A 223,005-nucleotide genomic window follows, 5' to 3' on the forward strand; every position below is an offset into this window, starting at 1 on the left:
CTCGGTGGCACGACAGCCCGGATTCCGTTCGATGTAGGACAGCGCCGATCGCTGCGCGAACGACGGTATCCCCTCCGACGCGGGCCGTGCCGCGATGGCTTCGCGGACGATCTGCGTGAGCGCGTCGTGCACCGCGACGAGCTCGGGCGACCATCCACCCGACTGGTGTTGCATGACGCAACTATATCCCCGGCCGGGGCCTAGCTGTTCACGGCCCCGGGTGTGGTGTTGCCTCGTTCGTCGGCGGAGCGGGGATCAATGCCCCCGGTGGGTGGCGCGCCGGAGCAGTCGGAGAACTGCACGTTCGATGATTGCTCGACGCTCGCTCTCGGCGGCGTGGGCGGCTCTGTCCAGCGCTCGGGAGATCGTGACGCCCTCGGCGTACGCTTCGGCGACCCTCGGGTCGACATAGGAGGCGCGGGCCACGGCGGGGGTATTGCCCAGTGCGGCAGCCACTTCGGTGATCACGGCGCGTTCGGCCCGCTTGCGCGCACGTTCGGAGGTCGGGGGTTCGGCCTGCGCGAATCCCTCGGCGGCCAGCACGGTGGCCTGCCAGGTCCGGAGGTCCTTGACGGTGCAGTCCGTTTCGGTGAGTGCTTTGAAACGGGCGTTGATGTCGTCGGCATGCAGTTCCCGGTAGCCGTTCTTGTCGCGGTAGACCAGTAGCCGGGGCGAATCCGCGCGACTACGCCGCAGGGAGGTGACAGCGCGGGCCAGATCGGCGTCGTGTATCCGGACGCGACGACGCAGACCGCCCTTGGCGACATAGTCGAACAGCATCTGCTGGCCCTCGACGCGCACCTGTTCGCGCAGCAGGGTGGCGACGCCTCGGGTGCCGTTCTCCTCGGCGTACTCCTCGCCGCCGACCCGGAACACGCCGAGGTCGATCAACCCGATGGCCACGGCCTCCACCCGGTGCCGGTGCAGGCCGGAGCGGCGCACATCGGCGGTCAGCCGGTCGCGGAGCTGGGGCAGGCAAGCAGCCAGATCGAGGACGCGGTCGAACTTCTCCTCGTCGCGCTCCCGGCGCCACTGCTCGTGGTACAGGTATTGGCGGCGGCCGGCGGCATCGACACCGATCGCCTGGATATGACCGTTGGCGTGCGGGCAGATCCACACCTTGCGCCATGCGGGCGGAATCACCAGGCCGTTGATCCGCTCGAGGAGGTCTTCGTCCGCGACGCGTTCGCCGTCGGTGGTCAGGTAGGAGAAACCACGACCCCGGGTGACTCGCCGGATCCCCGGGCCGTCGGGAGTGCTTCGCCGTAAGCGCACGAAACCTCCTGTTCGCTGCCGCCGATCGGGTCAGGACATGGACCTGTTCAGGATCGGCGAGTCGTGCCGGGATTCCACGCGGAATTCGAGGCCGAAGTTGTTCAGGGTGAACGGCAACGGTGTCGACGGATCGAGAGAGGGGGTCGAGGTCAGCTCGAACCGCGCCGCGCGCAGCATTTCCCCGAGCAGCGTACTGGTGACGAACAGCACCAGGTCCTGCCCGGGGCAGGCCGCGGGTCCGGCGCTGAACGGCACCAACTGCGGGTAGTCCTTCGCGCGGCCGTCCAACCAGATGTCGGGAACGAAATCATCGGCGAACGGAAGCGACCGCGGGTCACGGTGGAACGCGACGGCGGCGATCAGCAGCGCCGCACCGGCCTCGGTGGTGAAACGCTGCTCGTCGTCGCGCCAGGCGGTGTCCTCGGTGACGTCGCGCAGGATGAGCGGCGTCGTCGGCCACAGCCGCACCGATTCCAGGACACATGCCCGGAGGTAGGGGAGCGTCGCCGGAGTCGTGGCGTGCTGTGCCTCGGCGACTGCCGCGGCGCGCTGATCGGGATGGGTGGCCAGCAATGCCACCGCGCGACTCAGTGCCATCCCCGCCGCGTCGAAGGCGAACAGCCAATGCGGTACCTGGCCGACTGGATCCGTTGCGCCGGACGCGGATACCTCGGTGAGCGCACCTAAGAGGCTGTCCTTCTCCGCTGATTCGGCATAGCGGTAGAGGCTCTCGGAGAACTTCTCGCCCGAGCGCCTGCGTTGTGGCACGAGAAATGACCAGTTCGCGGCCGAACGCAGCTGCCACAGCCGATCGGTGATGTCGTGGTCCTCGCGCGCTGCGGAGCCGAGCACCAGCCGACGGACCAACCGCCACCAGGCGGTGGTGAACTGTGCGGCGTCCAGCGTGCCGGTCGACGAGGCCGCCGCCAGCATCCAGGCCGCTTCGTCGGCGATGACCTCGGCGAACGGGGTCGCCAGCCGGTGCAGCGGACGGCCGGTCTCGAGAGCGGCTTCGTTCACCGCCCGGCGTTCCTCGCGGATCGGGCCCTCCGAGATCAGGACCCCGTGCGGCTGGAATTGGCGCAATGCGGCGCGCTTCTCCCGATTGGCCGGATCGAACGGCGACGGTGCTTGCGCAAGCACCCTGCCCACATCGGCGGGATCGGTGACCACGACCACCCGTCGGCCGGGCAGGACCAATTCCACCGGCCCCGAGCCGAATTCGTCACGCAGCGCATGCATCCGCCGGACGGCACGACCGTCCGCTTGCGTGCGTTCCAGTAGTCCCATCATCCTGCGGCGACGGGCGATGACGCCTGCGGCGAATCCGGCGAACCCGAGGTCCGCCAGCGTCGCCGCCGCGCGGACACCTCCCAACCGATGACCCGGCATGTGACCTCCTGAGCGGCGGAATGCCGACGTCGGTGTGCCGGCACGCGAGCTACTTGCGGTCATTCCACGCGAAGGACCGGCTAAACGACCCGCCCGGTTCCGGAGGGAACCGGCATCACGCCCGTGAGCCGAAGAACTCTGCTCGGGCGGCGTCGACACGTGTCTGCGCCTGGGCGGCGCCCTGGAAACTGACCGCGGCCGAACCACCGCCGGCAAGCCCGAGCGCCAGCAGACCGCCTATGACCGAGAGGAGGTTCGGGTCGGGGAGGAGGCCGGTGTCGCTGGTCGGTGTGACGTCGTGGGCGGGGGCCGCCGGGCCTCCGCCCGGTGCGGGAGCGGCGGGCGGATCGGCCGCTCCACCGGGGGCCGGTGCGGAGGGTGAGTCGCCGCCGGGACCTGCTCCGGCCGGTGGCGCGCCGCCACCGCCTGGCGCGCCGTCACCGGGTCCTCCACCACCCGGCGCGCCGCCGGATTCGCCCGCGTCCGGCTGGGGAGCCTCCGGCTGGGCGGGTGCGGGAGCGTCCGGGGCAGGGGCCACCGGCGCGGATTGCGGGGCGGGGGCTTGCGGTTCCGGCGGATTCCCCGGGTTGTTGCCTTGGTTCCCGCCGCCGTTGCCTTGGTTGCCGTTGCCGTTGCCGGGGTTCGGGTTGCCGTTGTTGCCTTGGTTCCCGCCGCCGTTGCCTTGGTTGCCGTTTCCGTTGCCGGGGTCCGAGTTGCCCTGGTTGCCGCCGCCGTTGCCTTGGTTGCCGTTGCCGCTTCCCGGGTCCGAGTTCCCGTTGCCTCCGCCGCTGCCGTGGTCTCCGGGTTCGGCGACGAACCGGATCGCGCCGCTGTCGGGGAGTCTCGAGCTGTCGGTAGGGTCGAGCCCCGCGATGGCAACCTGGCCGCCCGGCGCCGGAGTGGGCTGGGCAGCAGCGAGCCCGCAGTAGCCGAGGAGCCCGAGGACACCCGCGGTACCGGCTACCACGGCGGTTCGTCTTATCCGACCGGCTGCCACTTGCCCTCCGTCCCGTCGCCGAAAGCCCACCACACACCAATGCGGTCGGATTCCGAGGGCCTGGCGTTACTGCTCCCGACCGTCGATCGGTCCCGAGCCGACAGTCGTCGACACTGCCCGAACGGCGTCGGACCCTCGGAGCTCTAGTAGGCGAAAGACAGCGGTTCGACGGGTTCGGCGCGGTGTCTGCCACCACCACTGCCGTCGTCGGGGCCCGAATCGTCGTGCTGCGACGTGGTCGAATCCGGCGCCGGGCCCGCGACGGTGTATCGATGCATGAGGTAGTACCAGGCCACCGCGAGCGCACCGTAGAGCACGGTGAACACGATCAGTGAGAACAGCACGGTGCCCGGTGCGTGGTCCGAGACACCCTGGTCCACGGTCATGCGGATGGTGAGGTCGCCGGCGAGGTCGGGAACGACCACCCAGGGCTGGCGCCCCATCTCGGTGAACACCCAGCCCGCGCTGTTGGCCAGGAACGGCGTCGGGATGGCGAGCAGGCTCAGCCAGCCGAACCAGCGCCGGTCGGGGGCGCGACCACCCCGGGTCACCCAGAATCCGGCGAGTAGCAGCACCACCGGGCCGGCGAGCAGGCCGACCATGGTGCGGAACGACCAGTAGGTGACGAACAGATTCGGCCGGTAATTGCCCGGCCCGTACTGCTCGACATAGGAACGTTGCAGATCCTCGACGCCCTGCAGGGTCACGCCGGTGAACTGGTCCTTGGCCAGAAAAGGCAGCACATAGGGAACCTCGATCAGGTGCTCCACGCTGTCGCAGTTGTTGTGCGTGCCGACGGTGAGCACCGAGAACTTCGGGTCCGTCGCCGTGTGACACAGCGACTCCGCCGAGGCCATCTTCATCGGCTGTTGATCGAACATGATCTTGCCCTGGATATCGCCCGTGAGTGCCACCACCACGATCGACGCCGCCACCACATACAGCGAACCGCGGGCGGCGGGACGCCAGAGCGTGGTGGCTTCGGACTGTTTCACCGGGTCACCACTGCGCCTATTGCGCACCATGAACCATCCGCAGATACCGGCGACGAACACCGACGCGGTGAGGAACGCACCGGCGACCACATGCGGGAACGCCGCCAGCGTCGTGTTGTTGGTGAGCAACGTCCAGATGCTGTCCAGTTCGGCCCGGCCGGTCTCGGGATCGAACCTGGCGCCGACCGGATGCTGCATGAACGAGTTGGCCGCGATGATGAAATACGCCGACGCGTTCACCCCGATGGCCACCAACCAGATCGTGGCCAGGTGAACGAGTCTGGGCAGCCGGGACCAGCCGAAGATCCACAGTCCGATGAAGGTCGATTCGAGGAAGAAGGCGACCAACGCCTCCAAAGCCAAAGGGGCGCCGAAGATATCGCCGACGAATCGGGAGTACTCGCTCCAGTTCATCCCGAACTGGAACTCCTGCACGATGCCGGTTGCCACGCCGATGGCGAAATTGATCAGGAACAATTTGCCGAAGAACTTGGTGAGCCGATACCACTTCTCGTCGCCGGTGACGACCCACGCGGTCTGCATTCCCGCGACGATCGGAGCAAGACCGATGGTCAGCGGTACGAAGATGAAGTGATACACCGTGGTGATACCGAATTGCCACCTCGAGATATCGACGGTGCTCATCGCCAGCGTACTCATCGTCGGTCTCCTGCCGTCGTTATGAACTGTCGCCGAAGCAGACGCGTGTGCGCCGTTGTCGAGAGGAGCGTCGAACGTGATGTTCTCGGCAGTCGAGGTTCAGGACCCCAGTGATACCGCTGCTTCGGAGGTCTCGACCAGGAAGGTGAAGGTTTCCTGGAAGTACAGCTGGACCGTCTCGGCGTCGTGGCTGAGGTATCCGATCGACAGGTCCTGACCGATGGCGAATTCGAAGTCGCCGCCGCGAGTGGTGAGGGCGAAACCGCCGGTGATGGCCGGTGCCCAGATGATCTCGCCGTCGATGAGGCGCTCGATGTGGGTGCGGATCGGGTGGCCGTGGTCGGAGGTTTCGCTGACCTTGGTGTACAGGTCGGCGCTGAGCAGCACCGAGTACGGTCCCTGGACACCGGCCAGGCGCAGTTCGGTGAGGGCGTGGGAAATGGCGTCGGGGATGTCGACCACATTGCCGGGCAGGGCGACGGGGGAGTTGGAGGCGGCGGCGCGGATGCCGGTGATGCCCGCGGCGGTGTAGCCCTCGAAGATCGCGCGGTCTTCGGCGAAGGCGATCTGCTGAGCGGCGTCTTTGAGGTTGTCGAGGTCGGCGTCGGGGGCGCCGCGTTCGATGTCGTCGAGTTCGGAGCGCTTCAACGTGAAGGGCACCCGCAGTTCCACGAGCGGCTGTACGACGCGCTGGTGTGCCTGTACACCGTCGTCGGGGGAGTCGGCCGGGGTGAGCCTGCCCCGGTTGAGCGCCGAGTAGGCCACGCCTCGGGGACCGGACACGTCGATGACCCGGCGTCCGGCGATATTGCGCTTGAACGTGCGGGTGGCTTCTTCCTCGATCTGTGTCCAGGCCTCGTCGGTGATCGGCGCGAGTTCGCGATGCAGATTGTTCATTCAGTTACTCCCTTTCATGGACCCGATGGAGAGCGAACCGTCCGAGACCACCGGTGCCGCCTCGGCGGCGATGACCGGAGCGAACTCGGGAACGTCGATGTCGACGTCTTCGTCGGCGACGAATGAGGGTGCATCAGGCAGATCGCCGAGGAAATCGGCGGACGGAGCGAAGAACAGACTTCCGGTGACAGCGGTGGAGAAGTCGAGAATGCGGTCGTAGGGGGCATCGTCGGTGCCGAGAAACATGCGCTCGAGCATCTTCTCCGGTACGGACGGCGTGGCGCAATAGGCGATGTAATACGTGCCGAGCTGACCGTCTCCGACGGTGCCGAACGGCATATTCGCGCGCACGATATCGTGCTCCACGCCGTCGGCATCGACGATCGTGTTCATGGTGACGTGGGAGCTGGGTGGCTTCACGTCGTCGGGCAGTTCGTAATCGCTGAGTTTGGTACGCCCGATGATGAGCTCCTGCTCCTCGATCGTCAGAGCATTCCATTCGTCGAGTGGGTGCAGGTATTTCTGCACCATCACGTAACTGCCACCGGCGAAGGCCGGATCCTCGTCGCCGACGAGAACTGCCGCCTCGGCCGCGCCGCCCTCCGGATTCGCGGTCCCGTCGACGAACCCGAGCAGATCGCGCTGTTCGAAGTAGCGGAACCCCGATGTCTCGTCGACAACGGTCGCCGCGTCGCGCAGCCTGGTCGCGATCGCCATCGCCAATTCGTAACAGGTGCCCGTCATCTCGCTCCTGATGTGGAACAGCAGATCGCCGGGAGTGGCGGGGCAGGAGTGCACCGGCCCGGCATAGCCGGGGAACTCGTGCAGTTCGGCGGGCTCGGGACCGGTGAACAACCGGCCCCACGCGCGGTGCCCGATACCGACGACACAGCTGAGGTTCTGATCCGGGGTGCGGAAACCGACCGACTTGCGTAGATCGTCGACCTCGGCCAGGAGCTCGCGGACCGCCGCCTCACCGCCCGCATCGATGGTGGCGACGAGAAAGATCGCTGCCTGTGTGAGTGGAACGAGGACCCGCTGCGGCTCACCCATGGCGGTCAGCCTACGGCCCACCGGTGTTCGGGATGTGCTTCATCGGTGCGTGTCAGACAGTGTGTCCCCTTCGCCGGAATACGGCAGTATCTGCCCCATGTTCGCTCGTCATACCAGCCGATCAGTTCTGCTCGTGCTCGGCGCGATCGCTGTGTTGTCCTCGGGCACCGGCACGGCCGGTCCCGGCTGGGGGCCGCTCGCCGCGCCGAATCCGTTCCTCGGGCCGACCGGTACGGCGACGATGCACGGCGACGCGGGATCGTCGGACGCGGTGCCGCACGCGGGACCCGGTCCTGGCGCGCGAGGCATCGGCGGGTACCCACTCGGGGCGGCCTGCCCGACCCTGCTGCAGGGTTCCGACGGGCTCGTCGTGGCGCTGTGTACGGCGGTGGCCGATCGTGCGCCGGTAGTGCATTTGATCGACCCGTCCGCCGGGGGAATTCCGGATGCCGGGTCGGCGATGTCCGGATCGCTCGCACAGTTGACTTTGGCCAAAGGCGGCCTGCTCGGCGGGGTGTACGCCTATCTCGACCACGCCGACCGACTGGTCGTGGTCGACGGCAATCGCGCGCTCCTGCGGATCGCCCACGAACGCGGCGCCAGGGGATGGGAATTGCGCGTGGTGGAAGCCGTCGACCTGACCACGGCCATTCCGGCGGACGACGGTGTCACCGGCCTGGTGCCCGACTGGTCGGGCACGGTGTGGTTCGCGACGGAGAACGGCATCGTCGGGACAGTCACCGCGGAAGGCGAGATCGCCACGCTGACTCTTCCCGCCGAGGAGAAGGTGGCCAACAGCATCTCCTCCGCGCCGAGCGGCCGGGTGGCGGTCGCGACCACGCACGCGCTCTACGAACTCGGCACCGATGCTTCGGGCGAGCCGGTGCAGCTGTGGCGCGCGGCCTACGACCGGGGCCCGGCCCGCAAACCGGGGCAGCTGTCGTGGGGCACCGGGTCGACGCCGACGTATTTCGGCCCGGATACCGGCGCCGACTATCTCACCGTCGTCGACAACGCCGCCGATCAGGTGAAGGTGCTCGTATTCCGTTCCGGCAGTGGCGAACTCGTCTGCTCTCGGCCGGTGCTCACCAAAGGCGGTGCGGGCAGCGAGAATTCGCCGATCGGTATCGGCGGCTCGGTTTTCGTGGCCTCCACCTACGGTTATCCGTACCCGGCGGTGCCGGACGGCGCCGGTCCGGCGCAACCCGAGACAGCGCCGTTCGCCGGCGGCATGACGCGCGTCGACGTGGACCGCGACGGCTGCCGAACGGTCTGGGAGAACACGGTGCGCAGTGCCGCGGTACCGCACATCTCGACAGCGGACGGACTCGTCTACACGGTCACCCGCGACGGCACACCGAACTCGACACCCATCGACGGCTACTCCTTCACCGTCATCGATCCCGAGGACGGCGCAGTGGTGAGCCGAAACGAACTGCCACCCACCATGCTCGCCGACCCACTGCAAACCTCGCCGTTGATCCTGCGCAACGGCGAGGTGCTACAGGGAGTAACCACAGGCATCGTCCGAATCGGTCGCTGAATTTCCTCGACGACAAGGATTCAGGCCGAGCGGGTGATGGTGACCTTCACGTTCTTCATGATCGGCTGATCGCTCTGGGTGCTGATGTCGCCGATCGCGCACAACACATTGAGTTCGGGCATGTATCCGGCTGCGCAACCGCGGGGGATGTCGTAGGGGATGACCTTGTAGTTGTGGACCGACCGGGTGCTGCCGTCGCGGGCGATGCTGGTGATATCGACGTCGTCGAATTGCGACAGGCCGCGTTCGCGCATGTCGTCGCCGTTCATGAAAACGAGGGTGCGCAGATTCTTGATGCCGCGGTAGCGGTCGTTGTCGGAATAGATGGTGGTGTTCCACTGGTCGTGTGAACGCAGCGTCGCCAGGCGCAGAATGCCGGGTTCCTGGGTGAGGTCGGGCAGATCGGCGCAGGAGAACTCGGCTTTGCCCGAGGGCGTGAGGAAGATCAGTTCCCGGGCCGGTTGCTTGATGCGGAAGCCGAGCGGCAGACGCACGCGCCGGTTGAAGTCCTCGAAGCCGTCGAGCACTTGCGACATGGTGTCGCGAATGCGGTCGTAGTCGGCAACATAGTAGTTCCATGGCGTTTTACTCTGTGGCAGTGCGGCTTTCGCGATTCCGGCGATGATGGCCGGTTCCGACAGCAGGTGCCGGGAGGCCGGCTTCTTCATGCCCTTGGACAGGTGGACCATCGCCATCGAGTCCTCGACCGAGGTCTGCTGTTCCCCGCCGCGCTGGATGTCCTTCTCGGTGCGGCCCAGGCACGGCAGGATCAGGGCTTCGGTGCCGTGCACGAGGTGGCTGCGGTTGAGTTTGGTGCTCACCTGGATGGTGAGGTCGCATTTGCGCAGGGCCTCGTAGGTGTAGGCGGTGTCGGGCGCGGCGAGCGCGAAATTGCCGCCCATCGCCATGAACACCTTCAGTTTTCCGGCCTGCATCGCCTCGATGGTCGCGACGACGTCGTAGCCGTCGGCACGCGGTGAGGTGATGCCGCAGGCCTCGTCGAGCCGATCGAGGAACTGCGCCGCCGGCTTGTTCGCGATGCCGCAGGTGCGGTTGCCCTGCACATTGCTGTGCCCGCGCACCGGTGACGGACCGGCACCCTCGCGCCCCAGATTGCCGCGCAACAGCAGCACGTTCACGATCTCGCGAACGGTGTCGACGCCGTGCTCGTGCTGGGTCACCCCGAGGCACCAGCTGATGATGCTTCGATCGGCCTCGCAGTACACGCGCGCGGCCTTACGGACCTCGTCCTCGGTGAGCCCGGACTGTTCCTCGATCGTCGACCACGGCGTGGCCTCGACGACCGCGCGGTATTCCTCGAACCCGTGGGTGTGCCGTTCGATGAACTGATGATCGAGCGCCTTGGGATCGGATTCGGATTCCTCGAACACGGCCTTGGCGATGCCACGCATCAGGGCGAAGTCACCGCCGATGCGCGGCTGCAGGTTCAGTGTCGAGGTATCGGTCGTGCGGAACGTCGCCATCCGCAGGATCTCGTGCGGAATGATGGTGCGCGTCGCACCGGCTTCCACGAGCGGATTGATGTGCACGATCTGCGCGCCACGCCGGTCGGCCTCGGCGAGGGCGGTCAGCATGCGTGGTGCGTTGGAGGCGGCGTTCACGCCGAGGATGAACAGCGCGTCGGTGGTTTCCCAGTCCTCGAGATCGCAGGTGCCCTTACCGGTCCCGAGCGCGGCCTGCAGCGCACGTCCACTCGCCTCGTGGCACATGTTCGAGCAGTCGGGCAGATTGTTGGTGCCGAGCTCCCGGGCCATCAGCTGATAGAGGAACGTCGCCTCGTTACCGAGCCGGCCCGAGGTGTAATAGGCCGCCAGATTCGGATCGTCGAGTTCGCGTAAGGCCCTGCCCGCCATCTCGAACGCGTCGTCCCAACTGATCGGGACGTAATGGTCGGTGACCGGGTCGTAGCGCATCGGCTCGGTGAGCCTGCCCTGATTCTCGAGGTCGTGCTCGCTCCAGGTGGACAGTTCCGCCACCGAATGCTCGGCGAAGAATTCCCGCGTCACCCGTTTGTGCGTCATCTCCCAGGTGACATGTTTGATGCCGTTCTCACAGATGTCGAGATGAATACCCTTGATCGAATCGGGCCACGCACATCCCGGGCAGTCGAAACCACCGTTCTCGTGATTCATCTTGATGATGGCGCGGGTACCGAGCAGTGGCTCTTTCTCCTGGCCGATCATGAATTCGGTGACCGCCTTCGCGGCACCCCACCCGGCGGCCGGATGATGATACGGCTTGAATTCCGGGGTCGCCGCGCGGTCGCGAGCACCGCTCGGGCCGTCGTCGGGGTCGAACTCTCCAAACGCATCGGTCATGACAGTCCCTTCGACGATTTCGAAGCCGGTCTTCCCGTCCGCCGGAATTCTCTCCCCGGAGAGTCACGATTCGAGGTAGGCGGGCCGTCACTATCGTCGCTGTTGCGGGCGGCCATGGCCAAGACCGACTTCCGACTGCTCGATAGGTGTGGCTTATCGCTGCCGCGTACGCGATGAATTCGTCCGATGTGCCCGATTCCGGCCGGTTGACGCCTCGCGAACGATTCATGCACCGTGGTTCATCGGCCCTACGGGCATGCCCGCGACCGACCCTCGGAGGAATCTTGCGCACCATGCTGAACCAGGCGCGCCCGGTGTTTCGGCGATTCGTCACCGAGATCGATCATCTGCCCGCCGCTCGCGTCTTCGTCGGCTTGGCGATCCCCGGTCTGATGCTCGTCGCCGCCGGGCGCACCGACCTGCTCATCTACGCGGTGTTCGGTTCCTTCACCGGCATGTACGGGTTCGCCGAAGCACCGAGGCAACGACTAGCCCACCAGTGCGAGGCCGCCGTGATGCTGGTCGGCGCGGTGGGGGCGGGCATTCTGCTCGGTCGGCTGCACGCTCCGCCCGCGGTGCTGGTCGCGGCCGTCGCCGTGTTCGCCGCGGTGGCGTCACCGGTCACCGACCGGCTCGGGTTGCGGCCGGAGGGCCCGTTCTTCGGGATCTTCGCTTTCGGCGCGATCGCGATGGTGGCCGACACCCAGCGTCATCCGGTCACCGCGCTGCTGGTCTGCGCCGGTACTGCGATCCTGTGCGTCGCCGTCGGATACCTGGAATCCACTCGTAGGGTGCGGCGCGGTACGGCCACCGACGTGCCGCGCCGATGTCCACCGCACCGCCGGGGCATCGACTCGACGACCCAGGCCGGCCGCTACGCACTGGCGATCTCACTGTCCGGTGGCATCGGTCTGCTGCTCGGTGTCGGGCACGCCAACTGGGCCATGGCCGGTGCGGCCGTGCCGTTGGCGGCGGCGACCTCGCGCGACCGGCTGACCCGTGGGATACACCGGGTGATCGGCACCTTCCTCGGTCTGCTCGTGGCGACACCGCTGCTGATCCCGGGACCGAGCCCGGCGGTGCTCGGGCTCGCGATCATCGCGCTGCTGTATCCGACCGAGCTGTTCATGGCGCGTCACTACGCGCTGGCGCTCGGCTTCTTCACGCCGCTGATCATGGCGATGACCGAGCTCGCCGACCCGACCGATCCCCTCACCATGCTCACCGAGCGCGGGCTCGACACGGTGATCGGCGTGGCGGTGGGATTAGCTGTCGCATTGCTGATCCGGGATCCGGCACCGCATACTGTCGTCATGGGACCGTACCCGGACAAGGCGCCCGCCGAGCACGCGCGCGAGATCGCCCACGCCCGCCACACGACGGCCGCCGTCCGAGACGACGACTAGGCAGACGTGCTCTTCCGTCAGCTCGAGTACTTCGTGGCGCTCGCCAGGGAACGTCACTTCGCCCGTGCGGCCAAGTCCTGCTACGTATCCCAACCCGCACTGTCCGAAGCGCTGCGCAAGCTCGAGCACGAGCTCGGTGTGCCGCTGGTCCGGCGGGGACACAGCTTCGAGGGGCTCACGCCGGAAGGGGAGCGGCTGGTCCTGTGGGCCCGGCGGATCCTGGCCGACCGCGACGCGCTCGAACACGAAGTCGCCGCCCTGCAAACCGGTTTGACCGGTGAGCTGCGGATCGGCGTGATTCCGGCGGCATCGAGCACCGTCGCCCTGCTCACCGACCCGTTCTGCGTCGAACATCCGCTGGTTCGGGTGCGGCTGGAAACCAAACTGCGCTCACTCGACATCGTCGAGCGTATCCGCCGGTACGAACTCGACGCGGGCGTCGTCTACGCGCGAGGGGTCGACACCAGCGGGCTCATCCGCACCCCGCTCTACACCGAACGGCACGTGCTGCTCGCAGGCACCGAACTGCTGGCGGGGCGCACCGGAACGATCACCTGGGCCGAGGCGCTGGAGATGCCGATGTGCCTGCTGCACAAGGAAATGCGGGGGCGACAGCTCCTCGACGAAGCGCTCGCCGGGCGCGGGCTGCGCGCCGCGCCGCAGATCGAGACCGATTCCGTGGTCGCGTTGCTCGCGCATGTGAGCACCGGTCGCTGGGCGTGTGTCGTGCCGCAGCCCTGGCTGCGCACCCTGCCCGCGCCCGCCGGGGTCCGGATACTCGCTCTCGACGACCCGGTCGTCTCCGCCGAGATCGTGCTGGTCACGGCGGCGGGGGAGCCCGGCTCGGTACTGGCAAAGGCGCTGGTCACGACCGCTGGGGCCGCCGACCTGGACGCCGTGCTCGGCGAGCCCGCACCGGGCTGACCGACGATCACGCGATCGTCGAGGACCGTTGGGTACGCTGCACCGCCATGAGCAGTCCGTTGCTGTTGTCGGCGGTCACCCGCCTGCTCGGTGCTGTCGTGCTCGGTGCCGCGGCGGGAGCGGCCGTGGCTATCGGCAGCGAACCGGCACTCGGTGTGCTCACCGGCATCGCCACTGCCGCAACGATTTTCGTCGTCGCCGGCTGGGTAGTGCTCTGGCCGATGGACGCCGAGCGGACCAGGGCCAATGCCCGGCGCGAGGACTTCCAGCCGTTGATCGAGGAGACGTCGGTCGTCGTCGCCGCGCTCAGCGGGCTCGTCGCCATCGTCCTCATCCTCGTGCTCGGCAGATCCGACGAAGGCCATATCGCGGCCGCGACGGCATGACCTATCAGGTCTCCGACACCAACGTCACGAAGGCGGGGATCCGCTCCATCGTGCTCCGCCACTGTCTGCTGTCCTACGCCTTCGGCACCGTCATTCTCGCGACCACGATCAATCTCGTCGCCGGCATCGTCAGCGAGTGAGCAGCCCTTGGCGATGGTCCGTCACCAGTCGCTGCGCACCGGCGTAGACGTTCATCGAATCGCCGCGCAGGAATCCGACCAGGGTCAACCCGTTGTCGGCAGCGAGATCCACCGCCAGCGACGACGGCGCGGAGACCGCCGCCAATACCGGAATGCCCGCCATGAGCGCCTTCTGTACCAGTTCGAAGGATGCCCGTCCGCTCACCATCAGAACGGTTTCGCGCAACGGCAGCAGTGCGGCCCGCAAGGCGGCGCCGATCACCTTGTCGACCGCGTTGTGTCTGCCGACGTCCTCACGCAGGTACAGCATCGATCCGTCGGCGGTGAACAGTCCGGCCGCGTGCAAGCCACCGGTGGTGTCGAACACCTTCTGTGCGTCACGAAGCCGGTCCAGCAGGGTCGCCAGGACTTCGGGCGGGCAACGCACGGGATCGTCTGCCACCGACCAGGTCGCAGCGGTGCGCACCGCATCGAGGCTGGCCTTGCCGCACAGTCCGCAGGAGGACGTGGTGTAGAAGTTGCGTTCCAGCGACGGGTCAGGGGCGGCGACACCGGGGGCCAGGACCACGTCCACGATGTTGTAGGTGTTGGTGCCCTCGGCGGTCGCGCCCGCGCAGTAGCGGATTCCGGCGATCTGATCCGGCGATCGAACGACCCCCTCGCTCACCAGAAAGCCTGCCGCGAGGTCGAAATCGTTTCCCGGCGTCCGCATCGTCACGGTCAGCGGGCGGCCGCCCACCCGGATCTCGAGCGGTTCCTCGCTCACCAGGGTGTCGGGACGTTCGCTGTGCACGCCGTCCCTGATGCGCAGCACAGGTCGTCGCACGGTCACTCGTCCCACTGTGTTCTCCGCTTCTCTGGTCGGATCGCAGGCACTGCTCACCGACAGTCAAGGCCGCCGGGTGATTCGCGTCAAAGTCGCCTCTCCGATCGGTCGACAACCGTGACTTATCATCCGAGGACACCGGTTACGGGGCCTACTTCCCGTCGAGGATGTCGGCGAGCACCGTCGCCTCGCTCATGTCGACGAGGCGGGACGCGGTCAACAGGGTCAGCGGACCGCTTTTCGCCATCTCACGCAGTTCCTCGAAGGCGGCCGCCTGGGGCGGCTGCTCGAGTTCGGCCCGGTATCTGCGCGCGAACTCGCCGAACTTCTCCGGTGTGTGGTGGTACCACTTGCGCAGTTCGGTCGACGGTGCGACGTCCTTGCACCAGGTGGTCAGGTCGGCTCGTTCCTTGCTGATGCCGCGGGGCCACAGCCGGTCGACGAGGACGCGTCGGCCGTCGGCCGGCTCGGGGTCTTCGTAGATCCTGCGCACGCGAACATTCCGGGACTTCGTCATGTGCCCTCTTTCGCCGGTCGATGTAGGGCGGAAGCTGCCGGTCACTGTATAGCGGGCACCCCGGCAACGGCGGTAGCAACGCTTCGCGGGGAGTAGGGTCGATGGCTGTGGATTCGCGCGAGATCGATTCTTCGGTTCGGGTGCGTGGTGCCCGGGTCCACAATCTGCGCGATGTCGATGTCGATCTGCCGCGTAATGCCCTGGTCGCGTTCACCGGTGTGTCGGGCTCGGGGAAGTCCTCGCTGGCGTTCGGGACGCTCTATGCCGAATCGCAGCGCCGGTACCTGGAGTCGGTCGCGCCGTATGCCCGTCGGTTGCTGAACCAGGTCGAAGCGCCCGACGTGGACGAGGTTTCGGGGATGCCGCCGACGGTGGCGCTGGCCCAGCGGCGGTCCACGCCGTCGTCCCGGTCCACCGTCGGCACGGTGAGTGCCCTGTCGAACACGCTGCGGCTGTTGATGTCGCGCGAAGGCGACTACCCGGAGGGGCCCGCGCGGACCGGGCCAGGACACTATCCGGCGGGAACCAACCGGTTGTACTCGGATGCCTTCTCGCCCAACACCGTCGAGGGCGCGTGTCCGCGCTGCCACGGGCAGGGCGTGGTCCACGAAGCCACCGAGGAATCGATGGTGCCCGACCCGTCGCTCAGCATCAGGGCGGGGGCGATCGCGTCGTGGCCCGGCGCCTGGCAGGGCAAGAATCTGCGCGATGTGGTCGCCGCGCTGGGTTACGACATCGACCGCCCCTGGCGCGAACTCGACGCGGCCGACCGTGAGTGGATCCTGTTCAGCGACGAACAACCCGTCGTCACCGTGCATCCCGAGCGTGAGGCCCACCGCATCCATCGCCCCTACCAGGGCACCTTCAGCAGCGCTCGCAGACTGCTGCTCAAAGCCCACGCCGAATCCAAGAGCGAGAAGACCCGGGCCAAGGCCGCGGAATTCCTGCACACCACCGTGTGCCCGCTGTGCCATGGACACCGGCTCAAGCCCGAATCGCTGGCGGTGACCTTCGCCGGTTACAACATCGCCGAACTCGGTGAACTGCCGTTGCACGAACTGGCCGAGGTGCTACGGCCCTACACCTCCGGCACCGGCGCGGTGGCCGTGCTCACCCAGGACCTCACATCCCGGCTGGATGTGCTGATCGAACTCGGCCTCGGCTACCTCGGCATCGACCGGGAAAGCCCGACACTTTCCGGTGGTGAACTGCAGCGCCTGCGGTTGGCGGGGCAGTTGCGGTCGGGGCTGTTCGGTGTCGTCTACGTGTTGGACGAACCCTCGGCCGGGCTGCACCCCGCCGACACCGCCGCGCTCACCACCGTCCTGCGCAGGCTCGAAAAGTCCGGCAACAGTGTCCTTCTCGTCGAACACGACATGGATGTGGTGCGCCACGCCGACTGGGTGGTCGATGTCGGTCCGGGCGCAGGCGTCAACGGGGGACGGGTGCTCTACAGCGGAGAAGTGGCCGGTCTGCGTGCGGTCCCCGATTCGGTGACCCGGCGATACCTGTTCGACGAGGTGTCGCGCGAACCGCGGGTGCCACGCGTGCGCAACGGCACGCTGGAGTTGCGTGGAATCGAGATCAACAACGTGCGCGGTGTCGACGTCGACCTGCCGCTCGGGGTCTTCACCGCCGTGACCGGGGTGTCGGGTGCGGGCAAAACCAGTCTGTTGCGGGCGATTTCAGCGGGCGCCGAAGCAGATCCGGCCGTAAATCGGGTGGTCGAGGTGGATCAGGCGCCGATCGGGCGCACCCCGCGTTCGAACCTGGCCACCTACACCGGGCTGTTCGACACTGTCCGAGCCCTTTTCGCCGACACCCCCGCGGCGCGAGCGCGCGGTTACGGGATCGGCCGCTTCTCCTTCAACGTCACCGAAGGACGCTGCCCGACCTGCCAGGGCGAGGGGTACATCACCGTGGAACTGCTCTTCCTGCCCAGCACCTACACCCCGTGCCCGGACTGCCACGGTGCCCGCTACAACCCCGAAACCCTCGAGATCACCTACCGCGACACGACGATCGCCGGAGTGCTCGACATGACCGTCGAACAGGCCGAACCGTTCTTCGCCGACGTTCCCGCGGTGCACCGCGCGCTCCACACGCTCCTCGATGTCGGGCTCGGCTACCTGCGGCTCGGCCAGCCCGCCACCGAGCTCTCCGGTGGCGAGGCCCAGCGGGTGAAGCTGGCCACCGAACTGCAACGCACCCGGCGCGCGGGCACGCTGTACCTGCTGGACGAGCCGACCACCGGGCTGCACCCCGCCGACACCGAAGTGCTGCTCGCCCAACTCGATTCGCTCGTCGACTCCGGCGCGACCGTGGTGGTCGCCGAACACGACATGGTCGTGGTCGCGCGGTCCGATCACGTGATCGACATGGGCCCCGACGGCGGCGCCCGCGGCGGCCGGATCGTCGCCGAGGGCACCCCGAAGCACGTCGCGGTCGCGCCGGACAGCCGAACCGCCCCCTACCTGGCGCGGGTGCTGTGATCGCTCAGCTGAGGGTCTTCTGAGCGGCGGGGTCGAAGGGCTTCAGCTCGTCGAAGCGTCCGTCGAGGACCTTGCGCGCCCACTCGGGATCCTGCAGCAGCGCACGTCCCACGGCGACCATGTCGACCTCGTCGCGTTCCATCCGTTCGAGCAGATTGTCGAGGCTGCCCAGTTCGGCGCCGTGCCCGCGGAAGGCGTTCAGGAAGTCGCCGTCGAGGCCGACCGAGCCGACGGTGATCACCGGCTTACCGGTGAGCTTCTTGGTCCAGCCGGCCAGATTCAGGTCGGAGCCGTCGAATTCGGGGAGCCAGTAGCGGCGGGTCGAGGCGTGGAAGACATCGACGCCTGCCTCGGCCAGCGGGGCGAGGATCGCCTCCAGCTCCTGGGGTGTCTGCGCCAGGCGCCCGTCGTAGGCGTCCTGCTTCCACTGCGAATAGCGCAGGATCACCGGGAAGGTCGGCGCGACGGCGGCGCGCACGGCCCGGACCACCTCGGCGACGAACCTGGTCCGGGCCACCGCGTCCCCGCCGTAGGCGTCGGTGCGGCGATTGGTGCGTGACCACAGGAACTGATCGAGGAGATAGCCGTGGGCGCCGTGGAGTTCCACACCGTCGAATCCGAGGCGTTCGGCAGCCGCGGCGGCGTCGGCGAAGGCGGCGATCACGTCGTCCAGGTCGCGCTGGGTCATGGCGTGGCCCGCGCCCTCGGTGCCGTCGACGCGAATGCCGGAGGGGCCCATGGCCGGGGCGTCGGGGTAGGGCGCTTCACCGTGGTTGCGCACCATACCGATGTGCCACAGCTGCGGGACGATGGTGCCGCCTGCCGCGTGCACGTCGGCGGCGACCTTCGCCCACCCGGCCAGTTGCGCCTCGCCGTGGAAGCGCGGAACGCGATCGCTCTGTCCCGCCGACTCGTGACCGACGTAGGTCCCCTCGGTGACGATCAGGCCGACGCCTGCCTCGGCGCGGCGGGCGTAGTAGGAAGCCACGTCGTCACCGGGGATACCGCCGGGGGAGAACATGCGGGTCATCGGGGCCATGGCGATCCGGTTGGGGACGGTCAGGCCGTTCAGGGTGATGGGTCGTGACAGGACCTGCGTCGCACGGGCGGCGTCGGACACGGTGACGGTCATGAATGCTCCTAACATACTTACTTGAGAATGTCGAAGGTTGAGAACTTCAAGCAATGCCGCCACCGTAGGCGGAGATATTTGAGGTCGTCAAGTTTCTGGCGCTAGTCTTGAGCCATGTCAGAGCCTCCCCGCGACGATCCCGACCAGCTCATGGAGCTGTTGTCGGTGTCGCTCGGCGTGTATTACGGAGACTTCACCGCCGCCGCGGCGGGCGAGCAGCTCACCGCGATCCAGGCCAAGACCCTCACCGTGCTGCGCCATGGGCCCATCGCCATGCGAAGGCTGGCCGAGACCATGTACTGCGATGCCTCCAATATCACCGGCATCATCAACCGGCTCGAGAAGCGTGGGCTCGTGCGCCGGGAGACCAGCGCCGCCGATCGGCGCGTCACCAACCTCGTCATCACCCCGGAGGGTGAGCAGGTCGCCGACGCGATCCGCGCGAAGATGCACCGCACGCGCGCGGGTCTCGAGCGGCTCGACGCGGAACAACGCCGGACGCTGTCGGCCCTGCTGTCGGAGGTCTTCCGGAAGTAGGAAGCCTCAGTCGGCGTGCGCGCCGCGGGTGGCGACCCAGGTGGCGATCTGGGCCCGGTTCGACGAGCCGAGCTTGGTGAGGATGTTGCCCACGTGCGTGTCGGCGGTGCGGGGCGCGATGACGAGGCGGGCGGCGATCTCCTTGTTCGTCAGCCCGGTGGCGATCAGGGTCGCCACCTCGTACTCGCGCGGGGTCAGCGGCGCGATGTCGACGGGATGCCGAGTCGCCGGTTCACGGTGCGGGGTCAGCGCGAACTCGAAGGCCTCGTCGATCGGCATGGCCTGCCCGGCCAGGAACGCGGTGTCGAAACGGTCGCCACCCAGTGCCTGGATCGACGCGTCGCGAAAGAGCGTGTGCGGGCGCACGAGGATGACGTCGGGATCGGAACCCAGCTGCTCCCACGCGGACGCGGCGACACCGAACAGGGTGGCCGCGCGCAGGTGCTGGTTGCGGGCCGAGGCCACCCACGCCAGTGCCTCCACGTAATAGGCGTCGCCGAATCTGCTGCCCCATCGGCGCGAGATCCGCAGGGCGGTGTGTCCGGCTCGCTCGGCCGCGTCGGGATTGCCGAGCATCACTTCGATCAGCGAGATGGCGAACAGGTAGAGCCCGCGATAGTAGTAGTCGCCGTGCTCCTCGCAGATTCGCACCGCCTCGCGTAGCTCGTGGAGGCGACCGGTGGGGTCGGCGGCGGCGGTCGCCAGCGCGTAGATGTTCCACGCCCCCATCGACTCGCGCAGGTGTCCGTGGCTGCGCAGGGTGTGGGTGGCTTCCCACGCGAGGGCGGCCGCCTTCTCGTTGTCCAGGTCGATCTTGGCCGCGGCGGAGCGGGCGGCCTTCGCGAGGGCGATCAGGACCGGGTCGCCGGAGCGCGCCGCCTCCCGATCGGCTTGATCGAGTTCGCGATAGGCGCTGTCACGATCGGTCATCCAGATCGAATGCAGGGCGAGCACCGCCCAGCCGCGCCCCGCGTGCGGCGAGTGCGGCACCGCGTGCAGCGCACGCTGCAACCAGGCCTTCACCAGCTGATCCGAGCCTGCCATCCGCCAGAACTCGTCGACGCAGGCCGCCATCTCGAGCGCGGTCTCGGCCTCGCCCGGCGTCTCGAGCGACCATTCGAGCGCCAATCGCAGATCGGGTTGGCAGACCTGCAACCGACGGACGTGTTCGAACTGCTTCTTGCTGAAGAACTCCTTGTCGGCCAGCAGAATCACGTCCCGGAACCAGTCCCGATGCCTGCGGGCGACGACCGCGGTCGCACCCTCCTCGGTCAGCTTCTCGGCGCCGAACTCGCGCACCGGCCGCAACAGGCGGTAGTGCGTGATGTCGTCACCGCGCCGTTCCAGGATCGACTTGTCGACCAGCGAATCGACGATCCACACCACCGGCGCGACCGAACGCGTATCGGCGCAGACATATTCGGCGGCTTCCAGCTCGAACCAGTCCTGGAAGATCGACAGGCGCGCCCACACCTGCTTCTCGTCGTCGGTGCACAACCGGTAGCTCCAGTCGACCGTGTTGCGCAGCGTCTGGTGCCGGTCGGGCACCCCGTGCGCCCAGGCCGTCGGCAGCGTCAGCCCGCACGACCAGCGGTCGACGACCTGTGCGGGCGACAGCGAGCGGTGCCGGGCCGCCGCCAGTTCGATGGCCAGTGGGATCCCGTCGAGCAAGCGGCACAGGTGGGCGATGGCGGCGGCGTTCGACTCAGTGATCCGGAAGTCTGCGCGCACCGCCCTCGCCCGGTCGACGAGCAGGGCCACCGACGGGTATTCGGCGATCCGGGCGGGGTCGTCGAGCTCCGGTGGTGGCACGGCCAGTGGTGGGAGCCGGTAGACCTGCTCGCCCGCCACGCTGAGCGTCTGCCTGCTGGTGACCAGCAGGGTCACCCCGGGGCAGGTCGCGAGCACCTGGATGACGAAGTCTGCGCAGCCGTCGAGCAGATGTTCGCAGTTGTCGAGGACCAGCAGCGGTGCCCGGCGAACCAGATGGTCGAGTACCCGTTCGGTCGCCGACTCGCCGGCTTTGATCCGCAACCTGAGTGCCGCCGCCACCGCCGTGCCGACCTCGTGATCGTGGCGCAGCCCGGACAGTTCCACGAAGTGGACGCCGTCGTCGTAGTCGGCGGCGAGCTGCCCGGCGACCTTGCGTGCCAGGCGGGTCTTGCCGAGCCCGCCCTGGCCGGTGATGGAGACCAGGCAGCCGTCGTCGAGCAGGGCGCGCACCGCGGCTACCTCGGCATCGCGGCCGAGGTAGCTGGTCGCCGCGGGGTCGAGCGTGCTTCGAACCATCTGCCGTCTCGGGTCGTACCGGACGACAGCTGCTGTCGATCCGGCTCACGGGTGATCGGTATCGGCGATCGTACTCAGCCGTCGTCCCGGGAGCGGCACGAATTCGCTGATGTCCGCACTCAGCTCAGCGCTTGCGCCTTCGCGTTGTGCAGAACTCTCGTCCACGCGACGTCGGTGCACAGGCCGCACTCGGGGCCGAGGAAACGGGCCTTCGCGACGGGGTCACCGAGCAGCTGGTACTTCAGCCAGTCGGCCATCACCTCGGCGTATCGTCCCCAGACCAGGTGCCCGGCGCCACCGAGTTCGGCGAAGACCGCGGGTACCTGGTCGGCCTTCTCGAACAGGGGCATGACGATGCCGTCGGCGTCGACGATGCGGTCGGCCTCCCCGGCCAGGAACAGCGCGGGCCCGACCATCTTTCCGGGAGCCGCCAGCGGGCCGGGTTGCAGGGCGAGCACGGTGCGCACCAGCGCGTCGGCGCCCGCGTTGATCGCGCCCGCCCCGCCCTGGGAATGACCTGCGGCCGCCACCTGATCGGTGGCCACCTTGCCGCTGTACACGTTGCCCGGGGTGTCGTTGCGCCGCAGCAGTTCCCGCCCGCCCGCCAGCATCTCCGCACCCGAGTTCGCCATCGTGGTGTTCGCGGCGACGACGATGAAACCCGCTGCGGCCCAAGGCTTCAGTAGCGTGTCGGCGTAGACGCCGGGCCCGGCGCCGGTGCCGTTGCCCCAGAGCACCACCGGATGGCGGGTCGTTCCGAGCTCGGCGGGACGGTACACCGTGTGGTCGGCCCACTTGTCGACCGTCACGGCGCCCGCCGGGTCGGCCACCTGCGACGAACCGGCCGACCCCGCCGAGGGCGGGCTCGCCACAGCGGGCGCGGCGGCCAGCAGGCCGGTCACCGCGACCGCCGCCAGGGTTGTGCATCGGAAAAACATCGTTGTCCTTTCCTACGGTGCCGCGGTACTACGCGGCCGGATCGTGCAACCCCGACACCACGAGCGCGGAGCGCAGGTACCACAGATCGGCGCACCGGGTGGCGTCGTAGCCGGTGAGTTCGGCGATGCGCTTGATGCGGTAGTCGATCGAGTTGGTGTGCAGGTGCAGCATGGTTGCGGTGCGGCGCCGGTTCAGGTTGTTGGCGACGTGGCAGCGCAGCGTTTCGAGGAGTTCGGGGTGCCCGGTCAGTGGCTCGAGCACGGTCGCGAGGTGGTCGCGGGCCGGACCGGGCCGGGTGAGCTGATATTCGAGTGCGTAATCGCTGAATCGGTGCACCCCGCCCGTGCGGCCGAGCCGTCGGACGATCTCGAGCAGTTCGTGCGCGCACTCGGTCGCGTCGGCCACCTCGTCGAGGTCGGCCGGCACGACTGCCACCGTGACTTGGCGACCGGCGGCGCGGGTGAGTGCGGCCGCCACGACGTCGATGTCGGCGTCGGTGTGGCTCGGTACCAGTGCGGTGCCTCCGCGCGTGGACAGGGTGACCAGGCACTCACCGTCGCAGCGGCGGTCGAGTTCGGCGCGCATGCGGGCGATGGCGCGACGGGCGCGTACCCGCTCGTCGACGCCGTCGGCGGGCCCGTCCGTCGGTTCGCCCGCGATGCTCAGCGCCAGTACCCAGTACTCGTCGGCCAGTTCGACACCGCAGTCGCGGGCCACGGCGCGCGAGTGGGTGCCCGCGATGACCTGGTTGGCCAGTGCGTCTCTGGCGTGTTCGGAGCGGCCCGCTAGTTCCAGCGTGTACCGCACGAAGGCGCTCGCGACCGTCGTGGCGGCGTGCTCGAGCAGGTCGACCACGTCGATCTCGGCTCCGGTCAGATCGACGGCGATGCGCGCACAGCGGTGCAGGGAGTGCAGGATCGCCTCCACCCCGATGCCGTCGCGTGCCCATTCGACGGTGGCGTGTTCGAGGCGAGCGAGCGGGACGGCCGTGGCCGACCCGGAACTCGTGGCCGCAATCAGATCGAGGCAGGCCAGCCCGATATGGCGGTTCTGCTGGGGACGCAACATATTCCGGCCCGCGGGGCCATCGGCGAAGGCCGTCCGTACCAGGCGGTCGATCGTCGATTCCTGTGCCGCGTGCGCCGGTGCCGATCTGCTCAGGAGGGCGGTCCCGGAGGGTGTCCGATGTGGCATTCGTCGAGCGTGCCGGGCCGAGCGAGCCGGGACATCGGTAGAACTGCGTATCTCTGCGCACCGAGGTGCGTATTCGGCTCCGCCCACGAAGTCCGCGGCGTTCACCGGGAGACCTTCCGTTCGCCGGCGAGCGCCGCTTCGTGGCCGTCGACGAGGGTGCCGGGAATGACCACGACGGCGCGCACCCCGCCGTACGGTGACTCGGCCAACCGCACCGACACCGCGTGGGTGCTCGCGAGCTGGGCAACCACGAACAAACCCATGCGCGAATCGCGCGACAACGCCGCGAAATCCGGCGGGGCGGCCAGCAGGGAGTTGTACCGCTCGAATTCGGCTTCGGTGAGGCCGATCCCCTGATCGGCGACCTCGACCGCCAGGCCCTTGCCGACGACACCCGCGCTGATATCGACCATGGTCGCGGGTGGGGAGAAGGCGGTGGCGTTGTCGACGAGTTCGGCGATGAGGTGGATCAGGTCGGCCACCGCCGCGCCGTACAGCCGCGCCTCGGGTACGCCGCCGACCCGCACGCGCACATACTCTTTCGTCTCACCCACCGCACCGCGCAGCACATCGAGCAGCGGCACCGGTGTGCTCCACCGTCGCCCGGGCCTGCTGCCGCCGAGGATCAGCAGGTTCTCGGCATTGCGTCGTGCGCGGGTCGCCAGGTGATCGAGCTGGAAGTACACCTCGAGCAGGGCCGGGTCCTGCTGCTTGCTCTCGGCCTCGTCGAGGATCTCGAGCTGACGGTGCACCACCACCTGACTGCGATGGGCGATATTGACGAATACCGAGCGAACCCCCTCCCTGGTGCGCGCCTCCTCGACCGCCGCCCCCACCGCCACGGTCGCGGCCTGCTCGAAAGCGGTTGCCACTTCACCGATCTCATCGGTGCCGAAGTCGAGGATCGGGGCGAGTTCGGTGCGCTCACCGGCCTTCGCCCGCCGGATGGCCTTGGGCAGTTCGGTGTCGGCCACCTCGAGCGTGGCATCGCGCAGTCGCCGCAACCTGCGGATGATGCGGTCGGCCAGCACCACCGCGATCAGCATGGCGACCACACTGCCCACCAGCACGACGGCCCCCGCCACCCACGCGGACCGTTCGGTGCGTTGGGCGGCCTCGATGGCACTGCAACGGGCTCGGTCGAGATGTTCGGAGTAGGCGGCGAAGAGCTTCGTATTCACCTCGGCGGCGGCATCCTGCCACTGCTGCAGCGAGAGTGGCAGCTCCGGTGTCCGGGTCCGCTGGTGGGACGCGAGCCGTTCGGCGAGCGCCGCCTCCATCGTCGAAACCTGTTGCCACGCACCGGAAGCCACGATCTCGGCGAGCAGCTGGTTGCGTGGCTCACCGAATTCGGCGATCAGATTGGTGATCTCGGCCTTGTAGAAGCCCACCTGGGTGGTGAACTCTTCGAGCGGGAACGCCCGCCCGTCCGAACCCCAGAGCGCGACACCGATCGCGTTGCCCCGCGACATCGCCTCGGTCGCGGCGAGCAACCGCACGGCCTCGGAGATCCGCGTGGCGAACAACGGGTCCGGCGCCACCTGCTGTGCGCGCCGGAAACCGGTGTGGAACAACGTGAACGGGCCGTTGAAGTACTGGTACACCTCGACCGGGCCGAGCCCGTGCCCGTCGATACCGGCCCGCACCTTCGTGATGGTCTCCTGGAACTTCGCGTGCGCGGCCGGGATGTACGGAGACGGTTCGTGCCTGCGAGCATCCGCGCGCACCAGTGCCTCGAACCCGCGATCGACCCGCGCCCGCGCCGAGACCAGCTCCGGCACGATGTCGTTGGTGGTGAGCTTGCGCAGTGACAGCACCCGCTCGACCTGGGCGGCGGCGCCGAGTTCGGAGGCGGCGGGCCGGATCTGCTCCAGGTCGTCGATCCACTGCCGGACCTGAGCGCTGTCGCGCACCAGGTCGCCGGCGGTGAACATGCCGAGACCGAGCAGGGTGAGACTGGGAATGAGCGCGATCGCAAGAATTCTGGTGCGAACGCCGAGCCGTGCCGGGAACATCGAGCGAACGTAGGCGCGAGCCCCGCGCTCGGTACGGCCTATGTTCCGCTCTTTGTGCCGGAAACCCAACCGCACTGTGGTATTTCACAAATCACCTCAGGCATTGGTGACCGTGTGCCGCCAGGCCTCGATTTCCCGGCCGATCTCGGTCACCGGCGGTTCGTCGTAGAGCCATTCGCGCGCCAGGTCGTGCCAGTTCCGGGTCGCCTCGAGCTGACCGAGCGCGGTGAGGGTGAAAAGGTCGGCGCGGCGGGAGAAGACGTGCTCGGGCGGCAGCAACAGGTGTCGGACCTCACGCCGCTGCGCCGCCCGCGGGTCGGTGGCGAGCACGACCGCACTGGTGGCGATCTCCGGGGTGAGGGTGATCTCCTCGTCGAGCAGATGCCAGCCCGAGGCGGCCCACACGTATTCGAGCACCGACCGGGGCGTCACAGGCGAGTCGGGGGCGATGATGCCGCGCTCGGACCAGCGCCGGAACACCTCGTCGCTGTCGAAGCGGTGAGCCGCGCGGATCACCTGCCGCTCGAAATCCAGGTCGGCGCGCTCGATCGTGTTGTACAGCCCGAAGTCGACGAAACCGACCCGGCCGTCGTCGGCGAGCAGCACATTGCCCGGATGCGGGTCGGCGCAGTACTCGCCGTCGCGGAACATGCCGGTGATGTAGAAGCGGTACACCAGCTCACCGATGTGATCGCGGCGCGCGGCGGGCAGGCGGCGGATGTCGTCGAAGGAGATGCCTTCGATGAATTCGGTGACCAGCACATTGTCGCCACAGAACTCCTCGACGGCGTCGGGGACCAGGATGAACGGGTGGTCCCGGTAGCGTGCGGCGACCCGATGCTGATTGGCCGCCTCGCGCCGGTAGTCCAGTTCGGCGACGATATTGCCGGAGATCTCGGCGAGCACCTCGGTATCGGCGGCCGAGGGCAGAAACGATTTCCACAGCCCGCTGAAGAATTCGAGATTGCGCATATCGGCGTGCACCGCGCGATCCACGCCGGGATACTTCACCTTCACCGCGACCATCCGCCCGTCGCGCAGCCGGGCGCGATACACCTGGCCGATCGAGGCCGCCGCGACCGGTTCCGGGTCGAAGTCGGCGAACACCCGGCTCAGCCGCCCGAGATCCTGCTCGATCACCGCGCGCATCTGCGCGAACGGCACCTCGGGTGCGCTGTCGCGCAGCTTCGCCAGTTTCGTGCGGAACATCTCGCGGTGCTCCTCCGGGATCATGTCCAGATCCAGTACCGAGGCCATCTGCCCCAATTTCATTGCCGCGCCCTTCATCCCACCGAGCACGGTGACGATCTGCTGTGCGGCTTGCAGTGTCGAGCGTTCGGCGAGTGTGCGGCGCGCCTGTTCGGTTCGCCCGATCATCGCCAACCGGGTACCGAGGCCGCGGGCCGCCTGCCCCGCGGCCAACCGGCCGAGCCGTGCGCTGCGTGACAGTCGTCCGGTCGGTACCTGCTTGTCTGCCATGGGTGCCTCTTTCCCGCGGTGCGCTCATGGGTATTCTCGGCCGACGTCGCCGTACTCACAGGCGAACGGGTGCGGACTTGTGCCGGATCACCAATGCCGTCGTGGCGCAGCACGAATTCTTCGCGGCTGAGGTCGTTGTCAGTCCCCGGTGCCGCGGCTCAGTTCCTGGAACCAGGCGAGATAGGCCGTCGTGGTCTCGCGCAGTGCGTCGACCGCCCAGCCGGCGGGCCGCAGTTCGGTGGGCAGCGCGGGGTCGGTGGTGAGCAGGTCGAGGCCGGCGCACACCGTCGTGAACCGGGCGGCGGGGTCGGCGGTTTCGATGGCTTCGAGCAGCTCACGGGCACGGCGGTCGATGTCGGTCAGCGGCCACAGTCGAGTACACAGCGAGACCGGGTCGTCCACGGCACGGGTGCGCAGGGCGATCGTGGCGTCGCCGAGGTCGTCGGGCAGGTCGCGCGCGAGGTTGGCCGGGCGCATCCACACACCTTCACGGAGTTCGGCCAGGCGCAGCGAGAGCAGTGTCGCGCGCAGTGCCGCGCGGTCGGCGGCGGGTCGCCCCGTCGCGGTGATGACGACCTGTTCCCAATCGCCTTGCCAGGGCAGCGTCCGGGGCGCGAGGAGATCCACGCGCCGGGCACGCAGGTGTGGGGCAAGGGTGTAGACGCGTCGCGCGCGCACGAGCTCACCGGCCGCGACCATCCGCGACACCGCGACGCGCACGGTGGCCTCCGGGTAACCCGCCGCGGTCGTGGCGGCGCAGATCTGCTGTGACGTCATCGTCGGCGAGTCGGCCGCGATGAGGATGCGGATCAGTGCCGACCGCGCCGACACCGGACGCACCATCACGCCGGAATCGGTGACCTCGGATTTCACGGGTCGAGTGTACATATTTCACTATTGCTACGGCTGTTGAATATATGTAATGTCGCCGGGCATGACGACATCTACCTCACCGCTGGCCGGACGCACGATGATCATGTCGGGCGGCAGCCGTGGCATCGGGCTGGCCATCGCGCTAGCCGCCGCACGTCAGGGTGCCAACATCGCGCTGCTGGCCAAGACCGACGTTCCCGATCCACGGCTGCCCGGCACCATCCACACGGCGGCCGCCGAGATCGAGGCCGCGGGTGGTCAGGCGCTGGCGGTGGTCGGCGACGTCCGCGACGAGGCATCGGTCACCGAGGCCGTGCGCCGGACCGTCGAACGGTTCGGTGGCATCGACTACTGCGTCAACAACGCGTCGGCCATCGCGCTCGCTCCGACCGAAGAGTTGCCCGTCAAACGGTTCGATCTCATGCAGCAGATCCAGCTGCGCGGAACCTATCTGCTCACCAGCACCTGCCTGCCGCACCTGCGCCGCAGCGACAACGCCCACATCCTGAGCCTGTCGCCTCCGCTGAACCTCGCACCCGCCTGGCTGGGTGCCCACCCCGCCTACATGGTGGCCAAGTACGGCATGTCCCTGTTGACGCTCGGCTGGGCCGCCGAGTACGCCGAACACGGCGTCGCCGCCAACTGCCTGTGGCCCGAGACGCTCATCGCCACCGCCGCGGTCCAGAACCTGCTCGGCGGCGACGAGGCGACCGCGAAGGCCCGCACCCCGCAGATCGTGGCCGACGCCGCGATCGCGATCCTCGAGAAGGACGCCCGCACGGTCACCGGCAACACCTTCCTCGACGTGGAAGTCCTGCGAGCTGAAGGCCGGACGGACTTCTCCGCCTACGGCGGCAGTGACGACCTCGAATACGATATCTTCGTCGACCCGCCCCAGGCCTGAACCAGTCGAGGCGCGGAGCCGGGTCGAATCAGGGTGTGACCATGGCGAAATCGGGGTCCGGTTCGTCGAGATAGCCGACGAGTTCGGCCAGTTTGCCCGCGTCGCCGTCGACTGTGACCCGGCCCGCTTCGATCATCGTGCCGAGGTCGCCGCCGGCGAGCAAGGCCGCGCGCAGGTCGGCGGCGCTGAGGGTGAAGGTGGCGTCGGCGGGTGCGACTTCCCCGTCGACATCGAAATGGACCAGCAGACCGTTGCGTAACTGGGTGCGGTGCACGATCCCGGTATCGGTCACGCGCCAGTCGATGACGATCCGGGCCGACCATGCCCGCGGCCCGTCGATACGCAGGGAGATCGCATCGAAAGCCTGCTCGACGGTCAGCTGATCCAGGATGTCCGGTGCCGCCGCGACCGTCGGCGTGCCGACGGAGCCGTTGCGCAATTCGTAGGCGCCCATGAGGTAGAAGTTGCGCCAGGTGCCGTTCTCGGCGCCGTAGCCCAGTTGTTCGAGGGTGTCGGCCTGCAGGGCCTTGGCCTCGGCATTGTCCGGGTCGGCGAAGATCACATAGTTGAGCACCTGGGCGACCCAGCGGAAGTCGCCTTCGGCGAAGGACTTTCGCGCCTTGGCGATCACTTCCTCGGCACCGCCCATGTAGTCCACGTGCCGCACGGCGGCGTCGACGGTGCTGTGCTGCCACAGGTTCGCCGGGTTTCCGTCGAACCAGCCCATGTAGCGCTGATAGACGGCTTTGACGTTGTGGCTGACTGAACCGTAGTACCCGTGGGTCGACCAGCTGTCCGTCAGCGCGGGTGGCATGGGGAAGTTCTCGGCGATCTCGGTTCCGGTGGCGCCCTTGTTGATCCAGCGCAGCGTCTGATCGTGCAGGTAGCCGTAGAGGTCGCGCTGGATCGACAGGTACTCGGTGAGCCGCTCGGTGCCCCAAGTGGGCCAGTGGTGCGAGGCGAACACCACGTCGGCTCGGGCGGCGTAGCGGTTGATCGCCTCGGTGAGGTACTTCGACCACACATGCGGGTCGCGTACCAGGGCGCCGCGCAGGGTGAGCAGGTTGTGCAGAGTGTGCGTGGCGTTCTCGGCCATGCACAACGCGCGCCGGGCGGGGAAGTAGAAGTTCATCTCCGAGGGCGCTTCGGTGCCGGGGGTCATCTGGAATTCGATCGCCACACCGTCGACTGTGACGGCCTGACCGGTGTGGTCGACCCACACGGTGGGGGTGATCAGGCTCGGCTGACCGATCGAGGTGGTCGGTCCCAGGCCGGCGCCCACGGCGCCGACCGGCCCACGCGGCAGTGCTGCGCCGTACATGTAGGCCGCGCGCCGGCCCATGGCCGTGCCCGCGTAGACGTTCTCCTCGACGGCGTGCTCGGTGAAGCCGGCGGGCGCGATGATCACGCATCGTTGCGCGTCGACGTCTTCCTGAGTTGTCACCCCCCTCACCCCACCGAAGTGGTCGATATGGGAGTGCGAGTAGATGACCCCGACCACCGGACGATCACCACGATGTTCGCGATACAGCGCCAGCCCGGCGGCCGCGGTTTCCACCGAGATCAGGGGGTCGATCACGATCACGCCGGTGTCGCCCTCGATCACCGTCATGTTCGACAGGTCGAGCCCGCGAATCTGGTAGATGCCGTCGGTGACCTCGTACAAGCCTTGCTTCACCGTCAGTTTCGACTGCCGCCACAGACTCGGATTCACCGTGGCGGGGCACTCGTCGTCGAGGAAGGAGAACGACCCGCTGTCCCACACCACGTCGCCGTCGGCATTGCGGACCACCGGCGGGGTGAGCGCGGCGACGAACCCGCGGTCGGCGTCCGCGAAATCCTGGTCGTCGCCGAAGGGCATCGTGCGCAGCGCCTCGGCGTTGCCTGCCTCGATGGTTTCGGAAGCTTCCTGCGGACTGGTCATCGAATCCCTTTCCACTCTGCTCGGTTACCCCGCGGCGCCCGTGCCGGACGGCCCGCTCCCGCAGCATCACATCGGGGGAGGTGATGCCGCCTCACCCGCTCCGGGTGAAATTCCTGTCGTCACCGGCTCGGCCATTTGCCGCCGATGTTGCGCGAGGGCGGTTCGTCCGCCGCCGGTTCGATGCCGAGCCGCTCGGCGAACAGCCGACGCTGAACGAGCCACCCACAGACCGACAGCCCGATCCAGGCGAGGGTGGCGGTGATCTGCTGCCTGCCGGGTTCGGGATCGCGCAGGAACTCGAGGTCGCCCATGCGGCCGAGGCCCGACAGGATCATGCTCGCGCCGCCGATCGAGGTCAGCCACAGCAGGGCGCGGGCCCGGAACTTGTCGGCCAGGAAGGCCCCGGACACGCAGACCGCGGCGGCGACGATCATGCTCAGTGCCCAGTTCTTGTCGCCCGGTTGGAGCACCGTGGCGAGTTTGGTGCCGATCATCGCGCCGGTGAGGCCGCCGATGAAGTAGGCCGCGAAGCGGAAGATCAGCGAGGTCACCACCCAGGCCGACACCGCGCCGATCAGCGCGATCAGCAGCAGCCACCAGAACGAGGCGTTGCACAGGTCGGCGATCAGCCAGCCGAGGCCGAATCCGATGGCGAGGATGCCCAGGTGCACCGAGCGGACCCCGTAGAAGCACAGCAGGGCACCGACCAGCGCGACGATGATGCCGTTCATGGGTGTTCCTTTCCGGAATCGGGTAGGTCGGCGGCGGCCTCGGTGATCGTCGGATACACCTGGATGGGGGTCGCGCCGACCACGGCGGAGCCGAGTTCGGCCCCGAACTGCGCTACCGAGCGTGCGATGCGGAAGTCGATGCGTTTGCGGGCCAGTTCTTTTCGCAGGTCGAGCAGCATGTCGGCGGCGGTGACGTCCAGGGAGGGCGAGGTTTCGGCGTCGAGGACCACCAGCCGGGTCGACTCGGTGCACAGTGCCTCGATGTGTTCGCGCACGAAGTCGGCGTTGGCGAAGAAGAGACCGGATTCGACGCGCACCACCAGCAGGTCGGGCCGGGTCGGCAGGTCCGCGTGTCTGGCCTTGTCCACCCAGAGCGAGCCGCTCTTGCCCAGTTCGGCGACGTGCGGCTGGGAGGCGCGGTAGACCAGCAGCAGCACCGCGACACCGATCCCGATCAGCAGTCCGGGCAACGTGTCGAACAGCAGCATGCCGAGCAGGGCGGCCATGGCGGCGACGAAATCGGCGCGGGCGGCGTGCCCGTAGATGCCGCCGAGCAGGCCGGTCCACACCCCGTAGAGCCTGCGCAGCGCGGCGAAGTCGACGAGTTCGATCACCGCCGCGATCACCACCGCCGCGAGCGTCGCCTCCGGCAGCTTCTCGAACAGACCGGTGAGAAACAGCAGTGTGAGGATGGTCAGCGCGGCCACCACCAGGCCGCTGAGCTGTGTTTTCGCCCCGGCGCCACCGTTGACGGCGGTCTTGGACAGGCTGCCGTTGACCACCATGCCCGAACTCAGCCCCGAGCCGATATTGGCGGCGCCGAGCCCGAGCAGCTCCCGATCGGGGTCGACCTGGTAACCGGCCTTGGCCGCATAGGTTTTGGCCGCGCCGAGCCCTTCGGCGAAGCCGATCAGCACCACGCCGACCGCGGGACCGAGCAGCTCGAGATAGTCGCCGAGATCGAGACCACCGGGCAGGCCGAGACGGGGGAGACCCGCGTCGATGTGGCCGACGATCGCGACGCCCTTGTCGTCGAGACCGAGCAGGTGCACCGCGGCGATGCCGAGTACCACGGCGAGCAGGGCGCCGGGCACCATCGGCAGCCAGCGCCGCACCGCCAGCACGAGGACCAGGCTTACGGTGCCGACAATTGTTGTGCGCCAGTCGATCTCACCGACCTTGCGCAGGATGCCCCAGGCTTGTTCGAAGAAGTTTCCCTCGTGCTTGTGCAACCCGATGAGCTTGGGTACCTGGCCGATGATGATCACGAGGGCCAGCCCGACGATGAAGCCCTTCAGGACCGGTCCGGAGATGAAGCTCGCGATGAATCCCAGCCGGATCAGCCCGGCCAGCAGGCCGACGATGCCGGTGCAGATGGCCAGGGCCGCGGTCAGGGCGATGTAACGGCCGCCGTCGGTGCCGGCCAGCGGGGTGACGATCGCCGCCGACAGCGCCGCGGTCGCCGACATCGGGCCGACCACCAGGTGGCGCGAACTGCCCGCCAGCGCATACAGCACCAGGGCGGGTACCGCCGCGTACAGCCCGACCACCGGCGGCACTCCGGCGATGGAGGCGTAGGCCAGCGCCTCGGGCACCAGCACCGCCCACACCGTCAGCCCGGCGATCACATCGGGACGCACCCAGTCGCCGCGATAACCACGCAGGGATGTGAACACCGGTACAGACATCCGTCTCACCCCGGCAATCCGCCCAGCCCTTTACCGAGGACCACCGCACCCATGACCAGCAGCACGATGGCCATGACGGCGTGATTGTTGTCCTGCAACCACACTCTGAGCCGGTCCAGCGCCGGGCCGAGCCGCTCGGCCGCCACCAGATAGCCGAGCACCACGGTCAGCACCGTGGCCGACGCGAGCACCGTGAACACCGCGATCGCACCGACCGCACCGCCGGAGCCAAGACCTGCCGCCCCGATCGCGACACCCGCCGACACACACAGCAGCAGGTTCTTCGGGTTGACCCCGGCCAACAGTGCCCCGAGCCCGCTCGCCTTCACCGGGGTGAAGGTGTCGATCGCGCGCATCCAGCCGGGCACCTCGGTCTGCGAGCGCGCCTGCCACTGTTTGACCGCCAACACCACGAGCAACACCCCGAGCACGATCTTGATCCATGCCGCCGCCGCACCGGGTTCGCTGTCGTCGGACCCGCCCAGGTTGCCGGCGAACAGCGTCACCACCCCGGTGACCACCAGAATTCCGAGCACCCACCCGGTGGCGAATCCGATCGCCGCGCCTTTTCCACGTGCCGACAGAATCATGAGAATCGTCGCGACGATCGGTATCGGCGACAGCGCGACACCGACCGCGAGCGGAAGCAGATCTCCGATGACCGAACCCATAGCGCGACCGTAAACGCACAGGTAGGCGCACCGCCTCACACGAGACGGATGAGATTCGCTCACCGCACGCGCATGGCGGGGAAATCAGGCCAGCGCTTTGGCTTTGAGCTGCTGGAATTCGGCCTCGGTGATGGCGCCCGAGTCCAACAACCTTTTCGCGTCCGCGATCTGGGCGGCGGAACTGGTGCCCGCGGTTTCCCTGATGTATTGATCGGTCGCGGCTTTGGCCTGCTGCTCGGCTTCGGCGGTGCGTTCGCCCATTCCGTCGCCGCGCACGATCAAATACACCAGCCCGGTGATCAGCGGGAAGAGGAACAGGCACAGCACCCAGATCGCCTTCACCCAGCCCGAGGTCTTCCGGTCCCGGAAGAGATCGGTGAGGATGACGAAGATCAGCAGCAGATAGGCGATGAACGCGAAACTTACGACAATGGCCCAGATGACGTCCCAGAAATCCATTGTTGATCCCTCACTTTCGTACTGAGCGCCCACCGGCCGGTGAACACGTCGGGTGTCGCGGCGACGTCGGTGTCACCGTGGTCGCACCCGGCCCCCGACGTTGTGCACGACCACGACGTCGGGGTGCCAGGGCACGAGATCGTCGACCCGGCGCTGCAATTCGGCCAGGTCGGGCAGCTGTTGCGGACCGAGGACGGTGATGGTGGCGGTGTCGCTGTGCAGAGTCACGTCAACCACCTGGGCGCCGGGCTGCTCGCGCAGCCAGTCGCGGGCGACGTCGGCGATCTGGCCGGCCCACAGCGTCGACAGCGAATTGATCACCATCGGCACCACCACCAGGATCAGCGCCGCGCCGAGCACCAGATAGGCGCGCCCGCGACCACCGGTCGGCGCCTCGGCGTCGCGCCCGTATCCGGCCAGCAGCAGGACCGTGGTGGTGGTGATGATCATGGCCAGCATGTTGGAGGCGAACAGCACGAAAGCGCCGAGTGCCAGGGCGGGGGCCTGCGAGCCGAGGCACACCCCGACCACGCCCAGCGGCGGCACCAGCGAAATCGCGATGGCGACACCGGGCAGTACGTCACCCACATCACGGCGGGTGATCGCCACCGCCGCGACGAGACCGGTGGCCAACGCTGCGGTCAGATCCATCAGTTTGGGTGAGGTCCGCCCGACGACCTGCGCGTTGGACAGCACATTCACCGGATTCGGTAGCAGCTGCGCGAACAGGAAACCGAGGACGACCACCACCGCGATACCGGCGACCACCAGCAGCAGGCTGCGGCCCACCAGCGCCGCGCGCCCAGTCGTCACACCGAGAGCGACCCCGAGAATCGGGATCGACAGCGGGGCGACGATCATCGCGCCGATCACGGTCGCCGTGGAATCACCGACCACACCGGAGATCGCGATCACCGCCGAGAGCACGAGCATGATCCAGAACGCCGAGCGCTTCGCCGCCACCGAGCCCACCGACAGGTCGAGTTTGTCGGTCAGTTCGTCGAGGGTGCGGCGCTGATCGGTGGGGACGAGAAAGCCGAGCATCGCGATCCTTTCGCCATGTCCGGCCAAGCGTAGAAAGCGGCGGCGCCCACGAAATCACCCGTAATGGATGAATTCCGCACCGACCGCGCGGCGAATTCACCCCGAACGGGTGATCCGGTGGCAGTGCGCACGGGATTAGCGTCGTCGCATGCACACCACGGACACGGTCCGGCAGTTTCCCGGTGCGGGTGGGTGGTCCATTCCCCGCGGTCTCGTCGTGCTGTTGTCGATAGCCGCGATCATCATCTGCGTCACGGGTTTGAAAGCCTTCGCCGGTGTGGTCGGTCCGACATTTCTGGCCCTGATGCTCACCATCGCCGTGCAGCCGATCCAGACCAGGGTGCAGCAGCGCGGTGGTCCGGCCTGGCTCGGCATGCTGCTCGCCGTCGGTGCGGTATTGCTCATTCTGGTGGGATTCGGTGGGGCGCTCGCGCTTTCGGTCGCGCAATTGGCTTCGCGGCTACCGCAGTACACCGGCAGCCTCGACGATCTGCTCGACACCGTTCGCGGCTGGCTCGACGCCGCGGGCTTGAGTCACGACCAGATCCAGAAGGCTTTGCAGGGCATCGACCTCGGCAAACTCGTCGCGTTGCTCGACAACCTGCTCGGCGGTGTGGTCGGGGTGTTCTCGAATCTGTTCTTCGTGGCCGCGCTGTTGCTGTTCATGGCAGTCGACGGGATGAGTATGCGGCCGAGGATGGCCGTGGTCGCAGTCGAACGGCCCGCCATCGCCCAGGCACTCGGCAGTTTCGCGGCGGGCACCCGCAAATATCTGGTCGTTTCGACGGTGTTCGGTGCGATCGTGGCGGTGATCGACGGCGGTGCGCTGTGGTTGCTCGGAGTGCCGTTACCACTGCTGTGGGCGCTGCTGTCGTTCATCACCAACTACATCCCGAACATCGGCTTCATCATCGGCGTGATCCCACCCGCGCTGCTGGCTCTGCTCGACAGCGGACCGGTTCTGATGGTGTGGGTGATCGTGGTCTACAGCGTGATCAATTTCGTGATCCAGTCGATCATCCAGCCCAAATTCGTCGGTGACGCCGTAGGACTCGGCGTCACCATCACCTTCCTGTCCCTGGTGTTCTGGGCCTGGGTAATCGGCGGCCTCGGCGCCATCCTCGCCATCCCCCTCACCCTCCTGGTGAAAGCCCTCCTACTCGACATCGACCCCTCCACCCGCTGGGCCGACGTCCTGATCGGCGGCCCGCTCCCGAAGAATAGGAACAGCGCTGCCGACACATCCACCTGAAGGCACTCAGCCGCCGCACAGTCGCCTGATCTCCTCGTCCGGATACGGCGTGCGCCGAGTCGTCTGCTGGAACGCGCGCATGAACGCCGACATCGCGGCGGCGACCGGTGCGTGCCGGGTGATGATCGCGGCGGCCCCGTCCGGAATTCCTGTCGCGGGTTCGCCCGCGGCGATGTCGCGCACCATCGCGAGGCGCTTCTCCCGGTCTTCCCGCCGGAGGCCGTACAGCGCGGTGAGGAGCCAGTTCACCAGGTAGGTCGCGGTGAAACCGCGGTCGTAGCTCTGGTTCCGGGCGAAGAACGCGGCTTCGTGCGGTGAGAGGTCGAACCCGGAGGCGAGCGCGAGGCCGTAGTCGGCGAAATAGAGGCGTCGACCGTCGGTCAGGATGTTGTGGAAGTGCGCGTCGAGGTGCAGCAGTCCACGGCTGTTCATGAACGCGGTGCCGTCGGCCAGTTCCCGTTCCACCATGGCGCAGGCCTGATCGGTGGCGTCCGCGCCTGCCTCGATCCGGGCGTCGAGCCACTCGTGCAGGGTGTGTGGGATGTACTCCAGGAACAGCGCGATGCTGGCCGAGGAGTCCCGGACAGCCTCGATCCGTCGGCGCACCTGCGGCCGGTCGTCCCAGTAGGCGACGACGCGATCGATGTCGGCGAGTTCGTCCGGCAGCGGGGTGGTGTCGGGCAGCACCCGCCAGTGGTACATCAACGGGAAGCCGGCGTGTTCGGCGGCCAGCACCCAGTTCGTCGTCATGATGTGCGCGGCGAGCTCGCGCCAGGCCCCGAACCCGGCCCCACCGATGAGGCCGACGCCGTAGTGGTAGAACTGCGGCAGATCGAACAGATTCGCCGTGGACCGGACGTGCTCCGGCTGCCGTTCCAGGTCGGTGAGTGGCACCCGCTTCACGAAAACCGGTGTCCCGGCAACCTCGAGCAGCGCCGACCTCCCGCCGATCCCGGTGCCGATCGGCGTGGCCGCGTCGACGAGTTCGCGCAAGGCGTGATCGCTGTGCAGGGCGAGGGCGGTGGCGACAGCACTGTGAGCGTCGAGGCGGGCCGGGCGCGACATGTCCGGGTGCTCATCCACTTGGTTGCCCGTGCTTCGCCCGGATCGATGTGACAAGTCCCCACCCATCCCGTGAGCGTACCGATGGCCTCCCGTTCAGCGTCGCGGTCCGCCTGTGTGCTGGAACGCCGTGTGCGACAGTGAGGCGGGTGCCGGGGAATTTCCGGCGGAGGTGACCAGCTTTGTGGGGCGCGACGTGTGTCCATTGGGTCTGCCCGGTAGCGGCGGCCGACGGCCCCACTTCAACGCACCAGGCGCAGGCTGGTGGTGGCGAGGCCGACGCTGAGCCGTTGGCCCCAGCCGAGACGTAGTGCGTCGTGCTCGATGCCGTCGCCGAAGGCCACCAGTCCGTCGGACTCCACGTCGATGTGCAGGCTTTCGCCGGTGATCTCGCCTTCGGTGTGCGCGATCCCGGTGGCCGGTGACGGCCACGCCTCCCGGACGAACCAGACGAGTCTGCGCTCGGTGGGATGAGGAAGGGCGACAGGGCTTTTCCGTTCGCGGTGAGCCGACAGGCACCAGCCTGTCGCACCCGTACCGCTGCCCACGAGGATGCCCGACGATGCCTGGCGCTCGTCACGGAGGCGGTACCGGCTGGTCTGGTGGCTCGGATGGCCGATGTAGATCTCGTTGAGCGCGCGCAGGGTCGCGCCGTCGTCCGTTCTCGCCTCGACCATCGTGCGGTCCTCGGTGTTACCGGTGCTGTGCAGGAGTTCGGTCGCGTCGGCGGGGGAGTGCTCGGCGAGCACGCCGGGTTCTGGGCTGATACCGATGACGGGCTGGCCGTCGAGGTACTTGGCCACATTGGCGACCAACCCGTCCTGCCCGACGATCACCACGATGTCCTCGGGGGCGAACAGGAACCGTGACAAGTCTTCCCGCTCGACCGTGCCGCGCCGCCAGTCGAGCGGAATGGCCGCACTGACCTCGCCGATCGCCGCGCGGGTCCGCCGGTCGCGCTCGACCACCTCGTCGAGTGACCTGCCACGCGCGTTCAGGAAGAACTCCACCTGCCCGCGCGTCCCGTGCCGCGCCAGCAGCTCCGACAGCTCGGTTCGCCTGTGCACCAGTACGATTCGCGGCGCCAGGCTCATCGGGTGAACCGTTGCAGGATCGGCGCGATCATGTCCGGCGTCAGGGTGAGGCTGCCGATCTCCGGCAGGTTGCCCGCGAGTTCCTTCGCCGCCAACGCGTACAGCGTTTCCCGCGGCACGTCCCGGTAGGCATCCAGGCGCGCCTTCTCACCAGCCGCCTCGGCCTCGGCGAGCTTGCGGATCCCGTCGGCCTTGGCGTCGACGGCGATCCGGTCTGCCCTGGCCTGGCTTTCGGCCTTCTCCAGCGCGTTCGTGCCGCGCTGGACCACCAGGAGCTCCTCCCGTTTCGCCAGTTCGATCTGGTTCTGCAGTTCGTTCTCGCTGATCGCGCGCTCACGTTCGACGGCGAGCGCGCGCCGCTCGTAGGTCGCCCGGTCCGCTTCCTGCTGGACCTTCTCGCGGACCGTGGTCTGGAGCGCCTTCTCCATCTCCGCGTCGGGGCGGATAGCGACCACGCGGACGTCGATGATCTCCAGCCCGATGTGAGCCGCGGTCAGATTGCCGGTGGCTTCCTTGACCTTTTCGACGCCGGTGCGGATGGCGGTCTCGAGATCGAGCGTGGCGAGCACCTCGAGAGCGTGTTGCTGGGTGTTCTCGGTGAGGGTGTTGGCGATCTGGCTCAGCGGGTCCTGGCGCCAGGTCCCCGTGTCGGGGTCGATCGAGAAGTCGATCCGGCTTGTCGTCGTCGCGGGATCGGTGCAGCGGTAGGTGACGGTCAGCTGGACCGTGACGTCCTGGTGGTCGCGCGTGCGGCCGTGGAAGAGCATCGGCAGCTCCCGGTCGTCCACCGGGACCTCGCTGAGCACCGCCGTGCTCGGGCGGAACCAGAAGCTCAGCCCCGTGCCGTCGTGCAGGAGCTTGCCCTTGCGGACGTGTCTGACGTGCACTGTCGGGGCTCCCCGGAGGTGCCGAAGTCCCGGGTAGCTGCTGATGTCGGCCATCGCCTTCTCCTTCATTATGGTCATAGTGACCATAACAGGACCGTCGGCGGCCGTCGAGGGCTGTGCATAGATCCGGGAATCTGCGCACAGCCCTTACGGTTCCGGTCGTTGTCAGGCGAGGGCGGCGGTGACCTTGGCGGCCATCGCGGTGACCGCGGGCGTGGGGTCCTTCTTGGTGTGGGTGGCGGCCTGGACGGCGACGAGGACGGTGTCGCGGAAGTTGTCGGCCTCGGCGGGGTCATGGGCGTCGAGCAGTTCCACCGCGGCCGTCAGGGCGGGCAGGACATGATCGGCGAACTCGGCGACAGTCTTGCCCGGCAGATGGATATCGCGCGACTTGGCCGAGAGCACATGCCCGACCAGCCCGGTCGCCGAGGTCAGCGCGGTGGTGCCCTGGGAGACGGCCTTGTGCGGCGCGCCCGCGGCGGCGATGAGCGAAACAGCGCCGTAGGCGGCGGTGCGCAGGGTGGCCTTGTCCTGGTCGGTCAGGGAAGCGGTGGTGATCATGTCGTGTTCCTCGTTTCGCTTGTGGCCCCGCCGTTTCGGCGGGCCCGCTTTCTTCGATGAACACACTCTGTCGGCCGTCCCTGACACGAGCCTGACGCCCTCCTGACACCTCCGCTGACATGGTCCGCCCGCGCGGATCACCACGAGCATCGAAGACAGCGGCTACCGTGATCCTGTTCGGCAGTTGTCAAACAAGGGGGATGGGGATGCGCGTATTTCAGGTATGGCTTCGTGTGTTCGGCGTTGCCGTGGTCGGTATCGCGTTGGCGCACTTGCTGTTCGGTCAGGCGACCTACATCGGTGGCGGCGAGGTCAATGCCACCATGGAGTCGGATCTGCGTTTCTACAGCGTGCTTTTCGCCGCGTACGGTGCGGCGTTCGTCTGGGCCGCGGCCGATATCGTCGGGCGCGCCAGGGTGATCGACGCGCTTGGGCTGTTGTTCTTTCTCGGTGGGCTGGCCAGGATCCTGGCATGGGCCGTTGCCGGAGCGCCACATGGGTTCTACGTCCTGATGATTCCCGTCGAATTGCTGGTTCCGGTGGCGCACGCGGTTCTCGTGCGGCGTTTCGAACGTGCAGCGAACCCGGTTCCCGCTTAGGTCTCGGCCGCAAGCGCCGCGCACGGCGGAATGTGTCGGGCTCGCGGCATCGTCACCGGGGCATCGTGGTCGGGCCGGTGGGCGCGATCGTTGTGCCGGTGTCGGGCGCGGCCGGGCTGTCCGGCGCCGGTTCGTTGCCGTAGAAGACCGGGAGCATGGCTTTGGCCAGGACGAGGGCCGAACCCTCGCCCGAGGGCACTGTCGCGAGGTTCGTGGCGACCACGATCGTGAGGTCCGAGGCCGGGTCGTGGCCCATGAAGGTCATGTATCCGGGGATCTGACCGTCGTGCCCGAACAGATGCTTGCCGAATCGGACGATGCCGAGTCCGTAGCCGGCGACGTCGGGGGCGGCGGGGTCGATGGGTTGGATGCTGTCCATCCGGATTCGCTGCTGCTGCTCGTCGAGCATGTCGCCCTCGACGAGTGCCCGCACGTACGTCGCCATATCGCCTGCCGTCGCGATCGCGGCACCGGCGGTCCACGTCCACGACGGGCTCGCGTCGGTGGCGTTGCCGGGTTGCAGCGTGCCCGCGAGGGCGGCGGCCTGCTCCTCGGGTGGCAGGGCGAACGTGTCGATGGTGGAGACATTGGTGCCGAACGCGTACCCTTGCGGGTGCGGGTCGGGGATCGAGTCGTCCGTCGCGGCGGGCATCGAGGTGTGTTTCAGGCCGAGCGGTTCGAAGATCCGCTTCTGGAAATTCTCGGCGGCCGACATCTGCGTGACCTTCTCGATGACGAGGCCCAGCAGGATCGTATTGGTATTGCTGTACTCGAATTTCTCCCCCGGCGCGAAATTCACCGGATGGGAGAAAGCGATCGCGAGCATCTCCTCGGGCGTCCATACCTTGTCCGGGTCGCTGTCCAGTGTGGCATTGAATTCCGGGTCGAACGTGTAACTGTATAGCCCACTGCGCATTTCGGAGAGCTGTGCGATGGTGATCTGGTCCCCGTTCGGTACTCCCGGCCAGTATTCGCCGATCGGGTCCTCGAGCGCGAGCTTTCCCTCCTGCACCAGCTGCAGGATGACCGTCGAGGTCATGGTTTTGGTGTTGCTGCCGATCCGGAAGTAGTCGTCCGCCGACAGGGGATCGTCGGCACCGATGACGCGGGTGCCGAACGTCTCGGTCCAGTCGCCTTCCTTCGGCGATTTGACGACAACAACAGCTCCGGGAATGACGTTGTCCTTCATGAGCTGGGTGATCATCGGCCGGAGGGTGGCCGCGTACGCGGGTTCGGCCTGTGCACCGGCCGATGTGCCGGTGGTATCGCCGCCGGAATCCGACGACGTTCCACAACCCGTGGCGATGAACAAACTCACGGTCGCGACAAACACTGCGAAACTCGTCCGATGACCCATGATTCTCCGATCAGCGTGTGCTCAGGAGGGGTATTTCGCGCTGTGCATCCCAACTCTGCTCCGTGTGAACCGAGGAAGCAATCAAGACCCGGTAACAGTGGAATGGCGCGTGACCAGCGTCGTAACACGTATTCTTACCGCCCGGTTCCCTGAGTCGAGCCGTCCCGCGCTTATCCAGTCGGCCCAGCGCGGCGAACGCCTCTCGGAAAAAGACTGTCCCACAATCTCGCCGGGGTTCGTTCGGGGTCCATCAGTTCGCTTTCGGCCAGCGGGCTGTCCTCGTCAGCGACCGTTTCGGGCTCGAATCGGATCAGCGTCCGGCCTTCGCCGCGCAGCGCTTCGACGGTGCGGACGAGCGAGGACGTTTCGGCGAGGGTTGCGTCGAACTTGGCCGGGTCGGAGTCGAGGTGTTCGCAGAGCAGGCGGCGGCGGATGCCGAGAACGGTTTCGCGCAGGACCTCGCCGTCGGGGGTGGCGGGTGTGACCTCGACCGCGAGGTCGCACTCGGTGTCGAAACCCATCGACCGGTTGTTGAGGTTCGACGACCCGACCCGCAGCAGACGGTCGTCCACCACCAGCACCTTGGCATGGACGTAGATGGGTGCACCGTCGGCGGTCACGGGGTAGTACACACCGAGCCGCTGCTCGGTGTCGGCTTTCCACAGCAGATGCAGCAGGCGTCGGCGGGCACCGTCCATGGCCAGTTGCTCGAGCCAGCCGTCGGCGTGCCGGGGGAGGACCAGCACGATCTCCGGGCCGTTCGGTTCGCGCAGGCGGGCGGCGATCGCCTCGGCGAGGGTGCGCGAAGCCAGGTACTGGCTCTCGATGTACAGCGAACGGGTCGCGCCCGCGATCGCCGCGAGATACAGCGCCTCGATCTCGCGGACCTCGGCGCGGTCGGCGAGTTCGGGAAGCGTCCGGGCGATCCCCACGTCGACCGACCGCATCGTCGGCTCCAGCCCCGGCGGCCACGGCGGGTCCCCGGTGATCTCGTCGACCGGGGCCAGTTCCTGCCCGGTCGCCGCCTGCCACCTGGCTCTGGCCAGTTCGCCGATCGCCTTCGCGGCGGCGCCGTCCACCGCGGTGGTCGCGTCGTGCCACGGGCCGTAGCGGCGGCCGTTCGGTGCGGTTCGGTAGGCATTGTCGTCGCGGTGGTCGCTGGTGTCCCAGCGGTCGACGGTCATGTCGATGCCGCCGCAGAACGCGAGCTGGTCATCGATCACGATGATCTTCTGATGGTGCGCCGAGCCGATCGGATGCGCGCCGTCCATTTCGAAGTGCAGCCGCCGGTCGGTGAGCCAGTTGGCGACGAAGATCGGTGTCATCCCCCGGCCGATCGCGGCGAACGCGCCGACATTCCACTTGAGCAGGTAGATGTCGAGGTCCGGCCGTTGTTTCGGCAGCCACGACAGGAATTTGCCCAGCCGGTTCGGTCCGTCGAGGGTCTTGTCCTGCGGTTCGAACTTGATCCGGGTGTCGAAGTCCCAGCCGATCAGAACGATGCGTTTGCGCGCTCGCAGCATCGCGGATTTGGCGTAGCGGAAGTAGTCGGCCGCGTCGATGATGCAGGCCAGGCGGTCGGCTCGGGCGATCTGCCAGCAGGTCTCGCCGGGGGTGAGGATGTGCGGCAGGTCGTTCATCTGTGGTCAGCCCCCTCGTCCAGCACACGTTCGGCGCAAGTGAACGATACTTGCCGGACGATGGGGGATGACGCGTCAGGACCGCCGATCGCCGGCCAGGATCTCGTCGATCTCGTCGAGACGGGTTTGGATGAGCGCCTTCTCTTCCCGCGCCTCGACGTATTCCTCACCGTCCGCGGCACTTCCGACGTGCTGGACGTGTTCGATCGACTCGCTCAACTTCGCTCGTCTGTCGAGCAGTTCCGCGCGTTCTTCGCGTAAACGGGTCGAATCGGCATCGGCCGATGTCATGGCGACCTCCTCATGGGTTCGGCTCGGTCAGGTGTTCGGCGTCTGCTCGGGCTGGTCGTCCGCAGTCCGCGCCCGCTTACGGTCCGGGTCGAGCCGGTCTGCGCGTTCCCGTTCCTTGTCCAGCTCCGCTCGTGAATCCGCGGCGTCGCTGTGGTGCAACTGCGCCTGCTGAGCGAGCTGTTCGGCCTGCGCGGCCTTGGCGTCCGCTTCGGCCTGCACCGCGCGGCTCCTGGCGGCGAGCTCCTCCGCCCGCGCCTCCCGCTGCCCGACCTCGAGTTCCTGCCCCGCCACTCGTTCCCGGATTCCGGCCGCTTCGACCCGGTGGTGTTCACGCCGCTTACGGCGCAGCGCCGCGACGACGCCGGCCAGCACGGCGACTATCAGAACAGCGACGACGATCGTCACGATCCAACTGGTGGTGCTCATGGGTCTACTCCTCGCATCCCGCCCCTTTTGTCCTTACTGCACGGGACTACCCAGCCTGCGAAAGACAAACGACCGTCGGTGGACTGGAAGGGGCGGGGCGGGCCGCTACCTCACGAAATCACGTACTCCTTCGTACACCTGTGCCGAGGACAGCAGGGGGAGGTGGCCGAGGCAGGCCGTGCGGGTATTGGTGGCGCCGTTGAGGATTGTGCTCTCATCCGGGTTGATGATCTCGTCGCACGGTGACCACCAGGTTCCGTAGTTCACCCGGCCCGGTGTTTCGTCGCCGCTGTTGAGGTCGGTGAGGAAGGCCGAACCGGCCCGCATCTCCACACAGGAGACGTCGTAACAACTGTTGCTGGTGTCGGTGCCGTGATTGGGTCCGCCGAGGGAGACCCAGTCGTCGACAAGGTCGAGGCCGCCCAGATTCCTGAGGTACCAGCGGCTGTTGAGGCCGCCCATCGAGTGCGTGACGATGTCGACCTTCGCGGCGCCGGTCCGCGCGCGCAACGCCTCGGCCTGCGCCTGCACCTGCACCGCGATGTCCTTGTTCGACTGGGTGCTGTCGTAGGTGAACCGCGCCAGCCGATCGGAGGAGTACCCGTCGTTCAGGAACCGTCCCCACATGTAGTCCCAGTTCGCGGCCGAACCCCGCCACCCGTGGACGAAGAGGATCGGATCTCGTGCGGGCGCGGCGGCGGCAGGTGGCGCTACCGCGCAGAATGCGGCGGCGGTGGTGACAACAGCGATCGCGGCCACCCGAAGGCGGTGCGACAGAGACAAGGCGAACATCAAAGGACTCCGATCTGCTCGTTGAGCGACGAGCAGACAGAAGGTAGCGCCGCGAGGCATTCACCTCGGGCAGATTCCGAGAATTCGCACCAGCCCCCATAATTGGGGGCGGCGCGGTGTTCGCCGGGAGGTAGCGCTCAGATGACGCCGAGTGCCAGCATCGCGTCGGCGACCTGGATGAACCCGCCGATATTGGCGCCTGCTTGATAATTGCCCGGAACGCCGTATTCGTCGGCGGTGGCCAGGCAGCGATCGTGGATGCCGCGCATGATCTCGGCCAGGCGTTCCTCGGTGTGCTCGAAGCTCCACGAGTCGCGCGAGGCGTTCTGCTGCATCTCGAGCGCGCTGGTCGCGACGCCGCCCGCGTTGGCCGCCTTGCCGGGCGCGAAGATCACCCCCGCCTCGTTGAACAACCGCACCGCCTCCGGCCTGCACGGCATATTGGCGCCCTCGGCGACGATCCGGCAGCCGTTCGCGACGAGTTTGCCCGCGGCGGCGTCGTCGAGTTCGTTCTGGGTCGCGCACGGCAGCGCGATATCGCAGGGCACCTCCCACAGCGAACCGCCCGCGACGAATCGTGTGGCACCGCCACGTTTTTCGGCGTAGTCGGCGATCCGGCCGCGCTGTACTTCCTTGATCTCCTTGAGCAGTTCGAGATCGATGCCCTGCTCGTCGACGACGTAACCGCTGGAATCCGAGCAGGCCACCACGATGCCGCCGAGCTGGTGGACCTTCTCGATCGCGTAGATCGCGACGTTGCCCGAACCGGACACCACCACTTTCTGGCCTTCCATGGACCGGCCTGCGGCGGAAAGGATTTCGTCGACGAAGAAGACCGCTCCGTAGCCGGTGGCTTCCCGGCGCACCTGTGAACCGCCCCAGGTCAGGCCCTTGCCGGTGAGTACCCCGGACTCGTATCGGTTGGTGATGCGCTTGTACTGGCCGAACAGGTAACCGATTTCGCGGCCGCCCACTCCGGTGTCGCCGGCGGGGACGTCGGTGTGTTCACCGAGATGCCGGTAGAGCTCGGTCATGAACGCCTGACAGAACCGCATCACCTCGCCCTCCGAGCGGCCCTTCGGGTCGAAGTCCGAGCCGCCCTTGCCGCCACCGATGGGAAGTCCGGTCAGTGAGTTCTTGAAGATCTGCTCGAACCCCAGGAACTTCACGATGCCCAGGTAGACCGAAGGATGGAAGCGGAGCCCGCCCTTGTACGGGCCGAGCGCGGAATTGAACTCCACCCGGAAGCCACGATTGATCTGCACGGTGCCGGAATCGTCCACCCACGGCACCCGGAAGATGATCTGCCGTTCGGGCTCGCACAAACGACGGATCACCGCGGCGTCCGCGTACTGCGGGTGTTTGGCGACGACGGGACCGAGACTGTCGAGCACCTCGTGTACCGCCTGGTGGAACTCGGATTCCCCGGGATTGCGGCGCAATACCTCGTCGTAGATGCCGCTCAGCTTCGCGTCCAGGACAGCCACCCGTGGACTCCTTGTCGTCGTCGTTGCCACCGTGGCCGGACGACATACGCGCGCACCCGGCCTTCCTCACAGGCTAGCCGGGCCTGCGGTGAGGTCTGGACCGCGCGTACGCCTCGTGGCCGACGGCGGGTTCAACGGCGTCGGCGCGCACGGCTCCCGAAGAGTTTGTCCAGCCACGACTTTCGGCCGTCCGTGCGTGAGCGCAGGGCGGCATCGGCGATGTCGGCGAGGTCCTCGGCGAGTGCCCGTGCCTCCGCGGTCACATCACGCCGGGCTCCGTCGGCGACGCGGCCGATTCCGCGCCCGCGAACGGTGGCGGCCACCCGGGCTTCCTGGGCGAACTCGGTGACCGTGCGCAGGTCCTTTCGCACCTGCTCGCGCCACGCACTGACCGAATCTGTGTAACGAGGCCCCATGGTCCGCCCTGCCTGTCATATTTGAGTGAACAGTTGTGCACTGACAGGCTCAGGGTATCCGGTAACGCTGGTACCGGCAACCGGCGCGCCGGGCCGGTGTGGGAGGGTCTGAGCGGCCTTATGCGCTGCGCATCGCGCGGTAGACCGCCGAGCCGACGAAGGCGCCCAGATCATCCGGATTCCACTCGGCCGGGTTGGTGAACAGAGTCCGGACCGCACCTTCCGCCGCCGAGACCCACAACTCCACCAGCGCGGGGAGTTTGCGCTCGGCGTCCTCGACACCCCAGGCGTGCAAGGTCGGGCGCAGCAGCGCCGTACAGCGTTCGACGGCCAGCCGCCGACCGCGCCCGAAAGAGCCGACGACCGCGGGATCGGGATTGCCGTAGATCAGCCGCCAGGCGTCGGGCCGTTCGGACGCCTTGTGCAGCAGAGTGCGGAACCCTTCCACGAAGACCGTCTCGTCGGCGTTGGTGGTGCGCGGCGGCAGCACGTCGAGCACACCGGAGATCAAGAAGTTCTCCTCGCGCTGGATCAGTGCGTCGATCAGTTCGACCCGATCCGGGAAGCAGGCGTAGACCACCGGGCGGGTCACGTTCAGGTAATCGGCGACCGCGCCCATCGTGACCGCGGCGACGCCATGGTCGGCGGCGATGGCCAACGCCGCGTCGAGCACCTGCGGTCTGCGCCGCTCGGGGCCGAGATGTGCGGCCCGCCCTCGCCGCTGCACTGCCGTCTCGCTACCCATGCGCACACAATAGCAACCCGCCCACTGTTCCTACGTCGATGTATGAAAATGCTACAGTACTGAATGAACCGTCCGACCGTGCCGGACGCCCGCAGGAGGAGCCGTGATGCCCCGAGATCTCTTCAACCCGAACACCGCCGACTTCGCGCAGTTCGACCCGGAGACGCGCAGGTTGCTGCGCGCGACGGTCGACTGGTTCGAGTCGCGGGGCAAGACCAGGCTGCTCGACGACGACCGGGCCCGCGTCTGGCCGTCGGAGTTCCTCGATTTCGTGAAGAAGGAGCGCTTGTTCGCGACCTTCCTCACCCCGGCGGCCGAGGCGGGCGGTGACCCGAACAAGCGCTGGGACACCGCGCGTAACGCCATGTTGAGCCAGATCTTCGGCTTCTACGGCATGACCTACTGGTACATCTGGCAGGTCACCATCCTGGGTCTCGGGCCGATCTGGCAGAGCGACAACACCGTCGCCAAACAGAAGGCGGCCGCGCAGCTCGAGGCAGGCGAGATCTTCGCGTTCGGCCTGTCGGAGAAGGAACACGGCGCCGACGTGTACTCCACCGACATGATCGTCGACCCCCAGCCCGACGGCGGATACACCGCGACCGGCGGCAAGTACTACATCGGCAACGGCAATCTGGCTTCGATGGTCTCGGTATTCGGCCGTCGCTCGGACAAGCCGATCATCGACAGCGCCGCGGCCATGCGAGGTAAACCGACGCAGGAGGATTACGAGGGGTACCTCTTCTTCGTCGCGGACTCCCAGCACGAGGCGTACAAGCTGCGCAAGAACGTCGTCAACAGCCAGATCTATGTCGCCGCGTTCGAGCTCGAGAACTATCCCGTCGCCGAGCAGGACATCCTGCACCGCGGGGAGGATGCCTTCCACGCGGCGATGAACACGGTCAACGTGGGCAAGTTCAACCTCGGCTTCGGCGCGATCGGCGCCTGTGAGCACTCCTTCTACGAGGCGATCGACCACGCGGAGAACCGAATTCTGTTCGGGCACCGAGTCACCGAGTTCCCGCAGGTCCGAGCCCTGATCACCGATTCCTACGCGCGGATCGCCGCGATGAAGCTCTACAGTGCTCGCGCGGTGGACTACATGCGTTCGGCCTCACCGCAGGATCGGCGCTACCTGCTGTTCAACGCCATCGAGAAGATGTCGGTGACCCGCCAGGGACAGCGCGTGATCGAGGACCTCGCCGATGTGATCGCCGCGCGCGGGTTCGAGAACGACATGTACTTCCCGGTCGCGATGACGGCCATGTTCGGGCTCCCGAGGCTGGAGGGCACCGTCCACGTCAACATGGCACTGTCGCTGAAGTTCATGGCCAACTACATGTTCCACCCGGCCGATGCCGGTCTGGCCGCGATGCGATCGCTGCCCGGTGTCGCGGTGGCGCCCACGGTCGCCACCCGCGCCGCCGCCGGTGCGCTGTCCTGGACGAGTCGCAAGCTCACTCCGCGTCTCGGCTCGATCGTGAAGCCGCTCGGCGACGAATTGGCCTGCGCTGCTTACGAACCGGTACCGACACGGCACGACGCCGCCGACGACGAATTCCTGTTCCGGCAGGGACCGAGCAGCGGCCTCGGCCGGATCCGCTTCGCGGACTGGCGTCCGGTCTTCGAGAGCTTCCGTGACGTGCCGAATGTCGCGGTGTTCCTCGAGCAGGTCCTCGCGCTGCAGGCACTGCTCGCCGTCGCCGCTCCGACGCCGTCGCAGCAGAAAGACGTCGACTTCCTGTTCGCCTTCGGTGAGCTGTTCACGGCGGTGCCCTACGCGCAGCTGGTACTGGAGCAGGCGGTGATCGAGGGCACCGACCCGGCGGTCATCGACCAGATCTTCGACGGCTTCGTTCGCGGCTTCTCCACGAACGCCCTTGCCCTGCACAACAAGCCGACCGCCACCGCGGTCCAGCAGCGCCGAGCGCTCGATCTGGTGCGCCGCCCCACCTTCGACAAGGCCCGCTTCGAGCGTGTGCTCGGCAAGGCGCGCGGACTGGCCGGGACCTACGAGATGAAGGCCTGACCCGGCACGAGTCGACGGTGACGACACGAGCCCCTGGCGGTGCCTGGCCGATCGAGTAGGAGCGGCAGGGGTTACGATCTGGAATCGTGTTCGATAAACCGCCGACGCGCAAAGCGTCCGCTCGGCCGGCCCCGGTGCAGCGCCGCGGAGTCGAGCGGGTGCAGGCCATCCTCGAGGCGGCTGAAACGCTGCTGCGGGAGCAGGGGTACGAGGCCGCCACGTTGAAGGCGATCAGTGAACGGACCGGCATCCCACTGGCCTCGATGTACCACTACTTCGCTGATCGCAACCACGTGGATGTCGAGCTGGTGCGCCGGCACGCGGAGCGATTGGACAGTCGGATCGCCGACGCGCTCGAGCTTGCGGCCCCGAGAGGTCTGAGCCAGGCCGTCGGCGGAATCATCGATATTCTGGTCGGGTACTGCCGGGAGTTCCCCGACTTCGTCGAACTCTGGTACTTCGGGCGCTCCCCGGCGATCGGCGAGGTGGTCGAGGCCTTCGACGCGGACCTGGCCGAGCGGTTCTGGCGCTACCTGATCGACCGGAACTTCCTCGGCGCCGATACTTCCCGGCTCGCCGTCGAGCTCGCTTTCGAAGCCGGTAGCCGACTGTTCGACGTGGCATTCCGTCGGTCGGCGGGGGGCGACGAGCCCACCATCGCCGAATTGAAGCGACTGGTCACGGCATACCTCGGCACCTACGCGCCGCAGGACTGACCTCGGCGGCCGCGGGTCCTGAGCTCGGCCTTACCGCCTGTTGACAGCGCAGCGACTCGCTCCTAAACTCGAATTAGATTCGACTTCGATAACGGGACGGAGTGGGATCACCGCGATGCAGGCTCCTACTCGGTGCAACGGCGCACCGGGAAGGCCGACGATGTCCGTTGAGAGCCTGCCCGCACAGTCGTCCGACGAGCAGGCAGTGATGGTGGCCGAGTGAGCAGATTCGATTTCTCCGGCCGGACGGCCGTCATCACCGGTGGCGTGCGGGGGATCGCTTCGGCTGCGGCACAGGCGATTTCCCGAGCAGGCGGCAATGTCGTGCTGGCCTCACCCGGTCGGGACGCCGCGAACGCGGCCGCGGCCGCAGTCGGGGGCAACGCCGTCGGCGTGGCCGTCGGTGCCGTCGACCAGGAAGCAGCCCAACGATGTGTGGAATCGGCGATCGACCGTTTCGGTAGCGTCGACATCCTGATCAACACGTCGGGCGCCGACCACGCCCGCGGCCGGCTCGTCGATCAGGACTACCTGAGATTCACCAAAACCCTCGGCGTGAACCTGTGGGCGCCGATCCTGTGGACCTCACTCGTGGCGCGCGCGTGGATGAGCGAGCACGGCGGCGTAGTGATCAACACGGTCGGTGGGGCGGACACCGGCCTGTACAGCGCGGCACATGCCGCACTGATCCACGTCACCGGACAATTGGCGGGCGAGCTCTCACCGGCCGTACGGGTCAACGCCATCGCGCTCGGCGGTGGACTCGCCGGGGCGACCACCACATCGGCACCGTCCGGCGAGACGGACGACACCGGCGAAATCATCGCCCATCTAGCCTCCGACGCGCACCGATGGGTGACGGGCGAGACCTTGGTCGTCGACAGAGGCGCGTCGACTGGCCTCGTCCACGCAGTCTGAACATACGATGCGGCAGGGCGGGTCGGCACTGCCACGCCCGGCCTCCCTCCAGTCGGAGTGAAGGAGTCGTCCCTGTGCACAGCCCGAGGGTGATCGCGAGCCGGGTCCTCGAGGCGGGCCTGGTGGTGCTCGGCGTTGCCGCGCTGTGGGCCGGTGAGCCGCGCGGATGGTTGCTCGGCTGGGGGCTCCTCGCCACCGTGTACATCGGTGCGTGGCTGGTTCTGTTGCTGCGGAACCGCCACGCCGACGACCCCGCCGAGTGGATGGACGCGATCCCCGACAGCTGGACGGCCCTCGTGTTGACAGTGGTCACGAGCACCGTCGGTTTGGTCACGGTGCTCTCGATCGTGGCAGGCGACGCGGGCGACGATCACGCGGTGCCCACCGACATCATCGCTGTGGTGGTTGCCCTGCTGGCCTGGTTCCTGCTGCACCTCGGTTTCGCCGAACAGTACGCCCGCACCTACCACCGGCGGCTCCCGGAAGAGCCACTGTCGTTCCCCGACACTCCGCGTCCGAATCTGCTGGACTTCGCCTATTTCTCCTTCACGATCGGTGTCTCGTTCGCGGTCTCCGACGTCAACACGCGAACCCGGTCCATCCGGGGGCAGGTGCTGCTCCACTCGGTGATCGGGTTCTTCTACAACGTCGCGGTGATCGGCGTCGCGGTCGACGTGGTGAAAGGTGGATGGTGAACCGAGGTCAGTCGGCCAAGACGTAAGTGCCGGGCGCGACGCCGAGCGGCCGGAACTCGGCGCTGCCGAGCATGGCCGAGGCAGGTTTGTCCGGCCCGGAACGGTCGCCGAGCCACGCGGCGTAGTCGGGCCACCACGACCCCTGCACGGTCGCCGCCGCGCCGCGCCAGTCCGCGGGATCGAGCGAGGTGTCCTCGGACACCTGGTAATTGGACTTGCGGTTGCCGGGCGGGTTGACCAGCGCGGCGATGTGACCGTTGGTCGACAGGACGAAACGCACCTTGCCGCCGAGCAGTTGGGCACTGCGGTAGCAATTGGCCCAGGGGCAGATGTGGTCCGCCGAGCCGGCCACGACATAGGAGTCGACGGCGATCTTGTTCAGTTCGATGGGGGTACCGAGCACCGTGACCGCGCCTGCGGTGGCCAGCTTGTTGTGCAGTGCGGCTTCGATGAAGTCACGGTGCAGCGCGGCGGGCATCCGAGTGGTGTCGGCGTTCCAGAACAGGATGTCGAACTTGGGCGGGGTCTTCCCTTGTAGATAGTTGTTGACCCAGTAGTTCCAGACCAGGTCGGAGGGTCGCAACCAGGCGAAGACTTCGGCGAGAGCGCGGCCGTCCAGGTACCCCTTGTGCTGCGACCGGGCGATCGCGGCACGAGCGACACCTTCGTCGACGAGTGAGCCCGCCATGCCTCCCCGGTGCTGGTCGATCATGGTGACCAGCAGGTGGAGGCTGGCGAGTTTGCCGAGACCGCCGGTCCGCGCGCGGTGCGCGGCCGCCATGCAGGCGATCAGGCCACCCGAGCAGGCCGCCATCGTGTGCACGGATCCGGCACCCGCGATCCGGTCGACCACACCGAACGCCTCGATCACGGCTTCGGCATAGGCATCGATACCCCAATCACGATGGCGTTCATCGGGATTGCGCCACGAGATCATGAACACCTGCTGGCCTTGTCGGACGAGGTACTCCACCAGGCTCCGGCCGGGCGCCAGATCGAGGACGTAGTACTTGTTGATGGTCGGCGGAACGATCAGCAGCGGCACCGCACGCACGGTCTCGGTCTGCGGCAGATACTGGATCAGCTCGAACATCTCTGTCCGGTACACGACCGCGCCGGGGGTGATACCGAGATCGGCACCCACCCGGAACGCGTCCGGCTCGACCATCGCGGGGATCCGGGGCGAGCCGGCGAAGTCCCGCACCAGATTGCGCGGCCCCGAGACCGCGTTCGCGCCCTTGGTGGCGAAGAACGTCTTCCACGCGACAGGGCTGATCAGTGGATTGTTGCTCGGCGCGGCGGCTTCGAGGATGTTCGAGAGGACGAACTTCATCCGCTGGGCATCGCGCCACTCCAGCGGCGCGTCCTCGAGGAGCCCCTCGGCCAGTTCGTCCGCGGCCAGATAGGCCTGCACGACGCGCTTCAGTAGCGGGTTCTGCGACCACTCCGGGTCATTGAAGCGCCGGTCTTTCGGCTGCGGTGCGAGCTGCGATGTGCCCATGACGATCCGGCCGAGTTCGTCGACGAGTGCCCCGACCCTGCGCTTGACCCGGTCGGGGCGTTTGGCCAGCGCATCGAGGAACCGAACTCCCGAGTCGCCGGGCAGCCACCGGTTCACGGGCCGCAATGCGGCCTCGCTCAGCAGTTGATCGAGGGGCGCGACGAACTCCGGGGTCTCGCTCGTCGTCCGGCGCTCGGGCGAATCGACGGCCGCGTGTTCGGCACTTTCCTTGGGTTTCGTACCGGAATTGATGATGGCGCTCCACTCCTGTCGGCCGCGCGGGCACAGTCCGCGCAGCGGGTGTCTGGTCGCTTCCGCGTCGATCTGCTTGCCAGATCTGGTGCGGTGGTGCACGACCGAGAGGAGGGTCTTGTCGCTATCCGGTGGCGAACGCACGATGACCCGCATCTCAGTGCGGCCACCGTGCCGAACGCGTGCTCACAGATTCGCGCATCGGGCCGGTCCAGCCAATGTCGGCGCCGACACCAGATCCGGCGCGACTGTGTCGGCACGCACACTCTGCTCTGCCGGATGCGATGTGCCCCGCGGCCCGTGGATACCCTGTCGAGGTGCCTACTTCGAGTCTCGCTCAGCCGGTGGCCGAACTCGCCGCCGACCTGCTCGAGCAGATCGATGCGCTGGCCGACCAGATGCTCGTCCGGATTCTCGAGCAGATCGAGATCTATCGCACGGCGGGCATCGTCGACCGGTACGAATTGCGAGCCTCGCTGATAGCCAATATGAATCAGATCCTCGAACGGTTGAGTGGTGAACGCCGGGTCGACCTCTCGGCTCCGCGCGACATCGGGCGCGCCCGGGCCGCGCAGGACATGCCGCTGCCGGAGGTGCTGCGCGCCTATCGCCTCGGCTTCGCATTCGTATGGGAGCGATTGCTGGCCGCCGCGCGCGACTCGGGGCGCAAGTCGGTGGACGCGCTGCTCGATACCGCCACGGCGATCTGGGAGCTGGCCGACGACTTCTCCCTCGCGCTGACAGAGTCGTACCGGCAGGCGATGAGCGAACGCATGATCGAGCCGGACCGCAGGCGATCCGGCATCATCTCGGCGATCCTCGACGGACCGGCTTCCGGTTCGCTCAGCGCCTGGGAGGTCGCGAAACTCCTCGACTTGCCTTACGAGGGAACCTTTCTCGTGGTCGTCGCGGAGGTGACCGGCGCGCATTCCGCGGCCCTGCCGCAGCTCGAGGACCGCCTCCGGCGGCTCGATGTCGGGTCGGCGTGGCGATCCCAGCCGCAACACGAGATCGGCGTGCTCTCACTGGGCAACAGCCGTGACCCGCAGGCGGTGCTCGCACAGGTCGCGCGGGTGGCCCTCGGACGTGTCGGAGTGAGTCCGGTGTTCCACCGCCTCGACGGGGCCGCCCGGGCATTGCGGCTGGCCCAGGTCGCCCTCGAAACGCTGTCGCCCGGCACCAAGGGCATCCGCGGGCTCGACGACGAGCCGCATATCGATCTCCTCGTGCGCGACCGGGAGACGACTCGCCGATTCGTGGTGCGCGTGCTGCACGGTGTGCTCGCCCTGCCCGACTACGACCGCACGACGCTGCTGGCCACCGCGACCGCGTGGATCGACGCGCGTGGCTCGGCGGCCACTGCGGGCCGGGAACTCTACTGCCATCCCAACACGGTTCGGCAACGCATCCGCCGCCTCGAGGAACGCCTCGGCGGCTCGCTCGACGACCCGCGGGTGCTGAGCGATCTCACCATCGCGCTGCAGGCGATCCGCACGTTCCCGGAACTCGGCAACCGACTCGACTCCTGAGTCCAACCTGAAGGAGGTCGCGTGGCCGAGATCGAGACCGTTCGGGAATTGCGGATCAACGGGCGACGATGGCGTGTCGCGGTGCGCGCGGGGCGGGGGCGCCCACTGCTGATGTGCAACGGCATCGGGGCGAGGCTCGAGCTGCTCGAGCCCTTCCTCGATCGGCTCGACCCGGCGATCCCGGTGATCCGGTTCGATGTGCCCGGTATCGGCGGTTCCGAAATGCCGCGCCTGCCTTACAATTTCGCGACTCTGGCCTGCGCGCTCGGCGATGTCCTCGACGAACTCGGCTACCCGGAGACCGACGTTCTCGGCATCTCGTGGGGTGGTGGTCTCGCGCAGCAATTCGCCTTCCAGAACCCCCGGCGATGCCGACGCCTGGTGCTCGTCGCCACGGCGACCGGCATGCTGATGGTTCCGGCGCATCCCCGGGTGCTGAGCAAGATGATCACCCCGCGCCGGTACCGCGATCGCGCCTACGCGGCCGCGATCGCCGCGACGATCTACGGGGGCCGCCTGCGTGCGGAACCCGCGCTCGCCCAGGAGATCCTGCATCACCATGCGGGTCGCGCTCCCGGTCCGGGTTACGCGCTGCAGCTGCTCGCGGGCGCAGGCTGGACCAGCCTGCCGTTCCTGCCGCTGATCCGCCAGCCCACGCTGATCCTCGCCGGCGACGACGACCCCATCGTGCCGGCGATCAACGCGAAAACCATGCACCGGCTGATGCCCGACTCGGCCCTGCACATCTACCCCGACGGCCATCTCGGGCTCGTCACCCGCGCCGACGACCTCGGACCGCGCGTCGCCGAGTTCCTCCGCCCCGGCCCCGAGTAGATACGACCCGGATAATTTCCACAACAACTGTTGTGAACCCATCCATCGCTCGGGTCGACCCCGGCGCACCGTAACGCCTGGGTTTCGGGCACGGCCCAGGTGGAACTCGCGGGTGCGGGTGCGGGTGCGGGCGCCTACGGGCTCATCATTCCCGGCTACACCGTTGGCTGTCAGGTCAATATCGCTGGTGGTGCTGCAGGCGGGGGCGTCGAAGGTGCCTCGGACTGGGAGGGTAACGCCAGTCTCGGCTGATCCGGCCCCGGCTTGACGCCTGTCGAATCGCTGTAGCACCATGAGGTGAACAAGCGCTTAGTTACTAGGAGGCTCGACGTGACCACCGTGTCTGCGCGCAGTACGCCGCTCGGGCTGTTCGGCATCGACGAGATGCTCGACGACGACGAGCGCGACATCCAGACGACCGTGCGCGAGTTCGCCCGCGAACACCTCCGGCCGGCAATCGCCCAGAGCTTCGAATCGGCCACGCTGCCCCGCGAGATCGCCCGTGAATTCGGCAGATTGGGTCTGCTCGGCATGCACCTGGACGGTTACGGGTGTGCGGGAACCAATGCGGTGAGCTACGGTCTCGCCTGTCTCGAACTCGAAGCGGCCGACAGCGGATTCCGCAGTTTTGTCTCCGTGCAGGGTTCACTGTCGATGTTCTCGATCCATCGCTACGGCTCCGAAGAACAGAAGAACGAATGGTTGCCCCGTTTGGCCGCCGGCGAGGCGATCGGTTGCTTCGGGCTCACCGAACCCGATTTCGGCTCCAACCCGGCGGGCATGCGGACCCGGGCGCGACGCGACGGCACGGATTGGATTCTCACCGGAACCAAGATGTGGATCACCAATGGCGGCTCGGCCGATATCGCCACGGTGTGGGCGCAGACCGACGAGGGCGTGCGCGGCTTCCTCGTGCCCCGTGGCACGCCCGGTTTCGCGACCCGCGACATCGCGAGCAAGCTCTCCTTGCGTGCTTCGATCACCTCGGAACTGATCCTCGACGATGTCCGCCTGCCCGCGTCGGCCCAGCTGCCGCAAGCGAATTCGCTGAGCGCACCGTTGTCGTGCCTGAACGAAGCCCGTTTCGGCATCGTTTTCGGTGCGCTCGGCGCCGCCCGCGACAGCCTGGAGACCGCCCTCGAATACGCGCGAACCCGTGAGGTGTTCGATCGCTCGCTGGCGAGCTTTCAGCTGACTCAGGCAAAGCTGGCCGACATGACTCTCGAACTCGGCAAGGGAATGCTGCTCGCCCTGCGCCTGGGCAGGCTCAAGGACGCCGGGCAGTTGCGGCCCGAACAGATCAGCCTCGGCAAACTGAACAATGTCCGCGAGGCCATCGGGATAGCCAGGGAATGCCGGACGATCCTCGGCGCCAGCGGAATAACCCTCGAGTACTCGCCCCTTCGGCACGCGAACAATCTGGAATCGGTGTTGACCTACGAGGGCACAAGCGAGATGCATCAGCTTTCCATCGGCAAGGCGCTCACCGGTATCGGTGCCTTCCGTTGATTGTTCTCCCGCAAGAAATCTGGAGGTAGACATGACGCAGTTCACGATCGCTTCGCCGGGTGCCGGCGAGGGAAGCCGGTGCGCGCGATGAAATTGGCCTTGACCGCCGACGAGACCGCCTTTCGCGACAAACTGCGGGAATTCTTCCGGACGGAGATTTCCGCGGAGGTTCGCGAGAAGGTGCGGCAGGGGGAGGAACTGACCAAGGCGGAGATCGTGGCCTGTCAGCAGACGCTCAACGCACACGGCCTGGCGGTGCCGAACTGGCCGGTGGAGTGGGGCGGTCAGCAATGGTCGGCGACGCAACGCCACATCTGGCACGACGAGATGCAGCTGGCCTCGGTTCCCGAACCGCTGACCTTCAACGTGAACATGGTCGGTCCGGTGATCGCCACCTTCGGTTCCCAGGAACTCAAGCAGCGCTTCCTGCCGCCGACGGCGAATCTCGACATCTGGTGGTGCCAGGGCTTTTCCGAGCCCGAGGCCGGATCCGACCTCGCCTCGCTGCGCACCACCGCGGTGCGTGACGGTGACAGTTATGTCGTCAACGGCCAGAAGACCTGGACGACGATGGGCCAGTGGGCGGACTGGATCTTCTGCCTGGTGCGCACCGACCCGACCGCGAAGAAGCAGGCGGGCATCTCGTTCCTGCTCATCGAGTTGACCTCGCCCGGCATCACGGTCCGGCCGATCGAGTTGATCGACGGCGGCTTCGAGGTCAACGAGGTGTTCTTCGACAATGTGCGGGTGCCCGCCGACCAGCTCGTCGGCGAGGAGAACCAGGGCTGGACCTACGCCAAGTTCCTGCTCGGCAACGAGCGCACCGGCATCACCGCGGTGGGGCGGACGAAGGTGGCACTCGCGCTGGCCAAGGAGCGTGCCGCGCAGACGAAGACGGCGGGCGGCACGCTGCTGGCGGATCCGTTGTTCGCCGCACGGCTGGCGGAGCTCGAAAACCAGCTGCTGGCACTGGAATTGACGCTCCTGCGGGTGGTGTCGGGTTCGGCCGACGGTAAGCCGAACCCGGCGTCGTCGGTGTTGAAGCTGCGCGGCACCGAGTTGCAGCAGGCGGCGACCGAACTCCTGGTGGATATCGCCGGGCCGGACTCGCTCCCCTTCGACGCGGGCGCGCAGATCGCGAGCCCGCAATGGGCGCAGCGCAGCACCGCCACCTACCTCAACTACCGCAAGACGTCCATCTACGGAGGGTCCAACGAGGTGCAGCGCAGCATCATCGCCTCGACCATCCTTGGTCTCTGAACACAGATTGTGAGTCGATCCCATGGATTTCGCTCTCGACGACGAGCAGCAACTGCTGCGTGACACCACCCGCGAACTGCTCGCTCGCAGCTACGACCCGGAGAAGCGGGCCGAGGTGATCGGCTCCGAACTCGGCTGGAGCCGGGACGTGTGGGCCAAGCTGGCCGAGATCGGCCTGCTCGGGCTCGCTTTCGCCGAAGACGACGGCGGCATGGGCGCGGGCCCGGTCGAAACCATGGCCGTCATGGTCGAACTCGGTCGCAGGCTCGCCCCGGAACCGATCCTCGACAGCGTGCTGGTGCCGGGCGGCCTGATCGCCGAAGTGGGCACTGCCGTGCAGCGCAAACAGGTGCTGACCCAGGTCGCCGAAGGTGCCCTGCTGCTGGCCTTCGCGCACACCGAACCCGGCATCCGGTGGCCGTCGACCGAGGTCACCACGACCGCCGCCGAACACGACGGTGGATGGACGATCAGCGGACGCAAGAACCCGGTGCTCCGGGGCGACTGCGCCGACAAGCTCGTGGTGAGCGCGGCTCTGCCCGACGGGGGCACCGGCCTGTTCCTCGTGGACGCCGAGGCTACGGGGGTGGCGAGACGGTCGTACCGGACACATGACGGTGGTCGCGCCGCCGACCTCGAATTCGCCGGTGCCCCAGCCGAACTGCTCGGCGACACCACCGACGCGACCCCGGCTGTCGAACGGGGCATCGTTCGGGCGCAGGCCGCGTTGTGCGCGGAGGCGCTCGGTGCGATGGAGGAGTCGCTGCGGCTCACCACCGAATACCTGAAGACGCGCAAGCAGTTCGGGGTGACATTGTCGAAGTTCCAGACGCTCACCCAGCGTGCCGCCGACATGTACGTCTCGCTCGAGGAAGCGCGCAGCATGGTGCTGTACGCGACGGCCTGTCTGGCCGAAGGGCGTATCGACCCGATCGTGGCCTCCCGCGCCAAATTGCAGATCGGCCGCTCCGCCAAGCACATCGGGCAGGAGTCCATCCAGATGCACGGTGGTATCGGCATGACCGCCGAATACCCCGTCGGTCACTACTTCGCCCGGCTCACCGTGATCGACCAGATCTTCGGTGCCGCCGATGACCATCTGCGGCTGCTCAGCGGCCAGGTCGCCGACTACACCCTGGTCGAGCTCTAGACGTAGTGCCATGTGCGACGCCGGCGGGCCGTAGGTTCGGCTCGCCGGCGCGGGCAGGGACGAGGTCGGTCCGACGGCTCAGCGTCGGGGGGAGTCGTCGGTCACCAGGCGGTAGACGACGTAGCAGGCGAACCAGATGATCGCGATGGTGCAGGTGATGAGGAGGACTTCGACCGCTGCGACCATTTCACCGGTTCCTTCGTGAGGGTTGGTAGAACTCGAATCCAGTTCGAGTATGTGGTGGCGCATCGGGGCTGTCAAACGCGCGCACCGACGCGGCACGCTTTTACCTGACGTTCGTTATGTGAAATGCCTGTGTGAAACTGTTGGCGTGGCGCAGAAACAGAAGCAGGGCGTGGGGAGCCGGGCGAAGTCGGCGGGGCGGTCGCGACCGCGCAACGCGGCAGGCCGGCGGGCGATCACGCGGCCAAGCGCGCGGAGCTGCTCGACGCGGCGGCCTCCGTGATCGCGGCCGAAGGATATGTCAAGGCGTCGATGCGACGCGTCGCCGAGCACGCCGGGTACACCACCGGTGCGGTCACCTACTACTTCGCCAACAAAGAGGACATGGTTCTCGCGCTCGTGCTGAGCCGATTCGACCGCTACGACGCGATGGTCGAGGCGGTCCGCGACACGACCGATGTCCGCGAGCTGCTGGCGCAATGGTTCCAGCTGGGCAAGGACGTCAAGTTCTGGCCGTTGATGCCGGAGCTGCTCACCTCGGCGCGGTCGGAACCGCGCATCGCCGAGGTCATCGTCACGCGCTACGCGAAGTTTCGCGCCGACTACGCCGCGGTGCTGGCCGCCGCGCAGCAGCGCGGCGCGATCCGTGACGACATTCCGGCGGGCATCCTGTCCGACCAGCTCAGAGCCATGGGCGACGGTTGGGCATTGATGTATCCGGTGGAGCCGCAGCGTTTCACCCCCGCTCATGCGAAGGATCTGATCGACGCCACCCTGACCCTCATCGCACCGCGATAGAACCCGCCTTCCGCACCGGCCGTTCGGCTACCTCGGGGGCCGGTCGGTGATCCGGCCCAGTCGATGGGTCGGGGCTTCGGCTTCGATCTCGGCGACGGTGCGCGGGCGGCGGGGTGTGCGTGCCAGTTTGCTGTCGGGGACCGCGGCCATCCGCATGGTCGGCGGGTCGGTGACGGGTGTCGTCCGCACCAGGTCGACCATCGCGTCCCGGCCGGGTCGTTCGTCGGCGAGGCTCGGTTCGGACAGCCCGACCTTTTCCTGAATTCGCTTGGCCCACTTGGGCGCCCACCAGCAGTCGTCGCCGAGCAGTTTCATGATTGCGGGGACGAGCAGCATGCGAAGGATGGTCGCGTCGATGAACAGCGCCGCGATCATGCCGTAGGCGATGTACTGCATCATCACCAGATCGGAGAACGCGAATGCGCCGGTGACGACGAGCAGGATGAGCGCGGCCGCGGTGATGATGCGGCCCGTCTGCGCGGTGCCGGTGCGGATCGCTTCGGTGGTGGACGCGCCATGGGCGCGTGCCTCGACCATGCGCGAGATCAGGAAGACCTCGTAATCGGTCGACAGGCCGTAGATCACCGCGATGATCAGCATGAGCACCGGTGCGCTGATCGGCTGTGGCGTGAAGTTCAGTACCCCGGCGCCGTGACCGTCGATGAAGATCCAGGTCAGGATGCCGAGTGTGGAACCGAGCCCGAGGGCGTTCATCAGCGCCGCCTTGATCGGCAGCACCAGTGAACCGAAGGTGAGGAACATCAGCAGCGTGGTGACGAGCAGGACCAGCCCGATCATCAGCGGCATCCGGTCGAGCAGGCTCTCGATGCTGTCGGCCATGATCGCGGGCTGCCCCGCGACGTACATGTCCACTCCGTCCGGTACGTCGATGGCGCGCAGGTAGTCGATCGTCGGCTCGGCGTTGCCGGTCGGATCGACCAGGGTGGCCGAGGTGCGGTATACCGCCGGATCGTTGGAGCCGGTGTTGCTCGGCACGCCGAACTGGCCGACGAGCCCGGGCGCCTGGTTGGCCTGCTTCCATACCGCGCCGATGGCGTTGGTGTCCTCGCCGACGAAGACCAACTGGATCGGGTCGGTCTTCTTCAGCGGGAACACCTCGTAGAAGTGTTCGAGGGCGAGCCGGGTGCTGTTGTCGGGCGGGAGGTATTTCTCGTTGATGCCGCCGAAGGCGAGGTTCTTGATCGGGATGATCAGCAACAGCAGCCCGACGACGACCGCCACCGCCACCTTCAAGGGGTGTCGCATCACCCAGCGGGGGAGCCTGCCCCAGAAGCCGTTCTCGATCTCCTCGGCGGATTTGGTCTTGCGGAAGCGTTTGATGCCGAGCATGTCCACCCGTGGCCCGAGCACGGCCAGCATCGCGGGCAGGATCGTCACCGCGGTCAGGGCGGCGAGTGACACCGTCGCGATGGTGCCGTAGGCGACCGAGCGGAGAAAGCCCTGGGGGAACAGCAGGATGCCGCCGAGGCTGGCGACGATCATGGTCGCCGAGGAGACGACGGTGCGTCCGGCCGTCATCACCGTGCGCCGGACTGCCGCGCGCGTGTCGTAACCGGCGGCGAGCTCCTCCCGGAACCGGCTGACGATGAACAAGGCGAAGTCGATGGCCAGGCCGAGGCCGATCATCGACACCACGGCGGAGACGAACGAGTTGACGTCGGTGAAGTTCGTGATCGCCATGACGATGCCGTTGGCACCGAAGATGGTGAGCCCACCGATGATCAGCGGCAGCGCGGCGGCGACGACGCCACCGAAGATGAAGAACAGGAGCACCGCCACAGCGGGAATGGCCAGCAGTTCCATTCGGTGGACATCGGTGGCGATGGTGTCGTTGAGGGTGCCGCCGATGGCCTGCAGCCCCGAGACCTCCACGTCCACACCGTCGATGTGGAAGGCGTCGCTCACCGCCCGGTAGCTGCGCAGCAGATCGGTGTCGTTGTCGCCGACGAGCGCGACCGAGGCGAACGCGTGCCGCTTGTCGGCCGACCCGAACACCGACGGCACCGCGGGCGCGTCGCCCACCCGCCAGTAGGCGCCGTTGATCTTGTCGATCTCGTCGGGGTGCTCGGCCAGCGCCTTGTTCAGACCCGCGACGACCGTGCCGCTGAACTCCGGATCGTCGATCGTCCTACCGTCGGGAGCGTTGTAGAGCACGATGACGTCGGCGGTATGGTCGCGCCCGAATGCCTGGTCGGCGATCCGCGAGCCCTGCGAGGATTCCGAACCGGGGTCGTCCCATCCGCTCGAGGTGAGGTGGTCGGACAAGCCGAGCCCGTACCCACCGAGCCCGAGCAGCGCGGCACCGACGATCGCGATGACGGCGAAGCGAAATCGATGGACAAGGTCGCCCCAACGGTTGAACACAAACGACTCCTTTGTCTGCTGCGTCACCGACCTTCCCAGGCAAACCTGAGGATCGCCTGACAGGCGACGGCGGAGCGGCTGTCGGGGAGTGTGAGTCCAGGCACGTTCGCGCAGCCCCGGCCGGGACGCGGAAACGGGGATGGTCAGACGGTGCGCGCGAAGGTGCCGTCGGGTGACGCGGCGATATCACCGGCTCTGACGAGCCGTTCCAGATGTTGCTCCGCCACGCGCTGTTCGACAGCCTCGACATAGGGGGCCGACACGTGTGGCCGGTAGACGAGCCGGTGGGCGACGATCGCCGACAGCGAGCGTGGTTCATCGAGGAGCTCCAGCAGCCTGCGTTCGCGCTCGAACAGTTTCGCGCGGTACGCGCCGAGGCGCTCACGGAATTCGTCGACGCCCTCGATCACGCCCTTCTGGTGGAAGGTGCCGTACCAGCGGGCCTCGGTGGCGGCGACCCGGTCGATGGAGGCGAGGAAGTCGTCGGCACTGCTGTGCACGTCGCCGTACATCGGGCCGAACGAGGTCAGGTCTATATCGCCGATGTAGAAGAAACCGTCGGGCTCGACGAGCACGCCGCAGTGTCCCGGGGTATGACCCGGAAGGTGGACGACGGTGGCGGTGACGTCGCCCAGTTCGAACACGTGGCCGTCGGCGACGCCGATCACGCCGTCGCGTCGCCGGGGGATGCCGTACTGCTCGTCCAGATCCCGGACGACCTCGTCGCGCACACGGGGAGGCAGCCCGTACTGCGCGACCAGCGCGTCGAGCGAGGACACCGCCGCGACGTCGAGGTGGTGGGCGTAGGTCGGTGCGTCGAAATGCCGCAGCCCGGCTATGTGGTCCTCGTGGCCGTGGCTCAGGAAAACAAGGTCGGCCGTGACAGTCCCGGGCCTGAGTGCCAGGGAGGGGTCGATGAGGAGAGTTCGTTCGCTGCCGCGTACCACCACGGAGTTGCCGTAGGGCAGAACCCCACCGTTGTCGGCAACCAATGCGGTGACGCGACCGAAGGTCTGGGGTGTGACCGACGGTGTCCCGGTCGATTCGACCACCTTTTCTCCTTGTGTGTAAGGCGCGGGTCAGCCGGCGCCGACGATGCGTAACGCCATGTCGGCGTAAGCCGTGGCGATGTCTTCCGGGGACCAGTCGCCCTCGTCGCGGTACCAGCGGGCGATGTCGATGCCGAGGGAGAGCAGGGCGGTGGACGCCATTCGCGCGTCAGGGGTGTCGAAGACGCCCTCCTCGATCCCGCGACGGACCAGGTCGCGCATGGCCTGATCGATCTGCTGGCGGATCGCGCGGATCTCGGTCAGGTGCTCGGGGCTCAGTGAGTTCAGTTCGTAGTTGACGATCCGGGCGCCGGTGTGACCGCGCGCGTGATGCACGGCGAAATCGTAGATCACGTTACGCAGGGCGATTGCCGGATCGCTGGACGACTCTGCCGCCTTCCGGATCAGCTCGAGGGTTTCGTCGTGGCCCGATCGCGAGATCAGGTAGAGCAGTTCCTCTTTGGATTTGTGATGAACGTAGACCGCGGCCGGGCTCATGCCGGCGGCCCCGGCGATATCGCGCGTCGTCGTTCCGTTGAAGCCCTTCTCGGCGAAGGCAGCGACGGCGGCTTCCATGAGTCGCGCGCGGGTCGAGTCGCCGCGGGGTTCGGTTGTCTCGGTCATGGGATCGCCATTATCTCGTCTCGTGGGAACCGCACTGGTCACGGCTGATGTGATGTGGTTAACAGGAGCTGAAGTCCTGATTGCTGTTGACGGTGACGGGGACCACCCTGCACTATGCTACTAAGCAAGCGCTTAGTTATCAAAGGAGATCCGAATGCCGGAAGCTGTGATCGTCGCCGCTGCCCGTTCCCCGATCGGTCGCGCGGGCAAGGGCTCGCTCAAGGACATGCGTCCCGACGACCTGACCGTGCAGATGGTGCGTGCCGCGCTGGCTCAGGTTCCCGAACTCGACCCGACCCAGATCGAGGACCTCGTCCTCGGCTGCGGTCAGCCGGCGGGCGAATCGGGCTTCAATATGGCCCGCACGGTGGCTGTGCTGGCCGGGCTCGACACGGTGCCCGGCACGACCGTCAATCGCTACTGTTCGTCGAGCCTGCAGACCACCCGGATGGCGCTGCACGCGATCAAGGCCGGCGAGGGCGACGTCTTCATCTCGGCCGGCGTCGAGACGGTGAGCCGCTTCACCAAGGGCAATGCCGACGGTATGCCCGACACCCAGAACCCGGTCTTCGCCGACGCGGTCGCGCGGACCGCCGAACGGGCCGCCGGTGGGGCCCCGTCCTGGGCCGACCCCCGCGTGAACGGTCAGCTGCCCGATGTCTACATCGCCATGGGTCAGACCGCGGAGAACGTCGCCCAGTTCACCGGGATCACCCGTGCCGAGCAGGACGAATTCGGTGTCCGCTCGCAGAATCTGGCCGAGAAGGCCATCGCCAACGGCTTCTGGGCCACCGACATCACTCCGGTGACACTGCCCGACGGCACGGTGGTCAGCGCCGACGACGGCCCGCGTGCCGGTGTCACCCTCGAGGCGGTGAGTCAGCTGAAGCCGGTGTTCCGTCCCGACGGCACCGTCACCGCGGGCAACTGCTGCGCGCTCAACGACGGCGCCGCCGCTCTGGTCATCATGTCCGACACCAAGGCCAGGGAACTGGGACTGACCCCGCTCGCCAGGGTCGTCAGCACCGGTGTCTCGGGCCTGTCACCGGAGATCATGGGCCTGGGTCCGATCGAAGCCTCCAAGCAGGCCCTGCGCCGCGCGGGTCTGAGCATCGACGACATCGACCTGGTCGAGATCAACGAGGCCTTCGCCGTGCAGGTGCTCGGCTCCGCCCGCGAACTCGGCATCCCCGAGGACAAGCTGAACGTCAACGGTGGCGCGATCGCGGTCGGTCACCCGTTCGGCATGACCGGCGCCCGGATCACCAGCACACTGATCAACTCGCTGCGCTTCCACGACAAGCAGTTCGGGTTGGAGACGATGTGCGTCGGCGGCGGCCAGGGTATGGCGATGGTGCTGGAGCGTCTGTCGTGAGCGGCCGTTTCGCGGGCAAGACCGCGATCGTCACCGGCGCCAGCCGCGGCATCGGGCTCGGCATCGCGCAGCGCCTGGTCGACGACGGCGCGAAGGTCGTCGTCACCGCCCGCAAGCAGGACGCCCTCGACGCGGCGGTGGTCCAGCTCGGCGGCCCCGAGCACGCGCTCGGCGTGGCGGGCCGCGCCGATGACACCACCCATCAGGAAGACGCCGTCGCCCGCGCGATCGAGACGTTCGGCAGCGTCGATCTGCTGGTGAACAACACCGGCATCAACCCGGTGTACGGTCCGATGATCGAGATGGACCTGCAGGCCGCGCGCAAGATCATCGAGGTCAATTGCCTTGCGGCACTGGCGTGGACCCAGCAGGTGCACAAGGCGTGGATGGCCGAGCACGGCGGCGCGGTGGTGAACGTGTCGTCGGTGGCCGGGATCAAGCCCGCGCCCGGCATCGGATTCTATGGCGCCAGCAAAGCCATGCTGACCTACATCACCCAGGAGCTGGCCGTGGAGCTCGGCCCGAAGCTCCGGGTGAACGCGGTCGCGCCCGCCGTGGTGAAGACGAAGTTCGCCACCGCCCTGTACGAGGGCAAGGAGCAGGAGCTCGCCGAGACCTACCCGCTCAAGCGGCTCGGCGTGCCCGAGGACATCGCGGGCGCGGTGGCGTTCCTGCTCTCCGACGACGCGTCCTGGGTCACCGGACAACTACTGGTCCTCGACGGCGGCGTCACGCTGACCGGCGGCGTCTGACAACTACTGGCGAAAACCTCAGGAGAAACCAATGAGCACACCGACCAAGACCGCGATCGTCACCGGCGCCGCCCGTGGCATCGGCGCGGGCGTCGCCCGTCGGCTCGCCGCCGACGGCATGGCCGTCGCCGTGATCGACCTCGACGAGGTCGCCTGTAAGCCGGTCGTCGAGCAGATCCAGGCCGCGGGCGGCCGGGCCATCGCCGTCGGCGCCGACGTCGCCGACGAGGCGGCCGTCACCGGCGCCGTCGAGCGGGTCGTCGCCGAGCTGGGCGCCCCGACCGTGCTGGTCAACAACGCGGGTGTCATCCGCGACAACCTGTTGTTCCGGATGACCACCGACGACTGGGATACCGTGATGAACGTGCACCTACGCGGCGCGTTCCTGATGACCCGCGCGGTCCAGAAGTACATGACGGAAGCGAAGTTCGGCCGCATCGTCAACCTGTCGAGCACCTCGGCGCTGGGCAACCGTGGCCAGGCCAACTACGCCGCGGCCAAAGCGGGCGTGCAGGGCTTCACCAAGACCCTCGCGTTCGAGCTCGGCAAGTTCGGTGTCACCGCCAACGCCATCGCCCCCGGTTTCATCGAGACCGAGATGACAGCGGCCACCGCGGCGCGCGTCGGCATTCCGTTCGAGGACTTCAAAGCCGGTGCGGCCAAGGAGATTCCGGTCGCGCGTACCGGTGTGCCCGAGGACATCGCGCACGCCGTGTCGTTCTTCGCCAGTGAGGGAGCGGGTTTCGTGTCCGGTCAGGTGCTCTACGTCGCGGGAGGTCCGAAGGCATGAGAATTTTCCAGGGCGTCGCCGAACTCGAGGGCGCTGTCGGAACCCACCTTGGCTACTCCGGGTGGCACACCATCACCCAGGCGCAGATCAACGCGTTCGCCGACGCGACCGGTGACCACCAGTGGATCCACGTCGACACCGAGAAGGCCGCCGAGGGTCCGTTCGGCACCACGATCGCGCACGGTTACCTGACGTTGTCGCTGCTGCCGCTGCTGGTCCCGCAGGTGTACCGGATCGAGGGCGTGAAGATGGCGGTCAACTACGGCGCCAACAAGTTGCGTTTCCCGGCGCCGGTCCCGGTGGACTCGAAGGTGCGCGCCGGCATCGAGCTGGTCTCGGTCGCGGCGGGTGCTGCCGGCCACCTGGTCACTTCCCGGGTGACCGTCGAGCGCGAAGGCGGCGACAAGCCGGTCTGCGTGGTCGAATCGCTGACCCTCGTGGTGGCCTGATGGAGACCCGGGCCGACCTTCCCGGCCTGGATCTCGGTCGGCTCTCCACCTGGCTCCGTGGTCAGCTGCCGGTGGCGGGGCCGGCCCTGAGTGGCTCGCTGATCGCGGGCGGCAAGTCGAACCTGACCTACGCGGTCACCGACGGCACCAGCCGGTGGATCGTGCGCCGGCCTCCGCTGGGGCACGTGCTGGCCACCGCCCACGACATGGCCCGCGAATACCGGGTGATGGCGGCCCTGCAGCACACCGACGTCCCGGTGCCGACGATGTACGCACTGTGCCAGGACGACACCGTGCTCGGTGCCCCCTTCTACGTGATGGAGTACGTCGAGGGCACGCCGTACCGGACCGGCGCTGAACTGCGTGAGCTGGGACCCGAACGCACCCGCGCCATTTCGACCGATCTGATCGACACCCTCGCGGTGTTGCACGCGGTCGATCCCGCGGCGGTCGGGTTGGCCGATTTCGGTCGTCCCGAGGGTTTCCTGGAACGCCAGGTGCGCCGGTGGAAGAAGCAGCTCGACGCGTCACACACCCGCGACTTCCCGCTGGCCGAGGAACTGCACGCGCTGCTCGCCGCGGACGTCCCCGCCGAGTCGGCGGTCGGCATCGTGCACGGTGACTACCGGCTCGACAATGTGCTCATCGATTCCACGGACCGGCTCGCGGCGGTTGTCGACTGGGAGATGGCCACCCTCGGTGATCCGCTGACCGACCTGGCGCTGATGGTCGTCTACGGCCGCCTCGCGGCCAGGGCGGGCAGTGCTGTGGTGGCCGACGCGACGGTGGCACCGGGCTTCCTGACCGAAGCCGAGATCATCGCCCGCTACACCGCGCGCAGCGAGCGCGACATGTCGCGGTTCGGTTTCTATCTCGGGCTCGCCGCGTTCAAACTGGCCGCGATCCTCGAAGGCATCCACTACCGCTATCTGCACGGCCAGACTGTCGGCGAAGGTTTCGATGCCATCGGTTCGGCCATCGAGCCCCTCCTCGAAACCGGCCTCACCGCACTGAAGGAGTACCGCTGATGGATTTCGCCTACGACGCCCGCACCGAGGAATTGCGTGCCTCGCTGCTCGACTTCATGGACACCCACGTCTACCCGGCCGAACCGGTGTTCCGCGAACAGGTGTCCCAGCTCGACAACCGCTGGGCCTGGGATTCGGTGCCGATCATGACCGAGCTGCGGGCCGAGGCCCGCAGGCGCGGCCTGTGGAATCTGTTCCTGCCCGGCGCGGAGGGTGCCGGGCTGACCAACCTGCAGTACGCACCGCTGGCCGAGATCACCGGCCGCAGTGGCCATCTGGCGCCGGCCACGCTGAACTGCGCGGCACCCGACACCGGGAACATGGAGGTGCTGGCGCAATTCGGCACCGACGAGCAGCGCAAGGAATGGCTCGAGCCGTTGCTGGACGGGCGGATCCGGTCGGCGTTCGCGATGACCGAACCCGATGTGGCCTCCTCCGACGCGACCAACATCTCCACCCGCATCGAGCGCGACGGCGACGACTACGTGCTCAACGGGCGCAAGTGGTGGATCACCGGCGCCATGAACCCCAACTGCCGCATCTTCATCGTGATGGGCAAGACCGACCCGACCGCGAGCAGGCACCAGCAGCAGTCGATGATCCTGGTCCCGCGCGACACCCCTGGCGTGGAGATCATTCGCGGCATGGAGGTCTTCGGCTACGACGACCACGAACACGGCGGCCACGCGGAGATGCGTTTCACCGATGTGCGGGTCCCGGCCACCAATCTGATCGGCGGTGAAGGGTACGGCTTCGCCATCGCGCAGGCCCGCCTCGGGCCCGGCCGCATCCACCACTGTATGCGGGCCATCGGCGTGGCCGAGCGGGCCATCGAGGCGATGTGCGCCCGCGCCGAGGAGCGTGTCGCGTTCGGCAAGCCGCTCAGCGAGCAGGGCGTGATCCGCGACTGGATCGCCGAGTCGCGAGTCAAGCTCGAGCAGTTGCGGTTGCTGGTGCTCAAGACCGCCTGGCTGATGGACACCGTGGGCAACAAGGGCGCCCACACCGAGATCCAGGCGATCAAGATCGCCACCCCGGCCACCGTCCAGTGGATTCTCGACAAAGCCATCCAGGTGCACGGCGCCGCCGGTCTGTCCCAGGATTTCTCGCTGGCCGCCGCCTACGCGGGCAACCGCACCCTGCGTTTCGCCGACGGACCGGACGAGGTCCACAAGAACGCGCTGGCCAAGAACGAGCTGCGCAAACATCGGGAGGGCCGATGACCATCGACGAACTCCGCACCAGGATCCGGGAATTCCTCGCCGCCAACGATCCCGCAACCACCGAGCGCCTGGAGTTCCTGCGCGCTCGCTACGACGCGGGGCTGGCGTGGGTGTACTTCCCCGAAGGTCACGGTGGTCTCGGTCTGCCGCACGGCTGGCAGACCGAGGTGGACCAGCTCTTCGAGCAGGCGGGGGCCCCGGACAACAATCCGGCGGCCAACGTGATCGGTCTCGGCATGGCGGGTCCGACCATCCTGGCCTGCGGTACCGAGGAGCAGAAGAAGCGTTTCCTGCGTCCGCTGTGGACGGGCGAGGAGATCTGGTGCCAGCTGTTCAGCGAACCCGGGGCCGGCTCCGACCTGGCCAATGTCAGCACCCGCGCGGTCCGCGACGGTCACGAGTGGGTGGTCGACGGGCAGAAGGTGTGGACCTCGAGCGCGCACCTGGCACAGTTCGCCATCCTGCTCGCCCGCACCGACCCGAACGTCCCCAAACACCGTGGCATGTCGTACTTCCTGATCGACATGACCCAGCCGGGTGTCGAGGTGCGGCCGCTGCGCCAGATCACCGGTGAGGCCGAGTTCAACGAGGTCTTCATCACCGACGCCCGCGTCCCCGACGAACAGCGCCTCGGCGCCGAGGGCGACGGGTGGCGCATCGCCAACACCACCCTCAACACCGAGCGCGTCGCCATCGGCGGCCGGGCGAGTGCCCGCGAATCGGGGCTCATCGGCGTGGTCACCGACACGTGGCGGGCGAACCCGGATCGGCGCACCCCGGAGCTGCACGACCGGCTGCTGCGGCTGTGGGTCGACGCCGAGGTCGCCCGGCTCACCGGACTTCGCCTGCGCCAGAAGCTGGCTCAGGGACAGCCCGGTCCGGAGGGCTCGGCGATGAAGCTGTCCTTCGCGCGGATCGCGCAGCAGCTGTCCGGACTCGAGGTCGAACTGCTGGGCGAAGACGGCCTTCGCTATTCCGACTGGACCATGGTCCGTCCGGAGCGTGTCGACATGAACGCACGCGACGCCGGATACCGCTACCTGCGAGCGAAGGGCAATTCCATCGAGGGCGGCACCTCCGAGATCCTGCGAAACATCGTGTCCGAACGCATTCTCGGCCTGCCCGCCGAGCCGCGTACCGACAAGGACCGTCCCTGGAAAGAAGTCGCGCGATGACCGACGTTGATCTGCTCTACACCGAAGTCGAGGACGACCTGCGCGCCGTGGTGCGCTCGGTGCTGACCGCGCATTGCGAACCCGGCGCGGTCACCGCCCTCTACGACGGCGACCGCGCGCTGGTCGACGGCCTGTGGAAGAACATCGCCGTCGACCTCGGCCTGGCCGGGCTGCTCGTGCCCGAAGCGGACGGTGGCGCGGGTGCCTCGGCTCGTGAGGCGGCGGTGGTGCTCGAGGAGCTCGGGCGTTTCGTCGCCCCGGTGCCCTTCCTGACCAGTGCCGTGGTCGCGACGACCGCGCTGCTCGGCTCCGGTTCGGCGCTGCTCGGTCAGCTCGCGGCAGGGGAGCGCACGGCCGCCCTGGCCGTGCCGCTGACGACTGCTGCGCACGGCGCGCTGCCCACCGTGTCGGTCGATGACGGACGGCTGACAGACACTGTCACCAGTGTCGCCGGTGCGCTCGAGGCCGATGTGCTGCTGGTCCCGGCCACCGGGCCCGACGGTGTTGCGCTGTACGCGGTTTCGACCGCCGACGCGCGACTCACCGCGGTCGTCTCCCTCGACATGACCCGCCAGCTCGCCGACCTCGAGTTCGACGGCGCCGCAGGCGAACTCGTGGTCGCCGACGGCGAGGCGGCGGTGCGCCGGGCGCTCGCCGCGGGCACCGCTCTGCTCGCCTCCGAGCAGTACGGCGTGGCGCGGTGGTGCCTCGACGAGACCGTGGCGTATCTGCGGGAGCGTCGCCAGTTCGGCCGCGTGGTCGGCGGGTTCCAGGCGATCAAACACCGGCTGGCCGACCTCTACACCGCGGTCGAGTCCGGCAACGCCGCTGCCCGCTATGCGGCCGCCACGCTCGCCACCGACGACGCCGACGCGCCCGTCGCGGCCTCGGTGGCCCAGGCGTTCTGCGGCGACCTCGCGGTCCACGCCGGTGAGGAGGCGGTGCAGCTGCACGGCGGCATGGGCATGACCTGGGAGCATCCGGCCCACCTGTACCTCAAGCGCGCCAAGGCCGACCAGCTCGCCTTCGGTACCGCCGGGGCACACCGGGTGCGGCTGGCCGAGCTGGTCGAGGTGCCCCGACCATGATCATCGGTGTCCTGCGCGAAGCACGCCCACGCGAGACCCGGGTGGCCGCCACTCCGGCGACGGTCACCCGGCTCGTCCGGCTCGGCTACGAGGTGGTGGTCGACCCGGGCGCGGGCACCCTCGCGTCGTTCTCCGACGACGCCTACGTCGAGGCGGGTGCCACGATCGGCGACGCCCGCACCGCCGACATCGTGCTCGGCGTCAATGCCCCCGCCCCCTACCAGCTCGCCGACCTGAACCCCGGCACCACCGTCATCGGTCTGCTCGGGGTGCTGAACGACCCCGACGTGGTCACCGAGCTCGGCAAGCGGCCGCTCACCGCCCTGGCGATGGACGCCGTGCCGCGGATCTCGCGGGCCCAGTCGCTGGACGTGCTGTCGTCGATGGCGAATATCGCGGGCTATCGCGCGGTCGTGGAGGCCGCCCACGCGTTCGGCCGGTTCTTCACCGGCCAGGTCACCGCCGCGGGCAAGGTGCCACCCGCCAAGGTGCTGGTCGTCGGCGCCGGGGTGGCCGGGTTGGCCGCCATCGGGGCCGCGGGCAGTCTCGGTGCGGTCGTGCGGGCAACCGACCCGCGCCCGGAAGTCGCCGACCAGGTGAAATCCCTCGGCGGCGAATACCTTTCGATCGACTCCGCCGAGGCGGAGGTATCGGCCACCGGGTACGCCAAGGAGATGGGTGACGACTACCGGGCGCGGGAGGCTCAGCTGTACGCCGAGCAGTGCGCCGACGTCGACATCATCATCACCACCGCGCTGATCCCCGGGCGCCCGGCGCCGCGCATCATCACCGCCGAGATGGTGGCCTCGATGAAGCCCGGCAGCGTCATCGTCGACATGGCCGCGCAGAACGGTGGCAATGTCGAGGGCACCGTCACCGACCGGGCGATCGTCACCGACAACGGCGTCACCATCATCGGTTACACCGACCTCGCCGGTCGTCTGCCCACGCAGGCCTCCCAGCTGTACGGCACGAATGTGGCGAACCTGATCGAGCTGATGACCCCGGGCAAGGACGGCAGGCTGGTCCTGGACTTCGACGATGTCGTCCAGCGATCGATCACCGTTGTGCGCGGGGGCGAAATCACCTGGCCGCCGCCCCCGGTCGCCGTCTCGGCGAAACCGGCGGCCGAACCCGTCGAGCCGCCGGAACCGGCCGCGGCGAAGGAGCCCCTGTCCGCCGCGCGCCGCATCGGGCTGGTACTGATCGCCGCGGCCGCGGTGTTCGGGCTGATCGCGATCTCACCACCCGCGCTCCAGGGCCATCTGACGGTCTTCGCGCTCGCGATCGTGATCGGCTACTACGTGATCGGCCATGTCCATCACGCGCTGCACACCCCGTTGATGTCGGTGACCAACGCGATCTCCGGGATCATCGTGGTCGGCGCGCTGCTGCAGATCGGGCACGGCGATGCGTGGATCACCGGCCTGTCGTGCGCGGCGATCCTGCTGGCGAGCATCAACATCTTCGGTGGCTTCGCGGTGACCCGCCGCATGCTCGCCATGTTCTCCCGCAGCTGAGCTGCGCCCGACCCGGAGCGAATTCTCATGATTTCCGTTGCAACCGTGGCCGATTCGGCCTACCTCGTCGCGGCGCTGTTGTTCATCCTCGCGCTGGGCAGCCTGGCCAGGCACGACACCGCGAAGATGGGCAACACCTTCGGCATCGTCGGAATGGCGGTGGCCCTCGGCGCCACCGTCGTCCTCGCGATCAGCCGCGACATCCAGCCCGCCGGCCTGCTGTTGCTGGTGGGCGCCACCGCGATCGGCGCGGCGATCGGCCTGTGGCGGGCCCAGGTCGTCGAGATGACCGGGATGCCCGAGCTGATCGCGCTGCTGCATTCGTTCGTCGGTGTGGCGGCGGTGCTGGTCGGCTGGAATGGTTACCTGCATGTCGAACGACATCCCGGCGGCGCCGAGGCCGCGCTGCTGCGCGCCGACGGACTGCTGGGAATTCACGGTGCCGAGGTCGCGGTCGGGGTTTTCATCGGCGCGGTGACATTCACCGGCTCGATCGTGGCCTACCTGAAGCTGTCGGCGCGCATCGCGTCGGCACCGATGATGTTGCCGGGCAAGAACATTCTCAATGTCGGCGCGCTCGTGCTGTTCGCCGCGCTGACCGTGTGGTTCGTCCTCGACCCCCGGCTGTGGACGCTGGTGGCGATCACGGTCGTGGCGCTCCTGCTCGGCTGGCACCTGGTGGCCTCCATCGGCGGCGGCGACATGCCGGTCGTGGTGTCGATGCTCAACAGCTACTCCGGCTGGGCGGCGGCCGCGTCGGGCTTCCTGCTCGGCAACGATCTGCTGATCATCACCGGCGCGCTGGTCGGTTCCTCGGGTGCCTATCTGTCCTATGTCATGTGCAAGGCCATGAACCGCTCGTTCGTGTCGGTGATCGCGGGCGGCTTCGGCATCACCGCGGGCCCGGCCGGTGACACCGACCTGGGTGAGCACCGCGAGATCAGCGCTGATGCCGTCGCCGAACTGCTCGCCGGGGCGTCGTCGGTGATCATCACGCCCGGCTACGGCATGGCCGTGGCCCAAGCCCAGCACGGCGTCGCCGAACTCACCCGCAAGCTGCGCGAGCGGGGCGTCACCGTGCGGTTCGGTGTGCACCCCGTCGCGGGCAGGCTGCCCGGCCACATGAACGTGCTGCTGGCCGAGGCGAAGGTGCCCTACGACATCGTCCTGGAAATGGACGAGATCAACGACGATTTCACCGGCACCGACGTGGTCCTGGTGATCGGCGCCAACGACACCGTCAACCCCGCTGCCGCCGAGGACCCGGCCAGCCCGATCGCGGGCATGCCTGTCCTCACGGTGTGGGAGGCCGACAACGTCGTCGTCTTCAAACGTTCCATGGCCTCGGGCTACGCCGGCGTCCAGAACCCCCTGTTCTTCCGCGAGAACTCCGCGATGCTGTTCGGTGACGCGAAGGACCGCGTCGACGACATCGTGAAAGCACTGTGACTCGAAGCCTCGGTACGGCGGCGCATCTCCAGCGCCACCGGACCGGCAGGCGCATCATGATCAACTGACCATGTCAGGTGACCGGCGACGGATCCCGGTCGACCGCCAAGAGCCGAGCTACGGGGACGCGAGATCGCGCAGGTATCCGCAGACCTCGTCGATCGCCTGCTCGGTCTGCGCGAACACTCCCACCTCGGTGAAGAAGCCGTGGAAGACCCCGGTGTACCTGGTCGACGACACCGGCACGCCCTCGTCCCGCAAGCGTTGTGCGTACGCCTCGGCGTCATCGCGGATCGGGTCGACCTCGGCCGTGATGACCAGCGCGGGCGGCAGGTCCCGCAACGATTCCGCCCGCAGCGGCGCCGCCAGGGGATCGCCGCCGGGATGTCCGGCCCCGACGTATTGCTCCCAGAACCAGCGTCCTTCCGCGGCGCCGAGCAGCGGTGCGTCGGCGAACTCCGACCACGACGGCCTGGTGAACGTGTCGTCGACGGCGGGGTAGGCGAGTACCTGCGCGACGGGCAGGTCGCCGCCGTTCTCGCGGCGGTGAAGGCACAGGGCGACGGCGAGATTCCCCCCGGCGGAGTCACCGCCGATCGCCATCCGATCGGGGTCGATGCCCAGGTCGGCGGCCGATCGGCGCAGCCAGGCGTAGGCGTCGACGCAGTCGTGCAGCGCCGCCGGGTAGGGGTTCTCCGGCGCCAGGCGGTACTCGAGTGACACAACCGTCCACCCTGATTTGTCCGCGATGGCCCGGCACAGCTCGTCGGCGCCGTCGAGGGTGCCGAGGACGAAACCGCCGCCGTGCAGGTAGACCAGGGTGGGTGCGGCGGCCGTGGTCGTCGCGTTCGCGCGGTAGAGGCGCGCCGCGATGGTGCCGGTTCGGGTAGGCACGGTCAGTGGTGCGACATGGTCGAGCGGGGTGATCGGCTCGGCCGACGGTGCCGAGTTCACCAGCGCGCGAGCCTGCTCCGGGCCCAGTTCGTGGAGGGGTTTCGCCAAGAGCCGGCTGATCATGGTCGCTACGGCCGTCGCCTGGTCATCGAGCAGTTTCCAGCTCGCGGGAGTGTCGTCGTTCATGGGAAATCCTCGCTCGTCGTTGACAAGAAGTGATCTGTGCCTCACCATCATAGTCACGTGACCCAGACATTTGACTAGAAGTTCACGTTCCATTTGGGATCCGCTGTCGACGGTGTACCGCGCACGCGATCTCGTCGCATCGAAAGGACAACAAGATGACCGAAACGACGATCGGTCCCGCGACGCGCGGGGCCGACGCGGTCGCCGGGGTCGACATCCGGATCGAGGACGACGCAAGTCCGATCGTCCGGCTGATCGCCCGGACCATCGCCGATTCCCTCCGCGCCGACAGTTCGCTGCTGCCCGCCGGACTCACCGGCACGATCGCGATCCGTTCCCACGACACACCGCAGGCGGCCACGATCACTCTCGCCGACGGCGCGATCGCGGTGTCGGGCGGTGTGTTCGTCGAGCCCGACCTCGACGCGACCGTCGATCTGAACCAGTTCTTCGCCCCGATGGGCGAGCCCGTCGGCTCGGCGGAGCTCGCGGCCGTCGCGGTCGCCCTGCTGTCGCCGCCGCTGCCGGACTGGAAGACCGCCGCGCTGGGCTTCTGGGAGAAGGCCCGCTCGGTACCCGGCATCCCCGACATGCTCGTCGCCGTCATCGAAGGACCCGACGGCGTGGAGCAGGTCGTCGCGGGCGAGGGGGAAACCCACTACGTCATCGCGGGCCCGCCGGACCTGCTGGCCGCCGTCTTCACCGGCGCGGTCGATCTGCTCGCCGCTCTGTCCACCGGCCTCGTCGGCGTGCGCGGCACGCTCTCGCAGTTGTCCGTACTGGTCGGCGCCTCCTGGAAGGTTCGTTACGATGTCTGAAATCGCCACCACCGCAACAGCTCTCGAGCCGGGCGTGCACACGGTCCGGATCGAGTCCACGAATCACGACGGTTCGTTCCACGGCAAGAACGTCTCGCCCGCGAAGTACACCGCCTGCGCGGACTCCGGTTTCGCGATGGCCGACCTGCTGTTCGGTCTCGACCTCGGCAACGCGCCGACGCTCGGGTTCGCCTACCCCGGCTGGCGCGGTCATCTCGCCGACCTGCAGTTCCGGCCCGACCCGGCGACCATGGTGCAGTGGGCGCCCGGTGTGCAGTCGGTGATCGGTGACTACTGGCAGCCCGACGGCACCCCGATCGGCACCTGTCCGCGCAATCTCGCCCGCAAGCTGGTCGATCGGCTCGCCGACCGCGGTTTCACCGCGACCATCGCCGTCGAGATCGAGGCCACCCTGTTCCAGGAGTCGGTGCACGAGGCACGCGCGAAGGGGTACCGCGATCTCACCCCGCTCGGTGGCTCCGCGGGCACCGCCTACAACCTGGCGAAGTCCAAGGACTGGGTCGACTACATGTCGGCGGTCGCGCGACGGCTCGAGGAGATCGGTATCGAGTGGGAGGCGTGGAGCGATGAGGACGCGGCCGGTCAGGTCGAGCTCAATCTCGTCCCCGCCGACCCGATCTCGGTGTGCGACAACTGGGCTCGCGCCCGGCAGGTGATGCGTGAGGTGGCCTTCGAACTCGGTCACACCGTCACCTTCATGGCCAAACCGACCGCCGGTTACGGACAGGCCTCACACGTCAACCTGTCGTTGCAGCGCGACGGTGTCAATGCGTTCTACGCCGCCGACGGGCCGTCGGACACCATGCGGCACGCGGTCGCCGGACTGCTCGCGACGATGCGCGGCGCGACCTCGGTGATGCTCCCGCAGATCACCTCCTTCCGCCGCCTGGTCGACCTGAGCGGGCCCCCGACCACGGTGACGTGGGGCATCGCCAACAAGACGACAGCCGTGCGCGCGGTGTGTGGTCACCCGAAGTACTCGCGCCTCGAGTACCGCGTTCCGGGTGCCGACGCCAACCTGTACCTCGCGGTCGCGACGATTCTGGCCGGTGTGATCGCCGGAATCGACGGCAAGCTCGAACCGGCCGACCCGATCAGCGACATGGCTTGGTGCGCACCGGATCTCGAACGGCTGCCCGACACCATCACCAAGGCGGCCGACGCGCTCGAGTCCGATCTGATCCTGCGTGAGCAGCTCGGCGACGAGTTCGTCGACTACTGGGTCGGCACGCGGCGCTGGGAATGGATGCAGTTCCACACCACCGGCGGCGATCCGTTCGCCGAGCTGTCGGAGTGGGAATCCACGCGCTACTTCGAGTTCCCGTGACCGCGCGCTCGACCCCGGTGAAACCGCTGATCGGGCTCACCGGACGACGGTTCAGGATGGGCCTGATCAGCGGCAGTCATCCGGGCTACAGCCGACGGCTCACCGACGCCTTCTTCACCGATTTCGCGGAACGGATCACCCGCGCGGGCGGCGTGCCGGTGATGCTGCCCTACGACGCCGATCCGGCCGCGCTCGGTGACTGGCTGTCGGGTGTGGTGATCACGGGCGGTCAGGATGTGCACCCGCGCTGGTGGGGTGGCGACGAGTCGGTGGTCGGTGAGATCGACGCGGTCGACAACCCGTCGGTGCACGATCCCGACCGCGACCGCTTCGAGACCGAACTCACCACGGTCGCGATCGAACGGCAGATCCCGCTGCTCGGCGTGTGTCGCGGCATGCAGGTGCTGAACGTGACCCTCGGTGGCACGCTGATCGCCGACCTGCCTCCCGGGCCGATCGAGCACTTGGCGGCGGCCGGTCCGCTGTCGGACGGCGACCCCGGGCACGTCGTCACCTTCGATCCGGGAACGGTGGCGCAGAAGGTGTTCGGCGATCGGCTCGTCACCAATTCGTGGCACCACCAGGCGGTCGATGCGTGCGGTGACGGGCTGGTCGTCACCGGCCGCACCGAGGACGGCGTCGCCGAGGCCATCGAGCTGCCCGGCGCCCCGGTGCTCGGCGTGCAATGGCATCCCGAGTGGATGGTCACCGACGACGGCGCCCTGCGCTGGCTGGTCGAAGCGGCCGCCGAGCAGCGCTGAACAACGACGACTGTGGCCGTCGCCTCGTCGGTGGCGGCCACAGCGGCGTGTACTGCGTCTCGGTCAGTCCATGCGAACCCACGACACCAGCGAGCGCATGTCGGGCTCGGGTTCATGGACCAGCGGCTCGGCCGCGGGGGCGGCGGGCTCGCCCAGGTTCACCGCCATCCAGGCGTCGAGCACGCCGAGGGTGAGTGCCATCTGGGCCTGCGCCGCGTTCTCGTCGGTGAAGACCAGCCAGTTGAGGGCGAAGCCGTCCGACAGTGCGGACACCACGTAGATCAGCTTGTCGATCGTGTCCGCGTCGACCGGTCGGCCGGGCGCGACGGTGGTGCCCTCGAGGATCGAGCGCATGGTCGAGAAGGCTTTGGCGTACACGACCTCGGCCTGCTCGCCCTCTCGTTGGCCCCAGCTGATCAGCTCGAGGATGGTTGCCCCGAAATCCGGGTTCGCCAGATACCACTCGAGTACGCCGCGCAACAACCCGCGAGCCGTGTTCTGTGTGTCGCTGTGGACGTCGCTGCGGTGCAGCACGTCGCGGTACTCGTTGGCGAGGTACTCGAACACCGCTGCGAACAGCACCTCTTTGGTGGCGAAGCAGTAGTGCAGGGTGGCCAGGGGAGCGCTCGCCTCTTCCGCGATGCGGCGGGTCGTGGCTCCGTCCACCCCGTGGGCGGCGATCACGCGCACGGCCGCGGCCACCAGATCGGCGCGGCGTTCGGCGGCGGGGATGCGAGCCATGCGTAACTCCTATCGATTCATATCTGAACGATTGATCAAGTCAACTTCGACATTACCAGTCCGACAGCGCATCGCTCGCGTCTGATTGCGCCTGTCGCGAAGAAAAGATAGTCATATGCCTTGATCAAATGACCCACTCCGGCTACCGTTATGGCAGGCCTCACATTCCCGCCGACCAGTGGCCACACCCACCGGCGATCCAGGCCCATCGAAAACACCCCGTGACGGCGCGCCCGCCGCGCTCGGCCGCAACCCCGGCCGGCTGCAGGTCGACCGACGACCTGTCACCTGGCAACCGCGAAGAGGACGACATGACCCGAGTCGAATCGGTCCACCCCGAACGTGAGATCACGCTCGCTCGCCTGGCCATGGACCCGCCCATCGACAGCCTCGTCGATCTCCTGGCGGACCAGGCCGCGCGCTCGCCCGAGCGTGAGTTCCTCCGCTTCACGCAGGGCACGTGGACGTTCGGTGAGATCGACGACTGGACCTCGCGCCTGGCGCGGCGACTGGTCGCCGAGGACGGCGTCTGCCCCGGCGACCGGGTGGCGATCATGCTCCCCAACGTCGTCGAGTGGCCGGTGGCCTGGCTGTCGATCCTCGGCGCGGGCGGCGTCACGGTCCCGGTGAACTCGTCGTATCAGCGCGCGGACCTGGAATTCGTGCTCCGCGATTCGGGCGCGCGGCTGATCTTCACCGACGCCGAGCATCGGGCTCTGGTCGAAGAGGTCCGCACCGGCGCCGACGACCTGGCCGACGTCCGCATCATCGACGTGCCCGCGGTCGGCGAACTCGCGCACCTTCCGGCGGGGCGTCCGGTACTCGACATCACCGGCGAGACGCTCGCCAACTTCCAATACACCTCGGGCACGACCGGGTTCCCCAAAGCGTGCATGCTCACCCACGACTACTGGACCCGGCTGGGCTGGGTCTGCGCGAACGCGGCCGACCTCGGCCCCGACGACGTGGCGCTCACCTCACAACCGTTCTCCTACATGGACCCGCAGTGGAACACCGCACTGTGCCTGACGATCGGTGCGCCGCTGGTGGTGCTTCCCCGGTTCTCCGCGTCGGGCTTCATGGCCGACGTCCGCAAGCACCGGGCCACCTTCTGCTACGTCCTCGGTTCGATGCCGACACTGCTGTACAAGCAGGCGCCGACCCCGCAGGACCGCGACAACGACCTGCGCATCGTGCTGTGCTCGGGGGTTCCCGCCGCTCTGCACGCCGAGCTCGAACAGCGGTGGGGCGCGCCGTGGCGGGAAATCTTCGGGATGACCGAGAGCGGCGTCGACCTGGTCAGCCTGCCCGAAGCCATCGAGGACGTCGGCAGTGGTCGGCTCGGTCGGCCCGTGCCGACCAAACAGGTCCGGGTGATCGACCCACAGGGCCGCGAAGTCGGCGAGGGCGAATCGGGCGAACTCGTCACCTCCGGCAAACCGATGATGCTCGGCTACTGGAACCGGCCCGAGGACACCGCCCAGGTGCTGCGTGACGGCTGGTTGCACACCGGCGATGTCGCGGTCCGCGAGGAAGGCAGCTACCGCCTGGTCGGCCGGCTCAAGGACATGGTCCGCCGGGGCGGGGAGAACATCGCCAGCGCCGAGGTCGAACGCGTGCTCGAACGCGACGACAGCGTTGTCGCCACCGCCGTCGTCGGGGTACCGGACGAGTTGTTCGGCGAGGAGGTCAAGGCCTTCGTGCAGCTGGCGCCCGGTGTCGCGGAGAGCCGCGAGACCGCGCAGCGCATCCTCGACGGCGCACGAAATCAATTGGCGCGCTTCAAACTTCCGCGCTATGTGGAATTCGTCGCCGACTTCCCGCGCACCCCGTCCGAGCGGGTGTCCAAACCCGCGCTGAAGGCACGCGCCGCCGAGAACCCCGGCACCACCTACGACCTGCAACCACCGCGCGACTGAGGAGCCGGACATGACCGACAACTATCTGGACGTACGCATCGACGACGACGTCGCGGTGCTCACGCTGAACCGCCCGGCGAAGCTGAACGTGCTCGATGTGGCCACCCGGGTGCTGCTCGCGCAGACCATCCGCCACTTCGGCACCGGTGATCTGGTGCGCGGGATCGTGCTCACCGGCACCGGCCGGGCCTTCTCCGCGGGGGAGGACCTGCAGGCGGTTCCGTCCACCTACGAGGAGATCCGCGAGGCGGTCTCGACTTTCCACGACATCACCCGCGCGATTTTCGAGACGAGGATCCCGGTGATCGCGGCCGTGAACGGGATCGCCGTCGGCGGCGCCTCGGAGATCACGCTGTCGTGCGACGGGCGGATCGGCAGCACGGCCGCCGAGTACTTCCAGCCGGAGAACCACCGCGGCATCATCATCTCCAACGCCTCGAGCTTCCTGATGGGCAGGCTGGTCCGCAACCACGCGATGCGCATCGTTCTCGGCTCGCAGCGAGTCGCCGCCGAGGAGGCGCTGCGCATCGGCCTGCTCGACGAGATCGTCGCCCCGGAGATGCTGGTCGACCGCGCCGTCGAGGTGGCCCGCCAGTGGAACTCCGATCCCCGCATCACGGCATTGCACCTGGGCCTGCTGCGTCCACTGCCCGCCGAGATCGAGGCCGCGTTCGCCCGCGAGGACGACGCCGCCCGCCAGGCCTGGGAGTCCGGCGCCTTCAGCGAGGGCATCGAGGGTTTCTGGACATCGAAGAACGCGGCGTCCCCGGCGCCCGCGCAGAGCAACCGAGATCGGAGCCGATCATGATCACCACCGAAGCAGCTGTCCTCACGGCGGTCGGTGAACCGCTGGAGTTCACCGAGATCCTGGTCGACGACCCGGAGCCCAACGAGGTTCGCCTCGCGGTCTCGAATGTCGGTCTGTGCCACAGCGACCTGCACTACATGACCGGCACCGTCGGCGCCGACCTGCCCGTGGTGGTCGGGCACGAGGTGGCGGGCGTGGTCGAGTCGGTCGGCTCGGCGGTGACCACGCTGCGTCCCGGCGATCGCGTCGTCGGCGCTCTCACGCCTTCGTGCGGGCAGTGCCGCAACTGCCAGGTCGGTCACTCGACCCAGTGCCAGCGCGTCACCCAGATCCGGCAGCGACCCCGGCCCGCCTTCCAGCTGCCCGACGGGCGGGTCGTCCATCGCCTCGGCGATGTCGGTGCGTTCTCCCGGCACACCCTGATGCGCGAGAACGCGCTGGTGAAGGTGGCCGACGAGGTGGGTTTGCACGTGGGCTGCCTGCTCTCGTGCTGCATCATCACCGGTGTCGGCGCCGTGTTCCGTGGTGCCGAAGTGCGTCCCGGCGCCACTGTCGCCGTGATCGGTTGCGGCGGTGTGGGTTCGGCCATCATCCAGGGCGCACGGCTGGCCGGTGCCTCGGCGATCGTCGCCGTCGACCTCGACGACGCCCGCCTCGCCGCCGCCAGGACCTACGGCGCCACCCACGTCGTGAACGGCGCGGCCGATGTGGCCGCCGAGATCCAGAACCTGCTCGGGGACGGCGTGGACTACTCCTTCGAAGCCGTCGGCAGCGCGCGGACCGCGGCCACCGCCCTCGAGGTGCTGCGCCCCACCGGCACCGCGTGCCTGGTCGGTATCGCTCCCGACGGCACCGATCTGAAGCTGCCCGCCTGGAACTTCTTCTTCTCCGAGAAGCGCCTCATCGGTTCCTACATGGGGTCGGGACAGGCACAGGAGGACATCGCCCAGTTCGCCCGCCTGTACCAGCAGGGGCGGCTGCTGCTCGACGAGATGGTCAGCGATGTCATCCCGTTCCACGACGTCGACAAGGGCTTCGAGGCGATGAAGTCCGGCGAAGTCACCCGCATCGTCGCCGACCTCACTGTCTGAGTCCCGTTCGCGCACCGAAGGAGCACCTGATGACGAATCCGCAACTGCCCCAACCGATCAACTACATCGCCGACGAGTGGTCCGAGTGCGCGACGATTCCCGACGCCTGGAACCTCGACCCCAACACCGGCCTGCCGGTGCACCGCGCCGTCACCACCACCCCTGCGGATGTGGAGCGCGCCCTGCGCCATGCCGAGCAGTCCTACGGTTTCGAACGCTGGGACGACGCGGCGAGCGAGGAACGCGCCGAGATCATCGAGCGCGCGGCCGACATCGTCGAGTCCCGCATCGAGGACATCGCCCGCACCGACGCTCTCACCAGCGGTGTCCCGATCGCCAAGGCCCGGATGGTCGCCCAGTTCCTGCCGTACCGGATCCGTTCGGCGGCCGCGGAATTGCGGACCATCCCGCGTCGCACCGCACTCGAGGCCGGTGGGCGGGACGTGCGTTTGTACAAGGTCCCGTGGGGCCCGGCCGCCATCCTCACCCCGTGGAACGGCCCGAGTTTCATTCCCGCCGCGAAGATGGTGAGCGCGCTGGCCGCCGGCTGCCCGGTGATCCTCAAGCCGTCCGAACACGCGCCGAGCAGCGCTCAGATCATCGTCGAGAGCTTCGTCAAGGCCGGGCTGCCCGCCGGTGCGTTGCAGCTGCTGCACGGTGCGGGTGACGTGGGCGCGGCCGTCACCGGTGACCGGCGCGTGAAGATCGTCTCCTTCACCGGCGGTCCGAACGCCGGCCGGGCGATCGCCCGCGCGGCGGCCGAGGACTTCAAGGTGCTCCAGCTCGAACTCGGCGGCAACAATCCGGCCCTGGTGCTCGACGACGCCGATATCGACGTGGCGGCCGACGGCATCCTCGACGGGATGACCAAGCTCAACGGTCAGTGGTGCGAGGGCCCCGGCAAGGTGCTCGCGCACAAGAGCCTGGTCCAACCGCTGCTCGAGGCGCTGCTGGACCGGATCGCCCACATCGAGATCGGCAACTCGCTCGACGAGAGCACCGAACTCGGCCCCATCTCCAACGCCCCGCACTTCGCGACGCTGCAGAGCCGGATCGAAGGGCTTCGCACCCATGGCGCGACCATCCACCAGCCCGCGAAGCTCCCCGACCTCGGCGGCTTCTTCCTGTCGCCGACCGTCGCGACGGGCGTCGACGCGTCGCTGGCGACCGCCGAACTGTTCGGCCCGCTGATCAGCCTGCACGCCGTGGAGTCCGACGAGGACGCGCTGCGCGTGGCCAACGCCGACCCGTCGGGGCTCGACGCCTACGTGTTCGGCGGCGACCTGGACCGCGCCGTCGATGTCGGCTCGCGAATCCTGTCCGGCGAGGTGCGCGTCAACGGCGCCAAGGTCGCCGACCTGGCCGACGGATCGGCCCAAAGCTTCTGGGGCGCTTCGGGAATCGGCGGTCACGCCCCCGGTGAGTCCGTCCGGGTGTTCTGCGGCGACCGCGTTGTCGGCGTCGATTCCCCCGATCTCCCCATGTAATCGACTCCCTCAACGAAAGCGGCCACTGCCATGAACTCCACCTCAACCACCGACCACGAGGTTGTCGACGTCATCGGTGTCGGCGCCGGCTTCACCGGCGTGTACCTCGCCCACCGGCTGACCACAGCGGGCTGGACCTTCGCCGGTTTCGAAGCCGGACCCAGCGTCGGCGGCACCTGGTTCTGGAACACCTATCCGGGCGCACGCTGTGACGTCGAGAGCATCTACTACTCGTACTCCTTCGACGAGGCACTCCAGCAGGAGTGGACGTGGAGCCAGCGCTTCGCCCCGCAGGCCGAGATCCTCAGCTACATCGAGCATGTCGCCGACCGCTTCGACCTGCGCAAGCACTTCACCTTCAACACCCGCGTGGTCGCCTCAACCTGGAACGCCGCCGATCGGCTCTGGGAGGTGCGGCTCGACAACGGTGAGATCCGGCGCAGCCGCTATCTGATCTCGGGTGCGGGCGGCCTGTCCACGCCGAAGGACTTCGACGTGCCCGGCCTGTCGAACTTCACCGGGCTGAAGGTGTCGACGAGCCGGTGGAACATCTCCCTCGACGACCTCGCGGGCAAGCGCGTCGCCGTGATCGGCACGGGGTCCTCCGGCGTGCAGGCGATTCCGCTGATCGCCGAGGTCGCCGAACACCTCACGGTGTTCCAGCGCACCCCGAACTACGTGATGCCCGCCCGCAACGCCGAACTCGCCCCCGACCAGGTCGCCGCCGTCAAGGACAACTATGTGGCGATTCGGGAGGAGTGCAGGCACTCGCCCGGTGGCATTCCCGATCGCCCCGTCACCGACCGGGCCTTCGATGTCTCGGACGCCGAGCGCAAGCGCCGCTACGAGGCGGCCTACGAGCGCAGCGGGTTCCTCGGCGTCGGCGCGGAATTCGCCGACCTGCTGTTCGACGAGGAAGCGAACCGGACCGCCTCGGAGTTCATCCACGACAAGATCCGCGAGATCGTGAAAGACCCGGTCACCGCGGAACGGCTGGTGCCCAAGTACCACCCGCTCGGCGCCAAGCGCAGCGTCTTCGGCACGGACTACTACGAGACTTACAACCGGCCCAACGTGTCGCTTGTTTCACTGCGTGAAGAGTCGATCGAGACGATGACCGAGAACGCGATCGTCACCTCGAACGGCACCTACGAGGTGGACGCCATCGTGCTCGCGATCGGGTTCGACGCCTTCACCGGCCCGCTCTACGGGCTCAATCTGACCGGTGCGTCCGGCAAGAAATTGCAGGAAGCGTGGAGTGACGGTATCCGCTCCTACCTCGGAATCATGGCGGCCGACTTCCCCAACTTCTTCATGGTCGGCGGCCCGCTGAGTCCCGCGCTCGCCAGCAATGTGGTGGTGACCATCGAGCAGGCGGTCGACTGGATCGCCGACCTGATCGAACACGCCCGCGACACCGGCGCGACGCAGATCGAAGCCACCCCCGAGGCCCAGCAGGAGTGGGTCGACATCACCGAGTGGACCGTGTCCCAGACGCTGTACGCCACCACCGACTCCTGGTATCGGGGCTCGAACGTCGAGGGCAAGCCCAACACCTTCATGGGCTACCTGGGCGGGGTCGGCAAGTACCGCCGCATGTGCACCGAGATCGCCAAGCGGGGCTATCCCGGCGTCGCGATCGACGGCGAAGCGACGTCGCGCACAGTCGGCCCGATTCACGAGGAGATCGCATGAGCAGCGCAGTCCACCGGCGGTATGTCGCCTTCTCCGACGCCCACTACGCCGGTAACCTCGTCGACGGTGCGTACGCCTTGAAGCTCTTCGGCGATGTCGGCACCAATCTCGCGATCGAAATGGACGGACACGAGGGCTTGTTCGCCGGTTACTCGTCGGTGGAATTCCTCGCCCCGGTCCGTGGTGGCGATGTCGTCGAGGCCGAAGCAACCCTGGTGAAGAAGGGAAACCGCAGCCGCACGGTCGATTTCGAGCTCCGGGTGATCTGTCGCGGCTCCGACGACACCGGCCGGGCGCAGGTCCTCGACCCACCCCTGGTCGCGGTACGCGCTCGCGGTACCGCGGTCATCCCCGCGGACGGAACGGAGTAGGCGCCATGGAATTGATCGACGACACCGGTTGGGCCGAACAACCCACCACGGTAGAACCATCGCTCACCGATGACATCGACTGCGACGTCGTGGTGATCGGTGGCGGTGGCGGCGGTATGTCGGCGGCCCTGCGCCTCGCCGACAAGGGCGTGGACGTGGTGCTGCTCGAGGCGAAAACCCTCGGCTGGGGCGCCACCTCCCGCAACGCGGGCTACATCACGAACTCGGTCGCCGCCGATCCCGAGCTGCTGGGGTTCCTGCTGAAGCGCGAGCGGTTGCGCGAGCTGTACCGCTACGCCGAGCACGCGGTGCATTTCGCCGAGGACGCGATCGAGCACCACGCGATCGACTGTGATTACAAGCAGGAAGGCATCGTGATGGCCGCGGTGTCGAAGGGACAGTTGCGGCACGCCCGCCGCAACGCGAAGGTTCTGGCCGCGGCCGGATCGTCGGGCGAATTCGTCGAGGGTCCCGAGGCGGGGCTGCCGGAGGGCTTCCTCGGTGGTATCCGTGAAGGCGTGGGCGGCACGGTCAACCCGGGCAAGTTCGCCCTCGGCCTGCGCGCCGCGACGATCGCCGCCGGTGTGCGGGTCTACGAGTCCACTCCGGCGGTCGACGTCGTCGATACCGGTGACCGGGTCACCGTCGAAACCCCGCACGGAAAGGTGAGGGCACGCAAGGCGCTACTCACCACCAACGCCGCGAGCAACAGCCTGTCCATCGCACCGAAACACCTCGCGACCCCGGTGTGGACCTCGCTGGTCGAAACCGAACCGATCCCGCCCGCGCGGCTCGACGAGATCGGCTGGACCAGCAGGGCGCCGCTGGTCACCCTGCACATGATCCTCGAGAGTTATCGCGTCACCCCGCGCGGCACCATCGCGTTCGGCACCCGCCGCATCCAGGCAGGTCGCAACCCGCTGCCGACCCGTACTCCCGCGCCGCAGGTCGTCGACGATCTCGTCCGTGGCTTCCACGACCGCTTCCCCGGCCTGCGCGACATCAAGGCGGAGACGGCCTGGGGCGGCTGGATCGGCATGAGCTCCACGTGGCTTCCGGTCGCGGGTGCGGCGTCCGAGAACGTGCTGTACTCGGCGGCCTGCAACGGCCACGGCTTCGCCCAGGCGCAATACGTGGGACACCTGCTGGCCGACCACGTCACCGGTGCACCGCGGCACGAGGACCTCGAAGCGATCTGGCACGGCGGCAAACGGTTCTGGCCCAGCTTCGTCAACAACCCCGCGCTGTACCTCGGTTGGCTCGCCGACCGCACCGTCGACCGCTGGGCCTCGCTCTGGAAGTGAACCGCGCTCGCGCCGCCGTCGGCGAAGGCACTCTTCGTCGGCGGCAGGCGCGTTGTGCGCGGTCGACTTTCACGGCCGGGTGAAGGCCAGGCCAGTTCGATGGAGGCGCCGATGATGCCGGTGGCCAACGGCAGTCCAGTGGTGACCAGCAGGCGCATGGTGATCGCGGCGGTGTGCCAGCCGCTGGCCGCGAGACCCTAGCTCCTCATTGACAAAGAGTGGTTCTTGACCCACGATCATAGTCACATGACTTAGACAGATGACTACGATTCGGTCAGGATGTACATGTTCACCAACACCTTCACGGAAACGTTCGGTATCGAGCACCCCCTCGTCTGTGGCGGCATGACCGCCGTCGGCACGGCGGACCTGATCGGCGCGGTGGCCAACGCCGGTGCCCTCGGATTCCTCACCGCTCTCACTCAGCCCACACCGGAGGCGCTGGTCAAGGAGATCAACCGCTGTCGTGACCTCACCGACAAGCCCTTCGGGGTGAACCTGACGATCCTGCCGACCATCAGGCCGGTGCCCTACGACGAATATCGCGACGCGATCGTCGAGAGCGGCATCACCATCGTCGAAACCGCCGGCGGTAACCCGCAGCCACACCTGCCCACCTTCAAGGCGGCGGGGGTGAAGGTGATCCACAAGGCGGTCACCGTTCGCCACGCGCTCAAAGCCCAGCAGCTCGGTGTCGACGCGGTGAGCATCGACGGCTTCGAATGCGCGGGACACCCCGGTGAGGACGATGTCCCCGGTCTGATGTTGATCCCCGCCGCCGCGCGAGCGCTGACCGTTCCGATCATCGCGAGCGGCGGAATCGCCACCGGGGCAGGGCTTGTCGCGGCCCTCGCCCTCGGCGCGTGCGCGGTGAACATGGGCACGCGGTTCATGGCGACCACCGAGGCGCCCATCCACGACAACGTCAAGCGGCAGATCGTCGACAACAGCGAACGCGACACGGTCATCGTGTTCCGTGAGTTCCACAATTCCGCCCGGGTGGCCCGCAACGCGGTGTCTGAGGAGATCGCCACGGTCTCCCGCGAGCCCGGCGCGACCTTCGACGACATCGCCCACCTGGCCAGCGGTGCTCGCGCCCGCGAGCGCGTGTACGGCGACGGCGATGTCGACGGTGGACTGTGGTGGGCGAGCCAGGCCCAGGGGTTGATCCACGACATCGGCAGCTGCCGAGACGTGGTCGACACCATCCTGGCCGAGGCGCGTCGGATCATCACCTCGACGCTGCCCGATCAGCTCGGCGGCGGAAAATAGTGAGTCAAACGCCTTGATCATATGACCCACTCCCTGTAGCGTTATGACTGGCATCACATTCCGACCCCAGCGTCGGGGCTGCGCGCAGATCCCGCTCGACAGTCGGATGCCGGACCCATACGTGCCGGAGCGAAACGGCGACCGATCCTCGATCGCTCGGCAGCGCTGACGAAAAGACCCCATTGCCGCTGGTCGGCGGGTGGCACTTTCAAGGAGAAGATCATGTCCATCAAGGAACTGCTTTTCGCGGTCGCGGACATCTGGATGGTCGCCGTGGGTTTCACCTACGGCATCAAATTCATCCGGAACTACAAGAACTATCTGCTCGGTATCGAGTGGATTATCGTCGCGACCTCGGGGACGAATTTCCTGATCTACGGTCTGCTCAAAGCGGGCCACGACAGCCCGATGTATACCGGCGCGGCCTATTTGGACGCCTTCTCCCGATCGGTCGGTATCACGCTGATCCTGGTCCTCGGGCTCATGCAGGTGACCCACCGGTACAAGCCGTCGGCGGCGGTGGACATCGGCGCGTTCGCGCTCGCGGGTGTGGCCGGCCTGCTGCTGCTCGGCTACCAGGACACCATCGGTCTGCCTGCCGCGATCTTCTTCATCGTGGTCAACGTGCTCACCACGATCTTCCTCGCCTACTTCGTCAAGCGGCTGTGGCAGATCGGGGAGCGGCGACACGCCGTGTGGGCGGCCGTCGCGACCGCCTGCGGTTTCCTGATCGCGGCGACCTATGACTTCGTCAAGATTCCCGGTGACGACGCCGAGCACACGATCTTCTACATCTTGGCGCTGTCGTCGTGGGGTCTGCAGATGTTCGTGTACTACCGCGCTTACCGGGCATTCGACGCCTACAACAAGCGTGTCGCCGCTCCTGCGGTGACCGGCGACGCCACCGTGACGGCGTAACCAGAGTCATTTCTTCGAACGATCCACAGTCAGGAGCCGATATGGCAACGCAGAATATTCGAGAAGAAACCACTGAGGTTGTCATCATCGGCGCCGGAATGGCGGGTTTGACGGCGGCGACCACCTTGGCGCCCGCGGCCGAGGTGGTCGTGCTCGAGTCCACCGATCGCACGGGCGGGCGCGTCGAAACTGTCCGTCAGGGCGACTACTGGATCAACCTCGGCACCCAGTTCACCGAGGGCACCGGCACACTGATCGATGCGCTGGAACGGCACAACATCGAGATGGGCTCGCTCGCGGGCAAGAGCATCGCGCTGCATCTGAACGGTTCGACGGTCGACACCTCGAATCCGCTGGCACTCATGTTCCGCACCCGCATGACCATGATGGACCGGATCGGGCTGGCCATCGTCGGCGCGCGCATCCTCTCGGCCGCGCCGTTCCTCGAGTCGCAGAGCCGCTTCGCTCAGCGTGTCCGCGCGAGGCTCGAGTCCAAGCTGGCGTCGTATCTGCTGAACGGCGTCCGCTCGGAACTGGCCGCCACGATCGTCCGGTCGTGGTCGGCGCAGTGGATGGGATGCGATCCGGAGGAGACGGCCGCCGCGCAGTTCGTGTATTCGGTGGGCATCGCACTCACCGACCCGGAGAAGGTGCCGAACTTCTCGCTGCCCTCGGGCGGCAACCAGACACTGACCGATGTGCTCACCGAGGACCTCGGTGCCCGCATCCGGCGCAATGCGGTGGTACACACGGTGCGCCGCGATGGTGACGGCGTGGTCGTCGACTATCTCGACGGCGATCGTCCGGCGCGACTGCGCGCCCGGCGGGCGATCGTGACCACCCCGGCCGACATCACCGAGCGGATCATCCCGGACCTGCCCCAGCAGTACCGCAACGCGTTCAACGACATCACCTACGGACGCTATGTCGTGGTCGGCTTCTTCACCGACGAGGTCGGTCCGCAACGGTGGGACAAGTACTTCGGCATCTCGGCGCCGCAGCTGTCGTTCCAGGCGGTGTTCAATCACGCCGCCGCGCTACGTACCGGTGACGACCGCAAACCGGGCGGTGCCCTGGCGTGTTTCGCCGGTGGCAGCAAGGCCGACGCGTTGCTCGACCTGCCCGACGAGGAGATCGTGTCCCGCTTCCGGAACGACCTGCTCACCGTGCTGCCCGAGCTGGAAGACAAGCTGGGGGAGGGCATTCTGCGCAGGCACCGCCGGGTCGTGCCGTTCTGGGCACCCGGCAGACGCAAGACCCTCCCCACCCTGCGCGACCCGCTCGGCACCATCCATCTGGCCGGCGACTACCAACTCGATGTCCCGTCCCTGGCCGACGCAGCCACCTCGGGCGAACGCTCGGCGCAGGCGGTACTGGCAAGCCTCGGTCGCGCGCGGTAGCTGAGGAGTTGGCTTATCCTCCATGGTCATGACCGGCCGGGCGGATTGTGAAGCCGAGCTCTTCCGCAGGGATCCTCGCCCACCGGACTTCATCGAACATCGGCGGTATGCCTCGTACCAGGCGTGGCGGCAGCTCGTGATCGGTGGCCACATCGACCACGAGCAACTGGTGGGCGACCTGCTCGGCATCAGCCGCCATGTCCACTCCCGGTATGCCTACACATATACGATCCACGAAGTCCTGCCGGAGTTTTCGCGAATTCGGCTCACGGCCGCGCTCGGTGATGTGATCGCCCTTCTCCCGATGGCGTCGGCAGTCCGAATCTCAGTGGAAGAAGCTGTTATCCGGCTCGTGGCATTCTTCGGGCCGGTACCGATGGAGTTGCTGTCGGACTCCGTCCTACGCACCGTGTTCTCCGGCATCCGGCCTCGCGATGTCGAATTCGCCGGGTCCACCGACTCTCTCGCGGCACTGGGCAAAATCTCGGCTACGGACACGCGGCGACTGAGCCATGTCCTGCGCGACGTCCCCGACGCGCAATTGCTGTGCGCGGCCCGGCTGATGCGACCGGACCTTCTCGAGGCGGTGCATGCGGCATTCGACTCGACGGACGGTGCATGGGCCGTCTTGACCTACTTGGCCCGTGATTTTCCTCCCCCCGTCGATATCCCTACCCCGGACAGCCCACGGATGCTCGCCGGTCTGGTCACACTCGCCGAAGGCAAGCCAGGCGACACCGTCTCCCACGGCCAGTTCCCCAGCCCCATCACGAAACTCGCCCGCCTATGCCTGACATCGACAGGGCACTACCCGCCCGCCCAGGTCCTCGACGCGGCACGAAGTGCCTACGACAGGAGACGTCCCTACTACGCACACGACGCCGTGGCCTGCGCCCTCGCACACCCGGAAATCTCCGCTGCCGAGCGTGCCGACCTCATCCGTCACCTGTCTGGACATGACAGTCACGGGCCAGCAGCCCATGGCCGACGAGCTCGAAAGAAGTTCTGGCGCATAGTCCGATGGGGCAGCCGTCAGCTCTGGACAGCACCGCGGCCGGGTGACCTCAGCCGATGAGGGACGGCAGTACCAGCTCCCGGTACCGCCGCTTCATCGTCTCGATCACCTCGTGGCCGTCGCTGGACCACACCGTGGCGTTGAAGATCTCGACTTCCACGTCGCCGCGGTATCCGGCGTCGCGGACCCAGCGGCCGATGGTCGCGAAGTCGATGACGCCGTCGCCCATCATGCCCCGGGACAGCAGCGGATCGGCGGTCATCGGGTTCAGCCAGTCGCACACCTGATACGAACTGATCCGCCCGGCCGCACCGGCCTGCGCGATCTGATGCGCCAGGATCGGGTCCCACCAGAGATGGAAGGTGTCGACCACGACGCCCACGGTGTCGGCCGGATGCGGCGCTGCCATCGAGAGTGCCTGCGCCAGTGTGGAAATCACGGCTCGATCGGCACAGAACATGGGGTGCAGTGGTTCCAGCGCCAGGCGAACGCCGCGGTCGGCGGCGTAGGGGACCAGGAGCGCGAGCCGCTCCTCGACCCGTGCCCGGGCACCGGCGAGATCCCGATCGGGGATCCCGCCCATCACCATCACCAGTTCCCGCGTGCCGAGTGTCGCCGCGTCGTCGATGGCACGGCGGTTGTCGGCGAGCGCGGCCGGTCCGTCTTCCTTCCCGGTCAGGAAGCCGCCGCGGCACAGGCTGGAGACGCGCAGACCCGCGTCGGCCACGATCTTGGCCGCGGTGGTCGCCCCGACCTCGTCGACCCGGTCACGCCACAGTCCGATCGCGCCGAGTCCGGCCCTTGCCGCACCGTCTACCGCCTCGGCCAGGGTCCAGCGCTTGGTCGTCGCGGTGTTCAGCGACAGCGACCGGTACGGAGCGGCCGAGTCGTACGGGACCTGCTGCGCGACAACCGATGTCATGATCCGAATCCGTTCAGTTCGAGGTACAACCGCATGCGGTGCGCGGCCAGTTCGGGGTCCGCCAACAGACCGGCCCGGTCGGCGAGCCGGAACAGCTCGGCCAGGTGCGGGACGGAACGGCCCGTGGACAACCCGCCGACCATGGAGAAGCCGGGCTGACGACCGTTGAGCCACGACAGGAACGCGATCCCGGTCTTGTAGTAGTACGTCGGCGCCGCGAAGATATGCCGTCCGAGTTCCTGTGTGCTGCCGAGAATTTCGGATGCCCGCGCCATGTTGCCGTTGTCGAGCTCCTGCAGCGCGGTCGACGCGGCGGGATAGATCGCCGCGAAGATGCCGAGCAGCGCATCCGAATGTCCTTGCGCGTCACCGACGATGAGCTCGGGATAGTTGAAATCGTCACCGGTGTAGAGCCGGACCCCTGGCGGCAACGCGCGCCGCAGCGCGATCTCGTGTCCGGCATCCAGCAGCGAGACCTTGACGCCGTCGATCTTCGACCGGTTGTTCTCGATGAGCGTCCGGAAAGTCGCGGTGGCGGTGGCGATATCGTCGCTACCCCAATAGCCGTGCAGCGCGGGGTCGAACATGGTGCCGAGCCAGTGCAGGATCACCGGCCGGTCCACGCCCGCCAGCAGCCGTTCGTAGACGTCCACATAGTCGGCCGCCGACTCCGCGACCCGCACGAGAGCCCGCGAAGCCATCAGGATTACCTGCGCGCCCGCCTCGGTCACCACATCGATCTGCTCACGGTATGCGTCGACGATCCTGGTGAGCCCGGCCGATCCGGCGGGCAGGCCGTCGAGATCGAGCTGATCGGTGCCCGCACCGCAGGCGAGCCTGCCCCCGGTGGAGGCGGCCTCGCCGCCGGAACGCCGGATCAACTCGGTGGTGGTCCGCCAGTCGAGGCCCATCCCGCGCTGCGCGGTGTCCATGGCATCGGCGACACCGAGCCCGTAGGACCACAGCTCGTGCCGGTAGGCCAGCGTCGCGTCCCAGTCGATCGTCACGGGCGCGCCCGGCGTGTTGTCGGCCGTGGCACGCGGAATCACGTGCGCCGCAGCGAAAGCCACTCGCGAAGTGATCGGCTCGGTCGGCCGCGTCCACGCGCCCGGAGCGCCGAGGACGTACCGTTCGAGCCGGTCACCGGCGGGCAGCAGCACCGACACATCGGTCGGGGCCGCGGTCACAGCGTGACCTCCGGAATCTCGATGCGGCGGCCTTCGGCGGAGCTGCGCAGGCCGAGTTCGGCGAGCTGAACCCCGCGCGCGGCGGAGAGCAGCCCGTAGCGATGCGGCCGCTCGCTAACCACGTCGGCGAGGAACTCCTCCCACTGCAACTTGAAGCCGTTGTCCAGATCGGCGTTCGCCGGCACCTCGAGCCATTGCTCGCGGAACGGTTCGGTGACCGGAAGATCCGGGTTCCACACGGGTTTGGGCGTATGCGAGCGATGCTGCGCGACGCATTTGCGCAATCCGGCCACCGCCGAACCGTGCGTACCGTCGATCTGGAACTCGACGAGCTCGTCGCGATACACGCGCACCGCCCACGATGAATTGATCTGCGCGACAACGCCGTCGGCCATCTCGAAGATGCCGTAGGCGGCATCGTCGGCGGTGGCGTCGTACGGTTTGCCCTGCTCGTCCCACCGGGTGGGGATATGGGTCGTCGCCTTCGCGGTGACCGCCTCGACCTTGCCGAGCAATCCCTCGAGCACGTAGTTCCAGTGGCAGAACATGTCGACGACGATGCCGCCGCCGTCCTCGGCGCGGTAGTTCCAGCTGGGCCGCTGGGCGGGCTGGCCGTCACCTTCGAAGACCCAGTAGCCGAATTCGCCACGCAACGACAGGATCCGCCCGAAGAAGCCCTCGTCGACCAGCCTGCGCAATTTGACCAGGCCGGGCAGATAGAGCTTGTCGTGCACGACACCCGCGGTGACGCCCGCGTTCGCGGCGACCCTGGCGAGTTCTACCGCCTCGGTGAGTGTTTCGGCGGTCGGCTTCTCGGTGAACACGTGCTTGCCCGCCTTCATCGCCGCCGCGAGCGCCTCCGCGCGTCGGGACGTGACCTGTGCGTCGAAGTAGATGTCGACGGACGGGTCGGCGATGACGGCGGCGGCATCGGTGCTCCATTCGGCGATACCGTGCTGTGCCGCGAGTTCGGCCAGTTTGGCGGCATTGCGGCCCACCAGGACGGGCTCCACCTGGACGCGGCTGCCGTCCGGGAGCACGAGGCCGCCCGCGTCGCGGATCGGCAGGATCGAGCGCATCAAGTGCTGGCGGTAACCCATGCGCCCGGTGACGCCGTTCATGGCGATGCGGAGCGTGCGCGGGGGAGTGGAATCGGGCATTGTTCTGTGCCTCTTCTGATTTGCGTGGCTGACGACCCGCAGAATGGGTCGCGGACGGTGCGGAGAAACTCCGCACACGGCGATGGACAAGTCAGCTCGGAATGCGCTTTCCAAGCTATGCTAAGTCACCGAGTCCGGTCAACCCCACCCCGAACCGAGGGAACGAGAAGTCATGGCGGCTGTGAGATTGCAAGACGTCGCGATCCGGGCGGGCGTCTCCCAGGCGACCGCCTCGCGCGTGCTCAACGGGTCGTCACGGGTGCCCGGCGAAGGCGTGGCCGACCGGGTCCGTGCCGCCGCCGCGGAGCTCGGCTATGTGCCGAATGCCCAGGCCCAGGCCCTGGCGCGGTCCTCGACCGGGCTGATCGGACTCGTCGTGCACGACATCGCCGACCCCTACTTCTCCTCGATAGTGCAGGGGGTGCAGACGGCGGCGCGCCGGGCGGGCAAGCTCGTCCTGCTGGCCAGTACGCAACGCGATTTCGACATCGAGCGCGAATCGGTGAGCACGTTCATCTCGCACCGCGCCGACGCGATCATCCTCGCGGGTTCGCGCCAGAGCGGCGATCTCGACCGCGATCTCGAGAAGGAGTGCGCGCGGTATCTGGACAACAACGGCAAGGTGGTCGTCATTGGGCAACCGCTGTCCTTCGGCGCCGCCGTCGAGCCCGAAAACTACGTCGCATCAGCGGAATTGGCGCACGCGCTGCTCGGTCAGGGGCATCGTGACTTCGCGGTGATCGGCGGGCCCGGTCACATCAGAACCGCCGTCGACCGACGCAACGGCTTCGTCGAGGCACTCGCGTCGCAGGGTGTGACACCGCTGGTGGAGATCGCGGGGGACTTCTCCCGTGACGGTGGTTTCAGCGCGGCGCGCCGCCTCGCCGCGGCCTTGGATCTGCGCCACGGGCAAGCGGTCCCGCCCTGCGTCTTCGCCGTGAGCGACGTGATGGCGATCGGGGCGATCGCGGCCTGGCGCGAGCTCGGCTTGGCGGTGCCCGACGATGTCTGCGTCGCCGGGTTCGATGACATTCCCACGCTGCGCGATCACGTACCAGGGCTCTCGACGGTGGCGCTGTCGCTGGTGGACATCGGCGAACGGGCCGTCGCGCTCGCGCTCGACGACACCGCAACGTCCTCGCGCGCACACGAATTCGTGCCCGGCCGGGTGATCCTGCGCGACAGTAGCGTTTTGCACCGCCCCTGACCTGGTCCGATTCGAAACCCTTGACACTGTGGGTCGGGTCACACTAGCCTCGGACCCAGCTTCGGAAAGCGCATTCCCGGCGGGTGTAGTTCGAATCCCGCTCCACTACTAGCTTTAGGACTCCAGATGGCGGTAGTCACGTCCGTCGAGGCCGGTTCCCCCGCACCGAAAGCGGCGCAACCCGTTCGCCCCCGGCGCCGAAAGCTTCCATCCCCGGCCGGTCTCTGGTCGACCGTCTGGCGGCCACTCGCCCTGGTGGCGGTGCTCGTCGTCGCCTGGTGGGCCGTCACGAAATTCGAGCTCGTCGAGCCCTACATCCTGCCGTCGCCCGCCGATACCTGGCGCACCACCGTCAACAACTCGGCGTACCTGCTCGAGAACACCTGGGTCACCACCTACGAAACGGTGGTCGGCTTCATCATCGCCGCGCTGATCGGCGAAGCCGTCGCCCTGGTGATGATCTATTCGCGTGGCGTCGAGCGAACGATGTACCCGCTCATCCTTTTCGCACAGGTCATCCCGAAAATCGCCATCGCCCCGCTGTTCATCGTCTGGCTGGGCTTCGGTACCAGCCCCAAGATTCTCGTCGCCGTGCTGATGGCGTTCTTCCCGATCGTCATCTCCGGTATGGCGGGCTTGCGCTCGGTCGATCCGGAGATCCTCGAACTCACCTCCACCATGGGCGCGAGCAATTGGAAGACGTTTGTGAAAGTGCGTTTCCCGGCGTCGCTTCCGCAGTTGATGTCCGGGCTCAAGATCGCCGCCACCCTCGCGGTCACCGGTGCCGTCGTCGGTGAATTCGTCGGCGCCAACGAAGGTCTGGGTTATGTGATTCTGCAGGCCAACGGAAACATCGACACCGCAATGCTGTTCGCGGCCCTGATCATCATGTCGCTGCTCGGCATCATCCTGTTCGCGATCATCGAGATCGCCGAACAGTTCCTCATTCCCTGGCACGCCTCCCGTCGATCCACGGCCTCGGTCGTCGGGGCGGCTTGAGCATGCCGAACCACCGTATTCGCGCCACAGCTGGAGAACTCGCATGAAATTCCGAACACGCACACTCACGTCCATCGGGGCCGCCGCGGTGGCATCGGTGCTGGTCTTGACCGGCTGCGGAGGCGGCGGCACCGAGGCCAAGGAACCCGGCACCGACGGAAAGACCACGCCGGTGTCGCTGATGCTCAACTGGTACCCCTACGGCGAGCACGCCCCGTTCTATTACGGAGTGCAGGAAGGCATTTTCGCCAAGCACGGCTTCGATCTGAAGATCTCGGCCGGCCAGGGGTCGACGAAGACCACGCAGGCCACCGGTTCCAAGCAGACCGACTTCGGCTGGGCCGATACGCCCGCCGTCCTCAGCAATATCGACAAGGGCGTCAAGGTCAAGAGCGTGGGCGTCTTCCTGCAGACCACGCCGTCGGCGGTGCAGGTGTTCGCCGATTCGAATATTCGGACGCCGGCCGACCTGGTGGGCAAGACCATCGCCGTCTCCGCGGGCGACGCACCGACCACCACCTTCCCGGTCTATCTCGACAAGGCGGGTGTACCCGCCGATCAGGTCACCCAGCAGAGCCTCGACTCCGCGGGCAAGATGTCGGCGATGCTCTCTGGCCGCGTCGACGGGCTGATCGGCTTCGCGCACGACCAAGGGCCGACCATCGCGAACAAGAGCGGCAAAGAGGTTCGCTACCTGCGGTATTCGGAGCAGGGACTCAACTTCTTCAGCAACGGCCTGATCGCGAACCAGGCCACGATCGACTCCTCGCCCAAACTGGTGCAGGCCATGGTCGACGCGACCAGCGAGGCCTTCGCCGCCGCGGCGGCGAAGCCCGAGGCCGCGGTCGCCGCGATGGAAGGCAAGGACCCGCAACTGCCGCCGCAGCCGGTGCTGCTGCAGCAGTGGCAGCAGACCATTCCGCTGCTCACCACCCCGGAAACCGTCGGCAAGGCGCCCGGAACCAATGCCGAGGCGAACTGGCGCGCCACCGTCGAGGTGCTCAGCAACGCCAAGCTCCTCGAGAAGGCCGAGGACCCGGCCAAGTACTGGGACTCCAAATTCACCCCGACCAGCAGGCCGTGACGGAACAGGTGACGAAATGAGCACACCCACCGACACCCGCACCGGCACCGCGGTCGCCGTAGACGGGCTGACCGTAAGGTTCTCGTCCAACCGCGGCGAGGTCACCGCACTGCACGATGTCGACCTCCACGTCGGTCGCGGCGAGTTCGTGTCGATCGTCGGCCCGTCCGGTTGCGGCAAGTCGACGCTGCTGAAGGTCGTCGCGGGTCTCACCGACCCGAGCGGGGGCAGCGTCGAGCTCGGCGGCGCCTCCGTGCGGGGGCCGCAGCGCAATATCGGCTACGTATTCCAGCGTGCCGCGCTGCTGGAATGGCGAACCGTACGCAAGAACATCCTGCTGCAGGCGGAGATGCGCGGCATGGACAAGCGCGCGGCGGCCGCCGAATGTGATCGGCTCATCGAGATGACCGGGCTCGGCGGCTTCGAGAACGCCCTGCCGCACGAACTCTCCGGTGGTATGCAGCAACGGGTTTCGCTGTGCCGAGCCCTGTTGCACCGACCGGAAGTGCTGCTGATGGACGAGCCGTTCGGCGCGCTCGACGCGCTCACCCGGGAACGGATGAACGTCGAACTGCACCGCATCTGGCGGGAGACGGGCACCACCGTCCTGCTGGTCACGCATTCGGTGGCCGAGGCCGTCTATCTCGCCAATCGGGTCGTGGTGATGAGTCCACGGCCGGGCAAGATCATCGAATTGCTCGACGTCGACCTGCCCGCGCACCGCGAGTACGCCACGACGATGGAGACGCCGGAATTCATCACCGTCGCCAACCGGGTCCGGGAACTGCTCGGCGCGGTGGCGCAAGCGGACTGAGATCCGGACCGTAGAGAGGACGTCGACCGCGTGAGGGTTCTCCTCGCCCCGGACAAATTCAAAGGAAGCCTCACCGCGGCCGAAGTGGCCGACCGCCTCGCCGACGGCTTGGCGGAGGCGGGGATCGACAGCCTGCGGATGCCGATGGCCGACGGCGGCGACGGGAGCGTCGACGCGGCGGTCGCGGCCGGTTTCACGCCGCATCCGGTGACGGTGGCCGGGGCGTCGGGAACCCCGAGGTACGCGCGGATCGCCGTCGGCGACGGCACCGCGGTGGTCGAGGTCGCGAACACCTGCGGTCTCGCCACCCTGCCGAACGGCCGGAAGCTGCCGCTGGACGCGAGCAGTCTCGGTGTGGGACAAGCGATCTCGCAGGCACTGCGGCACCGGCCGCGCCGCCTGGTGCTCGCGCTCGGCGGCAGCGCCTGCACCGACGGTGGGATGGGGATGCTCGCCGCGCTCGGCGTCACCTTCGCCGACGCGAGCGGACAGCGATTGCGCGCGTGTGGGCGGAGTCTGGCCCGCGTCCACACGGTCGACTCGTCGCGGGCGGTCCGGTTGAGCGAGGTGGACATCGTGGTCGCGAGTGATGTCACCAACCCCTTGCTCGGGCCGGACGGTGCGGCCGCCGTGTACGGCCCGCAGAAGGGCGCCACCGAGTCCGACGTCCGGTTTCTCGACGACGGGCTGCGCAACCTGGTCCGCGCCTTCGTCCGCAGCGGTTATCCGGACGCGGCGACTGTCGCGGCCGCACCCGGTTCGGGCAGCGCGGGTGGGATCGGCTTCGCCGCCCTGCTGCTCGGCGGCACCATCGTCTCCGGCGCCGAGTTCTTTCTCGGACTGCTCGAATTCGACCGCCACCTGCCCGATGTCGACCTGGTGATCACCGGCGAGGGCAGCATCGACGAACAGACCGCCCACGGAAAACTCCCCGCGGTTCTGGCCGCCCGCGCCCACCCCACCCCCGTCGTGGCGGTCGCCGGACGCAACACCCTGCCCCGCGACCATTGGCACCGAGCCGGTTTCACGGCCGTCTACTCTCTGGGCGACTACACCGACTCGAACACCGCCGACGACCCGGACCTGACCGGCCGACTTCTCACCCGGATCGGCCGCGAGATCGGCCGCATTCCAACGATTTCCGGCTGATCACCGTGGTTCGCGCCGTCGGCAGCTGCAACTCCCGGTTCATTCCCCGCCCGGCGTGTGGGAGTGCCCGGGTGGCCGGGTGAGGTCGTCGAGGACGACCAGGTTTCCACCGGACTGTTTCGCCTGGTACATCGCCGCGTCGGCGGATTGCAGCAAGCGGTCGGGGGTGGGGCGTGGGCACTGCGGGCAGACCGTCGCGTCGAAGACCGCGACGCCGATGCTGGCTGTCACGCCCACCGCGGCTTCCGAGGGCGCGGCGACCACCCGGCGGAGGTGTTCGGCGACGTCGCGGGCGCCTGCCGCCGCGATCGGGGCGGCCACGACGAACTCCTCGCCGCCGGTCCGCGCCACCACCGCCGAATCCGGGGCGGCCTCGCGCAGACGCCGGGCGGTTCGCATCAGCACGATGTCGCCGATGCGGTGACCCCAGGTGTCGTTGACGCTCTTGAACCGGTCCAGGTCGAAGGAGATGACGCAGACGGCACGATGATCCTCGACGAGTCGGGGGAGCCGGTTCTCGAGCCCTCGCCGGTTGAGCAGTCCGGTGAGGGGATCCGAGAGCGACTCGATGCGCAGCAGCCAGTAGAGCAGCTGGAACGCGGGCACCGCGGTGATCACCGTCGCCAGCAGCAGACCCACCGCGACCGCGAGGGTGACACCGTCCCCGCCCGTCGCGATCCGCACGGACAACACCACCACCGACAGCACCGACCAGGCCGAATGCGCGGCCACGGCCCGTGCGCTGTGGAAGAAACTCAGATAGCTGCCGGTCGCCAGCAGCAGGACGGCACCCATGGCACCGAACAGTCGGTTGTGCACCTGGAGGAACTCGATCGTGAACAACAGATCGGCGCAGGCGATCAGGGCCAGCGACTCTGTCCTGCCGGGCCAGGGCAGCAGCCACCAGCGCGCGGCCCACAGCGCGCCCGCAAGAACTCCGACAACGGACGCCGCGACGGGCGGCCCCGCGGGCGTGCCCGCGATCACCAGACCCATGACCGCGATCCCCGCGCCGGCGGTGCCCATCAGCACCTTCAGCGGCAGCAGCGCCGAGCGAACGGCGAGGGTACGCACCAGCCAGCGGTAGTCGACCGGGTCCTTCCACCAGGACTGCAGCGTCGTACCGTCCCTCATCGACTAACCCTTGGACCCGACGGCATAGCCACCTCCCACCGAATGGTTCGCAGTAGTCTAGGTGTCGTCGCCGGCGAACCCGGCCACACTGGAGTCGTGACAGCCGAACTGCGTTCCCTCACCGTCGACATCGACACCGGCCGGTGGCGCGACACAGTCCTCACGAGCGTGGATCTGAGTGTTCCCGCCGGACAGCTCACCGCGCTGCTCGGCGGCCCCGGCGACGGCAAGACGGTGATCGCCTACGCACTGACCGGTCGCCTGCCCGAATCGGCACGGGCGAGTGGTGAAGTCCTGATCGACGGTCGCGTCGGCTATGTCCCTCAAAACGGTATCGATGCCTTCGTGCCCGACCAGACCGTCGGCGAGCAACTCCGCCGATCAGAGCTTCGACACCGAGCCTGGACCGTCGAACAAGCCTGCGCTGCCGCTCATTACCCGATCGACGCTTTGGAACTGCTCGCGCGGCACAACTCCGCGGGCCAGATCCAACGCGCCGCCGTCGCGGCCGCCCTGCTGACCGCTCCCGATGTCCTGGTAGCGGACGGCCCGACCGCCTCCCTGGACCAGGGCACCGCCTACGCGGTGTGGAAGTCGCTGCGCGAGTACGCCGACACCGGTGCGGCACTGCTCGTCATCACCCACGACATCGCCCTGCTCGCCGCCACCGGTTACGCCGACCGCCTGGTTGTCATCAGCAAAGGGCGGATTCTGGCCGCCGGGACGATGGCGGAACTGTCCGCCTCCGCGGATCCGCGGGTGCGGATGTATATGGGAGGCGCTGCTTCGCACGGCGAGCCGGGCCAGACGTCGGGACCTGCGACGGGCTCAGCGGTCCATCTGCGCCGGTAGCTCGCTGTAGAAATCGCGCAGCGCGCCGGTGATCGCGACGAACACCCGGTGGGCTGCCTCGAGATCGGCAGCGGGCAGATCGGCCATCGCAGCCCGGGTGCGGGTGCTGAGTGGTCCGAAGAATCCGGCTGCCACGGACATGCCGTGGTCGGTGTAGCCGAGGTGCACTCGTCGGCGGTCCGTGGCGTCGGGCACTCGCTCGAGATGGCCGGATTCGATCATCCGCTCGACGAGATAGGTGACCGCGGGCGCGGAAATTCCCATCAGCGTGCTCAGCCGACCCGCGGTCACCGGTGTGCCTTCGGCCTGTGCTGTTGCCACATGCATCAGGGCACGGAAGTCGTTGGGGCGCAGATCGTTCGACCGCGCGAAGACGTGACCGATCTGTTCGGAGATCGCGGTCAGCGCGCGCAGATCGCGGGCGATCTCGGTTTCCAGCTCCGACCGGTCGCGAGCCGGATCGGCGTCCTCGGTGGTCTGGTCACCCAACGCATGTCTCCTCTCGATCGGTTGCGAGCTTAGCCGCTCCCGGGTCACGACATTGTCAGATAGTTAAGTTTCTGAAATAGTTGACCGCGTGATGCGACTCAGCGACGGGCAGGGATGGGATCGGTTCGCCCGGATGGTGACCGGGCGGCGATCGTGGGCGCTGCTACTCGCGGTGTTCGTGGCCGCGGTGGCTGTTGTCGCGTCGGCCGGCGGCAACCAGAGCGCCGGGCAGGCGCCGGTGTCGCTGCCGTCCTCGGCGGAATCCGCTCGGGCCGCCGCTGCCGCCGAGGACTTCCCAGGCGCGGACGAAGCCGCCGCGATCGTGGTGGCGACCCGCACCGACGACGGCGTGCTCACCCCGACCGACCTGGTTGCACTCGATGCCGCGCTCACCCGGGCCGAGGTCTCCGCGTCGGGCGGTCCACGCGTCGTCCCGGCTCCCGACGGCCGCGCCGCCATCGCCCAGATCCCGGTGCCTGCGGACCTGAACGGGTTCGCGCTGACCGATCGCATCGACGAACTGCGCACCACCCTCACCACGGACCTACCCGAACCGCTGCGCGTGCAGGTGACCGGCGGTCCCGCCTTCGGCGCCGACATCGCCGACTCCTTCTCCGGTGCCAACACCTTGCTGCTGATCGTCACAGCGCTGGTGGTGATGGTGCTGCTGATCCTCACCTACCGCTCACCGGTGCTCTGGCTCGTCCCGTTGACGGTCGTCGGCCTGGCCGACCGCGTCGCCACCAGCGTCGGCACCGCGCTGGCCCAGCTCACCGGTCTCACCTTCGACGGCTCGACCTCCGGCATCACCAGCGTCCTCGTCTTCGGCGCGGGCACGAATTACGCACTGCTGCTCGTCTCCCGGTATCGCGACGAACTGCACCGCCACGACGACCATCGCGATGCTTTGCGCGCCGCCGTACGCCATGCCGCACCTGCCATCCTGGCCAGCAATGTCACCGTTGTGCTCGCGCTGCTGACCCTGCTGCTGGCCGCGCTGCCGAACACGCGCAGCCTCGGCGCGTTCGCCGCGGCCGGACTCGTCGTCGCGTTGATATTCGTCCTGTTCGCCCTGCCCCCGGCATTGGCCCTGTGTGGACGAAAGATCTTCTGGCCGTTCGTGCCGCACGCCGACGGTCGCGATCCGGCCGAGCACGGCGTCTGGGCGAACGTCGCGCGGCGCGTGGTGCGCCGCCCGGCCCTCGTCGCCGGTGTCGCGTCGGCCGTCCTCGTGGTCTTCGCCGCCGGTCTCGCGACGACCGACATCGGCCTGTCACGCACCGAGCAGTTCCGGGTCGAAGCCGAATCCGTCGACGGACTACAGACCTTGGCCGAACACTTCCCCTCCGGCTCCGCCGATCCCGCCGTCGTGATCGCCCGCACGGCGGCCGCACCGTCGGTGCAGGCCGAACTCGACACCGTGCCAGGGATTTCCCGGGCGACTCGCACCGGAACCTCCGACACCGGAATGACGCGCTGGTCGGTCGTCCTCGACGCGCCGCCCGGCTCGGTCGACGCGTTCACCACCGTCGAGGCGATGCGGTCGGCACTCGGCGCGATCCCCGACGGTGCAGCGATCGTCGGCGGCTCCGATGCCGAGGCCCTCGATATCCGCGATGCCGCGCGCCGGGACCAGGGATTGGTCATCCCGCTGATCCTGGTAGTCGTTCTGCTGGTGTTGCTTGCCCTGTTGCGAGCGGTCCCGGCGGCGGTGCTGCTCGTCGGCGTCACGGTCCTGAGCGCGCTCGCCGCGCTCGGCGCGGGCAGCTGGATCAGCGGCACCGTGTTCGGTTTCCCGGCCTTGGACACCAACGTGCCACTGTTCGGTTTCCTGTTCCTGGTCGCCCTCGGCGTGGACTACACGATCTTCCTGGTGACCAGGGCGCGCGAGGAAGCAGCGGCCAACGGCACCACCCAGGGCATGGTCCGCGCCGTCGCATCCACCGGCGCGGTGATCACCAGCGCTGGCGCGGTGCTGGCCGCGGTGTTCTGCGTCTTGGGCGTACTTCCGCTGATCACCCTCACCCAACTCGGCATCGTCGTCGGTATCGGCATCCTGCTCGACACTTTCGTAGTCAGAACCCTGGTGGTCCCAGCCCTGTTCGAACTCCTCGGCGACAAGGTCTGGTGGCCCTCTGTCCCCGAGAAGAAGGTGAGCGCGCCCGGGAACTGATGCACGACTCATGTCTTCGATTCTGGCGCACCCCGATCGCGGACGGTCGCGCGTTGCCATCTGGTCGTGCATCGGCATGGCTCCGCAGTACATGACCCGATGACGCGCTGCTCACGACCTCCCGGTGCCGGGTCCGTCGGCGACATAGAGTTGTCCCGCACAAGTTCATGCAGGAGGCGCTCCGTGGTGGGCGCAGGGTCGGATCGGCATTGCAGGCCGCGTTGCTCGTCGCAATACGCACGACAGGAGCGAAGGACTATGACCTCGGACTCGACAACTGGTGCGAACAGTTCACGTGATCAGACGCTGGTGATTCTCGGTGCGAGCGGCGATCTGACCGCGCGGCTGCTGTTGCCGGGGCTCGGTGCGCTGTTGACCACCGGCGGTGTGGACAAGCTTCAGCTCGTCGGCAGCGCGGTGGAAAGCTGGGACGACGATCGCTGGCGTTCGCAGGTCACGGAGTCCTTCGCGACGGTGGACGCGCGCGGACCGCAGGTGGAAGCCGTCGTCGCGACCACCCGCTATGTCACGGCGGATGCCACCGACGAGAACGATCTGCGCGCATTGCTGGACTCGTGCACCGGTCAGCTGATCATCTATTTCGCGCTACCGCCCGCTGTCACCGAGAAGGTCTGCCGCGTGCTCACCGGAGTGGACCTGCCCGAGGGCACCCGGCTGGCGATCGAGAAGCCGTTCGGCAGCGACGCCGAAAGCGCCGCCGCGCTCAACGAGTTGGTGACCCAGCTCGTTCCGGAAGACCATGTGCACCGGATCGACCACTTCGTCGCCATGTCGACCGTTCTCAACATCCTGGGCGTGCGGTTCGCCAACCGCATGATCGAACCCCTCCTCAACAACCAGCACGTGCACAGCGTGGACGTGGTCTTCGACGAGAGCCTGACGCTGGAAGGTCGGGCCGCCTTCTACGACGGCACCGGTGCGCTCGCGGACATGATCCAGAGCCACCTGCTCGAGGTGCTGTCGCTGTTCGCGATGGAGCCCGTGCCGTCGCTGCACGGGGACGCCGTGCGCGACGGGAAGGCCCAGATCCTGCGGGCCACCCGGATCTGGGACGACGACCCGATCCGATACAGCCGCCGCGCCCGCTACACCGCGGGTGAGATCGACGGCCGTCAGGTGCCCTCCTTCGTGGACGAGAAGGGCATCGACGGTTCCCGCAATACCGAGACCTTCGCCGAGCTCGTGCTCGCGGTCGATACCTGGCGCTGGTCGGGTGTGCCGTTCCGGGTGCGCTCGGGCAAAGCGCTCGGCTCACCGCGCACCGAGGTGACGGTCACCTTCAAGCCGCCGCAACAAGTACCGGTCGGCATGACCGGCAGCCCGCAACCCAACCGGCTCCACATCGGAATACCCCTCGGTGCCAACACTTTCGGGCTCGACCTGAACATCAGTGGGCCGGGTGACTCGTTCGAGATCGATCCGGTGAGCTTGGCCGGAGAGTTCGGCGCCGGCATGCTGCCGCCCTACGGGCAAGTACTCCGGGGCGTGATCGAGGGCATCCCACCACTGTCGGTCCGTGGCGACATGGCCGTCCAGTGCTGGCGCATCATCGAGCCGGTCCGCGAGGCCTGGCGTGAGAACCGGGTGCCGATAGGGGAATACGCGGCAGGCAGCACGGGCCCTACCGGCTGGGCTCCGACCGGGCTCCCCGGCCAGGGGGAATGAGATGACCAACGGTTCAGAGAATTCCCAACTCGACGTCCCCAACGCGGGATTGCGCATGGTCGCCCGGTGGGGACTGTGGATCAACCTCGCCACCTTCATGATCGGCTACGCCACCGGCGTCATCTCCGGTGCGTTGCTCTACATCCGCGGCGACCTCGACCTCCACGACGCCCAACAGGGCCTGGTGACCAGTATTCTGCTGCTCGGCGCGCTGGTCGCGGCGATGTTCACCGGCGGGCTCGCGGACCGATTCGGCCGCAAAATGGTGCTCGGCGTGGCCGGGCTGCTGTTCGCGGTCGGCTTCATCGTGTCGGCGCTGGCGACCGGATTCCCGCTGCTCGTCCTCGGCCGCCTGGTCATGGGCTTCGGCGTCGGCATCGCCTCGGCACTGGTTCCCACCTATCTCGGCGAGATTTCGCCGCCGCAGATCCGCGGGCGAATGCTCACCCTCAATCAGCTGCTGCAGACGGTCGGCATGCTCGTCGCCTACCTCGTGAACCTCGCCTTCAGCGGTAGCGGCGACTGGCGCGCGATGTTCTGGGTCGGCGCGATTCCGGCGGTCTTGCTGGTGCTGATCGTGAAACGGCTGCCGGAAACGCCCACCTGGTTGATCGCGCAGGGGCGTATCGACGAGGCACGAACCACCATCGGCTCGGTCGTCGGTGCCGCGGGCGCCGAGAAGGTGATCGAGCACTACCGCCACCAAGAAGCCGAACGCCGGCGCCTTCGGGAACAGGACAAGAGTCCCGAGCAGAAGGGGTGGCGGGTGCTGCTGGCGCCCCGCGTCCGCCCCGCGCTGGTCGTCGCACTCGGACTCGCCGTCCTGCAGCAGTTCGTCGGCATCAACACCGTGCTCTACTACGCGCCGACGATCATGGAGGAGACCGGCCTCAGCGCCTCGAACTCGATCGTCTATTCGGTCATCATCGGCATCGTCAACCTCGCGATGACATTCGTCTCGCTGCGCTTGATCGACCGGCTCGGACGCCGACCGCTGTTGCTGATCTCCCTGGTCGGAATGGGGATCTCGGTGGCACTGCTCGGTGTCTCGTTCATCGTCGATCTCGGCTCGGTGATCCTGCTGGTGTGCATGCTGGTGTTCGTGTCGTCCTTCGCCATCGGGATGGGCCCGGTGTTCTGGGTGATCCTCGCCGAGGTCTTCCCACCCGATGTGCAGGCACAGGGCTCGGGCGCGGGCTCAGCGGTGAGCTGGTTGTCGAACTTCATCATGTCGACGGCCTTCCTGCCCCTGACCGGCGCAATCGGATCCGGCCCCGTCTTCCTGATCTTCGCCGTGATCTGCCTGGTGGCCTTGATATTCGTCTACCGCCGGGTCCCCGAGACCAAGGACCGCGACTTCGCACAGATCGACGAGGACCTGCAGGCCCGCGCCGGTAGGCACGTCCCGAACTAGCGCATAGGTGGGCGGATAGCGTTCACAGCATCCGAGGAAACCGGGTGAGCTGCTCGTAAGCCGCGTTGCCCGCCGGTCGGCACCATCACCGCGAACCAATGGCGGCGCGAAAGACGTGCGCCGACAACGGTTTTGGTCCCGGTTAGCTCGGTAGCCGAGTCGGAGCCCGGCATACCGATTGCTACCGGCGGTGCAACCGCTGTGATCTGCGCATTCGGTCGGAAGATCGACGAAGTGACCGAAACACGCTCTGTCTCAACATGAATCACCGTAAAGTAGTCCGTAGCGGCTCGTCGTTCGATAGACGCGAGTCGGGTAGCGACTCCACGGCGCCACGCGGGCTGCTCGTTGCGAAATGGCCGGGCACGGTGAGTGCGGTCGTGCCATGATTCCCGCTGCCGGTGGAATGGTTCCGTGCCGGCCGGAAGTTGTAATACTCCGTGCCTTCATCGCGTTTTCCGGGCTGCGAAGATCTGTGAATCGGGAATGGCGTGTCGATGCGAGAATTTGACGACTGTCTGGTCGGATTGCCGAAATTTAGCTTCGCGGCGAGCAAATTCTCTGCGACTGGTCGCCGCTACGACCGCTATTGACAGTGCACCGGCGGTGATGCAACCTTGATCTACCCAGCAGTTCCGCCTTATTCGACCTTTCTCAAGCTTTCCAGTCACCGAGTGGAACTCTGCCCGGATACCTGATCGAATATCTTGAAGGGGGCCAGTATGAGTGCAAACAAATCCGATGTGGAGCACCCGGAATTCGCCGTGGTGGAGAATGATCTCGACTGTCTGGAATATTCTCTCGTCGAAAGTCCCGGCGACGTATTCGACGACAGTTTCGAGCCACAAGTCTGCGACATGGCCGACCTCGACGGCGGTGCGGCGGCGCGAAACCGCTTCATCGACCAGCTCGGGGAGGCGATGGAGGAAGTCGGACTGGCCATCTTGATCAACCATGGCGCCGAGCCCGTCCTGCCGGCGGCCGCCGACGCGGCACTCCAGATGTTCACGGCCACACCCCTCGAAGAAAAGATGCGGTATATCGCGACGGACACCACATTCGGCGAGCCGCTGCAGATGGGTTACATCCCCCTCCAGGAAAGTACGCCTTCCCTGCCGAATTCGGTAGAAGCGTGGGAACTCGACAAAGCGGCTTTCCGCATTCCGGGCGAAGACCCCGACAAGGCGCTCACTTTCTGGCCGGATGAGCGTTTCGAAACGGCGCTGCGACCCTACTGGCAGGCGTGTGAGCGGATGGTGCTCCCGCTCGTGCACGCCATGTTCCGGTATCTGGGCGTCGACCCATCGCTCTACGACGAAGAACTCTCGCCGCCGAACAGTGTGCTGAGGTTCAATCACTATCCGCCGATCGACGACGCGGCGGTGGCGGCCGGGAACACGGGCCGGGTCATCGCCCACGAGGACTACGGGCTGATCACGCTGTTGCCCGCCACCCCGGTGGAGGGGTTGCAGCTCTACCACCCCCGGCGCAAGACGTGGAGCAGGGTCCACGCGCCTGCCGGTTCTTTCGTGCTGAACAGTGGCGACTGGCTGAAAATGATCAGCAACGATCACTTCCACTCCTGCACCCATCGCGTCAGCGTCCCTCGCGACCGTGCCCAGCGTGCGGTGCCTCGCCTGACCATTCCCTATGTCGTACATCCGCACGAGACGTCGATCGTGGAAGTGCTGCCCGGGTTCGAGCCGAAATATCAGCCGATCAGCGGCCGGGATTTCATGACCAGGCTGGCTGCCAGGTATCTGGATCGCTGAGGTCTTCTGTGCGTCGGACCGGCGGCGTGTAAATGTAGTCGTCTGCCGACGGCTCGGATTCATTCAGAGGTGACAACGTGGGTTCCAATGCCAATGAAGCGCTCGGCAAGTTCGGGGTGGTGGACAAAGATCTCGACTATTCCCTCGAGGAAAGTCCCGACGACATATTCGACGACACTTTCGAACCGGCGATCTGTGATATGGCCGATCTTCAAGACGGCCCGGCGGCGCGGAAGCGTTTCGTCGATACGCTCGGTCGTGCCATGGAAGATATCGGACTGGCGATCTTGGTGAACCATGGGATCGATGCCGACTCGCTCCGGGCCACCGATGCGTGCGCACTGCAATTGTTCACGTCGGTTCCCGACGAACAGAAACTGAAGTTCGCCGCCACCGACTACGTGTACGGCGGAGCGTTCCGCCGCGGGTATTTCGCAGTCCAGGAGTGGACGCCGACGCGGCCGAACGCGGTGGAAGCATGGGAGTTCTTTCGCGATTCCTTCCGTATGCCCGGTGAGGACTCCCACAAGGCGCTGTCTTTCTGGCCGGAGGAGAAGTTCGAAACGGGTCTGCGGCCGTATTGGCGGGCGTGTGAGGACATGACGCTGCCGCTCGTCCGGACCCTGCTCGAGTATCTGGATATCGATCCTTCGATCTACGACGAGGAACTGTCACCGCCGAACGGCGTGCTGAGGATCAACCACTACCCGGCGTTCGAGAGCCGCGAAAGCGATACCGAGAACACAGGTCGCTTCATGACCCACGAAGACTACGGCCTCATCACCCTGCTGCCCGCCAATCCGATCGAAGGGCTGCAGGTTTTCCACCCGGAGCGCAAAACCTGGAGCAGGGTGTCCGCCCCGCCCGGGTCCATGATCTTGAACAGCGGCGACTGGCTCCAAATGGTCAGCAACGACCGCTTCCGTTCGTGTTCGCATCGAGTCTGCGCGCCCAGGGATCCGGCTCATCGGGCGGTGTCGCGGATCTCTGTTCCCTATCTCGTTCTGCCCCGGGAGGATTCGGTTCTCGAGGTATGGCCCGGCCGCACCCCGAAGTACGGGCCCATCGGTGCCAAGGACTTCATGGCGAAGCTGGCAGGCAAGTACGTGAACTACGACGACTAGCCGCACCTCGAGCGAGCTTCCGCCGATATCCGGTCTGCCACTGTGCCCGAACACGAGGAATGAATGGTGCCATGATTGACCACAGCGACACCGGGCCGGGTGGATTGATCGCGATCGTAGGCATGGACTGCCGATTCCCGGGTGCCGATGGTCCGGACGAGTTCTGGAAGCTGCTGGACGAGGGGCGGCATGTGTCCCACGGCCTGCCCACCGAACGCGGATGGGACCTCGACCGGGTGTACAACGAGGACCCGGCTGTCGAAGGGACCACCTATATCCAGCGGGGTGGCTTCCTCCGCGACATCGGCGACTTCGACGCGAGCCTGTTCGGGATAGGCCCGCGTGAGGCCACCACGATGGATCCGCAACAACGGATGCTGCTGGAGAGTTCGTGGCTGGCCCTGGAACGTGCGCGCTCGAGTCCACAGTCGTTGCGCACCGTCCGCTCCGGCGTGTATATCGGCGCGACCGACAGCTATTACGGTCTGGCGGGCTCGAGAATTCCCGGCCTGGAACGGCATCTGCTGATGGGCACGATGCTGAGCGCGACCTCGGGCCGGATCGCCTACGCGCTCGGCCTCAACGGCCCGGCGATCACCGTGGATACGGCCTGTTCGTCCGCACTGGTGGCGGTGCACCTGGCGGTGCGGGCGCTGCGCTCCGGTGAGTGTGATGTCACGATCGTCGGCGGCGCTACGGCGATCTCCGATCCGTCGATGCTGGCACGATACTCCCGGCATCGCGTCCTGTCGGTGGACGGCTACTCCCGTGGATTCTCCGCCGACGGCAACGGTTTCGCGCCGGCGGAGGGTGTCGCGTCGTTGATCTTGATGCCGCTGGAACGAGCTCAGTTCCTCGGCAAGCCGGTTCTCGCGGTGATCCGCGGCAGCGCCGTCAACGAGGACGGAGCGAGCGCCACGCTGCAGGCGCCCAACGGGCGTGCCCAGCAGGCCGTGATCGCCGCCGCCCTCGACGATGCCGGGTTGCGTCCGCAGGACATCGATGCGATCGAAGCGCACGGTCCCGGGACGCCGCTCGGCGACGCGACCGAGGCCGCGACTCTGCAGACCAGTTATGCACGGCACCATTCCGCGGACGACCCCTTGTGGGTGGGTTCGGTCAAATCGAACATCGGCCACACACTCGCCACGGCCGGTCTCGCCGGTCTGATGAAAATGGTGCTGGCGCTACAGCACGAGCGTTTACCCGCCACCCTGCATGTGGACAGGCCCATCGCCGGTGTGGACTGGACGACGGGCGGCATGCGGTTGCTGCGGCAGTCGCGCCCCTGGCCGCGTACGGCAGAACCTCGGCGGGCCGGTGTCCTGTCGTACGGGATCACCGGCACCAACGCCCATGTCATTCTCGAAGAAGCTCCGCGACCCGCAGCTGCCGGGCATCGGCGGACAGGCAGGCGTGAGCCTTCGCCGCTGCGCACGCGACTGCCGATGTGGCCGCTGTACGCGGCGTCGCCGTCGGCTCTCGTCGCACAGGCCGCGGCGCTGGCCACCCATGTGCGCGGCAACGCGGACCTTTCCGCCGTGGATCTCAGCTGGTCGCTCGGGAATACGCGCAGCCCTCTGACACATCGAGCTGTCGTCACCGGAGGTGAGAAAGAGGAACTGGTCGCGAGGCTGGAAGCCTTTGCCGCAGAGGCGATTACCTCCTCTTCGGGTGTTGCCGTCGGGAAGGTGCGGCACGGTCCAGGCCCCGTTTTCGTCTTCCCCGGCCAGGGGTCGCAATGGGTCGGCATGGGGGAGCGGTTGCTCACCGACTCACCCGTTTTCGCCCGATCGATGGCACGCTGCGCTGAGGCGTTGAGCCCCTACGTGGACTTCGACGTCGTGGCGGTGTTGCGCGGGGAACGGAGTGCACCGCTCGAGCGGGCCGAGGTGATCCAGCCGCTGCTGTTCGCGATGTATGTGTCGCTGGCCGAATTGTGGCGGAGCCTCGGGGTCGAGCCCGCCGCCGTCATCGGGCACAGTCAAGGTGAGATCGCCGCGGCTCATATCGCCGGAGCTCTGACGCTCGACGAGGCCGCCCGCGTGGTGGCGTTGCGCAGCGCCGCACTGCGGTCGGTCGACCGGCGCGGAGCCATGGCATCGGTGGCTATGCCCGTCGAGCGCACGCGGGAAGCACTCGAGAGGTGGAACAACCAGCTCGAGGTGGCAGTGGTCAATGGGCCGTCGGCGACGGTGGTCGCCGGCGACGCCGACGCGATGACGGAATTTCTGCGGCACTGCGAGCAAAGCGGTGTCGAAGGCCGCCTGCTGCCCGTGGACTACGCTTCCCACAGTCGGCACATGGAGGCGCTGCGCGACCGTATCCTCGCCGATCTCGGCGCGATCACCTCGCGTGCGGCCCGGCTGCCCATCATCTCCTCGACCACCGGCGAGATCATCGATTCGTCCGGTCTGAATGCACCGTACTGGTTCGAGAATCTCCGCCGCACTGTGCATTTCGACGAGGCGATACGTAGTGCGCTGACCGCGGGATATCGGCAGTTCGTCGAGGTGTCGCCGCATCCCGTACTGGTCGGCGCCATCGCCGAGGTCGCATCGCTGGTGGATATCGACGCCGGCGTCACCGGCACGCTGCAACGCGGGCGAGGCAGCGGCGAGGACTTTCTCGCCGCAGTGGCCGACGCGCACGCCCAGGGTGCCGAAGTGAACTGGGAGGCACTGTATCCCGGTGCCCGCGAAGTCGACCTGCCCACCTACGCGCTGCAACGTCGGCCCTATTGGTTACCTGCGACCGGCACGTCACTGAATCCGCGAGAGGGATCGTTCGACATCGCGGACCACCCGCTCATCACCGCCACCACCGACCTTTCCGACGGCGGCACAGTGTGTGTGGGTCACCTCGACCCGAGAGAACACTTGTGGCTGGCGGACCACAAGGTGTTCGACCGGGTCATCGTCCCCGCCACGGTGACGGTCGAGATTCTCACCTGGTGCGCTGCCCGCGCGGGCCGGAGCGGGGTACAGGACCTGGTTCTGAGTTCGCCGCTGCCGCTGACGGATACCACGGTCGACATCCAGGTGATGTGCGGACCGGTGGGACAGGACGGACGTCGACGGTTGACCCTGCACTCGCGTGATCGTGGGGACAAGGGCCCGTGGCGCTGCCACGGCGAGGCGACAACCACGGGCACCATCGCGGCTGCGACGGAAGACGGTCCCCAGGAACAGGTTTGGCCGCCCGAAGGCAGTCATCGCCTGCCCTTGGACGGAAGCTATCGCGTACTTCACGACAGAGGCTACGACTACGGTGCCGCCTTTCAGAACCTCACCGCCGTCTGGCGCAAGGACACCACGCTGTACGTCGAAGTCCAGCTGGGGCGTCGCCGGCCGCCGCGTACCGATGGCTTCGCTGTGCATCCCGCTCTCGTCGACTCGATCCTGCAGGCCCTGCTGCTGACCGGAGCCGAGCAGGGCACGATACTGCCGTACTCCATCGGATCCGCCCGGATACTGCCGTGCCGGACGGACGCTCTGCGCGCCACGATCAGCCCGGCCGGACAGGACCGTTACCACGTCCGGGTCACCGACCCGCACGGAAACCGGGTCGCCGACTTCCGGGATCTGCTCCTGCGTCCGGTGACGAAACGCGCACTGCGCGGCATGCTCGCCACCGGCGCTGACCATGCGTTCCGACTCCTCTGGCGGCCGGTCGAGGTGAGCACCGGGGGCGCGGGGGACTGCGCACGATGGGCGGTCGTCGGCGCACAGAGCGACCTTCCAGGCGCCGACGTTCACCCCGACGCCCGCTCGTTGGCCCTTGCGCTGCGGCACGGTCGAGATGTTCCGGAGGTTGTCCTGCTCGATCTTCGTTCCTCGACACCCAGCGGCGAGCTGCCCGAGGAAAGCGCACTGCGGCAACATCTTTCGCAATCGATGGTCGACGCACAAACGCTCCTGCGTGACGAACTGCTCGTCGAGACGCTGATCGTCTGCGTCACTCACCGCGCCAACAGCACGAGCATCACCGAATGCGCGCCGGACGCGATCGGAGCAGCATGCGCGGGCATGATGCGTTCCGTCGCGACCGAGCATCCGGGTCGGGTGCGCCTGATCGATCTCGACGACGACCCGGTCGATCATCGGCTGATAGCCGGTGTGATCGGCACCGGCCATCAGCAGGTAGCTCTGCGCGGTGCGCGGGCATCGGTCCCACGCCTGGCTCCTGCGGCCGAAGGTCTGCTCCGGCCACCGGTCGTCGAGCAATCCTGGCGGCTGGTGCAAGGTCGGGACAAGACCTTGGACAGCGTCGCGGTCGCCCCGGCAGCCGACCTCACGGTGCCGCTCGAACCGGAGCAGGTGCGCATCCGCGTGGTGGCCACCGGCGTGAACTTCCGTGATCCGTTGGTAGCGCTCGGCATGCTCGACGAAACCGCGCTCGGTTTCGAAGTGGCCGGTGACGTCGTGGAGGTCGGCGAGCAGGTCGGCGACGTAGAACTCGGCGCGCGGGTCGCCGCGGTCGTGCTGCATGCGGGCTCGAGGCCGGGGGCTTACGGACCTTTCGCCGTCGTCGATCGACGTGCTGTCCTCGCCGTGCCCGCGCACTGGAGTCACACTCAGGCCGCCGGCGCGCCCATCGTGTTCCTCACGGCCTACCACGCGCTCGTCGAGCTCGCCGAGGTGAAACCGGGCATGCGGGTCCTGATCCATTCGGCGGCGGGCGGCGTGGGCATGGCCGCCGTGCGGATCGCCACCATGCTCGGCGCCGAGATCTATGCGACCGCAAGCCTTTCCAAGCAGGGGATTGTCGAGGCGATGGGGGTCGCGCGCGAACGCATCGCCGACTCGCGCACTCTCGAATTCGAACAGCACTTCACCGAGGTCACGGGCGCCACCGGTGTCGATGTCGTCCTCGGCAGCCTCGCGGGTGAAGCGGTAGATGCCTCGCTTCGGCTCCTGCGGCCCGGCGGGATCTACCTCGAGATGGGCAGGACCGATCTCCGGGATCCGGCCACCGTCACCGCCGGGCATCCCGAAATCACCTACGACACCGTCAATATCGCGGTCCTTCCGATGTCTCGGGTGCAAGCCGTTCTCGACCAGCTCCAGAAGCTGTTCGCCGACGGCGCGCTGAGCCCGCTGCCCGTCCGGACCTGGAACATCGGTCACGCGCGGGAAGTGCTGCGGCACCTCAGCCAGGGGCACAGTACGGGCAAACTCGTCCTGACTCAGCCCACTGCGCTCGTACCCGAGGAGACGGTGCTGATCACCGGCGGTACGGGCAGCCTCGGTCGATTGCTCGCGCGTCATCTCGTCATCGCGCACGGTTGCCGGCGGCTTCTGCTGGTCAGCCGTCGTGAGTCGTCCGATGCCCGGAAACTGGCAGCTGAGCTCGGTGAAATGGGTGCGCAGGTCACCATCGCCGCCTGCGATGTCACAGACCGCGCCGCCCTGTCCTCGGTGATCCGGGACATCTCGCCCCGCCATCCGCTCGGCGCTGTCGTGCACGCCGCCGGGATCTTGGACGACTGCCTGTTCACCGACCTGACTCCCGACCGGCTCGAGCGGGTCCTTGCGCCCAAAGCGATCGCGGCTCGGCATCTCCACGAGCTCACCGCCGACATGAATCTGCGCGCGTTCGTGCTGTACTCGTCCATCGCCGACGTGGTCGGCACGGCAGGCCAATCGAACTACGCGGCAGCCAACGCCTTCCTCGATGCGCTGGCCTACCACCGGCACAGCATCGGTCTGCCCGCCACCTCCATCGCGTGGGGACTGTGGCGGCAATCCAGCGGTCTCACCGCCCATCTGGACGACACCGACCTGGCGCGTCTCGCCCGGCAGGGTCTTGCCCCGCTCGACACGGCAGGCGCGCTCGACGTCTTCGACCTGGCCCTGGAACAGGATGAGCCGCTCCTCGCCGCGACAGCCCTCTCGCCCATCGACCCCGCTGCCCCGCCCGTCGCGGTCCTGGCCGATCTGTCCCGGCACCACACCCCGTCACCAGTCGAGGACGAATCCCGCTCCGCCACAGCGGATTTACCGCGACCGAAACTGTTGGGCATGCCGCCTGGCGAACGGGTCAAAGCGCTGACGGCCCTGATTCGTACCCACGCTGCTGTCGTGCTGGGACACCAGGACGCCGACGCCCTCGCCGCGGATCGGACCTTCCGAGACGCCGGGTTCGACTCGCTGTCCAATGTGGAGCTGCGCACTCGCCTCAGCGGCGCCACCGGCGTCCGGCTCACGGTCGCGGGGATCCTGGACCATCCGACCCCGACTCGCCTCGCCGTCTACATCAACGAGGTTCTCGAGCGAGACAGCGGCTCCTTAGCTCCCGACCTCCCGTAGGCGGAGAAATGCTTTCGAAGGGAAAACACATGTCAACAGGCGAAAACCTTCCGCGTGCTGCCGTTCGAACCGTCGGTGCGAACGATATCGAGGTACGCAACCTGCGGTTGTCCGACCTGGACCAGCTCGTGGAGATGGAGCGAACCAAGTGGGACCACGAACAGGCGGCGACAGCCGAGGAACTGTTCGACAGAATCGATCGACTACCCGACCTCGCCGCGGGAGCGTTCGCGCCGGACGGTGACCGGCTCCTCGCGTCCATGTTCGCCCGACCGATCACCGAGGAAGCGGTGCACGCGGCGCAGAGTTGGCGGGCGTGCGCCTACGCCCCACTTCCCCCGCCGGGCAGTACCGATTGCGTGTTCGGCGTGAGCCTGACCAGCACGAGTTCCGCTGCGGCCGGAGCTCTCTTTCGCTCGTTCTTGCCGCAGCTGGCCGAATTGGGTTATCGGAACCTGTACGGCGGGTCGACCGTCCCCGGATTACGTGAATGGATCATGGCCAACCCGGAGGGTTCACCGGTCTCCTATGTGCGGGCGACCAACGACGACGGGACGCCCGTCGACCGGCAGCTTCGCTACTACTACTTGAACGGCTTCACGACGATAGTCGCGGTCAAACCCAATTACTTTCCCCACCCGCAGTCCCTGGACTACGGCGCCGTGATCCACAGAAGTCTCTGATCGGGCTGTGCGGGCCGTGCGCGAGCCGAGGGGAGAAGAAATGCTGCAGCTACGACCGGCGACTGTGCCGTTGAGCGAGTACATCGCCAGAAAAGAACCAGCGTTCCTTCCGGGGCTGGCCGCCGATTGGCCTGCCGTGCACCGGTGGGATTTCGACTTCCTCGGAAAGTTGCGGCCCGAGTTGCCCATCGAGCTGGTTCGGGGCGATCGCGAAAGCGCCGCAACACATTTCACCGAGTCGACGCTGGGTGCGTACATGAAGTTCCTCGCGCACGACGATCCCGGCGAAGAACCCCTCTACCTCAAAGAATTCGACCTCTTGCGCAGGTTCCCACAGCTTCAGGCCGACATACTTCCTCGAAAGAGGCTGTTCCCGAAGCATGTGGTCGCTCCGCCTCCCGGCGTCTGGGTAGGCCCCGCGGGCGCGCGCACCGGTGCGCACTACGACCTGCTCGGAAACATCGCCGTCGCGATCCGCGGAACCAAACGCTTCCGCATAGCACCGCCCGGTTTCGTCGAAGACGCCGATGCGCTGTCGGCGAAATACGATCCGTTGGCACGTCTTTCGGCTCGGCCGTTGGCGGAGATAGCAGCTGGTGCGACGAATTCCGGCCAGCGCCCGTTCGAAGTCGAGCTCCAGGCCGGTGACGCACTGTACGTGCCCGATCACTGGTGGCACGAGGTGTACAACCGCTCGCCGAGCATTCTGCTCAGTGGTTTCTTCGGCACCTACAAACACGTCGCGTCGTGCGCGATCCGGGTAGCGGCGCGCCACTTTCTGCACCTCGCGCGCCTCGATCGGGTCACCGCGTGCACCTGCCACGAAACCACAGCCTGACCTCGAGTCGCTGCTTTTCCGAACAAGGAGTACTGATGAGAGAGTTCGCCCTCGACGACTTGAGCCGACTGTATCGGGCGTGTGAAGGAGCCGACCTCGAGCTCACCGAGAAAACACTCGACGAGCCCTTCGAGGAGCTCGGGCTGGACTCGCTCGGCACGATCGAACTGGCCGAACGAATTCAGCGGGAATGGCATGTCCGCATACCGATGCTGCTACCGAACGAGACCGTCGAGATTCTCCGGACGCCGAGGCTCGCCCTCGAATACGTCAACAAGCTCTTGGCCGCGGCGTACGAAAACCGATAGAAGGAGCTCGGCGATGACGCGATCGGTCGACGACCTGATCACCACGTTCTACCGCGGTTTGAGCGGCGACGTCGGTCTGCTGGACGACGTGATGGCTCCCGACTGGGTCGACGAGTCGCCCGGGCCGGCGTCAGGCCGTGCCGGGATCGAAAGCCTCGTTGCCGCAGTCGATCACGCTTTCGCCGACTTCCGCATCGTCGTGCACGCGATCGTCGACGGACGCGGGGCGGACGGCAACGGAATGATCGCGGTCCGGGGGGAGATGCGTGGTGTCCACCAGGGGGAGTGGCTCGGTGTTCCCGCCACCGGAAGAGCCGTCCGGATCAGGATCCACGAATTCCACCAGATCACCGACGGACTGGTTGTCCGGTCGTGGGGCCTGGAGGACTGGTTCGGATGGCTTCGCCAGGTCGGGGCCGCAGGTAGCGGTGTGCCCGGGATCCATGAAGGGAACGTAGCGACTCATGACTGAGCCCTCCCGCGAGATACCGACTGCGCCCGGCGCCCGGCCGGTGGTCGGCCATCTCCTGCCGTTCGTGAAGCAGCCCTTCACCTTTCTGTCGCAGCTGCCCGAACACGGTGATCTCGTGCGGATCCGCCTCGGCCCGAAAACCGCTGTGGTGGTGTGTGATCCCGGACTCACCCGCAAGGTCCTCATCGACGACCGGACCTTCGACAAAGGCGGTCTGTTCCTGGACCGGGAGCGGGAGTGGCTGGGCGAAAGCGTCGCCACCTGCACACACAGCAAGCACCGGCACAAGCGCCGCTTGGCCCAGCCTGCTTTTCACCCCAGACGTCTCGCGGACTACGCGCACACGATGACAACCCAGATCGCCTCCGTCGTCGACGGTTGGCAATCGGGTCGAGTCCTCGACGTCTGTCCGGAAATGTTCACGATCACCTCCAGGGTCTTCGGCGCCGCCATGTTCTCCAGCACGCTCCCGGCGCGGGTGCTGCACGAGGTGATCGGCGATCTCACCGCCACCTTCGACGGCACTTTCCAACGCACGCTGCTGCCCGACGTGATCAGCCGGCTCCCGATCCCCAGCACCAGGCGGTACAACCACGCCAATCGGCGGTTGCGCACGACGATGAACGGCATCATCGCCGAACGGCGGGCGAGCGGCATCGATAAGGGGGACCTGCTCTCGGCCCTGCTGACCGTCCACGATCGTGAGAGTGAGGCCCCCGGCACGATCGACGACGACGTCAGCGATGCCGTCGTGACGTTCTTCGTCGCGGGAACGGAGACAACTTCCTCCGCGTTGGCGTGGGTGCTGTACGTGCTCGCCGAACATCCCGACATCGAGGCGCGGTTGCATGCCGAGGTCGATACGGTGCTCGCCGGTCGGCAGCCCGAATACGGTGATCTGGAGCGCCTTACGGTCGCGAGCAGTATCGTCACCGAAACCCTTCGCCTGTATCCGCCTGCGTGGTTCTTCACCCGGAAGGTCACCGCAGACGTGGAACTCGGTCCCTACGAGCTGCCGGTCGGCAGCACCGTTGCGGTGAGCCCCTACCTCATCCACCGGCGGGCAGACCTCTACGACGATCCCGGCCGTTTCGATCCCGACCGGTGGCTGCCGGAACGCACGGCATCGCCGCCGGGAGCCCTCCTGCCTTTCGGCGGTGGGGCGAGGAAATGTATCGGGGAAACCTTCGGGATGACGGAGGTGGTGCTGGCCTTGGTGATCATCGCGAGTCGCTGGCGGGTCCAGACCGTTTCCGGAACAAGCATGCGTCCCCCGCTGTCGGTGTCGCTGGTGCCAGGAGGACTGCGCCTGCGTGTGGTCGACCGCCGGGCCGGCGGCTAGGGGATGAAGTGAGTCCGGACAGCGATGCGCAGCGTCCGGGCTTGTATTGCCGATGTGAAAGAGGTGTCCGGTGTTCGAATTGACCAGTGCTGAACAAGAATTGCTCCCGTCGGATGACGATGTCGAGTTCTATCGGGAGCACGGCTGGTTCATCACACCGCGATTGTTCACCGAGGAGGCGGTCGACGACGCGTTGGACGCTTTGGAGGCACATCACCGACGCGAGCGTGATTACGAGCTGCCGGGCGAGATCGACGAACTCTACGACTGGACACCGGGCGCGGTGCACCAGATCCGCTTCAACGACTATGTCGCGCTGACCAATCGCCGCCTCCGCGATTTCATGCTGCGGCCGATAGTCGCGGCCGTCGCCGCACAGTTGGCGCAAACGAGCCAGATCAGATTGTGGCAGAGCAGTATCGTGTACAAGCAACCACAAACCGGCGGCGGCGATACCACTATCGGATGGCACGCCGAACGCGCCTACCTGCGTACCTGTACCTCCACCAACATGTTGACCGCGTGGATCGCGCTACAGGACTGCGACGAGTCCATGGGTCCGGTGGTGATGATCGACGGAAGTCACCGCTGGCCGGATACCGAGGAAATTCGTGCCATCAGATACGGCCGAACATTCTTCGGTGCCGATCCCGCGTTGTTGCAGGACCGCCTCGAGCGGACCGGCATGCCACTGCGCACCGTTCCCATGTTGTTGCGCAAGGGCGAAGTCAGTTTCCATCACTGCCTGACACTGCACGGCAGCGGCCCCAACCTGAGCGGGCGGCCCAGGGTCGGTGCGACGGTGGATATGCAGGATCGCCCGAATCGCTACCAAGCGGTCTACGACCGAGCGGGAGAACTGCTCACCACGGCGAACGACCGGATGTGCCGCAGGCTGCCGAACGGCGATTTCGACTACAGCGACCCCGCGATCTGTCCAGTGCTGTGGGACGAATAGGAACGAGGAATCATGTTCGAATTGTCACCGGCCGAACAGCAGTTGCTGCCATCCGACGACGACGTCGAGTTCTATCAGCAGCACGGCTGGTTCGTTACTCCACGTTTGTTCACCGACGACGTGGTCGATGCCGCGTCGGCTGCGTTGGCTGCCCATCACAGGGGCGAGCGCGACAGGACGTTACCTGTCACGCTCGACGAGGTGGACGACTGGATCGAGGGTTCGCCGCACCGTCTCCGGTTCAACGATCACGTCGCACTGACCAGCGAACGTCTCGGAAATTTCATGCTTCAGCCGTTGATCGGGGCCATCGCGGCGCGACTGGCGCGGACCGGTCAGATCAGGCTCTGGTTGAGCAGCTTGATATACAAACCACCGCGCACCGAGCACACCATCGAATGGCATTCCGACCGTGTTCATTGGCGCACCTGTACCTCCACCAAGATGTTGACCGCATGGATCGCGCTACAGGACAGTGACGAGTCCATGGGTCCCGTCGTCATGATCGACGGGAGCCACAGATGGTCGGATACCGAGCAGATACGCGCGATTCGCTACAACGACGAGTTCATTCTCGGCGCGGACCCGGCGAAGGCGGACAGCTTGCTCATGAGTACCGGAATGCCGATTCGGCGCGTGCCGCTGTTGCTACGCAAAGGGCAGGTGAGTTTCCACAGCTGCATGACGATTCACGGCAGTGGCTCGAATCTGAGCAACCTCGCGCGAGTGGGACTGATCGTGCACATGCAGGATGGCGGGAACCGATACCAGCGAGTCCACGACGAAACGGGACAATTGCAGTCGCATGTCAACGATCAACTGTGCGGCAGACTTCCGAACGGGGACGTCGACTACAGCGACCCCAAGATCTGTCCCGTGCTCTGGGATGCGACTTCGCTGTGACGCTGGGCCGCAGGCCGTGCGGGTACGCGCCGCAGGGCGGCGCGGTTCGCTGGGACGGTGGTGACCGGGCACGTCAGGGGAGGTCGGCCCCCGGTACGTAGTCGGTGTGCGTCACGGCTTTTGCCCACAACGCGTCACGTATGGCGATCGCGCGGGCCACTTCGACCGGGTCGTGCGTCAGGCCGTAACCTACGAAATCCTCCGCGTCGAACAAGGTCCAGGCGAGTGTGTCGTCGTCGATCAAACACCACTCGTCCGTGGTGTAGTCCTCCGGCGGGCACCAGTGCCGGGGGAGCCAGCGAATGTCTTCACCGTGTGCCTGGTTGCGATCGGTCACCGCGTGGAGAAAACGGATGTAATCGGTCAGCGGTTCGGTGACCACCCGCACGCGTTGCATAGCGACTCCTCGTGCTGTGGTCGCGTCGCTCAGGTCTTCCCATTCCTTCCACAACACCGGGTAGTCGTCCGGGTCGAGCGGCACCAGGCCGGCCTGGTATCGACGCATCGGTTCGTGTTCGTCGCTCACGACGTGGTCGTCTTCCACCTCGAATTGAAAGGCACGATACCGAGCCTGCTCGAACAGCGATGCCAGCTCGGCGCGGGGGAGAAACAGCAACGTCACCACGCTCCGTTGATCGAGGGGCGGATCCCGGCATGCCCAGAGGTGTTCGGGCCCGTCATATTCCGGCATCGTTCGGACAGCCTGTCGGCAACCCTTGTCATGAATTCTCTGCCACTGATCGGCGGCCGTTCCGGTTGAAATCCCGGTAGAACTTCGAGGATCGCCGCCTCATAGGGATGAAGCGTATAGAGGACAGTCACCCGGGGCACGGCGCGCTGGGCGGGATCGCGTGGCACGCTGACACGATGTGTGCAGGCGCGAAAGCGATTGTCGCTGATATAGCTGAGCCATTTCCCACTGATGACGACAAGGGAGTCGGCCGGCGTGTACACCCTGCTCCACGCCTCGTTCTGCAGGCGATATACCTGTAGTCCTTCGACCGGGCTTCCGGTCATCAAACTGAGCAGCCCGTAGTCCTCGTGGGACAGCACGCGCGCGGGCGAGGCGAGGTCCTCGAGGGGCGAGCTGATCGGTGGGTAGTGATTCAACCTCAGGACGTCGTTCGTGGGGGAGATGTTCTGGTCGTAGAGCGACGGATCGACGTCGAGGTATTGCAGCAGGGCTCTGCCGAGCTGCTGGGTCAGCTCCTCGCACGCGTGCCAGAATTTCCTGAATGCTGATTCGTATTTCTTGTCGGGCCAGTAACCGAGAGCCGCGTCCGCGTCTTCTCCGGTGATCCGGAACGCTGATCGGTCGAATTCCCACGCTTCCACCGCATGCGGCAGCGCAGGCATACTTTCCTGGAGCGGAACGTACCCCAGATAGTAGGGTTCGCCGTATGCGCAGTCCGTCGAGACGAACTTCATCTTCTGGTCTTCGGGCACCGTTGTGAAAATGTTCAGTGCGTTGCGATCGATGGCCTGAAGTTCGTCGGCGTCGATCCCGTGGCCGGTCAATATCGCGATACCGACGTCCACCATGGCGGTACCGAACCGGTCGATGAAACGATCTCGTGCTGCCGGGGTGCCGCGCAGGTCCGCCATGTCGCAGACCTGTGGTCGGAAATCATCGTCGAAATTGTCCTCGGGGCTCTCGACGAGTGTGTATCCGGAATAGGCTCGATCGGTCTCCGGGGCTCCGAAATCTGATACCGCATCGTTGGTTTCTTTGTCGCTCACGTCTTCACCCCTGACGGACGATGATATCCAAGCACAACAACTCGGGCAGGCGCCCGGGAAAATAGTCGAGGAGAGGTACACGATAGAAGCACGGACCGGATCTGTGAATCACTGAAAGCGTGATCGTCCGCGTCTCGGTTGTCGCGGGTCTGTGCTGTATTCAACATCGCATCACCACGGCTGTGCTGTCAATAGATGCCGCACATTACGGAGCTCTCGTGTCAAGCCCTGTGGACCGCGACTCCGGAGCGCATCGCCTCGATCATCCAGGCCTGCTTCGGCTTCCGAAATCGCACCGAACGCCGCCGTAATTCGGTCATCCGTGCACGCTCGACGTCGGCTGGTCGACCGGCTCGCCGCTCGCCGCCGCTCGCTGTGGAGCGCGGGTTCCGGTTGTGCAGCGCACGATTTCGAGATCTGTCGCCGGATTCCTGTGTGACACTTGAGATTCGGATGATGCGTGAGGTCGTCGCAAGGGGTTGGGTGGCGGACCTCGGAACGAAATCGGATGTCGCTCGCGATGCCGGTAGAGCCCGGCACCTCGCCCGCGACGGTTCTGAAAGGTGCGTTGCGATATGAGCACTACCGCGGACCGACGGACGTTCCTGAAGGCCACCGCGCTCGTCGCGGTGGCGGAAGCCCTCGGAGTATCGGCGTTGCTGTCGGCATGTTCAGGCGGATCCCGTGGCGCCGGGACGGTCGGTGACACGATCCGTTTCGGGTTCCTGGCCGACATGCAGGTGCCCGACCCCGATATCTTCTACGAGGGCGAGGGCCTACAGGTCACCCTGAACGTCTACGAAGGCTTGGTCGCCTACGCCTCCGATTCGTCCGAGATCGTGCCCGGCCTGGCAGAGTCGTGGACGGTCACCGACGACGGGCTCACCTACACGTTCAAGCTCCGTGCCGGTGTCACCTTCCACGACGGCACGCCGATGACAGCCGCCAAGATCATCAAAAGCTATGAACGACGTTCGGCGATCGGCCAAGCACCCGCCTACCTGATCGCCGACGTCGAGTCGATGTCCGCGCCCGACGACTCCACGCTCGTGATCGAACTCGCCCATCCGGTCGAACCGTTCCTCGACTATCTCGCCTGCCCGTGGGGGCTCAAAGCGGTCAGCCCGACAGCGATACAGGCCCACAGCGTGAACGGTGACCTGGCTCAGGACTGGTTGAGTACCAACGACGCGGGAACCGGCCCCTATCGGATCACCGAGTTCGTGCCGAGCAGTCATTACACGCTCACCGCGTACGACGGCTACTGGGGGACGAAACCGGAATTCACCACCCTGCGGATCGAGATCATCCCGGACATCATGTCGCAACGCCTGCTGCTCGAGCAGGGCCAGCTGGACATGATCACCAAGGGTCTGCCGATCGCCGCCATCGAGGCGATGCGGGCGAACCCGGCGTTGACCGTGACGGAGCACCCGACGGCGTTCAAGTCGTCGATCTTCCTGAACTGGAAGAAGGGCCCGTTCGCCGATACCGCGTTCCGCCAGGCGATGCGCAAAGCGGTAGACGTCCGTGCGCTGATCGAGCCCGCCTACGGCTCGACCGTCGCACGATCCACCCAGTTCTACCCGGCCGGAGTGCTGCCGGACGGCGCCGCACCGGATGCGCCGGACCACGACACCGCCGAACTGAAGGCACTGATCGCGAAACTGCCGGACGGCGACAAGCGGATCGACGTCGCCTACGACGAGGCCGGTGGCGCCACCGATGCCCGTGTCGCCGAACTCCTCCAGACGCAGCTGGCCGCATTGGGACTGGCCGCGACGGTACGGGCCATGCCGACCTCGCAGGTATTCGCCCTGCACTCGACACCGGTCGGGCAGCAGCCGCACATGCTGGTCCACGGGTCGGGCGGCGACGCGCTCAACGCCGACACCACACTGCGGATCTTCTTCCGCACCGGCGTCTCCCCGATCAACTGGTTCAACTATTCGGACACCACGCTGGACGCCGTCATGGACGCCGGGAAACGATCACTCGGCAAAGCCGAGGCCGAACGGCACTGGGTCGAGGGCGCCGAGATCGTGATGGGTCAGGCCTGGATCATCAACCTCTGCGATATCGAGGACGTGATCGTGACCGGTTCGGGCATCGGCGAGATCGTCCATACGCTGCTCGGCACGGGCATGGTTCCTGTCAACCTGCTCCGGAAGGTGACAGCGAGGTGACGCACTTCCGCAAAGGAGCAGCCGACGGGGACGAAGGCGGCCTCATTCCGCGTGCATGTGTCAATGACCTCGAGGTGACGTTCCGCCGCCGGGGCGTCGCGGTGCGCGCGGTTCGGGGAGTGAGCATCGAGATCGCGGCCGGGGAGATCATCGCGCTCGTGGGCGAATCCGGTTCCGGCAAGAGCGTTTTGGGTCTGAGCCTGCTCGGACTGCCGGTGGGCGACCCACCTGCCGTCGTCACCGGACGAGCCGAAGTTTGTGGCGTCGACATGATCGCCGCCTCGCCGGCCGAGCGACGGAGAGCCCGGCGCGCGCATCTGGGCGCGGTGTTCCAGAATCCGATGACTTCGCTGAACCCGACGATGCGGATCGGCGAGCAGGTGCGGGAGGTCGCGGGCTCGACCGCTGAGGCGGTCCGGCTGCTCGACCTGGTCGGCCTTCCACAGGCGGGTCGCAGACTGCGCTCGTATCCGCACGAACTGTCGGCGGGAATGCGGCAACGAGTCATGATCGCGATCGCGATCGCCTCGCGACCGGACCTGATCATCGCCGACGAGCCGACATCGGCGCTCGATGTCACGGTGCAGGCGCAGATTCTGGCCCTGCTCCGCGACCTGCGGGTCGAACTCGGCTGTTCGGTATTGCTGATCACCCACGAGATAGGCGTCGCCGCCGCGGTCGCCGACCGGGTCGCGGTCATGTACGGCGGGCGCCTGGTCGAGATCGGCGCCATGGCCGACGTCCTCGCCACCCCCGCGCACCCCTACACCGTCGGCCTTCTGGATTCGCGCCTCGATCTCAGCCTGCCGGTGAACCACCGGATACCTGTGCTGACGGGCATGCCACCGGATCCCCGGGACCCGGCGCCGGGTTGCCCGTTCACTCCGCGATGTTCGCTTCGCACCGAGGACTGTGCGAAGTCGCCGATCCCGCTGACACCGGCCGGCTTCCACGCGGGCGAGGCCGCGTGCATCCTTCCGGCCGAGGTCGACCGGAACCGAGCGCGTGGGCCGGCCTCCGCCTTCCCACCGTCGGAGCAGCCCGACCGCTCGCGACCGGCCGTCCGGTGCCGTGGTGTCGGCAAGAGCTTCCGCCTTCGCACCGGGTCGGTCAGGCGCGAGGTGCATACGGTGCTGCGCGACCTCGACTTGCAGGTGGGAGCAGGCGAAGCCGTCGCAGTGGTCGGCGAGTCGGGGTCGGGAAAATCGACTCTGCTCAGACTGATCGCGGGATTGGAGAAACCGGACCGCGGCGTCGTCGAGGTGTCCGGTACTTCGACGCAAATGATCTTCCAAGACGTCAGCGCGTCACTGACACCGTGGCTGACCGTCGAGCGGCAGGTCGGTGAACGGCTGCCGAGGACACTCGGCCGGGCCGAACGCCGGGCCCGGGTGATCACCGCCCTCGAACGCGTGGGGCTCCCGGCGGCCGTCGCCGACCTGCGTGCCGACAGTTTGTCGACAGGGCAGCGGCAGCGCGTGGCGTTCGCGCGGGCGACGATCGTCGTTCCCGACGTATTGCTGTGTGACGAGCCGACGTCGGCGCTCGACGCACCGCTGGCGGCGTCGACGTTGAACCTGATCCAGACGCTGCGACGCGAATTCGGGCTGACGGTCGTCTTCGTCACCCACGATCTGGCCGCGGCGCGTTTCGTCGCCGACCGCATCGCCGTGATGTTTCGCGGCGAGATCGTCGAGATCGGCGCGGCCGAGAAGGTCGCCCATGCACCGTCGCACCCCTACAGCAAGGCGCTGGTGGAGGCCGTACCGAATACCGGGAGCGCACCGGAACAGCGGCTCACCGAGCCGGCAGGTGGCGTGCCGGTGTCGGCGCCGCTGACCGTCGGCGCGGACGTCGAATCGGCACCGGTGGCGGCAGCGGTGCGCGGACGCGTGAAACCGAGTGAGGTGATCACGTTGTGTGTGCTCGCGACGCTGATCGTCGTCATGCTCGGTGCACCCTGGCTCGCGCCGTACGACCCCGATCTCCCGGCCGGGAAGCCGGTATCCCCTCCCGATGCGGCGCACTGGCTCGGGACCGATGAGGTCGGGCGCGACATCGCGAGCCGCGTGTTGGTCGGCATGCGCGCCAGTTGGTGGGGCGCCCTGTGCGTGATCGCCTCGGGAATCGTCATCGGCGGGACCGTGGGAGCGGTCGCGGGCACGCTCGGCGGAATCGTCGACCGGATCCTGATGCGGATCACCGACATCTTCATCGCCCTGCCTGCGGCCTTGCTCGCGATCGCCGTCGTAGCCGCGATCGGGCCGTCGTATGGTCATACGCTGGTGGCGGTGGCACTGGTCTGGTGGCCGTTGTACGCGCGAGTCGTGCGGGGCGAGGTGACAAGACTCCGATCACAGCCGCACATCGACGCCGCACGGATGTCGGGTGCAGGCAGCTTCGAACTCGGTCGGCTCCACCTGCTTCCGGGCGCATGGCCGCCGACCATTGTCGCGGCGAGTCTCGACGTCGGCGCCTTGATCCTGATGCTGTCCGGACTCTCCTTCATCGGTCTCGGTGCTCCCGCCCCCGCTCCCGAGCTGGGCGCGATGTCCGCGAGGGGGCTGCCGTACCTGCTCGATTCCTGGTGGGTGCCGATCATGCCCGCGATCGGGCTGTTGGTGCTCGCCACGATCGCCAACCTCGCCGGCGATGTCATCCGCGACCGCCTGACCGATCGCTGACCGCAGGCCGGGAACGCCTCTCCTCCAGCGCAAGGGAGAACTTCGAATGCTCTCAGTCATTGCCCGGCGCGCCGGTGGGACTGTCCTGGTGTTGCTCGCGCTCGTCGCGGTGGTGTTCGTGCTGCGGCAAGTCTCGCCGGTGGACCCCGCCCGCGCGGTCGTCGGTGACCGGGCCTCCGCCGAGGTGGTGGAACGAGCACGCGACGATCTCGGTCTCGATCGGCCGCTGCCCGTGCAATACGTCGAATACGTCGAAAGGGCGGCCACCGGCGACCTCGGGCAGTCCGCGGTGACCAGCCGACCGGTCAGCTCAGACATCGGCGAATTCCTGCCCGCCACAGCGGAACTGATCATCTGCGCGCTCGTGCTCGCGGCTCTGCTCGGTGTGCTGCTCGGCACGGCGACGGCACTGCGCTGGCCGGGATCGGGCGCGCTGCGAGTGGTGTTGATCGGCGGATCATCGATGCCGATCTTCCTCGCGGCATTGCTCGCGATCCTGGTGTTCTACAAGGAATTCGGCGTCCTCCCCGCTCGCGGCCGCAGTTCCTACGCCGACGCGCCCGACGGGCCCACCGGGTTCCTGCTCGTCGACTCCGTACTCGCCGGGCGGCCGAGCGTATTCCTCGATGCCGTCGAGCATCTGATCCTCCCCGTGGTCTGCTTGTCCCTGGTGCCCGCCGTCGCGATCGGCCGGGCCCTGCGCAGCAGCTTGCAGCACACGCTGCGCTCGGACTTCGTTCGCACCGCCCGCGTCAAAGGTCTCACCGAGCTACGCGTCATCGGCAGACACGCCATGCGCAATTCGGTGAGCTCGACACTGTCTATCGCGGGCATGCAGGTGGCCGCCATGTTCGGCGCCGACATCGTGCTGGAGCTGATCTTCGCCTGGCCAGGCATCGGCCTCTACACCGCCCAAGCGGTGAAAGCCGGCGACTACACCACCATCGCCGGCATCACCCTGATCCTCGGCGCGATCTACGTCCTGACGAACTTCCTTGTCGACCTCGCTCAAGCAATCGCCGACCCGCGGACATCTGAAACCGCTGCGTGACAACAGCTTCCGTCGTCGAGTTCGGCGTCGTTGTCGTTCTGCGGCAAGGTCGGCCGACTCGTCGCGGCTCACTCGTGAAGTGCCTGCCTCGGTCGACGCCCGACGTCCGAGATGCTCGAATCGCAGCCGGTCCCGGTGTGTCAGTGGTTCACGAGATCGCGGTATGTACCGAGGATGCCGCGGATGGAAGATGTCACCGGGAGGTGGCCGTCGAGCGGCATCCAGGCGTACCGCGCATGGGCGGTGAGCTGAATCGGTTCGAACGCCGCGACATCCACGGCGAAATGCAGTCGGCGGACGGGGCGTGCGTCGGGCGACAGGTAGTCGAAATCGCCTACGTGATGGCGGATCCCGGTGACGACAAGCCCTGTTTCTTCGCGCACCCCACGCGTCACCGCCGCGGCAAGGGTTTCGCCCGGCTTCACCGTGGCCCCGGGAAGCTTCAGCGGGACCTTGACGGGGCCACTGTCGTGGCGCTCTAGGAGTAGTACTGTTCCGTCGCGTTCGATGATCACACCGACTCTCGGAGCGGTGCCGTCTACCTCGGCTTGGCGGGCCAGTTCTTCCAACTCCGATGCGGAGATCATGGGGCTTACCGACTTCCGATTCCGGAACCGACTTCGGCGGATCCGACGACTATATCGATTGAATACGCTACTCCTCGAGACCAGGTCGACGCGCAAAAATGGGGCGGCCGTGGCAGCCGCGTCTCGCGTCGTTGGTCACCTTGCTGTCGGCGAGGATCGGGAGGGTCCCGGAGTGGCGCGGAAAGCGCGCACGATGAGGTTGGCGGCCTCGGTGCAGATGGTGTCGGCCTCGGTGCGGGGGAGTGGGATCGTGCCGTACATCGACGCGTGCAGACCCTGTTGGACGAGAAGCGAGACGAACTGACGGGCCGCGGTCGCGGGGTCCTCGACCTCGAGTTCACGGCGGGAGCGCAGCAGCTCGGCGATCTGGGCCACCAACTGTTTCGGTTCGCCGTCGGCGCAGGCGGGGCGCAGCGACGGGATCCGGGCGACCTCGCTGATGATGAGGCGGCGCAGAGCGGACGCCCGCTCGTCGAGCAGCACCCGAAGGACGCGGTGGCCGATCTCGACGAGCGCGGCGGCCACGTCGGTGCGATCCGACCCCGCGATCGCGGTGCCGAAGGTCGTTGCCACCTGGGCGCGTTCGTGCTCGACCGCGGCCAGGAACAGGGTCTGTTTGTCGCCGAAGTGGTTGTAGGCGGTCTGTTTTGCCACGCCGGCCCGTTCGGCGATCACGTCGAGGGTCGCCCGCTCGTAGCCGTCGCGCAGGAATGTGTCGATCGCGGCGTCGAGGATGGCTCGCCGCTTACCCGGATCGCCCCCTGGGGGGCGGCCGCCGGGTCCGGTCGATCGCGTTGCCGATGTCGACATGTCCGTCGGCGCCTTTCACGGATGAGTGGCCTGGGTCACCAAGATTGCGGGTGGACGAGCCAGTCTATCTACTATTTACTGGACTGGACTGACTAGTCTAAGTAACTCGAGCCGCGGAGGTTTCATGACGGCGACATCGACCGATCTACTGGCGCTCGACGCGGCGGCGCAGGACATGTTGTTCCGCGCCGCCCGCACCGCCAACACGTTCACCGACGAACCGGTGACCGACGAGCAGTTCCGGGCCGTCTACGAACTCGTGAAATTCGGGCCCACCTCGATGAACCAGCAACCGCTGCGCGGTGTCCTCGTGCGGTCGGACGGAGCCAAATCGAAGCTGGTCGAGGCGATGACCGATCGCAACAAGGACAAGACCGCGCGGGCACCGCTGACGGTCGTGGTCGCGGCCGATCTCGACTTCCACGACGAGTTGCCCAAACTCGTTCCGTTCATGGAGAACCCGCAGAACGTCTTCGCCGATCCGGCGGTCCGGGAACCCTCGGCCACGTTCAACGCCGCATTGCAGGTTGCCTACCTGATTGTCGGCATTCGCGCGGCGGGTCTGGCCGCGGGCCCGATGGTCGGCTTCGACGGCGACGCCGTGCGACGAGAGTTCTTCCCCGACGGCAGGCATGTCCCGCTGTGCGTCATCAACATCGGCAAGCCGGGCCCGGACGCCTGGATGGGACGGCTGCCACGGCTGGAGTACGACGAGGTCTTCGCCACCGCCTGAATATCGCGCCAAGGCGCAACTCTGATCAGTGGATAGGCACAATGACTGCTACATCGAATATTTCGACCATTCCTGTACCACACGCGGTCAACGACGCCGGGTCGGTGGCTCAGATTCTGCTGCACGCCGCCCGGCACCACCCAACGAGCGGCACGACCTACCTGCAGCGCACCGGCGACGGACCGACCGTGCGGGTGCACCGTTCATACCCCCAACTGCTCGACGAGGCCTTGTCGCTCACCGGTGCGTTGCGCGAGCGTGGGTTGCGTCCGCAGTCGAAAGTCGCTCTCCTGCTCGATGATCACGAAGACTTCGTCACCGTGCTGTGGGCGTGTTTCCTCGGCGGGTTCGTGCCGTGCCCGATGGTCGCCCAGCCCGCGGATCCGACGCGCTGGGCGAGCGCGTTGCGTCATGTCGACGAATTGCTGGAACGCCCACTCGTCGTGACGTCACAGTCGATCGACGACACCATGCCCGCGGTTCCCGGATTGGCGACGGTGACGGTGGAATCGTTGCGCACCGGCGAACACGAGCCCACTCCGTACCTCGCCTCCGCCGACGACCTCGCGCTGCTGGTACTCACCTCCGGATCCACCGGAAACGCCAAAGCGGTGGCACTCACCCACGGCAATCTGCTCGGCTCCATGGCGGCCAAAGCCGCGGTACAGCACCTGAATCCCGACGACATCACCTTCAATTGGATCTCGTTCGATCACGTCGCGGCCCTGCTCGAAACGCATCTGCTGCCGCTGTATTGCGGTGCGCGACAGATCCATGCGCCGAGTGAGGTGGTCGCCGACGATCCGATGGAATTCCTGCGGATCATCTCCCGCCATCGGGTGACCATGACCTTCACACCCAATTTCCTGCTCGGACAGCTGAATACGCTGTTCGAACCCGAAACCGACGGCGCCCGGCTCGAACTGAGCTGTCTGCGGCATATCGTGAGCGGCGGTGAAGCCAATGTCGTCGCGACCGGGACACGGTTCCTCGACACCTTCGCGGCCTACGGTCTGCGCCAGACCGCGCTGTGGCCGGCGTTCGGGATGACCGAGACCTGCGCGGGAAGCATCTACAACCGCGACTTCCCGAACGCCGACGCCGGGCAGGAGTTCGCCGCCGTCGGACATCCGGTGCCCGGATTACAGCTGCGGGTCGCCGACCAGGAAGGGCGATCGTTACCCGCGGGTGCCGCCGGGGAGGTGCAGCTGCGTGGCCCCATGGTCACCCGCGGCTACTTCAACAACGACGAGGCCACCCGCGCGGCGTTCACCGCCGACGGCTGGTTCCGCACGGGCGACCTCGGCCGGTTGACCGACGGCAGGCTCACGCTGGTCGGCCGCAGCAAGGACAGCATCATCGTCAACGGCGTGAACTACTTCAGCCACGAGATCGAAACGGCCGTCGAAGAACTCGACGGCATCGCCCGAGGTTATGTGGCCGCGTTCCCGACGCGTCGCCCCGGCAGTGACACCGAACAGCTCGTGATCGCCCTGCACGCCGAGACCGCCGACGAAGCTGACCTCCACCGCCTACTGACGGCCGTCCGTTCCACGGTGGTGCTGCTGTGCGGGTTCCGCCCCGGATTCATTCTGCCCCTCAGCAAAGCGGATTTCCCGAAGACGAGCCTGGGCAAGACATTACGGCCGCGTATGCGCCAACAGCTCGAATCAGGTGGCTACGACCACGTCATCGCCGACACCGCGGCGCTCACGACCCGCCAGCTCGGTGGATACTCGGCACCGCAGGGGGGTACCGAGTCGATCCTGACCGATGTCTACGCGGAGCTGTTCGATGTTCCGGCAACCGAAATCAGCGCCACAGCCAGCTTTTTCGACCTCGGTGGCACCTCGCTGGACATCCTCCGGCTGCAGCAGCAGATCGCGCGCCGCTTCGGGGTGGCGGACCTACCGATCATCGCCATCCTGACCGCACCCTCGGTGCGGGAGCTGGCAGCTGTCGTGGACGAGGGCGGTGGCGGGCCGCGCCGTTACGATCCGATCGTGGGGTTGCAGACCAGTGGTGCGAAGACGCCGCTGTTCTGTGTGCACCCCGGTGTCGGCGAGGTGCTGGTGTTCGTCAATCTGGCCAAGTACTTCGTCGGAGACCGTCCGTTCTACGCGCTGCGCGCCCGCGGTTTCAACAAGGGGGAGGAGCCGTTCCACACGTTCGACGAGATGGTCGATGTCTATACGAGCGCCATCCGACGGCGGCAACCGCACGGTCCGTATGCCCTGGCCGGTTATTCCTTCGGCGCCGCGGTAGCGTTCGAGATCGCCAAGCGGCTCGAAGCCGAGGGCGAACGGGTCGATTTCCTCGGCAGCTTCAACCTGCCACCGCACATCAAATACCGCATGGACGAGCTCGATTTCACCGAGACCGCGACGAATCTCGCGATGTTCCTCGATCTGATCACCAAGCGGCAGGCCGTCGAACTGCCCGCCGAACTGCGAGCGCTGTCCAAGGGCAGCCAGCTCGCCCGCCTGATCGAACTCGCCCCGCCCGACCGTGTCGCCGAACTCGACCTGGATCTGACGAAGTTCACGGCGTGGGCAGAACTCGCCGACGGGCTCACCGGCCTCGGCCGCACCTACACGCCGAGCGGGGCTGTCCGCTCGATGAGTGTGTTCTGCGCGGTCCCGTTGCGCGGCACCAAACAGGACTGGATCGACAACGAACTGCGCAGGTGGGACGAATTCACCACCGAGGCGAACCGCTACATCGATGTGCCCGGTGAGCACTACACATTGATGGGACCACGGCACGTCACCGCGTTCCAGTCCATTCTGCGCAAAGAGCTCGACCGCGCGCTGGCGCAGGCCGACGCCGACCGATAGGGAGAAATACGTTGCAGGGCAAGAAGATTCTGATCACCGGCGGCACGGGGCAGGTCGCCAGACCGGTCGCCGAGGCGCTCGCCGCCCACAACGAGGTCTGGTGCCTCGGCCGCTTCGGCACACCGGGTGTCGAGGACGAACTGCGTGCCGCCGGCGTGACCACCCGGCACTGGGACATGAACGACACGACGGCCGCGGGCTACGCGCAGCTGCCGACCGATTTCACCCACGTGCTGCACTCGGCGGTTCACCGCGGTGACGGCACCGATTTCGAGGACGCGCTCACCGTCAACTCCACCGCGTGCGCGCGGCTGATGACCCACTGCCGCACCGCCGAGGCGTTTCTGTTCGTGTCGACCGGCGCGCTGTACAAGCGGCAGACCCTCGACCACGCCTATCGCGAATCCGACCCGATCGACGGTGTCGCCGACTGGCTGCCCACCTACCCGGTCGGCAAGATCGCGGCCGAAGGCACCGTGCGAGCGTTGGCGAACACACTCGAACTGCCGACCACGATCGCCCGGCTCAATATCGCCTACGGTCCCGGCGGATACGGTGGGGTGCCCATGCTGCACTTCAAGCGGATGCTGGCAGGCGAGCCGATTCCGGTTCCGCTCGAGGGCCAGAATTGGTGTTCGCTGCTCTACACCGACGACCTCGTCGCCCAGGTTCCCGCGCTGTGGAACGCGGCGTCGGTACCTGCCCGGGTGGTCAACTGGGGTGGTGACGAGTCCGTCGGGATCACCGATTGCGTCCGTTACCTCGAAGAACTCAGTGGCATCGAGGCGCAGCTCGTCCCGTCCGAAGTCACCCGCGAGACCTACCAGTTCGATCCCGAAATGCGCCGCGCCATCACCGGCCCCTGCACTGTCGACTGGCGCGAGGGAATCCGGCGAACCCTGGCCGCGCACTTCCCCGCGCACGTCCGCGAGGTGATGCCGCGATGAACCACACTCAGGTGACGACGCCCAACATCGCGGTAATCCGCACCGCGTACGAGGGTTTCGCGACCCGCGATGTCGGCAAGATCCTCTCCGCCATGCACGAGGACGTCGAGTGGGTGCACCCCGACGGCATGCACAAATACGGTCTGGGCGGAACCAAGATCGGCCACGAGGGGATCAAGGAGTTCCTCGCTCGCGTCCCGTCGGTGCTCGGCGGCATGGTGCTCGACCCGGTCGAGTTCATCGAACAGAACGACCGCGTCATCGTCCTGGGCACCCGCCAGGTCATCGCCCGCACCGGAACCTCGACCACCTTGCCCTTCCTGCATTCCTGGACCATGCGTGAGGGCAAAGCCACCCGAATGGAAGACATCTTCGACACCGTCGCCTTCCACGCCGCCATCGAAAGCTGACACCCGGCCACCGCCGCGGGCCGACCGCTAGGTCGTTGCCCGCGGCGGTGGTCAGGTGAGGGTGAGGAGGGTGCGGCGGTCGATCTTGCCGGTGGGGGTGCGGGGGAGGTCGTCGAGGAAGACGACGTCGCGGGGGGCTTTGAAGCGGGCGAGGTGGGTTTTCACGTAGGTGCGGACGGTGTCGGCGTCGAGGTCGCCGGTGGGGACGACGAAGGCGGCGAGGCGTTGGCCGAATTCGTCGTCGGGTACGCCGATGACGGCTGCTTCGGTGATCGCGGGGTGGGTGTAGAGGAGGTCTTCGATTTCGCCGGGGAAGACGTTCTCGCCGCCGGAAACGATCATGTCGTCGTCGCGGCCGTCGATGAAAAGCCTTCCGCCGGAATCGAAGTGGCCGAGGTCGCCGGTGCTCATCAGGCCGTCGCGGATCTGCTTGGCGCCGCCGCCGGAGTATCCGGCGAAGGCGATCGAGTTGCCGACGTAGACGGTCCCGACCACGTCGGGTTCGGTGATGCGGGTGCCATCGGCGTGGTAGAGCGCGACGGTGATTCCCACCGGGGCCTTGCCGACGGTGCCGGGTGCGGCTGTCCAGTCCTGCGGGGTCGCGATGGTGGCGGTGCCGGTTTCGGTGCAGCCGTAGAAGTTGTACAGCACAGGTCCGAACGTCCGGATCGCCCTGGTGCCGAGCGTCGAGGGTAGCGCCGCGCCCGCGGTGAACACGATCCGCAGCGAGGTGGTGTCGGTGTGCGCCAACACTTCTGGGCTCAGATCGAGTATGCGCCGCAGCATGGTCGGTACCAGGACGACCATCTCGACGTGGTGTTCGGCGATCTGGGCGAGCGCGCGAGCGGCGTCGAATCTGCCGTGCAGCACGACGGTGGAACCGAGGTTGAGCGACAGGATGAACTGTGACAGGGCGGTTCCGTGGAACAACGGCGCGCACAACAGCACGGTCTGCTCACGTCGCAGCGGTACCCGGTCGACGAATTGCGCTGCCGCCAAAGGGGATTCGACCCGGCGTGGCGCACCTTTCGGTGTGCCGGTCGTGCCGCCGGTGAGCAGGACGAAACCACCCTGCCGGGTCGGCGCCGGTGGCCGTTGCGCATCGAGGCCGCCATCGAGCGTGAGCACGGTGATGGTGTCGGGTAGGGGAGTGGCCGCCACGGGCAGGCTCGGATCGAGGACGAGTGCGTCGACCTGTTCGCGGGCCAGCACATCGGTGAGCTGGGTGGCACCGAAACCGGTGTTGAGCAGAACCAGCCGCGCGCCGAGTTTGCCTGCGGCGACCATGGTTTCGACCAGTGCCGCACCGTCCGGGTAGAGGACGCCGATGATGTGGTCGGTACCGAGCCCGTCCCGGTACCAACGGGCGGCGATGGCATCGGTGCGCTCGTCTAGTTCGCGATAGCTGATCCGCCGGTCACCGTCGATGAGCGCGATCCGGTTCGGCGTGCGCTGCGCGGAGCTGCGTACGCCACCGGCGATCGGGCCGTAAGTGCGCATCGCGCGGGCGGTGCGCGCCACCTGGAGTGGTCGCCGAAGGTCGATGACCCCGGACCGCTGGAGTGCACCGATCTGGCGTGCGGTCGTGGCAACGGAATGCCGAAGCCCGGTAGTGGTCATGTCGGCCGCGCGGCACTGCATGGCTGCTCCTTCGGTAGGTGCAGCCAATTAGAACACGGGCTCTTGTTCGCAACAAGAGCACTTGTTCTTAATCGGTCGAGTCGGGTGTCCGCGCGGCTGCGCCCAGGCCGAGGTGGACGATCTGGGTGAATGCCGTGAGGTCGCGGATGAGGGTGTCGATATCGCCTGAGGTGCCGCGGGTGGTGTGGTGCAGCCAGTCCGAGACCGTGTCGAACAGCCCGCCGATGGTGGCGACAGCCAGGGCGTGCAGATCGACGCGCGAACCGGTGGCGGGCACGAATCCGTAATCACGCCACAGTGTTTCGAGGAACTCGGCCGCCCATCTCCGGTTGGTGCGGCGCTGCTGTTCGACCGTGGCCGAGATCGCGCTCGCCTCACCGAAGGTGACGATCGCGACGCGAGGATCGTCGACCAGGGCGTGTGCGAAGGCGCTGAGGGTCTCGACGACGACGGCATCGCGATCGCCCTGCGAGCGAGCGAGCGCGGCGGCGACGTCGGCTTGCAATCGCTCGCTGACCTGCTGAAGCAGGGCGAGGTAGCAGGCCTCCTTGCTGTCGAACAACTCGTAGAACGCCTTGTTGCCGACCAGTGCGGTCTGGCAGATCTGCTCGATGGAGGTGTTGGGGTAGCCGTTGGCGGCGATCAGCTCGAACGCGGCGTGCAGGATCTGCTCGCGCCTGCGGGCTCGACGCTGCTCGGCGTCGAGGCCCTGGATTCGCCGTGGCCGCTTTTCGATCGATGTCACGCAGATCAGCGTATCGAATGCGAAATTGCAACAAGAACTCTTGTTAACAACAAGGCGGCGTGTTGTAATCGGCGTCACCTACCGAAGTGAGGATTCGATGAAGAACCCGAGAGTTGCGCGGAGATGGGCGATGGCCCCGCTGGCAGCGATGTGTCTGGCGGTATCGGGCACCACGGTCGCCGCGGCCGATCCGTATCCGAGCTTTCCGCCGGATCAGAATCAGCTGCCGCAATTGCCCACCGAGCCTCAGCTCTACGATCTGTTGCCGATTCCGGTTCCCGCCGAGGATCCGTGGTACGACGACCCGGCGGACCTGAGTTCTTACGCCCCCGGGCAGATCATCCGTTCCCGCACGGTGCAGACCCGGCTGCTCGGTCTACCCTTCCCCGTCCACACCGAACAGCTGCTGTACCGCAGCAACGATGTGCACGACAATCCGATCGCCACGGCAACTTCGGTGATCATTCCCGGCATTCCCTGGTCGGGCAGCCCGCGTCCGGTGCTGTCGTTCCAGGAGGCGATCGACTCGACCGACTCGTCGTGCAATCCGTCCTACACCTTGCGGACCGGGACGATGAAAGAAGCCGCGCTCGCGGTCTATTGGCTGGCCCAGGGTTTCGCGATCAATGTCCCGGACTTCGACGGCAAGTTCAACACCTTCAACACCTACGACGAAGGCAAGATGGTCCTCGACAGCCTTCGCGCCATGAAGAATTCCGCGCTGGGGTTGGCCGATTCCGGCATCGCGCTCTACGGCTACTCCGGCGGTGGCTCGGGGTCGATCCGCGCCGCCGAACTGCGCCGGACCTACGCGCCCGACGTGCGACTGCTCGGCACCGCGGTCGGCGGCTTCCCTGCTGATCTGCGGGCCCAGGCCCGCTTCGCCGTGGCGGCACAGCCCGGGCTCACCGGTATCAGCAACTTCACCATGTGGCTCGGATTCGCCGCGCTGTCACGGGAATTCCCCGATGCGTTCGACGCCGAGGAGCTGCTGACCCCGGAGGGTCGAGCGATTGTCGCGGACATGGGTAAGCGCTGTGTCTACACGATCGCGGCGGCCGGCGCGTACCGGCCGATCAGTGCCTACTTCAAGCCGGGAAAATCACTCGACACCACCCCCGAGGTCATGCGGATTCTCGCGGAACAGAGTCTCGGCCACCACATTCCGGACAGCCCGATCTTCTGGTGGCACGGCATCTGGGACGAACTGATCCCCGCCGACGTCGTTCTACCGACGGTCCAGGACTACTGGAACCGCGGCGCCGACCTGCGGTTCTACACCATGCCCCTGCCCGAACACCTCGTCAACGCGACGGCCGGCTGGCCACCGGCGGTGGCCTGGACCAGCGCCGTACTACGCGGACTTCCACCGGGCGACCGCTTCAAGGCCGATCTCCCGCTGCCCAGATGAGGGACCTCTACGAGTAACCGCTCGATGTGCCGATCACGCCGCCGGACGGACGTCGTGAGGGAAGGTGAGTTCGGCTCCGATGGTCTTGTGCCCGTCGTAGCGGCTACAAGACCAGGTGTCGGCGAGGTTGTCGACCAAGAGAAGTCCGAGACCGCCGGTGTGGTCGGGGGCGCGGGGGTGCGGTTCACCGGGGCCGGTGTCGTCTACTTCGATGCGCACACGGTCGCGGACGTGGTCCAGCGATAGCCGGGCACGCCGGGGCGGGAGCCCGTGGCGGCGGGCGTTGCTCGCGAGTTCGTCGAATACCTGGATCGTGTCCGCGGCCGCGGTTTCGGGTAACGGTGCGAGGAATTCGCGCACCATTACCCGCGTGCTCGCGGGTGTGAGGGAGTCCAAGTCGACTTCCAGGTCCTCGTGGTGGACCGTGTCGCGGCGCCGGGCTTCCAGTACCGGTCTCGTCATGACCCTTCCCTCCTGCCTCGTGGCTTGTTACAGGACGGCTACCCGGCTGCGCCATTGCGAAACGGTCGCTGGCCGAAATGAATTCCACCACAGGAATTTTGATTCGACGAGTGTGGCCTGACCGGCTCCGGAGATAGATCCGGACGGTCGATGACCAGCGAATGTCGGGGTTCTCACTTCTATGTGCGCCCGGTCGGGCCGACCTCCTAGCTTCGAGAACATGACCGAAAAAGTGGTTCCCAGATTGATGGCTCAGTCGATCGAGGCGGTGAGCGACTTCTATGTCGCGATCGGCTTCGAGATCACGTTCGAACAGCGGGCGCCCTATCAGTTTCTGAGCGTGAAACGTGGGGGTATCGAGCTGAACTTCTACGGGGACAAGAAGTTCGACCCCACCACTTCTACGCATGGTTGCCTGGTCGACACCGACGACGTCGATTACCTGTACGAGGTTTTCACCGAAGGGTTGCGCCAGGTGTACGGGTCGGTGCCCGTGCACGGTGTGCCGCGGGTCGGTGCGTTGACGGACAGGAGTTATGGGGTGCGCGAGTTCCTGGTGACCGATCCTGGTGGGAACACCATTCAGGTCGCGCAGCCGATCAGTCCGGATCAGCGGCATCGCCCCTTGCCGAAGGAGACATTCGATCGGGCCGTCCACATGGGGTCGCTCTTCGCTGATTCCAAGCAGGATCTGGAGCTGGCGGTGAAGGTTCTCGACCGGGCTCTGAGCCGCACCGATGAGGAGCCGACGCCTGTCCAGTTGGTCAAGCTGTTGGTGGTGCGCGCGGATGTGGCGGTGCGCCAAGCTGATCCGGCGCTGGCGCGGGAACTGTTGGCTCGCGCCAGAGGAGTCGGGACCGACGGGCCGGAGCTCGGCGATGAGCGTCGGCGAATAGCGGAGCTCGAAGCCGGCCTGTGACTCGTCACCGGTCGAAGGTGGCGGGGCTGCCCTCGGCACATTCGCTCCGAAAGCTGTCGACACTCCGGGCTCCGGTGGCACCGCCGACGCGGCAGCGGACACTACTCTGCTCGCTATGGCGATGACCAGCGCGAAGATCGGGGGAGCGGCGGTCGTCGCCCTCCACCCGTCGACCATGGTGGGGTGCACCTATCGCTGCGACGACCGGTATGTCGTCGGGCGAGAGGAGATCCGGCAATTCGCGCGCGCGGTCCAGGACAGCCATCCGGTGCATCGGTCGGAATCCGCCGGTGTGGAGTTCGGTTACGGTGGGCTGATCGCGCCACTCACCTTCTTCGCGATTCCCGCGTTCCGGGCGCAACGAGCGATGTTCGACACCGTGGCCGGTGGATACGATCTGAGCCGAATCATGCAGACCGATCAGGTTGTCAACTACCACAAGCCGATTCATCCCGGTGACGCACTGACCTGCGATGTGGGTTTCGAGTCGTTTCGCGGAGCCTTCGGCAGCGAACTCTTCGAATTCAAGACCGAGATCACAGACCAGTACGACTGCCCGCTGATCACCTCGCGGACAAGTTTCGTCGGTCGAGCCGAGGCCGGAGGCCCGAGGTCTCATTCGGCCGATGACCTTGTGATGCGCGGTTTTCACCACAGGCCGTCGGGTGCTGGACTCCGTTCACGGATGCTCAAGGGATCTGATCCTCGGCCGAGATCGGATGGCGTACGCGGCGGCCGAACGCGTCGCTTCGAGTCCGTCGCGGAGGGTGAAAAGCTACCACCACGGGTCTTTTCTCTCACCCTCGGAGATCTGGTCAATTACGCCGGTGTGGCGGGTGATCCGAATCCGATCCACTGGCACCCGCAGGCCGCGCGAGCGGTGAATCTGGACGCTCCGGTTGCTCACGGCATGCTGACTGTGGGTCTGGGAGCGGGTTATCTCACCTCGTGGCTGGGAGATCCCGGCGCTGTGCTCGAGTATGCGGTCCGGTTCACCAGTCCGGTCTATGTGACCAGTGCCGGAGCGAGTGTCGAGTTCTCGGGGACCGTGAGGTCTGTCGATCCTCGGCATCGGACGGCGGTCGTGGCGATCGTCGCCACATCTCAGGGGCGGAAGATCTTCGGACGAGCGACGGCGAAGGTCCGACTCTCGTCGACCTGACCGGACCGACTACCCGGTCTGCTGCGTCGGAGGAGTGAGATCGCTCGGCGGACTGGATGGTCGAATCGGCATGCCCGGCCAGGAAATCCCGCGAACTCCACCCTGGCCGCGAGCGACGCGGATTCCTTCGGCGGTGATCCGAGGGCGATAGGTCGTTGTCCGGTGACCGAAGGCCGGGTCGAGATCGACGGAGTCGAACAGGCCCATCCTCGTCAACCACTGCGACGCGCGAACTACCTCGTTCTCGGTGAGGGATGCGCCCGGCCAACCGACCGATGCCTCGACGGCGAAGGCGCCGAGGACTCGCCCGGCGTTGTCGGAAAGATCTTCGTTGTGTGCCCATTTCAGCACGGCCTCGCGCACAGCCCACTGTCTGTCGGAGTAACCGGGCGTCGTGCGCGCCGTACTGTCCATCCGCAGCATCGCGGGCTTGTCCATCACGTCACTCCTCAATTCCCGAACCGAGTGGCTCGTGCCCGCGACCTCTGATCGCCGTCAATACTGCTGAGCGCTGCCGACCGCGGCCTCGAGCCGTGCCTCCCGGCTCCGGCCGTGCTCCACGGCTGCCGTTTACAAGATAAACATATGGCTGTTTATCTTGTAAACCGGTGTATCGACTACCACGTGACGGGGTATGTTGAGTCGAGCCGGAACATCCCGGTATCCTGGGGTTATGGTGGCGTGCTGGAAGACCAGGGCCCGAGAATTTTGACAGGAGCTCCGCCCTGAGCGAGGACACGATCAACTCGGGCGCCGAGCTGCGCGACAACAGTTCACGCGACGGAGGTGCTCGGCGCGCCCCGCGACTGGATCGGGTCCTGATCCTGGAATCCGCGATCGCGCTGATCGACGAGGAAGGCCTCGGGCACCTCACGATGCGCCGCCTCGGTTCCTGGCTCGGCGTGGAAGCCATGGCCCTGTACCGATACGTGTCCGGGCGTGACGACCTGCTGGCCGGGGTGGTCGATCACCTCGTCGACCAGCTCTACGAACAGAACCTGATGGAGCCCGACGGTGCGGGCGGCAGCTGGCAGGGTTATCTGCAGCGCCTCGCGCACGGCGTGCGCCGCGTCGCCATCGAGCACCCCGAAGTGTTCCCGTTGATGGCATCGAGCCCGCCCCAGGCGCCCTGGCTGTGCCCGCCGTTGCGCAGCCTGAACTGGATGGAGTCCTTCCTCGACACCATGCTCCGCTTCGGGTTCGACGACCGTCAGGCGGTGCAGGCCTATCGGTCCTTCGCCACGTTCCTGCTGGGCCACCTCCTGCTCGAGGTGGCGACCAAGGGGGTCGAGCTGAGCCCGGTCACCACCGCCGAGCCCGGGCAGCACGAGTCCTCGGATCTGGCCGACTACCCGAACGTGCATCGCCTGCAGAGCCACCTGGCGGCCGACCGCGCGGCCGACGAGTTCGAAGAAGCCCTCGAGGCGTTACTCGACCGCCTCGAAGCGATGCGCCGCGCACGACCACGCCCCTGACCGCCACCGACGGCAAAGGAAACGACGCCGTCGAAATCAGCGCCTCGCAAAGGACCATCATGAACGCCGACCGACCACCACTGGTTCTGCTGCACGGCCTCACGATGTCGGAACGCGCCTGGGCCGAGGTTGTTCCGCTGTTGGCACCGCACCACCACGTCATCACTCCCACGCTGCTCGGCCATCGCGACGGACCGAAGCAGACACAGCGGCCCACGCGGGTGAGTCATCTGGTGGACGACGTCGAAGCGCTGCTGGATACCCTCGGCCTGCACCAGGTGCACCTGGCCGGGAACTCCCTCGGCGGATGGATCGCGATCGAACTGGCACGCCGGGGCCGGGCCCGCAGTGTATGTGCCCTGTCTCCGGCCGGGTTCTGGGAACCGCGCCGCGCCAGTCAAACTCACGGGACCTCGATCATCGCTCGCGAGGCGGCAACCGCTCGTCTCGGCAGGCCCCTGGCGCCGCTCGGCCTGCGGTCACCCCTGATCCGGCGGCTCGCACTACGCAACGTCGCGACTCGCGGCGATCGCATCAGCAGCGCTCGAGCTCTCGACATCGTCCATGACCTGACCGAATGCCCGGTCACCACCGACCTGCTCAGCACCGACGAGTACATCGCGCCGCTGCCGGATCTTCCGTGCCCCATGACGGTGGCCTGGGCCGAACACGATCGCCTCCTGCCGCTCGCGGTGAACACACCCATCGCCCGGCTACGCCTTCCCGAACAAACTCAGTTCCGGGTCCTCCGAGGCGTCGGTCACGTCCCCATGATCGACGATCCCGAACTGGTCGCGCGAACCATCCTCGCTACCACGGCCGGCCATCCGCAGCCCGAGGATTCACAGTCCGAGGGTCTCGGCCACTAACTCGATGCGGATCCGTCGTTCCGGGTGCGTTCGGCAATCAGGTCGGTCTGTTCCTGATGGACGCGCAGAGCCGTTGCGAGAAAGTCGAGAACGAGGCGCAGTTGGTCGCTGTCGTAGCGCCGGAGCGCCGCCGCACCGGCCCGGCCCACGGGTTCGGACCTGGACCGCCAATGACGCCGAAGCCTTCGGCGCGCTCTTCACCGAGGACTCCGATTACGTCTCCTACGACGGCACCCGTGCCATCGGCCGTGAACAGCATCAGCGCAACCACGACCGGCTGTTCCGTGGAGTCCTGGCCGGATCAGCTCTGACCGGTGAACTGGAGTCCATCCGCTACATCACCCCGGATGTGGCCATTGTGTACGGCACCGCCTCGGTGCTGATGCCGTGGCGCTCACGCCTGCCGAAGCGCCGGCTCTCCCGGCAGACCATCGTGCTGCTGCGCACCGAAAACGGGTGGAAAATAACGGCGATTCACAACGGTCGGGTCCGCCCGGTCACTGTGCCGGAACCGAATTCGTTCCCGTCGAAGATGTCTCAGCTCATGGCGCGGTTCGCCCGCACGCTCGGGATCGCCCCGCGGTCGAAGCCCTGACCCTGCTGCGGGCAACCGGCGGTCACGGCAGGCCGCCGTCGTTGGTGTGGTTGACCAGTCCGGTCTGGTGGGCGATGACGACGAGTTGTGCACGATCGCGAGCGTGCAGTTTGTTCATGGCATGCTGCACGTGGGCGCGGACGGTGAACGGGCTGACGAACAGCTGGGCGGCAATCTCGTTGTTGGACAGTCCTTGTGCGACAAGCGTTGTCATCTCGCGTTCTCGCGGAGTGAGTACGTCGAGTTTCTCGGAGGTGTGCGTAGCGCCGTCGTCGGGTGGGGTTGCGAGGAAACGGGCGATCAAGGTGCGCGTCGCGGCGGGGGACAGGAGGGTTTCACCGTCTGCGATGGTGCGCACGGCAGTGAGCAGTTCCGCTGCGCCGATGCCCTTTCCGATGAAGCCGCTCGCGCCCGCGCGTAGTGCCTGTGCGACATATTCGTCGGTCTCATAGGTGGTGAGGACGAGGACCCGGCTGTCGCGCAGGTGCGGGTCCGCGCAGATCTGTGTGGTGGCGGTGATGCCGTCGGTCTCGGGCATCCGGATGTCCATGACGATCACATCGGGGTGCAGTTCACGGGTGAGTCGCACCGCTTGTGCGCCGTCGGCGGCCTCGCCGACCACGCTGATGTCGTCGGCGGTGTCGAGGAGCGTACGGAACGCCTGGCGGAGCAGGGCCTGGTCGTCGGCGAGGAGCACTCGAATTGTCATGGGGTACCACCGTTCTCCGTGTCGCCGGTCGTGTTCGCCGATGTGAGTGGCAAGTGGGCGGAGACGATGAAGCCACCCGCCGGGCTGTTTTCGGTGAAGAGCTGACCCCCGACCGCCTTGGCGCGTTCTCGCATACCCATGAGCCCGCAGCCCGATGGCCGGTCCGACGCCGTGAAGCTCGGCCTGTTCGCTGCTCGCGAGCCGGGTCCGTCGTCGGCGACGGTGATGCCGAGCAGGTCGTGGCTCCAGGACAGGCGGATTCGAGCGTGGCTGGTTCCGGCGTGTTTGCCTACGTTGGTCAGGGCCTCCTGGATGATCCGGAAGGCGGTGAGATCCACGCCCGGCGGTAGCGGTACGGGCGTGCCGTCGTTGTCCGTCGTCACTCGCAGCCCCGCACGGTCGAACGACTCGAGCAGCCGGGGGAGCTGGGCCAGGCCGGGTGACGGTTCGGCGGGAGTGTTCGCGTCCCCGGCCTGGCGTAGCAGTCCGACCGTGGCGCGCAGGTCGTCGAGGGCGTTTCTCGTGGTCTCGATGATGTTGTCCAGATTCGAGCGGGTCTGGTCCGGCTGGGAGTCGAACACGTGCGCGGCGACAACAGCTTGGGCGTTGGCGAGGGTGATCTGGTGTGCGACGACATCGTGGAGCTCGCGGGCGATGCGCACCCGTTCCTCGGCGACGCTGCGCCGCGCTTCGCTCTCCCGGCTCTCCTCGGCGCGCAGTGCCCGCTCTTCCATGGCGGCCAGGTAGGCGCGCCTGCTCTGCGTCGCATTGCCGAGCGCCCCGGCGATCAGCGGGAGCGCCGCCACCGACAGCAGCCGGCCGGTGTCCTGCCAGGACAGTCCGTCGAGAAGCGGGGTAGCCGTGACCAGTAGTGCGACGGCGGGGAGCAGGACCGCGATCGTCACCCTCAGCTCGGTGTGCAGTGCCAGCGCGTAAGCGGCGATCGCGACGGGCACCACGATCAGCGGGGTCGACAGCAGGCCCAACGGTGCGACCAGCATCCCGCACACGGTGGTGACCGCGACCACGGCTACGGGCGCCCGATGCCGCGCGACCAGCGCCGCACACGAGACACCCGCGGCGGCATAGGTGGCGATCGGTGGCCATCCGAGGGTGTTGTCGGGGTGAAAGATCCCGCCGGACAGACACAGCAGGAACGCCGTCGCGAGGACGAGCGCCTCGCGCCACCACACCGGTCGTCGTGCCACCTGTCGGGTGGTCATCACCGGATCGGGGGACGCTGCTGGTTCGGCAACACCTCGCCCAAGATACGCGTGGCGAGCGTCCCGCAACCGCCAAGGCGCACGACTCGGTTCCTACGCACCAGGAGTGCGCGGTCGTCTAGTGCGACAGCACCAGCGGCAATCGGTGACGAGAGACGATGCCCGCCTAGGGCTCCGCTGGAACGGTTGTAACCAGAAAGTCCCCGGGCGGCGCGAGTCCCGCTCAGTCGGGGAATCAAGTCTGGTGAGGAGCCGAAGTCGATGCAGCAGAACACAACCGACGGTGTGAACGTCGGTCTTCACACGAGGTGGAGTCGGCGACTACTCGGCCTCGTCGCGATCCTGGCCCTGGTGAACTTCGTAGTGGATTCGGCGATCGGCGCACCGCTGATCGTCCTGCCCGAGATGCTCGACCATTTCGGCACCGACCAGGCGGCGTGGCTCAATGCCACCGCGATGCTGGCGGGGGTGATGTGGGCCCCGTTGCTCGGTAAGAGCGCCGATATATACGGAAAACGCCGAGTCCTCGTGCTGACCTTGCTCATCAGTTGTGTCGGCGCGTTGATCTGCGCGGTCGCCCCGACAATGTGGATATTCGTGATCGGTCGCATGTTGCAGGGAGCCGCGTTGGCCGCCATGTTCCTGTCGGTCGCGATCGTGCGAACCGTCTGCACGCCACGCCTGGCCATGATCATCGTCGGCATCGTGACCACCGGAACCGCGATCCTCAACGTCGCTTCCCGGTTCCTCGTCGAGCAGCTGGCGACGGAGTTCGGCTTTCAGATCCTGTTTCTCATCTCGGCCGCTGTCGCGGTGGCGATGGCTGTATGCGTGCGTTTCCTGGTTCCCGAATCGCTCGTGAAGACGCCGGGCCGGCTCGACATCTCGGGTGCGCTGCTGCTCGGCGGCGGTCTGCTCGGAGTGCTCGGCTACATCAGCATGGGTCCCGATCTCGGGTGGTCCGCTATCGGACCGCTCGCCCTGCTCCTCGGCGGGGCCGTGGCGTCGGTCGGATGGTTCACGGTCTCGAGCCGGAAGGCTGATCCGCTGATCGACGTCGGAAACCTCGGCAAGCCACTGCTTCTCACGCTTCTGGTCGTCTTCCTCGGTGCCGGTTCCTACCAGAGCATGCTGCAACTCATCCCGCTCATCAGTGATGTCTCGGCGGACCAGAACTTGGGCTACGGACTCGGCGGTCGCGGGTCGGTGGCGTTGCTTCTCGCGGCACCCGCTGTCGGCGTCATGCTCGGCGGGCCGCTGGCCGGCTGGTTGGGTACGCGCATCGGGCCTGCCCGAACTCTGGCCGGGGCGGTCATGCTCGGAACCGTTGCCACGATCGGGATGTTCCTCGGTGCGTCCCAGTTGGTCGCGGCGCTGTGCTTCGCGTTCCTGCTCGGGGTCACGGTCGCGGCGTTGGGTGCGTCGGGCTTCAACACCGCGGGCGACTTGGCCTCGGCGCAACGGCAGGGCGTCGTGTCCAGCCTGGTCATGGTGATGGTCTCGACCGGGGCCGTGGTGTTCGACTTCGTCGGCGCGGCCGTTCTCGCATCGACCACTGTCGTCGCGGACGGGGAGACGGTGAACTCGGCTACCGGCGTATTCAGCTATATCGCGATCGCCACCGCGGCCTTCGCGATCGCCGCGGTCGTGGTCGTCCTTCTTGTTCGAACCACGCGCCCGCGGCGTCGGATGCCCGCGTCGGAACTCGAGCGCCAGGCTGTCGAAACGCACGCATGACCCTTCCATCGAAAACAGAGGAGTCGACATGAAATCCAGAGGAACTGTGCTGATTTCCGGCGCGAGTATCGCGGGTCCCGCGCTGGCGTTCTGGTTGCACAAGGTCGGATTCGAGGTGACGGTGGTCGAGAAGTCCGCCGGTGTGCGCGGCGGCGGATACCCGATCGACCTGCGTGGCACCGCCGTCGAGGTCGCATACCGGATGGGCATTCTGCCGCAGCTACAGCTAGCCCATATCGACACACAGCGGGTCACCTTCCTCGAGGCCGACGGCAGTCGGGCCGCTGTCGTTCATCCGCAGGCGGTGACCGGGGGAGTCGACGGACACGACCTCGAAGTCCCGAGGGAGACGCTGACGAACGTCCTGTACACGGCAGTCCGTGACGATGTGGAGTTCGTCTTCGACGATTCCGTCGACGCCCTCACCGAACACGAGCACGGTGTGGACGTCACCTTCCACAGCGGCGCCCAACGCAGTTTCGATCTTGTTGTCGGCGCCGACGGATTGCACTCACGCACCAGGACTCTCGCCTTCGGCCCCGAACAGAACTACCTGCGCTACCTCGGCTACTGCTTCGCGATCTGCACCATGCCCAATACCTTCGGGCTCGCACACGAAGCGCTCATCTGGAACACCCCCGGACGAGCCGCCGCTCTCTACGCCGTGGGAAACAACGACGACGTGCACGCCCTCCTGACCTTCGCCCACCCCGAACCACCCCACGAAGCCTTACGGGACAGTGAGACTCGACGTGCACTGATATCCACGCTCTTCGGCGACGACGGATGGAAGGTGCCGGACATCGTCGAGGCCGTGTGCGGTTCCCCAGATCCGTTCTTCGACACGGTGAGTCAGATCCATATGCCGCAATGGTCGGCTGGGCGTGTGGCCCTCGTCGGCGATGCCGCCTACGCACCGTCGTTCCTGACCGGGCAGGGGTCGAGCCTCGCGCTCGTCGGCGCCTACATGCTCGCCGAATCCCTGGCCGCGCACGAGGACCACACCACCGCCTTCACCGCCTACGAACGTGCCAGCCGCCCATTCGTCGAACTCAACCAATCACAGATCGCCACCGGCGAAGCGGCACTTTTTCCCACCACGGCCGAAGCACTGCAAGCCCGCAACCATCGACTTCGCGACCTGACCACGTCGGCCCCGGCCACCGGTCGACCGGCCCACACAGCTCTGACGCTGCCTGAGATCAGACGGATGGCCTCGTGACCACCGATGTCTGCGGCCGACGGGGCTCGAAGTTGTCCAGCCGCAACACTTCTCAGTCGTCGACGTACTGGTTCGCCGGCATGGTCATGCTCCAGAGACGTCTGTGGTCGGGGCCGGCGACGTGGAGGTGAAGGAAAAGCGCGTGCCGGTGAGCTGTTCGGAGGCGCGCCAGAGCCGCGCGGCGGAGTCCGGATCCTCGGCCACGGGGGATATCTCGCCCACCGTTGCCGGACCGCGAACACCGCCGAAGCGGCTCGGACCGACGAAGCTGCCACCGGGGATGTCGCCGACGGCCGCCAGCAGTGTGGGAAGCGCACCGGCGTCGGGTCCTTGGGCGAGCATGGGTGTGAAGATGGCCGACAGGGCGTCGATGAGCCGGTTACCGCTGGTGATCCGGAAGCCGGTGGAGGCCCAGCCGGGATGCGCGGTGGTCGCGATGACCGACGAGCCGACCGCGCTCAGGCGGCGTTGTAGTTCGGCGGTGAACAGCAGGACCGACAACTTCGACGCACCGTAGGCGCCGAACGGCTTGTAGGGGCGTTGCGCCCACTGCAGGTCGTCGAAATCGAGCTGCGCGGAGCGGTAGGCGGTCGACGAGGTGGACACGACGCGGTCGGTGATCCGGTCGAGCAACAGGTTCGTCAACGCGAAGGGCGCCAGGTGGTTCACCCCGAACTGGAGCTCGAAACCGTCGGCGGTGTGCTGTAGCGAATCGGTCATGGTTCCGGCGTTGTTGACGAGCACGTCCACGGTGCTGTCGATGCCGTCTGCGAAATGCCGGACCGACGCCAGTGAGCTGAAGTCGAGCGGACGAACTTCCACCGTGCCGCTCATTTCGGCGGCGACGGCACGGCCCTTTTCCTGGTCGCGGACAGCGAGTATGAGCCGTGCGCCCTTGGCGGCAAGGACAGTTGCCGCGGCACGGCCGATCCCGCTGGTGGCGCCGGTGACGATGACGGTGCGGCCGGTCTGATCCGGAATCCGAGAACGAGAGGCAAGAGTGAGCATGGAGCCAATGTATCCACTGGAAACAATCTAGTCAACGGAAACATTCTTGATAGGCTGCCCGAATGACGCCCGACCGCCCCTACCATCACGGCAACCTGCGCCAGGCCGTCCTGGAACAAGCCACGCCGGTGGTGCGTGACCGAGGAGCCTCGGAGTTGTCGCTGCGTGAGCTGGCCGCCGCCGTCGGTGTTTCGCACGCCGCTGTGCGCCGGCACTTCCCTGACCGTCGGCAGCTTCACGACGCACTGGCCGTCGAAGGGTTCGCCTTGCTCGGAGGGCGACTGCGGGACGCGGTCGATGCCGCGCCCGACTACCGCGCCCGGATTCGCTCGCTCGCCCGGGCCTACCTCGACTTCGTGACATCCGAGGCGAACCTGGCCGAGCTGATGTTCGCCCACAAACACGGCGAAGGTGGCGAGGCCGTGAGCACGGCCGCGGAGGCCGCCTTCGCGCCGATGTTGCTGGTGTTCGAGCAGGGTCTGGCCGACGAGCCGCCGGGCACGAGCCCGCAGCGGACCGCACTGATCTTCCTCGCCACCTTGCAGGGGCTGGCCGGGCTCGTGAACTGCGGCATGATCACCGCCGACCAGCTCGGCGGGCTGATCGATGAGGCTGTCGCGCAATTCCCGCAGGGGCGCGACGAGCGATAACGCGGAAGGCGCGCAATGGCTTTGCGGTGCCGGGGTCACTGAAGATTCCGCTCAGTGGTCGGCGGTATTGCCGGTCGTCGGGTCGCGCTGGAAACGTCGCGGTGACCGCGATATCGAACGAGGATCTCGCGGCCGAACCGAAGGAGCCTCGGTGCCCACGCTGCCACCCGAGAAGGCGAGTCCGTCTGCGCCGCAAGCGTTTATCCCGACCGACGCGAGAGCTCGCCGCCGTGCGGCCTTGTCGAGCCTGCTCGGTACGACGATCGAGTACTACGACTTCTTGCTGTACGGGACTATGGCCGCGGTGGTGTTCGGGCCGCTGTTCTTCCCCGGCTCGAATCCCGCGTTGAGCACCATCGCCTCGTTCGGCACCCTCGCCGCCGGGTATGTCGCACGTCCGCTCGGCGGCGTGATCTTCGGCCATTTCGGCGATCGCGTGGGCCGCAAGTCGATGTTGCTGATCACCATGCTGATGATGGGTATCGCCAGCGCGGCGATCGGCCTGCTGCCGACCTATCACACCATCGGCGTCGCGGCGCCGATCCTGCTGGTGCTGCTGCGCGTGGTGCAAGGGGTGGCCGTCGGCGGGGAATGGGGTGGCGCCGCGCTGATGGTCGTCGAGCATGCCGACGCGCGCAATCGCGGTCGATGGGCTGGAATCATGCAGCTGGGAACGCCCCTCGGTTTCCTGCTGTCGACCGGGGCGGTCGCCGCGGTGACCCAGCTTCCCGAACCACAGTTCTCGACCTGGGGGTGGCGGGTGCCGTTCCTGCTGAGCGCGGCCCTGCTCGTGCTCGGGATGTATGTGCGGCTGCGGGTCGCCGAGAGCCCGGTTTTCGCCGCCGCCGCGCCACCGCGTGACTCGATTCCCGCGGCGCAGGTGCTGCGTCGCCCACGCCTGCTCGTCCCCGCCGTGTTCGCCGGTCTCGCACCGTTCGCGCTGACCGCCCTGACCAGTTCGCACATCATCGCCTACGCGACCGGCATCGGCTACGCGGTCGGCGAGGTGATGCGATCGCTGCTGCTGGTGGTCGTCGTCTCGATCGTCGCCATTCCCGCGAGCGCGGCCCTGTCGGATCGGTTGGGCAGGCGGCGAACGATGATGACGGGCGCGATCGGGGCCGTCGTCTACGCCTTCCCCCTGTACAGCCTGATCAACAGCGATTCGTGGTGGATCATGACGGGCGCGCTGATGTTCGCGCAGCTGCTGCAGAACCTGATGTACGCGCCGCTGACCCCGATGCTGTCGGAAATGTTCCCCACCGGTGTGCGATACACCGGTGTGTCCATCGCCTATCAGACCGCGGCGCTCGTCGGCGCGGGCTTCACCCCGCTGATCGCGAGCAGCCTGCTTGTCGCCTTCGACGGGTCGAGCGTCGCGCTGAGCGGGATCATCGTTGTCACCGCAGCCCTGAGCCTGGCGGCCCTGGTCGCTACGGTGGAGGTGACGGGCCGGGATCTGCGTGTCGACGCCGACGACCGCCCACAGTCGTAGGCCAGGAGGTCATCGCTATGCGGGGAATCAACCACATCGTCTTGTTCGTCGCGGAGCTGGAGCGCAGCATCGCCTTCTACGAAAACGTCCTCGGCTTCGAGCGACTTGCCGAGGGATTCCCGGGCGGCGCCTTCCTGCGCCACCCCGGCTCGGCCAACGATCACGATCTCGGGCTGTTCCAGGCCAGGCGGCCCGCGGCGGGACCGCCGGGATCGGTCGGGCTCTACCACGTCGCCTGGGAGGTCGACACCTTGCGCGAGCTCGCCGATATCCGCGAGCGCCTGCTCGCGGCGAACGCACTGACCGGGGCGAGCGACCACGGGTCGACCAAAGCGCTCTACGCGCGCGACCCCGACGGCATCGAGTTCGAGGTGTGCTGGCTGGTGCCCGACGAACACGTCGAGGACGCCCTCGCACCCGGAACCTCGTTGACCGCGCCCTTGGACCTCGACGCCCAGATCGCGCGGTACGGCGCCGACACACCGGGCGGTCTCCGTACCGACCCGCGGGTATGGGCACGCATCGCGGCACGGCGGTGAATGCCTCCAGTCGATGCGCCCCGGCGGTCGAAGCGATCAGTTCGCGGCGGTTCGTCGAATCACTTGCAGCCGTTGCCTGATCGGCGGATGTGTGTCGAGCCATCGGGCGCGGGCCGCGAGCAGTGCGGATGTGTGAGCTGTCTCGTGCGGCAGCCACCTGCGGAGCGCGCCGTGGAGTTCGCGGCCGTACCCGAGGTGAACAGCCATTCGGTCGGCGGCGAACTCTCCGCGCCGTGCGCGCGCCGCAGCGGTCAGGGGTTCCAGGACGAGTAGTGCGATCAGCACCGCGACGGCGGGCTCGCCGGTTCGTGGTGTGAGAAAGAATGCCACGGCCGCCAGGAGTGCCGTCGCGATCGCCGCTCGCGCGAGACATCGGAGAGTGCCGGGACCACGTGCCGCGCGGGCCGGGACCGCGCCGATACCCCTGATCACGCGGGCGGGGACCGAGAACCAGGCGTCGAGCAGTCGCACACGTGGATCGAGCAAGAGATGGTGGCTGAGTTCGTGGGCGAGCACTGCGGCCAGCTGCCGTGGGCGAAGCGATTCGATCGCCCAGCTCGTCACCGCGACCATGCGCGCGGGCGCGGCGAACGCGTTGAACGTGGCCGACTGCTGCACCCACAGCGAGTACGGCCAGCCGTCCACCCCCGCCTTCCGGGTGACCTCGGCCCAAGCGGTCGCGAGAATATCGGGCTCCGATCCGACGGGCTTGCGGAATCCATAGGCCGCCGCCGCTCGGCCCCGATTCGGATGGAACCACAGTGCGCTGGCCATGCCGCAGCCGAACCCGGTCCACAACACGAGCATGATGATCGCCGCCCACCGGCCGAAGCCGACGATCACGACGTAGACCAGGACACCGTTGAGCGCCACGCTCGGCAGCGTCAATGCGAGTCCACCGGCCGTTTCCCGAATCCTCCCCACCTGCCGAAGTTTACGGCTACCCACCGACATCTTTGCTGGTGAGACGAACCACCATCGCTTGCCGGCCGATAGCCGGCGTGCCATGGTGGAAGTGAGCCCGGTGATCGGGCTTCCGGACGAGGGGTGCCGTACCCGGAGTGCGACAAGACGGCCCGAGGAGGGCTGCGATGTCGTGGATTCTGCTTGTCGTGTCGGGATTCCTGGAAGCTGTGTGGGCGACCGCCCTGGGCAAATCCGAAGGCTTCACCCGGCTCGTGCCGTCGGTGCTGTTCTTCGTCGCTCTGCTGGCGAGTATGGCCGGATTGGCGATCGCGATGCGCGAACTTCCGGTAGGTACCGCATACGCGGTCTGGGTGGGTATCGGCGCGGTCCTCACCGTCGCCTTCGCCATGGCCACCGGTGAAGAGCCGGTGACGATATTCAAGCTCCTGTTTCTCACGATGATCGTGACGGGCGTCGTCGGGCTCAAACTCGCCCACTGAATCAGACGACGTCCGTCCGGGGCGTTCGTTACTGCTCGGCTGGGGACGGTTCTGAATGGACACGTCAGCTAGCGGAAGTACGGATAGTTCTGCACCCAGTGGAATCCGCGACTGCGCAAGGTGAAGCTGTCGAGGTCCAGGCGTTCCAAGGTGACGACGAGTGGGCGGTCGTGCAGTTCCCCGCGCAGTATCAGAAGGTCGGGGGTGGGTCTCTGGGTGGACACAGTCGCGAGTGGTCCTGTCGGTCGGGCGAGTTCGAGCTGCCCGCCGGGGGAGAGTTCGGCTTCTACCGGAACGAATTCACCATCCATCCGTTGAATGGTGGCCGATCCTGGATGTTCGAAAATCAGTCGCTGCCAACGGGTTCCGTCGGTGGTGAGCGGCGGTGCGACCTGTCCGTCGACGGTGAATTCCCGCACGTCCCAGATCCCGTACAGCTCGGATTTGGGGCTACCTGCCCCGTGCTGTTCCTGCCACACCACCCAGCGGTCGTACCCGCTGGCCAGTGCGACCCAGAGTCCCAGACCCGCAACGACCCCTTTCGCGATGCGGTTGTTCCGTTCTTCGGCGAAGAGCGACGGTAGTGACAGCGGCGCGCAACCCCGCTGGTGTACGAACACATCGACGAGCCGTCGCAGGTAGGGCGCGAGCAGGACCAGGCTGATCAACATCAAGTGCGCGGCGAGCAACTTCTCCGGGATGTCGAACGTCATGTTCAGCAGGAGGATTTGCGCCGTACTGAGCAAGCACAACAGTGCACCGAGCACCGTCGTTCGGGAGAAGAACAGCAGCAGGCCCGCCACGACTTCCACAGCACCTAGCGACATCTCGTATGCGGGGGAACTGCCCACCTGCAACCACAGCACCGAGGCCGGACTCAGATCGCCGTACGGTTGCAGCAGCTGTGCTAACGACGGCCCGGGCATCTGGGTCGGGATCAGCTTCGCGAACCCGAACCCCACCATCTGCGCACCGAGGCACAACCGCAGGAACAGGAAGAACCAGGCGGTGAGCCGGGGGTATGCCGTGCGGCGATCGAATGCCGTCCACACCGCGGCGACGACCACCGCGAGGACCAGCAGACACAGCACCAGTACCCACACCGCCGCCTGATCACCGGCACCGGAATCCTTGTGCTGCACCGCGTCGACACCGAAGAACGTCCGGCCCACCCACCCGGTGACGGGGTCGGTCAGCGACATGTCCCACGGGCTCACATAACGGCGCGCCCAGCGCCCGAGGATGCCGAGCAACGCGAACGGAATATAGGTGTTCAGCACGCAGAACAGAACGAAATAGACCACGCAGAACCGAAACGCGACGAGCGTGGCGGGCCGGGGAATGGTCACCGCTGCATCCTCGGGTCCTCGGTGGGATCGGCAAACCGTACCGGGCAGCCGTTTTCCACCGCGTCGCGGCGCAGTTCGTAATGCCAGGGTTCGTTGTCGTAGATCTGGCACAGCCCATAGGCGGCGCCGTGGGCGGACAACCACGCCGTCGCCGCACTGTGCCCGATGTCGACCGCGTCACCCGACACGTGCGCGGAGGTTTCCGCGGTAGCCACCCAGCGGGCGGCCTCGGCCTCGGACCCGTACTTGCCGACCGCCTCGTGCAGCAGCCGTGTCTGGTGTTCCGCGGACCGCCAGCCACTGGTGACCACGAATTCCACCCCCTCGCTACCCGCGTCGACGGCGGCCCGACGGAGCGCATCGAGCAATGCGGGGTCCAGATTGGCTACCGAAGGCGACTGGTCGTCGAAGACCCCCGCACCGGGCGAACCGGGGTCGCCACGGGGAATATCGATCGACAACGCGACGGAGGAGAACCGGTCCGGCGATTGGTGGACAAAGAACGCCACAGCGCCTGCTGCGGTAAGAGCGGCAACAGCAGTCGCTAGAATTCCCCGGATATTTCTCTGATTCATGCAGTCAGTCAAGACAATGCGGCGTTGCACGCACGTATGCGATTTTCGATACGCCGACGATATGTTCCCGGTGGAAGAATCGAGAGCGATGCGTGTACTGATCGTCGAGGACGAACCCTATCTGGCCGAAGCAATCCGCGACGGCCTGCGCCTGGAAGCCATCGCCGCCGACATCGCGGGCGACGGCGACACGGCACTGATGCTGCTCGACATCAACACCTACGACATCGCCGTCCTCGACCGTGACATCCCCGGTCCCTCCGGCGACGAGATCGCCGAACACATCGTCGCCGCGGGCAGTGGGCTGCCGATCCTGATGCTCACCGCCGCCGACAGACTCGACGACAAGGCGACCGGTTTCGAGCTCGGCGCCGACGACTACCTCACCAAACCGTTCGACCTGCGCGAACTGGTCCTGCGCCTGCGCGCCCTCGACCGCAGGCGCGCCCACAGCCGGCCACCGGTCCGCGAGATCGCCGGGTTGCGTCTTGACCCGTTCCGTCGCGAGGTCTACCGCGACGGCCGCTACGTCGCGCTGACGCGCAAACAGTTCGCGGTGCTCGAGGTGCTCGTCGCGGCCGACGGCGGTGTGGTGAGCGCGGAGGAGCTCCTGGAACGCGCCTGGGACGAGAACGCGGACCCGTTCACCAATGCCGTCCGCATCACCGTCTCGGCGCTGCGCAAACGTCTCGGCGAACCATGGATCATCGCGACCGTTCCCGGCGTCGGCTACCGCATCAGTACAGGAGGTGACGGTGGATAGGGCACCCGGGCTGAGTGTCCGCCTCAAGCTCACCCTCAGTTACGCCGGTTTCGTCATGCTCGCGGGCACCTTGTTACTCGTCGCCGTTCTGGTGTTCTATCTGTACTACCTGCCTACCGGTTGGATCGACGCCACCGGCAACTTCTGGATCAACCGGCGGCTGCTGCTCCGCTCGTTCGCGCCGTTCATGGCCGCCGTACTGCTCTTCCTGATGGTCTTCGGCCTGGTCGGCGGCTGGTTCCTGGCCGGACGAATGCTCGCCCCGCTGACCCGGATCACCGCCGCTGCCCGGCTGGCCGCCAACGGCTCCCTGTCGCACCGCATCCGGCTCGCAGGCACCGCCGACGAATTCCGTGAACTGGCCGACACTTTCGACGCCATGCTCGCCCGGTTGGAAGCCCACGTCACCGAGAACCAGCGGTTCGCCGCCAACGCATCCCACGAACTACGCACCCCTTTGGCGATCACCCGAACCATGCTCGAGGTGGCCCGTGACGATCCCCCCGCCGACCCAGGTGACCTGATCGAACGCCTCCAGACCGTCAACAGCCGGGCCATCGATCTCACCGAAGCCTTGCTCGTGCTCAGTCGAGCCGACCAGCGGTCGTTCACCCCCGAGCCCGTCGACCTGTCCCTGCTCGCCGAAGAAGCCACCGAGACGCTGATCCCTTTCGCCGAAAAGCACGGCGTCACCCTCGAAACCGTAGGCGAGCCGACCCCCACCGTCGGCTCGCACGCCCTGCTCCTGCAGCTGACGACGAACCTCGTCCACAACGCGGTAGTCCACAACCTGCCCGGCGGCACCGCGTGGACAACCACCCGCCGCCTGCCCGATTCGGTGGTCCTCACCGTCGAGAACACGGGCGAAAACCTCACTCCGCGAACGGTTTCCACACTCGTCGAACCGTTCCAGCGTGGGTCCGAACGCATTCGCACCCACGATTCCGGCGTAGGCCTTGGACTGGCCATCGTCGACAGCATCACCCGAGCCCACGCGGGCACTCTTACTCTCACCCCGCGTCCGGGCGGTGGGTTGTGCGTGTCGGTGCACCTGCCGGCTCGTTAGATCTGCGGGAGGTCGGTCATGATGAGGGAGACCGAAATGCGCGCAGCGTGACGTCGACGAGGGAATCGGCGTATTCGGCGGTGAGCGGCCCGGACCTGTGTAGCCACCGCTGGAACAGCGGGGCGTAGAGCACCTCCAGGACCAGGTCGAGATCAGCGCCGGGGTCGAGTTGGCCTGCCCGCTGTGCGCTGCGCAAGCGGGCCTTCTTCGCTTCGTCCACCGGACGCGCGAGCTTCTCGCGGAACTGGGCAGCGAGCTCGGGGTCGTTGACGATCTCGACCTCGAGAGCACGGATCGGACGTTCGAAGTCCGGGTCAGCGAACTTTGCGGCCGTGGCCCGCATGACCACCTTCAGGTCGGCCTCGATGTCCCCGGTGTCGGGCAGCTCCACCTGCGGCCCTTCCTCTGTTGTGCTGAGGGCGAGGAACGAATCGAAGATGACGGCTCCCTTGGACGGCCACCACCGGTAGATCGTCTGCTTGCCGACCCCGGCGCGTGCCGCGATGGCCTCGATGGAGACTTTCGTGTAGCCAACCTCGGAGATCAATGCGCGGGTGGCCGCGAGGATGGCTTGGCGCGATCGCTCGCTGCGCCGCGAACTTCCCTTGGCGTCGGTCATGGGGGCACCTTATCAATCAACCGAGACGAGACGGTTCGGTTGTCAAGGAGTACGGCCAGGTCGCCCGCCGACCCGAGACTGTGCTCGGGTCGGCCGCCGCGCGTCTCAGCCGGTGAAGGATTCGGGGCCGAAGCGACCCCAGGCTACGAATGCGGCCGCGGCGAGATAGACGAAATTCAGGACGACGTATTTGTATTGCGCGTAGCGGGCATGGGTGATCATCGCGCCGATCATCAACAGCACCCAGCATGCGGCGGTGACAGGCACCATCACCGGTGCGATATCGAGCACGGCGGGCAGGATCAGTCCGGCCGCTGCGAGGATCTCCAGGACTCCCAGGGTCCTGACGAACCCGCTGCCTGCGTGTTCGGTCCATCCGCCGCCGGACTTCCTGCCGAGTTCATCGAGTTTGTCCTTGGGCATGAATGTCTTGGTGACCCCGCCGAGCAAAGCGAGGGCGGCGAGCAGGCCGGCGATGATCCAGAGTGCGAGGTTCATGGAGTTCTCCTTCGGATGAGGCGCGAGACGAGCTCGTCGTCAGCGGTCGCGCATCAGACACCGCCGGCTCTGGTGGCGTGACACCGCTGCGACGTGACGTGATCTGCCTCACTGCGGTGTCACAGCGCGCGGTTGTGCGGTGTCTCGTGCTGAACCCCGTGAACCGAAGGAGCAACCGAACACCGAGAACCCTGTCGTGGAGGCGGTGACCGGTCAGCGGTTCGACGTGGTGCTGAGCCTGGCGCCGAGCAGCCCGGAAGTCGGCAAGGTCATCGTGATTCCCTGAGAGACCGAGGAAGAGGACAACGTGGTGCACACTCCACCGAATGACGGGCGGACACCGGAACTCGCGACCGCGGCCTTTGTCGCGCACCGCAATCTGCTGTTCACCGTCGCCTACGAGATGCTCGGATCGGCCGCGGACGCCGAAGACGTGCTGCAGGAGACGTGGCTGCGCTGGAGCAAGGTCGATCTGGGGCAGGTGAGCGACCAGCGGGCCTATCTGGTGCGGATCACGACCCGGCAGTCGCTCAACCGGCTGCGCACGATCAGCCGTCGCAAAGAATCCTATGTGGGTCCCTGGCTGCCCGAGCCGCTGCTGACCGCGCCGGACGCGGCTGCCGACCTCGAACTCGCCGAGAGCTTGTCGATGGCGACGATGCTCATCCTCGAAACACTGTCACCCACCGAACGCGCGGTATTCGTGCTTCGCGAGGTGTTCGAGATCGACTACGACGATATCGCCGCCGCCGTCGGCAAGACTCCCGCCGCCGTCCGCCAGATCGCCCACCGCGCCCGCGGACACGTCGATGCCCGCCGCCCCCGAATGACGGTCTCGGCCGACGAAACCCGGGCCGCACTCGAGTCGTTTCGCCGTGCCCTCACCTCCGGTGACCCCCAAGCCCTGCTGGACGTCCTCGCCCCCGAGGTCGTCCTCGTCAGCGACGGCGGTGGGGTCAAGCGCGCGGCACTGCGGCCCGTCGCAGGCGCGGAGAACGTGGTCCGCTACATCCTCGGCGGAATCGGCAGGACCGAGGCCTCGATCGTCATCGATCCCACTCTGCTCAACGGCAGCCCGGCCCTGGTCTTCCGATTGGACGGCGAGATCGATGGAGTCATGGCGTTCCGGGTCGACAATGACCGGATCACCGGCCTCTACTTCGTCCGCAACCCACACAAGCTGACCAGGATCGAATCGGAGACCCCCTTGACCCTGCGCTGACCCGGCTCACGACGATCGTCGACCAGCCGGCCGGGTTCGCGACACCGCTTCGACCGGGGTCGGTAGCAGGCCCTCGGTGATGAAACCGTCGACATAACGCTGTAGGACAGCCCCGTCGATGTCCGGGCAACGAACACCGGATCGCGCCAGGACCGCGCGAGTGCCGGTGTCGTCGACGATCAGGGCGTCGCCGCCACCGTTGAGGTAGTTGTCGGCCACGAGTGCCGCGCGCATCAGGTCGGCATGCTGTGCGATCCGTCCGGCCAAGCGTTCGGCGGCATCGGCCACCGGCACGATGTCGATGGGAAATCCGGTGCGGCGCAGGGTATTGAGGATGTCGCCGACATTGGTCGGCGCACTGTTGACCAAATGGTAGATCTCGGTGGCGGGCTGCCGTCCGGTGGCGAGCGTGACCAAGGCGCGTGCCACGTAGTCGACCGGGGCCAACGTGACCTCGGCGGACTCGATGTCGGGCGCGACCCCGAGATGGGCGGCCGATCGGATCAGTGTCCAGAACGCGTCGTCAGCGCTGTTCGCGCCGCTGCTGATCGATCCGGCGACCAGGCCGGGCCGGTGCACGGCGACCGGCAACCCGCGTTCGGCTGCCGCGAGGACCAACTGCTCGGCCACCCATTTGGTGGCCAGATACCCATTGCGCGGTACCTGGTCGGCGGTGATCGCCGTGTGCTCGGTGACGACTCCGGTGTGGCCGACACCGACGGCCGCCGACACGGTCGACACGAAATGGAGGGCCTTCACCCTGGTATCGACAGCCAGTCGCAGGATCTCGACGGTTCCGGCGACGTTCGCCGGGCGCAGGGCGGCATAGGATTCCAGGTGATTCACGCGGGCACCGTTGTGGTAGATCACCTCGATACGCGCGGCCAGCTCGGTCCACGTGTCAGGGGCGAGCCCGAACCGCGGTGCGGCGAGGTCGCCGGGCACCGGCACGACGCGGTCGGCGAGTCCGTCGGTCTCCAGTCCGTAGCGCCGCAGGGTTGTTTCGAGACGGAGGCGCGCGTCGTCGGTGTCGTCGGCGCGGACCAGGCACCAGACGCGGGACGGGGTGCGGTCGAGCAGCTCGCGCAACAGGTGGATGCCGACGAAACCGGTGGCGCCGGTCAGGAGCACATCGTCGGCCGAGGTCGGCGGCGGCGGGAAGGCTGCGGGCACCGTGATGTTTGGATCGAGCTGGGCGTCGGCGATCAGCATGTCGGTCCACTGTCCGGCCGCCGCCGCGCCGGATTCCGCTGTCACCGCCGCCGTCACCGCACGCGGCGTCGGCGCTTCGAACAGCAGGCGCGGGTCGGCGTCGATGCCGAGCCGGGTCCGCAGCTCCGATCGGAGCGTGAAGACGAGCAGCGAGGTGCCACCGAGATCGAAGAAGCTGTCGTCGATCTCGACCGAATCTCGTTCCAGCACATCGGCGAACACCCGCGCCACCGCGAGCTCGCGCACGGTCGCCGGCTCACCGCTGTGGGCAGGCGCGTCGGACGCGGGGTCGACTTCCGGGCGTTCGGGCATGCCGAGCCCGGTCGTGCCGGACAGCTGCGCGAGGGTCACGTCGGGATGCGTGGCGACGGTCGTCAGGATATCGCGGAACCGTGCCGCGAACGCGGTGACCGTCGCTTCCTCGTAGAGGTCGGTGGCATAGCGCAGGTTGCCCGTCAGACCACCGGTGCCCGGGTCTTCACGCAGCGTGAGACTCAGGTCGAAATGTGTTGTTTCCCAAGGGAAGTCGACAACGGATATGGTCAGGCCGCCGAGGTCGAGCGAGGGCGGTGCGGGCAGGTTCTCGTAGGAGAACACGGCGTCGAACAGCGGGTGCCTGGTGTTGTCACGTGGCGGATTCACCGCTTCGACGATGTGGTCGAAGGGGACCTCGGCATTGCCCAGCGCGGCGAGCGAGACTTCCCTCGCGCGCACCACCAACGCGGTGAAGTGTTCCTGCGGATCGAGAGTCAGGCGCAACGGCAGGGTGTTCACGAACATGCCGACCAAGCGGTCGAGGGCGGGGTGTGCGCGACCCGCGACCGGGGTCCCGATCGTCACATCCGCGCTTCCGGCCAGGTCACCGAGCAGCACGGTGAACGCCGCGTACCCGGCCATGAAGGGAGTCGCGTTGTGTCGTCGGGCCAGTTCGGCAAGCGCTGTCGCGACATCGGCGTCGATCTCGAACTCGACCACCGCACCGGCCCCACCCGGCCTGCCGATGCCGGGGGCGCGGACTCGATCGGTCGGTAGCGGCGGCCGGTCGGACGCCCCGTCCAGCGCACGCACCCAGTGCGCGAGCTGACCGGCGGCGCGGGACCGCGGATCGTGCCGATCGCCGAGTCGCCGATGCTGCCACAGTGTGTAGTCGGCGTACTGCAGCGGCAACGGTTCCCACCGCGGTTGCCGTCGGGCGGCACGCGCGGTGTACGCCGCGGACAGATCGGCCACGAGCGGACCGTGCGACCAGCCGTCGGCGGCGATGTGATGTGCCACCAGCGCGAGCACGTGGTCGTCGGTGCCGATATTCCACAATGCCAATCGGATCGGCGCGTCGGTGGTGACGTCGAAGGGCACGGTGACCGTCTCCGCGAGTTCGGCGTTCAGATCGTCCCGGTCGAGGGTGCGCGCGGTCAGCGGTGCCCGGCCGAGGGCCTCGTCGACGGTGAGGATGCGGACGCGCGGCCCGGCGCTGCTGCCGGGGTACACCGTGCGCAGCACCTCGTGCCGGTCGACCACATCTCGTACCGCGGCGTCGAGCGCCGCCAGATCGAGAGATCCCCTGAGCCGCAACGCGATCGGCAGATGATAGGCCGACGACTCCGGGTACAGCTGATTGAGCAGCCACATCCGCAGCTGCGCCGGGGCAGGCGACAGGTGCTCGGGCCGGGTCAGCGGCGCCGGTGCGTCCGGGTCTTCGGCGTCGTCGAGTCGCAGTGCCAACCCCGCGACGGTCGGTGCGTCGAAGACGGTGCGGACGTCGAGGCCGAGCCGTCCCGCGAGCGCGGTGGCGGTGAGCGAGGTCCCACCCAGTTCGAAGAAGTCGCTCTCGGCCCCGGCCACTTCGATCGCGAGAACCTCGCTGAAGGCCGCTGCCACCTTCCGCTCCGAATCTGTCGCGACAGGCCGGGAACCGTGGTGACCGAACACCGGCGCGGGCAGGCGACGGGTGTCGAGTTTGCCGTTCGGAGTCAACGGCAGCGTGTCGAGCACGAGGTAGGCGCTCGGACGTAGGTACGCGGGCAGTTGCTCGGCGATGAGGAGCCGCACCTGCTCCACATCGAGTGGGCCGTCCGGCACCAGGTAAGCCACCAGATGGGTACCCCTCGAGTCCTGATGGGCAGTGACGGCGGCCCGGCCGACCCCGGGTAGGCCGGTGAGAGTGGTCTCGATCTCGCCCGGCTCGATGCGGTGCCCGCGCACCTTGATCTGGAAGTCGCTGCGGCCGTGGTAGATCAGTTCGGGCTCGGCGCCGGTGGTGAGCGTGACCAGGTCACCGGTGCGGTACACCCGCCCGCCGGGCGGCCCGAACGGATCGGCGACGAATCGGGCCGCTGTCAACGAGTGCCGACCGTGGTAGCCGCGCGCCAGGGCCGGGCCGCCGAGGTAGAGCTCGCCGATGACACCGGGTGGCACCGGGCGCAGCCGGGCGTCGAGCACCAGTGCGTGGAATCCGCGCAGCGGCGCGCCGATCGTCACCGATCGATCCGGTGTCAGTTCCGCGATGGTCGCGATGTCGGTCGCCTCGGTAGGGCCGTATCCGTTGCGCATCAACCGGTTTCGCGACCAGGCCGAAACCAGGTCGGCGCGGATCGCCTCCCCGCCGACACCGAGGACACGCAGTTCCGGCAGGGTCTCGGGATCGAGGGTCGCCAGCACCGCCGGGGTGATGATGGCGTTGGTCACCCGCTCGCGACGCATGAGCTCGGCCAGATCCGGTCCGGCCATCACGTAGCGCGGGGCCACCACCAGTGTCGCGAAACCGGCCAGCCCGCACAGGATCTCGCCGACCGCCATGTCGAAACCGGGGGAGGCGTGGTGCAGGGTCCGGGCTCCGGGCCGCAACGCGTACCGGTCGCGCCGCTCCGCCGCCAGGTTCGCGAGACCGCCGTGGGTCACCAGCACGCCCTTGGGGGCACCGGTGGAACCGGAGGTATAGATGAGGTAGGCGGGGTGCTCGGGCCGCGCGGCGACCGGCAGCAGTTCCGCGTCCGGGGTCGCATCGGGGTCGACGATGGTCCAGTGGACCGATCCGGGCAGATCCGCCGGGTGCTCGACACCGGTGACGCCGAGGACGGCACCGCAGTCGTCGAGGATGTGCGCGATGCGCTCGGCCGGGTATCCCGCGTCGATCGGTACGAAGCCCGCCCCGGTCTTGGTGATCGCCCAGACAGCTCCGACCGAGGCGGCGGAGCGTTCCATGACCATCGCGACCAAGGTCTCGGGGCCGGCACCCGCCGCCTGCAGCGCGCCGGCGAGGCGGTCGGTCCACTCGTCGAATTCCCGGTAGGTCCAACGCTTCTCACCGTAGACGACGGCGATGCCGTCCGGGTTCTCCGCGACGGCGGCGGCGATCAGCTCGCCCAGCGTGGCCGGTGGACCAGCCGTCGGCCCGCACCAGGGGACGAGCAGGCCCGCCTCGGCGCCGGTGAGGACCGGCAACCGGTCGATCGCGACATCGTCGGCGGCGGTCGCGAACTCTGTCAGGAAGCCGACGAATCGCTCCAGGTGCGCGGTGACCTCGGCCTCGGTGTATCGATGGCGGTTGGCTTCGAACTCGACCCGCAACCCGGAACCGGTCAGCGGATACACATTGAGCGCGAGGTCTTCGACCGGCCCGGTGGACAGCAGCTCGATGACGCCGCGCGCCGGGCCGAGCATCAACTCGGTGTGGAAGTTCATGATGTTGACGGCCGGTCCGAAGTTCAGCGACTCGGCTCGGCGACCACTGTCGCGGATCATGTCGGCACCGCGATAGCGCTGATGACGTAGTGCCCCGCTCAGTTCGGCACGCGCGCAGACGATGGCGGTGCCCACGGTGGCGCCCGAGCAGCGCAGCGGGACGATATTCGAAGTCATGGCACCGCATTCGCGCATCGCGGCGGTCGTGCGCGCGGCGACCGGCAGGCTCAGCGCCACCGACTCGGCGTCGGTCAGCCTGCCGAGGAACGCGGCGAATGCCGCTGTCAGCACGGGCGCGATGCCGGGGAAGCCGGCGCGCGTGCGCAGTCGCTCGACCAAGTGATGGCGGCAGCTCGGCGCGGGCGTGGATCGGGAGCGGGTCGGGAGCACCGGGTCGCGTCGCGAGAGTGACCGGGGCGGGCAGAACGGCGAGCTGCTCGCGCCAGTATTCGCGGTCGATCTCATACCGTCGCGAGCCCAGGTAACTCTGCTCCGCAGCGGCCAGAACCGCTGTCGAATCGACTGCGGCCGAAGGTAATTCGTGCCCCTCCAGCAGGGCGGTGTAACAGGTGCTCAGCAAATGCTGCATGCGGACGGCGCCGAAGCCGTCGAGCGCCAGGTGATGCGCGCGGGTGTAGAGCAGGTGATGCTCCGAGCTGAGGCGCAGGACCGTGGTCACGATGGGTGGGTCGGCGATCAGATCGAACGGCGCACACTGATCGGCCCGCATCCACGCGTGGGCTGCGGCCTCCGGGTCGGCCTCTCCACTGCAGTCGACGAGGGCGATGTGGTCGTCGATGCCATCGTCGTGCACCTGTCCCGGCTGCCCCTCGACGAGGGTGAACCGCACATAGGCACCCAGATCACGCGCGGCCGAGTGCACCGCGCGGCGATATGCCGCCACATCGAGCGGTCCGCGCAGGTCGACATACTGGCCGACCGCGAGCGGCACCGGCCCGAGCAATTGCTGAGCGAACCACACCTCTCGTTGTGCCGCGGTGAGCGGGCGGACAGCAGGGGTCGAGCGGTGGGGGATCATGGTGCCTCGGAAGCTGGGAGCGAAGGTGGGAAGTCCGCGCCCATGCCGTCGGACGGGCGCTGCGGAACCGGGAACTCAGGCGGGAAAGTCGGTGAGATACCCACCGCGAGCGAAGAATTCGGCACCGTCGTACTCGGTGCCCGTCGCGCTGCGGACACGTTTGATCACCAACGCGTGGTTGCCACCGCGGTGCGGTTCGGCTCCACACACGACCGCGCCGCCACCTTCCTGAACGATCACCCTGCCCGCGGTGCCGCCGTAACGTGCCTCGGAGACGACCGCGTCGAGAATCTCGACGCGCTCACCGCGGTAGTAGGAGTAGGCGCGCGGATACGGTGCGGACAGCGCCCGCACGAACCGTTCCGATTCGGTCGCGTCGAGGGACCAGTCGATCCGGCTGTCACGATCGGACCGCTTGTGGAAGTAGGTGCGCTCGGCCTTGTTCTGCGGTGTCCACACCGCGGTGCCGTTCTCGAGCGCCGCGAGCGCCTCGTGCACCGCCGCCGGAATCAATTCCATGCCGGCCAGGACGAGTTCGGTGCCGGTGGCGCCGGGCGGGATCGGCAGGCGCTTCTGGACCAGGATATCGCCGGTGTCGAGTTGCTCGTCCATGCGATGCACCGTCAGGCCGAATTCCTCCGCGCCGCTGATCAGCGCCCACAGCACCGGTGAGAACCCGGTGAATTTCGGTAGCAGCGAATCGTGCAGGTTCAGGGTGCCGTGGGGCGGCATGTCGTACAGCTCCGCGGGCATCCAGGTGTACCAGCTGTTGACCACGATCACGTCGGGTCGGGCACGCTTGACGAGATCGATGGTCTCGGCGTCGGCGCGTTCGGTGAGGTGCACCGGAATGCCGTGTTCGGTGGCCAGTTCCTCGACCGAGTCGTTCCAGATCGCCTTGTAGGCGGATTCCGCGGCCGGGTGGGTGACCGCAAGGACCACCTCGTGCTCCGAGTCGATCAGGGCCTGCAGGGTCTTACGACCCCAGGTTTGGAAACCGAACGACACGATGCGCATGGAACTGCCTACTTTCGTATATGTGTAGGCTTACCTTACATAGATGTCAATATGCTCGTGTGTGCGGCCGCTGCGCCGACCCGGTGCTCCTCGACGCTGCCCACGACGGACGGGGCCGCGTCGCTCGCAGGTGGAGGCAGGAATCAGATTGTCGGCCAGGCCACTTCGTCGATCGCGAGCCACGGAGCCTTCGCGACCACCGCGGGGGTCATGTCGGTGATCGCCTTGGTGCGACGATGAAAATGCGATTGGTCGACATAGCCTGCCTCGGCGGCGGCGTCCGCGGGCGAGCGCCCTGTCGCCAGGAGATGGGCGGCATGGTCGAAGCGGACCAGGTCGGACGCGTGCTTGGGTGAGATTCCGATACTGGACCGGAAGCGGGACCATAGTCGCTGGCGGGTCCAGCCGGTCTCCGCGGCAAGGGTCTCGATGCGGATCCGGCCTCGGCTGCGGACGGTCCGGTCCCAGGCATACGTGATCTCGGGTGCTACACCGGATCCGCGACGCACCCGGCTTCGCAGGAATGCGGCCACGATGGTGAACCGCTCGTGCCACGACGGCGTTGCACGGAGTCGCTCGGTCAAGCCGGTGGTTTCGTTGCCCCACAGGTCCGGCAGCGGTGTCACAGTGCCGCCGATGATGTCGGTGTCTTGGAGAACCACCGCGGCGACGACGGGGGGCATGCGGATCTGCAGGACGTCACCGACTCCTGTGCTGGTGATGCGTAGCGGGCCTGCGTGGAGACCGATGATCGCGTTCCCGACGACTTGGCACCCGAGAACGTCGTACACGACTCCGTGTTCGCTGAGGTCGAGCAGGAGTGTGATCGAAGGATGCGGGATCATGGTGATTTCCACGGCGGCATCCCCGTGGTACCGGAATCCCGCCATCTGGATTCCCGGCCTGGGCACTCGGCCCGGCACAGCGACATCGACCCGACTCCAGTCCCATCGGCTCGCTGCGTCCACGCCTTCAGGCTATCCGGAGTGAAACAGCCTGACATTTGTCCAATACGTCGTGACGGGTCGACGGCGATGCTGGCGGTATGAGCGCATCGAGTCCCCTCAAGCCACGTGAGGATACGACAATCCGCGGGTTGCACGTCGTCATCGACGGGAACCCGGCCGCACCGCCCCTGCTACTCGTGCACGGCTCGGGCGCAACCGGTTCGATGTGGGCACCCGTGGTGCCGTCGCTCGCCGCGAAGTATCGGGTGATCACGATCGACCTGCCGGGATGTGGCCGGTCGGAGTCGGCATCGACGTACGCCGTTGCGCAACAAGCGAATCGGGTGGCGAAGGTGTTGGACGATCTCGGGGTCCGGAATCTGCGGGTGGTCGGTCACTCCAGCGGCGGGTATATCGCGACGGCCCTCGTCGAGAGTCGACCCGATCTAGTCGGCGATCTGGTGCTGGTCAGCACGGGCCCGAGTCTGGCAGCGCTGCTCCCTGAGCCCGCGATCATCCGGGCACTCACCTCGCCGCCGTTCGGTCCGCTCGTGTGGGCGGTCCGCACCGATTCGATGATCCGCCGCGGACTGTCAGCGACCGCGGCGACGACGATCACGGTGCCCGACGGTGCCGTGGCCGACTTACGCGCGATGTCCTATCGAACCTTCCGTGCGATTCTCGCCGCCAACATCGACTACCTCGCCGCGCGAACCGTGCCCCAGCGCCTCATCGACGCCGGAAAGCCCCTCCTCGTGATCTTCGGAGACTCCGATCCTCGCTGGGACCCGGAGTCGGCGCACGACTACGAGGCGGTGCCGGGTGCCGAGCTGGAATACCTTCGCGGAGTAGGTCATCTAGCGATGCTCGAAGACCCCGACGCCCTCGCCCACTCGATCCTCGCCAGCGCGGAGGCGGACCGCGCCATCTGAAGGAGCGCCGCGCATCGCGGATTTCGTCGGCGCTCAGCGGGCGCGGGCGCTCCAGCGTCCGTCGTAGCGGACTTCGATCGGGTGGGCGAAGGCCGTCGAGACGTGGTCGGTGGTGATGACCTCGGTGGCCGGGCCTGCGGCGACGGTGTGGCCGTCGGCGATGAGCAGGGCGTGGGTGGTGGTGCTCGGCAGTTCCTCGAGGTGGTGGGTGACCAGGATCGAGGCGACTTCGGGGTGGGTTCGGTCGAGGCTGTCCAGGGTGGTGAGCAGTTGTTCGCGGGCGGCCAGGTCGAGGCCGGTGGACGGTTCGTCCAGGAGCAGGACCCGGGGGTTGCTGATCAGGGCCCGGGCGATGAGAGTGCGGCCGCGCTCACCTTGGGAAAGGGTGGGCCAGAGATCGTCGGCCTTGCCGGACAGGCCGAGAGTGTCGATGATCTGCTCGGCGCGCTCCAGCTCGTCGGAACTCGGTGACCAGCGCATCGGTGTGTCGATCGTGCCCGTGAGGCCGGTGAGCACGACCTCGCGCACCGAGAGGGCGTGCGGCAGCCGATGCCGCGGGTTCACATGTCCGATCGAGCGCCGCAGCCGAGCCAACTCGACCCGCCCGAACTGCTCCCCGAGCACCCGCACGGTCCCCGTCGTCGGAAAGGTGACGGCACCGCAGAATCCCAACAGCGTGCTCTTGCCTGCGCCGTTGGGCCCCAGGAGCGCCCAGTGCTCGCCGGCGCGCACCGTCAGCGAGATCCCGTTGATGATCTTCTTGCCGTCCCGGCGGAAGGTCACATCGTCCAGTTCGATCACGGGGCTGCCGGTCATGTGAAGGCCTCCTTGAGGGCGGAAAGGTGCGTGCGGCTGAATTCTGCTGCGGCAGTCGGTGTTCGATCCGCGATCGCCTGCGCGAGTTGCTCGTGTGCGTGCTGGTCGTCCTGCTCGGAGCGGACCGGGCGAAGCTCGAGCATGTCGATCATGGCCAGACGTAGGCGCGGTAGAAGGCTGTCGAAAAGCTGGGTGAGGACATCGTTGTGCGCGGCGACGACGACCGCACGATGGAAGGCCATGTCGGCATCGACGTGATCGGCGACGGGCCGACCTTCGACGCGGCGTTCCGCCAGAGTTCGCCGGATGGCCCGCAGGTCGGCGGGTGTCCGTCGTTGGGCGGCGAGGGCCGCGGCCTCCGCTTCGATGGCGATGCGGGCCTCGATCACCGCGACGATGGTGGCACCACGCAGCACCACATCCCAGTCCTCGGTCACGTCGAGCGCGGTGACGAACACGCCTGCGCCCTGCCTGCTGTCGAGCACGCCTTTGCCCGCGAGTTCGCGGATCGCCTCACGCACGGTCGACCGCCCGACCCCCAACTGGGCGGCGAGCAAGGTCTCGCCCGGTAATCGATGACCCAAGGGCCACTCGCCCGCCCGGATCCGCGCGAGCAGCAGTTCGGCCGCTTGAGCCGCCAGTGGCTGGCGCCTTACCTGGGGTGTCACCTGGTGACCTCTCTACTTGTCTGAGGAGTTGTGGTAGAAGTGTACCCATCATGACCTACACCGCGCTCCTCCTCGGCCGCCACGGCGGGGCCTGACGACCGGCCGCCCCGCCGTGGGGCTCCGTCGTGGCCGGTCTCCGTCGACTTCGGCCCTGGACGGCCGGGAAGTAGAGCAAGTCATGACCGAATTCCCCACCCTGACAACACCTTCGGGTTCTCTTGCCGATGGTGCGCCCGCATGGAACCGGCAACGTCACTCGGCGATGCCGTCGTATCGATATCGAGATGTCCACCATCGCGTGACAGTGCCTGCCGGACAACGTGACTGGCCGAGCGCACGGATCACCACCGCGCCACTGTGGGTCCCGGTCGACCTGCGCGACGGCAACCAGGCACTGGCCGAGCCGATGGACCCGGCGCGCAAACGCCGGTTCTTCGAACTCCTGGTCGCCATGGGCTACAAGGAGATCGAGGTCGGCTACCCGTCCGCGTCGCGAACCGACTTCGACTTCGTACGCCTGCTGGCCGAATGCCCCATCGCGCCGCCGGATGTGGCCTTGGTCGTGTTCACCCCGGCGCGTCGCGACCTGATCGCACGGACCGTCGAGTCGGTCCGCGGCATCACCAACGACGTGATCATCCACCTGTACACGGCCACGGCGCCGGTCTGGCGCGAGGTGGTTCTCGGCAAGAACAGGAAGCAGCTGCGCGAGTTGATCGTCACCGGCGCCCGCGATGTCCTGGAACTGGCCGGCGAGCTGCCGAATGTCCGGTTCCAGTTCTCGCCGGAAGTGTTCAACCTGACCGAACCGGATTTCGCCCTCGAGATCTGCGACGCCGTCACCGAGTTGTGGCAGGCGACCCCGCACCGCCCGGTCACGCTGAATCTGCCCGCGACCGTGGAGGTGGCCACGCCGAACGTCTACGCCGACCAGATCGAATACATGCACCGCAATCTCGCCCGGCGGGACGCGGTGATCCTGTCGGTGCACCCGCACAACGATCGGGGGACCGGTGTCGCCTGCGCCGAGCTGGCCGTCCTGGCCGGTGCCCAACGGGTGGAGGGCTGTGTCTTCGGCAATGGTGAGCGCACCGGGAACGTCGATATCGCCACCCTGGCGCTGAACCTGCACGCCCAAGGGGTCGACCCGATGATCGACTTCTCCGATATCGACGAGATCCGCCGCACCGTCGAGTACTGCACGCGTCTGCCCGTCCACGAAAGGCACCCGTACGTGGGCGATCTTGTACACACGGCGTTTTCCGGTACCCACCAGGACGCGATCGGCAAAGGCATGGCCGAGCATCGTGAGCGGGCAGCGGCCCTCGGCGTGCCCGAGCGCGAATCGGAATGGCGGGTGCCGTATCTGCCGATCGACCCCACCGATCTCGGCCGCTCCTACGATGCCGTGATCCGGGTCAACTCACAGTCCGGCAAGGGCGGCATCGCCTACCTGTTGCACACCGAATACGGTCTCGAGCTGCCGCGCCGCCTGCAGATCGACTTCGCGCAGCGGGTGCAGGAACACACCGACGACAGCGGCGCGGAAATCAACGCCGAACAGCTCCGCACCCTGTTCGAGCAGAGCTACACCGCCGCCGAGCGTCGGATCACGTTGGTACAGTGGAAGTTCCTCGACGGAACCACCGAAATCGTCCTGGACGCGCACGGCACCGAACACCACTCGACCCACGAGGCGAGCCCGGTCGATGCCCTGACCACTGCCCTCGCCGAGACAACCGTCGGCTCCATCGAGATCCTCGGCCTCACCCAGCACGCCGCCGCTGACGGCACCGCTGCGAGCTACGTCGAGTATCGAGCCGCGGGCCGAACCGGATGGGCATTCGGCCTCGACGCCTCGCCCGTCGCCGCGTCGCTCGAGGCGGTGATGAACGCAGCGAACACGGCCACATAGGAACCGGCGCGGCCAGGTTCACCGATCGGCAATGCGCGCGGCGACCGCTGGGCGCTCGCTATTCATCACCGGTTATCCGGCCTCGATAGCGTGGTGGTACTCGGAAGGAGCCGGCGTCATGGAATTCCGACATCTCGTTTCGTTTATCACCATCGCCGAAGAGTTGCATTTCGGTCGCGCAGCGCAGCGCCTCCATCTGACCCAACCAAGTCTCAGTGCCCAGCTGCAGAAGCTGGAGAAATCGCTCGGCGTCCAGCTGGTCGCCCGGAACTCCCACGAGGTCCGGCTGACCCCCGCTGGGCGCGAGTTCGAAAGCCAGGCCCGCCTGATCGTCGCTCAGCTAGACCGCGCCGCCCAGGCGGCCAAGGCCACCGCCGAGGGCAGGGCGGGCAGCCTCAGCATCGGCTACAACCTGCCCGCCAGCAGGCATGTGCTGCCGGAGGCACTCACCAGGATGACCGAACGGCACCCCGACATCGTGGTGTCGCTGTGGGAGAAGCGGACCGGCCCCCAGCTGGCCGCCCTCGCCGACGGTTCCCTCGATGTTGCCCTGGTCTACGGGCATCCCAGTACCGCCGATTTCCGCTATCGCCGCCTGCTGCACCGGGTTCCGCTCGTCGCGGTAGTCGGCCGCCGACACAGGTGGGCCGACCGGCCCGGAGTCCCGTTCGCGGAACTACAGAGTCAGGATTGCGTGCTGTTCGCCCGCGAACAGTGCCCGGCGATGTACGACACCATCCTGCGGTCGGCGGCCGAAACCAGGATCTCGCTCAATGTCACGCATTCGGCCGACGACCCCGGCGCGACCGCGCACATGGTCTCGGTGCGACCACTCGTCGGATTCGCCTCGCTGCCGCGCGCGATTTCGATGGGAATGGGTGTGCCGGGCAGTAGTTCGGTGGCGGTGAAATTGTTCGATCCGGTACCGACCCTTGATTTGCACGCCGTCTGGCGGGCCGACGAACCGAATCCCGCGGTCGCGTTGTTCCTGGAATGCGTCGAATCGGCACAACTCGATGATGTCCGCGCAATGTCGGCCTGAACCCCTCGATAGGACATGACTTTCGTGCGGTAGGAACAGCGAGTGCGGCAGCGACGGGAATGGTTGACGCCGTGAAGAATTCGATTCGTGAACACAGTGTCTGCTACCGCGAACGGATTCGTTCCGGCCGATTCGTCCAGTCTGTACGCGATTGTTTCCGACGCGGCGCGGCGTGATCCGGCCCGCCCGTCACTGTGTGCCGCCGACGGCACCCAGCTGACCACCGGCGAGCTCGACACCCGGGTCCGCGGGCTCGCCTCGGCCCTGCTCGACCGCGGGGTCGCGGCGGGGGACCGGGTGGCCGTGCTCGGCCGCACGAGCCTGGAATGGGCGCTGCTCGACTGCGCGGCCATGGCTGTCGGCGCGGTGATCGTGCCGGTGTACCCGACCTCCTCGCCGGCGCAGATCGCACACATCCTGAGCGACAGCGGAAGCCGGTTCCACGCGGCCGAGACCGCCGACGACGCGGCCCGGCTGACCGGCGCGGGCGCGAGCGGCGCGGTGTGGTCCTTCGCCGAAATCGGGTCATGGGCCGAGGGCGTCGAGCACGCCGACCTCGACGCGCGGATCGCCGCGGTGGGCGCCGCCGACCTCGCGATGATCGTCTACACCAGCGGCACGACCGGCCTGGCCAAGGGCTGCATGATCAGCCACCGCAACATGTATGTCACCGCCGCGAACACCGCGCGCCAGACCGAGGGCATCTTCGACGGCACGACCGTGCTCGCGCTGCCGCTGTCCCACGTCTTCGGCCAGACGATCCTGTTCGCCTGCCTGTACGGCGGCAGCCGCACCCATCTGCTGCCCGGCGTGCCCGACCTGGTCCCGGCGCTGGCGACGCTGCGCCCGACCTTCCTCGCGCTGATTCCGTACGCGCTGGAGAAGATTCGCAAACACGTCCGCGCGCTGCTCACCGAAGGGCAGGAGGACGCGGCCGTCGAGCGTGGCCTTACGTTGCTGGCCGAGGGCGCCGCACCCACCGCCACCGACGACGCCGTCGCGGCCGCGTTCGGCGGGCGGCTGCGCCACGTGATCTCCGGCGGCGCCTCCCTCGACGACACCACCGCGGGCTTCTACGCCGGGTTCGGCGTGGTGATCCTCAACTGCTACGGCCTCACCGAGGCGGCCACCGCGGTCACCGTGAGCGCACCGTCCACCAACCGGCTCGGCACCGTTGGCCGTCCCATCCCGGGCACCGAGGTCGGCATCGGCGCCGACGGTGAAGTCCTCGTCCGCGGCCCGCACGTCTCGCCCGGCTACTGGGGTGCGGCCGCCGACCAGCGGCCCGTCGACACCGACGGCTGGCTGCACACCGGCGACATCGGCGAACTCGACGACGGGCACCTGCGGATCACCGGGCGCAAGAAGGAGATCCTGGTGACCTCCGGCGGCAAGAACGTGGCCCCGACTCCGCTCGAGGACCGGGTGCGGCTGCATCCGCTGGTGAGCAACTGCATGGTCGTCGGTGACGGTCGCCCGTTCGTGACGGCGCTGATCACCCTCGACGCCGAGCGGTACGCGAAGTGGCGCGCCGAGCATCCCGATGCCGATCCCGCCGAGACGATCCAGGCCGCCGTGGACGAGGCGAATTCCCTGGTGTCGCGACCGGAATCCATTCGCGCATTCCGCATCATCGACGGCGATTTCACCGTCGACGCCGGCCTGCTCACCTCGTCGCTGAAATTGCGCCGGGCCGCGATCGCCGAAACCTATTCCGCCGAAATAGATCAGCTCTACATGTCGCGCGGGTAACGCGACGCGAAATTCTCCCACCGGTCCCGCCGACGATAGCCGGGACCGATCGGCCGATGAATTGCGGTGCCCCCAGTGGTTTCCGTATTCCACCGGCGACAGACTCGAAATCGGAATTCGACCACCGAAAGTGATCACATCATGTATGACGTCATCGTCGTCGGAACCCGGGTCGCGGGTTCGCCCCTGGCCATGCTGCTGGCCCGTCAGGGCCACCGCGTGCTCGCCGTGGATCGCGCGAGTTTTCCCAGCGACACCCCGTCCACGCACTACATCCACCAGGCCGGTCTCGGATTTCTGAAGTCCTGGGGTCTGCTGGACACGGTGGTGGCCACCGGCTGCCCGCCGATCCGGCACCTGAACTTCACCTACACCGACATCGAGATCCGGGGCATGGCCGATCCCTCGGCCGACGGCATCGACGCCGTCTACTGCCCGCGCCGCACCGTCCTCGACAAGATCCTGGTCGACGCGGCGGGCGAGTCCGGCGCCGAGGTGATCGAGGGCTTCACCGTCACCGGTCTGCTGCGCGACGGTGACCGGGTCGCCGGTATCCGTGGCCGCGTCGGCGAGGGTCCCGAGCAGGAATTCCGCGCGAAACTGGTCGTCGGCGCGGACGGTTCGAACTCCCTCGTCGCCAAGGAGGTCGGCGCGGCCACCTACGAGGGTTCGCCCGCGGCGTGCTTCGTCTACTACTCGTACTACGAGGGCGTGGACTGGGGCATGCACCACCGCACCGGGTTCGGTGAGCAGCAGTTCGCCTCCTGGCCGACCAATGACGGCCTGGCCCTGGTGGCGGTCATGCGCAAGCGCGACCGGTTCCGTGACTTCCGTACCGATCCCGATGCCGGCGTGCAGGAGATCGTCGAGCAGATCGACCCGGAGATCGGCGCGCGGTTGCGCGAGACCGGCAAGCGGGTCGAGCCGTTCCGGCCGATGCTCTACCCCGACAACTACCGTCGCCAGTCCTTCGGTCCCGGCTGGGCGCTGGTCGGCGACGCGGGCTACCACAAGGACCCGTTCACCGGCTGGGGCATCACCGACGCCTTCAAGTACGGCCAGCTACTGGCCGACCTGGTGCACGAAAGCCTCTCGGGCGCACGCCCGTTCGAGGAGACGCTGCCGGAGTACCAGCGTGAGCGCGACGCCCAGAGCGCCAGCACCTACGAGCTCACCCAGTCCATCTCCGAGCTCACCCTCACCCCGTACTACGACTCGGTGTTCCGGGCGGCCAGCCGCAGCGAGCACTACTCGAAGAAGTTCTTCGGGCTGATCGCCGGGCTGTACCCGCCGGACAAGTTCTTCGGTGAGGCCGAGCTCACCGCGCTCTACGAGGAAGTGGACTTCCCGGTCGCCGACCGGCACATCGTGAATACCGGGGTGTCGGCGTGATCGCGGCCGGCCTGACGGCGCTCGGAGACAGCTTCGTGGAAGGCCGCGGCGACCCCGCCGCGGCGGGTGGCTACCGCGGCTGGGTCTCGCGCCTCGGCGGTCAGCTCGGGTTGCGGCCAACCACGATTCGCAACTTCGGCACGCACGGCGCCACCACCGGCGATGTCGTCGCGAGCCAGCTCGCACCGGCGACCTCGGCGGCGCGGGCCGGCCTCTACGGCGTGGTTGTCGGCGTGAACGACCTGGTCAGCGCGTATGACGAGGCTCGTTTCGCCGACAACCTGCACACCATCTTCACCACCTTGCGGGCCGGGGAAGCCACGGTGTTCACCGCGAGCTACCCCGATATCCCCGCCCGCCTGCCCGTGCCGGACGGTTTCCGCGCCCTGCTGCGCGAGCGTTTCGCCGCCGCCAACGATGTCCTCGCCCGGGTCACCGACGACACCGGCGCCCTGCTTCTCGATATCGCCGCCAGGCCCGAATGGGCCCGGCCCGAGGTGTGGACCGCCGACGGTCTGCACCCGAGTCCGGTGGGCCACCGCCTGTTCGCCGCCGCCGCGGCCGAACTGATCGCCGCGGCCACCGCCACCACTGTCGCCGCCTGAGAGGAACCCTTTCGTGACCGTCGAACGACGCCTGGCACGCGACCCGATCGCCATTGTCGGGATGTCGGGTCTGCTGCCCAAGGCACACACCCACCGCGAGTACTGGCAGAACATCATCGACGGCGTCGACTGCACCTCCGAGGTGCCCGCGTCGCGCTGGAGCTTGGACGACTACTACGACGCCGACCGCTCGGCGCCGGACAAGACCTATTCGCGCCGTGGCGCTTTCCTGCCCGATGTCGCGTTCGATCCGCTCGAGTTCGGGCTGCCGCCGAACCAGCTCGAGGTCACCAGCACCATGCAGACCCTGAGCCTCGGGGTGGCCCGCGACCTGCTGGCCGATGCCGGCGCGACCGGTTCGCAGTGGTACGACCCCGCGCGCACCGGCGTGGTGCTCGGCACCACCGGCCCGGTGCCGCTGATGCATCCGCTGGCGGCGCGCCTGTCGACGCCGGTGCTGGCGGAGGCGGGGCGGTCGATGGGCCTGTCCGACAGCGATGTCGCGGAGATCTCGCGCCGGTTCGTCGCCGCGTTCGCGCCGTGGGAGGAGAACTCCTTCCCCGGCCTGCTCGCCAATGTGGTGGCGGGCCGGGTGGCGAACCGGCTCGGGCTCGGTGGCATGAACTGCACCGTCGACGCGGCCTGCGCGGCCTCGCTGGCCGCCATCCGCACCGCGATCGCCGAACTGCAGGACGGTCGCGCCGACATGATGATCACCGGCGGCGTCGACACCGAGAACTCGATCTTCATCTACCTGTGCTTCAGCAAGGTCGGCGCGCTCTCGCCGACCGGCCGGATCAGCCCGTTCTCCGCCGAGGCCGACGGCACCCTGCTGGGCGAGGGCATCACCATGCTCGCCCTGCGCCGCCTCGCCGACGCGCGCCGCGACGGCAACCGGATCTACGCGGTGATCCGTGGCCTCGGCTCCTCCAGCGACGGCCGCTCCAAGAGCATCTACGCGCCGCGCGCGGAGGGGCAGCGGGTCGCGCTGGACCGCGCCTACGCCGACGCGGAATGCTCACCCGCCGACGTCGAACTGATCGAGGCGCATGCCACCGGCACCGCCGTCGGCGACAAGACCGAGCTGACCGCGCTGAAAGGGCTGCTCGCCGAGGCCAGTTCGGAGACCGGTTTCGCGGCGCTCGGCAGCGTGAAGTCCCAGATCGGGCACACCAAGGGCGCCGCGGGCACGGCCGGGGTGATGAAGCTGGCGCTTGCCCTGCACCAGAAGGTGCTGCCCTCGACGATCAATGTCGACGCGCCCAACAGCGAGATCGACGCCGCCCGGACGCCCTTCTACGTGAACACCAGGACCCGCCCGTGGGTGCGCGACCCGCAGCGCCCGGTGCGCCGGGCGGCCGCCTCGGCGATGGGCTTCGGCGGCACCAACTTCCACATCGTGCTGGAGGAAGCCGACCAGACGCGCGGGCAGGTCCTGCACCGGGTGCCGCGTGCGCACCTGTGGCACGCCCCCGATGTCGCCGCGCTGATCGACGTCGTGCGCAGTACCCCCGGCTCCGACGGTGGTGACATTCCGGCCGGGCACGCCAGGATCGGCTTCGTCTCGGTCGACGAGGACACCGCCGCGGACCTGCGGACGCTCGCGGTCGACGAACTGGTCCGCGATCCCGATGCCGCGCAGTGGGACCACCCCGAGGGCGTGTACTTCCGCGCAGCCGCCGTACCGGACCCGAAGGTCGGTGTGCTGTTCGCGGGGCAGGGCAGCCAGTACGTGGACATGGGCCTGGACGCCGTGCTGAACAATCCGCCCGTCGGGGCTGCGTTCGACGAAGCCAACGCCGCGTTCGTCGGCGCCGAGCAGCGGCTGGGCGCAGTGGTGTTCCCGCCGCCCGCGTTCACCGAGCAGGCCCGGGCCGAGCAGGAATCCGCCCTGCGCCGTACCGAATTCGCACAGCCCGCCATCGGCGCGCTCGCGGCCGGGCAGTTCCGGGTGCTCACCGAATTCGGACTCAGGGCCAACGGTTACCTCGGCCACAGCTTCGGTGAGCTGACCGCGCTGTGGGCATCCGGCGCGCTGAGCACCGAGGACTTCTTCGGTCTGGCCAGGGCGCGTGGTGCGGCGATGACGGTCGCCGACGACGCGGAGGCAGGCACGATGGTGGCCGTCAACGCGGCCCGCGACGAGGTCGCCGAGGTGATCGCCGATCTGGACGATGTGTGGATCTGCAATCACAACGCGCCCGACCAGATCGTGGTCGGTGGTGGACCCGACGGCATCGCCGCCTTCACCGCGCGGAGTTCGGAGAAGGGATGGGCTACCCGGGATCTGCCGGTGGCGGCTGCGTTCCACACCCCGTATGTGGCGCACGCGGTCACCGAATTCGGTGCCGCCGTCGAGGAAGTCGACATCGTCGAGCCCGACGCGCGGGTCTATGCCGACACCGCGGGCGCGTCCTACGGCGCCGATGTCGCCGCCAACCGGGCGACCCTGACCGAGCAGCTGAGCCGGCCGGTCGAGTTCGTCGACGCGCTGCGGGCCATGCACGCCGACGGCTGCACGATCTTCGTCGAGTGCGGTCCGAAACAGGTGCTGACCTCGCTGGTGCGGCGCACCCTCGGCGAGGACGTGATCGCCTTCGCCACCGATTCCGGACCCATCGGCAACGGAGACGTGGCACTGAAGCGGGCGGCCGTCCGTCTCGCCGTCCTCGGTGTCGAGATGTCGGGCATCGATCGCTACGCCGCCCCCGCCACCGAGCCGACCACCCCGGCGGCAAACCGGATGACTGTGACCCTTTCAGCCCCCGAATACGTTCCGGCCACCCGCCGCGCCGCCTACGCCGAAGCGTTGTCGGGCGACTACCGCATCCAGCTCGCGGCCGATACTGCACCACGCTCCCTCGCCGCACCTGAACCTGCGTCCGCACTTGCTGATTCACTCACCGCGTCCCCGCGGGGCGGCTCGACCCTGCCCGATGTTCCGGCGACTGTTCCTGGTTCGGCCGTGGCGGATTCGCGTGCCGTGGTCGACGGCTGGACCGGCACTCCGTCGCACCCGATCTCCGAATCACCTGCCGTATCCGAACTTTCGCACCATCCCTTGGTGCCCCCGCTCGTGGAGGAACAGCTCGTGACTATCCCCGTCGACCCGCTCGATACCGCACTCGTCCAGCATCTGGACACGCACCGGCAGTACCTCGACGGCCAGCTCGATCTGGCCCGGGGGCTGGCGGGCGCGCTGAATACCGGTGCCATCGACGACCGCCTGCTGCGCGCCATCGAAGCCGTGAAGGATCACGGAGTCGCCATCAGCGAAAGCCACTCGCGGGCAAGCGAAGTGCTCGCCCAGCTGGCCGAGATCGAAGGGGGAGCCGCCGGTTCGCACTCGGTGACCAGTTACCGGGCGACCCCGCCCGCGGTGAACGCCCCCGCGCCGACCCAGGCCTTGACAGCGGCGCCCACACAGGCCCCGGCGAACGGCCACCTACCCGCGCCGGCCCCGCTATCCAGCGGTACCGCCCCCACGAACACCGTGCCCGGTTCGGTGACTTCCGCCGCAAGCGGCACCGCCTACCCCACGGGTCATCAGGCCGGTCAGAATTTCACCGGTGCGAGCGACACCGCACCGCTGGCAGCCGGGACTGTGCCGGTGGCCCACGAGCACGCAGCGACGTCGTCGGCAGTCGCGCAGACAGCCGCTCGCACAGCGGGTTCCGACCTCCAGAACTTCGCCGTCGATACTGAGCAGGGAGCGCCGGGGGCGCAGGCGCTGAACGGCGAAGCGATCCGCGCGGCACTGCGGGAAGTGGTCGCGGACAAGACCGGCTATCCGGTCGAGATGGTCGATCCGACAATGGATCTGGAAGCCGATCTCGGTGTCGATTCGATCAAGCGGGTGCAGGTGATCGGCGCTCTGCAGGAGCGGTTCCCGTCGCTGCCGAGCCTCGGCCCCGAGCAACTGGGTACGCTGCGCACCCTCGATCAGATCGCCGATCTGCTCGCGGCCGACGCGTCGACCGAAGCTACCGGCGGGTCTGTCGCGGCGGGTGCGGCGAGCGGCACGGCCGCGCCGACCGGTGGTTCGGCGGCTAGGGACGAGATCGCCTCAGCCGACGCGGGGTTCACACACTCCGCCGAGACCCTGCGGCAGGCGCTGCGGGAAGTGGTCGCCGACACAACCGGGTACCCGGTCGAGATGGTCGATCCGGCGATGGATCTGGAAGCGGATCTGGGCGTCGACTCGATCAAACGGGTCCAGGTGATCGGCGCATTACAGGAACGGTTCCCGACCCTGCCCAGTCTCGGACCCGAACAACTCGGCACACTGCGCTCGCTGGATCAGATCGTGGCCGAGCTGGCCGGGGGTGATGTCCACCCAAAAGCTGAAGCCGCGGCCGAAACGCCGCGGCATGTCGTCGAACTCGTCGAGCTCGCCCCGGTCGACCTCGCGGTCGAGCCGTATCGGCCCGCGGGCCGGGCGCTGGTGGTGTGCCTGGACGAGTCCGCCGAAACCGACGTGGAGGCGATCGAGGAAGCGCTGCGCGCGCTCAGCTGGACGGTGCGGCGGGTCGAACCCGGCGCCGACACCGGCGCCGCCGACCTGTGTGTGGTCGTCGCGGGTGTCGCCACCGAGTGGGCCCAGGCCGAGCGGATCCTGACCGAGACGATCCTGGTCGCCGGCCGCGTGGTGCCCGCCCTGCGCGGTGCGACCGGGCGCGCCGGGTTCGTCACGGTCACCCGGCTCGACGGTCATCTGGGCCTGCGCGGGGACGCCGACCCGGTCCACGCCCTGCTCGGCGGGCTCGGCGGTGTCGTGAAAACGCTTGCCGCCGAGGAACCCACACTGTTCTGCCGCGCGCTCGACATCGCGCCTGCGGCGACTCCGGCGCGGGTGGCGCGGATCGTGCTCGAGGAGCTATGCGACGCCGCAATCGACACCGTCGAGGTCGGCGTCGACGCCTCGGGCCTGCGTCGCACACCGGTGCCGAGCAGGCACAAGCCCGCCGTCGTCACCGAGATCGTCAGCACCGCAACGGAGTTCGGGCCGACGCTGCTCACCGAGGACGATCTGCTGCTGGTGACCGGCGGAGCCAGGGGAGTGACGGCGACCTGCGTCCTCGCGCTCGCCCGGCACAGCGCGGCGCGTTTCCTGCTGCTCGGCCGTACCACGCTCGGTGCGGAGCCCGCCTGGGCGGCCGGTGTCCCCGACACCGACCTCAAGCCCGCCGCGGTGCGCGCGCTGGCGGGAACCGGCGTGCGGCCCAAGGACATCGAGCGGGCCTGCGGCGAGATCCGTGCCGTCCGTGAGATCCGCTCGACCCTGGCGACGCTCGGCGACCGCGCCGACTACCTGGCCGTCGACGCCACCGACGCGACGGCACTCGCCGAGGTCGTCGCGCCGTGGCGCGACCGGATCACCGGTGTCGTCCACGGCGCCGGGGTGCTGGCGGACTCGATGATCCCCGACAAGACCGCCGACTCGATCGCTCGCGTGCTGCGCCCGAAGCTCGGTGGTCTGGCCGCCGTCCTCGCCGCGGTGGGCGAGCCGAAGGACCTGGTTCTGTTCACCTCGGTGGCGGGTCTGTTCGGCAATGCGGGCCAGGCGGATTACGCCGCCGCCAACGAGGCGCTGTGCCGGTTCGCGGTGAGCTGGCGGCGCAGGCATCCCGGGCACCGCGTCACCGCGATCGACTGGGGCGCGTGGGACGGCGGCATGGTGACCGCCGACCTGCGCGAGCACTTCCGGGCGCGCGGCATCCCGCTGCTGGCCCCGGCCGCGGGCGCGGCCGCCTTCACCACCCAGTTCACCGAGGACCGCAGGCCCGAGCCGATCCTGCTGGTCGGCGCCGCCACCGCCCTGTCGACCGGCGAACACGTGCCCGCCACGGTGCGGGCCCGTCGCGACATCGCGGGCTTGATCGACGAACCCGTGATCGAGGCACACCGCATCGGTGACCACATCGTGCTGCCCGCCACCTTCGGCCTCGGCGCGATGATCCACCTCGCCGAGCGAACCAGGCCGGGCCGCACCGTGGTCGGCGTCCGTGACTACCAGGTGCTCAAGGGACTCGTCTTCGATCATCCGGTCACCGCGCTGGAGATCGAGCTCGTCCCGATCGACGACCTCGACGGCCGTACGGCGGTTCGCGCCACCGTCTTCGACGGCAAGCTCGCACACTTCCGGGCGACCCTGCTGCTGGCCGCGAACCCGGACGGCGGTGCCACGCAAACGATTCCCGCCGGACCGGGCACCCCCGCGGACCGGATCTACCGGGACGCCATCCAGTTCCACGGTCCCGCGCTGCAGGGCCTGCGCGCGATCCGGGCCGAGAGCGACAGCGCGATCGTCCTGGACTGCCACCTGCCCACCGACCCCGTCGCCACAGGCGCCTACGCGGGTCACCTGCACGACCCGGTCGCCGCCGACCTGATCCTGCAGGGCCCGCCCGTCCTCGGTCACCGACTGCTCGGCACGGCCTGCCTGCCCCTGGGCGTGGGCCGCATCGACTACCACCACCCGCTCCCGACCACCGAACCGTTCGTCCTGGTGGTCGACAACCCGCGCGCGAGCAGGTTCGAAGCCCGCATCGACGCCACCGCACTGTCCACCGACGGCACAGTGTTGCAACGCTTCTCGGACGTCACCGTCCTCACGACGCCCGACCTGACGGACAAGTTCCAGACCTCGGTGAGGAAGTGGACCCGATGACAGCCCTCGACTTCGACGGCATCGCCTTCGACCCGACCGGCGCGCCCCCCGCCCAACCCGCCCTGACGGCGCCGCCGCACACCGCGCCACCCGCGCGGTCGGTGCCCGACTCCGCACCCGCCCGGTCGGTGCCCGACTCTGCAGCTGCCCGGCCTGCGCCCGACTCCGCACCTGCCCGGCCTGCGCCCGACTCCGCGAGCCGGGCGAGTGACCCCGCCTCGGTAGGGACGCCCGCCGGGCACGCGATTGTGCCCGATGGGCGCGCAGTGGAATTCACTCGGCAGACGCGGGATGGCGCCCAATCCGCAGGGGAACGTGCCACAACTGTGGGACCGCCCGCGATCGCTGAGACGAGTGAGGGGAGCGCCGCCGCACCTCGCGCCGCCATCGCCGAACTCCGCACCGGCGTCGTCACCGCCCACCGCGCCGCCCTCGCCGCGCAAGTCGCTCTACAGCGTGCGCTGTATACGCGCATAGTGGGAACACCCTTGTCCAGCAACGACATTGGCGTCCAAGCGGCGGACTCCATCGCAGTTCGGGGTGCGGCGGACTCCGCTGCTGTGGCGGGGAAGCTGCGTGCGGCGGATTCCGCTGTGGTGCCCGCCGGCGAGGGGGCATCGGTCGCGCTCCACGATGTGCCCGGTGGCGCAGCCGACGACGCAAGAATCTCCACCGCCGTTCTCGGCGGGCATCAGGCTCGGGTATTCGGTGCCGCTGTCGAGTCACCCGCGAACCGCGAGGTGTCCGCAGGCGAAACGAGCGCCGAACTACCCGACACCGGGATCGCGGACCCCATCGCGGGCGTACAACGGTCCATGGCAGGCCCCGGCGCGGTAGCGCCCGGCCACCATGGCACGGCACCGGTCGGCGCCGCGGCACCGGTCGGCGATCGAGCATCCCGCGCGTCCGTCGCCGCCGCCAGAGAAGGCGCCTTCAAGCCACTGGCTCGCACCACGCGCACCGAGTTGGACCGCGCGGCGCTCGAGTCGCTCGCCGCGGGCGCGATCGCGGAGGTGTTCGGGCCGGGTTACCGGCGCGACGGAGTCGAGGTCGCGGCGCGCCTGGCCGCCGGAGAACCGTTGGTGCTCACCGCGATCGAGGCGATCGAGCTCTACGGCGGTACGGGTGACGGCCGGGTCGTCGCCCGGTACGACGGCGCGCCCGACGTCGCCGCCCGCCAGGCCGCCGAGGTGTTCGCGCTGTTCACCGGCATGCACCTGTGCCTGTCGGGGAGCACATTGACCGCGGCGACCGAGCCACTTCGAGCGCCGAGCTCTCCTGCGCGTCCCGTGGGCCAGGGGTACTCGACCGGTTCTGCTGTCGCCGGACGCGTCGCGGCCCACAGCACCTTGGAGCTCATCGTGAGCGCCCTGGATCTCGTACCCCGTCCGCACGTCACGGGCACGGTGAGTTTCTCCGCAGGGGAGCCTGGTCTGTCCGTGGAGGTCACCGTCACCGAGGCATCCGGCGCGGGTGTCGGCCCCGGCGAGGCCGTTCCGAGCTTGCTGCTCAACGAATTCCACATGACTCACCTGGCCCGTGGCGACCAGGCGATCGCCATGGGCCCCGAGTTCGCGGAGTACACCGGCGTCCGCGCGACCCGACTGCCCACCGGCGGCCTGCTCCTGGTCGACCGGGTGCGCGAATTCGACGGTGCGCGAGGCACTCTCGACCACGCCGCCTACACCACCGAGTACGACTCGCCCGCCGACTCCTGGTACTACGCCGACACCGCCAACGAATCCATGCCGCATTTCGTGTACATGGAGACCTCACTGCAGGCGGCCCTGCTCATGGGCTACTACGCGGGACCGACGCTGACCCAGCCCGGTACAACTCTCAGCCTGCGCAATCTCGGCGGCACGGCGACGGTCCTGCGCCAGGTCGACCTGCGCGATCGCACCATCGAACAGTCCTCACGGCTGCTGTCGACGACGATCCTGCCCGGCTCCTCCCTGCAGACGTTCGACTACACGCTCAGCGTCGACGGCGAGCCGTTCTACACCGGCGAGACCATGTTCGGCTACTTCAGCGACGAGGCACTCGCCAACCAGACGGGGCTCGACGCCGGGCGCCCCGCACCGTCCTGGCTGGCCGAGAACCCGACGGCCGAGGTTCGGACGATCGACGTGGCCGCCCGCCGCGCCGACCCGACCGCGCCCCTGTGCTCGCGCCGCACGCTGGCCCTCATCGACCGGGTCGACGTGATCGACGGCGGCGGGAAACACGGTGCGGGATACCTGCATTCGCTGCGGCCCATCGACCCGACGGATTGGTTCTTCGCCCGCCACTTCCATCTCGACCCGGTCATTCCCGGTTCGCTCGGCGTCGAATCGGTGATCCACGCCGTCCAGGAATGGCTGCTGGACGCGGGTCACGCCGCGGACATGGCCGACCCGGTGTTCCGCATCCCAGCCGACATTCCCTTCAGCTGGCGCTACCGCGGCCAGTTCCTGCCCACCGACGGCACCGTGGAACTCGAAGCCCACGTCAAGGCGCTGCGTCGCGGACCACACGGGGTGACGGCGGTGGTGGACGGCTCGCTGTGGAAGCCGGGCCTGCGCATCTACGAAGTGACCGACCTGGCCGTCGAACTCGTCGATCGGAGAGCGTGATGACCACGATGCGCACCGTGGCGGTCGCCACCACCACCGAGGCCATCACGGCCCTGCTGCTCGATCTGGACTCGCCGGTCTGGATCGTCCGCGCCGGCGGACAGGTCGGCGCCACCGCCGACCGGACCGTCGCCGCGCGTGCCGAGGTGCTCGCCGCGGTCGGCCCGCTCCCGCCGGAACGCCTCGGCGACAGCGCGTTCCGGACAGCTCACGGCGTCCGTGCGGCCTACGCCGCGGGCGCGATGGCCAACGGCATCGCCTCGCCCGCCCTGGTGAAAGCCATGGCGCGGCACGGCTACCTGGCCGCCTACGGCGCCGCGGGTGTCGCACCGGCCGCGGTCGACGCGGCGCTGGGCGAGCTCGCCGCCGACCTGGGCGCACAGCCGTTCGCCTGCAACCTCATCCACAGTCCGAGCGAACCCGCGTTGGAACGTGCGATCGTCGACGCCTGTCTGCGGCACGGTGTCGGCTGCGTGGAGGCGTCCGCCTTCATGGACCTGACCGCCGAGGTCGTGCGCTATCGAGCCCTCGGCCTCCGCGTCGACCAGCGTGGCGACATCGAGATCGGGCACCGGGTGATCGCCAAGGTCTCCCGGGTCGAAGTCGCCGAACTGTTCCTGCGTCCGGCACCGGCCCGGCTGCTGCGCGAGCTCGTGGCGGCGGGCCGGATCACCGCCGAGCAGGCCCGTCTCGCCGAACAGGTGCCGATGGCCGACGACATCACCGCCGAAGCCGACTCCGGCGGCCACACCGACCGCAGGCCGCTGACGGTGCTGCTGCCGGAACTGATCACGGCCCGGGATCGCCTGGCCGCCACGGTGTCCGGCGCCGACCGCGTCCGGATCGGCGCCGCCGGTGGCCTCGGCACCCCCGACGCCGTCGCGGCCGCCTTCGGGCTCGGCGCGGCCTACGTGGTGACCGGGTCGGTCAACCAGTCGGCCGTCGAGGCGGCGCAGTGCGGTGCCACCAAGACTCTGCTGGCGCGCGCCGAGTTCGCCGACTGCGCCATGTCGCCCTCGTCGGACATGTTCGAACTCGGGGTGCAGGTGCAGGTGCTGCGCCGGGGCACGATGTTCGCGGCCCGCGCGCAGAAGCTCTACGACACCTACCGCGCCTACCCGGGGCTCGACGCGCTGCCGGCCGCGCTGCGCGCCGAGCTGGAAGCCACCCTGTTCCGCAGGCCGCTCGACGAGGTGTGGCAGGAGTGTGTCCGGTACTTCACCGAGCGCGACCCGGCCCAGCTGAGCGGGGCCGAGCGGGACCCGAAGGCCAAGATGGCGTTGGTGTTCCGCTGGTACCTCGGCCTCTCCTCGGGCTGGAGCATCCGCGGCGACGCCGACCGGGTCACCGACTACCAGATCTGGTGCGGGCCCGCGATGGGCGCCTTCAACACCTGGACGGCCGGAACCCATCTCGCCGCCCCGGAGAACCGCGCCGTCGCCGAGATCGCAGGCCAGCTCCTGTTCGGCGCCGCTTACCTCACCCGCGTCGCCCAGCTGCGCACCGCGGGTGTGCGGCTGCCCGCCGCCTGCGCCCGTTACGTCCCACGCCCGCTGGAGGACCGATGACCGTCGTCGACACCACCGCGACCACCGGCACGGCCTGGATGCTGTGCCCGGCCTGCGACACGATGATCTACCGCAAACGCTACGAGCGGGCGAGCCGGGTGTGCCCCGAATGCGACGGCCACGGCATGCTCACCGCCGACCAGCGCGTCGACCAACTCCTCGACGCCGACTCGGCCAGTCCGATCGCCACCGCGGCGACCGTCACCGACCCGCTGGGGTTCACCGACACCCGCGCCTACCCCGAACGGATCAGGCAGGCGCGCGAGAGCACCGAGCTGCCCGACGCGATCCGCTGCGTGCGCGGCACCGTCGACGGCACACCGATCGTGTTGGCGGTCATGGACTTCCGCTTCCTCGGCGGCAGTCTCGGCAGTGCCGTCGGCGAGGCGGTGACCGCGGCGGCGGAAGCGGCGCTGGCGGACCGGGCGCCGCTGGTGCTCGTGACCGCCTCCGGCGGGGCAAGGATGCAGGAGGGCATCGTCGCGCTCATGCAGATGGCCAAGACCAGCCGGGCGCTGCGCCGTCTCGACGACGCGGGCGTGCTGACCGTCTCGATCATCACCGACCCGACCTACGGTGGTGTCGCGGCGTCGTTCGCCACCGCCACCGACATCATCGTCGCCGAACCCGGTGCGCGACTGGGCTTCGCGGGGCCGCGGGTGATTCAGCAGACCATCGGCCAGACCCTCCCCGAGGGCTTCCAGACCGCGGAATTCCTGCTCGAGCACGGCATCGTCGACATCATCTGCCACCGCTGGGCGCTGCGCACCCGGCTCGCCCGCCTGGTCGCGACAACCGATCCGTCAGCGCGCCGCACCGAATCCGGTGACGCCGACGCCGTGATCACCGACCCCGCCGCTCTCACCGTCGGCGAATCCTGGGATCGCGTGCGCGCGGCCCGCAGGCTCGGCAGGCCGACCACCCTGGACTATCTCGCCGGTGCCTTCGACGATTTCGTCGAACTGCACGGCGACCGCATGTCGGCCGACTGCCCCGCCATGATCGCGGGCCTGGCCCGCCTCGACGGCCTGCCGGTCGTGGTGCTCGGCACCCAGAAGGGCCACACCGGGCCCGAACTCACCGAACGCAACTACGGGATGCCAACCCCGGCGGGCTATCGCAAGGCCATCCGGGTGCTGCGCCTGGCCGCCAAGCTCGGCAGGCCCGTCGTCACACTGGTGGACACCGCGGGCGCCTATCCCGGCATCGAGGCCGAGGAACAGGGTCAGGCGGTGGCCATCGCCGAATCACTGAAACTGCTGGCCGGACTGCCCGTGCCGGTGGTCACCGTGATCACCGGGGAAGGCGGCAGCGGCGGCGCGCTCGCGCTCGCCATGGCCGATCGAGTCCTGGTGTGCGAGAACGCCATCTACTCGGTGATCAGCCCCGAGGGCTGCGCGGCCATCCTGTGGAAGGACCCGGCCGCCGCGCCCCGTGCCGCCGCCGCCCTGCGGGTGGACGCGGCCGCGCTGCTCGAGCTCGGCATCGCCGACGCCGTCGTCCCCGAACCGGCCGGTGGCGCCGACCGCGATCCAGTCGGCGCGGCGGCGCTGCTGCGGCGGGCGGTGCGCCGATCCCTCCACGAGCTGGCGGCCTGCCCGAGCGCCGATTTGATCGCCCGGCGGCACAACCGTTTCCGCGGCTACGGCCTGGCCCGCGACCTCCCGGAGACCTCGTGGTCGGCTCCCTGATCCGCCGTCCGTTGACCGCTTTGCGACAGAGCTTGTGGAGCACCGACCAACCCGCACAACGAGATTCAGGAGCAGAACCGATGACCGAGTCCGTGACCAACGACCCTCCCGCGCGGGCCGTGAGCCCGACCGAAGCGGACCACAGCCTCGCCGTGCTCAGCCGCCACGCCATGATGGTGGGCGCCACCGGGTCCGCCCCGACCTCGGTGACGGTCGCCAACGGTCCGGTGTCCCTGCGCATCACCTGGGGCGAGCGGCCCGCGGCGGCCGCCGACGAGGGTGATCCCACGGGACAGCTGGTTCTCGTCCCGACCGAACCCGCCGACGGGGCCGCAGCCCGGGTGGACAGGGCCGCCGACAACGGTGCCGCATCGACGTTCCCGCTCACCGCCGAGACCGTCGGCGTGTTCTATCGAGCGCCGGAACCCGGTGCCTCGCCGTTCGTCGCAGTGGGCGACCCCGTCCGCGCCGGCCAGCAGGTGGGCATCATCGAGGCGATGAAGCTGATGATCCCGGTCACCGCGACCCGCGAGGGTGTGGTGGCGGAGATCCTCGTCGACAACGGTGACGCCGTGGAGCACGGCCAGGCCCTGATCGTGTTCGAGGCGCTGCGATGACCCGCCCCTTCGGCAAGGTCCTGATCGCCAACCGCGGGGAGATCGCGGTACGGGTCATCCGTACCTGCCGCGAGCTGGGCATCGCCACCGTGGCGGTGCATTCGGCCGCGGACCGTGACTCCGCGGCGGTGCGCCTGGCCGACGAACACGTCCAGATCGGTCCGGCCCCGGCCAAACGCAGCTACCTGTCGATCCCCGCGATCATCGAGGCGGCCCGCGCCACCGGTGCCGACGCGATCCATCCCGGCTACGGATTCCTCTCGGAGGACCCGGATTTCGCCGAGGTGTGTCAGGCGGAGGGTTTCGTGTTCGTCGGCGCGCCGTCGGCGGTCATGGCCCGGCTCGGTGACAAATCGACCGCCCGTGCGCTGATGGCCGACGCGGGTCTGCCCCTGCTGCCCGGCAGCCGCGACGCCATCGACGACCCCGACGCGGCGCGCGCCCTGGCCGACGAGATCGGCTACCCGGTGATCATCAAAGCCGTCGCCGGCGGTGGTGGACGCGGGATGCGGGTCGTGCGCGACGGCGACGAGTTCGCCACGGCCTGGCAGCACACCAGGGCGGCGGCCGCCGCCGTCTTCGGCGACGGCAGGCTCTATGTCGAGCGCTATCTGGAATCGGCCAGGCACGTGGAGGTGCAGATCCTCGCCGACACCCATGGCACCGTCCGTCACCTGAGTCTGCGTGACTGTTCGCTGCAGCGCAGGCATCAGAAGCTGGTCGAGGAATCGCCGGCGCCGGGCCTGTCGCCCGAACTCGCCGAACGCATCGGCGCCGCGGCCGTCCGTGGCTGCGAGGCGGCCGGTTACGTCGGGGCTGGCACGGTGGAGTTTCTACTCGCACCCGACGGCCGGTTCTACTTCATGGAGGTCAACTGCCGCCTCCAGGTCGAGCACCCCGTCACCGAGATGGTCACCGGCGTCGACCTGGTCGCGGAGCAGCTGCGCATCGCCGCGGGCGAGCCGCTGACCCTCGGCGAGCGCGCGCCGCACGGTGTCGCCATCGAATGCCGCCTCAATGCCGAAGACCCGGAACGCGCGTTCGCGCCCGCCCCCGGCACGCTCGTCGAGTGCGCGCTCCCCGCCGGTCCCTTCGTTCGCGTGGACACGCATGTGGCGCAGGGCTATGCCGTTCCGCCACATTACGATTCGCTGCTCGCCAAGGTCATCGTCTGGGCGCCGGATCGGCCGACGGCCATCGCCCGCATGCGCCGCGCGCTCGCCGAGACCACGATCGCCGGCCCCGGCGTGGCCACCACCACCGACTTCCTGCACGACATCCTCGACCACCCCGCCTTCCGGGCCGCCACCCACGACACGGCCCTCATCGGCACCCTGAACGCTCCGGCCGCCGTGCATTGAGCATCGCCGGCCGGACGGGGCTGACCCAACCGGCCGGTGCACTGCCCGTCCATCCGACTGAATCGACTCCGGCTCACAGGTTCTCCGGTGCGGACTGGAATGCGCGTCATGACCATGCCGTCGCTGTTCCAGTCCGCGAAGTCTCGGTGACGCCCTGATCTCACTTGAGACCCGAGCGGACGAAGGCGTTCACGATGTGGCGCTGTAACACCAGGTAGAGCAGCAGGACCGGTAGGCAGGCGAGGCTGGCGAGGGCCATCATGGGACCCCACTGGTCGCCTTCGGTGCCCATGAAGCTGCGCAGACCCAGTTGGAGGACGTCGTTGGACTGGCGCAGCACCACGGCGGGCCAGAAGTATTCGTTCCAGGCGTTGATGAACAGCAGGATGCCGAGGGCGGCCAGCGCGGGGCGCAGGTTGGGGACGACCACGGTCCACAGGATGGCCCAGGAGGAGCGGCCGTCCATTTTCGCGGCCGCGATGAGCTCCTTCGGGAATGCCGACATGTGCTGGCGCAACAGCAGCACGCCCAGCGTCGAGCACAGGGTCGGCAGCACACAGCCGATGAGCGTGTTGATCAAGCCCAACTCGTTGAGCAGGATGTAGTTGGGCAGCATGGTCACCTGGAACGGCACCAGCCAGACGCCCACGAACGCCAGGTACATCAGGCGCTGCAGCGGAAAGGTGTACATGGCGAACGCGTACGAGGCGAGCAGCGCGATGAGCAACTGCCCGGCCGCGGACAGGATTGCCACGAAGAACGTGGTGGCGATCAGGCCCGCGACATCCACCTTCTGCGCCGCGTCGAGATAGTTGTCGATCGACAGCGGCCACGGCAACGGCGCGAGCGAGGTGACGTCCTCCGGCCGGCGCAGTGCCGTGGCGAACAGCCAGTAGATGGGGAATACGCACAGCAGCGCCGTGCCGGCGAGCAGCAGGTGGCTGCCCGCCGCGCGCAGACGGTCAATCATCATGGACGGCAACCTTTTCCGAAATCCAGACCAGCACTGCGGCCAGTGCACCGAAGCCGACGAACAACAGCACACCCGCCGCGGCGCTGAGCCCGGCGTCGAAGCTGTGGAACGCGTAGTCCCAGAGCAGGTAGTAGATGTTGGTCGTGGCCTGCGACGGACCGCCCTGGGTCATCGAGTCGATCAGCGGGAAGGACAGGGTGGGACTGAGCAGCACGGTGGTGAGCACCAGGAACAACAGGGTGGGGGAGAGCAGGGGCAGCGTGATCCAGCGCCGGATCTGCCCCGGTGTCGCCCCGTCGACCCGCGCGGCTTCGCTGTAGTCGCCGCTGATCCCGGCCAGTCCGGCCCAGACCACCAGCGTCGCGAAACCGAGCAGCTGCCACCCCGTGATCGCGATGATCACCGCCTGCGCGGTCGAGGCGTCGTAGACCCAGTTGTGGCCGGTGCCGAGCAGCTGGTCGACGAATCCGGTGCCCGGATGCAGCAGCCACCGCCACACCGCCGCCGCGGCGACCGGCGCGACGAGGAAAGGCGCGAACACCAGCGCCTGATAGACGGTCCTTGCCCGGCCGTGCACGCGCCGGCTCGCCAGCGCGATGAGCACCGGCAACAGCACCGTGAACGGCAGCAACCCCAGGATCAGGGTCGCGGTGCGGCCGAGGGATCCCCAGAACGCCGGAAGGTCCAGCAGCCGTTCGTAATTGGCGGTGCCGACCGGTTTCATCGGGGCCGTCGGCAGCAGGTTCCACGAATACGTGGACAGCTCGACCGCCTGCGCCAGCGGCTGATAGGTCCACACGACCAACAGGACGAGCGCGGGCGCGAGATACAGGTAGGGCGCGACGAGACGGGTCAGCGCGCGGCGGGTGACCCGGCGTGGACCCGGCGCGGCGATGCTCGGCACCGCCTGCGCCGGGTCCTGCCGGTCGTCGATGACGAACATGTCACCGCGTCCGCGCGGCGATCGCCGCCAATTGCTCGAGCACCTCGGCCTCGGGCCGGTCGTATACCGAGACCGCCGGGGTCGCCTCGATGGCCGTCGCGAGCATCGTGTCGCCGACGAGATCGATACGGCTGTACCCGAATCCGACCAGCCCACGGTGCCTGCCCACCGGCGCCATCGGATCGATCCGGTACGACAGCGCCGGACCGATCCACACCGGGATCCCCGCCACCGCCGCCGCGGCGGTCAGGTGATTGTGCCCGCACAGGATCATCCGCACGTCGGAGCCCGCGAGCACGTCGGCCAGCCGTTCGGCGTCCTCGAGCTTGAGGAAGTCGGCGGTGGCCACCGGCGAGGGAATCGGCGGATGGTGTAGCACCAGCAGGGTGCCGCGCGGGGCGGGCACCCGCAGCTGCTCGGTGAGCCAGGCCAGCTGCTCGAGTTCGAGCCTGCCTTCGTGCCGCAGCGGTGTCGTGCTGTCGAGTGCGATGACGCGCAGGCCCGCGATCTCGACGCACGAATCGTGCGGAAGGGCCGGATCAACCGAACCGGGGGCCAGGTCGAGCAGCTCCTCGCCGAAGCTCACCCGCTCGTCGTGATTGCCCATCACATAGACGATCTCGGCACCGAGCTCGGCCGCGACCGGCTCCACGGCCGCCCGCAGCCGCCGGTACGCCTCGGGTGACCCGTTGTCGGACAGGTCACCCGAGAGCACCAGGGCATCGACGTGCTGCCCGGCCGCGCGCAGCTGGGTGAGCACCCGCGCGAGGTTGGCGTCGGTGTCGACGACACCGTGGACGAGCTCACCGGCCGGACGCAGGTGGGTGTCGGTGAGCTGGACGATGGTCAGATCACTCATCATGCCGCCGGGAGGAGCTTGGCGCCCTCGGCCTGCGCCGCGGTCAGGATCGCTTGCGGATCCTTGCCCTGGAAGACGATCGCCTCGACCGCGTCCATCATGCCGTCACGCATCTGCAGATAGTTGTTGCCGGGCATGGAGACCCACGGCTCCATGGTGGCGAGCTGCGCGACGTTCGGCTTCAGCAGCGGGTTCTTCGCGGCCCAGTCCCGCAGGCCGTCGGGCTGGTCGAGCAGGCCGGTGCGCAGCGGCAGGTAGCCGATGTTCTGCGCGATCTTGATGTAGGACTCCTCGCTGGTGAGGAACTTGATCAGCTCCCACGAGGCGCGCTGCTTGGCCGGATCGTTGGACAGGATGTGCAGGCCCGCACCGGAATTGGTGGGCACAGTCGGCTTGTCGCCGAACGCGGGCATCGCCGCCGAACGCAGGTCCCACTTGTCCTTGGCACCGGTGACGAAGGTGCCCTGGATGGCGCTGGTCTCGAGGATCATGCCGATCTCACCGCGCGCGAACGCCTCGTAACCCTGCTTCTGGTTGAGCTTGGGCATGCTGCCCGAGTTCACCAGGTCCTGCGCCATCTTTGTCACCTCGACGACGGGCGCGTCGGCATAGGTGAGGGTGCGACGATCCTCGGAGATGACCCGGCCGCCGTTGGAACGCACCATCGACTGGAAGCACCAGTCCTTGGCGGTCTTGGTCAGGCAGTCGATGTACACCCCGCCCTTGCCGGTGCGGTCGGCGATCTGCGCGGCCGTGGTGGCGACCTCGGCCCAGGTGGCCGGGGGCTTGGCCGGATCGAGCCCGGCCTCGGTGAACAGCGAGGCGTTGAAATACAGCACCGGGGTGGAGAACACGAACGGCACGCCGTAGGTGTGGCCGTTCCAGTCGTCGAGAACGCGGGCGCGCGGCGCGTAGGCGTGGCGGCCGTCGAAATTGCGGGCCACCTCCTGCGTGCCGACGAGGGTGTCGAGCGGCTTGGCCTGCAGCTGGTTGATGGTGAAGTCCAGATCGGAGAAGCCGAGCTGCGCCACGTCGGGCGGGGTGCCCGCGACCATCTGGTTCTGGATGCTGGAGATGGTGTCGGTGGCCGGGTTCGGGCTGTTGCCCTGCGGCTTCTGCGCCGTCACCTTGATATTGGGGTACTTCTTGCCGAAGTCGGCGATCAGCGCGTTGAACGTGTCGGTCCAGGCACCGGCGAGACCGTAGTTGTAGGACTCGAAGGTGATCGAGACCTGCTGGTCGGGCTTCAGCTCCGGGATCTGCGCGGTCGAAGTGGTGTCCGAGGACACGGTGCCGCCCAGACCGCAGCCGCTCAGGGCGACGGCGGTGGTGAACACCACGCCCAGGACGGGCAGGGTGCGTTTCATGGTGGTTCTCCTCATCGAGTGGTGCGGGAAATCAAGGGACGGGCACAGCCGCCGCGTCCACGGCCTTCGGCGAATCCGGTTGCGGCGCAAGCCAGGTCAGCCGCAAGCCGGTGTCGGGGTCGAACAGGTGGATGTCGGCGGGATCCACGCGCAGGGTGATGTTCTCGCCTGCGGCGACCCCGGCCGGTCGCGCGGCACGCACGCACAGGCTGGTCGCGCCCGCGTCGAGATGCACCAGCTCCTCGCTGCCGAGGTTCTCGACCATGCGCACCGTCCCGCGGACGTCGTTGGCCGCGGGATCGATGCGCAGGCGCTCGGGGCGGATGCCCGCGATCACCGGGGTGGCGGCGTCGAGATCGTCGGTGATGGCGAGGGCGGCGTCGACCCCGTCGGCGGTCACCCGCAGCGCGCCCTGCGCCGCGGTGACCACGGCGGGGAACAGATTCATCGGTGGTGCGCCGAGGAATCCGGCGACGAAGGTCGAGCGGGGCTGGTCGTAGAGCTCGGCGGGCGTGCCGCACTGTTCGACCCGGCCCTCGTTGAGCAGCGCGATGCGCGAGGCCATCGTCATCGCCTCGACCTGGTCGTGGGTCACGTAGAGGAACGTCGCCCCCAACCGCTGGTGCAGCGCGATCAGTTCCGCGCGTGTCGCGCTGCGCAGTTTGGCGTCGAGATTGGACAGCGGCTCGTCCATCAGGAACGCGCCCGGATCGCGAACCATGGCCCGCGCCAACGCGACTCGCTGCCGTTGTCCACCCGAGAGCGCCACCGGGCGACGGTCCAGCAGCGCCGACAACTCCAAGGTGGCCGACACCTCCGCCACCCGCTGGGCGATCTCCGCGCGCGGCCTGCGCCTGGCCCGCAGCGGGAAGCCGATGTTCTTGGCCACCGACAGGTGCGGGTAGAGCGCGTAGCTCTGGAACACCATCGCCAGATCGCGTCGTTGCGGCGCGGCGTCGGTGACGTCGGTGCCGCCCACCAGGATCCGGCCCTCGCTCGGTTCCTCCAGTCCGGCGATCATCCGCAGGAGGGTCGATTTGCCGCAGCCGCTGGGGCCGAGCAGCACCATGAATTCGCCGTCGGCGATGTCGAGGCTCACCTCGCGCACCGCGTAGTCGGTGTCGAACTTCTTCGACACCGCCTGGATCTGCAGTCGTGCCACGTCTCTCCTCAGGCCGGCGCGGAGCCGGTGGTGATCCAGCGCGACACCTGGGTCGCGATCGCGGGCGAATCCTTCAACCAGGCGAAGTGATCGCGGTGCTCGACAGCGGAGTCCGCGTCGATGTGCCACTGGGTGACCTGTGCGGCGGGCATCCGCGACACCAGGAAGTCGACATTGGACTTCGGGCCGAGCACGTCTTCGGACAGCGAGATCGCGAGCACCGGCAGCGTCATCTCCGCCAGCAGTGAGTTGTAGCGGCGGGTGGTGCCGCGCGGACGGTAGTAGCTGGTCAGCGAGTGGATCGACCAGTCGACCATCACTCCGCCCGGCATCGGCGCCGGGATCAGCACCCCACCCGGCCAGTGCCCTTTGACGCGGGCGACCAGGCCGATCCACTGGATCTGGCTCAGCGCCTCGAACCAGCGGCGCGGACCGAACGCCCACCAGAACACGGTGCCGGTGCCGATCACGGTCACCCCGGCGACCCGCTCGGGTTCGGCGGCGGCGAACAGCAGGGCCAGCTGGCCACCCAGGCTGTGCCCGAACAGGTGCAGCGGCGCCTGCGGGAAGTGCGCCTCGATCGCGGAAACGATGGCGGGCAGGTCGATTTCGAGCATCTCGCGGTACCCGAAATCGGTGTGCTCGCCGAGCGCGGGCTCGGCCTCGCCGTGCGCGCGCAGATCGACGGTGGCCACCGAAAGCCCGGTGGCGTGCAGCGCCTTGGCCAGCGACTGGTAGTTGCGGGCCTTCATCGCCATCGCGGGCAGGATCAACACGACCGGGGCGGTGGGGTCCGCGGCGGCCAGCCGGCGCACGGTGAACCGCACACCGTCGGCGGTCTCGACCGTGCTGGTATCGGGCGTGGTCGCGGGCCCGCCACCCGTCACGGCATCGCTGGGCGTTGCGGAATTCATTGGTCGTCCGTTCCGGCGATGCGGACATCGCACACGTAGTCGAAGGTGAATTCGGCGGTGAGCACGTCGTTGTCGTCGAGCAGTTCGGCGCGCCCGGACAGGCCGAAACGGCTCGACGCGGTAGCGGCCAGGATCATGGCCAGCTCGGTGGCGTCGACGGTGGCGACCGCACGGATGCGGCCACGCGCCGGCTTCCGGTAGGCGGCGGTGCCGCCGCGCAGGACCAGCCGGTCGATGGTGTGCAGGCGGTGCGCGGCCGCGCCGACGAACGCCGCGGCGCCCGCGATGTCGGCGGCGGTGAACAGCGCGCCCGCGTGGACGGTGCCCATGTGGTTGCACATCACCGGTTCGGCGGGGATCTCCACCACCGAACGCGTGGCCGAGATCTCGGTGATCACGGTGCCGACGTGTGCGCCGAACGGAACAAGCGCCTGCGAGGCGTCGCGCAGATAGCCGAAGTCGACGGCGTCGGGGTCGAGGGCGGGGTAAGCGGCGCCGAATCCGGCGATGCTGCGGGTCATCTCGTCGTCCTCTCAGCGCGGTCCGCGCAGGACGCGCCGCGCGATCGACCAGCGCAACACCTCCGACGGACCCTCGTAGATGCGGAAAGCCCTGGCTTCCACCAGGAATCGGGCCACCAGGTAGTCCTCGCAGACGCCGAGCCCGCCGTGCAGCTGCACCGCGCGGTCGAGCACCCGCCATACCGCCTCGGAGACGAAGGTCTTGGTGATCGAAGCCTCGTGCCTGGCCTGCCCGGAGGTGGCGCCGTGCTCGTCGATCGTGGCGGCGGTGGCGCGGATCAGGCTGCGCGCGGCGGCGATGTCGATCTCGTTGTCGGCGATCAGGCCCTGGGCCATGCCGTGGTCGGCGATCGGGACCCCGAACGACTGCCTGCCGGTGATGTGCTCGGCGGCCAGCTGCTGGGCGCGCACCGCCAGTCCGAGCCAGTTCATGCAGAACACCAGCCGCGAGGGCGCCAGCCGTGCCTGCGCCAGGTCCAGGCCGCCGCCGACGGTGCCGAGGATCGCGGACTCGTCGACCTCGCAGTCGACGAACTCGACCTCGCAGTGTCCGCCCGGGGCGCTGGTGTGATCCAGCGTCGGCATCCGCCGTCCCACCCGCAGGCCGGGATTGTCCTGGTCGACCAGGAACATCGTCGGACCGTCCGTGGTCGCGGCGACACAGATGGTGAACGCGGCGCCCTGGGCGCCGGTGGTGAAGTGTTTGCGGCCGTTGATGACCCAGCCGGTGTCGGTCTCCTCGGCCACGGTCGCCAGCATCCGTGGATCGGAGCCCGCGCCGGGGGCAGGCTCGGTCATGGCGATGGCCGAGCGCACCTCGCCGGAGGCCAGTGGGGCCAGATACCGCTGCTGCTGTTCGGGGTTGGCCACCGCGGCCAGCAGGTGGATGTTGCCGTCGTCGGGAGCCCAGGCGTTGACCGCCAATGGGCCGAGCAGGCTGGCGCCCGCCGCCTCGAGCACCTCGGCCTGCGCCCTCGTGTCGAGGCCGAGGCCGCCGTAGGCGGGATCGGACAGGGGACCGAAGACACCGGCTTCCTTGGCCTTCTTCTGCAAATCGAGGCGAAGGGCGTCGTCGGTGACCCGGCCACCGACCACGACCTCGCGTTCCACCGGGATGACGTGATCTCGAACGAACTGCCTGGTCCTGTCGACCAGTTCCGACACGGGAGTCATGCCGCCAGTTTCGGGCGGCGGGCAGGTCGGAGGCCGGGGCGATAGTGAACGTCGATCGGTCCAATCGTCTCGCCATGCCCCGGCGGCGAACCGGGCGCCGCTGCACCACGGTGATCTCGACAACGATTCCGCCGAGGGGATGGGCATGACCGAAGTGAGCGTGCGGGTGATCGACCGCACCGAGGAAGCCGACGCGGTGTTCGCCCTGGTGCTCGCCGCGGTCGACGGCGGGCAGCTGCCCGCCTGGACGCCGGGCGCGCACATCGACGTGGCGGTGGGTGCCGCCGGGGTGCGCCAGTACTCACTGTGCGGTGACCCCGCCGACCGGGACCACTGGCGGATCGCGGTATTGCACGAACCCCGGGGCCGGGGCGGTTCGGCCGCACTGTTCCGGACAGCGTTGCCCGGCACCACACTGTCGGTCTCGGTGCCCCGCAACAACTTCGAGCTGGCGCCTGCCGCGCGATACACCTTCGTGGCGGGCGGGATCGGGATCACCCCGATCCTGCCGATGATCGCCGCCGCCGACCGGGCGGGCGCGGACTGGACGCTGCACTACGGGGCCCGGAGCCGCGCGCACATGGCCTTCGCCGACGTCCTCGCCGCGGACCCCCGGGTGCGCCTGGTGCCGCAGGACGAGGCCGGGTTGCTGCCGATCGCGCAGATCCTGGCCGACCGGCCGGGCGCGACCGTGTACTGCTGCGGTCCCGAACCGCTGCTGGCGGCGGTCGAGGCAGCGGGCGCGCGGGGCGGTGTCACCGTGCGTACCGAACGCTTCGTGCCACGACCGGTCGTGCCCGCGGAAGCCGACACCGCCTTCGAGATCCGCTTGGCACAGACGGGCCGAACGCTGCGAGTGGCGGCCGACCGGTCCATCGTCGACGTCCTCGAATCGGCGGGCATCGCGGTGCTCACCTCGTGTCGCGAAGGCACCTGCGGCAGTTGCGAGACCCCGGTGCTCGACGGCGAGGTGGATCATCGCGACTCGCTGCTCACCGCTGAGGAACGCGACAGCGGCGCCACGATGATGCTCTGCGTCTCCCGGGCCCGCTCCGGCGTCCTGGTGCTCGACCTGTGAGCGCGCGGAATCGGTTGTCCCCCAGAACGTGCGCGTAACGGACGCGCCCGATTCCCGTCCGGGAATGTGAGAGGAAGAAACATACGATGAGGAAATCTGCTGCGGCCGCGGCGCTGCTCGCCGCCGCGATCGGCGTCACGGCCGGTATCACCGGCTCGGCGTCGGCCCAGGCCCCCGCCCCGATCGAGTTCACTGCGCAGGAAGTGGCCGGTAAGTCCGTCATCACCACAGGTGCCGGCTCCATGGTCGTCGAGGACGGCGCGTTCAAGGTGAAGGCGCCCGACGGCACCACCGTCGCCGCCACCCCGCTGACCTTCCGGCTGGACGAGTTCGAGTTGCCCATCGTGGCCGAGATCGCGGGCAACACGGCGACACTGAGCCCGCAGCTGGATGCCTCGCAGGCCGTGTACAAGCCGGTCGCCCTGCCCTTCGAGGACAAGGCACCCTGGAAGAGCGAATACGAGCGTGAGGTCGCCGCCTGGACCAGGCTGACCACCACCATCTCCACCGGCGCCGCCATCGGCACCCTGGTCGGTGGTATCGGCGGCGCCGCGGTGGGTTGCGTGCTCGGCGGCATCGTCGGCGCCACCGTCGCCGCGGCCACCATCGTCGGCCTGTTCGGCCCGTTCCTGCCCGCCGCCGCGGTCGGCTGCATCGGCGGCATCCTCGCCGTCGGCGCGCTCGGCACCCTGGCCGGGCAGATCTTCATCACCGCGCCCGTGGCCATCGGCGCGGCGATCCAGTACTTCACCACCATCAACCAGCCGTTCAACGCACCGGCGAAGTAGGGGTGGTCGAAGACCCGGTATAGAGCGACCGGGGGACACCGACCCCGCCCGATCCTGCGATCGGGCGGGGTCTTTCGCCGTCCGGGCGTCGACGCGATCAGCGCGTCAGCACGGGCAACGCGAGCAGACCGCGGATGAGCGTGCTGGTCTGCCAGCGTGGCGTCAGGGCTGCCGGGGCCAGCCGCAGGTCGGGGTAACGGCGCTGGAGGGCGGTGACGGCGATCGTGGCCTCGAGCCGGGCCAGGGGAGCGCCGACACAGAAATGGATGCCGTGGCCGAACGCCAGGTGCCCGGTGGTATGCCCGTCGGTGGCGAGAGTGTCGGGATCGGCGAACCGTGCGGGATCGTGATTGGCGGCTGCCACCGACACGTAGACGAGTTCGCCCACCGGAATCTCGGTGCCGCCCAGGGTGACCGGCTCGGCGGTGTAGCGCACCGTGGCCATGTCGACCGGCCCGTCGAAACGCAGGAACTCCTCGATCGCGAGGGGCACCGCCGCCGGATCGGCGCACAGCGCCTGCCACTGTGCCCGGTCGCGCAGCAGCGCGTTCATGCCGTTGCCGATCAGATTGACGGTGGTCTCGTGGCCGGCGACCAGCAGCAGGAACGCCATCGACACCAGCTCCTTGTCCGTGAGCCGGTCTCCGTCGTCGTCGGCCAGTACCAGTTCCGAGAGCAGATCGTCGGCCGGGTCGGCCTGCTTGGCTCGCACCAGGTCGGTCAGATAGCCGACCATGGCGGCGCCCGCGGCCGGGCGCCCTTCGTCCTCGCCGACGACGGTGACCAGTGCGCGGGTCCACGCCTGGAAGCCCGCACGGTCGGCGAACGGCACACCGAGCAGTTCGCAGATCACGGTCACCGGTAGGGGATCGGCGAACTCTTCCATCAGATCGAACTCGTCGCGATCGGCGGTCGCGTCCAGCAGGTCCTCGGTGATCTGCTCGATCCGGGGACGCAGTCCGGCGACTTGCTTGGCGGTGAACGCCTTGTTCACCAGCTTGCGCAGGCGCGTGTGCGCCGGTGGGTCGGTGCCGAGCATGTGGCTCAGCAGCGCGCTCACATTCGGGTCCGACCGCGTTTCGCGGCGCTTCTCGTGCAGGATCGCCTCGACCTGCCCGACATCCTTGGCCAGGCGCGGATCGGCCAGCGCCGCACGGGCTTCGGCGTAGCCGATGATCACCCAGCGGATCACGTCGTCGGGGAAGCGGACCCGATGGACCGGGCCCGCGGCGCGCCAGCGCCGGTAGTGGGCGTGCGGATCGTCGAAGAAGTCGGCGCCGATGGACTCGACGCGGGGAGCAGCGGTGGTGTCGGCCATCTCACCGACGGTACCGGCGTCCGGCGAACGATTCGCCGGGTGCGCACGATCCCGATCAGGCAATCGGAGTTCGGCATGGAATGGGCTGTGGCAAACCGCAATTCACCGAACGCTGCTCGAATGAGACGGGAAAACCGTCCGCAGGGAGGAAATCATGACAAGTACCGACATGGACGTCGACGTGACCGCGCAGCGGCGGGTCGACGAATTGACCGCGGTATTCGAACGCGGACTGCAAGAAAAACTGGGTGTCGGTGATTCACTCGGAATTCGCTTGGAAAGCGCGTCGAAAGGGCGCACGCGCTACTATCTCGACCCGAATCCGGCGACCATCAACGCGATGTTCACGGTGCACGGTGGTGTCCTGGCGACCCTCATGGACACCGCCATGGGCAGCGCGGTGTTCACCGAGCTCGGCGACGGGGTCGCCTACACCACGCTGGAACTGAAGGTGAACTTCATCCGGGCCGTGACACTGGACGGAAGTAGGCTCACCTGCGACGCCACCGCCGTGCACGTCGGGCGGCGCACCGCCACCGCGGAGGGGCGCATCACCGACGCGGCGGGCAAGCTCATCGCCCACGGCACCACGACGATTCTCGTACTGGCACAGGGCAACTGACCACACGGCACCGGCCCCGCCCCGAACCGATCGGGGGCGGGGCCGGTGCCGTCGGATCAGGCCAGCGCCCGACAGCTCTCGACGAACCTGACGAGCTCGTCGATCGGCTCGGTTCGCGTGTCGACCGCGCGGTCGATCACCTTCACGAGGTGCTCGTACGCGGCGGTGTGGTCGTAGTCGGCGACTTCGGCGATGCGCAGCGCCCACCGCCAGTAGCCGCGCAGCGTGTCCGACAGCGGCATCCGGAAATGGGCGATGACGTCGCGGATCGGCGCCACCACCGCGTCACCGTCGTGGCGCAAGTACTGCGTCACCACCTCGGCCATGAAACTGAAATGCCGTGCCTCGTCGCGGGACAACCGGGTGAGCACCGCGGCGAGCACCGGATCGGTGACGACGTCGCGCAGCTGCTGGTAATACATCTGTGTCGCCTTCTCCTGCACCAGCGCGTAGGCGAAGAACTGCACGGGATGGTCGTAGGGCAGGTCGAACGGTTTGTGCCCTTCGATCGCCAATTCCGAACGCAGCGTTGACCGTTCGGCCATACCCGCGACCTCCTGGTAGCGGGCCAGTGCCCTGGCGTGGGTGTCCTCCTCGAGCGCCCACCGCACGGTGAAGTGGTAGAGCTCCCGATTGTGTTCGAAGGTCGGCAGATCCACGCTGTCGTCGACCGGGAAGTGCCGGTGGTAGACATCGAAATAGCCGGGCAGGTGATCTTCGATGAGGGTGACGAACTGGACCGCGGATCGTTGTCCCTCGGTGAGCCTGCCCGCGTCGGCGGCCGTCCAGTCGAAGGCGGTCTCGACGTCCCAGGCACGGGACGCGGGGGAGGCGGCGAGGAAGCCGTCGACCGCGGCTGTCAGCTCGGTGACGGGCAGCAACCCTGGTGTGCTGATCATGTCCTACCTGGCATTCCGGCAGACCAGCGCGTAATGCTTGGTGGTGTAACCCCAGCCCGCGTTGGCGATCTCGAGATAGTGGCGCAGCTTGGCCGCCAGGCCGGCACCGTGCGCGTCGATGCGGTCGGCGGCGGCGTCGACATTGGCGATCCAGTCCTCGATCGTGCGCCGGTAGTTCTCGGTGAGATCGTCGACCGAGATCACCGAAAAGCCCGCGTTCTCGGCGGCCGCGACCAGCTCCGAGAGTGGGCGCAGCTCACCGAAACCGAAGATGTCCTCGCGGACGAACCCAGTGCCGTCGCGGTCGTCGAACGCGGCGCGGGTGGCCGCGTTGCGGAAGCAGCTCTCCGACACGTAGAGGGTGCCACCGCGGCGCAGCACCGCCTTGGCGCGGCGGAACACCTCGTCGGGATCGGGCATGTGCACGATCGAGCCGAGCAGGGTGACGGCTTCGAAGCCACGCGCAGGCAGGTCGAGCTGCTCGAAATGCCCGACGCGGGTGCGCACCAGATCGCTCACCCCACGGGCTTCGGCCTGCGCGGCGATGTAGTCGTGCTGCCGCGGCGCCGGGCTGATTCCCACTGTGCGGCAACCCAATTCGCTCGCCATGTAGAGGATCAGCGAACCCCAGCCGCAGCCCACGTCGAGCAGCTGTTCCCCGCCGCGCAGCCCGAGCCGCTCGGCGACGAAACGCAGCTTGTTGCGCTGCGCTGTCTCCAGGGTGTCGTCGGCGGATTCGTACAGTGCCGCACTGTATTTGCGCAGCGGATCGAGGAACTCGCCGAAGATGTCGGGATCGAGATCGTAGTGCTGGTTGGTATCGGCGACGACCGTCATGCCGGTCGCCCCTCGCCCACCGAGCGCTCCACCACGGCGGTGACCTCGGCCAGGGTGGACATGCCGAAGACGTCTTCGTCCTCGAGCTCGATGTCGAAGGTGCGCTCGATGCGGGCGATCATCCGCAGCACCCGCACCGAATCGACACCGGCCATAGCGCGCAGGTCGGCGTCGGGGGTCAGCTCGGCGGCGGGTAGGCCGGTTTCGGAGATCGCGATCTCGGTGACCGTGCGCAGGATGGTGTCGGCGGAAGTGGTTGTCATGGCCGGGCTCCGTTCGGGGAGAAGGTGTTCGCCGTGGACAGGGCATGGTCGAGCAGGGCGACTTCGTCGTCGTCGAGGGTGAGCTGGTCGCGGACCGCGTGCAGATCGAAGGGCTGATAGGTGGCCGTCGACGACGCGCACACCGCGCCGTCGGCATCGAGGATCTCCGCGTGCGCGGCGATCGGCCCCGGCCCGCGCTCGGGCGGAAGCGTTGCCACGCAGCGGTATTCGTGATCGATCAGCAGGGGCGTGAGGAAACGGGTGCGCTGGGAGACAGTGAAGGCGGGTACGTTGCGCGCGAGCACGATGAGATTGCCCATCACCTCGTCGCACACCACGCCGATCAGGCCGCCGTGCACGACACCGGGATAGGACTCGAAGGTTCGGCCCAGCCGGAACCCGGCCTCCAGCACGCCGTCGGGGCGCGGGGTGAAACTCAGGCGCAACCCGGCGGCATTGTGCGGGGAGCAGCCGAAGCAGTGGTAGTCGGGGATCACCGACCACGGCACCACGACGGCATCGGCGGCCGTCATCAGGCGATGGCGTCGGCCAGCGCGCGACGCACCTTCGCGTTGCTGGACAGGTCGAGCCCGGTGATCGAGGCGAAGGTGCGGCGCACCTTGTCGTGCAGCACCTCCAGCTCGCCCTCGGCGGCGACCTGCTCGAGGAACAGCTCGAAGCCGGTGTCGATGGTCTCGTGGTCACCGAGTTCGGCGATGCCCGCCTTGAAGGTGCTCACCGGATGCTTGATCTTGGCCTCGGAGCTGTAGACGTACAGAGTCTCGAGCACCGAGGGCAGTTCCTCGGGGCGCTTCTTCAGCCGCTCGTTGGTGTAGTGGATGAATTCGCGCGCGTGCCCTGCCTCGTCGCGACTGGCGTTGAGCAGCAACTCCTTCAGCACCGGTTCGGCCACCCAGCTCGACACCGCGCGGTACACGTGGTTGACGGTGAGCTCGGAGATGATGTTGGTCGCCAAGGTTGCCGAGGGCGTGCTGCCCGGTGCGTAGGGCTCGCGCATGGCGTCGACGGCGCGGTCCTCGACGTCCTCGCCGATCGCGCCGAGCCAGGAGCGGAACGCGTAGTGGTGCTGCACTTCCTGATAGCCCCACACCACCGCGAAGGTGGAGAAGTCGTAGTCGTCGACGAATTCGTTGAGGAAGCCGTGTACCGCGGCGATCACATTGGACTCACCCATGGCCGCGCTCTTGGCGAGAGTGATGTACTCCGGACGGACCAGCGTCGGGTCGACGGCGGGCAGGTCGAGATCGCTCAGTTTCCAGTGCAGGCGTTCGTAGTGGCGAAACACGTCAAAGCTGTGCACGAGGCACTCCGTTCGATCGAAGGGGAGCCGGGCACGGCATCATCGCCGGCCGATCAGTTCGCGGGCGGCGAGGCGTTGGAGCTTGCCGCTGCTGGTACGGGGGATGCTGCGCGGCGCGACCAGGTGCACCTGGACCGCGCTGAGCCCGAGGTGGGCGGTGACGGCGGCGCGGATGGCGTCGGCGAGAGCGTCGGCCGCGGCGCCGGTACGTTCGGTCTCGGCGATCAGGGCGATCACGTCGTCGCCGTCGGGATCGACAGCGGCGGTGCACCGGCCCTTGTGGACGCCGTCGAGGTCACGGACGGCAGCCTCGACGTCCTGGGCGTAGTAGTTCACGCCGCGCACAGTGATCATGTCCTTGCAGCGGCCGGTGACGAACAGTTCGCCGCCGCGGCGGTAGCCGAGGTCGCCGGTGCGCAGCCAGCCTTCGACGAACCGGTCGGCGGCGGCCTCGGGGTCGGCGGTGAGATAGCCGTCGGTCACCGGGGCGCCCTGGATCAGGATCTCGCCGACCCGGCCGTCGGGCAGGTCGGCGCCGGTGTCGGGGTGCACGATCCGCACGGCGATCCCGTCGACTGGCCCGCCGACCGAGGCGACCGCCCGCGCACCGTCGGCGTCCCGCGCGACCACATCGGCGACCGCGGCGTCCGAGAGCAGGGCGCGGTCGACCCACTCGAACACCGGCTCGCGCAGTAGCGGTGGGAACGCGACGGCGAGGGTGGCCTCGGCCATGCCGTACACGCCGAACATCGTCGACGGCGCGAAACCGGCGGGCGCGAACCGCTCGCAGAACGCGCTGACCACCGATTCGGCGATCGGTTCGGCGCCGTTGAACGCGATCCGCCAGTGCCGCAGGTCGTAGTCGGTGACCCGCTCCGGCGAGATCGCCGCCAGCAGCGCCTCGTAGCCGAAGTTCGGCATCGCGGTGATGGTGGTCTTCGTCGCGGCGAACTCGGCGAGCCAGCGCGCCGGATCCTTGACGAACGCGATCGGCGACCACACGTGCGCCGGGATGCCACGCAGCACCGCCGACAGGGTGCCGAACAGGCCCATGTCGTGGAACAGCGGCAACCAGAACCCGCCCTGATCGTCGAGGCCGAGATCGATACCGGTGCGGATGGCGGCCAGCCCGCTCACCACATTCGCATGGGTGAGCCGCACCCCCTTGGGCAGCGCGGTGCTGCCGGAGGTGAATTGCACGATGGCCAGGTCGTCGGGGCCCGGTGTCGGCAAGATGTCTTCGTCGGCGGTGATCTCGTCGACGAGCGCGCCGGTGTCGACGAATTCGACGCCGATGTCCCCGATCAGCGGGATCATCGAGGCGAACCGGGGCGAGACCAGGACAGTGCGCATGCCCGCGGCCGCGGTGATCGCCGCCAGCTTCGTCGGGTAGGCGGCCGTCGCCCGTGCGCCGGCGGGCAGCGGCAGGGGAGTGGCGGCCCCACCCGCCGCGGCGATGCCGAACAGCGAGGTCAGGAACTCCGGCGCGTTGGGGCTGAGCACGCCGACCGGCTCGCCGCGCCCGATCCCGCGCCGCACCAACGCGGTCGCCGTCGCCTGGGCGCGTGCCTGCATCTCGGCGTTGTCCAGCTGCTCCGACACCGACCAGAACGTCGCCGTGACGCGCGGCCGTTCGGCGGCGACCCCGGCCAGCAGGGTGGTGAGCGTGTCGCTCGAACGCGAGGAATTCATGCCGGAAACGACAACAGTGCCAGCTGACATCGCGTTGAACGAATAACGAATTACGCGCGCCGATAATCACCGTCGATCGTCCAATTGCCCTGCCTGATAAAGATATTCGGCTATCGCCCGATCGGAGCGGACAATACTGCGCGAATTCGGGGCCGCCGCGCGACGACGATGAGCGGCGAAATCCCCGCACCGAAATCGCCCCTAGGAGCTGCCGGTGACTTCCGATCATGTCGCGGTCGACGACCCGACCCAGGTGCAGATCGCGGTGCTGGAGAGCGTCGCGCCGCACTGCCGCCACGACCCGTATCCCAGCTACGAAACCCTGCGCGCCGCAGGGCCGTTCGTGCCGGGCCCGCGCGAGACCCACCTGGTGCCGCGACACGCGCAGGCCCAGGCGATCCTCAGTGATCCGCGCGGGAGCCACGCCGAGGAACCGGACCTGCTGCACGGCGACAGCGAGGTGGAGCTGCCCGGCTCGTTCCTGTGGATGGAACCGCCGGACCACACCCGCCTGCGCGGCCTGGTCGGCAAGGCGTTCACCGCCCGCACCGTCGCGGGCCTGCACGAGCGCGCCGACCGGCTCGTCGACGGGCTGCTCACGGCGATGCTGGCCGAGGGCGAGACCGATGTGCTCGAGGCGCTGGCCTACCCGGTACCGCTGACCCTGATCTGCGAACTGCTCGGCGTCCCCGCCGAAGCCCACGCCCACGTGCGGGAGATCTCCGCCCACATCGCGCGCGGCCTCGACCCCGACACCCTGCTGAGCCCCGAGGAGCTGGCCGCGCGCACCGAGGCGGTGCACGCGTTCGACGCGTTCTTCGGCGACCTGGTCGCCCGGCGCCGCGCCGACCCGCGCGACGATCTGATCACCGCACTGGTGCACGCCGAGGAGGCCGGGGTCCGGCTGACCAGGACCGAACTGATCGGCACCCTGCTCATCCTTGTGGTGGCCGGGCACGAGACCACGGTCAACCTCATCGGCAACGGACTGCTCACCCTGATCCGCCATCCCGACCAGTTCCAGCGGCTGCGCGAGGACCCCGCACTGTGCGCGCCAGCCGTCGACGAGGTGCTGCGTTACGACCCGCCCGTGCACCTGACCACCCGCACCGCGCGGCACGAGATCGAGCTCGCCGGAAAGACTTTCGCCCCCGGTGACGCGGTGATCGTGCTGATCGGCTCGGCCGCCCGCGACCCCGAAGCCTTTCCCGAGGCCGACCGCTTCGACATCGGCCGCTACTTACCGGGCAAGCGCCCCGAACGGCACCTGTCGTTCGGTCTCGGCCTGCACTACTGCCTCGGCGCGCCGCTGGCCCGCCTCGAGATGCAGGCGGTATTGCGCGCCGTCGCCACCCGGGTCGAGCGGATGCACCTGCTCGCCGAACCGCCGTATCGCCCGAATGTGGTCGTGCGCGGCATGTCCGAACTGCGAATCAGCCTGGAGGGCCGATGAGTACCGCTGTCCCCGCCGACCTCACCTTCGACGCCTTCGCCCCCGACCACCGCGCCGACCCGTATCCCGCCTACGCCCGGGTCCGCACCGCCACCCCGCTGTTCCCGTACGAGCTCGGCGAGGTGCCGGTGCGCCTGGTGACCCGCTACGAGGAGTGCGCGGCGGTGCTCACCGGTGCCGACTGGGGTCACGGGTACGCGGCGGGCATCAGTCCCTTCCGGGACACCAGCGCCGCCATCCCCGGCTCTTTCGTCCGCATGGACCCGCCCGAGCACGGCCGCTACCGCAAGCTGGTGGCCAAGGCGTTCACCCCGAAGATGATCGGCGAGATGGCACCGGTCGCGGGCACGGTGGTCGACGGCCTGGTCGACGCGGCCCTCGAGCGCGGCGAACTCGACGTGCTCGAGGACCTGGCGGTTCCGCTGGCCGTCGCCATGGTCGCGGTCCGCCTGCTCGGCGCCGACGCCGCCGACGGGCCCAGCTTCCGCGCCTGGCAGTTGGCCATCGCCCGCGGCAGCGACCCCGACTCGCTGCTCGGTCCCGACGACATCAGCGCCCGCACCGACGCGGCCATCGCCTGCATGGGCCACTTCGCTCGGCTCATCGCCGAGAAGAAGCAGCGGCCCGGCACCGACCTGCTCAGCGAACTGGTCGCGGCCAGCGTGGACGGTGACTTCCTCACCGAGCCCGAGGTGATCGGGATGTCGCTGCTGCTGCTCGTGGCGGGCATGGAGACCTCGATCAACCTGATCGGCAACGGCATGCTCGCCCTGCTGCGCCATCCCGATCAGCTCGCGCTGCTGCGCGCACAGCCCGAACTGATCGGGCCCGCCATCGACGAGATGCTGCGCTACGACGCGCCCACCCAGTTCACGATCCGTGTCGCGCTGGCCGACACCCGGGTCGGCGAGCACAGCTTCCGCCGCGGCGACGGCGTCGTCGTGCTCACCGGCTCGGCCAACCGCGACGAGCGGGTCTACCACGATCCCGACACCTTCGACATCACCCGCTTCACCGGAAACCGCCCGCCGCGTAAGCATCTGGGCTTCAGCCTCGGCATCCACTACTGCGTCGGTGCGCCGCTGGCCCGCATCGAGGCCGAGGCCGCGATCCGCACCCTGCTGGACCGGGCGCCCGAGCTGGCGCTGGCCGAGCAGTCGATCGAGTACCGGCCCAGCCTGATCCACCGCGGCGTCCGCCACCTCCCGGTGACCCTGTGACCGCGCCGCGGCAGCACGCGCTCGTCATCGGCGCCGGGGTCGCCGGGCTGCTGGCGGCGCGGGTGCTCGCCGAGCGTTTCGACCGGGTCACCGTGGTGGAACGCGACGAGCTGGACGCGAAAGAGACTGTGCGCCGCGGTGTTCCGCAGGCCTGGCATCTGCATGGCCTGCTCGACCGGGGCCGCCGGATCATGGAGGAGCTGTATCCGGGCTTCACCGTGGAGGCCGTCGCCGACGGAGCGACCGTTGCCGAGGTGCTCGTCGGCACCCGCTGGTATGTCGGCGGTTCCCGGCTGGCGGCGGGCGCGACCGGACTCACCTCGCTGATCGCGACCCGGTCGCTGCTCGAAACCGTGCTGCGCAGACGCACCCTGCGGATGCGTGGCATCGAACTGCTGACCAGGACGACCGTGCAGGGCCTGATCGGCGACACACAGCGGGTGCGCGCCGTCCGGGTGACCGGCCCGGCGGGGGAGCAGACCCTGGCCGCCGATCTGATCGTCGACGCCAGCGGTCGCGGCTCACGAATCGCCCTGTGGCTCACCGCGATCGGTGCGGAGCCGCCCGACGAGGAACGCCTGGAGGTCGATCTCGGCTACGCGTCGCGGTTCTTCCGGCACCGGCCGGGTCAGCTCGACGGCCAGGCCTCGGTGATCGTGTCGACCGGCGCCGACGGGCGTGGTGGCGGCGCGGTGCGGGTGGAGGGCGACCGCTGGCACGTCACCCTCGCCGGGATGCTCGGCGATCATCCACCGACCGACGAGCAGGGTTTCCGCGCGTACGCCGCGTCGCTGTCGGCGCCCGATATCCACACCATCGTGGCCGGCTCCGACCCGCTCGGCGAACCGGTCCCGTACCGCTTCCGCACCGCCGTGCGCCGACGCTTCGATCGCCAGAGTGCCGCGCCCGCGGGGCTGCTCGTGCTCGGTGACGCCCAGTGCGCGTTCAACCCGCTCTATGCCCAGGGCATGACCGTGGCCGCGCTGCAAGCCGCCGCTCTGCGGGGCAGCCTCGACGCCGACGACCTGCCTGCCCGTTTCTACGCGGCCGCCGCCGACGCCGTCGCGGTGGCCTGGCAGTTGGCCGCCGGCTCGGATCTGCGCAATCCGGGCGTCGAGGGCAGGCGCACCCTGCGCACCCGGCTCACCGACGTCTTCGTGACAAGGGTGCAGCGCGTGGCCCACCACGATCCGCGCGTGGCCAGGACCTTCCTGCGAGTCGCCCACCTGGTCGACCCACCCGCCGCGCTCACCGCGCCGGGCACGCTGCGCCGCATCCTCCTGCCCTGACCACCCCCACGAGGAGACCGACCCATGACCTCCACGATCGACACCGACGCCGTCCAGACCGCCCTGATCCAGCTGTTCGGCCCCGACGGGCGCGCCGACCCCTACAGCCCCGCCCGCGTACTGCGCGAAGCGGGTCCGATCCACCAGACCCCGCTCGGCCACCACGTGCTCACCCGCTACGAGGACTGCGCGGCGGTGCTGTCGACCACCGCGTGGAGCCACGCCGAGGAAGCGGCGATGATGCACCCGACGGTATCGCCGGAGAACGCCCCCGAGGAACTGCCCACGTCGTTCCTGTGGATGGAGCCGCCGGACCACACCCGCCTGCGCAACCTCGTCACCAAGGGATTCACCCCGCGCATGGTGACCCGATTGCGGCCGCGGATCGAGCAGCTGTGCGAACAGCTCGTCGACGACGCCGTGGCCGCAGGCGAATTCGACCTCGTCGAGCTGATCGCCTACCCGCTGCCGTTGATCATCGCCTGCGAACTGATCGGTGTGCCGAAGGAGGCCTACGACCAGGTGCACCGCTGGTCGCAGGACCTGGCCCGCGGCTTCGATCACGACTACACGCTGCCCGAGGAATGCCTGCGGGCGCGCAGCGCGGCCTCGCGCGGGTTCATGGGCTACTTCCGTGAGCTGCTGAACGAACGCCGCGTCAGCCCGCGCGACGATCTGCTCAGCGCGCTGTCCCAGGTCGAGGATCGCGGTGACGTGCTCTCCGAGCAGGAGCTGCTCGCCACCTGCATCACCACCTTCGTCGCCGGGCACGAGACCACCGCCAATCTCATCGGCACCGGCATGCTGCGCCTGCTGCGCAACCCCGACCAGATCCAGCTGCTGCGCGACCGTCCCGAGATGCTCGCCCACGCACCCGACGAATTGCTGCGCCTCGACCCGTCGGTGCAGATCACCACGCGCGCCGCGACCCGGCCGATCACCGTCGCCGGGCACCGGTTCGAGCAAGGCGAAGGTGTTGTGGTGCTGATCAATTCGAGCAACCACGACCCCGCCGCCTTCCCCGACCCGGAGCGGCTGGATGTGACCCGCTACTCCGATCCGAAGAACCCGGCCAAGAAGCACCTGGGCTTCAGCCTCGGCATCCACTACTGCCTCGGCGCCCCGCTGGCGCTGCTCGAGATGGAGATCCTGCTCGACGTGCTGTTGCGCAAGGTCGGCTCGCTGGAACTGCGCAGCGAGAACCCGCCGTTCAAGCCGAATGTGGTCATCCGCGGCTTGGAATCGCTGCCGGTTGCGGTCACCCCGGCCTGAACGACGAGTTGGTCGGCGACTACCGGGAACCGCCACCGTTGCCCAATTTGCGGCTGAGGAGAAGGAGCAGCCGGTCCCAATGGCGTCGCAGTGCGGAGAGATCGAAGTCGTCGGTGTCGGACATGGTGAAGCCGTGGACGGTGCCGGGGTAGATCTCGGAGGTGTACTCGACGCCCGCGGCAGCCAATGCCTGGTCGAGCCGACGGAGATCCTCGGGCGTCAGATCGGTTTCGGCGTGGCCGAAGTGGACTTCGGCGGCGAGTTCGGAGAGATTGTCGAGGCCGTCGGCGCCTACGGGGGCGTGGAATGCGGCGAGGGCGGCCACCCGGCCGGGGTGGGCTACAGCGGTGCGCACCGCCAGTAGCCCGCCTATGCAATAACCCGTCACAGCAACGGGTCCGGCGCTGACCTCGGGTCGGGTGGTGAGGAACTCCAGGTAGGCGTCCGCGTCGCGCAGCGCACGTTCGGCGGTGTGTGCCTCGATCAAGGGCATCAGCTGGGCGAACAAGGCAGAGCGGGCGTCTTCGCCGATGTGTTCGGGCAGTTCGATCACCGGTGCCGGGCCGTGCCGGTAGAAGAAGTTGGGGACGAGCACGTAGTACCCGTGCCCGGCCAGTTCCTCGGCCATCTCCCGCAGCACGGGCCGCACACCGAAACCGTCCGGGTACATCAGTACGCCCGGGTACTGCTCACCAGAGTCGGGGAAGGCGGCGAACGCGTCGGCGTGGCCGTCGAGGATGGGGATCTGCAACGTCTCGGTATGCATGGATTCTCCTGTCGTGGTTGATGTGTGGAGCCTGTGATCAACACGAAGGAGGCGGAGCCCGCGCAGCGGCGCTGGATCTTCGATCGGACAACGGGCCACGGGCCCGTGCGGTGCTCAGAAGAGCACCGGGTCACCGATCCGTGTGTGGCGCAAGGCCGTCCCGGTAGTCATCGACACGAACTATAGCCCCACGGGAAACAGTCGCCGCCGCGCACCGACAGGAGCCGCTCGATCAGCGGCGTAGCAGGTCGACGACGCCGGTGGTCGACTCCTTCCCGCCGCCCTCGGCGACGCGGCGTTCCATCAGTGTCATGAAGGGCTCGAGAAGTTCCGGGCTGACGCGCTGTTCCAGGGCGGTACGTCGCAGTGTGTCGTTCGTCGTGGCCATCATCGCCAGATTCGACTCCACGTCCTGCGTGTAGTCCCCGCTCGCCAGCTGCGCGGCAGTGCCGAAGGCGTAGCCGGCCATCGCCTGCTGGTAGGCCACCATGAGTGGCGCGAATTCGACCGGTGAGATGTCCTCGCCACCGACGAGAGCGAACGCGTGTGTGGCGCCCGCGAACATGCCCCACATCGCACTGAGCAGCGCGATGTCGTACAGCGCTGCGAAGCCGGCGTCGGTGCCGACGTAGGTGACGCCGGCGGGCACCGCCAAGGCCTCGGCATGGGTCTCGTGCAGCCGCGCCGAACCGCTGTAGAAGACGTACGCACCGGGCCTCGGCGGGTGTGCTCGTGGTCAGGTTGACGACGTCGCGGCCGGTCAGATCGACGCCGTCGAGGGTCGCGCGCACCGACGCGTCGTCGAGGAGACACACCACCACGAGCGCGTTCGCGCCGACGGCTTCGGCAACGGTCGCGGCGACCGCCGCCCCCGCCGGGGCCCGCCGGGGGCTGCGGTTCCACACGGTGACGGTGTATCCCGCCGCGAGCCACGAACGGGTGAGGGCCGAGCCCATGTCGCCGAGCCCGAGGACGGTGAGCCTTTTATTTTGTTGTCGGACATGCGGTGATGATCCTCTGGCCGCTGAGCGAACGCCCCTACCGCTTCGGTGAGTTGCGCCGTGAGGTGAACGGCGTCACCGAGAAGGTTCTCACCACGCAACTGCGCGAATTGGAGGCCGACGGGATCGTCCATCGCACGGTGTACAACGAGGTCCCACCCCGCGTCGAGTACTCCCTGACCCCACTCGGCGAGCTCCTCAACAACGCACTGCTCCCCTTGGAGGCGTGGGGTCGCGAACACCTCATGGGTGAAGAGGTCGTCCGGTCCGGCTCCTGAGCCGGTTCAGGTGGTCGACGTCGGCCAGTTGCGCGGTATTCCCAGAATGGCGCCGACGCTGCGGATCGCCGACATCACCGCCCGAATATCGTCGGGTCCTTGCCCGAAAGCCTCGGTGCGGTCGTCGATGCGGAAGGGGCACAGGTAGGTGTGCGGGCGATTCGGATCCCGGCGCGGCCGCGCGATGGTGACGACTACCGGGCCCGAGGAAGTATGGACTGCGCGGGCTCCCAGCGGCGGACCGAACGCGCGGGGGTCGGCCGCACCCGCGCCTGAAGCGTTGGGCAGTAGCCGAGGTAGGGCAGGTGTTCTCGGCTGACCGGCCGCTGCTCCCTTGGGCAAGTCGACTCGGGTCGCGGTGTTTTCGACCTCCACAAGTGCGGCGTAGACGGCGGCCAACCTGTCCGGGCCCCGGACCTTGTGTTCACGGCTACCGCCGACCTGATATGTGCACAGCCAGTCGTGCGTCGATGTGTCGTGTCGTGGCTCGCCGATCTCTACGCGCACCTCCCGTTCGCCGTCCCTGACGGCAGTCACGACGATCACTTCGCCCCGTTCGTTGTTCACTGATCCTCCTGAATACGGAATGATTCCGCGTGTGGACGGCGATGCCATGGCCGGACCGCCGCCCGGACAGATCCGTATCGGGGCGGAGGTTCAGCGACTGTGCTGCTCCGGATTTCCGCGACACGGGGAAAGCGGCTCAGAGTGTGCGGCTCCCGATCGATTGCGCCAGGAACGGCCAGGAAGTACGCAGATCGTCTTCCCAGTAGCCCCACGAATGCGTACCTACCGGCCGCTCGTCCAGAGTCACCGGGATGTCCAACTCGCGCAATCGATGTGCGAGGTTCATCGTGCAGAAGTGCACCGCGGCCTCGATCGGCCCACCGAAGGCGATCTGAATCGGCAGCGGAATTCTGCCGTCCCGCACGCGCGGATCGGCCGGCGTGTCGTGGGGTGCGGCGGGAATTCCGCTCCCGGTGCTCAGGTAGATCGCGGTGCCGCGCAGCCCTTCCGCGTTGACCAGTGGATCGTTGGCGCGCCACAGCGGCCCGGTGCGTGGGCCCCACATGTTCTCGACGCTCTGCCCGCCGCCCCAGTTCTCCACCGTGATCCGCACGAATTCCTGTCCGATGGGGTCCGAGGTCTGAGCGCAGCCGCTGTAGGAGGCCACGCTGCGCCAGAACCCTGGTTTGGCGATCGCCAGATTCAGCACCGAGGTTCCGCTCATCGAAACCCCGACCAGGGTTCGGTTGCCGTCGGCGCGCAGGAAGTCCTCGATCACCGGCGGCAGCTCCTCGTTGAGGAAGGTCTGCCACTTGTTGCGCCCCAGCGCCGCATCGTCGCGCACCCAGTCTGTGTAGTAGGAGCTGGCACCACCGACCGGGATGACGACGTTGACGTCCTTGTCACGCAGGAAGCCGACGGCATCGGTTTGCGCGTCCCAGCCGCTTCCACCGGGGCCGCCTTGTGAGCCGTTGAGAAGGTACATCGTCGGCCGCGGATTCGAGGTGTCGGCAGCACGGATGACCTGCAGCGGAATCGGCCTGTTCATGGCGGGGGAGTACACCGTCACGTTGAGTTGCCGGTCGTCCACCGCGTCGGCGGACAACACCCTGGCCGGCTCGGGTGCCGCGGTCGCGGAGGTGACCGAGCCGCCGAGTGCGCCGGCGATCAGGAGGCCGACAAGGGTCGATCGCAGGGTTGCTGTACGGGTGGGACGATGTTGTCGCACTGTCGAGAACCTCTCGTGCCGGTCGCGTCCTCCGGATGAGGACATCACAGGGTGTGCCGGGGACGGATCGGCTACCCGAAACGGCCCTAGCGGAAGTTCGCGCTGCCCCCGTCCGCGGTTTGGTCGTTCGGATATCTGGTGCAAGCAGGATTGGGCGCGCCACGTCATCGCTTCGGCGCCACTGTTCATCGCGTTGATCCCAGGTCGGTGTCTGCGGCTGTAAACCTTTGTGTGCGAACGACTTCGGGGTATCGGTGCGGCGTGCGACACTGGCACGGAGGTAGAGATCGGTGCGCGAGACCGGTCTGATGAATCCGCGAGGCCGGTCTGTCGGGGAGGTCGTTGTGTTGCTGTTGGTCGACCCGGATTCGGAGTTGTCGTCCGCCGAGGAGCGTTTCGCCGACTGGGTCGCGTGGAGTCCAGCCCAGGCCGGTGTGGTGTTGCTCGACGTCAACGTTCCGTACCGCGGTCAAAGCCGTCGGCTCGACGCACTGATCTTCACCCGTCAGCGGTGTATCGCGGTTGAGATCAAGGGATTCCGCAGCGTGCAGCACGGGACGTTGATCATTCCGCCGAACGGGCCGTGGGTGATGGACGACGGTGAGGTCGCCGACATCTCCGGCAACGGCTACAACCACGACCCCGTCAGCCAGGTCCGCGAGAACTCCTCGGCGGTGAAGAACTGGGCCACCAGCGCGACCCGGCGGCCATGCTTCGTCTGGGGCCTGGTCGTGGTGATGCTGCTCCCCGGCCAGG

General features: G+C 67.7%; 193 protein-coding genes, 3 pseudogenes and 1 riboswitch (1 of these 197 running past the window's edge). Of the genes and pseudogenes, 108 read left to right on the forward strand and 88 right to left on the reverse strand.

Annotation, left to right across the window (positions count from 1 at the left end; genetic code table 11):
* From ACWEVR_RS19855 to ACWEVR_RS19885, 7 genes are all read right to left on the reverse strand, one after another.
* Nucleotides 1-174, reverse strand: the start of a protein-coding gene (locus tag ACWEVR_RS19855) for a MarR family winged helix-turn-helix transcriptional regulator (RefSeq protein ID WP_452468133.1). It extends 282 nt beyond the left edge of the window; only the first 174 of its 456 coding nucleotides appear in the window; its start codon is at nt 172-174; its stop codon lies off the left edge, out of view.
* An 81-nt stretch (nt 175-255) separates the two neighbouring features.
* Nucleotides 256-1,275: a DNA topoisomerase IB gene (locus ACWEVR_RS19860; RefSeq protein WP_452468134.1), complete on the reverse strand. Its 1,020-nt coding sequence runs from the start codon at nt 1,273-1,275 to the stop codon at nt 256-258.
* A 30-nt stretch (nt 1,276-1,305) separates the two neighbouring features.
* Nucleotides 1,306-2,667: a cytochrome P450 gene (locus tag ACWEVR_RS19865; RefSeq protein ID WP_452468135.1), complete on the reverse strand. Its 1,362-nt coding sequence runs from the start codon at nt 2,665-2,667 to the stop codon at nt 1,306-1,308.
* A 115-nt stretch (nt 2,668-2,782) separates the two neighbouring features.
* Complete coding sequence (locus tag ACWEVR_RS19870) at nt 2,783-3,634, reverse strand: hypothetical protein (protein WP_452468136.1); 852 nt, start codon at nt 3,632-3,634, stop codon at nt 2,783-2,785.
* Nucleotides 3,635-3,807: 173 nt separating this feature from the next.
* Entirely contained in the window at nt 3,808-5,304 is a 1,497-nt protein-coding gene (locus tag ACWEVR_RS19875; RefSeq protein WP_452468303.1) for a cytochrome ubiquinol oxidase subunit I, read from the reverse strand.
* Nucleotides 5,305-5,418: 114 nt separating this feature from the next.
* Nucleotides 5,419-6,216, reverse strand: coding sequence for a family 1 encapsulin nanocompartment shell protein (locus ACWEVR_RS19880; RefSeq protein WP_452468137.1), 798 nt, complete (start codon nt 6,214-6,216; stop codon nt 5,419-5,421).
* Nucleotides 6,217-7,269 carry a Dyp-type peroxidase gene (locus ACWEVR_RS19885; protein WP_452468138.1) on the reverse strand — a complete coding sequence of 351 codons (1,053 nt, stop codon included), beginning with the start codon at nt 7,267-7,269 and terminating at the stop codon, nt 6,217-6,219.
* 97 nt (nt 7,270-7,366) lie between these two features.
* Here ACWEVR_RS19885 and ACWEVR_RS19890 point away from each other — a divergent pair, with 97 nt between their 5' ends.
* Complete coding sequence (locus ACWEVR_RS19890) at nt 7,367-8,812, forward strand: hypothetical protein (protein ID WP_452468139.1); 1,446 nt, start codon at nt 7,367-7,369, stop codon at nt 8,810-8,812.
* Nucleotides 8,813-8,832: 20 nt separating this feature from the next.
* On the opposite strand, the gene ACWEVR_RS19895 is transcribed toward ACWEVR_RS19890, so the two are convergent.
* On the reverse strand, nt 8,833-11,151 hold the full coding sequence (locus ACWEVR_RS19895) for an FdhF/YdeP family oxidoreductase (protein ID WP_452468140.1): 2,319 nt from the start codon (nt 11,149-11,151) through the stop codon (nt 8,833-8,835).
* Nucleotides 11,152-11,444: 293 nt separating this feature from the next.
* Between ACWEVR_RS19895 and ACWEVR_RS19900 the strand changes: the two genes are divergently transcribed.
* The 4 genes from ACWEVR_RS19900 to ACWEVR_RS19915 are packed head-to-tail and all read left to right on the forward strand — an operon-like array spanning nt 11,445 to nt 14,007.
* Nucleotides 11,445-12,557, forward strand: a complete 1,113-nt coding sequence (locus ACWEVR_RS19900) for an FUSC family protein (RefSeq protein WP_452468304.1) — start codon at nt 11,445-11,447, stop codon at nt 12,555-12,557.
* Nucleotides 12,558-12,563: 6 nt separating this feature from the next.
* On the forward strand, nt 12,564-13,481 hold the full coding sequence (locus tag ACWEVR_RS19905) for a LysR family transcriptional regulator (RefSeq protein WP_452468141.1): 918 nt from the start codon (nt 12,564-12,566) through the stop codon (nt 13,479-13,481).
* A gap of 47 nt (nt 13,482-13,528) precedes the next feature.
* Complete coding sequence (locus ACWEVR_RS19910; protein WP_452468142.1) at nt 13,529-13,867, forward strand: DUF1345 domain-containing protein; 339 nt, start codon at nt 13,529-13,531, stop codon at nt 13,865-13,867.
* Nucleotides 13,864-14,007, forward strand: coding sequence for a DUF1345 domain-containing protein (locus tag ACWEVR_RS19915; protein WP_312032646.1), 144 nt, complete (start codon nt 13,864-13,866; stop codon nt 14,005-14,007). Before ACWEVR_RS19910 ends, ACWEVR_RS19915 begins: the two co-directional genes overlap by 4 nt.
* Here ACWEVR_RS19915 and fdhD read toward each other — a convergent pair.
* Both fdhD and ACWEVR_RS19925 read right to left on the reverse strand, forming a co-directional pair.
* Nucleotides 13,997-14,848 carry a formate dehydrogenase accessory sulfurtransferase FdhD gene (gene fdhD / locus ACWEVR_RS19920; RefSeq protein ID WP_452468143.1) on the reverse strand — a complete coding sequence of 284 codons (852 nt, stop codon included), beginning with the start codon at nt 14,846-14,848 and terminating at the stop codon, nt 13,997-13,999. The two genes, ACWEVR_RS19915 and fdhD, sit on opposite strands and share 11 nt — an antisense overlap.
* A gap of 136 nt (nt 14,849-14,984) precedes the next feature.
* The gene (locus ACWEVR_RS19925; RefSeq protein ID WP_452468144.1) at nt 14,985-15,350 is read right to left on the reverse strand and encodes a DUF488 domain-containing protein; all 366 of its coding nucleotides are present in this window, start codon (nt 15,348-15,350) and stop codon (nt 14,985-14,987) included.
* A gap of 101 nt (nt 15,351-15,451) precedes the next feature.
* Here ACWEVR_RS19925 and ACWEVR_RS19930 point away from each other — a divergent pair, with 101 nt between their 5' ends.
* On the forward strand, nt 15,452-17,842 hold the full coding sequence (locus tag ACWEVR_RS19930; RefSeq protein ID WP_452468145.1) for an ATP-binding cassette domain-containing protein: 2,391 nt from the start codon (nt 15,452-15,454) through the stop codon (nt 17,840-17,842).
* Between the two features lie 4 nt (nt 17,843-17,846).
* On the opposite strand, the gene ACWEVR_RS19935 is transcribed toward ACWEVR_RS19930, so the two are convergent.
* Nucleotides 17,847-18,974 (reverse strand): NADH:flavin oxidoreductase, encoded by a 1,128-nt coding sequence (locus tag ACWEVR_RS19935; protein ID WP_452468146.1) that lies wholly within the window; start codon nt 18,972-18,974, stop codon nt 17,847-17,849.
* A 114-nt stretch (nt 18,975-19,088) separates the two neighbouring features.
* On the opposite strand from ACWEVR_RS19935, the gene ACWEVR_RS19940 reads away from it, so the two are divergent.
* Entirely contained in the window at nt 19,089-19,511 is a 423-nt protein-coding gene (locus ACWEVR_RS19940) for a MarR family winged helix-turn-helix transcriptional regulator (protein WP_452468147.1), read from the forward strand.
* Between the two features lie 6 nt (nt 19,512-19,517).
* On the opposite strand, the gene ACWEVR_RS19945 is transcribed toward ACWEVR_RS19940, so the two are convergent.
* The 6 genes from ACWEVR_RS19945 to ACWEVR_RS19970 all read right to left on the reverse strand — a co-directional run bounded on the left by ACWEVR_RS19945 (nt 19,518) and on the right by ACWEVR_RS19970 (nt 28,300).
* Nucleotides 19,518-21,800, reverse strand: coding sequence for an ATP-binding protein (locus ACWEVR_RS19945; protein WP_452468148.1), 2,283 nt, complete (start codon nt 21,798-21,800; stop codon nt 19,518-19,520).
* A gap of 119 nt (nt 21,801-21,919) precedes the next feature.
* On the reverse strand, nt 21,920-22,738 hold the full coding sequence (locus ACWEVR_RS19950) for a poly(ethylene terephthalate) hydrolase family protein (protein ID WP_452468149.1): 819 nt from the start codon (nt 22,736-22,738) through the stop codon (nt 21,920-21,922).
* A 28-nt stretch (nt 22,739-22,766) separates the two neighbouring features.
* Nucleotides 22,767-23,933, reverse strand: a complete 1,167-nt coding sequence (locus ACWEVR_RS19955) for a PucR family transcriptional regulator (protein ID WP_452468150.1) — start codon at nt 23,931-23,933, stop codon at nt 22,767-22,769.
* Nucleotides 23,934-24,034: 101 nt separating this feature from the next.
* Entirely contained in the window at nt 24,035-25,948 is a 1,914-nt protein-coding gene (locus ACWEVR_RS19960) for a sensor histidine kinase (RefSeq protein ID WP_452468151.1), read from the reverse strand.
* Nucleotides 25,949-26,044: 96 nt separating this feature from the next.
* Nucleotides 26,045-27,427, reverse strand: a complete 1,383-nt coding sequence (locus tag ACWEVR_RS19965; RefSeq protein WP_452468152.1) for an ABC1 kinase family protein — start codon at nt 27,425-27,427, stop codon at nt 26,045-26,047.
* 138 nt (nt 27,428-27,565) lie between these two features.
* On the reverse strand, nt 27,566-28,300 hold the full coding sequence (locus ACWEVR_RS19970) for a hypothetical protein (RefSeq protein WP_452468153.1): 735 nt from the start codon (nt 28,298-28,300) through the stop codon (nt 27,566-27,568).
* A 61-nt stretch (nt 28,301-28,361) separates the two neighbouring features.
* Between ACWEVR_RS19970 and ACWEVR_RS19975 the strand changes: the two genes are divergently transcribed.
* Complete coding sequence (locus ACWEVR_RS19975; protein ID WP_067494435.1) at nt 28,362-29,204, forward strand: SDR family oxidoreductase; 843 nt, start codon at nt 28,362-28,364, stop codon at nt 29,202-29,204.
* Between the two features lie 28 nt (nt 29,205-29,232).
* Here ACWEVR_RS19975 and ACWEVR_RS19980 read toward each other — a convergent pair whose 3' ends face one another.
* The 6 genes from ACWEVR_RS19980 to ACWEVR_RS20005 all read right to left on the reverse strand — a co-directional run bounded on the left by ACWEVR_RS19980 (nt 29,233) and on the right by ACWEVR_RS20005 (nt 35,721).
* Nucleotides 29,233-31,128, reverse strand: coding sequence for an alkyl/aryl-sulfatase (locus ACWEVR_RS19980; RefSeq protein ID WP_452468154.1), 1,896 nt, complete (start codon nt 31,126-31,128; stop codon nt 29,233-29,235).
* A gap of 119 nt (nt 31,129-31,247) precedes the next feature.
* Nucleotides 31,248-31,859 (reverse strand): DUF4203 domain-containing protein, encoded by a 612-nt coding sequence (locus tag ACWEVR_RS19985; RefSeq protein ID WP_452468155.1) that lies wholly within the window; start codon nt 31,857-31,859, stop codon nt 31,248-31,250.
* Nucleotides 31,856-33,547, reverse strand: coding sequence for a SulP family inorganic anion transporter (locus ACWEVR_RS19990; protein WP_452468156.1), 1,692 nt, complete (start codon nt 33,545-33,547; stop codon nt 31,856-31,858). Before ACWEVR_RS19990 ends, ACWEVR_RS19985 begins: the two co-directional genes overlap by 4 nt.
* A gap of 5 nt (nt 33,548-33,552) precedes the next feature.
* Complete coding sequence (locus ACWEVR_RS19995; RefSeq protein ID WP_452468157.1) at nt 33,553-34,218, reverse strand: GAP family protein; 666 nt, start codon at nt 34,216-34,218, stop codon at nt 33,553-33,555.
* An 84-nt stretch (nt 34,219-34,302) separates the two neighbouring features.
* Entirely contained in the window at nt 34,303-34,677 is a 375-nt protein-coding gene (locus ACWEVR_RS20000) for an SHOCT domain-containing protein (RefSeq protein ID WP_067494151.1), read from the reverse strand.
* 72 nt (nt 34,678-34,749) lie between these two features.
* Nucleotides 34,750-35,721 (reverse strand): DUF389 domain-containing protein, encoded by a 972-nt coding sequence (locus ACWEVR_RS20005; RefSeq protein WP_452468158.1) that lies wholly within the window; start codon nt 35,719-35,721, stop codon nt 34,750-34,752.
* A 148-nt stretch (nt 35,722-35,869) separates the two neighbouring features.
* On the opposite strand from ACWEVR_RS20005, the gene ACWEVR_RS20010 reads away from it, so the two are divergent.
* Complete coding sequence (locus tag ACWEVR_RS20010; protein WP_452468159.1) at nt 35,870-36,973, forward strand: AI-2E family transporter; 1,104 nt, start codon at nt 35,870-35,872, stop codon at nt 36,971-36,973.
* Nucleotides 36,974-36,979: 6 nt separating this feature from the next.
* Here ACWEVR_RS20010 and ACWEVR_RS20015 read toward each other — a convergent pair whose 3' ends face one another.
* The 4 genes from ACWEVR_RS20015 to ACWEVR_RS20030 all read right to left on the reverse strand — a co-directional run bounded on the left by ACWEVR_RS20015 (nt 36,980) and on the right by ACWEVR_RS20030 (nt 40,577).
* Complete coding sequence (locus ACWEVR_RS20015) at nt 36,980-38,038, reverse strand: protein kinase family protein (protein ID WP_452468160.1); 1,059 nt, start codon at nt 38,036-38,038, stop codon at nt 36,980-36,982.
* Nucleotides 38,039-38,277: 239 nt separating this feature from the next.
* Nucleotides 38,278-39,102 carry a hypothetical protein gene (locus tag ACWEVR_RS20020; protein ID WP_452468161.1) on the reverse strand — a complete coding sequence of 275 codons (825 nt, stop codon included), beginning with the start codon at nt 39,100-39,102 and terminating at the stop codon, nt 38,278-38,280.
* Between the two features lie 23 nt (nt 39,103-39,125).
* Nucleotides 39,126-40,070 (reverse strand): SPFH domain-containing protein, encoded by a 945-nt coding sequence (locus ACWEVR_RS20025; protein ID WP_452468162.1) that lies wholly within the window; start codon nt 40,068-40,070, stop codon nt 39,126-39,128.
* A 111-nt stretch (nt 40,071-40,181) separates the two neighbouring features.
* Nucleotides 40,182-40,577, reverse strand: a complete 396-nt coding sequence (locus ACWEVR_RS20030) for a hypothetical protein (protein ID WP_452468163.1) — start codon at nt 40,575-40,577, stop codon at nt 40,182-40,184.
* Between the two features lie 167 nt (nt 40,578-40,744).
* On the opposite strand from ACWEVR_RS20030, the gene ACWEVR_RS20035 reads away from it, so the two are divergent.
* Nucleotides 40,745-41,176, forward strand: a complete 432-nt coding sequence (locus ACWEVR_RS20035) for a DUF4345 domain-containing protein (protein WP_452468164.1) — start codon at nt 40,745-40,747, stop codon at nt 41,174-41,176.
* A 52-nt stretch (nt 41,177-41,228) separates the two neighbouring features.
* On the opposite strand, the gene ACWEVR_RS20040 is transcribed toward ACWEVR_RS20035, so the two are convergent.
* From ACWEVR_RS20040 to ACWEVR_RS20075, 8 genes are all read right to left on the reverse strand, one after another.
* A complete protein-coding gene (locus ACWEVR_RS20040) occupies nt 41,229-42,494 on the reverse strand; it encodes a serine hydrolase domain-containing protein (RefSeq protein WP_452468165.1) in 1,266 nt (421 codons plus the stop codon).
* A gap of 209 nt (nt 42,495-42,703) precedes the next feature.
* On the reverse strand, nt 42,704-44,173 hold the full coding sequence (locus tag ACWEVR_RS20045; RefSeq protein ID WP_452468166.1) for a phospholipase D-like domain-containing protein: 1,470 nt from the start codon (nt 44,171-44,173) through the stop codon (nt 42,704-42,706).
* 75 nt (nt 44,174-44,248) lie between these two features.
* Nucleotides 44,249-44,464 carry a hypothetical protein gene (locus ACWEVR_RS20050; RefSeq protein ID WP_452468167.1) on the reverse strand — a complete coding sequence of 72 codons (216 nt, stop codon included), beginning with the start codon at nt 44,462-44,464 and terminating at the stop codon, nt 44,249-44,251.
* Nucleotides 44,465-44,491: 27 nt separating this feature from the next.
* On the reverse strand, nt 44,492-44,890 hold the full coding sequence (locus tag ACWEVR_RS20055) for a hypothetical protein (protein ID WP_452468168.1): 399 nt from the start codon (nt 44,888-44,890) through the stop codon (nt 44,492-44,494).
* Between the two features lie 105 nt (nt 44,891-44,995).
* Nucleotides 44,996-45,682: an esterase/lipase family protein gene (locus tag ACWEVR_RS20060; protein ID WP_452468169.1), complete on the reverse strand. Its 687-nt coding sequence runs from the start codon at nt 45,680-45,682 to the stop codon at nt 44,996-44,998.
* 137 nt (nt 45,683-45,819) lie between these two features.
* Nucleotides 45,820-47,169: an NADP-specific glutamate dehydrogenase gene (gene gdhA / locus ACWEVR_RS20065; protein ID WP_452468170.1), complete on the reverse strand. Its 1,350-nt coding sequence runs from the start codon at nt 47,167-47,169 to the stop codon at nt 45,820-45,822.
* A gap of 131 nt (nt 47,170-47,300) precedes the next feature.
* Entirely contained in the window at nt 47,301-47,540 is a 240-nt protein-coding gene (locus ACWEVR_RS20070) for a hypothetical protein (RefSeq protein ID WP_452468171.1), read from the reverse strand.
* Between the two features lie 163 nt (nt 47,541-47,703).
* On the reverse strand, nt 47,704-48,330 hold the full coding sequence (locus ACWEVR_RS20075) for a TetR/AcrR family transcriptional regulator (protein WP_452468172.1): 627 nt from the start codon (nt 48,328-48,330) through the stop codon (nt 47,704-47,706).
* 106 nt (nt 48,331-48,436) lie between these two features.
* On the opposite strand from ACWEVR_RS20075, the gene ACWEVR_RS20080 reads away from it, so the two are divergent.
* The 4 genes from ACWEVR_RS20080 to ACWEVR_RS20095 all read left to right on the forward strand — a co-directional run bounded on the left by ACWEVR_RS20080 (nt 48,437) and on the right by ACWEVR_RS20095 (nt 52,688).
* On the forward strand, nt 48,437-50,359 hold the full coding sequence (locus ACWEVR_RS20080; protein WP_452468173.1) for an acyl-CoA dehydrogenase family protein: 1,923 nt from the start codon (nt 48,437-48,439) through the stop codon (nt 50,357-50,359).
* Between the two features lie 86 nt (nt 50,360-50,445).
* On the forward strand, nt 50,446-51,075 hold the full coding sequence (locus ACWEVR_RS20085) for a TetR/AcrR family transcriptional regulator (protein ID WP_452468174.1): 630 nt from the start codon (nt 50,446-50,448) through the stop codon (nt 51,073-51,075).
* Nucleotides 51,076-51,294: 219 nt separating this feature from the next.
* A complete protein-coding gene (locus tag ACWEVR_RS20090) occupies nt 51,295-51,993 on the forward strand; it encodes an SDR family oxidoreductase (protein ID WP_452468175.1) in 699 nt (232 codons plus the stop codon).
* Nucleotides 51,994-52,067: 74 nt separating this feature from the next.
* On the forward strand, nt 52,068-52,688 hold the full coding sequence (locus ACWEVR_RS20095; RefSeq protein WP_452468176.1) for a DUF1345 domain-containing protein: 621 nt from the start codon (nt 52,068-52,070) through the stop codon (nt 52,686-52,688).
* 7 nt (nt 52,689-52,695) lie between these two features.
* Here the strand turns inward: ACWEVR_RS20095 and ACWEVR_RS20100 are convergent, their stop codons facing one another.
* Entirely contained in the window at nt 52,696-54,597 is a 1,902-nt protein-coding gene (locus ACWEVR_RS20100) for a PHA/PHB synthase family protein (protein WP_452468177.1), read from the reverse strand.
* Between the two features lie 161 nt (nt 54,598-54,758).
* Here ACWEVR_RS20100 and ACWEVR_RS20105 point away from each other — a divergent pair, with 161 nt between their 5' ends.
* The 7 genes and pseudogenes from ACWEVR_RS20105 (at nt 54,759) to ACWEVR_RS20135 (ending at nt 61,704) form a co-directional block, all read left to right on the forward strand.
* Nucleotides 54,759-55,970, forward strand: coding sequence for a PucR family transcriptional regulator (locus ACWEVR_RS20105; RefSeq protein ID WP_452468178.1), 1,212 nt, complete (start codon nt 54,759-54,761; stop codon nt 55,968-55,970).
* Nucleotides 55,971-55,991: 21 nt separating this feature from the next.
* Nucleotides 55,992-56,804: a poly(3-hydroxyalkanoate) depolymerase gene (gene phaZ, locus ACWEVR_RS20110; RefSeq protein WP_452468179.1), complete on the forward strand. Its 813-nt coding sequence runs from the start codon at nt 55,992-55,994 to the stop codon at nt 56,802-56,804.
* Nucleotides 56,805-56,858: 54 nt separating this feature from the next.
* Nucleotides 56,859-57,056, forward strand: a pseudogene (locus ACWEVR_RS20115) (MspA family porin); the annotation flags it as partial.
* Between the two features lie 132 nt (nt 57,057-57,188).
* Nucleotides 57,189-58,313: an acyl-CoA dehydrogenase family protein gene (locus tag ACWEVR_RS20120; protein WP_452468305.1), complete on the forward strand. Its 1,125-nt coding sequence runs from the start codon at nt 57,189-57,191 to the stop codon at nt 58,311-58,313.
* An 87-nt stretch (nt 58,314-58,400) separates the two neighbouring features.
* Nucleotides 58,401-59,573 (forward strand): acyl-CoA dehydrogenase family protein, encoded by a 1,173-nt coding sequence (locus ACWEVR_RS20125; RefSeq protein WP_452468180.1) that lies wholly within the window; start codon nt 58,401-58,403, stop codon nt 59,571-59,573.
* A 22-nt stretch (nt 59,574-59,595) separates the two neighbouring features.
* A complete protein-coding gene (locus ACWEVR_RS20130; protein ID WP_452468181.1) occupies nt 59,596-60,723 on the forward strand; it encodes an acyl-CoA dehydrogenase family protein in 1,128 nt (375 codons plus the stop codon).
* A gap of 441 nt (nt 60,724-61,164) precedes the next feature.
* Nucleotides 61,165-61,704 (forward strand): TetR/AcrR family transcriptional regulator, encoded by a 540-nt coding sequence (locus ACWEVR_RS20135; RefSeq protein ID WP_452468306.1) that lies wholly within the window; start codon nt 61,165-61,167, stop codon nt 61,702-61,704.
* 27 nt (nt 61,705-61,731) lie between these two features.
* Here the strand turns inward: ACWEVR_RS20135 and ACWEVR_RS20140 are convergent, their stop codons facing one another.
* The 3 genes from ACWEVR_RS20140 to ACWEVR_RS20150 form a co-directional block, all read right to left on the reverse strand.
* Nucleotides 61,732-64,089, reverse strand: coding sequence for an MMPL family transporter (locus ACWEVR_RS20140; RefSeq protein WP_452468182.1), 2,358 nt, complete (start codon nt 64,087-64,089; stop codon nt 61,732-61,734).
* A gap of 143 nt (nt 64,090-64,232) precedes the next feature.
* Nucleotides 64,233-65,141, reverse strand: a complete 909-nt coding sequence (locus ACWEVR_RS20145; protein ID WP_452468183.1) for an MBL fold metallo-hydrolase — start codon at nt 65,139-65,141, stop codon at nt 64,233-64,235.
* A gap of 27 nt (nt 65,142-65,168) precedes the next feature.
* The gene (locus tag ACWEVR_RS20150) at nt 65,169-65,762 is read right to left on the reverse strand and encodes a TetR family transcriptional regulator (protein ID WP_452468184.1); all 594 of its coding nucleotides are present in this window, start codon (nt 65,760-65,762) and stop codon (nt 65,169-65,171) included.
* Between the two features lie 154 nt (nt 65,763-65,916).
* Here ACWEVR_RS20150 and ACWEVR_RS20155 point away from each other — a divergent pair, with 154 nt between their 5' ends.
* Genes ACWEVR_RS20155 through pntB form a run of 10 tightly spaced genes read left to right on the forward strand, consistent with a single transcriptional unit; the run spans nt 65,917 to nt 76,611 of the window.
* On the forward strand, nt 65,917-67,137 hold the full coding sequence (locus ACWEVR_RS20155; RefSeq protein WP_452468185.1) for an acetyl-CoA C-acetyltransferase: 1,221 nt from the start codon (nt 65,917-65,919) through the stop codon (nt 67,135-67,137).
* Nucleotides 67,134-67,889, forward strand: a complete 756-nt coding sequence (locus tag ACWEVR_RS20160; RefSeq protein ID WP_452468186.1) for an SDR family oxidoreductase — start codon at nt 67,134-67,136, stop codon at nt 67,887-67,889. The genes ACWEVR_RS20155 and ACWEVR_RS20160 overlap by 4 nt, the downstream gene beginning before the upstream one ends.
* A 31-nt stretch (nt 67,890-67,920) precedes the next feature.
* On the forward strand, nt 67,921-68,679 hold the full coding sequence (gene fabG / locus ACWEVR_RS20165; protein ID WP_067639670.1) for a 3-oxoacyl-ACP reductase FabG: 759 nt from the start codon (nt 67,921-67,923) through the stop codon (nt 68,677-68,679).
* Entirely contained in the window at nt 68,676-69,128 is a 453-nt protein-coding gene (locus ACWEVR_RS20170; RefSeq protein WP_452468187.1) for a MaoC family dehydratase, read from the forward strand. The genes fabG and ACWEVR_RS20170 overlap by 4 nt, the downstream gene beginning before the upstream one ends.
* Nucleotides 69,128-70,156, forward strand: a complete 1,029-nt coding sequence (locus ACWEVR_RS20175) for a phosphotransferase family protein (RefSeq protein WP_452468188.1) — start codon at nt 69,128-69,130, stop codon at nt 70,154-70,156. Before ACWEVR_RS20170 ends, ACWEVR_RS20175 begins: the two co-directional genes overlap by 1 nt.
* The gene (locus tag ACWEVR_RS20180; RefSeq protein WP_452468189.1) at nt 70,156-71,379 is read left to right on the forward strand and encodes an acyl-CoA dehydrogenase family protein; all 1,224 of its coding nucleotides are present in this window, start codon (nt 70,156-70,158) and stop codon (nt 71,377-71,379) included. The genes ACWEVR_RS20175 and ACWEVR_RS20180 overlap by 1 nt, the downstream gene beginning before the upstream one ends.
* A complete protein-coding gene (locus ACWEVR_RS20185) occupies nt 71,376-72,554 on the forward strand; it encodes an acyl-CoA dehydrogenase family protein (RefSeq protein WP_357143011.1) in 1,179 nt (392 codons plus the stop codon). The genes ACWEVR_RS20180 and ACWEVR_RS20185 overlap by 4 nt, the downstream gene beginning before the upstream one ends.
* Nucleotides 72,551-73,642, forward strand: coding sequence for an acyl-CoA dehydrogenase family protein (locus ACWEVR_RS20190; protein ID WP_452468190.1), 1,092 nt, complete (start codon nt 72,551-72,553; stop codon nt 73,640-73,642). The genes ACWEVR_RS20185 and ACWEVR_RS20190 overlap by 4 nt, the downstream gene beginning before the upstream one ends.
* Nucleotides 73,639-75,162 carry a Re/Si-specific NAD(P)(+) transhydrogenase subunit alpha gene (locus ACWEVR_RS20195; RefSeq protein WP_452468191.1) on the forward strand — a complete coding sequence of 508 codons (1,524 nt, stop codon included), beginning with the start codon at nt 73,639-73,641 and terminating at the stop codon, nt 75,160-75,162. The genes ACWEVR_RS20190 and ACWEVR_RS20195 overlap by 4 nt, the downstream gene beginning before the upstream one ends.
* Before the next feature lie 27 nt (nt 75,163-75,189).
* A complete protein-coding gene (gene pntB, locus ACWEVR_RS20200) occupies nt 75,190-76,611 on the forward strand; it encodes a Re/Si-specific NAD(P)(+) transhydrogenase subunit beta (RefSeq protein WP_452468192.1) in 1,422 nt (473 codons plus the stop codon).
* A gap of 117 nt (nt 76,612-76,728) precedes the next feature.
* On the opposite strand, the gene ACWEVR_RS20205 is transcribed toward pntB, so the two are convergent.
* On the reverse strand, nt 76,729-77,691 hold the full coding sequence (locus ACWEVR_RS20205) for an alpha/beta hydrolase (protein WP_452468193.1): 963 nt from the start codon (nt 77,689-77,691) through the stop codon (nt 76,729-76,731).
* A 155-nt stretch (nt 77,692-77,846) separates the two neighbouring features.
* On the opposite strand from ACWEVR_RS20205, the gene ACWEVR_RS20210 reads away from it, so the two are divergent.
* The 3 genes from ACWEVR_RS20210 to ACWEVR_RS20220 are packed head-to-tail and all read left to right on the forward strand — an operon-like array spanning nt 77,847 to nt 80,618.
* Nucleotides 77,847-78,509, forward strand: coding sequence for a hypothetical protein (locus tag ACWEVR_RS20210; protein ID WP_452468194.1), 663 nt, complete (start codon nt 77,847-77,849; stop codon nt 78,507-78,509).
* Complete coding sequence (locus tag ACWEVR_RS20215) at nt 78,502-79,857, forward strand: glutamine synthetase family protein (RefSeq protein WP_452468195.1); 1,356 nt, start codon at nt 78,502-78,504, stop codon at nt 79,855-79,857. The genes ACWEVR_RS20210 and ACWEVR_RS20215 overlap by 8 nt, the downstream gene beginning before the upstream one ends.
* Nucleotides 79,854-80,618 (forward strand): gamma-glutamyl-gamma-aminobutyrate hydrolase family protein, encoded by a 765-nt coding sequence (locus ACWEVR_RS20220; RefSeq protein WP_452468196.1) that lies wholly within the window; start codon nt 79,854-79,856, stop codon nt 80,616-80,618. The genes ACWEVR_RS20215 and ACWEVR_RS20220 overlap by 4 nt, the downstream gene beginning before the upstream one ends.
* A gap of 63 nt (nt 80,619-80,681) precedes the next feature.
* Here the strand turns inward: ACWEVR_RS20220 and ACWEVR_RS20225 are convergent, their stop codons facing one another.
* Nucleotides 80,682-81,359: a TetR/AcrR family transcriptional regulator gene (locus tag ACWEVR_RS20225; RefSeq protein WP_452468197.1), complete on the reverse strand. Its 678-nt coding sequence runs from the start codon at nt 81,357-81,359 to the stop codon at nt 80,682-80,684.
* 311 nt (nt 81,360-81,670) lie between these two features.
* On the opposite strand from ACWEVR_RS20225, the gene ACWEVR_RS20230 reads away from it, so the two are divergent.
* From ACWEVR_RS20230 to ACWEVR_RS20280, 11 genes are all read left to right on the forward strand, one after another.
* Nucleotides 81,671-83,278: a class I adenylate-forming enzyme family protein gene (locus ACWEVR_RS20230; protein ID WP_452468198.1), complete on the forward strand. Its 1,608-nt coding sequence runs from the start codon at nt 81,671-81,673 to the stop codon at nt 83,276-83,278.
* A gap of 10 nt (nt 83,279-83,288) precedes the next feature.
* A complete protein-coding gene (locus ACWEVR_RS20235) occupies nt 83,289-84,086 on the forward strand; it encodes an enoyl-CoA hydratase/isomerase family protein (protein ID WP_452468199.1) in 798 nt (265 codons plus the stop codon).
* A complete protein-coding gene (locus tag ACWEVR_RS20240) occupies nt 84,083-85,177 on the forward strand; it encodes a Zn-dependent alcohol dehydrogenase (protein WP_452468200.1) in 1,095 nt (364 codons plus the stop codon). The genes ACWEVR_RS20235 and ACWEVR_RS20240 overlap by 4 nt, the downstream gene beginning before the upstream one ends.
* Before the next feature lie 29 nt (nt 85,178-85,206).
* The gene (locus ACWEVR_RS20245) at nt 85,207-86,664 is read left to right on the forward strand and encodes an aldehyde dehydrogenase family protein (protein ID WP_452468201.1); all 1,458 of its coding nucleotides are present in this window, start codon (nt 85,207-85,209) and stop codon (nt 86,662-86,664) included.
* A gap of 30 nt (nt 86,665-86,694) precedes the next feature.
* Entirely contained in the window at nt 86,695-88,359 is a 1,665-nt protein-coding gene (locus ACWEVR_RS20250) for a flavin-containing monooxygenase (protein ID WP_452468202.1), read from the forward strand.
* Complete coding sequence (gene kal / locus ACWEVR_RS20255) at nt 88,356-88,730, forward strand: 3-aminobutyryl-CoA ammonia lyase (protein ID WP_067494302.1); 375 nt, start codon at nt 88,356-88,358, stop codon at nt 88,728-88,730. The genes ACWEVR_RS20250 and kal overlap by 4 nt, the downstream gene beginning before the upstream one ends.
* Nucleotides 88,731-88,735: 5 nt before the next feature.
* A complete protein-coding gene (locus ACWEVR_RS20260) occupies nt 88,736-90,034 on the forward strand; it encodes an NAD(P)/FAD-dependent oxidoreductase (protein ID WP_452468203.1) in 1,299 nt (432 codons plus the stop codon).
* Between the two features lie 285 nt (nt 90,035-90,319).
* Nucleotides 90,320-91,306, forward strand: coding sequence for an NAD(P)H-dependent flavin oxidoreductase (locus ACWEVR_RS20265; protein ID WP_452468204.1), 987 nt, complete (start codon nt 90,320-90,322; stop codon nt 91,304-91,306).
* 222 nt (nt 91,307-91,528) lie between these two features.
* Complete coding sequence (locus tag ACWEVR_RS20270; protein WP_452468205.1) at nt 91,529-92,224, forward strand: transporter; 696 nt, start codon at nt 91,529-91,531, stop codon at nt 92,222-92,224.
* Nucleotides 92,225-92,265: 41 nt separating this feature from the next.
* Nucleotides 92,266-93,624, forward strand: a complete 1,359-nt coding sequence (locus ACWEVR_RS20275; RefSeq protein WP_452468206.1) for a flavin monoamine oxidase family protein — start codon at nt 92,266-92,268, stop codon at nt 93,622-93,624.
* A gap of 28 nt (nt 93,625-93,652) precedes the next feature.
* Nucleotides 93,653-94,699, forward strand: coding sequence for a hypothetical protein (locus ACWEVR_RS20280; RefSeq protein ID WP_452468207.1), 1,047 nt, complete (start codon nt 93,653-93,655; stop codon nt 94,697-94,699).
* On the opposite strand, the gene ACWEVR_RS20285 is transcribed toward ACWEVR_RS20280, so the two are convergent.
* The 3 genes from ACWEVR_RS20285 to ACWEVR_RS20295 are packed head-to-tail and all read right to left on the reverse strand — an operon-like array spanning nt 94,689 to nt 97,908.
* A complete protein-coding gene (locus ACWEVR_RS20285) occupies nt 94,689-95,561 on the reverse strand; it encodes a sugar phosphate isomerase/epimerase family protein (RefSeq protein ID WP_452468208.1) in 873 nt (290 codons plus the stop codon). The genes ACWEVR_RS20280 and ACWEVR_RS20285 overlap by 11 nt on opposite strands.
* Nucleotides 95,558-96,748: a dihydrodipicolinate synthase family protein gene (locus tag ACWEVR_RS20290; protein WP_452468209.1), complete on the reverse strand. Its 1,191-nt coding sequence runs from the start codon at nt 96,746-96,748 to the stop codon at nt 95,558-95,560. The genes ACWEVR_RS20285 and ACWEVR_RS20290 overlap by 4 nt, the downstream gene beginning before the upstream one ends.
* Complete coding sequence (locus tag ACWEVR_RS20295; RefSeq protein ID WP_452468210.1) at nt 96,745-97,908, reverse strand: Gfo/Idh/MocA family protein; 1,164 nt, start codon at nt 97,906-97,908, stop codon at nt 96,745-96,747. Before ACWEVR_RS20295 ends, ACWEVR_RS20290 begins: the two co-directional genes overlap by 4 nt.
* Nucleotides 97,909-98,080: 172 nt before the next feature.
* Here ACWEVR_RS20295 and ACWEVR_RS20300 point away from each other — a divergent pair, with 172 nt between their 5' ends.
* The 5 genes from ACWEVR_RS20300 (at nt 98,081) to ACWEVR_RS20320 (ending at nt 103,161) form a co-directional block, all read left to right on the forward strand.
* Nucleotides 98,081-99,115 (forward strand): LacI family DNA-binding transcriptional regulator, encoded by a 1,035-nt coding sequence (locus tag ACWEVR_RS20300; protein WP_452468211.1) that lies wholly within the window; start codon nt 98,081-98,083, stop codon nt 99,113-99,115.
* 126 nt (nt 99,116-99,241) lie between these two features.
* Complete coding sequence (locus ACWEVR_RS20305) at nt 99,242-100,114, forward strand: ABC transporter permease (RefSeq protein ID WP_452468212.1); 873 nt, start codon at nt 99,242-99,244, stop codon at nt 100,112-100,114.
* Nucleotides 100,115-100,157: 43 nt separating this feature from the next.
* Nucleotides 100,158-101,198, forward strand: coding sequence for an ABC transporter substrate-binding protein (locus tag ACWEVR_RS20310; protein WP_452468213.1), 1,041 nt, complete (start codon nt 100,158-100,160; stop codon nt 101,196-101,198).
* Nucleotides 101,199-101,214: 16 nt separating this feature from the next.
* Entirely contained in the window at nt 101,215-102,012 is a 798-nt protein-coding gene (locus tag ACWEVR_RS20315; RefSeq protein ID WP_452468214.1) for an ABC transporter ATP-binding protein, read from the forward strand.
* 30 nt (nt 102,013-102,042) lie between these two features.
* Nucleotides 102,043-103,161 carry a glycerate kinase gene (locus ACWEVR_RS20320; protein WP_452468215.1) on the forward strand — a complete coding sequence of 373 codons (1,119 nt, stop codon included), beginning with the start codon at nt 102,043-102,045 and terminating at the stop codon, nt 103,159-103,161.
* 39 nt (nt 103,162-103,200) lie between these two features.
* On the opposite strand, the gene ACWEVR_RS20325 is transcribed toward ACWEVR_RS20320, so the two are convergent.
* Nucleotides 103,201-104,295 carry a diguanylate cyclase domain-containing protein gene (locus ACWEVR_RS20325; RefSeq protein WP_452468216.1) on the reverse strand — a complete coding sequence of 365 codons (1,095 nt, stop codon included), beginning with the start codon at nt 104,293-104,295 and terminating at the stop codon, nt 103,201-103,203.
* A 96-nt stretch (nt 104,296-104,391) separates the two neighbouring features.
* Here ACWEVR_RS20325 and ACWEVR_RS20330 point away from each other — a divergent pair, with 96 nt between their 5' ends.
* On the forward strand, nt 104,392-105,147 hold the full coding sequence (locus ACWEVR_RS20330; protein WP_452468217.1) for an ATP-binding cassette domain-containing protein: 756 nt from the start codon (nt 104,392-104,394) through the stop codon (nt 105,145-105,147).
* Here the strand turns inward: ACWEVR_RS20330 and ACWEVR_RS20335 are convergent.
* Nucleotides 105,124-105,636 (reverse strand): MarR family winged helix-turn-helix transcriptional regulator, encoded by a 513-nt coding sequence (locus ACWEVR_RS20335; RefSeq protein WP_067639613.1) that lies wholly within the window; start codon nt 105,634-105,636, stop codon nt 105,124-105,126. The genes ACWEVR_RS20330 and ACWEVR_RS20335 overlap by 24 nt on opposite strands.
* 91 nt (nt 105,637-105,727) lie before the next feature.
* Between ACWEVR_RS20335 and ACWEVR_RS20340 the strand changes: the two genes are divergently transcribed.
* The 13 genes from ACWEVR_RS20340 (at nt 105,728) to ACWEVR_RS20400 (ending at nt 125,620) form a co-directional block, all read left to right on the forward strand.
* A complete protein-coding gene (locus ACWEVR_RS20340) occupies nt 105,728-107,809 on the forward strand; it encodes an MMPL family transporter (protein WP_452468307.1) in 2,082 nt (693 codons plus the stop codon).
* Between the two features lie 258 nt (nt 107,810-108,067).
* Nucleotides 108,068-109,495 (forward strand): glucose-6-phosphate dehydrogenase, encoded by a 1,428-nt coding sequence (locus ACWEVR_RS20345; protein ID WP_452468218.1) that lies wholly within the window; start codon nt 108,068-108,070, stop codon nt 109,493-109,495.
* A gap of 1 nt (nt 109,496) precedes the next feature.
* Nucleotides 109,497-110,909, forward strand: a complete 1,413-nt coding sequence (locus ACWEVR_RS20350) for a sugar porter family MFS transporter (protein WP_452468219.1) — start codon at nt 109,497-109,499, stop codon at nt 110,907-110,909.
* Nucleotides 110,910-111,631: 722 nt separating this feature from the next.
* Complete coding sequence (locus ACWEVR_RS20355) at nt 111,632-112,681, forward strand: 2OG-Fe(II) oxygenase family protein (protein WP_452468220.1); 1,050 nt, start codon at nt 111,632-111,634, stop codon at nt 112,679-112,681.
* A 77-nt stretch (nt 112,682-112,758) separates the two neighbouring features.
* Nucleotides 112,759-113,805 carry a 2OG-Fe(II) oxygenase family protein gene (locus ACWEVR_RS20360; protein ID WP_452468221.1) on the forward strand — a complete coding sequence of 349 codons (1,047 nt, stop codon included), beginning with the start codon at nt 112,759-112,761 and terminating at the stop codon, nt 113,803-113,805.
* A 71-nt stretch (nt 113,806-113,876) separates the two neighbouring features.
* Entirely contained in the window at nt 113,877-120,116 is a 6,240-nt protein-coding gene (locus ACWEVR_RS20365; RefSeq protein WP_452468222.1) for a type I polyketide synthase, read from the forward strand.
* 29 nt (nt 120,117-120,145) lie between these two features.
* Nucleotides 120,146-120,799 (forward strand): hypothetical protein, encoded by a 654-nt coding sequence (locus ACWEVR_RS20370; protein ID WP_452468223.1) that lies wholly within the window; start codon nt 120,146-120,148, stop codon nt 120,797-120,799.
* A gap of 40 nt (nt 120,800-120,839) precedes the next feature.
* Nucleotides 120,840-121,637 (forward strand): cupin-like domain-containing protein, encoded by a 798-nt coding sequence (locus tag ACWEVR_RS20375; protein WP_452468224.1) that lies wholly within the window; start codon nt 120,840-120,842, stop codon nt 121,635-121,637.
* Nucleotides 121,638-121,672: 35 nt separating this feature from the next.
* Nucleotides 121,673-121,945, forward strand: a complete 273-nt coding sequence (locus ACWEVR_RS20380) for an acyl carrier protein (RefSeq protein WP_067639595.1) — start codon at nt 121,673-121,675, stop codon at nt 121,943-121,945.
* 13 nt (nt 121,946-121,958) lie between these two features.
* Entirely contained in the window at nt 121,959-122,417 is a 459-nt protein-coding gene (locus ACWEVR_RS20385) for an ester cyclase (protein WP_452468225.1), read from the forward strand.
* On the forward strand, nt 122,410-123,759 hold the full coding sequence (locus ACWEVR_RS20390) for a cytochrome P450 (protein WP_452468226.1): 1,350 nt from the start codon (nt 122,410-122,412) through the stop codon (nt 123,757-123,759). The genes ACWEVR_RS20385 and ACWEVR_RS20390 overlap by 8 nt, the downstream gene beginning before the upstream one ends.
* 70 nt (nt 123,760-123,829) lie before the next feature.
* Nucleotides 123,830-124,717 carry a phytanoyl-CoA dioxygenase family protein gene (locus ACWEVR_RS20395; RefSeq protein WP_452468227.1) on the forward strand — a complete coding sequence of 296 codons (888 nt, stop codon included), beginning with the start codon at nt 123,830-123,832 and terminating at the stop codon, nt 124,715-124,717.
* A gap of 12 nt (nt 124,718-124,729) precedes the next feature.
* The gene (locus ACWEVR_RS20400) at nt 124,730-125,620 is read left to right on the forward strand and encodes a phytanoyl-CoA dioxygenase family protein (protein WP_452468228.1); all 891 of its coding nucleotides are present in this window, start codon (nt 124,730-124,732) and stop codon (nt 125,618-125,620) included.
* A gap of 73 nt (nt 125,621-125,693) precedes the next feature.
* On the opposite strand, the gene ACWEVR_RS20405 is transcribed toward ACWEVR_RS20400, so the two are convergent.
* Nucleotides 125,694-126,245 (reverse strand): DUF6879 family protein, encoded by a 552-nt coding sequence (locus tag ACWEVR_RS20405; RefSeq protein WP_452468229.1) that lies wholly within the window; start codon nt 126,243-126,245, stop codon nt 125,694-125,696.
* Entirely contained in the window at nt 126,239-127,360 is a 1,122-nt protein-coding gene (locus ACWEVR_RS20410; RefSeq protein ID WP_452468230.1) for a 2OG-Fe(II) oxygenase family protein, read from the reverse strand. Before ACWEVR_RS20410 ends, ACWEVR_RS20405 begins: the two co-directional genes overlap by 7 nt.
* 575 nt (nt 127,361-127,935) lie before the next feature.
* Here ACWEVR_RS20410 and ACWEVR_RS20415 point away from each other — a divergent pair.
* From ACWEVR_RS20415 to ACWEVR_RS20425, 3 genes are read left to right on the forward strand one after another with little or no spacing between them, the layout of a single operon-like run.
* Nucleotides 127,936-129,546: an ABC transporter substrate-binding protein gene (locus ACWEVR_RS20415; RefSeq protein WP_452468231.1), complete on the forward strand. Its 1,611-nt coding sequence runs from the start codon at nt 127,936-127,938 to the stop codon at nt 129,544-129,546.
* On the forward strand, nt 129,543-132,230 hold the full coding sequence (locus tag ACWEVR_RS20420; protein WP_452468232.1) for an oligopeptide/dipeptide ABC transporter ATP-binding protein: 2,688 nt from the start codon (nt 129,543-129,545) through the stop codon (nt 132,228-132,230). Before ACWEVR_RS20415 ends, ACWEVR_RS20420 begins: the two co-directional genes overlap by 4 nt.
* 46 nt (nt 132,231-132,276) lie before the next feature.
* Nucleotides 132,277-133,281, forward strand: a complete 1,005-nt coding sequence (locus ACWEVR_RS20425; protein ID WP_452468233.1) for an ABC transporter permease — start codon at nt 132,277-132,279, stop codon at nt 133,279-133,281.
* Between the two features lie 140 nt (nt 133,282-133,421).
* Here ACWEVR_RS20425 and ACWEVR_RS20430 read toward each other — a convergent pair whose 3' ends face one another.
* Together ACWEVR_RS20430 and ACWEVR_RS20435 are read right to left on the reverse strand one after the other, a co-directional pair.
* Entirely contained in the window at nt 133,422-133,868 is a 447-nt protein-coding gene (locus tag ACWEVR_RS20430; RefSeq protein ID WP_452468234.1) for an NUDIX hydrolase, read from the reverse strand.
* 135 nt (nt 133,869-134,003) lie between these two features.
* Nucleotides 134,004-134,678 carry a TetR/AcrR family transcriptional regulator gene (locus tag ACWEVR_RS20435; RefSeq protein WP_452468235.1) on the reverse strand — a complete coding sequence of 225 codons (675 nt, stop codon included), beginning with the start codon at nt 134,676-134,678 and terminating at the stop codon, nt 134,004-134,006.
* Between the two features lie 124 nt (nt 134,679-134,802).
* Here ACWEVR_RS20435 and ACWEVR_RS20440 point away from each other — a divergent pair, with 124 nt between their 5' ends.
* Genes ACWEVR_RS20440 through ACWEVR_RS20455 form a run of 4 tightly spaced genes read left to right on the forward strand, consistent with a single transcriptional unit; the run spans nt 134,803 to nt 139,605 of the window.
* A complete protein-coding gene (locus ACWEVR_RS20440; RefSeq protein ID WP_067639568.1) occupies nt 134,803-135,411 on the forward strand; it encodes a malonic semialdehyde reductase in 609 nt (202 codons plus the stop codon).
* Nucleotides 135,412-135,452: 41 nt separating this feature from the next.
* Nucleotides 135,453-138,248: an AMP-binding protein gene (locus ACWEVR_RS20445; protein WP_452468236.1), complete on the forward strand. Its 2,796-nt coding sequence runs from the start codon at nt 135,453-135,455 to the stop codon at nt 138,246-138,248.
* A gap of 11 nt (nt 138,249-138,259) precedes the next feature.
* The gene (locus ACWEVR_RS20450) at nt 138,260-139,195 is read left to right on the forward strand and encodes an NAD-dependent epimerase/dehydratase family protein (protein WP_452468237.1); all 936 of its coding nucleotides are present in this window, start codon (nt 138,260-138,262) and stop codon (nt 139,193-139,195) included.
* On the forward strand, nt 139,192-139,605 hold the full coding sequence (locus ACWEVR_RS20455) for a nuclear transport factor 2 family protein (RefSeq protein WP_452468238.1): 414 nt from the start codon (nt 139,192-139,194) through the stop codon (nt 139,603-139,605). The genes ACWEVR_RS20450 and ACWEVR_RS20455 overlap by 4 nt, the downstream gene beginning before the upstream one ends.
* Nucleotides 139,606-139,656: 51 nt before the next feature.
* On the opposite strand, the gene ACWEVR_RS20460 is transcribed toward ACWEVR_RS20455, so the two are convergent.
* Entirely contained in the window at nt 139,657-141,246 is a 1,590-nt protein-coding gene (locus ACWEVR_RS20460) for an AMP-binding protein (RefSeq protein ID WP_452468239.1), read from the reverse strand.
* 67 nt (nt 141,247-141,313) lie between these two features.
* A complete protein-coding gene (locus ACWEVR_RS20465) occupies nt 141,314-141,991 on the reverse strand; it encodes a TetR/AcrR family transcriptional regulator (protein WP_452468240.1) in 678 nt (225 codons plus the stop codon).
* 130 nt (nt 141,992-142,121) lie between these two features.
* Here ACWEVR_RS20465 and ACWEVR_RS20470 point away from each other — a divergent pair, with 130 nt between their 5' ends.
* Nucleotides 142,122-143,402 (forward strand): lipase family protein, encoded by a 1,281-nt coding sequence (locus ACWEVR_RS20470; protein WP_452468241.1) that lies wholly within the window; start codon nt 142,122-142,124, stop codon nt 143,400-143,402.
* Between the two features lie 33 nt (nt 143,403-143,435).
* Here ACWEVR_RS20470 and ACWEVR_RS20475 read toward each other — a convergent pair whose 3' ends face one another.
* Nucleotides 143,436-143,864 (reverse strand): ATP-binding protein, encoded by a 429-nt coding sequence (locus ACWEVR_RS20475; RefSeq protein ID WP_452468242.1) that lies wholly within the window; start codon nt 143,862-143,864, stop codon nt 143,436-143,438.
* A gap of 181 nt (nt 143,865-144,045) precedes the next feature.
* Between ACWEVR_RS20475 and ACWEVR_RS20480 the strand changes: the two genes are divergently transcribed.
* Nucleotides 144,046-144,783, forward strand: coding sequence for a VOC family protein (locus tag ACWEVR_RS20480; protein ID WP_452468243.1), 738 nt, complete (start codon nt 144,046-144,048; stop codon nt 144,781-144,783).
* Between the two features lie 115 nt (nt 144,784-144,898).
* Nucleotides 144,899-145,945 carry a fused (3R)-hydroxyacyl-ACP dehydratase subunits HadA/HadB gene (locus tag ACWEVR_RS20485; protein WP_452468244.1) on the forward strand — a complete coding sequence of 349 codons (1,047 nt, stop codon included), beginning with the start codon at nt 144,899-144,901 and terminating at the stop codon, nt 145,943-145,945.
* 9 nt (nt 145,946-145,954) lie between these two features.
* Here the strand turns inward: ACWEVR_RS20485 and ACWEVR_RS20490 are convergent, their stop codons facing one another.
* Nucleotides 145,955-146,383 (reverse strand): hypothetical protein, encoded by a 429-nt coding sequence (locus ACWEVR_RS20490; RefSeq protein ID WP_452468245.1) that lies wholly within the window; start codon nt 146,381-146,383, stop codon nt 145,955-145,957.
* 302 nt (nt 146,384-146,685) lie between these two features.
* Between ACWEVR_RS20490 and ACWEVR_RS20495 the strand changes: the two genes are divergently transcribed.
* The 3 genes from ACWEVR_RS20495 (at nt 146,686) to ACWEVR_RS20505 (ending at nt 148,884) form a co-directional block, all read left to right on the forward strand.
* Nucleotides 146,686-147,420 (forward strand): TetR/AcrR family transcriptional regulator, encoded by a 735-nt coding sequence (locus tag ACWEVR_RS20495; protein WP_452468308.1) that lies wholly within the window; start codon nt 146,686-146,688, stop codon nt 147,418-147,420.
* 59 nt (nt 147,421-147,479) lie between these two features.
* Nucleotides 147,480-148,289, forward strand: a complete 810-nt coding sequence (locus ACWEVR_RS20500; protein WP_452468246.1) for an alpha/beta fold hydrolase — start codon at nt 147,480-147,482, stop codon at nt 148,287-148,289.
* Nucleotides 148,290-148,362: 73 nt separating this feature from the next.
* Nucleotides 148,363-148,884: an SgcJ/EcaC family oxidoreductase gene (locus ACWEVR_RS20505; protein ID WP_452468247.1), complete on the forward strand. Its 522-nt coding sequence runs from the start codon at nt 148,363-148,365 to the stop codon at nt 148,882-148,884.
* A 22-nt stretch (nt 148,885-148,906) separates the two neighbouring features.
* Here the strand turns inward: ACWEVR_RS20505 and ACWEVR_RS20510 are convergent, their stop codons facing one another.
* Both ACWEVR_RS20510 and ACWEVR_RS20515 read right to left on the reverse strand, forming a co-directional pair.
* A complete protein-coding gene (locus tag ACWEVR_RS20510) occupies nt 148,907-149,593 on the reverse strand; it encodes a response regulator transcription factor (RefSeq protein ID WP_452468248.1) in 687 nt (228 codons plus the stop codon).
* Nucleotides 149,590-150,816: a sensor histidine kinase gene (locus tag ACWEVR_RS20515; protein WP_452468249.1), complete on the reverse strand. Its 1,227-nt coding sequence runs from the start codon at nt 150,814-150,816 to the stop codon at nt 149,590-149,592. The genes ACWEVR_RS20510 and ACWEVR_RS20515 overlap by 4 nt, the downstream gene beginning before the upstream one ends.
* Before the next feature lie 261 nt (nt 150,817-151,077).
* Here ACWEVR_RS20515 and ACWEVR_RS20520 point away from each other — a divergent pair, with 261 nt between their 5' ends.
* The gene (locus ACWEVR_RS20520; protein ID WP_452468250.1) at nt 151,078-152,553 is read left to right on the forward strand and encodes an MFS transporter; all 1,476 of its coding nucleotides are present in this window, start codon (nt 151,078-151,080) and stop codon (nt 152,551-152,553) included.
* Nucleotides 152,554-152,581: 28 nt separating this feature from the next.
* Nucleotides 152,582-153,775 (forward strand): FAD-dependent monooxygenase, encoded by a 1,194-nt coding sequence (locus ACWEVR_RS20525; protein ID WP_452468251.1) that lies wholly within the window; start codon nt 152,582-152,584, stop codon nt 153,773-153,775.
* 84 nt (nt 153,776-153,859) lie between these two features.
* On the opposite strand, the gene ACWEVR_RS20530 is transcribed toward ACWEVR_RS20525, so the two are convergent.
* Entirely contained in the window at nt 153,860-154,783 is a 924-nt protein-coding gene (locus ACWEVR_RS20530) for an oxidoreductase (protein WP_452468252.1), read from the reverse strand.
* A gap of 62 nt (nt 154,784-154,845) precedes the next feature.
* Between ACWEVR_RS20530 and ACWEVR_RS20535 the strand changes: the two genes are divergently transcribed.
* The 3 genes from ACWEVR_RS20535 to ACWEVR_RS20545 all read left to right on the forward strand — a co-directional run bounded on the left by ACWEVR_RS20535 (nt 154,846) and on the right by ACWEVR_RS20545 (nt 157,467).
* Nucleotides 154,846-155,433 (forward strand): TetR/AcrR family transcriptional regulator, encoded by a 588-nt coding sequence (locus ACWEVR_RS20535; RefSeq protein ID WP_452468253.1) that lies wholly within the window; start codon nt 154,846-154,848, stop codon nt 155,431-155,433.
* Nucleotides 155,434-155,593: 160 nt separating this feature from the next.
* The gene (locus ACWEVR_RS20540) at nt 155,594-156,928 is read left to right on the forward strand and encodes an MFS transporter (protein WP_452468309.1); all 1,335 of its coding nucleotides are present in this window, start codon (nt 155,594-155,596) and stop codon (nt 156,926-156,928) included.
* Nucleotides 156,929-156,945: 17 nt separating this feature from the next.
* On the forward strand, nt 156,946-157,467 hold the full coding sequence (locus tag ACWEVR_RS20545) for a VOC family protein (RefSeq protein WP_452468254.1): 522 nt from the start codon (nt 156,946-156,948) through the stop codon (nt 157,465-157,467).
* 36 nt (nt 157,468-157,503) lie between these two features.
* Here ACWEVR_RS20545 and ACWEVR_RS20550 read toward each other — a convergent pair whose 3' ends face one another.
* Complete coding sequence (locus ACWEVR_RS20550; RefSeq protein WP_452468255.1) at nt 157,504-158,391, reverse strand: M48 family metalloprotease; 888 nt, start codon at nt 158,389-158,391, stop codon at nt 157,504-157,506.
* Nucleotides 158,392-158,481: 90 nt separating this feature from the next.
* Nucleotides 158,482-158,548: riboswitch (guanidine-III (ykkC-III) riboswitch) on the forward strand.
* Between the two features lie 10 nt (nt 158,549-158,558).
* Between ACWEVR_RS20550 and ACWEVR_RS20555 the strand changes: the two genes are divergently transcribed.
* The gene (locus ACWEVR_RS20555; RefSeq protein WP_439266423.1) at nt 158,559-158,873 is read left to right on the forward strand and encodes an SMR family transporter; all 315 of its coding nucleotides are present in this window, start codon (nt 158,559-158,561) and stop codon (nt 158,871-158,873) included.
* A gap of 68 nt (nt 158,874-158,941) precedes the next feature.
* Here the strand turns inward: ACWEVR_RS20555 and ACWEVR_RS20560 are convergent, their stop codons facing one another.
* Nucleotides 158,942-160,222, reverse strand: a complete 1,281-nt coding sequence (locus tag ACWEVR_RS20560) for a DoxX family protein (RefSeq protein WP_452468256.1) — start codon at nt 160,220-160,222, stop codon at nt 158,942-158,944.
* The gene (locus tag ACWEVR_RS20565; protein WP_452468257.1) at nt 160,219-160,731 is read right to left on the reverse strand and encodes a M15 family metallopeptidase; all 513 of its coding nucleotides are present in this window, start codon (nt 160,729-160,731) and stop codon (nt 160,219-160,221) included. Before ACWEVR_RS20565 ends, ACWEVR_RS20560 begins: the two co-directional genes overlap by 4 nt.
* A 154-nt stretch (nt 160,732-160,885) precedes the next feature.
* On the opposite strand from ACWEVR_RS20565, the gene ACWEVR_RS20570 reads away from it, so the two are divergent.
* Both ACWEVR_RS20570 and ACWEVR_RS20575 read left to right on the forward strand, forming a co-directional pair.
* Nucleotides 160,886-161,560, forward strand: a complete 675-nt coding sequence (locus ACWEVR_RS20570; RefSeq protein WP_067640160.1) for a response regulator transcription factor — start codon at nt 160,886-160,888, stop codon at nt 161,558-161,560.
* Entirely contained in the window at nt 161,553-162,626 is a 1,074-nt protein-coding gene (locus ACWEVR_RS20575; protein ID WP_452468258.1) for a sensor histidine kinase, read from the forward strand. The genes ACWEVR_RS20570 and ACWEVR_RS20575 overlap by 8 nt, the downstream gene beginning before the upstream one ends.
* A 16-nt stretch (nt 162,627-162,642) precedes the next feature.
* Here ACWEVR_RS20575 and ACWEVR_RS20580 read toward each other — a convergent pair whose 3' ends face one another.
* Together ACWEVR_RS20580 and ACWEVR_RS20585 are read right to left on the reverse strand one after the other, a co-directional pair.
* Nucleotides 162,643-163,245 (reverse strand): TetR/AcrR family transcriptional regulator, encoded by a 603-nt coding sequence (locus ACWEVR_RS20580; protein WP_452468259.1) that lies wholly within the window; start codon nt 163,243-163,245, stop codon nt 162,643-162,645.
* A 105-nt stretch (nt 163,246-163,350) separates the two neighbouring features.
* Nucleotides 163,351-163,743, reverse strand: a complete 393-nt coding sequence (locus tag ACWEVR_RS20585) for a DoxX family protein (protein ID WP_452468260.1) — start codon at nt 163,741-163,743, stop codon at nt 163,351-163,353.
* A 139-nt stretch (nt 163,744-163,882) separates the two neighbouring features.
* On the opposite strand from ACWEVR_RS20585, the gene ACWEVR_RS20590 reads away from it, so the two are divergent.
* A complete protein-coding gene (locus tag ACWEVR_RS20590; protein WP_452468261.1) occupies nt 163,883-164,029 on the forward strand; it encodes a hypothetical protein in 147 nt (48 codons plus the stop codon).
* Between the two features lie 24 nt (nt 164,030-164,053).
* Nucleotides 164,054-164,965 (forward strand): RNA polymerase sigma-70 factor, encoded by a 912-nt coding sequence (locus ACWEVR_RS20595; protein WP_452468262.1) that lies wholly within the window; start codon nt 164,054-164,056, stop codon nt 164,963-164,965.
* Between the two features lie 6 nt (nt 164,966-164,971).
* Here ACWEVR_RS20595 and ACWEVR_RS20600 read toward each other — a convergent pair whose 3' ends face one another.
* The 4 genes and pseudogenes from ACWEVR_RS20600 to ACWEVR_RS20615 form a co-directional block, all read right to left on the reverse strand.
* Nucleotides 164,972-170,197 carry an amino acid adenylation domain-containing protein gene (locus ACWEVR_RS20600; protein WP_452468263.1) on the reverse strand — a complete coding sequence of 1,742 codons (5,226 nt, stop codon included), beginning with the start codon at nt 170,195-170,197 and terminating at the stop codon, nt 164,972-164,974.
* A 118-nt stretch (nt 170,198-170,315) separates the two neighbouring features.
* Nucleotides 170,316-170,897: pseudogene (locus tag ACWEVR_RS20605) on the reverse strand (condensation domain-containing protein); the annotation flags it as partial.
* 75 nt (nt 170,898-170,972) lie between these two features.
* A complete protein-coding gene (locus ACWEVR_RS20610) occupies nt 170,973-171,914 on the reverse strand; it encodes a methionyl-tRNA formyltransferase (RefSeq protein ID WP_452468264.1) in 942 nt (313 codons plus the stop codon).
* Nucleotides 171,915-172,057: 143 nt separating this feature from the next.
* Nucleotides 172,058-172,882, reverse strand: coding sequence for a helix-turn-helix domain-containing protein (locus tag ACWEVR_RS20615; protein WP_452468265.1), 825 nt, complete (start codon nt 172,880-172,882; stop codon nt 172,058-172,060).
* 77 nt (nt 172,883-172,959) lie between these two features.
* On the opposite strand from ACWEVR_RS20615, the gene ACWEVR_RS20620 reads away from it, so the two are divergent.
* Nucleotides 172,960-173,793, forward strand: coding sequence for an alpha/beta fold hydrolase (locus ACWEVR_RS20620; RefSeq protein ID WP_452468266.1), 834 nt, complete (start codon nt 172,960-172,962; stop codon nt 173,791-173,793).
* Nucleotides 173,794-173,826: 33 nt separating this feature from the next.
* On the opposite strand, the gene ACWEVR_RS20625 is transcribed toward ACWEVR_RS20620, so the two are convergent.
* Complete coding sequence (locus ACWEVR_RS20625; protein ID WP_452468267.1) at nt 173,827-174,609, reverse strand: ABC transporter ATP-binding protein; 783 nt, start codon at nt 174,607-174,609, stop codon at nt 173,827-173,829.
* The gene (locus ACWEVR_RS20630) at nt 174,606-175,277 is read right to left on the reverse strand and encodes a FadR/GntR family transcriptional regulator (protein WP_452468268.1); all 672 of its coding nucleotides are present in this window, start codon (nt 175,275-175,277) and stop codon (nt 174,606-174,608) included. Before ACWEVR_RS20630 ends, ACWEVR_RS20625 begins: the two co-directional genes overlap by 4 nt.
* 262 nt (nt 175,278-175,539) lie before the next feature.
* Here ACWEVR_RS20630 and ACWEVR_RS20635 point away from each other — a divergent pair, with 262 nt between their 5' ends.
* The 11 genes from ACWEVR_RS20635 (at nt 175,540) to ACWEVR_RS20685 (ending at nt 196,505) form a co-directional block, all read left to right on the forward strand.
* Nucleotides 175,540-177,192: a 2-isopropylmalate synthase gene (locus ACWEVR_RS20635; protein WP_452468310.1), complete on the forward strand. Its 1,653-nt coding sequence runs from the start codon at nt 175,540-175,542 to the stop codon at nt 177,190-177,192.
* 118 nt (nt 177,193-177,310) lie between these two features.
* Nucleotides 177,311-178,234, forward strand: a complete 924-nt coding sequence (locus tag ACWEVR_RS20640) for a LysR family transcriptional regulator (RefSeq protein ID WP_452468269.1) — start codon at nt 177,311-177,313, stop codon at nt 178,232-178,234.
* An 87-nt stretch (nt 178,235-178,321) separates the two neighbouring features.
* On the forward strand, nt 178,322-179,986 hold the full coding sequence (locus ACWEVR_RS20645) for an AMP-dependent synthetase/ligase (RefSeq protein WP_452468270.1): 1,665 nt from the start codon (nt 178,322-178,324) through the stop codon (nt 179,984-179,986).
* A gap of 141 nt (nt 179,987-180,127) precedes the next feature.
* Nucleotides 180,128-181,378 (forward strand): NAD(P)/FAD-dependent oxidoreductase, encoded by a 1,251-nt coding sequence (locus ACWEVR_RS20650; protein WP_452468271.1) that lies wholly within the window; start codon nt 180,128-180,130, stop codon nt 181,376-181,378.
* A complete protein-coding gene (locus ACWEVR_RS20655) occupies nt 181,375-181,983 on the forward strand; it encodes an SGNH/GDSL hydrolase family protein (protein ID WP_452468272.1) in 609 nt (202 codons plus the stop codon). Before ACWEVR_RS20650 ends, ACWEVR_RS20655 begins: the two co-directional genes overlap by 4 nt.
* Before the next feature lie 13 nt (nt 181,984-181,996).
* Nucleotides 181,997-188,653 (forward strand): SDR family NAD(P)-dependent oxidoreductase, encoded by a 6,657-nt coding sequence (locus tag ACWEVR_RS20660; protein WP_452468273.1) that lies wholly within the window; start codon nt 181,997-181,999, stop codon nt 188,651-188,653.
* A complete protein-coding gene (locus ACWEVR_RS20665; RefSeq protein ID WP_452468274.1) occupies nt 188,650-191,268 on the forward strand; it encodes a beta-ketoacyl synthase in 2,619 nt (872 codons plus the stop codon). The genes ACWEVR_RS20660 and ACWEVR_RS20665 overlap by 4 nt, the downstream gene beginning before the upstream one ends.
* Complete coding sequence (locus tag ACWEVR_RS20670) at nt 191,268-192,836, forward strand: PfaD family polyunsaturated fatty acid/polyketide biosynthesis protein (RefSeq protein ID WP_452468275.1); 1,569 nt, start codon at nt 191,268-191,270, stop codon at nt 192,834-192,836. Before ACWEVR_RS20665 ends, ACWEVR_RS20670 begins: the two co-directional genes overlap by 1 nt.
* Nucleotides 192,833-194,527 (forward strand): acetyl-CoA carboxylase, carboxyltransferase subunit beta, encoded by a 1,695-nt coding sequence (gene accD, locus ACWEVR_RS20675; protein ID WP_452468276.1) that lies wholly within the window; start codon nt 192,833-192,835, stop codon nt 194,525-194,527. Before ACWEVR_RS20670 ends, accD begins: the two co-directional genes overlap by 4 nt.
* A gap of 80 nt (nt 194,528-194,607) precedes the next feature.
* Nucleotides 194,608-195,144, forward strand: a complete 537-nt coding sequence (locus tag ACWEVR_RS20680) for an acetyl-CoA carboxylase biotin carboxyl carrier protein (RefSeq protein WP_452468277.1) — start codon at nt 194,608-194,610, stop codon at nt 195,142-195,144.
* Entirely contained in the window at nt 195,141-196,505 is a 1,365-nt protein-coding gene (locus tag ACWEVR_RS20685; RefSeq protein WP_452468278.1) for an acetyl-CoA carboxylase biotin carboxylase subunit, read from the forward strand. The genes ACWEVR_RS20680 and ACWEVR_RS20685 overlap by 4 nt, the downstream gene beginning before the upstream one ends.
* Nucleotides 196,506-196,665: 160 nt before the next feature.
* On the opposite strand, the gene ACWEVR_RS20690 is transcribed toward ACWEVR_RS20685, so the two are convergent.
* Genes ACWEVR_RS20690 through ACWEVR_RS20725 form a run of 8 tightly spaced genes read right to left on the reverse strand, consistent with a single transcriptional unit; the run spans nt 196,666 to nt 204,417 of the window.
* Nucleotides 196,666-197,478: a carbohydrate ABC transporter permease gene (locus ACWEVR_RS20690; RefSeq protein ID WP_452468279.1), complete on the reverse strand. Its 813-nt coding sequence runs from the start codon at nt 197,476-197,478 to the stop codon at nt 196,666-196,668.
* Nucleotides 197,468-198,421 carry a carbohydrate ABC transporter permease gene (locus ACWEVR_RS20695; protein WP_452468280.1) on the reverse strand — a complete coding sequence of 318 codons (954 nt, stop codon included), beginning with the start codon at nt 198,419-198,421 and terminating at the stop codon, nt 197,468-197,470. The genes ACWEVR_RS20690 and ACWEVR_RS20695 overlap by 11 nt, the downstream gene beginning before the upstream one ends.
* A 1-nt stretch (nt 198,422) precedes the next feature.
* Nucleotides 198,423-199,280 (reverse strand): metallophosphoesterase, encoded by an 858-nt coding sequence (locus ACWEVR_RS20700; protein ID WP_452468281.1) that lies wholly within the window; start codon nt 199,278-199,280, stop codon nt 198,423-198,425.
* Entirely contained in the window at nt 199,280-200,647 is a 1,368-nt protein-coding gene (locus ACWEVR_RS20705) for an ABC transporter substrate-binding protein (RefSeq protein ID WP_452468282.1), read from the reverse strand. The genes ACWEVR_RS20700 and ACWEVR_RS20705 overlap by 1 nt, the downstream gene beginning before the upstream one ends.
* Nucleotides 200,648-200,678: 31 nt before the next feature.
* Entirely contained in the window at nt 200,679-201,809 is a 1,131-nt protein-coding gene (locus ACWEVR_RS20710) for an ABC transporter ATP-binding protein (RefSeq protein ID WP_452468283.1), read from the reverse strand.
* Between the two features lie 8 nt (nt 201,810-201,817).
* Nucleotides 201,818-202,723, reverse strand: coding sequence for an alpha/beta hydrolase family protein (locus ACWEVR_RS20715; RefSeq protein WP_452468284.1), 906 nt, complete (start codon nt 202,721-202,723; stop codon nt 201,818-201,820).
* Nucleotides 202,720-203,244, reverse strand: coding sequence for a YiiD C-terminal domain-containing protein (locus tag ACWEVR_RS20720; RefSeq protein ID WP_452468285.1), 525 nt, complete (start codon nt 203,242-203,244; stop codon nt 202,720-202,722). Before ACWEVR_RS20720 ends, ACWEVR_RS20715 begins: the two co-directional genes overlap by 4 nt.
* A 12-nt stretch (nt 203,245-203,256) precedes the next feature.
* Nucleotides 203,257-204,417: an acyl-CoA dehydrogenase family protein gene (locus ACWEVR_RS20725; protein ID WP_067489071.1), complete on the reverse strand. Its 1,161-nt coding sequence runs from the start codon at nt 204,415-204,417 to the stop codon at nt 203,257-203,259.
* 145 nt (nt 204,418-204,562) lie between these two features.
* On the opposite strand from ACWEVR_RS20725, the gene ACWEVR_RS20730 reads away from it, so the two are divergent.
* Together ACWEVR_RS20730 and ACWEVR_RS20735 are read left to right on the forward strand one after the other, a co-directional pair.
* Nucleotides 204,563-205,495, forward strand: a complete 933-nt coding sequence (locus tag ACWEVR_RS20730) for a PDR/VanB family oxidoreductase (RefSeq protein ID WP_452468286.1) — start codon at nt 204,563-204,565, stop codon at nt 205,493-205,495.
* Between the two features lie 86 nt (nt 205,496-205,581).
* Nucleotides 205,582-206,283, forward strand: a complete 702-nt coding sequence (locus ACWEVR_RS20735) for a hypothetical protein (protein WP_067639477.1) — start codon at nt 205,582-205,584, stop codon at nt 206,281-206,283.
* Nucleotides 206,284-206,380: 97 nt separating this feature from the next.
* On the opposite strand, the gene ACWEVR_RS20740 is transcribed toward ACWEVR_RS20735, so the two are convergent.
* Nucleotides 206,381-207,601 (reverse strand): cytochrome P450 family protein, encoded by a 1,221-nt coding sequence (locus ACWEVR_RS20740; protein WP_452468287.1) that lies wholly within the window; start codon nt 207,599-207,601, stop codon nt 206,381-206,383.
* A gap of 154 nt (nt 207,602-207,755) precedes the next feature.
* Between ACWEVR_RS20740 and ACWEVR_RS20745 the strand changes: the two genes are divergently transcribed.
* Nucleotides 207,756-208,223 (forward strand): PaaI family thioesterase, encoded by a 468-nt coding sequence (locus ACWEVR_RS20745; RefSeq protein WP_357143164.1) that lies wholly within the window; start codon nt 207,756-207,758, stop codon nt 208,221-208,223.
* Between the two features lie 56 nt (nt 208,224-208,279).
* Here ACWEVR_RS20745 and ACWEVR_RS20750 read toward each other — a convergent pair whose 3' ends face one another.
* From ACWEVR_RS20750 to ACWEVR_RS20775, 6 genes are read right to left on the reverse strand one after another with little or no spacing between them, the layout of a single operon-like run.
* On the reverse strand, nt 208,280-209,122 hold the full coding sequence (locus ACWEVR_RS20750; protein ID WP_452468288.1) for an acyl-ACP desaturase: 843 nt from the start codon (nt 209,120-209,122) through the stop codon (nt 208,280-208,282).
* Between the two features lie 3 nt (nt 209,123-209,125).
* A complete protein-coding gene (locus ACWEVR_RS20755) occupies nt 209,126-209,959 on the reverse strand; it encodes an SAM-dependent methyltransferase (protein ID WP_452468289.1) in 834 nt (277 codons plus the stop codon).
* Nucleotides 209,956-210,222: an acyl carrier protein gene (locus ACWEVR_RS20760; RefSeq protein ID WP_452468290.1), complete on the reverse strand. Its 267-nt coding sequence runs from the start codon at nt 210,220-210,222 to the stop codon at nt 209,956-209,958. Before ACWEVR_RS20760 ends, ACWEVR_RS20755 begins: the two co-directional genes overlap by 4 nt.
* Nucleotides 210,219-210,755 carry a PaaI family thioesterase gene (locus ACWEVR_RS20765; protein WP_452468291.1) on the reverse strand — a complete coding sequence of 179 codons (537 nt, stop codon included), beginning with the start codon at nt 210,753-210,755 and terminating at the stop codon, nt 210,219-210,221. Before ACWEVR_RS20765 ends, ACWEVR_RS20760 begins: the two co-directional genes overlap by 4 nt.
* Complete coding sequence (locus ACWEVR_RS20770) at nt 210,755-211,543, reverse strand: ferritin-like domain-containing protein (protein ID WP_067489055.1); 789 nt, start codon at nt 211,541-211,543, stop codon at nt 210,755-210,757. Before ACWEVR_RS20770 ends, ACWEVR_RS20765 begins: the two co-directional genes overlap by 1 nt.
* Before the next feature lie 39 nt (nt 211,544-211,582).
* Nucleotides 211,583-213,235 (reverse strand): AMP-binding protein, encoded by a 1,653-nt coding sequence (locus ACWEVR_RS20775; RefSeq protein ID WP_452468292.1) that lies wholly within the window; start codon nt 213,233-213,235, stop codon nt 211,583-211,585.
* A gap of 214 nt (nt 213,236-213,449) precedes the next feature.
* Here ACWEVR_RS20775 and ACWEVR_RS20780 point away from each other — a divergent pair, with 214 nt between their 5' ends.
* Genes ACWEVR_RS20780 through ACWEVR_RS20795 form a run of 4 tightly spaced genes read left to right on the forward strand, consistent with a single transcriptional unit; the run spans nt 213,450 to nt 218,469 of the window.
* Nucleotides 213,450-214,688, forward strand: a complete 1,239-nt coding sequence (locus ACWEVR_RS20780; protein WP_452468293.1) for a cytochrome P450 — start codon at nt 213,450-213,452, stop codon at nt 214,686-214,688.
* Nucleotides 214,685-215,908, forward strand: a complete 1,224-nt coding sequence (locus tag ACWEVR_RS20785; protein ID WP_452468294.1) for a cytochrome P450 — start codon at nt 214,685-214,687, stop codon at nt 215,906-215,908. Before ACWEVR_RS20780 ends, ACWEVR_RS20785 begins: the two co-directional genes overlap by 4 nt.
* Nucleotides 215,905-217,197 (forward strand): NAD(P)/FAD-dependent oxidoreductase, encoded by a 1,293-nt coding sequence (locus ACWEVR_RS20790; protein ID WP_452468295.1) that lies wholly within the window; start codon nt 215,905-215,907, stop codon nt 217,195-217,197. The genes ACWEVR_RS20785 and ACWEVR_RS20790 overlap by 4 nt, the downstream gene beginning before the upstream one ends.
* 24 nt (nt 217,198-217,221) lie before the next feature.
* The gene (locus ACWEVR_RS20795; RefSeq protein WP_452468296.1) at nt 217,222-218,469 is read left to right on the forward strand and encodes a cytochrome P450; all 1,248 of its coding nucleotides are present in this window, start codon (nt 217,222-217,224) and stop codon (nt 218,467-218,469) included.
* A 19-nt stretch (nt 218,470-218,488) separates the two neighbouring features.
* Here the strand turns inward: ACWEVR_RS20795 and ACWEVR_RS20800 are convergent, their stop codons facing one another.
* The 3 genes and pseudogenes from ACWEVR_RS20800 to ACWEVR_RS20810 all read right to left on the reverse strand — a co-directional run.
* On the reverse strand, nt 218,489-219,235 hold the full coding sequence (locus ACWEVR_RS20800; protein ID WP_452468297.1) for a dienelactone hydrolase family protein: 747 nt from the start codon (nt 219,233-219,235) through the stop codon (nt 218,489-218,491).
* A gap of 232 nt (nt 219,236-219,467) precedes the next feature.
* A complete protein-coding gene (locus ACWEVR_RS20805) occupies nt 219,468-219,884 on the reverse strand; it encodes an imine reductase family protein (protein ID WP_452468311.1) in 417 nt (138 codons plus the stop codon).
* Nucleotides 219,885-219,960: 76 nt separating this feature from the next.
* Nucleotides 219,961-220,203: pseudogene (locus ACWEVR_RS20810) on the reverse strand (NAD(P)-binding domain-containing protein); the annotation flags it as partial.
* Nucleotides 220,204-220,244: 41 nt separating this feature from the next.
* Here ACWEVR_RS20810 and ACWEVR_RS20815 point away from each other — a divergent pair.
* Nucleotides 220,245-220,514 carry a winged helix-turn-helix transcriptional regulator gene (locus ACWEVR_RS20815; protein ID WP_452468298.1) on the forward strand — a complete coding sequence of 90 codons (270 nt, stop codon included), beginning with the start codon at nt 220,245-220,247 and terminating at the stop codon, nt 220,512-220,514.
* A 6-nt stretch (nt 220,515-220,520) separates the two neighbouring features.
* On the opposite strand, the gene ACWEVR_RS20820 is transcribed toward ACWEVR_RS20815, so the two are convergent.
* Complete coding sequence (locus ACWEVR_RS20820; RefSeq protein ID WP_452468299.1) at nt 220,521-221,081, reverse strand: DUF6968 family protein; 561 nt, start codon at nt 221,079-221,081, stop codon at nt 220,521-220,523.
* A gap of 136 nt (nt 221,082-221,217) precedes the next feature.
* On the reverse strand, nt 221,218-222,249 hold the full coding sequence (locus tag ACWEVR_RS20825) for an alpha/beta hydrolase (protein WP_452468300.1): 1,032 nt from the start codon (nt 222,247-222,249) through the stop codon (nt 221,218-221,220).
* A gap of 344 nt (nt 222,250-222,593) precedes the next feature.
* On the opposite strand from ACWEVR_RS20825, the gene ACWEVR_RS20830 reads away from it, so the two are divergent.
* Nucleotides 222,594-223,005: nuclease-related domain-containing protein (locus ACWEVR_RS20830; RefSeq protein WP_452468301.1), on the forward strand; the 412-nt coding region annotated here is incomplete at its 3' end.

It is taken from the genome of Nocardia sp. NPDC003979, from assembly GCF_053605015.1.

What these genes read in the sequence shown, in the direction of transcription:
- ACWEVR_RS19865 (WP_452468135.1), bottom strand. Translation starts at nt 2,667, where the DNA reads ATGCCGGGTCATCGGTTGGGAGGTGTCCGCGCGGCGGCGACGCTGGCG.
- ACWEVR_RS19875 (WP_452468303.1), bottom strand. Translation starts at nt 5,304, where the DNA reads ATGAGCACCGTCGATATCTCGAGGTGGCAATTCGGTATCACCACGGTG.
- ACWEVR_RS19880 (WP_452468137.1), bottom strand. Translation starts at nt 6,216, where the DNA reads ATGAACAATCTGCATCGCGAACTCGCGCCGATCACCGACGAGGCCTGG.
- ACWEVR_RS19885 (WP_452468138.1), bottom strand. Translation starts at nt 7,269, where the DNA reads ATGGGTGAGCCGCAGCGGGTCCTCGTTCCACTCACACAGGCAGCGATC.
- ACWEVR_RS19890 (WP_452468139.1), top strand. Translation starts at nt 7,367, where the DNA reads ATGTTCGCTCGTCATACCAGCCGATCAGTTCTGCTCGTGCTCGGCGCG.
- ACWEVR_RS19895 (WP_452468140.1), bottom strand. Translation starts at nt 11,151, where the DNA reads ATGACCGATGCGTTTGGAGAGTTCGACCCCGACGACGGCCCGAGCGGT.
- ACWEVR_RS19900 (WP_452468304.1), top strand. Translation starts at nt 11,445, where the DNA reads ATGCTGAACCAGGCGCGCCCGGTGTTTCGGCGATTCGTCACCGAGATC.
- ACWEVR_RS19910 (WP_452468142.1), top strand. Translation starts at nt 13,529, where the DNA reads ATGAGCAGTCCGTTGCTGTTGTCGGCGGTCACCCGCCTGCTCGGTGCT.
- ACWEVR_RS19915 (WP_312032646.1), top strand. Translation starts at nt 13,864, where the DNA reads ATGACCTATCAGGTCTCCGACACCAACGTCACGAAGGCGGGGATCCGC.
- ACWEVR_RS19925 (WP_452468144.1), bottom strand. Translation starts at nt 15,350, where the DNA reads ATGACGAAGTCCCGGAATGTTCGCGTGCGCAGGATCTACGAAGACCCC.
- ACWEVR_RS19930 (WP_452468145.1), top strand. Translation starts at nt 15,452, where the DNA reads ATGGCTGTGGATTCGCGCGAGATCGATTCTTCGGTTCGGGTGCGTGGT.
- ACWEVR_RS19935 (WP_452468146.1), bottom strand. Translation starts at nt 18,974, where the DNA reads ATGACCGTCACCGTGTCCGACGCCGCCCGTGCGACGCAGGTCCTGTCA.
- ACWEVR_RS19940 (WP_452468147.1), top strand. Translation starts at nt 19,089, where the DNA reads ATGTCAGAGCCTCCCCGCGACGATCCCGACCAGCTCATGGAGCTGTTG.
- ACWEVR_RS19945 (WP_452468148.1), bottom strand. Translation starts at nt 21,800, where the DNA reads ATGGTTCGAAGCACGCTCGACCCCGCGGCGACCAGCTACCTCGGCCGC.
- ACWEVR_RS19950 (WP_452468149.1), bottom strand. Translation starts at nt 22,738, where the DNA reads ATGTTTTTCCGATGCACAACCCTGGCGGCGGTCGCGGTGACCGGCCTG.
- ACWEVR_RS19955 (WP_452468150.1), bottom strand. Translation starts at nt 23,933, where the DNA reads ATGCCACATCGGACACCCTCCGGGACCGCCCTCCTGAGCAGATCGGCA.
- ACWEVR_RS19960 (WP_452468151.1), bottom strand. Translation starts at nt 25,948, where the DNA reads ATGTTCCCGGCACGGCTCGGCGTTCGCACCAGAATTCTTGCGATCGCG.
- ACWEVR_RS19965 (WP_452468152.1), bottom strand. Translation starts at nt 27,427, where the DNA reads ATGGCAGACAAGCAGGTACCGACCGGACGACTGTCACGCAGCGCACGG.
- ACWEVR_RS19975 (WP_067494435.1), top strand. Translation starts at nt 28,362, where the DNA reads ATGACGACATCTACCTCACCGCTGGCCGGACGCACGATGATCATGTCG.
- ACWEVR_RS19980 (WP_452468154.1), bottom strand. Translation starts at nt 31,128, where the DNA reads ATGACCAGTCCGCAGGAAGCTTCCGAAACCATCGAGGCAGGCAACGCC.
- ACWEVR_RS19985 (WP_452468155.1), bottom strand. Translation starts at nt 31,859, where the DNA reads ATGAACGGCATCATCGTCGCGCTGGTCGGTGCCCTGCTGTGCTTCTAC.
- ACWEVR_RS19990 (WP_452468156.1), bottom strand. Translation starts at nt 33,547, where the DNA reads ATGTCTGTACCGGTGTTCACATCCCTGCGTGGTTATCGCGGCGACTGG.
- ACWEVR_RS19995 (WP_452468157.1), bottom strand. Translation starts at nt 34,218, where the DNA reads ATGGGTTCGGTCATCGGAGATCTGCTTCCGCTCGCGGTCGGTGTCGCG.
- ACWEVR_RS20000 (WP_067494151.1), bottom strand. Translation starts at nt 34,677, where the DNA reads ATGGATTTCTGGGACGTCATCTGGGCCATTGTCGTAAGTTTCGCGTTC.
- ACWEVR_RS20005 (WP_452468158.1), bottom strand. Translation starts at nt 35,721, where the DNA reads ATGCTCGGCTTTCTCGTCCCCACCGATCAGCGCCGCACCCTCGACGAA.
- ACWEVR_RS20010 (WP_452468159.1), top strand. Translation starts at nt 35,870, where the DNA reads ATGCACACCACGGACACGGTCCGGCAGTTTCCCGGTGCGGGTGGGTGG.
- ACWEVR_RS20015 (WP_452468160.1), bottom strand. Translation starts at nt 38,038, where the DNA reads ATGTCGCGCCCGGCCCGCCTCGACGCTCACAGTGCTGTCGCCACCGCC.
- ACWEVR_RS20025 (WP_452468162.1), bottom strand. Translation starts at nt 40,070, where the DNA reads ATGGCCGACATCAGCAGCTACCCGGGACTTCGGCACCTCCGGGGAGCC.
- ACWEVR_RS20030 (WP_452468163.1), bottom strand. Translation starts at nt 40,577, where the DNA reads ATGATCACCACCGCTTCCCTGACCGACCAGGACAAGGCCACCCTGCGC.
- ACWEVR_RS20045 (WP_452468166.1), bottom strand. Translation starts at nt 44,173, where the DNA reads ATGAACGACCTGCCGCACATCCTCACCCCCGGCGAGACCTGCTGGCAG.
- ACWEVR_RS20050 (WP_452468167.1), bottom strand. Translation starts at nt 44,464, where the DNA reads ATGACATCGGCCGATGCCGATTCGACCCGTTTACGCGAAGAACGCGCG.
- ACWEVR_RS20055 (WP_452468168.1), bottom strand. Translation starts at nt 44,890, where the DNA reads ATGAGCACCACCAGTTGGATCGTGACGATCGTCGTCGCTGTTCTGATA.
- ACWEVR_RS20060 (WP_452468169.1), bottom strand. Translation starts at nt 45,682, where the DNA reads ATGTTCGCCTTGTCTCTGTCGCACCGCCTTCGGGTGGCCGCGATCGCT.
- ACWEVR_RS20075 (WP_452468172.1), bottom strand. Translation starts at nt 48,330, where the DNA reads ATGGGTAGCGAGACGGCAGTGCAGCGGCGAGGGCGGGCCGCACATCTC.
- ACWEVR_RS20080 (WP_452468173.1), top strand. Translation starts at nt 48,437, where the DNA reads ATGCCCCGAGATCTCTTCAACCCGAACACCGCCGACTTCGCGCAGTTC.
- ACWEVR_RS20100 (WP_452468177.1), bottom strand. Translation starts at nt 54,597, where the DNA reads ATGCGGGTCATCGTGCGTTCGCCACCGGATAGCGACAAGACCCTCCTC.
- ACWEVR_RS20120 (WP_452468305.1), top strand. Translation starts at nt 57,189, where the DNA reads ATGCTCGACGACGACGAGCGCGACATCCAGACGACCGTGCGCGAGTTC.
- ACWEVR_RS20125 (WP_452468180.1), top strand. Translation starts at nt 58,401, where the DNA reads ATGAAATTGGCCTTGACCGCCGACGAGACCGCCTTTCGCGACAAACTG.
- ACWEVR_RS20130 (WP_452468181.1), top strand. Translation starts at nt 59,596, where the DNA reads ATGGATTTCGCTCTCGACGACGAGCAGCAACTGCTGCGTGACACCACC.
- ACWEVR_RS20150 (WP_452468184.1), bottom strand. Translation starts at nt 65,762, where the DNA reads ATGACCGAGACAACCGAACCCCGCGGCGACTCGACCCGCGCGCGACTC.
- ACWEVR_RS20155 (WP_452468185.1), top strand. Translation starts at nt 65,917, where the DNA reads ATGCCGGAAGCTGTGATCGTCGCCGCTGCCCGTTCCCCGATCGGTCGC.
- fabG (WP_067639670.1), top strand. Translation starts at nt 67,921, where the DNA reads ATGAGCACACCGACCAAGACCGCGATCGTCACCGGCGCCGCCCGTGGC.
- ACWEVR_RS20170 (WP_452468187.1), top strand. Translation starts at nt 68,676, where the DNA reads ATGAGAATTTTCCAGGGCGTCGCCGAACTCGAGGGCGCTGTCGGAACC.
- ACWEVR_RS20175 (WP_452468188.1), top strand. Translation starts at nt 69,128, where the DNA reads ATGGAGACCCGGGCCGACCTTCCCGGCCTGGATCTCGGTCGGCTCTCC.
- ACWEVR_RS20180 (WP_452468189.1), top strand. Translation starts at nt 70,156, where the DNA reads ATGGATTTCGCCTACGACGCCCGCACCGAGGAATTGCGTGCCTCGCTG.
- ACWEVR_RS20185 (WP_357143011.1), top strand. Translation starts at nt 71,376, where the DNA reads ATGACCATCGACGAACTCCGCACCAGGATCCGGGAATTCCTCGCCGCC.
- ACWEVR_RS20190 (WP_452468190.1), top strand. Translation starts at nt 72,551, where the DNA reads ATGACCGACGTTGATCTGCTCTACACCGAAGTCGAGGACGACCTGCGC.
- ACWEVR_RS20195 (WP_452468191.1), top strand. Translation starts at nt 73,639, where the DNA reads ATGATCATCGGTGTCCTGCGCGAAGCACGCCCACGCGAGACCCGGGTG.
- pntB (WP_452468192.1), top strand. Translation starts at nt 75,190, where the DNA reads ATGATTTCCGTTGCAACCGTGGCCGATTCGGCCTACCTCGTCGCGGCG.
- ACWEVR_RS20205 (WP_452468193.1), bottom strand. Translation starts at nt 77,691, where the DNA reads ATGAACGACGACACTCCCGCGAGCTGGAAACTGCTCGATGACCAGGCG.
- ACWEVR_RS20210 (WP_452468194.1), top strand. Translation starts at nt 77,847, where the DNA reads ATGACCGAAACGACGATCGGTCCCGCGACGCGCGGGGCCGACGCGGTC.
- ACWEVR_RS20215 (WP_452468195.1), top strand. Translation starts at nt 78,502, where the DNA reads ATGTCTGAAATCGCCACCACCGCAACAGCTCTCGAGCCGGGCGTGCAC.
- ACWEVR_RS20225 (WP_452468197.1), bottom strand. Translation starts at nt 81,359, where the DNA reads ATGGCTCGCATCCCCGCCGCCGAACGCCGCGCCGATCTGGTGGCCGCG.
- ACWEVR_RS20230 (WP_452468198.1), top strand. Translation starts at nt 81,671, where the DNA reads ATGACCCGAGTCGAATCGGTCCACCCCGAACGTGAGATCACGCTCGCT.
- ACWEVR_RS20235 (WP_452468199.1), top strand. Translation starts at nt 83,289, where the DNA reads ATGACCGACAACTATCTGGACGTACGCATCGACGACGACGTCGCGGTG.
- ACWEVR_RS20240 (WP_452468200.1), top strand. Translation starts at nt 84,083, where the DNA reads ATGATCACCACCGAAGCAGCTGTCCTCACGGCGGTCGGTGAACCGCTG.
- ACWEVR_RS20245 (WP_452468201.1), top strand. Translation starts at nt 85,207, where the DNA reads ATGACGAATCCGCAACTGCCCCAACCGATCAACTACATCGCCGACGAG.
- ACWEVR_RS20250 (WP_452468202.1), top strand. Translation starts at nt 86,695, where the DNA reads ATGAACTCCACCTCAACCACCGACCACGAGGTTGTCGACGTCATCGGT.
- kal (WP_067494302.1), top strand. Translation starts at nt 88,356, where the DNA reads ATGAGCAGCGCAGTCCACCGGCGGTATGTCGCCTTCTCCGACGCCCAC.
- ACWEVR_RS20260 (WP_452468203.1), top strand. Translation starts at nt 88,736, where the DNA reads ATGGAATTGATCGACGACACCGGTTGGGCCGAACAACCCACCACGGTA.
- ACWEVR_RS20265 (WP_452468204.1), top strand. Translation starts at nt 90,320, where the DNA reads ATGTTCACCAACACCTTCACGGAAACGTTCGGTATCGAGCACCCCCTC.
- ACWEVR_RS20270 (WP_452468205.1), top strand. Translation starts at nt 91,529, where the DNA reads ATGTCCATCAAGGAACTGCTTTTCGCGGTCGCGGACATCTGGATGGTC.
- ACWEVR_RS20275 (WP_452468206.1), top strand. Translation starts at nt 92,266, where the DNA reads ATGGCAACGCAGAATATTCGAGAAGAAACCACTGAGGTTGTCATCATC.
- ACWEVR_RS20280 (WP_452468207.1), top strand. Translation starts at nt 93,653, where the DNA reads ATGACCGGCCGGGCGGATTGTGAAGCCGAGCTCTTCCGCAGGGATCCT.
- ACWEVR_RS20285 (WP_452468208.1), bottom strand. Translation starts at nt 95,561, where the DNA reads ATGACATCGGTTGTCGCGCAGCAGGTCCCGTACGACTCGGCCGCTCCG.
- ACWEVR_RS20295 (WP_452468210.1), bottom strand. Translation starts at nt 97,908, where the DNA reads ATGCCCGATTCCACTCCCCCGCGCACGCTCCGCATCGCCATGAACGGC.
- ACWEVR_RS20300 (WP_452468211.1), top strand. Translation starts at nt 98,081, where the DNA reads ATGGCGGCTGTGAGATTGCAAGACGTCGCGATCCGGGCGGGCGTCTCC.
- ACWEVR_RS20305 (WP_452468212.1), top strand. Translation starts at nt 99,242, where the DNA reads ATGGCGGTAGTCACGTCCGTCGAGGCCGGTTCCCCCGCACCGAAAGCG.
- ACWEVR_RS20310 (WP_452468213.1), top strand. Translation starts at nt 100,158, where the DNA reads ATGAAATTCCGAACACGCACACTCACGTCCATCGGGGCCGCCGCGGTG.
- ACWEVR_RS20315 (WP_452468214.1), top strand. Translation starts at nt 101,215, where the DNA reads ATGAGCACACCCACCGACACCCGCACCGGCACCGCGGTCGCCGTAGAC.
- ACWEVR_RS20325 (WP_452468216.1), bottom strand. Translation starts at nt 104,295, where the DNA reads ATGAGGGACGGTACGACGCTGCAGTCCTGGTGGAAGGACCCGGTCGAC.
- ACWEVR_RS20340 (WP_452468307.1), top strand. Translation starts at nt 105,728, where the DNA reads ATGCGACTCAGCGACGGGCAGGGATGGGATCGGTTCGCCCGGATGGTG.
- ACWEVR_RS20345 (WP_452468218.1), top strand. Translation starts at nt 108,068, where the DNA reads ATGACCTCGGACTCGACAACTGGTGCGAACAGTTCACGTGATCAGACG.
- ACWEVR_RS20350 (WP_452468219.1), top strand. Translation starts at nt 109,497, where the DNA reads ATGACCAACGGTTCAGAGAATTCCCAACTCGACGTCCCCAACGCGGGA.
- ACWEVR_RS20355 (WP_452468220.1), top strand. Translation starts at nt 111,632, where the DNA reads ATGAGTGCAAACAAATCCGATGTGGAGCACCCGGAATTCGCCGTGGTG.
- ACWEVR_RS20365 (WP_452468222.1), top strand. Translation starts at nt 113,877, where the DNA reads ATGATTGACCACAGCGACACCGGGCCGGGTGGATTGATCGCGATCGTA.
- ACWEVR_RS20370 (WP_452468223.1), top strand. Translation starts at nt 120,146, where the DNA reads ATGTCAACAGGCGAAAACCTTCCGCGTGCTGCCGTTCGAACCGTCGGT.
- ACWEVR_RS20375 (WP_452468224.1), top strand. Translation starts at nt 120,840, where the DNA reads ATGCTGCAGCTACGACCGGCGACTGTGCCGTTGAGCGAGTACATCGCC.
- ACWEVR_RS20380 (WP_067639595.1), top strand. Translation starts at nt 121,673, where the DNA reads ATGAGAGAGTTCGCCCTCGACGACTTGAGCCGACTGTATCGGGCGTGT.
- ACWEVR_RS20385 (WP_452468225.1), top strand. Translation starts at nt 121,959, where the DNA reads ATGACGCGATCGGTCGACGACCTGATCACCACGTTCTACCGCGGTTTG.
- ACWEVR_RS20390 (WP_452468226.1), top strand. Translation starts at nt 122,410, where the DNA reads ATGACTGAGCCCTCCCGCGAGATACCGACTGCGCCCGGCGCCCGGCCG.
- ACWEVR_RS20400 (WP_452468228.1), top strand. Translation starts at nt 124,730, where the DNA reads ATGTTCGAATTGTCACCGGCCGAACAGCAGTTGCTGCCATCCGACGAC.
- ACWEVR_RS20415 (WP_452468231.1), top strand. Translation starts at nt 127,936, where the DNA reads ATGAGCACTACCGCGGACCGACGGACGTTCCTGAAGGCCACCGCGCTC.
- ACWEVR_RS20425 (WP_452468233.1), top strand. Translation starts at nt 132,277, where the DNA reads ATGCTCTCAGTCATTGCCCGGCGCGCCGGTGGGACTGTCCTGGTGTTG.
- ACWEVR_RS20430 (WP_452468234.1), bottom strand. Translation starts at nt 133,868, where the DNA reads ATGATCTCCGCATCGGAGTTGGAAGAACTGGCCCGCCAAGCCGAGGTA.
- ACWEVR_RS20435 (WP_452468235.1), bottom strand. Translation starts at nt 134,678, where the DNA reads ATGTCGACATCGGCAACGCGATCGACCGGACCCGGCGGCCGCCCCCCA.
- ACWEVR_RS20440 (WP_067639568.1), top strand. Translation starts at nt 134,803, where the DNA reads ATGACGGCGACATCGACCGATCTACTGGCGCTCGACGCGGCGGCGCAG.
- ACWEVR_RS20445 (WP_452468236.1), top strand. Translation starts at nt 135,453, where the DNA reads ATGACTGCTACATCGAATATTTCGACCATTCCTGTACCACACGCGGTC.
- ACWEVR_RS20455 (WP_452468238.1), top strand. Translation starts at nt 139,192, where the DNA reads ATGAACCACACTCAGGTGACGACGCCCAACATCGCGGTAATCCGCACC.
- ACWEVR_RS20460 (WP_452468239.1), bottom strand. Translation starts at nt 141,246, where the DNA reads ATGCAGTGCCGCGCGGCCGACATGACCACTACCGGGCTTCGGCATTCC.
- ACWEVR_RS20470 (WP_452468241.1), top strand. Translation starts at nt 142,122, where the DNA reads ATGGCCCCGCTGGCAGCGATGTGTCTGGCGGTATCGGGCACCACGGTC.
- ACWEVR_RS20475 (WP_452468242.1), bottom strand. Translation starts at nt 143,864, where the DNA reads ATGACGAGACCGGTACTGGAAGCCCGGCGCCGCGACACGGTCCACCAC.
- ACWEVR_RS20480 (WP_452468243.1), top strand. Translation starts at nt 144,046, where the DNA reads ATGTGCGCCCGGTCGGGCCGACCTCCTAGCTTCGAGAACATGACCGAA.
- ACWEVR_RS20485 (WP_452468244.1), top strand. Translation starts at nt 144,899, where the DNA reads ATGGCGATGACCAGCGCGAAGATCGGGGGAGCGGCGGTCGTCGCCCTC.
- ACWEVR_RS20490 (WP_452468245.1), bottom strand. Translation starts at nt 146,383, where the DNA reads ATGGACAAGCCCGCGATGCTGCGGATGGACAGTACGGCGCGCACGACG.
- ACWEVR_RS20500 (WP_452468246.1), top strand. Translation starts at nt 147,480, where the DNA reads ATGAACGCCGACCGACCACCACTGGTTCTGCTGCACGGCCTCACGATG.
- ACWEVR_RS20510 (WP_452468248.1), bottom strand. Translation starts at nt 149,593, where the DNA reads ATGACAATTCGAGTGCTCCTCGCCGACGACCAGGCCCTGCTCCGCCAG.
- ACWEVR_RS20515 (WP_452468249.1), bottom strand. Translation starts at nt 150,816, where the DNA reads ATGACCACCCGACAGGTGGCACGACGACCGGTGTGGTGGCGCGAGGCG.
- ACWEVR_RS20520 (WP_452468250.1), top strand. Translation starts at nt 151,078, where the DNA reads ATGCAGCAGAACACAACCGACGGTGTGAACGTCGGTCTTCACACGAGG.
- ACWEVR_RS20525 (WP_452468251.1), top strand. Translation starts at nt 152,582, where the DNA reads ATGAAATCCAGAGGAACTGTGCTGATTTCCGGCGCGAGTATCGCGGGT.
- ACWEVR_RS20530 (WP_452468252.1), bottom strand. Translation starts at nt 154,783, where the DNA reads ATGCTCACTCTTGCCTCTCGTTCTCGGATTCCGGATCAGACCGGCCGC.
- ACWEVR_RS20535 (WP_452468253.1), top strand. Translation starts at nt 154,846, where the DNA reads ATGACGCCCGACCGCCCCTACCATCACGGCAACCTGCGCCAGGCCGTC.
- ACWEVR_RS20545 (WP_452468254.1), top strand. Translation starts at nt 156,946, where the DNA reads ATGCGGGGAATCAACCACATCGTCTTGTTCGTCGCGGAGCTGGAGCGC.
- ACWEVR_RS20555 (WP_439266423.1), top strand. Translation starts at nt 158,559, where the DNA reads ATGTCGTGGATTCTGCTTGTCGTGTCGGGATTCCTGGAAGCTGTGTGG.
- ACWEVR_RS20570 (WP_067640160.1), top strand. Translation starts at nt 160,886, where the DNA reads ATGCGTGTACTGATCGTCGAGGACGAACCCTATCTGGCCGAAGCAATC.
- ACWEVR_RS20580 (WP_452468259.1), bottom strand. Translation starts at nt 163,245, where the DNA reads ATGACCGACGCCAAGGGAAGTTCGCGGCGCAGCGAGCGATCGCGCCAA.
- ACWEVR_RS20585 (WP_452468260.1), bottom strand. Translation starts at nt 163,743, where the DNA reads ATGAACCTCGCACTCTGGATCATCGCCGGCCTGCTCGCCGCCCTCGCT.
- ACWEVR_RS20610 (WP_452468264.1), bottom strand. Translation starts at nt 171,914, where the DNA reads ATGCGCATCGTGTCGTTCGGTTTCCAAACCTGGGGTCGTAAGACCCTG.
- ACWEVR_RS20620 (WP_452468266.1), top strand. Translation starts at nt 172,960, where the DNA reads ATGAGCGCATCGAGTCCCCTCAAGCCACGTGAGGATACGACAATCCGC.
- ACWEVR_RS20625 (WP_452468267.1), bottom strand. Translation starts at nt 174,609, where the DNA reads ATGACCGGCAGCCCCGTGATCGAACTGGACGATGTGACCTTCCGCCGG.
- ACWEVR_RS20635 (WP_452468310.1), top strand. Translation starts at nt 175,540, where the DNA reads ATGCCGTCGTATCGATATCGAGATGTCCACCATCGCGTGACAGTGCCT.
- ACWEVR_RS20640 (WP_452468269.1), top strand. Translation starts at nt 177,311, where the DNA reads ATGGAATTCCGACATCTCGTTTCGTTTATCACCATCGCCGAAGAGTTG.
- ACWEVR_RS20650 (WP_452468271.1), top strand. Translation starts at nt 180,128, where the DNA reads ATGTATGACGTCATCGTCGTCGGAACCCGGGTCGCGGGTTCGCCCCTG.
- ACWEVR_RS20665 (WP_452468274.1), top strand. Translation starts at nt 188,650, where the DNA reads ATGACAGCCCTCGACTTCGACGGCATCGCCTTCGACCCGACCGGCGCG.
- ACWEVR_RS20670 (WP_452468275.1), top strand. Translation starts at nt 191,268, where the DNA reads ATGACCACGATGCGCACCGTGGCGGTCGCCACCACCACCGAGGCCATC.
- accD (WP_452468276.1), top strand. Translation starts at nt 192,833, where the DNA reads ATGACCGTCGTCGACACCACCGCGACCACCGGCACGGCCTGGATGCTG.
- ACWEVR_RS20680 (WP_452468277.1), top strand. Translation starts at nt 194,608, where the DNA reads ATGACCGAGTCCGTGACCAACGACCCTCCCGCGCGGGCCGTGAGCCCG.
- ACWEVR_RS20685 (WP_452468278.1), top strand. Translation starts at nt 195,141, where the DNA reads ATGACCCGCCCCTTCGGCAAGGTCCTGATCGCCAACCGCGGGGAGATC.
- ACWEVR_RS20690 (WP_452468279.1), bottom strand. Translation starts at nt 197,478, where the DNA reads ATGATGATTGACCGTCTGCGCGCGGCGGGCAGCCACCTGCTGCTCGCC.
- ACWEVR_RS20695 (WP_452468280.1), bottom strand. Translation starts at nt 198,421, where the DNA reads ATGTTCGTCATCGACGACCGGCAGGACCCGGCGCAGGCGGTGCCGAGC.
- ACWEVR_RS20700 (WP_452468281.1), bottom strand. Translation starts at nt 199,280, where the DNA reads ATGAGTGATCTGACCATCGTCCAGCTCACCGACACCCACCTGCGTCCG.
- ACWEVR_RS20705 (WP_452468282.1), bottom strand. Translation starts at nt 200,647, where the DNA reads ATGAAACGCACCCTGCCCGTCCTGGGCGTGGTGTTCACCACCGCCGTC.
- ACWEVR_RS20715 (WP_452468284.1), bottom strand. Translation starts at nt 202,723, where the DNA reads ATGAATTCCGCAACGCCCAGCGATGCCGTGACGGGTGGCGGGCCCGCG.
- ACWEVR_RS20720 (WP_452468285.1), bottom strand. Translation starts at nt 203,244, where the DNA reads ATGACCCGCAGCATCGCCGGATTCGGCGCCGCTTACCCCGCCCTCGAC.
- ACWEVR_RS20725 (WP_067489071.1), bottom strand. Translation starts at nt 204,417, where the DNA reads ATGACTCCCGTGTCGGAACTGGTCGACAGGACCAGGCAGTTCGTTCGA.
- ACWEVR_RS20730 (WP_452468286.1), top strand. Translation starts at nt 204,563, where the DNA reads ATGACCGAAGTGAGCGTGCGGGTGATCGACCGCACCGAGGAAGCCGAC.
- ACWEVR_RS20735 (WP_067639477.1), top strand. Translation starts at nt 205,582, where the DNA reads ATGAGGAAATCTGCTGCGGCCGCGGCGCTGCTCGCCGCCGCGATCGGC.
- ACWEVR_RS20740 (WP_452468287.1), bottom strand. Translation starts at nt 207,601, where the DNA reads ATGGCCGACACCACCGCTGCTCCCCGCGTCGAGTCCATCGGCGCCGAC.
- ACWEVR_RS20745 (WP_357143164.1), top strand. Translation starts at nt 207,756, where the DNA reads ATGACAAGTACCGACATGGACGTCGACGTGACCGCGCAGCGGCGGGTC.
- ACWEVR_RS20750 (WP_452468288.1), bottom strand. Translation starts at nt 209,122, where the DNA reads ATGATCAGCACACCAGGGTTGCTGCCCGTCACCGAGCTGACAGCCGCG.
- ACWEVR_RS20755 (WP_452468289.1), bottom strand. Translation starts at nt 209,959, where the DNA reads ATGACGGTCGTCGCCGATACCAACCAGCACTACGATCTCGATCCCGAC.
- ACWEVR_RS20760 (WP_452468290.1), bottom strand. Translation starts at nt 210,222, where the DNA reads ATGACAACCACTTCCGCCGACACCATCCTGCGCACGGTCACCGAGATC.
- ACWEVR_RS20765 (WP_452468291.1), bottom strand. Translation starts at nt 210,755, where the DNA reads ATGACGGCCGCCGATGCCGTCGTGGTGCCGTGGTCGGTGATCCCCGAC.
- ACWEVR_RS20775 (WP_452468292.1), bottom strand. Translation starts at nt 213,235, where the DNA reads ATGAATTCCTCGCGTTCGAGCGACACGCTCACCACCCTGCTGGCCGGG.
- ACWEVR_RS20785 (WP_452468294.1), top strand. Translation starts at nt 214,685, where the DNA reads ATGAGTACCGCTGTCCCCGCCGACCTCACCTTCGACGCCTTCGCCCCC.
- ACWEVR_RS20795 (WP_452468296.1), top strand. Translation starts at nt 217,222, where the DNA reads ATGACCTCCACGATCGACACCGACGCCGTCCAGACCGCCCTGATCCAG.
- ACWEVR_RS20800 (WP_452468297.1), bottom strand. Translation starts at nt 219,235, where the DNA reads ATGCATACCGAGACGTTGCAGATCCCCATCCTCGACGGCCACGCCGAC.
- ACWEVR_RS20815 (WP_452468298.1), top strand. Translation starts at nt 220,245, where the DNA reads ATGATCCTCTGGCCGCTGAGCGAACGCCCCTACCGCTTCGGTGAGTTG.